Source organism: Enterococcus sp. DIV0213h (assembly GCF_051711285.1).
Classification (GTDB): domain Bacteria; phylum Bacillota; class Bacilli; order Lactobacillales; family Enterococcaceae; genus Enterococcus_D; species Enterococcus_D casseliflavus.
This window is the reverse complement of sequence record NZ_JBIOMH010000001.1, coordinates 403,700-634,385: the sequence shown is the minus strand read 5'-3', so window position 1 is coordinate 634,385 and position 230,686 is coordinate 403,700. Positions and strand designations below refer to the sequence as shown.

Here is a 230,686-nt window from a genome sequence, read left to right as displayed (position 1 = left end):
TTACGAGTTTGTGTATCGGCAAGTTCTCCAGCTTGCCATCCCGATAAACATCGGCTTTGGCAACTTTTAGCAGTGCCAGCTTATCCAGCGTTCGTTTGGAACGAACTTCTTGAAAGAGATTGATGATCACATTGCTGAAGACAACAAAGACGAACAAACCGTTTTGATAAGAACCCGTCAAACAGACGAGAAAGAATAGGACACAGTTGATCAAATTGAAAAAGGTAAAGATATTGGTAAAAAGGATTTTCGGGTACGTATTCGTCGTATCCTTTTTTGTCTTATTGACTTGACCGCGCTGCACCCGCGCCTTGACTTCTCCTGACGTCAAGCCAATGGTTTGGTTGTTTTCGATGATCCTCACCCTTTCTATTCTTAGTCATTTACTTTTATTTTGCTGAATATTCAGCAAACTTGCATCAGACTTGGGAATGGTTTTGTGTGTTTTCTATAAAACCAATTGGCGTCGATTGCGTAAGATAGGCCATCGACTCCCCGCTTTTTTTTCTGTAAAAAAACAAGTACTGTTTAAAATATAGCATACCCTTTTACGAATTGGCGTTTCATTTTTGTCACCTTCGCGTCACTTTAGGAATTAAAATAACAGTTTATTCCTTAACCTAAACCGACTAGACAATAAGCTAGCATAGGCTTTCCAGGTGGTTTCTTGCGATAACACAAAACAAAAAAAACAGCTGATCTTCACAGATCAACTGTTTAACAATTCTTTAAGTTAGCTGTTCCCTCAGTTGCTAAAAAACGCTCAACCAGCTTGCTTCTTTTATTGATCAATGCAGTGCTTCCTTTTTCCATTTTCGGATTTTCGTTCGGAAATTGGTAAAGGGTGCTACTGTATTGATATGGATCCATTTATAGACTGGCCACTGTGCTTTGGTGTTTGCCCAATCCCGCTGCCCTGCTTCAAACAATTCCTGATCGGATAAGCCTTCGATCCACTGGCAAAGGGCCGTCACTTTTTGGTCTAAGAGCTCTTGCTGCTGTGCTAAGGTCAAACTGCCGTATGTCTGATAAAAAGATTGATACAATCCGCCAAGGTTGTTCCATTTGTACCCTTCAGCAGGTGTGTGAACGCTCATCCCTTGCTGTTCCTGTGCTTCCCATGACAATAACAAACTGACCCAGCCGATTTGGTAAGACAAGTTTTCTGAAGGGGTCTTGTCGACACTTGCTATCCGTTGATTTCGCAGGGCTTCAGGAATTTCATCAAATTCTTGGCGAAATTTTTGGTAACGTTCTGTAATCTCTTGGATCAGCGCTGCTTTGCTTTCATATTGTCTCATTGTTTGTCCTCCTATTCAGGAAAATAGCTGCTCTTTGTCGCTTTCAGCAATGGCGATAAAAATCGTTACTTCGCCGTCTGGCGCATATTGTTCAAAATCAAAGGAATACTTGCGCTGCAGCTGCTGGTTTTCTTCCTCAGACCAGATTTGACGCCAAGTAGTCAAAATGCCCTGCGCATCGCGCCGATCGACCGGATACTTTTTCCAAGTATATTTTTCTGTATCAAAGTCTGCTTGCTCCGTTTCTTCGAAACAAAGCGAAACGGCATAGTCTCCTTGATAGTTTGACTCATACTCGTGGTAAACGCAAGCGATGACCGTTCCTTTTTCTGCGGCTTTCTTGACCGCCTCGCTGTTTTTCTCCCATAAGCCAGTGATTTTTGCTTGAATCGCTGGATCAGTAAAATTATTGGTTCTTTCCGTTGCCATTATCGAAAATTTCATTGGAGTTCCTCCTTCTTTGTCTTTATGATACGATAGAAACCTAGACACCTTCTGTCAGTGTTTTATCATCTTTTATAAAAGGAGTAAACCAAGTGAGCACGACACGCCTGTTCGGCCTTATCTACCACCTGTTGAATCATGAAAAAGCAACCACTTCTGAATTAGCCAAACAATTTGAAGTCTCGACTCGCACCATCACCAGAGATATCAATACCCTAAGCAGTATTGGCGTGCCCATCTATACTGAAACGGGTCGAAATGGCGGCGTTTATTTATTAAGCAGTTTTGTGTTGGATAAAGTGTTATTATCAGAGGAAGAACGGAAAAACCTGCTTTTGGCGTTGAAAGGGATTCGCCAGCTGACGCCACAGATCAGTGGGCAATCGCTGGCAAAACTGCAATCCTTGTTTAAACAGCCCGATGCTGATTGGCTAGAAGTGGATTTTTCCACTTGGCATCGGCGAGAAAACGGCAACGACACGTTTGATTTATTAAAAAAGAGTATTTTAACAAACCACGTGATCACCTTTGACTATATCAGTAAACAGGGACTGCAAAAACGCATCTGCCAGCCTTATAAACTGCTTTTTCGCTCGCAAGCTTGGTATCTGCAAGCCTTCGACCAGCAAAAGAATGCCTTTCGGACATTTAAAATCAGCCGCATGAGTCAAGTCCACGTCACTGACCAGCATTTTTTCCCAGTCACTGCGCCTGATTCTGCCATTGAGTTGACTGTTGACACCTATCCTGCGCGTCTATTCTTTCAAGCCGACGTTCTTTATCGGGTATATGATGAGTTCGATCATCAGGATATTACTTTGACGGAGGAAGGCACTGCTGTGGTTACCGTTGATTTGCCCGAGGAAAGCTGGGTAGTGCCCTATTTGTTCTCTTTTGGAAAAAGCCTACGCATTTTGAGTCCCCCTCGACTAAAGAATCGTTACCAAGAAGAAGTTGCTGCGATTTATGCCAATTTGTCCAAGAACGAGGGTGTAAACTGATTTTTCATAAAAAGGATCCCTATTGAAAGGAGTGTTTGATTTTGAAAGAAGTGATCGTACAGTATGGCGGGGTTTCGCTAAACCGCCTTTGCCAGCAGTTGGAAGAAAATCAGATTCACTTAAACGCGTATGCCAACCAGCTCTTGCGCCATCCCCAGTTCTCCCTCAGTGCCGATAAACAGCGTGCTGCTTGTGTGATTGTTCCCCTTAAAGAACTGGGACTCCCCCAAGGCGGCTCTTTGACGGAGATTTTTGCAGCTGCGCCTTCTTATGGATTGACTTGTTGTACCTTGGAAATGGCCTTACACTTTCGTCTTAGCTATCGCCAACTGGCAAATAGTACCGGACTGAAATCCCAAGGAAAAGCGCCAGCTGCCGCAATCACGATCGCTTCTGTGCCTTTGGAAAAAACCGGCGATTTCCCCAAAGGATTCTACGTTCGCCGCATCGATGGGGTTGACTGGCTACGAGGCTATACTTGCGATGCACGACACCAGTTTGCACCGGATGACCTGTTTTTGTTTCAACGACGAGACCCGCTGTCAGAGCGTCTCAACTGAAGGGGAAACAAACCGTTTCATATCAAATGTCCTTGTTTCTCATTGCCTACAATCATTCTGTAGGTTAAGAAGAGCCGAAAAGGACAAAAGGAGAAACAGATGAACTTAATCCCAATGAAAGACAGCGACTATGCTGCTTACTTAACCAATGCAGTTTTCGAATACGCCAATGACAAAGTCCAAGCAGGCACATGGGCCAAAGACGAGGCCCTCGCCCTAGCCAAAGAAAGCTTTGCTTCTTTACTTCCTCAAGGGACTGCCACCGAAAACAATCACTTGTTTTCTTTATTTGCAGCTGATTTTAGTGAACCGATCGGGGTGATTTGGGTCAACACAGCTGCCCAGAAAGCCTTCATCTATGACTTTATCATCGAGGAAGACCAGCGAGGAAAAGGCTATGGCACCAAAGCGTTACAGGCTTTAGAAAAGTGGGCGATCCAGCAAGGCATCACTGAAATCGGCTTGCACGTTTTTGCCCATAATCAGTCTGCGTATCAGCTATACAAAAAAATGGGCTATTTGGAAACAGATATTACGATGGTTCGACGTTTCGCTGAGTAGTACGAAAAGAGCCACATCATTCGTACCTAGGAATCAATCGACCAGACCTGCGCCAAACAAAAAGAAACGACAGAAAATCGTCGTTTCTTTTTGCTTCTATTTACATAAAAACCACTCTTTCAATGAGTGCATGGTTTTTTCAGTAGTATCGCCATTGTTGAACCTTCTTCGCTATAAGGACTGCCTTTGACATCGCCAAATACCTCACAGATATCAAAGCCTGCAGCCTGAACTTCCCTCAGCAATGCATCTTTTGTAAAATAGGTCGTCCATAAATAATAATTGGTGAGCTCAGTATCTGCTAAAATCGTTGTTTGCTCCAGCAAGACGTGATCATGATATTTCCATCGTTGATTCAGCACAAGATGAGGATCGCCCCGCCAAAACCCTGCTGATTCATGACTTTCCCAGGTCTGTTCTTCATCAAGCGTTAAAAACTGGGCAGACGTAAATACATCGAACAAAAATTTGCCACCCGGTTTTAGATGCGCCAGCACATTATTTAGCAGCAGTTTTCGTTCCTCTGGATTTAAGGCTCCATAATCGCAATAAATCAAGGTAATAAAGTCAAACTGCTGAGGCAATGCCATCTCCAAATAATTATCAAATAGATAGGTAATGTTTAATTGCTGCCTACTCGCGGAATCTCTCGCATAGGCGATGGACCTTCTGGAGTAATCAACGCCTGTCACTTGATAGCCCAGCGCTACAAATTTTTCCGCATAGATCCCTGGTCCGCAGCCGATATCAAGAAGTTGCGTCTGTTTTTCTGGTGGAACAATGCGACTGATCCAGCGAACGGATTCGTCGATAAAGTCAGCCTTTCTACTCGCTCCCTCAAAATCAGGATCCAAATGAGCCTTTAACATTTGCTTGGAAATATACGCATCATCCCAAAACGCCCCTGCCATTTTTTTATAGAACGGTGGCCGCTCGATTGCCTTTCTCAATTCTTGGTACATCTTCTTTTCCCCTTTCAAAATAATTGAAAAACAAAAAAGACCGCAGATTTTACTCTGCGGTCAATCTTCAAGCGATGAAGATCAAAAAGCGAAGAGTAAAATAAAATCAATGATAGGCACTTCAAATAAAACTGCAAGCAGTCAATTTTTTGCCTATGAAATTGATTTTATTTACTCTTTTCCAGTCCTACCCCTGTTAACGAAGGAATAACAGCAGATAGGCCGGAGACATCACCTTTTTCTCTTGTTTTTCTGCCTTTAGTTTAGAAGGCGCCAGTCGATTTGTCAATGGGAATTGACTGTAGACACTCGATTAAACGATGGTCTTGCCGAAATTCACACCTTACGGGGGAGAAATTTTGCAAGAACGCTGAATGTTTATTTCCCTTCACCTGCTGATTTTTTCAACAGGAAGCTGGATCTCAGTCAGCCATTCCTCTTCACTTTCTTTATTCCAAATACCATCAATATAGCTTTCACGAAAAGGCCCTGTGATTCGATAGCCGTTATTTTCAGCAAACTGGATTACTGCAGCATAGGCTTTCGGAAACTCAGTATAGGCTCCTTTATGGACCGTGCAAACTGCCTCTGGTACTTCTTCTATCTGCTTGAAGGTCAAATTTCCTTGATTATCTTTCATTTCTGTGACCGCTTCGCAAACTTCCACATCAATGTTTTCTTCTTTGTACTCGTTGTCATGATAGATAGTAAAACAATATTCGGGCAATGCGCAGATGCAACCAGCTGTTTCCATCTGAAGCCCCATTTCTGGGATCATAGAAAACAACCGATCGAAGCTTGGCACGACCATTCTCATTGAAGCGACGATAACCGCTGGCAAACGTTTAACGATCATTTGGTAATTGGCTTCTTCCTGTTGCAAATACCCTTCGATCTGCGTGAGCATCGCCATCCGTTCCGTGATCTCTCTCATCAGTTGCTGTCTCTTGCGATGCAGTATTCTCCTTTCGCTTTCTCCTGCTTGCACTTGTTTGATTTCATCGATGTTATACCCCATTCTGCGTAAAGCTAATAACCGATGCAATGGTGCCAACTGACTAGAGATATAATAGCGATACCCATTATCTGGATCGATAAAATGGGGCTTAAGCAGCCCCACCTCATCATAATAACGCAGTGTTTTTATCGTCACTTGATTCATTTTAGAAAACATGCCGATTCGATACAGCTTATCTGGTGTTTTTTCACATTCTTGTGTCATAACTCTTTCCTCCGTTTCCTGTTATTCCCAACGGAAAAGCTTAACTGCCAAACCAAATCCTATGATCGTCACCACTGTCAATAGAAAAAGAATGAATCGAGGGTCACCGATTGGTTGATCGAGACTCACACTCTTTAACAATTTAACGCCTTGTGTCAATGGCAGAACATTAGCGACTTTTTGCACACCTTCTGGAAAGAGCTCAAAGGGAATCACTGCCCCAGAAAGAAACAACATGGGAAAATAAACCACTGTGCATACGAGATTGGCAATCTTGATATTTTTACACAAACTAGCAATCAATAGTCCTAGGCTATACATGGCAATCATAACGAAAAAATAGCTAGCTATCAATACTATCCAGCTGCCTTTCATTTGATAGTCGAGAAATACCACCGACACGAATGCGACACCTATCGCTGAGAGTAGTGCAGTCGCTGCAGCTACTACCACTTGAGCCGCAATCAGATGAACTGGAGAAGCTGGGGTAACAAAAAAGTGTTTCAAAATCTTTTTGTCTCGATAATCACAGATAGTTAACGGAATCCCCATAAAGGCTGTTGCGCAAATCCCCACCACCAGCAACGAAGCAAAACTGCCCTCTTGAAATGTATATGAAGTAGCACCAATCACTTTCTCTCCACCGATCATATTGGTCAAAAACAGGACGACCAGCGGCATGCCAATACCAAAGACGATCCCATCGATTCCTCGCAACGCTAACTTTCCTTCAATTTTTGCTAGTTTCATTACTTTGCTCATTCTATCTCCTCCCCTACAAACCAAAGATATGCCTCTTCAAGTTTTTGCTGACCGCTTCGTTTTAACAGCTCCTTCGTGCTGCCTTCAACTACCTTGCGCCCATGAGCGATGATGCATAGCCGATCACAAAGAATCTCCGCCTCCTCCATATAGTGGGTCGTCAATAGAATCGTCATTTGTGCTTCTTTTAGTTTGAGGAGCGTTTGCCAGACACTTCTCCGTGCTTTTGTATCCAGTCCCGTTGTCAATTCATCCAAAAAAATCACCTCGGGATTCGGGATCAACGCGAGTACAATTGAAAGCTTTTGTTTTTCCCCACCAGAAAGTTTGTCGATGAATTGCGATTCGAATGGTTCCAGCTGAAACAAACGCAAAAGCTCTTGATAGTCTTGAGGCTGTCGATACAAGAGCGTCATCTCTTTGCACAATTCTCCGACGCGAATATTGTTCTGATAACTTGAAGATTGAAGCTGAACCCCCACTTTTTCAAATACCTCACGCCGCTTTTTTTGAGGATCTGATCCGAGAATTTTGACAGAACCTTCCTCTGGTGTTTTGATACCTAAAATTGTTTCAATCGTTGTCGTTTTACCAGCTCCATTCGGTCCTAATAAGCCGAACACCTCGCCTTTTTTTACGGTGAAGGTAAGTTGATCAATAATTTTCCTACCATTGATTTTCTTAGATAGTTCGGCAACCTCAATCATTTTTTCCATAGCAATCGCCCCTTTCTACTAAAGCATACTGTCTCCTCTTGAGGGAGAGTCAATAGCAGACTCACTTTTTTTCATGACGAACAAACTCATGTTCATTGGTTAGCTAAAAGCGGCTTTTTCTTTTTGTTCGATAGAGCTACACTATTTAAATCACAATTAACTATTTTTAATTTCTAAGCTTGTTTTTTTCTTCTATCTCCACTATATTTGTGGGTAAACCAGTTATTTCTATGTAGAAAGGACGTTTCCCTTGAATTATCCCTTATTAAATGAACAAATGCCTCAGACCATCATCCGTGTTTGGCGGTTGCGGACAATTACTTCACTAATCATTTTCAGTTTACTTTTCGCTGCTTCTTTTTGGTTTTTATCCATGCAAAACTGGCTTCATTTCTGGGTGTTCGCCCTTTGGTCAAGCCTATTGGCACTGACTTTGATCAGTCATCTGCTTTCTTTTGTGCTGATGAGCTACCGTTACAAATTCCATCGCTACGAGATCCAAGAAAAGGATATCGCTATTCAACGTGGCTATCTATTTCGCAGCACCACGTATATTCCGATCCGCCGAATCCAGCACATCGAAACGGACCAAGGGATCTTTTTGCGAAAATACGCTTTAGTCTCCTTACAGATCCATACGGCTGCCACCAACCACACCATTGAAGGCTTGCCAGTGGCGCAAGCCGAACGCTTGCGAGAAACCATCATGAATTTAGTCGAGGTGGTCAAAGATGATCTATGAAAAACAACGACTGCCGTTGCTGTGTATCGGTCTTTATTGGTTCAAAAATTGCAAAAATTTTCTGGTACTAGCATTTCTGCTTGTATTCAAATTATTCAACGACGCCCCTTCTTTTCCGATGATTCTGGGCGGCATTCTGCTATTTTTACTGGTCTGTCTGATTTTTGCGGTACTGTCTTACGCCCGCTTTACCTTTCAAATCGATCAAACGAGTGTACTAGTCAACAAAGGACTCTTTATTCAAAAACAAACGATTTTGCCGTTTGAACGCATCCAAACCATTCAAGAGAATCATTACTTTTATTTACGTCCGTTTAAATTAGCTGAAGTGAAGTTGGAAAGCGCCGCAAGTTCGAGTGGTGAAGCCGAAATTCTTTTCCCTGCATTACCGCTGGCTCTCATTGCCTCTATCGAAGCGTCAAAAAAGGCGGCTGCGACAACACAACAGCCGACTGCCCAAACAACTAGTAGAGAAGAACCAACCGACGATTATGCTGCGTTTTCAGCTGAGAAGTCAGCCAAGCCGCCGCTAGAAACATTCACTTTGAAATTCAAGGAGATTTTCTTGTTTTCTCTCACTGATTTTTCTGTTTTCACCTTGGTTCTAGTCATCGGCTACAACGTGATCGACAACATTCCCAATTTCTTTGCCTATGCATCGGAATTGCAGCAACTTGGCCTTTTATTAGGTGCTGCACTTTTACTCGGGCTGCTGATTTTGTTTTTCTTCCTTGCGATCGCCAGGAATCTTTTCCGTTATTATGGCTTTACGGTGGAAACGAACCAGCAACAGCTGCTGATCACGCAAGGCTTGTTTTCTAAACGTCACCAAACGATTCCCCTCGCTAGGATCCAAGGGCTGAGTGTCGAACAAAACCTTTATCGAAGAATCTTTCATCTGAGCTCCGTCAAATTACTGCTGGCTGCTGGCAGTTCGTCAGAAAGCGACGATACGGTCTATCTGTTCCCCATTTTGAAAGAGGCGCAGCTGACCGAAACATTGACCCGCTTTTTACCCGAATGGTCGTTTCAACAAACCGCTCTAGTGAAAAATCCACGACCCAACTTTTGGTACTTCTGCCGTTGGCCGCTGCTGATCGGACTGCTTGCTGTAGGAATCTCCGCCTTCTTTTTCTGGTGGTTAGCGCTGATTTTCTTCGTGTTCTTTGGCTCCTTCGTGTTATCAAGCATCTGGCGAGGCAAAATACAAGGCTATCAATTTTTAGATAACCATGTATTATTGTGCCAAACGATTCGCGGTCTTACGAAGGTGACCGCTTATCTGAAGAAAAATAAAATCCAAGATTTCACTGTCACCACCACGTATTGGCAGCACAAAAAAGGGCTTGGCAAGTCACAGCTAACCATCAAAACCGAAGATACTCTCACCGAAAGTAAGCTGTTCTACTTTCCATTAACCGAAGCAGAAAACTTACGGCGCTGGTTTTTGTCTTAGTTCATAAAAAAGCATCAAACAGCAGGACTGACACGCTGTTTGACGCTTTTTTTACAAGATCTGAAAGGAATGAAAAGGAAGCATCAACCATTGAGTCGCTGATGCTTCCTTTTTCTATCCCCTGGCCTTCCCCTCGACTATTTGCTGCTTGATTGAAGCAGCATCTAAGCCATATTCTTTTTGCAAAAAATCGGGTGTGCCGACTTGACCGAATCGTTCATTGACACCAATGCGTTTTAAGGGGACAGCACTGCCAGTTTCAGCAAGTACTTCGGCGACGGCACTTCCTAGTCCACCGGTAATAGAATGATTTTCGATGGTGATGACTTGCCGTTTCCCCTGAACTTCGCGGAGGATCAATTCTTTATCGATTGGTTTGATGGTAAACATGTCGATCACTTCGCAGCTAATTCCTATTTCTGCTAATTCTTCTGCCACTTGCAGTGTTTCAGAAACCAATTGTCCGCTAGCAATCAACAACAGTTCATCGCCTGGTCTTAAAATATTGCCTTTTCCTAGTTCAAAGGTCGAGCCTTTTTCATAAATCATCGGAACCGCTTTCCGATTGCCTCGTACGTAATGAATGCCTGATAATTGGCTAAAGGTTTTTATGATCCACGCCATTTGGACTTCATCCGCTGCATCGCAGACGACCGATTGGGGAATCATTCGCATCAAAGCCACATCTTCCCATGTCGTATGGGTGCCGCCGTTGTGCCCGACTGCAAACCCTGGATCAGAACCGTAAATATTGATCGTATTGCCGCCATAGCCGCCAGAAATAAACAGCTGATCGAATTACCCGACGCGTCGCAAATGGCCCAAAGGTGTGGATAAAAGGTGTATAACCAGTTAAACTCAAGCCAGCTGCGACACCAACCATATTGGCTTCCGCGATCCCCATGTTGATAAAGCGTTGGGGATGTTTGTTGGCAATCGCTGTCCAGCCGCTGGCAGAACCAAGGTCGGCATCTAACGCAACTAGCTGGTTATTTTCATCCATGAGTTCCACCAATGTGTCAACGACACATGTTCGTAGCTCTTTACCAGCAGCAGTGGTTTTGCTTAATGTAAACATGCCTTAGCGTCCTCCTTCGATTTTTATCGTCAATTCTTTGATTGCCGCTTCTGCCGCTTGATTGATCTCATCCGTGGTAAACTTCACGGAGTGATTGGCATCTAGTTCTTCAAAGAAAGGAACGCCTTGTCCTTTCACGCTGTCCAAGACAATGCAAACCGCTTGGTCTTCGATTGCTTTGCAGCGCTCGATTGCCTCATCAATGGCTTGCATGTCTGCCCCTGGAACTTTTTCTGTATAAAAGCCAAAAGCAGTCATCTTCTGCTGGATATCAAAGGGATCAAGAATGTCTTTGGTTGGCCCATCTAGCTGTTTTTTGTTGTCATCAATAATGACGATACAGTGATTCAGTTTAAAGTGGGCAATGTATTGGAAGGCTTCCCAGCACTGTCCTTCATTTAGTTCACCATCTCCAACGATCAAATAAACAAAATTGTCCTTGCCTGCCAAGCGCAGGCCTGTCGCGATCCCAGCAGCCATGGAAGTTCCCTGTCCCAGTGAACCTGTAGTGGCATCAACCCCTGGCGTTTTCCAGCGATCCGGATGGGAAGGCAGTCTCGTGCCGCCCTCATTGATCGTCCATAACCACGACCGATCAAAATAGCCCGTATTTGCTAATGCACTATACAAGGCGGCGCCAGCATGCCCTTTTGACAAGACGAGTCGGTCACGATCCGCCCACTGTGGATCTTGTGGATTGATTCGCAGCTGTTTGCCGTACAAAACGGCCAATAATTCAACAATTGAAAAGGAGCCGCCCAGATGGCCTTGTCCCATTTTCTTGATGCTGCAAAGGGTATCTAAACGAATCTTTGCCGCTAATTCTTCAAGCTCGTGGTATTTTTGTTCACTGATTGCCACTATTTATCCCTCCATCCTCTATTTATTCAGAAACAGATTTTGCCCGACTGTTTTTCTTGAAAATCGTCAATCCGATCAAGACCGCGACTACCGCAATTATCCCTGAGAAGATGGCGATTTGACCGCCCATATTGGCTAGGTTTCCTAGGAAGATCCCTGCAACCCCATAGTCGGTATCAGAGAAAGTTGATCCTTGGAACCCAAGATCCCCCCTGACTGGCATCAACAAGATCGGCATAAAGCTGATAATGATCCCATGAATAAAGGACCCAATGACGGCGCCTCGCACACCACCCGTTGCATTGCCGTAAACACCTGCCGTTGCGCCACAGAAGAAATGGGGTACGACCCCTGGAATAATAACGGTTGTTCCTGTGAAGACCATGATGATCAAACTAACGATCCCACCGACAAAACTGGTTAGAAAACCAATCAGAACAGCATTTGGCGCATAAGGAAAGACGATTGGACAATCCAATGCAGGAATCGCATTAGGAACAAGCTTTTCAGAAATCCCTTTAAAGGCTGGTACGATTTCTGCCAAAATCAAACGGACACCAGCTAAAATCACAAAGACACCAGCGGCAAACGAACCTGCTTGCTGCAACGAATAAATGATCGAGTTCGTGCCATTGCTAAGATTTTCCGTAATAAATTCACTCCCAGCAAAAATTGCTACGATCACGTATACAAGCGCCATCGTAATCGTGATACTAACAGTAGAATCCCGCAAGAAAGACAGGCCTTTCGGAAAATTGATGTCTTCGGTAGATTTTTCCTTATTGCCGACGTATTTCCCAATCAACCCGCTCAATGCGTAGCCGAAGTTCCCCGTATGCCCCAATGCGACGGAATCATTTTTAGTAATTTCTCGGGTAAACGGTTGTGCGATCGCTGGGAAAATCGTGTTACAGATCCCTAACGCTAAGCCCCCAAATAAAACTAGATTAAAAGTATTCATTCCAGTAACGCTCAAAATCACCGCAATCATACACGCCATATACAACGTGGCATGCCCAGCCAAATAAATGTATTTAAAGCGAGTGATACGGGCAATCAAAATATTGAAGGCCATTCCGGCTAACATAATAAGTGCGGTATAGGTGCCGTAAGTTGTCAACGCTAGCGCAACGATCGCTTCGTTATTTGGTACGACCCCTTGCATGTTAAAGGCTGCTTGGAACATCTCCCCAAATGGCGCCAGAGAGCTTTCGATCACCCCAGCCCCGGCAGTGACCACGAGAAACCCAACAAAGGTTTTGATGCCCCCTTTGACGATCGTGGCAATGTCTTTTTTCTGCAGCACATTCCCCAAAACGGCGATCAGCGCAACTAAGATCGCTGGGGTACTCGCGATATCAACAAGAATATCTAAAAATTCGTTCATGACTGTCTACTCCTTTTTATAGTAATCCTTTTTCCTGACAAACGGCTTGAACCTTTTGCTTCAATTCATCGAGATCGATAATACTGTCTAAAACTACGATCTCACCTAGATGCTGCGCACTATCGGCTAAATCGCCGCCAACGAAGAAAACATCCGCCATATCGGGTGCAGCACTTCCTAAATCATAATGGGACACTTCCACGCCTGAGACACCCAGTTCATTTAAAACAGAATTGATATTCATCTCCACCATAAAACTTGATCCTAATCCTGACCCACACACTGCTGCAAATTTCATTTTTCATCTTCTCCTTCTCTAATCACTTCAATTATTTGATCCGCATTGGTTGCGGAAAGTAACGCAGTTAGTTTTTCATTATTCGACAAAATTTTAGTTAAACTCGCTAACGCTTTTAGATGGAGTTCATTGTCAACCGCCGCCAAACATATAAACACGTGAATGGGGTGTTGCGGATCATCATTCAAAAGCACTGGTTCTTTGACTTTTAATAACGACATCCCGATGGCATTGACCCCATCTTCTGGACGTGCATGAGGCAAAGCGATGCCTTTTCCAATATGGATAAAAGGACCGTGATCCACCACTTTATTGATCATGGCGGTAATATACTGCTCCTCAATTTTATTGGTCTTTTTTAATGGCGCAGCAGCTGCTCGAATGGCTTCTTGCCAAGTCAGCGGCACCTCGGTAAATTGGATGGTTTCTGCTGTTAATAAATCTGATAACATCGGACGTTGGTCTTCCCTTCTATTCAATTCTCGATTGATTTTTCTTTGCAAAATTTTTCTCAGCTTTTGCTTACTGATTCCTGCTTTTAAATCAACATAGGGCAAAATCACTTCTAACACATCGTCAATGGATTGCAATCCAGTTTTTGAAGGGAAAAATGCCGCTTGTACGTTTTTAACCAGTTCATCCTTCTCAATGGGTGTCATAATCGGATTGATCACATAACAGGGTCGTTTGGTTTTGATCGGCGCACTGGAAAAAATCAGATCAATCTCTTCATTAAACCGAACATTTTCATACTCTTCGATCGAACGAGCCGGCAAAAAATGGATCTGGGGAAACAGTTCCTTTAATTCTGATTCCAAAATCAAGGATGAACTGATGCCACTGGGACAAACGACTAATGCATTCAGTTGGAAGTAATCACGTTTGGCCTTTTGTTTACTGATTTCTCCACCAAACAAAATCGTAAAATAACCGATTTCTTCATCAGGGATCGTGCCGACTAGGTCTTCTAAAGAACCCAGTGCTCGTCTCGTCAGTTCAAACAACTCATTGTATTGCAGCTTGATCTCTTCAATCAGTACATTCTCCAGTGGAAAACCGTAGCGGATTCGAAAATACGCTGGGACAAGATGATAGAATGTGTTCATCAAAAGGGTGCGATAGTCCACAAACTCGATAGCTGCCAGCCGTTCCATTTCATGAATGATCTTACTGGCACATTCCAATAAAAACTCTAATGAAGTATCTTCGATATCTCCTTGCAGAATCGTTTTCAACAGGATCGTTACATAAAGTTCTTCTGTTTTCCGATCTTTGATGTCAGGAAATTCTGCTAAAAACTGCTGACTGACTTGATGGACATGCAGCGACTGGAGCAGCGGTATTTCTGTCTCCGCTAAAGAAACAGCCGTTTCTGCCATCCGAAAGGATAGATAATTAAGAAAATAAAGCATTTCTTCGAAGCGACTCGGAACGATCACCAGATTGAAATCAGTCAGTGTTGCGGACAAACGATCTCTGATTTGAACATAGATCGTTTTATCCTGCTCATAGATTCCCTCAAATAAGAGCAAGTTCCCGTTTTTCGTATTGGATAACGTGCTGACCTTTCGAAAGGCAAGAGCGCGAATCTGATATTCCTCTCCCTCTAGATAAAAGCCATATTTTCGAGAGTACAATAGTTGAATCTTGAAAGCTGCAAGTTCCTCTCTGATCCCCTTTACATCCTTCAAAATCGTATTTTTACTGACATAGAACAGCTCTTGAAACTGATAGACGGATAAATCTTTCACTGCTGAAAAAGTCAGAAGATAAATCATGGACCGCCGCTCTTCTTCCGAAAAAAACAACGTATTCTTCTGGACATCGAAAAGAATTTCCGGCCATTTTCGTTGAATCAGTGAAGGAATCAAAACTTCTCCCTCATGAATCATGATTCGTTGATTCAACCGCTGTTCAGTGATTTGATTGATTTTGGCAATCTCCGCCAAAAATTCCTCATCCCTCCACTTCGTCAAATCAAGAAACGCCTCAACATTTGGTTCTGAAAACAGATACGTCAATTTGAAATGAATCATATTTGCTACCCCCACCTAAACTATAGCTTGCACAAAATGAAATCGCCATCATTTCTCGGTACAACTGAAACTCCGTTTTTTTTTAACGATGGACCGAAGAGGTGATTTCAAGGATTACCATACCATTTTTACATAAAAAGAGGATATGCGATGACCATTATTTGTTTTTTAACGCAAAAAAGGCGAATCAGCTTGATGATTCGCCTTTCAAAAGTGATAAGTAATAGAAACAGATGGCAAAAGTGGACTAAACTCTAGGAAAATGAAATCTAGATTGCTTATAAGAAACAGGTTCCCTTCGCATAAAGCACACCTTTTCCGCCAATGATCACCCGTTCATCTGCTAAGGTACACTCAAGAAATCCTCCTCGTGCAGAGAGTTGCTTTGCGGTCATTTGGGTCTTGTTCAATCGGCTACTCCAATAGGGGATCAGGTTCGAATGAGCCGATCCGCAAACAGGATCTTCATCAATCGTCAACTTAGGAAAGAAGGTTCGAGAAACAAAATCGACCGTTTCCCCAGGAGCTGTCACGATCACGCCGACCCCTTGCTCAAAGGTTTTTATTAAAGAAAAATTAGGTGTTAACTGTTGAATCTGGGTTTCATTATCCAATACAAAGAAAAGATCTCTTGCCAAGTAAGCCTCGTTGATTTTGGCACCGATCGCTTCTTCATATACAGGCAATATCGCCGTTTTTTCTGGGCGAATCGCTGGAAAATCCAGTGATAAAATCCCCCCTTCCTTCGTCACCCGCAGCTGTCCGCTATATTTTGTTTGGAAAACGATAGAAGTTCGTTGAGGTTCATAATAATGAAACAGCACAAACGCTGTTGCCAACGTTGCATGTCCGCAAAGATCAATTTCACGATCCGGCGTAAACCAGCGAAGGCTATAAGAGTCTGTTTCTTTTACGGCGAAGGCTGTTTCCGATAAATTGTTCTCGATCGCGATTTTCTGCATCAGATCTTCTGGCAGCCACTCTGGTAAAATAAAAACGGCCGCTGGATTTCCTTCAAAAACCTTTGTGGCAAAAGCATCTACTACGTAATACGCTAAGTTCATTTTCCTACTCCCTTTCGTTTGTTGTATACGTACTCTGCGCAATAGAGATCTTCTACTGCGAGTCCCACCGCATCAAAAACCGTGCATTCTTGTTTTGTCTCTCGTCCGTGACATTTATGAGTAACTAATTCCCCTAACGCCCCTTTGATAGCAGCAGGATGAAAGGATTGTTCTGCGATTGGAATCAGAAGATCGCCGCTTTCTTGCAGTGCTGCTTGATAATCATCCACATATACACTAGCCGAAGCCACTAAATCACTGGTGAGTTCCCGTGTTTCTGGGGTAAAGGTTCCGATCGCATTGATATGAGTGCCAGGTGAAACCATATCTTTATCCAAAAACGCCTGCTTGCTAGGTGTTAAGGTACAAATAATATCGGTCTCACGTGTCGCTTCCATCAGATGTTTACAGGCAATAACCTGCAGCTGCGGATAAGTTTTCTTGACTGATTCAACAAAGTTCGCTAGTTTTCTTTTATCTAGATCATAAACAAATACAGTGTGGATCGGACGAATAGTCAGCATCGCTTGTAGATGGGAGGAAGCTTGATGCCCCGCACCAATTAGTGACAATTTGGCCGCTTCTTTCTTTGCTAAATAATTCGTCGCTACTGCTGATACTGCTGCCGTGCGAATCCAAGTAATACTATTCGCATCCATTAACGTGAGTGGCGCCCCATTCTGACTATCAAGCAAAAGAATTTGTCCTAAATGAGTCGGCAGCTGTAACGTTCCGTTCTCTGGGAAAAAGGACATGATTTTTGCGCCATACACTCGGTTCGGACCTAAGTAAGCGGGCATTAAAGCAAAGAGATTTCCTTGCTTTTGGTCTGGCAACGGCAATACCGCTCTTTGCCATTGAGAAACAGCTTGCTGCTCAAAATCACGAAAGCAGTTTTTCATAGCCGAAATGGCTTCAGGAAATGTCAGTTCACGTAAAATCTCTTCTTCTGTTATAATCTCCATAAAAATTCCTCCTTTTTTCATTATCCTACTCTCAGCAATTCATACAATCAATGATATAATTGTATGGAATACAATTTAGGAGGTGTTCTTATGCCCATCAATTCTTATGAAGATTATGCCCTTAGTTGGCGCCCAGACAAAACGCAGCTTACCCGTCCCTTTTATCGTTCCTTGATCAAGCGCTTAGAAGAAGATATCCTCTCTGGCAAGCTCGCCAAAAATACCCGCTTACCCTCTCAAAGAGAGTTAGCAGATTTCTTAGATCTTAATTTCACTACGATTGGTCAAGCCTATAGATATGGTGTCGAGAAAGGAATTCTCTATAGCCAGATTGGCAGCGGCACTTATGTTTCTGCCAATGCATTCGACTCTATCTCTATTTCTACCAGCAATGTGGCAACGCACATCATTGATCTGGGACTCGTCAGTTCCTTTGAAGAATGCAATTCCTTGATACTGCCCACGATTCAAAAAGTCGTCAATCATTCAAATATTGTTGGGATCATGAATTATCGAGAACCTCAAGGATCCGATTATCAATTGACGACCGCCAGCAACTGGTTAAGGACGCAAGGGGTCAAAGCAGACAAAGACACGACTGCGATTGTTTCTGGTGTACAAAACGGCTTAGCGATTGCCTTGGCAGCTTTATTTTCTCCAGGAGATCGGATCGCAGTTGATCGTTACACGTACTCAAATTTTATTGAGTTGGCACACCTCTTCCATTTAGAAATTGTTCCTATCGATTACGATCAGGAAGGAATGCGTCCGGAAGTACTTGCACAAGAATGCCGCAAGAAAAAAATACACGGACTCTTCGTGATGCCTTCTTGCAATAATCCGATTGGTTTTCAAATCACCGAGTCCAGACGAAAAGCACTCGCAACAATTATCGAAGAAGAATCATTGTGGGTGATCGAAGATGATATTCATTCTTTTTTAACGACGTATCAACAAAATAAAGTGATCGCTCCCTTTCAAGCGCTGCTCCCTCAACAAGTCATTTATCTGGCTGGAATGACCAAATTTATCTGTTCGGGACTGCGGATCGCTTATCTTGTTTTTCCAGAAGCGGTCCGAGGGAAAATCGAACAGGCCATTTTCACGATCAATGTAAAAACCTCACCTTTGGAGGCAGAGATCGTTACCGAGGTTTTGAACAGTGAAGTGGCGCAAACCATTCTTCATCAAAAATTTGCTCTTACGAAACAAGCGAATGCACTTTTTGACGTGATCTTTGACTGCCAATCAAAACCAGCAGTCTATCCCTATTATCGTCATTTACCGATTCGCTCAGATGTTGCTCAATTCGATATTGAACAAGACTACTTGGCAAAAGGCGTGCGCATCTATCATTCCAATCGTTTTACGACCCAAAAGCAAATGGACCCATTTATTCGATTGTCCCTGTCATCGAATCATTTAGAGGTATTAGAAAAAGGATTGCGTATTGTAAAGGACTCCTTAAAGACCTATCAGTAGCTGTCTAAAAAATCAGCAATCCGTTGAACAGATTTTGCAATTTTGTTACACGCTCCATATAAAAAGGAGTTGCGTCACCAACTCCTCTTTCGCACCTTTTAAGAAGGCAACAGTTTATTATTATTTAAAAAATAACCGTTTTCCTGCTAAAGTTGACGGTTATTTTTTTTTGTCATCTTTCACTGCGGCTAGGATACCAAAGATCAGCATGGCGGTAAATGTACCAAAACTGATCATTAGCCCGATTGCTTCCGCTGTGGACAAAAAGGCTTCTCCTTTCTGAAGAGTTAGTACTTACATTCATAAGCACCACCACCTTTCAAAGATAGCCACCGTCACAAACTTTACTGCAGTCAAATGGTCCCATACTTCCATCAATAAAACTTTCAAATGCCAAGGATTTATCATTATTTTTTCACGGCGCATGGTCCATCTGCTGTGATTCATTCCATAAATTCGTCAAAATAACCCGCTGTTCTCTCTTCAAGCCTGATCCACTCTTTTCCGACCTTCTCCAGCCCCTTTTCTCAGTCCCAACCAAGTGTCTTCCATCAAGAAAAATAGTCAAAAGTCAATATCATTCTATTCACCAAAAACCACTTTTGTTATAGTAACAAAAAGGAGAATGCAGATGAGAAATGAACGAAAAATCATTCAAGATAGCACCCTTGGTGTAGAAGCTTTATTATTTAACAGCATCCAGCAGGAGTTTCCTAACCATTGGCACGAATATTATGTGATTGGCTTGATGGAAGCTGGGACGCGTCAATTCACCTGTCAAAATACCTGCTATATCGTTGAAGCAGGCGACTTGATTTTGATTCCGCCAAAGGCTGCCCACCGCTGCCAGCAACTCACGGAGGAGAAGCTGGTTTACCGTAATATCCACTTAACCCCGGAGAACATGGCGGTACAAGTACAAAAAATTTTTAACACTCAATTGACGCCCCACTTTCCTGAACCGGTCATTCGCCAAGTGAAAGAAAAAGAGGAATTTCATGCAGTGCACCAGCTGTTGCTGTCGGATCACGGTGATGAGTTTGAAAAGCAAGAACGCTTTACTTGTCTGCTTCACGACCTGCTTGTTCAGTATGCGGATTTCACCCACGAACAAACGGACCCGGTGTCAAATAAAGCCGCAGCGGCAAAAGCCTATATCGATCAACATTATGCCGAAAAATTGTCCTTGAGTGAATTAAGTGACGTTCTTGGAATGAATCAGTACGTCTTGATTCGGCAGTTTACCAAAGCGTATGGGCTGTCGCCGTTTCAATATTTAAGTACGGTGCGCATCGGTGCTGCCAAGAAAAGACTAGAAGCACAAGAAGCAATTGCAGAAGTCGCTTTTCTGACAGGTTTTAGTGACCAAAGTCATTTTACCCGTATCTTTAAAAGCTTGATTGGGGTCACCCCGAAAGCTTACCAAACAATTTACCAAGAAGATGGAGTGAGAACGTATGAATAACCAAGAAAAATGTGTCATGATTATCGATGAACAATTACCGATTGGCTTAGTTGCAAATACTGCAGCAATTTTAGGCGCAACCTTAGGCAAATTGTTTCCCGAAGGAATCGGAGAAGATATTTACGATTCGACGGGCAGAAAACACCTTGGCATTGTCAACTTCCCCATTCCTATCTTAAAAACGAACAAGGAACAGTTGCAGACCATTCGTGAATCGATCAGTCAACAAGCGGATCCAGAAGTAACTATCATTGATTTTTCCGACGTTGCTCAGACCACCAATTCTTACGAGCAATACCGTCAGACGCTTGAGACAATTCCCACAGAAACACTGGCTTATTTTGGTCTTTGTTTAAAAGGCAAGAAAAAGAGTATCAATAAAGTCGCTGGCAGCTTGCCGTTGTATCGGTAAACTCTTGCTAATAGGCCCATTGATTCAACTGGTCTTAAATTTTATAAAATTCTGCCATCCATTAGAATAAAATGAATCCCACGATTTCTGAACTTTTTACTCCTGTGACTGATTGAAAAAAAGAGAATCTGCAGTCTGAAACAGACTCGATTCTCTTTTTATTGAATCAGACACGCTCGCGTTAGGAACCAGAAAAGGTGGCTTGCTCTTTCATTTTTTGATCAATCGATGAAATGCGGCTTTCAGATTTTCCAGTTTATTTGCTGTCTCTACCTTGCTTTTCCCATGAACCGAATAATAAATCTTAAATTTAGGTTCCGTTCCAGATGGTCTGAGACAAAGCCAAGAGCCATCTTTAAAAATATATTTTAAGACATTAGAAGATGGCAATGTCAGCAAGCTTTTTTGATCGTCTGAAATCCAGCGTTCTGAACTAAGGTAATCTTCTTTGCATAGTAATTCAAATCCGTCTAATTGAATAAACCCCTGAGACCTTAAATCATCTAATTGCCAATTCATTTGTATCAGTCCGTCTTTTCCTGGAAACATTTGAGTTTCTAAACATTCCGCATAATAACCATATTGTTCATAAATGTCATTCAATCGGTCTATCAGATCGATACCATCAAAAAAACAACTTAACGCAGTTTCAGCTAATAAAATAGCAGCTTGAATCGCATCTTTGTCTCTTACAAAAGTGGCGGCAAGATAGCCAAAACTTTCTTCATACCCAAAAAGAAAGTGCTTATCTTCCTTTGCTTCTGACAACTGGATTTGTTCCCCAATAAACTTAAACCCCGTCAGCGTGTTTCTTGTCTCGATCCCATGAGCAGCTGCAATTTTTTCTCCTAAATCAGATGTCACAATCGTTTTGGCAATGAAAAAATCTTTTAACCTTTCGTGCTCTTTAGTGGATCGAATGATATAATCGAGTATCAAAACCCCAATTTGGTTTCCATTCAAAAAGATCGGTTCCCCATTTTTAATCACCACAGCACCCAAACGATCCGCATCAGGATCCGTTGCGAGTATAAGCTGTGCTGGTCTGACTGCAGCCTCATCTAATGCCAAAGCAAATGCCTGCTCATCTTCTGGATTTGGTGACATGACTGTTGAAAAATCTGGATCTGGCACCGCCTGCTCTTTTATGACTCGGAGATTGGTAAAGCCTAATTTTTGGAACGCCTTTTGTACGAGAATATTTCCCGAACCATGCAGCGGACTGTAAACAATTGATACATTTGAACCAAAACGGCTGGTTTGTACTGGGTTTTGACTAACAAGAGCCAATTTTTCTAAGTAAAGCGTATCAACTTCTTCCCCAAAAAGATTAATTATTTTATTGTTTACATAAGCCGACAACGGTTCAGCTTCAATGGCAAGTTCATTTTGTATTTCATTCAAAATTGTCAGCAACCGTTCTGCAGCTGCAAGAGTAATTTGACCTCCGTCTGATCCATAGACTTTGAATCCATTGTACTCTTTCGGATTGTGACTCGCTGTGATCATAACACCCGCAAAGGCATGGTAATGACGCACGAGAAAGGATAGTTGAGGAGTGGGGCGCAACTGATCGGACAAATAAACCTTTACCCCTTGGCTAGCAAGTACACGCGCTGTCCATTTTGCAAATCGTTGCGAACCGTGACGATTATCATAAGAAATCACCACACCTTGCTGAGAAGCTCCAGCTTCACTGATGTACTGTGCTAAACCAAGAGCGACTCGTTTAATTGTATAATCATTGATGCGATTGATTCCGACCCCTAATTCTCCACGCATCCCGCCTGTTCCAAAAGATAGATATTTATAAAAACGTTCTTCCAATTCGGCTGGGTCAGACAGAGTCTTTAACTGATCTTTCATTCCCGAATCCAAATGTTCACAGGATTGCCATTCCCTAAGTTTTTGCTGCCAATTCATTAGCTTTCCTCTTTTACTTGTTTCATAATATCTGTAATTGAAAAAGTACAGCCAGCCATTGATGTATCGGCGACACCGTAATACATAGTTAATTGATCACGAACGGCTATTCCTCCGCAACCAAAAACAACATCACCAAAAAAGCCGTTTTTCTCATAGTTCGCTTCTGGTTCCATGATTGGTTGTTTGCTTCTTGCAATCACCTTAGTTGGATCGTTTAAATCAAGAAGCGCTGCGCCCATGCAATAACGGTGCTCCGGCGTGGCTCCGTGATAAAGAACCAGCCAGCCTTCATCGGTTTTAATCGGAACCAAGCCACCGCCAATACGACCGCTGTCCCAACTATTTTCGCGAACACCTAGAAGATGATGATGATTCCCCCAACTCACCAAGTCTGGCGAAGAGGCTATCCATATATCATAATTACCAATACTCTTTAATGAAGGTCGATGCAGCGCATAATACTGGTTGTTGATTTTTTCTGGGAAAATCAGCACATCTTTATTCTCTGGCGCGAAAATATTTCCTAAATCACAATAAGACTGAAAGTCTTTCGTAGATACTAGGGAGTCGCAGACACCGACGGGCGAAACAGAACTGAAATTGATATAGTAAGTATCACCGATTTGGGTGCATCGAGCATCTTCAATCCCGAATGTTTGATAGTCATTAAATGGATACAAGAATGCCTGATCATCTACAGTAAAATGATGGCCATCTTTACTGCGAGCGATTCGAATATAGGATAAAGAGGTTAAATAAACAAAACTATCTAATTTATTTTTTTTTCGAATCATCCGAGGATCTTCAAAATCATATTCTTCATCATCGCGCTGAAAAGCCAAAACTTCCATTGATTGTGTCTTCGGGTCAAACACTGGAGCCTTGATTACATTCGGATCCTCCGAAATTGGACGTTCCGCTACCCGTAACAACAACAGAATTTCATCTTTGTATTTTGCAACACCACCGTTAAATGCGCCGATAACTTCATATCCGTCATGCAGCGGTTTCACATCAGCTGGCGTAATTAATGGATTTTCATCAAAACGTTCTATTTTCATCTAATTAACCTCTATCTAAATGGATTTTCTATTTTAAGTTTCTGAGCGCCTGCATCACTGATGCCTGCATATAACACAGCATCTTTTCCAACAAAGTGAAGACCACCGCTAAAGACGACATCTTCTAAATCAGGTCGTTTCATCGGACCTGATGCAAAATCTTTTCTTTCTGCAATGATTTTGGCTTCAACCATTGCAGGTGTTTCCCAGTCCAAACAAAAGCGCATAGCATAATAATGACGATTCCCTTGGTCATCAAAAGCAGCGATATGTCCTAAAACCCAAACTCTGCCATCGATTTCGTAAATCTCATTGCCTCCTCCCCATTCACTGTCACAGAATTGATTCGACAATAGTGGGGCATCATCAATAATTTCAATGGTAAGCTCATCAAGATCATTAACCATCGTTACACCTATTTTTCCGCGTCCGCCCTTTTTGCCTTGCGGACGAGTCAAGATCAGAATGTTTCCTGAAGATAACTGTTTCAAACGCAGATCCTTCATTCCCCATGGTCCTTCAAAAAGTTTCTTAGCAAAGGAACAATCGTTTAATTGGTAAAATACAGTACGCCAACTCGCTTCTCCATTTTCAAAGAAAATGACTTCAACTCCTCCAAGAATTACTTTCCCATTAATTCGGGTATAGAATGGATCTTGCAACGGCAAATCTATTCCGTCAGCAATTTTGACCCATTGATCAGCTTCCGATTCCTCAAATAAATTTACTGAAGATACTTCGCTGTCTCTTGACTCCACACGCCCAGCAATTACTTTTTTTCCAGATAATTCAAATGGAGCCGTAATATTATAGACGTCTCTATTTCCAACACCGGAAAACTTTAAGACCGAAGCCTCTTTTGCTTCTTTCGACTGTTTCTTACGATACTCATTTAATAATGTTTTGATATGAATCATAGATGCTCCTTTCCTATCCAACAAGCTTTCGGTGGAACTTGGACCAAGTTTCCATCAGTACTCAACATCCCCCTGCCAAAAAGAGTGATCATCTTCACTTGTAACGGATGCTGCACTTTTCTTTTTCCAAAATTCAGAATGATATGCAAGTTTTCTGTCCGATAACTCAAACATGTTTCTTGCAGCTCGATCATTTTAATCGTCTGAAAAGGTCCTTCTGCTTTTCTCAATTGAATCAATTGCTTGTATAGTGTAAGAATATGATCTGCTTCAGGATTTCTTGGCCCGATTCCGATCCAACCAGCGTTTTGATCATTGTTCCATGCAATCATCCCTCTTGAACGGTCCCGATTCACTTGATAGGCCTCCAAGAGTGCTTGATCTTCACTCATAGAAAGCAATGTTTCCCGGTATTTATTTTTTGCTTGAATATCTCTGATATCCTCAAAAGATTGTGCTTCATAGTCGGCTGCCCCTTGCTCTTCCCCTTGAAACAAGAAAGAAATCCCCCTGTTGATCAGTACAAAAACAGCGAACAATTGGTAAAGAGAATAGTCGTTATTCGCTAATCGATTCCACGAACGACTCATATCATGGCTATTAAAGAAAAGTGTCGGTATCTTGTTTTGTTTACTCATCTCTTGGAATTCTTTTGTCAGTTTTTGAAGATCTAGATGCTTCATACTGCCCAAATTAAAATGAAATGCCGTGTCAAAGTGTGCCTCATCTGTATAGCTGTTGATCAGCGACAGATGATCCGAACTAATTTCTGCTACCGTGAACACTTCTGGATTTTGCTCTTTGATCCACTCGTTCAGCTCTTTTAAAGTCTCCATGATCCCTGATTGGTTCACATCGTAACGGTGTATTTGTCTGCCGTCTTCTCCGATTGGATTATCGCTAAATTGATCGTTCACGGTAAGATTGTTTATTACATCAAATCGAAACCCGTCTACACCTCGTTCTAACCAAAACTGTATTACTTGGAGAATAGCCTGTTTTACCTCTTTATTCTGCCAGTTTAAATCAGCTTGCTCCTCAGCAAAACTATGGTAATAATATTGCTTTGTAATCTCATCAAATGACCATGCTGACCCGCCAAAGAAACTTTCCCAGTTATTAGGAGAATCACGCCAAATGTACCAATCTCGTTTCAAGCTTTCCTTACTGGAACCAGCCTCGATAAACCAAGGATGATTCGTTGATGTATGGTTGAAGACAACATCAATGATTATTTTGATTTTTAGTTGATGTGCGTCTTCAATCAAACGAATCAGCTGCTCCAGTGATCCATATTGCGGATCAACCGCACAATAATCCGAAACGTCATAGCCGTTGTCTACTTTTGGTGAAGGATAAAAGGGAGTCAACCAAATTGCATCAATGCCGACTGCTTTTAAATAAGACAATCTAGATCGAATCCCCTCAATATCCCCAATTCCATCCCCATCGCTGTCTGCAAAAGAAGGAATATAAATTTCATAAAACACTGCATTTTCCCACCACATATACTTAACCTCTTATTTTAATGTAAATTGCATGCCGTCTTGGAATCGCTTTGAAAAAATCAAAAACAAGACAATCAACGGCAGTGTCAACAATACAGACGCAGCGTACATAGGTCCGGGATAAGTCCCATAAGGACCAAACATTTGTGAAATCAATACATTCAAAGTCACTGTATTGTCGCTTTTTGAAACAATCATATCCCAAAGTAAATTTGTCCAGCGATCTGTGAAAAGAAATAAGAAAATTACCGTGGTAATCGATTTTGACATCGGTAAAACAACCTTAAACAATACTTGAAGTTCTGTAGCGCCATCTAATTTAGCTGCTTCAATGAGCGTGTCAGGAATCGCTTTGAAAAAATTTGTGTACATAAAAATCGCCCATAAACTGATCGCTGTTGGAATGATCATCCCGGCATAAGAATCGAGAAATCCAGCTCTAGTCACCATCAAAAACTGTGGGATCAATAGGATGATGGCTGGAAAGAACATTTGAAAAAGGATAAAATTATTGACTAATTTTTTTCCTCTAAACTCGATTTTCGCTAAAGCATAGCCTACCATTAGAGCAAATACCATCATTAAAAACGTTGCAATCGAAGCAACGATCGTTGTATTGACAAATGCTCCGATCCAAGGTACGTCGGCTGATGTAGGTGATCCGCCAAATAACCATGTCCAAGAACGCAAACTATATGTTGTGGGGATAATTTTGCGATCTACTTGGTCCCACGCAGCAAATGAATGCAGCACTAAATAAACGAAAGGAAACGTCATAATCAGCATGACCGCTGTCGTTGCTAAATAAAGCAAACTGTTTTTTCCTTTTGTACGTTTATGACCACCCATTTTTTTCACCCCATTTTTCTAATAACTTACGAATCACACCGATTGATGCAAAGGTCACAACCGAAGCCATGAGAGCAACGGCAGATGCGTACCCTGACTTAAGATTAACGAATGCCTGATTGTAAATTTCCATTTGCCAAGTGTTTGTAGCAAAGTTTGGTCCTCCTCCAGTCAGCTGATACACTTCTGTAAAAATCCCAAAACTAATCCCTACAGCCAATACGGTGACGGTAAAAAACGCTGGATAAAGCATCGGGAAGGTAATTTTCCAAAACCTAGTCCATCGGCTTGCACCATCAATTGCAGCTGCTTCATAAATTTCTTTGTTGATATTTCCTAACCCGGATATCAATATCAAGGCATAGTATCCAGACATTTTCCACGCAATCATCAGTGATACGATCATTATCGCTGTATGCGGATTTCCCAGCCAATCAATATCCCAGCCTAATTTTGTGCGTAAAAAGGTATTAAAAGGCCCGTTATAAGATAGCAGCCCCTTTACTATTAAGGAAGTAACGACTCCGCTTGATAGATAAGGAAGGAAAAACGCAACCATGTACAATCCTTTTAACTTTGGCAAGCTGTTGACCAGCAGAGCGATACCCATAGACAAGATCAGCGCCATAGGGACAAATATAACTAGAAACTTATAGGTCACGACAAATGCAGATTGAATTGCAGGACTTTTAAAGGCGTCGATAAAATTTTGGAAACCAACAAATTCAACTGTAGGCGAGATCATATTCCAACTCGTTAGAGCAAGCCAAAAGGACCAGAGTAATGGAAGCAGGAAAAAAATCAAAGTAAAAATCAGGTATGGGCTGGTAAACGACCAGCCCAATTTTGTGTTCTTGCTCATTATTGAAGCGCCCCTTCAACAGCCGTCCTCGCATCGGTTACAGCTGTTTTTGCATCTTTTTCACCTCGTACCACTGGCACCCATGCTTGTTCTCCAAAAACTTGCTGAATATCATTGTATTTCTCATTATCCATTGCCGGAACTGCATAAGGTACGTTTTCTGCGTAAACTTTCATTGCTGGATTTTCTTCAAAATATGCTTTGAAAGTATCATTTTCTGTTGCATCATCCCTTGCTGGAATCAGCGACGTCATCTCTAACAATTTCATATCGTTGTTTTCATCGGAATATACAAATGATAAAAACTTCATAGCTGCCTCCTGTTCTTCTTCAGTGGCTTGAGCATACATGACAATTCCTTTCGCGTCCGCATAGGTCGAAACATGTTCAGTATCAGCTAAGGCATCTGGGACAACAGGTGCAGTTACCGTATAATTTTCACCAAATTTCAGTTCAGGATACTTTTCTTCCCAATTAGGGAACGTCCAAGGACCTAAATCAGTCATAATACTATCCCCGTTTTCAAAGGGATCAGTGGCTTCGCCCGTCCGTAAAACGTTCTCATCTGCTAATGTACTCATCAGTTCGAATACATTATTCATTGCTGTTTCATCTGCAGAAAACTTGTTGTTTTCGACAAATCCTGCCCCCTCACTTGCCGCATTATATAGAGGGAAGAAGTCAAACCAGCGCATCCATGCTGTTGGATCGGTCAAATCTTTTTTCGCCCAAAGTGCTTTATCCGTATCTTTTACTTTGTCCACCACTTGTAATAATTCAGTGTAAGTTTTTGGCACCTCATTGATTCCAAGTTCATTTAAAATGTCTAAACGCCAGCCAAAGAGAATTGGATTAGAGTATACGGGCAGAACATACTGACTATCATCTGAGAATTTCCAACTATCAATCGTTTGTTTCATGTTGCGGTCTTCCACGATCGTATCGAAAGAGGCTTGCTGTTCAAGTGGAAGAATTGCTTCACTAGCAGCTAACTGAGCCGCAAAACTTCGATTGATGTTTTCAGACAAAGTTGGTGCAGTGTTGGAAGCAATCGCACTTTGAATCGTCGCTTCTGAAGAGGGACTTTCCTTCATTTGAGTTACTTCAACTGTAATGTCCTCATTTTGCTTTTCAAATTCATCGGCCATTTCTTGCCAATACTTCAACTGAGTTGGATTTGGAGCGGCCCAAAATGTAATGTTGGTCTTTTCATCATTTGCAGCTGAATCTTCTGAATTGCCTCCACATGCAGAAAGTAATGTTGTTCCCACTAAAATTGCCGTTGCACCAAAAAGAATTTTTTTCATTTTCATGAGGTTTCCTCCTATTAGTAACCGTTTTCTTTTTTACAAAAGAATCATATCATCCGTAATTAAAATTGTCAACATTACGTAAGTATAATTACGAATTACTTTTTGTAATTATTTTTATGCAATATGTAAATAGTGTGCTATAATCGATATAAACACAAAATGAATTTAGGTGAGTATATGAAAAAAGCTTCCATGCAAGATATCGCAGATGCACTTGGTATATCTAAAAATTCTGTTTCTCAAGCATTGCGCAATATGCCTGGTGTAAGTCAACAAACAAGAATGTTAGTGAAAAACAAAGCTGATGAACTTGGCTATCACTACAAAAAAGCTTCCTCATTATCAGAAGATAAACGGTTTCTTTTAATGGCTACCGAATTTGCCTTCTCTCAGATCAGCTTTTTCGGGGAAATCATTAAAAGCATTGAAACCGCTGCCCACAATGCTGGATACCAAATAGAGCGTCATACAATTACAGAAAAAGAACTGCAAACCTCTGTGCCGCCAGATGTGAATGAATATAATGGAATCTTCATTCTTTCACACAGCAAAAACGCTTTAATAAAAAGGATGATTCAAACTGGAATTCCAGTCGTGCTGGTCGATCATCACCATCCAGACTTAATGGCCGATGCAATTTTATCTAAAAATACAGACGGCACATTTCAAGCTATATCGCTTTTGATTCAAAATGGTCTTACACGGATTGGATTCATCGGCGATATTGACTTTTCGCCAAGCTATCTTGAGCGATATAGAGGCTATCATCGAGCATTATGTGAAAATGAAATATCATTAGACTCCGCTATCGAAATAACGCAAATCGAAGAGTCGCAAGGTGCTTTATTTGAACGACTTAAAAAAATTGAACAAATGCCTGAAGCTTGGTTTTGTGTAAATTCAGGCTTGGCATTTATGTTGAACAGTTATCTGCAATCTGCTGGGTTCATCATTCCTGACGATATCAGTATTCTCTGTTTTGATGAAACTGAGTTTACACGAATGGCAGTCCCGCAGATTACAAATATTGCAACTAACCTTGACTATATGGGAAAACTGGCAGTAAAAACCCTCTTGAATCGTATTAATGCTCCTGAAGAACCGCTTACCCATTATCAAATTGTCCCGCAGTTAAACATACATGATTCTGTGAAGCTAAAAAAGAGTGAGATAACGATAAAAAGGCGTTGAATCAATTGATTCAACGCCTTTTCCTACCTTATTTGCAAAGCTTCGATCATATGGAGAAAATCTTATTTTTGATAAATATTCAGCCCCACTTCAGTATCTTCTACACAACTGTTCGCTGGTGCTTTAACAATCAGAAAAAGAAAGTAAAAGTCTCCCACACAAGAAGCGGCATGTGCGGCAGCAATCAAGGTAAAAGAGATGCCGTCAACCAGCCAAATAAATAAAATAGAAAGAGACCCACAGAAATGCCAAGGAATGGCGCCAATAAAATGATGGCAAATTTCCCTTTTGAATAAAAGGAATGGGGACTCGTGGCATATGCTACGCCATTTTTGAACCCAAACTTTACCTTCCCTTTAGGGTCAAAAAGCTTGAAGAAGGCACCATGGATCAATTCATGAATAATGATGAGAATAAAATATGCAACCATTAAGATCAAAAGATCGAAAATAAACGAAGTTTCAGCATTTGACCCATGACCACCTAAGACAAAGAGTGTAAAGAACACATAGAAAAAAATAAAACTAGGAATCGCCGCGAGATTCAATCTCTTTATTGTTTTTTTATCATCCATCAAATTGATTTGTTTGAGTAATTTCATCGCTGTTCTCCTCTTCTTCTTGTCATTCTTCTTAGTACATGATTTCTATGAATTCCCTTTACCTAACCAATAAGAGCAGCAAACACAAAACCAGTGCAGTTAAAACGAAGAGGAAATTGATCATCTCTGGCGCACTTTCAAACCTTCTCTTTAATGGCGGAGGACGAAAACTTGGATTCATGCTTTTCGTTTGGTAGTCCACGCTGCTTGATAAAAAGCTGTCGGAAGGGATCATAAACACTAAAAGAACGCCATAAATAATGGAGGCAGGAATCAGGAGTGAGCATTTGGCTAGGTAGCCAATCAGTAGACTCACGATCAAAGGAATAGCTACGTACAAAACACTTTGGTACAGTATTCGCCGAATTGGTTTCATGGGGAAGTCTCCTTAGTCAGTAATCGTTACGCACAGGTACAAAATAATTTTATTTACTTATCAAATAAATATACCATTGCTTTTAAAGACTGTAAACACGCCAGAAAACCAAGTCGATGCTGCCAAGCGCGACTGCCCAATGCTTGGTGCAAAAAAAGAAGTGGTTTCTTCCCACTTCTTAAAAAGCACTCTACTTGTTTTTTCCCTTCAATTAACCTCTCAAGATAATCGGTAAACCGTTATACTTACCAGATTGCTTCCTCTCTTCCTTTTGAAAAAGCTACGACGCTGGACAAAGAAGCCTGCGAACCTTGTCTCTTTATTAAAACTTCTTCTGAAAAACATTCGTCTAAAAAAATCATACGACCTTGTCTTTCCTTTTGGTTTCCTACAACACCCGATCTACTTGAGAAAAGACTGCGAAACCTTCTTTAGAAAAGCAAACGTCTCAAGAAAAAATAATCGTGCGGTTTCTGCCCTTCCTTTTGGCTTCGTACAATGCTTGATCTGCTTGGTAAAAGGTTTCTGAAATGTCTAACGCAGAGGCTGCTTCTGAAATCCCTGCCGAAAAGTAAAGGGTCAGTTGGGCGGTTTCTAATTTCAACTGTTCATTGCTTAAAAACAAATGGAATTCTTCAATAATTTTTTTCACAGCATCAGAAGTATTCTCTTTAAATAGGACTAAAAATTCTTCGCCGCCATATCGATAGACTTCGACTAAATGGGAAGGACTTTTCTGGTAGAGAAACGTCATCAGTTTTTCCGAAAAGAAGGATAGGGCTTGATTGCCGATTTGATGTCCATGGTGATCATTGATGCGCTTAAAATGATCTAAATCCATCATCACCACGACGAGCTGGTCCTTCTCAAGTAGCGCCAGCTTTGAAATATCCTCGTTCAGACTGCGGAAATTTTTCACCTTGGTCAACTCATCATAATTGCGTTCAATGATTTTTGTGTTAATTTTTTCCAGGAAATTTTTTTGATTCTGCAAATAATACTTCCATAAAGAAACGATCCCCACAGATCCAATGCCTAAAGACACTACATCCCAAACGCTAATTTCGCGGCGATAAAAAAGCAAGGCGTTGAGCATCGGCGAGACAACCGTAACGAAAATCGAAAATAGGTAAAATGCTGTGTGATTTGGTTGTCCATAAAATCTTTTCTTTAATAAGCCCGTAACGATTAAAATGATGTAATTTAATCCGATAATAAAGAGCATGGCTTCCCATTCAAATTTATTGATCAATGCAAAAAAGGTCAGCAAAATGACGGGTACTAACCCAACCAGATAGATTTTTTCTTTGAGAATGCCAAAATAATAAATAAAGATTGGAATCGTATATTCATACGCAACATAACCGATACTGTTCAAAGAAAATGATATAATAAAGTAGACTTGCGAAATAAACAAAACAATACCAATAAGAATTTTAAACGACAGGCGTAAATTCAATTCTTTGAAGTTCTTGATAAACAAATCATACGAAATGAGCAAGCTCACGACTAACACAGAATAGATCGCAGCATAAATCAGATGGACAAACACACTACTCCTTCTTTCTTTCATAGATTTTTCTTTAAAATCGTTCGCCCATGATTTTGAAAGGCTCGATTCTTTAACGATGCAGCGCACGAAATAAGCTTTTTTTCCTGCACTTCATGAAACCAAAAATAAAGCGACCCCAGAAAGGAGCAGAAACCAATGTCTGAGAAAATAGAACAAGAACTCTTATCGATATTTCCCCAATTATATTTTGATGCCCAGCCTATCTTTCAAATGAAAGCAGATAGTCAGAAAGTGATTGGCTACGAATTATTATTGAGAAGTACCGAAAGAAATAGGTTTCCCCTTTCCTTCTTCCAGCAAGTGATCAAATACAAAAAATTACATACTCGTTTACTGCAGTGGTATCGAAATGAAATTTTCAGCTTGCTTCATCCGAACGAAGAAACAAAAATCAGTCTCAATATCCACCCGCAACAACTCAGCTACCCAGAAACCTTTTTGATGTTAGCTGATTTAGCTCCGTACCATGATCGTATTTTGATTGAGATCACCGAAGACGATACAGAACCTTCTATCGCTTGTGATCCCAAGTCCTTTCTTATGAACAAAATCAACCAAATAAAAAAGATGCGCTTCTCTGTCGCATTGGATGATGTAGGGACAGGCATTCATTCACTGACAAATATTGCACCGATGCTGGATAAAATCGATGTGATCAAGTTTTCGCCTATCTCGTTGCGAGTCCTGTCCCAAAAAGAGATTTTCTTTTTGATCGACTTCTGGCGAAATATCGCCAGCAATCGTAAAATCCAATTTATTGTCGAAGGGGTCGAAACCTCGGATATCCATGAGTACCTACTTGAAGAAGAGATTTTTCTTCAACAAGGGTTTTATTTGGACAAACCTGCCCCAGCTGATCAATTAAAGCGAAAAAAATAGTCCTCGCATCGTTTATTTTTCTCATTATACGCGATCAAAAATAAACGATTATTAAAAAAATGAACAGATGCCCTTCAAATATAACACAAATAATTTTATTTGCAGAATTTTTGCTGATTCGGCATCGTTTTAACGGTGATTTTCCTGAACTCAATTCAATCATTCCAACAGAGATTTTATCCAAACAGGGGAAGAAACGATAGGAACATTGCTTTACCCAATCCATCCCACCCACAGAAATCAAAGAAAGCGAAACACTCTACAGGATACGTTCCAGTGGTGTTTCGCTTTCTTTTCATTTTAGATGTTTTTGTTCCATCTCATCTGCTGCTAACAGCTTTTGGTAATAGGCTTCATAAGAAGGACTTACTCGCCTCATAGCAGGAATAAATTTTTCATAATAACCGCTTGATTGGTAAAAATGCTTCATCCGCTCTTCGATTTGTTTTAATGGTGAATCGAGATATGCAGGACTTGCTTTAAACGCAAGGTATGCTTGGATTGTCTCTTTATTGTTTTTGACAAAGTTACTGTAATTACTAAGACTTTGTTCTTTGAACACGCGCATTTCCTCTACTTGTTCTTTCGTAAACGAAGGCGTGTGTTCTTCCAAAAAAAGCGTCAATTCTTCTGATAAAACGAACGGATCTGTAGTATCCAAAAATTCCACGATTTCTTGAAAAGCTTGTTGCTGCTCCTTTGTTTCAATTGGTTCGTCTAAATAGCAAGAAAAGTGAAATCCAATCAAACGCCCGTAGTTACTAGGAAACAATTCGAATAGCTTTGTCATGATCGTCTTTTTTTTGTCTAGGGATCCGATTTCTTCTGCCAGTTCCTCTATTGGTCTTCCATCAGCGAGCGCATCCAAAAGCTGGATGATTTCTTCTAATTTTCGGGCTGCTTGTTTTCTTTCCTGAATGATTTGTTTCAAATACTCTGGATGCGCGCAATATGCTTTGATTTCCGCAACGCTCAACCCTAGTTTTCGATATAAGCCGATCGTCTGCAACCGTATAACATCTGCTTCAGAGAAGGAACGGTAGCCATTTTCTAGAATTTTTGGGAAAAGTAAGCCTTGCTCACAATAATATAAAACAGCTTTTTTTGTCAGCTCTGCCCGTTTTGCCACTTCACTTATTCTCATTCTATTTCCCTCCTAAAACAAGAATAACCCCACCCCTAGGGGTAGAGTCAATGATTACTTAAATGAAATGGCTTATACGATTGCTTTTTGATTTTGCAGGATTGTTTGAAAAGCCTTTTGAGGCCTCTATTCCCTAAAGTTCACTCATTTTACTGTTTATCTCACATTGAAAACCAGAGAATGTTTCGCTTTTGTTCCTAGATTGTAACCACACAGTTCTTTTAGATAAAAGCGGTAATCATTTTCAACGATTCGAATGATCTCATTGTCGGAAAAATCGTCGAATCGCATCATTTCTGTGACTAAGACCAGTTTGGCGTCGATGCCCAAAATATCTGGGGTGATCGCCCAAAATGTTTCTGGTGAAATGGCTGCTACCAATTCATCAAGGAGGGCCAATTGCTTTTCAACATACGCCGCTAAATCGCCATTGGCGCGGTGTGACTCCGCAAATTTCTTTTGAAATCCATCAAGGTATTCTGTTTTTGAAGTAAATACCGTCATGCTTTTTTACTCCTTTCTTTGAGGGGAACAAGCCCCGTTATTTTCTTCCTAAAGCTCAGCTTGTTCTTCTAGATATTCATTCACTATTTTTTCTAGCTGCTGAAAAATCACCCAGGTACAGGCGTCAATGCAGAATATCCAGCAATCCTCTGACCAACTGCTTGTAATGCTCTTTTTGATCTTTTGCTCCATTTTCTGCCTTGATTGACAGACTTTGCTCAATGGCTGCTTGAGGAATCAGCAGATGGGTGTTTAAGCTTGAGATAAAGGAGACACATTCTTCTAATAATTGATACTCTTTTTGCAGGTTGCTGGGTAATTTATATTTACGTAATGGAAATAAATAGCGAGCACTGGCTTTTATTTCTTCTATACGATCGTTTTCTAGTAAGTAACGCATGGTATCGAGTTGCTTTCCTTGGTGATACGGGCAAGTATCTGCACTCAGCAGATGGGTATAGTACCCGATGTATTCACTATTTAGGATGGTTCTTTCAAACGCTTCTTTCTTGATTTTCATCTTCTTTATCCTTCTTTCAAAGCTATCACTGACCTCACTTATACAGCGTTTGTGGTATCACTAAGTACTGTTTCTTCTTTTGGTCCATTTTTTGTTAAATCTTTCATCAAAAAAAGAGAAACTGCAAGTTTTCCCCACAGTTTCTCCTTTACGCTTCTAGCGATGCCTATAGTTAAGGAGCGACGCTTTCACCGTGTTTCTTTTTTCTTGTTACTGCGACGACAAACAGTACTAGGAGTGCATACCCAAGAATGATCAAACCGCTTGTGTTTGACGAACCTGTTTGTGGTAATTTTCCTTGTCCAATTTGAGAACCATCTGCTACGATCGTTTTCTTATTGTCATCGTCTGCTTCTTCCTCTTGCGTCACCGTTTCACCGATTCGACCAGTCACAGAGACTTGCCCTGTCGTCGCCTCTGCGACGCTGGTTTCCGATAGATCCCAGACAGTCAGAGTCAGTAACACAGCTACGAAAAGAACGATTCGTTTTCGTTTTTTCATACGATAGATCCCTTCTTTACTGGGATTTCAATTCTTAGTCTTCCTCTACATCCGGCGCAAAGCTCAAGACCAATTTGAAACTTGGATTTGATTCTTCTGATGCATCGGTCGGTGTTGCTTCACCAGTGAACGCAAATGTTCCTACATTCGTACCTTGGTTGCCTTCAAGGGTAAATAATTCTGTTTCTGCTACGGTTGGTGTGCCGTTTTCAAACAACTCGATACCATTTACGTTTAACAAGTCTACTTCATCCATATTCAATGGTGTATCGACACCCGCAACAGAAGCGATCACACCAACTGCTGAGTTATTTGTCACAGTGTAGCTAGGTGAAACGATCTCTTTGTGGCTTGACTCTTCTGTCGTATAGAACAAAGCAGTCGTTGGAATCGTCACATTGATCCATTGGTTCAAATCGTCGGGATTTGGTCCAGGGGTTGTGTTATCGAATGATCCGATGATCCCGTTTACTTGGACATCTCCTGACGTATCGCCTTCACGTCCGTCAATGGTTTGTGTCGCAAAAGCGGTGGTGCCGCTTGCGATTACTCCTGCGATCGTTGCTGTACTTAGAATGGCTGCTACAAATTTTTTCATTTTTATTTCCTCACTTTTCCTTTTTTTAATTCTTAACGATAATCGTTAATTCAGCTTCAGTGACCCCTTGTTTTTCTTTGCTTTCAGGGTCGTAAATATTGATGGTGGCTTTGGCGGGATATTCCCCTTTTGCCAACGGTGTCGCCAAGGCGACATTTTCAACAAATTGGTTTGGATAGATCGCACCGGAAGAATAGATGACTTCCCCGCTCGACAGTAAAGAGATATCCACGGCGATTGGGTACACATTGGTGCCTGGATTGACGATCTCGATGGATCCTGTGCTTTGACCATCTTCAAAAATGGCTTCTGGATTGATTTGCAGCGTGAAATAATTCGCATCTGCAATTTCCTGCGCCCGTTCAGATAATCGCTGATCGGTGGCATCGCCAGATTCTGGCAACAGGTCGGCACTGATCAAAGGGACTGCTGCTTTGGATTGGTAAAAGTAGTACCCGAGTCCACCGGCAAGTACTAGCAACAGCAACAACCACAAGATCCATTTTCGTCGGTCCTTCGTTTCGGTTTGATTCGTTTGCTCCAATGGATTCACCTCCTTCACGTTTGGTACGATCTTTTTTCTTTAATCTCGTGGGACAAAGCGTAAGACGATGCGATACTTCGGTACGAGCAAGTCTTCATAATACCCACCTTGATCGGCTTCTGTATCAACGATCCATTGGGGATAGTCTCCATAGAAGTCCCCCGTTAAGGAAATCGGCACGCGGCTTCTTTCTTCTAGGCGAACCAAGTGTTGTTCCTCCATCGCTTCATAGAGTTGGATCTGTGTTTCTTCCGTTTTTAGATTCAATCGCAACAGCGGGGTTGAGATATCGTCATAGGTCAGGGTTGGGTCTTCTTCTTCGCTTTCACTTTCGGCATAGTCGAGAGGATCTTCTCCCGCTTCTAATAAGACAATACTGGCACTATCATCGATCGCCAGTTGATTGACGTAGGTATCCACGGCAAGTGGCGATTGATTGCGGATCTCATACGTTTGGCTTTCAAAATTACGATTCGATTCCGCTGTGTTGTACAAGGATTCGAAGACCATTTTGGTTGGGATCGTCACCCGCATATGCTCCAGTTTCGATGTCACATCGATACCGACTGTCAGCTGGTAGGCTTTATTCCCCACCTCAAGAATAGCAAAGTAGCTACCATCTTCGTCGACTTCTCGTGTAAGATCCGTTTCTACGATGCGAAAGTCTTCCGTCATATCCGCTTCCGTCAAGACGTTTGCGGCTTGCGCACGACTTTCTTGAAGGATCAAAGCATCTAATTCTTCTTGCGTGCTTAATTCATTAATTTTATAGCGATCTAAGGTGATATTGTATGCTTCAAAGTTCACACCTTTAATCACGGTTTGACGAGCGGTCACATCGACATAGGTCTCAATCGACGGTTTTGATAAGAAAATCGACACTTCTGTCTCTGTTTCCAATCGTTCATTTTCTCTTAGTAGAATACGGAAATAGCGATACAGCTGATTTTCATCACGATAGTCGCCCCATTCGATTCGTTCAGAGTTTTTGTCTAATTCGACGAGTTCTCCGTCAGTATTGGTATAGGAAATCACTGTGATATCGGTATCCTCGTACATAGAACCAGTGATTTCAGTCGACTGATCACTCAATGCATCGATTCGGGCAACGAGGCCTTCTGGTTCTGAAAAACGAATTTTATTGTAATTATTTTTCGCAATCACTTGATAAATATCTGTTTGTGTTTCAAGACTTTCTAAGGAACCATCGAATTGTTCGCCACTCAGCAATCTGGAACGTGCTTCGCCATTTCCTGTGCCTCCATAGGGGAAGGTATTGCCACCATTTCGATTGATTCGCATCGTTCCTGAAATATTGATAAATTCTTCCGTTGGTGCCTCTAAAGAAGCATTTTCCCAAACTGCTAGTTTTTGACTCGCCACATTGATTCGCAAACCATTCGCAACCGTATTTTGTGCAGATCGGATCAAACGCTGCAATTGCGCATTGGCTTGACCAGTTCTTGTCGTAGGATGACTAATTTCAAACAAATTCACATTGTTTATATTCAATCGTGCATTGACAAGTCTGAAATAAAGAACTTCAGATTTATTTCTTATGGTTTCCAATACAACCGTAGAATCTTCTCCTGCCGAAAATGAATTCCGCACATTGACTAACGGGCGATTGATAAATTCCGCCGATGTTCCCATACCTGTCCGATTATCGGTCATGGAAAAATTAGCTCTGGCCCCTACTGTGATATTCGCAAATGAATTCGAATGATTGCTTGAGGCATTGCCTCCCGCCTGAGTATTTAAACCTCTCGCAACACCTTTAAAGGTCGCATCATCATTGAGAATGAAATTAGAGGAAGTCGTGACTCTAAATATTCCTCCAGATTGATCCACGTCAAGGGTAGCTCCTTTGCCAATCCGAACAAATGAATTACTAGCCGTCAACCATATAAAGCGGGAATCTGAAGTTGTTCGATCTCTTCTTGATGTCATGGTGGCATTGTCTTGCAATTCCACTCTTTGCGACACTTGGATTCTAGAGTAGTTTTGACTTGTTGCTGAATTTTGAATCGCCGTCGTTGTTGGCTCTGTCAAATGAACTTCAGCATGTTGTCCAAGCGTAACGGAACGAACAGTGGTGTTTCCTGTCATTCCCCTCGCTGCGTTGATTCTCGTATAGGAATTTTCGCCAAATAGCAGATCCGTCGTTCCGACGCCTTGTAAAAATCGTCCCCCCGTATCAACTTCGACTTTACTTGCTTCTTCCATCGTAAATTTCGAGTTCGCCAAGGTTAAACGAAAGACCGCTCGTGCTGCTTGTCGCGTAGTATGATTGACCGTTACTTTCGCTTCACGTCCGAGTTTGATTTCTTCTCTAAAGCGGAAAAAATCAACATTTGCATTGCTTCGTCCAGAAACGGTGATCTCAGAGTGATCGCCCACATGCAACCTGCGAATGGTTGAAGAAGCAGCAGATGAGGTACCGCCGGTAAAGCCTTGTGCGGTTTGTAGGCTGATCGTATTTGCTTCACCAATATAGATATCTGTTGTGCTGCGACCAGTGACCAATGGTCCTACTTGATTGAGGGTGATGGTTGCATTTGCTTCTGATAGAAATTGGGATGCCGCCGACGTTGAACCCAATGCAATGAAAGGATTGGCGGCTGATGACGTGCGAGAATAATTGATCGTCGCTTTTTCTCCTAGAAAGAAGCGTCGTTGCACGGAAAACGCATTGGCTGCTGCACTCGTTGAATGTTCAGCAATCGTGATTTCAGCCCCTTCAAGCAGCTCAAATTGATCGACCATCGTTCCAGCGGTGAAGCCATGACCTAACACACCAGTAAGTTTCGCGTATTTCCCTAAAGTTACCTGAGCCAAGCTTGCGTTGACGAACGCCCCACGCTGATTCACAGCTATTTCTGAATAGTCACCAATGGTGATTTTTCCGTTGCTCGATGCTAAACCGATGACGACATTCGATGTACTTGCTGAAGAGGTCGTTCGCGTTCTCGGTACGTCAATTGTTGTATGACTGCCGACTTGAACCGAAGACGTTGCGAAAAAGGTGCGATACGCTTGACCAACAGTGGCATTACTAGGTTCACTGATGGCTATTTCCACCTGATCACCAATCGAAATACTGTCAACGGCTATGTTGCCATTAAACCCGTTGCTATGCTGATTGTTCATTTTCACGTGGTCTTGGATCACGATCGTGGAACTCGCCACCCCTGTAAACATTGGTCCATGCTGCGAGATCTTGGTTTGTGTGTGCTCCCCCAAATCGATGGCAGAATTCGCACTTCGAAGTTGAATAAATGCCTCGGTCGTTGTGCCCGTCCGCGTTCCCTCGATGATGGTAGGTTGGTCTGCGGTACTATTTTCAACGATGAAGCGGCGTCCGACATTGATGGCGGGTGTCGTACTGACTGTTCCATACTCAGATAGCTTTAACTGACTACCTGCTTGTAACCGTATCTCTCCTAACGTACTGGTAGAGTTCCCGGAAAGTCCTTGTCCTGTACCAACATCCAGAGTTGCCCCTGTGGCTAACGTCAATCGGCTATCTTGATTGGCATTTGGCAAGGAGACCATCGCACCAGATTGGCGAATCGTCGTCACACTTCCTTGACCAAAATCAAGGCTTGCTGCGGTACCCGTCATGTGAAAGACGGTGCCAGTATTGCTGTTGGTACTGCGAGTGACAGAAATTTCAGCTTGACTAGCGACTGCTACTTGGTTCATTTCAAAAATCGGTGTGGCATTTGAGGAGCGATGATTGATCGTCAATTGCCCTTCAACCAAAAGCCTTTCCGCCGTGAACAAGGTTGGAATGGAAGACGTCGCTGTCGTCACCACATTGGTTCCTTTGAAATGAAGTTGTGCTTGGTTGTTATTCACCACGCGTCCTGCGGTAGTGGTCAGCTCCAGTTGGGTATCTTCAAAAGTAATCGTTGATGCCCCAGTTGTTTGAGCCAGCCCTTGCGCTGACTGGATGCCTTGTTGCTGCACCCCTTGCCAAGTCAGTTGAACAGGTGCTGCAAACTGCATCAGGTTCTCGGCTGCCGTCTGTGAAACGACCACAGGTGTTTCTTGACTACGAAAGGTAACGTTCGTCCGTTGGATCCCACTGATTGGCTCAGTTAATGCCAAGTTGCTGGCAAAAGTAAGCACTAGCGATTGCTCATTGGCGATTTCTTCGTAACGATACTCCGTGCCCTCTTCATCGGTGAAGGGTTCCCCAAGTAAAATTGCCCGCAATTGCGCCTCACTTGCTACAGTCAGTGGGATGGTTGCAGCATCTGCATCGAACCCTTCGACTTGCTCGTTTTCAGATTCTGGCTCCTCTTCATCTTTTGAGCTGTCTGGCGTTTCTGCTTCGGGCAGTGCTTCAGTTTCTTCTACTTCTTCTTGGCTAGCGGTCGTTGAATCATCGGTGGCTTCCGATGAGGTTGTTTGTTCCTCGCTGCTTTGCTCGGTTGACTCTTGCGTTTCCGATTGATCAGCAGAATTATTGGTTTCCTCCCCAGAAGATTGTTGCGTCCCCTCAGAAAGTGACTCTGTTTCTGCATAAGCAACTTGCTGGAACGCCATCGTCGTGTTGACGCCCGTGCTGCTCAGTAGTAAGACGGCCGAAAACAATGTAAGTAATTTCATCATATCCTCCTTTCTTCAAGTCTTTGTTGCGTTAAGAAAGCTGAAAACTAGGGAATAGCTTCTTGCTTTTTCACGCAAAGCTGTCTCAATATTCTTCGTTTTTGAGGGAACGACAAAAAAAGACATTTTGATGAATCAAATGTCTGGAGAAAGTTGTTAGATTAAGTTTTCATAAAATAATAACTACATACGAGTTCTATATTCTCAAAAACGAAGGTTATTGGGACAAATTATTTGTAAGTATGACACGCGTGTTCCTTACTAAACTAAGAATAGCGTGCTCGTTTCTCAAAGGAAAATCATTATTTTCATAAACACCTGAAATAGATGAATAAATAACATACCTATTTAAACGCGTGAACAGCACAGCAATTGGTTTAAAAGAGCGGTTTTTGATGGGGATTTATTTTCCTTTCGAGGTGTTCCCAATCGCGATCATCTGGGAGAGATTTTAACAATAAGTAATCTGTTTTGACTTTATAATCAACGAGGTAGCGATTGTAATTGGTCACGATCAAATCGATATGGGCAGCATGAAGCGTATGTTTTGTTAAATATTGCAGTTGAACAAACGTCAATTTATGCTTGCTGCCAAATCGCTGGATCGCTCTTGTTTGGATATGCTGGCACACAAAATGATCCCCTTCTAAGAGGAAATAAATGGTTTTTGCTGGTGCATAATAATCGAAAATCAGCTCGCTATAAATCGTTAAACTGACACAGATGTCTTCTAAGTAGGCAGTAGACAAAGAGAGTTTTTTGCTCTGCTCCTTAAGAAATTGTAAGTTCTTTTGGTAACTCTCACTGTTGGAACGCATGATCACCTCTTTGATATCATCCATTTCCTTGTTCAAAACCGGCGCAATCGCATGGTTAATTTTTCTCGATAAAAAGAAAGAACGTAAAAAAGTCGCAACCGTTTTGGCTTGTGCTTGGGGAACCTCATGGTTTTGAAGAAACAAGTCCGTCACAGTTGTGATGGCTTCGCCTTGATGAAATTGTTGGTAAAATTTTTCCTCTCGTTCTTCTTGATCCAAGGTTCGCTTGCACAAGGTGACTAAGTAGATCCAAGCGAATTCTTCTTTGGGCAGCTGAACCTGATAGATTTTTTCAATGCCTTCCTTCAGTGCGTATAGCTTGGAAAAACTGTTCCCTTTATACGCCTGTCTAACCAGTTCTTTCGGCATAGTGATACGATAGCCGAGGCTCGCACGCTTGATGGCAATATAAAACGTGTAGTAAAACGCTGCGGGAGTCGCCCCAGATCCGATTTCATAATAGCCGAACTTGTCCTCCAATTGACCTAAGATCAATTCATGCAAGGCTTGATCTGGAACCAACGTATAGATCGTTTCCACACCTTCGTAATAAAAATCTTTGAAAAACTTACGCAAGTTGGCTTCACTTCCTTCAATCGTTAAGGGATTTGATGCCCACTGCAAGCCATAGCTTTTTAAAATAGGGTTTCGCTGATTGAGTAGACGCCGAAACGTACTCTCTGAAAAGTGATAATGATGTGCCAGCTCATCCACCTTAGATAGTTTGCCATGGAAAATATTCCCGATAATTTCAAATAAGCATTCATTTTTTAACAAGCTTTGCTTTCTTTTTTGATAGTCTGCTGGCTTTTTCTCTTCGAAAACAAACCCGCTATTGCCCGAAACGAGGGCAATACTGTCCCCAAAATATTCTTTCATGTATTTGATATCATTGGCAATCGTTCGTTGCGTCACCTGATTGCGCTCTGCTAAGTCGCCAATCGTGAACACACGGTCTCGCTCAATCGTACTCAGCAGCCGAAACAAGCGCGCGGTCGTACGGTTGCTGATGAAGGCCAATTGCAACTCTCTCATTCATCCCACTCCTTTTTTTCAAGAAATTCTTTTCTATACTATTACATAAATAGCACACTATTTGGTAATTATATACTCAAATTTATATATTTTTAATCAAAAAACCTACTAAAAATGAAAAAAATAACGAGGAGAAATTCATTTTTTAGACTTATCCTATTCTTTTTTGCTGGAGGAAAAAGAAAAAAAGCCGCAAGCAGCGCTCGATGAAAGAGCTGCTTGCGGCTATTTTGGTTTTCTCATTAAAATAAATACTGGGCTGTAATCGAGGACTGGCACTCGATCAGTTTTTCTGGAATCCCTTCGTACAACACTTCGCCACCGCGAATCCCGCCATCAATGCCGACATCGATCAGCCAATCCGCTGCTTTCATGACCTCAAGGTTGTGTTCGATCACGATCACCGTGTTGCCTTTTTCCACTAGCCGTTCGATGATCGCCAAAATGCTCTTGATGTCTGCCATGTGCAATCCGGTCGTTGGTTCATCCATAATGTAGATATTGCCTTTTTTGCTTAATTCTTTTGCTAACTTCAGTCGTTGGCATTCACCACCAGACAAGGTATTCAATGGCTGTCCAAGGGTCATGTATCCTAGTCCCACAGCCAAAATCTGTTTTAGTTTTCTTTGAATCGCTTTTTCCTCAAAGAATTCCACCGCTTCTGTGATGCTCATGGCAAGGACTTCATCGATCGACTTGCCTTTCAAGCGATACTGGTAGACTTCTTCTTTAAACCGTTTGCCGCCACAGGCCTGACACAAAACCTCGACGGAATCCATAAAGGACAGTTCCATCTTGATGGTCCCGTGGCCTTTGCACGTTTCACAGGCGCCTTCGGAATTGTAGGAAAAAAGACCTGCTGAGACCTTGTTTTCTTGGGAAAATAACTTCCGAATGTCATTCATGATCCCAGAATAGGTCGCTGGATTGGAGCGGATATTTCCCGCCACCGCTGATTGATCGATCATAATGGCTTCGGGGTATTCTTTAGCAAAAACCCCATTCACTAAACTGCTCTTTCCAGAACCAGCAACACCGGTCACCACTGTAAATACTCCTAATGGCACCCGCAGTGCTGTATTTTTCAAGTTATGCAGCGTCGATTTTTTCGTTTCGATAACCTGCTGACTCTGGCGAGGTGCTTCTTTAAAGTCCACCATCTGTCCAAATGCTTTGCCAGTCAGTGTATCTGAGCGCAGCAATCCTTCAAAGGTTCCTTCGTAGGTAATATAGCCGCCATTTTTCCCCGCTTTAGGACCAACATCGATAATATGGTCAGCTGCTTTAATGACATCTGGATCATGCTCCACTACGATGACGGTGTTTCCTTTGTCCCGTAGTTTGACTAACAATTCATTCAATCGATGGACATCCCTCGGATGCAGCCCAATACTCGGTTCATCAAAAATGTAGATCACATCGTTCAAGCTAGAAGACAAGTGTTTGACCATTTTTACCCGCTGACTTTCCCCACCAGAAAGGGTCGTCGTTTCACGGTCTAAGGAAACATAATCCAACCCGATATTGATTAGATCAGTGATTCTCGCTTGGATGTTTTGAAGCAGTGGTTGGACACTCTCCTCCGAGATTTCTTGAAGAACCGTCAATAGTTCATCCACTTGCATCGCCAAAAAGTCCGCAATCGAATAGCCCGCGATTTTGCACGCGAGTACTTGTGGATTGAAGCGGTTTCCCTGACAGTCAGGACACTTCTGTTCATTCATGAAAGAAGCGATTTTCTTCTGGGTAGCAGCGGAGCTTTCATTGCCGCCCTTGATATTGGAGCGATTAAAACGAGCGACTAAGCCTTCATAGGTGGAACTCATCCCTTCCATATACAAGGAATCGATTTTTTCTCCTTGGGCATACAAAAAGCGGTTCATTTCTTCTTCGCTATATTCTTTCAATGGCTTGTCATTGTCAAAAAAGCCCGTATTGGTGAAAGACTTCAGCAGCCAAGAGCCGACTTTATAGCCAGGAAGCAAGATCGCCCCTTCGTTTAAGGACTTTTCAAGATCCAGTGCCTTTTCTAAATCTAAGCCGACGATGCGCCCAATCCCTTCGCAAGTGGGACACATCCCATGAGGATCATTGAAAGAGAAATTCCATGCAGGACCTAAATACGGTTGACCAAGACGAGAAAAAAGCAAGCGGATCAAGGGATTGATATCCGTGATCGTCCCTAATGTGGAGCGGGAATTGCCGCCTAAACGGCTTTGATCAACTACTACCGCCATCGAAAGATTGTCGATGGCATCCGCATCGGGCTGGCTATATTTTGGCAAAAAGTTGCGGACAAATTTCGAAAAGTTCTCATTCAGCTGTCGACCTGCTTCTTGTGCGATCGTGTCAAAGACGATCGATGACTTGCCTGAACCAGAAACACCCGTGAAAATCGTGATTTTTCTTTTGGGAATCTTCAAGTCAAAGCCCTTCAAATTGTTCTGCCTGGCGTTGTGGATCGTAATGTATTCCTGCATGCTATACCCTCCCAGATTCTGTTGAATTTTTTCAGTGAGCGACCATTATAGCACAAACATTCTCGCTGTTTCTCGGAATTTTGAAAAAAAACTATGTTTATTTTATGTTTTGTTCTAAATGCTGGAATAGCAAGGATAGAGGGCTTATGCGATTTTTCGATAACTGTTGCATAGAAAGGAATTTAGCGTGCGAACGAAGTTAGAAGACAGAGCGAAGAACGAGTATTTTGAATGACCTTAAATTGCTAAAAGGTAAAAAAACAGTCTATTTCCCCTTGCTTGCAAAGTGAAATGGACTGTTTTCATGAAATAACCTTTAACCGTTTGAAGCCGACTCTTATAGATCAGCTCAATGCAGTTGACGGAAACGTTTTGATCAATGTCACCGTTTCTTCTGCCCCATAATCCCCTTCGGCATATAAATCAAGATACTCTTCCAACAAATAGTCAGCAAGGTCTTGGGAAGATTGCGTAAAACCAGCCTTTTCGTAAGATTTGACTGCAGCAATATTTTTTCTCGATGGTCGCATCATCAATTTTTGAATGCCGAATGTTTCATGTAAATGATCACCGAGGGTGACGATCGCATCGGTGCCAAATCCTTTGCCGCAATGAATTTCCCGATTCAACCAGATATCCAGTTCTGCTATGCCGTCTTTTAGATGAAATGAGGAGTAGCTAATAAAGCCAATCGGTTCACCTGCATGTAGAATCAAAAAGCCTCTGCCATCTTGCGGTTGGGCACCAGTAAAGTAATACTCTTGATAGTCCTCAAAAAACTCTGCTTCAGTGGCGATCGGTGCATTAGGATAAGAAGGTGGTCCGGAATGATATTTTGTGGTTTCAGAGTGAAAACACCATTGATAGACCGCCTCTTTATCTTTGATTTCCGCAGGGGTTAAAGTGACTTTGTTGCCTGTTAGCATGTAGCACACTCCTTTGCTTAGTTAGTATATGATAGCTGCTGTGCTTATTTTAATCAAAGGTACTTTAGAAAACAACTGCTCGCCAATTCGTATATTAAATATAGATTTCGTTTAGGAAAACAAAAAAACAATTGCTTTCTTTCATTTTTCAAAGACTTACTATGTAGGTTACATACATAAATAAAACCGAAACAGCAGACTTCCTCTCTGTTTCGGTCTTACTTCATTAGTCTACGAAAAATTCTTCCAACACTTCTTGCATTTCATAGGCATGTGCCGATTTGTTTGAACATACCGCGATCAACAACTGCTGATCTGGGTAGTAGACGGAATGGTAGTTGACCCCGGGATCATAGCCCATCTGGATGTACTTCACCACTTTTTGTTCTACCACTTTCATCAAACCGCCATAGCCATAAAAAAATTCATCTTCCTCATGGACTTGTGGTGTCAAAAATATCTCGGTCATTGTTTTACTCAGTAATTGCCCGCTCATCAATGCATGCCAGAATTTTTCTAAATCTTCAACTGATACATAAGCACCGCCATCCGGCCCGCCCTTGGCTGGGATGGAAAATATATTGGTTTTCAATCCTGATTCCGTTTCAATATATCCCAATGCCGTATTGCGAGGCAGCGTGTCTTGGGCAAAGTAACCAGCATCTGTCATTTCTGCTTTTTCAAAAATATTCTTTTCAATATAGTCGGTAAAGTGCAAGCCGCTAACTGCTTCTACCACCATTCCTAAGAGGATGTACCCTGCATTGTTGTACTTGACCTTGCTTCCCACTGGATCAGCCATGGCTTTTTTTTGAAAAAGCGGCAAAAAATCACGGGGGGTTCGCACTCGATAGGTCGGCAAATCTTGCCAAAGTGCTTCAAAATCATCGGATACTTCTTCATCAAAATAGTCAGGGATACCAGAGGTATGTGTAAGCAAATGATGAACAGTCACAGCTGGATCAAAGTTTGGCAATACATCTGGAACACACTCCTGCAGTGTCGTGTCCAAGCTCAGTTTGCCTGCTTCAACTAATTGGCAAATGGCTAGTGCCGTAAAAAGCTTGCAACCTGAGGCAATGCCAAAACGGGTATGGGCACGATTTAGCAATTTGTCTGCATCGTTTGCATAGCCAAAAGAGCGATCCACCAAAACCTTGTCAGCTTTGACCACACGAATGTTGCCATAAAAAGCGTACTCTTTTTGCTTTTGTTCTAATCTCTTATCAATTAATTGGGTATTCATTATTTTTCCTCCGAATGTTTCGTACAAGGACAACTTGTCGTCAACACCAGCCTACCCTTTTCATATTTGGAAACGCAACATCCTTATCTCCTCCTATCTGTTATCAGGGTATCATAGAATAAAGCGCTTCACAATGGTGGTATCTTTGTACTTTTTGTGCAAAGACACCCAACCATTCTAACCATCTATCATTTCATGAGCAATGACAACCTATCTCATCATTTGGTCCAATGCCTCAGCAACGAACCCTACATCCGTTCCAATAATCAACTGTAAATGCTGTTCATCAATAACGACAAGTCCTGCAATTGGTGGTTGTTTAAGTGTCTTTTGATCAACGATACTTACCTTTTTTACGGCAATTCGTAAGCGCGTGGCACAGTGATCGATACTTTGAATGTTTTTGGTATCTCCTAATGCGACAAGAATTTTTCGGGCTAGCGCATGGTGATTATCTTGGCCTTCTTTTGCCTTCATTTTGGAAAAAGGAACGTCATCTTTCTCTCTGCCAGGTGTCATTAGGTTGAATTTTTTGATAGCAAAATAGAAAGTAAAGTAATAAACAACTGCCATCGCCGCTCCTAAACCAAGCAACATATAAGGCTTATTGGCAATAGGAACCCTCAAACTCAAAAGAAAATCAATAAAACCTGCACTGAAATTGAAACCAGCCGTCCATTGGAAAGTTGCCGCAATCATCAATGATAAACCAGTCAATCCAGCATGGATGAGGTATAGCGGCCAAGCAACGAACATGAAAGAAAATTCTAAGGGTTCAGTCACACCAGTAAAGAAAGAAGCAAAGGCTGCCGCAACCATTAATGAGCCAATTTGTTTTTTCTTCTCAGGTCTTGCACATTGATAAATTGCGTAAGCACCGGCAGGTAGGCCAAACATCATCACTGGAAAGAACCCCGCCTGATACATTCCAGTCACACCTTTGACTCCTTCACTCGCCCAGAACTTGCCAATATCATCAATCCCTGCAATATTGAACCAAAAAACATTGTTTAAGGCGTGATGCAAGCCAGTCGGGATCAACAGCCGATTAAAGAACCCATATAAACCAGCACCGATGGCTCCCAAGCTGGAGATCCAACCACCAAATGACACGAGTCCACTGTATACCGTTGGCCAAAGGAAAATTAAAACCGCCGATGCGATGGCCATAACCGCTGTTGTCAAAATCGGAACCAGTCGCTTGCCACTAAAGAAAGAAAATGCCCTTGGTAACTTGACTTGCCCAAATCGGTTATAGGTCTCAGCAGCAACGATCCCTGCCAAAATACCGATAAAAACATTTTTGTTATTGATGGCAGAAAAAGCAATATTGACCGCTTCAGCATCTATACCCTGAAACATAGCTACAGCGCTTGGTGTTAGCAACGTGATCGGTGTTAAAAAAGCGACTAGTCCAGAAACAGCGGCAGCACCATCCTTATCTTTAGCCATACCATATGCCAGTCCGACAGCAAACAAAATACCTAAATTATCTAAAATCGTACTACCAGTCATCAGTAAAAAGGCAGCAAGTAAATTGTTACCTCCCCAACCACTAGGATCGATCCAATAACCGATCCCCATAAAAAGTGCTGCAATTGGTAATGTAGCCACTGGCAGCATCAATGAACGCCCGATTCGTTGCATATATCCTTTCATCTCTCTTGATTCCTCCAACTCTGTCATTTGTGTGTTGTGTTTTTGAATCGAATACGTTTATCATCGCTGCAAGTTTGGGTATTGCCAGATGCCTTCGATCCGCAGCAAATCACGGTACAAAACAAGGCGCTCTTGTTCCGTTGAGGTTTTGATCAGCTCTTCATTATCTGGTTCACCAATGATGTCTATCTCGTATTTAGGCTTTCCTTGTGGATGCAGCTGACCATTGATAATACGATCCGCAGTTTCAAACAAAACTTTTCCGCGGCGGACATGACTCGCAGAACTAATCACTGTGATTTTATTACTGAAATCAAGCTCATTTGCTAAATCAATTGAAAATAAGGCATTTTCAATCGTATCTGTTGCCAATGCTTCTTGAATAATTCGCTTCTCGTCAATGCCATTTTCAATCAACCATTGGTGCATCAGTTTTGCTTCCGTATTCTCTTTCTTCGGAACGCCTCCTGTCACAATGATTTTCGCTGTAGGATTTTTCTCCAAAAGTTTCAATGCATGCTCTAAGCGATTGATCAACGTTTCCTGCACTTGCCCTTCATCATCTAAGGCATAACCGAGTAAAATAAATAAGTGATTTTCTTCGTATTCTTTGATCGCAGTCGGCACTTCTTGCTTGCGTACCGCTTCTATGCGTTCAAATCCATCTTTGAATTTTTCTGTTTGGGCTTTATTTAAGGTTTCCATTTTCTTATACACTGTCTCATCAAAGGAGCCTTCTAATAAACCTGCATATACGTAATACTGAACAAGTGCTTGATAGTTTTCTGGTTCTTGCTCAACTACACTTTTAAAAATCGCCACTGCTTCATCCAGTTTATTATTGATCACTTTTGTACTGGCTAATGAGCGTCGATAATCAGTGGTGACTGGATCTAGACGTATCACTTGCTTCAGCAGTTCCTCACGTACTTCTTGATCCCCTTTAAGGGTCAATCCAGCAAAAACCTCACGTTCATTTTCCTTGAGGTCTCCCCCGTGCCAATAATAATACATTGCCTTATCTAACAAATAATCGATTCGTTCTTGTGTTGGGTTATTATTTTCTAAAGTGCTAAACCCATCTTCCGTTTGTTCTTCTGCAGTTGCTGATGCTATACTTTGTTCTGTTTGTTCACTTGTATTGATTGTTGTATCGGAGGTTTTCGTTTGGTTCATCTCCGTGCATCCGCCCAATACGAGCATTGCGATGAGCAATAAAAGATAATGGTGCATTTTTTTCATAAAAAGACCTTCTTTTCTATTTATTATTTCACTTCTTAAAGGTAAGCGGATTCAAAGGGATGAACCCGCTTGCCATGGTAAAGAAAGCGACCTTCTTTTTGAAGAATAGAAACCTAGGCAAGTTACGTGCTTCTAGTGGATAAAGCTGACCCTAGTTCGTCTGCTGTCACTGTTCCTTATAGACTGAGGGACAACACAAAGTAAGATTTCATCATTGCTATCCCCTCTTCTATACCGTGAACATCACTGTCTGTTTCACCTCGTCAGGTGTAATCGACTTCTTTCTAATCGTCACTAGAAAGGCGTAGGTTCTTTCTTATCGGCGCCAATAAGAAACGAAACACACGCAAAAAAAGTCATCAGACAGGAAATGTCCAATGACTTGACACAGCAAAATAAACCTCCAGCATCCCGCGTTTTTTTCCGATAAAATCGCTGGAATCACTAGAAAAACCGCGAGATTTTCGGTACAATAAACACGTTGAGCCTTTAGGGATCAACTATGGCAACTTGATTGGTCAACTGTCTAAAGTGAGTGACTGATCAGGGCCTCGTAAGTCTGCGCCAACAGAATTACGGGGTGCCTATTTTTTTTGGTTTCTATTCGCTTACATTCTATAGAATGTCTTTTGGAAAAGCAAGCGAACATCGCAATAAAATTGTAAATAATGGTCAAAAATATAAAAACTGTTGTGATTTTTTTCGATTCATATAGAATTATCTGTTGCTTTGCGTATTTATAAAAAAAGGAGGACCGAATCATCCATGATTCAGTCCTCCTTTTCGCGCTAGACGAATACAAACAAAATTCCGGAGCAGATCGTGCCTACCAATAACCCACGAATACTGCCTTCTCCTTCATTTGGTAACTCAAATTTGATGATATTCACCAGCAAAGCGCCGGTGATCAAGGCTTCAATGATGACCACCAAATAGTAGGGCAATGAAACAAAGAGGGAGAACGCAGCTCCCGCGAAAATACTGAAGGAAAGCACAAAACGGCCATATTTGTTATAGAGGGCACCATGATGGTGATAGAGCAGCCAATCGTTCATAAGAAAATGCAAACCAAAAGCAATAAAGTAGGTCAAAATGTAAAAACGCTCTGATAGCGTATTGGCAATCACGATATAGCCGATCATGATATTGTAGATCACATGAAAAGCGATATCCGACCAAAAAAAGGCGTTTTTGGCACTGGTGATGTCTTTCTTTTCTAACACCATAAACGTCCGCTCATCGATTTTGTAGATCACGTAACTGAAGACTAAGCCAAACAAAACGATGCCATAGACCCCGTGACTATAAAAAATCCCCGAATCCCAGCCAAATTCATCGATCAACACCGTTTGAAAATACGCCAAATGGGGCAATAGATGAACGATCGCATAGGAGATCCCTACCCCAGCGGCAAAGGAGCTCATGTATTGCACGTTTAGTTTTCTGGATGAGATAACATTTGAAGATAGATGGATGAAGATAAACCCTAAAGTGATCATGCAATTCACAAGATTGTTTGTTAGATACGTCATTGTTTTCTCCTTCTTACATTCCGTTTGCGGCATCGTTTAATCGCAATTTTCAATAACAAAGTCTTTTTAATTAGTTATTTTTGGTTATTTTCATGAAATATTCTTGTTTACTATACAGTAAGTGGGCTCGAGGGGCAATAGGTTTTTTAGGTTTTTGGGGAGAAATATTTTTGATAGAAAACGACCTTCATTATTGCCGATTTTTTACCGATGACCTTGCCTTCATTTTCGGATAGGATACTCTTGTTTTTGCTCGAGCAGACAGTAGGTCTAACTTCATTTTTTATAAAAAATTGGGCTTATTTGAAGATAACTTCAAATTTCCGAAAAAATGTAACCAATTTGAAGTTATCTTCAACTTTTTCAATTATGTCAGATTTTTGACGTTCGTTACCAATCACTGATGAATTCAGAAAGCCGTTGTTGCCCCTATTCCATCAAAAAAAAAGAAGCAAGAACTTGCAACGTCCTTGCTTCTTTTTTGTTACAATTCATTATACTTCTTTTTCGAATCTTTACTTTCTTTCACCGGATACTTCATGTTGTTTTTTTCCAGCTTTTCTTTGATGATCTCATCAATATCAAGACCCAAATTGTCTGCCAACATATAGGAATAAATCAGAACATCGGCAATTTCTTCTTTTAGATGTTCGAAATCTTGAGTGGCTTCTTCAGGTGTTTTCCATTGAAAAATCTCCAACAATTCGGCGGCTTCGATGGAGATAGAAATAGCTAGATCTTTTTCATTATGAAATTGTCGCCAATTGCGATCATCTCGGAATTTATTGATTCGTTCCATTGAAGAGGGTTGGTTTTGCATGGTAGGACTGGCTCCTTTCGTTTTGTAGGGTTATGAGTTTTTGGCGGAGATTGGGATTGATTGCATAGATGTAAAGCCCTTTGATTGCTCGTTTCATTAATACATTCAATGAATTAAGGATGATCGTTTCTTTGGCTTTCTTCGTCAATTCTTGGTTCATATCGTCACGTCCCGTAAACGCCCCTTTGTCCTCGTATTTATCGATATCGATGACAAGCTGGTCGGTCTCTGGATCGTAATCAACGGAAGGACCAATGACGACTCCTACATTGTTTAAATCAAACCCTTGGACGGTGTAGATTGAACCGACTTCACTGATCGTATCTGGTCGCTCCGCCCATGTTCGCTTCGTATCGGTCGTATTCCATGGCAGGTTGATCCCACCAGGGTCTACAAGATAAGAAGCTCCGTCTTTTTTATGAACATAATCGAATGTTGAGATGATCCGTGACAGACCTTCCTTTTTATCGAGAGAAAAGATTTTATTCTTCAACGCATCATGGGTTTCCATAATCTGAAGCTCAAAAGATGCTGTTGATTCTGGAATCGGTGTTACACGTTTTTCTACGATATCATCGATCCATTGAATTATTTGTGGACTACTTTTCATTCTTAATTGATCTTTTAGCTTAAAGCGAGAAGCATTGTACCTTTTCTGAAACTGATCCAGTTTGTCCTGATCCCAGTAACTTTTGATTTTCAATACTTGCTTCGGATCAAAAATACAAATCGTGATTTTTGCTCGCTTGATAATCTCTTCTAGTTGGTTTTCATAGTGAAAACTGTTATAGCTGTCTTTCTTCGTTAAAAGCAAATGGGCCTCATCCACAATAACGATGTCTGGGTGCAACTTCTGATTATCTGTTTTATTAATAAAGGAAGTTGGCTTTAACATATGATTCTTTTTTAAATTTGGCAAACTTTCTGCCATTGTATGATAGGTTTTTAACATTTCTGAATGGTTGACCAGCAAATAGTTATCGGTGCCTTTTAATACAGGATCTGACTTTGTATAGTCTTGAAGGGTGTTATAGAGAGATGCCAATAGGACGCTCTTTCCCGTTCCAGCTTCTCCTTCGATCATCAAGACTTTTTGTGTTTCATCCTGCTGAATCGCTTGTTTACAGTACTCAATGATTTCAAGTTTTATATCTAACTGTTCTGGCGTCAGTTCTTTAAAAGGGGATAATTTATATACATCCTTGTTGCGAATCGTATCGATTGAATGCTTCGCCAACTGACGCCTTTGCAATTCTTCCCATAACTCTTGGAAGACCACTTCATCATAATACTCTTTTTCATAATACTGATGCATCTGTACCTGTCTTGTTTGACTGACATTTTGCAACTGAAACTGCTCATCCCCAATGAAGTGATTGATCAAATTGGTTTCGATATTGTAGGTCGCTGATTGATTGAATTTTTCATGTCCAATCAGCAAGACTTCTTTAATTTCTCTGCGCTTAGAGTTATTCAAGTGCTGCTTCAATCGTTTATTCACTTGAACCGTTTGACCAATGTACGCAACAGGTCTTTTCTTTTCATTTCGGTTGTAGAGTATGTACACGACTGGATACTGATCGATATATGCCGTCGTTATGCTAGATAGCTCACCTTTCTTGAAATGATGATCTTCTATGATTAGTTGGTTGGTCATCAATTATTTCTCCGTTGTTCGCTTGATTTTTATTTATACATAATGATGTATTGAGAATGCTTTCACATAAAATACATGTTTACAATACAAAGGAATCGAATACTATTGATTCTAGTATAGCATTGTGATCTTTGTTCTTAAAGCATTTGACGGATGAAGAGCACTGAAAAATCTTGTTCGCCAATCCTTTTTCAAAATCACTTGATGAAACCAATCAGCAATATTCCTCCAAGTATGCAAGCTCCCCCCAAACTCAATAAAAGAAATTCTTTACGCTTTTTCTTCTGCTTGAAAACCAACAATCCGCCATACATGGAAATCAAAACAGCAAATTGTGAAAAAGTGAAACTCTTCGCTACCCCTAGCATTGGAATCATTAAAAATAGACTAATGTTCGCCATACTCCATGCAATGCCCGTACTAATATTTTTTCTGATTTGCTGCCAATCAATTTCTCTTTGTTTAGAAAAAGCAAAAACAGCTGATGCACTCCACATACCTATTGCTTGCGGAAATAATATACCTGAGCCGCTTACTTGAAATGCCTGCGGCAAAACTACATATACGGTTAAAGCCGCAGAGGAAAGCAACAAAAAAGCAACTGCTTTTCGGTTTGTCCGCTTTTGATTCTCTAATGTCTGTTTTTCTTTCCATGACGTCAGCCATATACCAAGTACAATCAGCAATATTCCTCCACTGCCAATCAGCCACATGGAAACATTTGTCCACTCTTGGAAAAAGAAGGCTGCAATAAAGGTTGTCCCTATTAGTTGAGTACCATTAGAAATAGGCATCGCTTCTGATACCGGTAAAAATTGAAACGAGTAAAATTGGAAGTATTGTCCAATCGCCCAAAAACATCCAGAAATAAATGCGATCATGACGGAAATATTTGAAAATTCTGGTTTTATAAGAAAAGTAAATAACAAGCTGACTGACACAGCAGCAGTTGTCGTTCCAACTAACTGATTAATTGGTTTGGCTCGAGTCAGCTTCGCAATAAGCGGCATGACACCCCAGCCTATCGCTGGTAAAAAATAAAAGAATATCATCATTTCTCCTATAATATACGCTTAAGAAAAGACTGAGCGAAAAACTCAGTCTTTTCTTGCGTTTTTAAAATTGATAGCAATCGTCTTGTATCGATACTTGTTGATTTGTTTTCAGCAGTTTTCCTTTCGAAAGATCAGGTGAAACAACGATGATAGCTGCATCTTTTTTTGCTTCAACCAGTTGTTGCAAATCCATCTCAGCTAATAAAGTACCACAATGCACTTTCTGACCGATGGTGACGTGAATAGAAAAAGGTGCCCCTTTTAGTTCAACCGTATCAATCCCCATATGGATCAAAACTTTCTCTCCTGATTTACTGCCAATTGTTATTGCATGATACGTTGGAAAAATATTTTCGATCATTCCTTCAATGGGAGAATGGACATGACCGTCATGACCGATGATTGCATAGCCCTCCCCCATCATTTTCGAGGAAAACACTTGGTCTTTTACAGCTGCCAAAGGAATAATTTGACCTTTTGCCACAGCTCTCAACACTTTTTTTTCTTTAAAAAAGAGCACGTTCTATCACCTCTACTTTAATTCAGGCCAATATTCTTTATTTGCCTCAATCATTTCATCTAAGATTTTTTTGGCCACTCGCGCATTCGGAACGGTCTGATTCAATGTGAATGCCTGCAATGCTTTTTGATAAGACTCTTCAAAGTAAGCATCAACAAGGAGCTTTTCAGCAGCCACTTGCGCCTCCATTAATCCCTTGTGAAAATCACAAATCGGTTCTCTCAGTGCAATCGGCTCCACTCCCGTTGCTCCCACGTAAGCAGGCACCTCAACTACGGCATCCGAACGCAGATTAGGAATCGCTCCTTGATTGGGCACGATCAGCATAAATCGGCGCCGTTCATCATTTAATAAAGATGTCGCCATATCCACAATGTATTGTCCATGCTCACCAAAGTTAAAATTTAAGACATCTTCTTTCTCTCCGCGTCGGATTTTATCTGCCATTTCTTTGGTATTTTTCTCACGGCCATCCATCACCATATTTGCTCGCGTGTATTTTTTGTCTGTGTGCTCTACAACCATATCTGGATACAAATAATACTCTAAGTAATTGTTAGGGATATTGTTTGGAAAATTTCTCGTGATGACTGACATCATTTGAAACGCTTCTTGCCAAGTTTTATCCCCCGCATTAAAGTCAGCAACTTGCATTTCTTGTGTTGTCAGCTTTTCAATAATTTCCGGCATGATTTCTCGTTTTAGCTCTTTATCATAGATAGAGGTATACCAACCAAAATGATTTAACCCATAATATGTCGGTATCCAATTTTCACGGTTGTAGCCATAGTTGACGGCAATCGTTTCTTCAATCGAGATGGTCATGTCGCATGCATTGATCATTTTCGCATTTGGGTACGTTCTGCGAACCGCTTCAGAGACGATCGATTCTGGATTTGTATAATTCAAGATCCATGCTTCAGGTGCATAGTCTTGCACATAACCGACGATCTCTAGCAATCCTTTCATTGAACGCATGCCGTACGCAAAACCGCCTAATCCACAAGTTTCTTGTCCAACTAGCCCATGATTCAAGGGGATTTTTTCGTCTTTTTCTCTCATTTTCATTCCGCCAACACGAATCTGTGAGAATACAAAGTTACAGCCAGTAAACGCATGCTTAGGATCTTCTGTTGAAATGATCTGAACATCTGAAAAGCCCTCTTTTTTCAGCATAAACTGAATAATCAAGTACATATCTGCATTTCGTTCTGCATCAATATCATACAAACGGATTTCAGCTAACGGTAAACGTTGTGCATTATTTAAAATAGCCTGAACAATTCCTGGTGTATAAGTACTTCCGCCTCCAGCGATGGTAATGATTTGTTTTTTCATCCTATTTTCTTCCTTTCTATTGTTCCAATAATTTATCAAATTCAGCCATTACATATGTCACTTCTAACCCAATGATCACTTGATAGTTTTTTTCAGTTGGCTTGATAATCCCGCTCACGCCTAATTGCTTGATTCTTTGTTCCTCTACCACTGAAGAATCAGCAACTTCAACACGCAAGCGTGTGTTGCAGCTATATGCATCCAAAATATTGGTTTTTCCGCCAAACGCTTGGAGCATTTTTTTTGCCATGTATTCATAATTTTTGCTCGCCAATCCCAACTCTGTTTCCTCTGGAGATATTTCTTCCCCAAATTTTGTCGCAGTTTCTCGACCCAATGTCTGGATATTTCTCGCTTTAATCAAATAATAAAAGGTAAAGTAATACAAGGCGAAAAAGACGAGCCCGATCGGAAGGATCAGAATAGCATTTGTCGCGATTCGGAAATTAATAAGATAATCTACAATACATGCTCCGAAAGTGAAACCAATTCGTATATTAAACAAATAACAGACGATCCCTGCTAGCCCAGCGAAAAAGGCATGGATCACATACAGCATGGGGGAGAGAAACATAAAGCTGAATTCAACAGGCTCTGTAATATTGGCAATAAACGAGGTGGTAGCACCGCTTCCCATGATTCCTTTAACCATCTCTTTGTTTTCTTTATACGCTGCTTTGTAAATCGCTAAGCAGATAGCTGGTATTCCAAACATCATCACCACAAAAAAACCTGATAAAAACAATCCTGCCTGCGGATCGCCATTAATAAAGCGTGTCATTTCTCCTCGGAAAACTTCCCCGCTAGGCGAAGTATAGCTTCCTAAATCGTAATATACATAGGTGTTCAAAACGTGATGCAAGCCAAAGGGAATCAACAATCGATTTAAAAACATAAAAATCCCAACACCGAGTGCCCCCATGTCAACCAGCATTTTGGCAAAATTGTCGATACCCATTTGTATGATCGGCCAAACCAAACCGAAAACAACCGCTGAGATCGTCTGTAAAATCATGACCATCGTCAACGGAAATTTTTCACCCGCAAAATAAGAGAAAACCATCGGTAATTTTTGTTCCTTAAAGCGGTTATAAGTCCAAGCGGCAATCAGTCCGGAAATGATGCCCCCAAAAATACCCATACTTACTGCTGGATTCATAATCTCCAACCCTTTTTTCAAGGTAGCTATTGCTAAGAAACCAGTAAGTGCTGGTATTCCTTTGTCTTTGGTTTTAGCAAAACCAATTGCGACCCCAATCGCAAACAAGATATCCAAATTGCCGAAAACTGCATTGCCGGCCGCTCCCAAAACGGGAATATTCAACATGTCGTCAGCTGATAGCCGCATGATCAATCCTGCTAGAGGCATTGCTGCAACTGGCAACAACATTGCCCGCCCCAACTTTTGTACATTTGCTTTAAAATTCGTCATTATTACATTCCTCCTATATTAAATTGTTTTATACGTAGTTAATTCAATCAACGAATCTTTCTTTACTTTCTGGGCAAACGGCGAATGAATCAAAAATTCAACCTGCTTCATGCGAGGATAAATGAAACTTGATCCCTCTAATAACTCCTGATCCAAATAAGCGGTGTGGCACATGACTTCGATCGTTTGGTCTTTTTGAAGCTTCTTATACAAATCCATCAAATAGTCTTCAATAGACGTACTGATTTGTCTTTTCTTCACCTCTTTTTCTCCCACGTCGTCAAAATACGGCTCAAAATAATCGACATGCCGTACTTCTTCACTTCTCTCAAAGTTTCCTCTGACGGGTAAATCATATTTTTGGGCTAAAGCAATCACTACTTCCTGATTGCTGCCAAAAGAATGCGTATGGTGATGACTGTCTAAGTGCGTAGGCAAGATCCCCGCTCGATATACTTTTTGAATCTGAGCATTCCATTCTTGATAGAGCTGATCTTGGTCAATAGCAAATGGTTGCTGATAAAACTTCAACGGTCTAAATCGGCCACCTTCTGTTAGACTATCAACGTTTTCCAAAAGTGGTTTTCCGCATGTTAGGGTCAAATGAACCCCTACTCCTAGACCCGGCACCTCCTTTTTTAGTTTCACTGCATGTTCAAAACCAGGCATGTTTGCCATCAATGTTGTCGAGGTGAGGATCCCTCGCTGGTAGGCATCTAAAATGCCATAATTAACACCATAGCTGTAACCAAAATCATCCGAATTAAAAATTACTTTTCCCATTTCATTCTTCCTTTCTTTTTCCGCTAAAAAAGCGCAACCAAATGAGCATAGCTTGTTTGCTATGTTTCATTCGGTTGCGCCTACCAACTAGTTACGCCCGGATTCACTTATTTAATAGATTCGTGCTAAATGAATGGCTAAATAAATAACTTCATTCTCTTGAACCGCCAGCTGAAACTGATTTTCAATGATCTCCTTGATTTTTAAAGCTGCTTGGTATGCTTTGCTACTCTTAAAAGTTTTCGTAAAAAAGCCAAAATTTTCTTCTGGAGAGGCTTCGTTATAAATCAAACGCTTGACCAAGAACTTGATATGGATCATCAAGCGATGATACATCAGTGATTCTTTATCAAAGTTTTCCAAATAAGATTTTTCTAAATAGCTCAAGATCGTTGTCGTCATTTCTAATATTTTCAAACTGTTCAAGCTATTGAGCTCACCTAATTCCGCATTTATAATGTGCATCGTGATAAATCCGACCTCATTTGCACCCAATTCCGTTTGGTACTGGCGATTGATCCGTTCAACTACCTCGACAGCTGTATCATATTCGGTTGGATAAAGAAGTTTCATTTCTGGCAGCATAATGGCAGTTACATGACTGTCTTCTCTTTTTCTTTGAACGGCAAAATACATATGATCTGTCAATGTAATATAGATATTGGAATCTAATGGAGAGCTGATCCTAGTGGAAATCAGTTGAATCATTTCTTCAGTAAACTCAATAAATTCTATCGGGATTTGTGCAGCGATCTCACTAAATCGCTTTGTTTTTTCTTTTGAATCCAATGTGAAAATTTTATCTGCAAACACTGGATCAAATGGCTGATTGACTACCGCTGAAAACCCAAGACCTTTCCCCATTGCTATTTTTTCTACTCCTTCATCATCAATCAAAACGGCATTATGATTCAGTTTTTTTACCACAAACATTGATTGGCCCCCTTTCCGCATAGTTCTTCAAAATTAGAAGAACTATTTTTCTGAAACTATCGAGTTATTTTCAAACAATAAAAAACGACCAAAGAAAGAACCCTTTCTTCGGTCGTGCCTAATTTAATAGTAGCACCCTATCACTTATGGACACAGTTTAGCATACTATGAAACCGGTATCAAGGGTGAATTTATTTTTTTGAATAATTATTGAGAGTGACAAGAATTGCTCAATCAATTATATTGATTCTCTTTTATTCAAAAAAGAGAAAACAATCGCTCTTTTATAAATATTTTAATGAACAGTTAGAACAAAAAATGTATAGAAATATTTTTATTTCACTTACATAGCACTTAGGGTTCCTTTTTTAACATAAAAATCTCTTATTTTATTTCAAACTACTTCACCAATCTTATAATTAAAATACGAATAATGATTAAAACTAGCGAGAACAATAAAATGAAGCTTTGCTGATTTAAAAGTTGAGAGTATGATTTTTAAACAAGTTTTTAAATTTCAAAACATGTTTTTAATGTCGAGAGAACACTTACATTCGTTTTGAAACCATTTATACTAATGAATGAAGAAACAGTGGCCACATCTTTCTTCTAGCTAAAAATAGCTAATAATGCTTCACTCAGTAAGATTTCAAATTGATTTAATGTTGTTCCAAAAAAAAGATTGGGTTGATAATCTGATATTCTTTTTGGTGTATATGTTTCTGTACTGATTGTTAACGTCGCCAAGTTGCCTATCTTTGAATTCTTTTCACCAACAAAAGCAATCAAATCAATATGATGGTCGTTCGCAACTTTAGCTAATTCAGCTAAACGAACCGTATCCCCTGAATTTGAGATAATAAAAAGCAGGATATCGCTTTGAACATTTTCTCTCAAGAATTCAAGATGACTATTGGCAGTCGCACGAAAACCATGTAGATTAAGAGCTTCAGAAAAATAATTTGCTATATTTTGAGAAAATCCTGATCCAAGGATCATCATTCGTCTATCACGGTAATCAGACATCAGACGAATAAATGTCTCTTTTTCTTTGTCTGAAAAGATTTTAGGCAAGGTCATACTGTGCCGTTGATTGCCTAACGAAAAGACTAATTCACTATATCCTGTAAAGCCAATTTTTTTAGCCATTTGTATAATTGTAGCAGTAGAAACATAAGAAACTTTGGCAACATCTCGAATACCTAAGTTTTTTAATGACTGACGATTTTTCCACATAAATCTTAAGACGTCAGCTTCTGAATTGTTCAACTGATATTTGTCAATAAGCATTTCAATATCCATAAGATCCACCTCAAATTTTTAGTTAGGAGTATTATATCATGACAGAAAGTAAATTCATTCAAGATCCATGGGCAAAGATGACCACACGTAACGGGCTGCGAGGAGATGAAGTTATTTCTGCACTACAGAAATCGATTCGCCGTGGAAAGGAAAAAGATGCTTGCGAGTTTGCATATGAAATGTACATTACCTCGCCACAATTTGAAGAAAAATTATGGCGACGCTTATTGGCAATTAGTGTAGAAGATGTAGGAATGGGTAATCCTTTAGCTGCCATCATGATTAATAATTTGAACATGATGCGTAGAGAATTCCAGTATAATGAATCAGACCGTGCAATGTATTTCTTCCATGCAATACGTTACTTATGTGATTCTGAAAAGGATCGTTCATCCGATTTACTCAAAAATATCGTTATAAAGAGCTTCGCTATGGGCTATATTCCAGAAATACCAGATATTGCTTTGGATAAACACACCACTCGTGGGCAAGAAATGGGACGAGGGTCCGAACATTTTTTATATGAAGCAAGTAAAGTAATTCCTCAAGCCGATATTGATAATAATTACAAAGAACAATATGAAAAAATAATTGAGAAATATGATCCAGAACGTGTCGTGCCAAGTACTTTTGCTTTCAACCCTTGGCAAGTATAGGAGGAAATAGTATGGAAAATTCTGCACTTGTCATAAAGCTTAATGAAATACTGAGTCCATTAGCAGCTAAAATTGGAAATCAACGTCATTTGAAAGCTATATCCAGTGGGATGATGTTCAGTCTGCCTTTTATTGTTATCGGTTCTTTTTTTCTGATTTTTGCCAATCCACCTATAAATATTGACCGTTACAACCCAGAAACAGCAAATTACTTCATGCAATTCATGGCCGGTTGGAAATATTTTGCAGTAGCAAATTATGATGTAATTACTGCGCCTTATAATTTGACGATGGGTATCATCGGTTTGATCAGTGTTTTTGGTATTGCCTTCTCACTTGCTCATGAATATAAATTCAATGCATCCATGAACGGAATGATAGCAGTAGTCATTTTTCTAACGGTTTGCACTCCTGTGAAAGATGGAATGATTTCACTAGATTTTTTGGTACGAATGGCCTTTTCGTTGCAATTATCATCGGTTTGCTTGTTGTAGAGGTGAATCGCACTTTTGAAATAAAAAATATCAAGCTGAAACTTCCAGATACTGTCCCACCAATGGTCGCAACCTTCATCAATATGTTGGTGCCACTACTTACTAACATCATTATTTTTTATGGAGCCAATCTAATTGTCTTATCGACAACAAATACAATTTTCCCAGAAGCAATAATGCAATTACTAACGCCTGCAACAAACATTGCTGGCAGTTTAGGAGGTTTTTTATTTATTGTAACTTTAGGGAATATCTTGTGGATGTTTGGTATTAACGGCTCATCAATTATCTTCCCAATCGTCTTCACGTTAGGAATCGCCCAAACTGGCTTAAATGCTGAACAAATGACAAATAATGAGACGATGACCCACTTGATGAATCTTCAAATGTTCCGTGTTTCCGTTCTTGGCGGAGCTGGTGGAACCTTGGGATTAGTGTTACTAATGATGCGAAGTAGAGTTCCAGAATATCGTACGATAGGAAAATTATCATTAATCCCTGGAATCTGCTCCATCAATGAACCAGTCATCTTTGGATTGCCAATCGTCTTCAATCCTATTTTAGCAATTCCATTTTTATGTACACCTATTGTCTCTTTATTATTAACTTATTTCGCTCAGCAATTTGGATGGATTGGATTAGGATTTATAATTGATCCCTCATTCACACCTTTCTTTGCGCAAGCCTATCTTTCTAGTATGGATTGGCGTAATATTCTTTTCTGCTTCGTACTTATCTTGGTCAGCATTTTTATTTACTATCCATTCTTTAAAATAATGGAAAATAATAGAATAAAAATAATAGATGATAAACTAGAAAGTCTATAAGGAATAACTGAAATTATACTGAATTTTTAGTACTAATTGATAGGAATCCAGCTAAGTGTCTCTCAGCGTTTATAAACTTAGGACCGATAGAAATGACTCTATAATTCATGGGACAGATGAATCAGAATTGATTCTTCAGTCCCATTTTCATTCTAGTATAAAAAGCATATCGTTCATTAGTATGATTAAATCACAATAAAATAAATCACTTAGAGGACGATATGCTATATGAATAACTCATTATTTCAATCTAATTTAGTATATACACTTTTTTCCTATTCTTTTGGGATAGTCGTCGTCTGCGGGAAAAGATCTTTTTCTGACAAGGCACGTCTAGTAGGAGAACGTTCTGAAAAACAAGGAATCGTTGCTTATTGTCAGGATTCCTGCATAGTGTTCGAACTAGTAGCAACCTGTTTTCCCTGTCCAACACTCGCTACCCCCTCGTTCTAATAAAACACGACCGGTAATCTTTTTATCTCATGGAGCAATTCTTTGGTTTGCTGATTGTTTTTTGCCGTCATTGCATTCAAATTTGCCAGCTGATTGTCTGCTTCCATTAGTCGGTCATTGAGCATCAAGAAGCCTTTTTTCATCAGTTCTGAGTTTTCTTGATGGCGCTCCTCTTCTCTTAGAATCTGAAAGGCATGCTCCCAGCTGCTTGCTCGCTGATCTTCCAGAATCTGGTAGATATAGCTTAAGCGTTTTAAAGTATCCAAATCATCTGTTTGCATGGAAGGAGGAAGGACTGGTCTCATTTGATCGTGGGTAGACAATGACTGCGTGATCGGTACCAAGGTCAATTCCTCTAGTTGATCCAGCGCATGATTTCGACATTCATCAATCTCTTGCCGTTTTTCCGCTAAACCAAATTCTTCCTCTAAGTTTCTTCCTGCCACCCGCTTTTGATCCGCTTCGGCTGCCTCTTCCCTCAATTTTACTATTTTCTGCTCAAGGCGCTTTACTTTGGCACCTTCACGCACTTTTATAAAAAGAAAGATTGCAATCACAAGGACAATAAAAGCAACAGCGTAGTTGGACTCCCACCAATTGAAAATCAGCCGAACGAGATCCATGCGAAACCATGCCCCTGCTGTTTCAGGACTTCTATCAAATAGCGCCACTCTTTCACCAAAGCGCCTCATTTCAAAGTCTACCCAGATTTTTATGAGGTAATTGAGTGCGATGAAGATGACGCCAGTGATCCCCGTTACTAGCATCAATAGCCGTTTGACTGGATATGGCTCCTGTTGCTCTATCTTTTCCATTAGTGCAGTGATTTGGGGCCAGACTTCTCGTTGTGATTTAGTTAGCTCTAAAGATGCATATTTTTTGTAGTTCTCCTCAGTTGCCCGCAGAGTACTCTCCGCCTCTGCTAGAATCGCTTGCTTTTTTCTTTCTTTTGCCTTAACGACTTCCTTATAATTTAGGGCATTGCTTAAATACATCGACAAATAATTCACTAGCTCTTTACGATCCATCGTACCAACATCTTTGTTTAAAAATGAAACGCCAAATTCTTCCATCATAGCTCCCCCTTACTTTTCGTTCACTGGACTTTTTTCAGCTAGCATCGTAATAAGAAAAAAGACACTAAAAATGATTGGTGAAAAATAAAAGAGCATCAAACGAATCGGTAGGATCAGCAGCATCTGTCCAACGAGTTTGATCAGCTTGAACATACTTTGGTGGTTATCCTTTTCATAATAGCTCTGATTCACGACTCTTTGCTCTTCTACGGGAACGTCTACTTGGATATCTTGGTAGGTATTCCCAATTCTGACATTTTTTCTTATTGAGCGAACACTATTGAAGGACTTTAGCACGCGACGCTGATTTTTTCGATAAGAAAAAATTTCTTTTTCATTTGAATGCTTGAGCGCTTCAAAGGATTCTGCAATCTTTGATAATTCTGTTTTTGATAAAAAGAGAAATAATGGCTTGACCCGACTGAATAGCCCCATCACATAGGGATAAAATAAAAGAGATAAGAAAGTAATGTAGACAAGATTTGTAGTAGTAAAAAGGGGCCTTAAGCTGTCGCCGCTTAGCAGCGCGATTAGTTGACCTACGCTCAAAAGGAACAGGATAATAAACGTTAGACAAAACGATTCATTGACCCAAATGAATCGAGTAAAGCCAACCTTGAGCTTAGCTGGATTCTCTTCTTCTAGCATTCTCTCCTCTAAAAATTCCTCTTCTTCCTTTTCAAACCTCATCGCTGTACGTTGAATCGTCGCCAGTGATCGCTTTTGGAAAAATTGTTCTTGATAAGCTAATTCCCAAAGATAAAGGATAAAAATAGAGAAGAGCTGGGTAAACGAAAAAATCAAGTTTCCTAAAAACGGACGGATCACACTCGTCACAAACAGTAAGCCTATACTAACAAGGAAGATCGGTAAGCTTTTTTTTGTTGGCAGATACAACACGAATCCGATGAAGCAAAAACAAGCGATTTGAATGCCTTCTAAAATCGTCCAATACATAGCGCCAGATGGATCCATCACCCAATTCATATGCAAGAACCAATCGACGATCGTATTGATGATCATAAAAAGGCACGCCAACGGTATCAAAAGTTTTGGCTGAAATAAACGGTACACTTTTAATTTTTCATAAGCCAGAGTGAATCCCTTACCAAAAACAAAAAACACAAAGAGCAAAATTGCCCCCACAATCTGCATGAATAAGCCATCATTGCTCTCTGCATAGACGGTGTCTTTTCTTTGTTTCCCCAACCAATAGTTTCTCATCATTTCTCCTCCAATTTCTTTAGTAGCCTGCGTAATCGCCATTCAGCAGTTTGTTTTTTGCTTGAAGACTAAGCTCCTTTACTTGTTCTTCCGAAAGTTCTCCCTCACTCCAGAGATGCCAAAAGTAATCATCGATCCCTGCTTCTAGTTGATAAAAACGTTCTGCGCTGTAGCCTGAAGCAGCAATCATTTCCTCCGTGTACACCGCTGTACCGCGATTTGCTGGCATAACATTGATTCCTTTTGCGGTAAAAGAGGCATAGGCATCGAAAAACTTTTGTGGGTGAGCTAAACTGAGCGGATCCTCTTGTTCTGCAACGGGCTCACTAATAGGAGTAACTGGACCGATGCGATCAAAGGTGTATTCTGACACTTGGTCTTCGCCACCGTTTGATAATCTTGTTTCAGTCACAAAAACTTGCTGATCATTGATTGGCTTGACCACTAAAATGGAACGAAACGGCCCGTTATTCACTCCATAGAAGGTAAATGTATCTGTTTCATCAGAATCACCACTTGCCCAAGACCGTCCATAATCAAAGAGATCCGGTAAATTCATTTTTACAATTTCTAACGCCTCTTCTTCTGTTAGCGCAGCAGCTTTTTTGGCTTCTTCTCGTTCTGCTTCGGCTTTTTCCAGCGCTTGTTGGTTCTTATTTATTTGATCGGTGGCTTTGGTCGTCAGCTCGCGATACTCCCCCTTGGCTTCAATTTCCGTTAATTCCTTTAAAAGATCATTCGCAGCCTGATAATCCTTTTTCTCCGACAATGCAATCCCTTCGTCTAAGCGCTTTTTTGCCTCCGCAATTTCATTCGTTTTTTCTGCCAACTCACTAGTTAACTCGGCTTGTTTTTCCTGAATTGCTGCTAATAGTTCCTCTTGCTCCCCTAATTTTTCCAATGTATTTCCAGCTTTCGTCAGTTCAAAATCATCTGTCAGTTCTTTGGCTTTAGCCATCAGATCGACTTGTTCTAGGTATTTTGGGACTTGATCCTCCTGTCCTAAATCAGCTAGCTCATTGATTTCTTGGCGTGCTGTTTCATAGTCATCCTTTTTGATAGCTTCATTGATTTTGTTGTACTGTTGCGTTGCCTGAGCCTTCGTTTCTTGCAGGGCTGTTTCTTGCGACTGATTCCAATAAACAAAGCCACCAACTGCCGCCAACAAGAGAACCACTGCACCAATCACTAGTTTCTTTTTCATTTTCCCTAACTCCTCTTAATAAATTTCTTTTCCTTCCTTTTGCTTGATCGTTTCGGAGAATCCCCTTTCCCAATCTTCCTCTCCAGAAGATGAGTCATCATTTGTTTTTTAAATACTGCTTATTTATTCTTTTACAACCCTATATAATACATATATGTATTATTTTACACACCAAAAATACATTTGTCATCTGATTTTTTCCATCCGTAACCTCTATGATTAATCTATAAGGAGGTGGCTCTTGTGCTGAATGAACTGGTTGCCAGCCAAATTCGTCATTATCGTACCGCCAAAAAGATGACACTAGCGGACCTCTCTCGTACCTCAGAAATTGATGACACCTACTTAGGGCGAGTGGAACGCAACGAAATCAATATCACCCTCAATACACTTGAGAAAATCATCAAAGGATTACAGATGACACCTGCTCAGTTTTTTGGTTTTTTAGAACTCGAATCCGATAACCCCGAGTTAGTTAAGATTGTTGATTTGATTCAAAAGTCACCCAATAAAGAGAAATTGACCTCCATCGCAAAAGAGATCGTAAAACTTTCTGAGCCGTAAAGAATTGGTCTGCCCACCAATTCTTTTTTTTGAATAAAAAAAAAGCCTTAACCCTTGGGGCTAAAGCTATCATACCTGATTGAATTTTAAAAATAAATACCTCACAAGGTGATGAATTAATTTCGTAATCTAATAAAATTTTTTGTTAAATTAATTTTAACCCTTCTGTCAAGTCACGTCAAGATGCTTTTTTCTTCGTGTGTTTTTCGATCAGAATTTCTCTTGAAGAAACCTCCTATACCGCTACTTTGCTAAACACCACAGTCAGCAAAAAAGGTTTGGATATAAAGATACAGCGGTCGGTCTGCCAGCACCTGCCTTACACCTGAATCGTTTCGCCAATCGATAACGACGGGTGCACTGCGCTCCTTGTTATAGTACACTAGTTAAAACAAAGACATTTAGGAGTGATTAAATGACTCAGACAGAAGTAACTTACAAGAACTATTTGGAACAGCCCGAAGCTTTGACCTTTGACGAAATGCAGACGATCCACGAAGCAATTTTGAAAAATGGCACGATCACTGATACTGATTTTCAAGACGCCTGGCAAAGTATTTTGCAAGCAGCACTGCGATACACAACGATCCGGGCACAGTGGCATAGTTTTTCACAAGATGAAAAACGAGCGATCGATGCAGAGCGTACCACCCTTCATAACACGATTATCGATCAATTTATCTTTCTCGAACGAGTCTTTCAATTGAATCAATGGGATAGCCAAACATGGACCTCTTTATTATTTTTGCAAGAACACCGAGAAAAGCGCACAAGACAAGACATCAACCAACACCGCAAACGCATTGGGGATTTTGCCAATTACCTAGTGTTTGCAGCAGCGGTTAATGGTCGGTAGTTAAGAAAATAGAAAAGCTAGGAATCATCGCATTGAATGATTTCTAGCTTTTTAGTTTGGCTGTTTTGGTATATAAGCTATCTATCTAAGCTTGCTCAAACTTTATAGTTTGGATTGTCCTTTCAAGATTTCTCGTGATCATGCATCAAGCCTTATTCCAATAATTATTGAAGTGCTTTTCAGCATTATTCTTTTTGAAAAAAGTTCTCATAAAGCCGATTATTTCTTCTCGTGTATATCCATTCGTATCTGTTTCAAGATCCCCTACCTCAGCTAAATACGAGTTAGGTCAGCAGAGTTTGTTAATGCTAGTCCTTATTGCTAGTCTTTTTCGGTATCGGTTTAAAAATGTTCCCTACCAGTTTCAAAACGATTCATTCCTTATTTTGATAGGATTCGTATTTTTTGTGTCAGGCGTATTCAGAAATTATCGTTAAATAATGCACACTAACATTTTTAGTTTTACATCAAATAAATATTTTATCATTTTAATTCAACTAATTCGTTCAATATGCGATAATCATTTATGAAAGGATGATTTGATGAACCTTACAGTTACCAACCTAAGACATCTGCGGATCGCTCAAATTTCTTTGTTAACATACTATATTTATTTAGCCTTCCATGACAATATTTTCAAAGCTATTCCATTACTGTTTATCAGTGGCTTTTTAGATTCCGCATACCCGCCAGACTACGCAAGCCAGTCATTTTGGTTCCCTTATAAAAAGAAAACAATATTTTTAAAAAGCAACAATTTGTTTCTAGAAAGAGCATTGGAAATCTTAACCATAATTGCTCTTGGTGTTTTTTTATCGCTTGTTTTTTAAATTAAAGGAACAACTTGTGATTGCTGGTTCCCTTTTACCCAACAACTGAATTATGTTTCTATTACTCACTATTTTTTATCCATGTGTCTATTAAAATGGATTTACCAGATAAATAACGAATCCTTCGTTGTTGAGATGACGCTAGTATCTAATCGAAAAGAAAGGTGATTTTTTATGAAAAGAATTTGTTTTGTCTTAGTGTTGAGCAACGGATTATCTTACACACCATTAACTCCAGGTGTTCTTTATCAAAGAGACACAAGCCTCAAAGACTATTTTTCACCGTTTTACGACGTTTCAATCAATTATCTGAGAGATAAAGATACTGTTGATTACTTGGTCCTTCCTGAGCCATTCGCTCCTTTTGATAATGAAAATAACCTCCCCATCATTAAAGTTCCTTCTAAATTTTTTCTGACTAAAGATTTTGAAAAAATTAAGGCGTACATTGATGACTACTTTAAAGAAAACGCGGAAAAGTAATACTATCCTTGATCCTTTAACGCCCTTACTGATTGATACCGTTATCAATCAGTTTTTTCGTCGGATTGTCACCTGATTTTGGGACGAGAAAACAGTCCGGATATTCTAAATTTATTCTTTTGCGATAAAATTATTCCAATATAAATAATAAGGTAATATTTATTTGGTGGCTCTCAATTATTCTTATACTAAGCTGAGGGCATCACTTGCTTGACCAAAAAATTCAATGATCGAATACGGGTTAACGGTTTTAATTTTACTTAAAGGGGTTTTAGTTTTGACAGACGAAAGATGGTTCCAAATAAGAAAAAGACGAAAAATAGAATTATATGTTTGTCTTTTAATCGTTTTACCAATGGTCTATGGGCTATGGTTCAACATAGTTTTTCTTGTACAATATACTGCACTACTTTTTTGTATCGCAGTTTTAACAGCAATTTATGAGCTAGGAAAACTATTGATTGATAAAATTCGAAGAAAAAGGTAGCAATGTTCAATCTATATTTTGTAGGTTGGACATTTTTCTTGAAGGAATTTAATAACAATAAGCCTCAAGAGGCTCATGTTATCAATGCTTTCACTAATATCAATACCTTAACAAATTCTATTGCACAAATTTTCGACTACTAGTTTTAGAAACTACTCGCGTCTAAGATAGTTTTTTCTATCGCTACAGAGTTTCAAAATATACAATAGAGTAAAATTATTTATGATCTATGCATGCAAATTTATCCGCAATTACTAATCATATTTTCATACAATAATATGAATTATTCTGTTTTATTGACTTATATTTTAAAATTTACAAAAATAATGTCACCTAACGCACACTCCTGCATGTTATAATTGTCACTATAAAAATTATAGTAGGAGCGTGATTAGCTATGGGTAAAATTGAAAAAAAGGAAGTCGTGGGAAATATTGTCGCATTCACTACTGTTCTTCCCGACCTGATGGATTTTCGCAATTCAAAACTTGCAACTTTTAGCTACTTCATTGATGGAAAATATTATATCTCAGAAAATAGTATTCCTGTTCCAATGAGATATGGTGTGGGCAATACAATGACCATCAAATATAACGTAGAAAAACCTACTGAGATTTTTCCAAGACATTATTTTGTCATTTAATTGCAGCGACGTATTCTGCTCCTTTTTTGGATAACCAATTCAAAATTTCCCGATTCCTACGAAAAAACTGAAAGAAGCGAGTAACTTCTTTGTGATACTGTCAGTAAAAAGGAGAATTTTTGTATGCTTATCCCAGCTATAAGTTTTCAAGGAAATTGTGAAAATGCAATAAAATTTTATCAAGAGGCGTTAGACGCTCATATTAAGTCCATCGTTTATGCGAATGAAGCTCCGGTAGATTCAGGTTTAGATCCTGAGATGCCTGATGATTTCGTTATGGACTCAGAAATCATCATCGACGGTCAGAGAATCATGATGACAGACGGCAGACTAAATAGACCAGCAAATGATTTTTTCTCCTTTTGTCTTGTGAAAGAATCCGCTGATGAAGTTACTACTATTTTCAATAGCCTCTCGATAGACGGAAAAGTGATTGACCCTCTTGCACCAGTGTTCTGGACCTCGCTCTATGGCATGGTAGAAGATCAATACGGTATCACATGGATGATCATGACCTCGCATTAGCATACTGCCTTTTACTTACTACTCGTTTAGCTATTTTTTGTTTCAACAAATTGGGTATTTGTTTATTTAGTACCATTTACTTTTGATATTATTTATTTATCGTGGTATTCTTTTTCTAGAGATGATTCGATGAAAAAGAATAGTACTCGGTTAAGTCTGTGGAAAATTTTGTTGATTGCGCTGGCTTTTGTCGCTGGTTCCTTTCTTGCAAAAATGGTCTTTTCTTTATTTTTCGAACACGTCTAATAACTAATTCAGTCTATGATCATTGTTATCAAGGAGGCGTTTTTTATTGAATAAAGTTCCTAAAGTATTCAAATGGGTAGGTATATTCTTGGCAGTCCTCTTTCTCCCTGCTTTCGCTACTTATGGCATAGACAGGAAAAATAAACAGAATATATCGGAAAAAGGGAACTCTTGAGTTGCCTTTTTTACTTAAAAAAGTTTTTGCGTTTGATATCTTTGTTGGTACTGAATTTTAAAGGAGTGATTGTATGACCACCAATACAGAGTTTACAGTTTTTTCGTGCTGCTCCACATTTCTTTTATCAAATAAAAAGGCTCTATAATTTATGGGACTGATGAATCAGAATTGATTCTTCAGCCCCATTTTCATTTTAGGTATCAAAAAACATATCGTTCTCTAGTATGATTAAATCACCACAAAATAAACAACTGAGAGGACGATATGCTATATAAATGATTCTATCAAAAAAATGCTGAGAATAACAGAGAAAGATTTGGTGATTACAGAGGTCTCTTACGAGACCCTTCAGAAGAAAAAGACGTTGGTCGTCGATGCTGTTCTCTCGCCTACTCCTCGTGCTTGTAGAAGTTGTGGTTCTACTGTGGTAGATGGAAACGGGAAAGCAATTATAGTGAAAAATGGAAAAAAAGAAACGATTGTCCGTTTTGAACAATACATTCATATGCCTTTGGTTATGCGCCTAAAAAAGCAGCGTTATACCTGTAAAAACTGCCGAACCCATTGGACGGCTCAAAGTTATTTTGTCCAACCCAGACATTCAATCGCAAATCATGTGAGATATAAAATTGCTTCTTTACTGACTGAAAAAGTATCTTTATCTTTTATTGCGAAAAGCTGTCAGGTATCTTTGACCACCGTTATTCGTACATTGAAAGAGTTTAAAAGCTATTTACCAAAGCAATCTAAGAAGATTCTCCCAAGAGTATTGATGGTTGATGAATTTCGTTCGCATGCTTCCATAGAAGATAAAATGAGCTTTATTTGCGCAGATGGCGAAACAGGAAAATTAATAGATGTTTTGCCTACGCGTAAATTACCTCGATTAACAAGCTATTTCTTAAAGTGTACCAATCCAGAAGAAGTAGAATTCTTGGTGACAGACATGAACGCCGCCTACTTCCAGCTCACCAAACGTGTTCTGCCAAATGCGAAAGTAGTGATTGATTGGTTTCATATTGTCAAACACATGAATCAAGCGTTCAATGAGTTGCGTATCCGTGAAATGAATGAACTTCGTAAAGCAGGACAGAAAAGCCAGGCAGAAAAACTGAAAAAGAACTGGCGCTTTTTGCTAAAAAATCGTGCAAGCATCAACCATTATGAGTACAAAACATGGAAAAGTTTCCGAGCACCAAAATACCCATTTCTCACTGAAGCAATGATGATTGATCGATTGCTTGAGTTTTCTGCGCCCCTAAAGGAGGCGTATCCCTTTTTGCATGAATTAGTCGAAGCCTTTCGAGACAAAGACCCTGACTTATTTTTCTCCTTATTGGCAGAACTTCCTGAAACGTTAGATGACGGCTTTCGGGAGAAGCTTCAAAACCTTCTGACCTATGAAGAAGGTATCACCAACGCAATGATCTATCCTTATTCCAATGGAAAAATTGAAGCGAAGAATACCCACATAAAGACAATGAAACGAGTATCCTACGGATTTAAATCATTCGAGAACATGAGAATTAGAATCTTTTTGATCAATCAATTAATCAAAGTAAGATAACAAAAAATCTGAGCCAGAATGAGGTTCATTCTGACCCAGATTTAATTTTGAAAAACCCATAGCTCATTATTGAAAAGAAATCTAATTTCTTTTTAAATGAAACTCTCGACTAAGTAAACTATCCTCTTTTTTTTAGCAATTATCTACTCAAAATACTATGAGTTTTTTTCAAAACCTCATCTGTATGTTCAGTCAAAGATTTATAAACTTCAACGTTCAATTTTTTATAAATCGAAACATTTTCAGGCTTAGGTTTAAAGATATCCTTAACTTTCACCATTTTTTGAACAGCTTCTTCATAACTCGGATAGATGCCTAATCCAACTGATACATTGATAGCTGCTCCTAAGCTAGCACTACCATTAACAACATTGCGTTTTACATCAATATCGAATACATCTGCAAATATTTGCATAAACAAATCACTATTCGATCCTCCACCAGTTATGATCAGTTCAGTAATTTCTTTACCAAGTTCTTCAGTCATTCGATCCACATTATTTTTCATAGTATATGCAATGCCTTCTAAAATCGAACGATACATATAACGATAATCATGATGAGCGTTGAAACCAATCATTACACCTCGTTTATAAGGCTCCCAAGAGTTAGCTAACCAATCTAACACAGTCATTAGTCCATCACTACCCACTGGTACTGTTGAGGCCTGATCGTTAAGATACTCTTCTTCAGAAATCCCTTCATAATTTGCTCTAATACTTACCTTCTCACCCATTAACTCTTTAAACCAAGAAACAGTCCACATTCCCCTTCTTATGCCATAACCTTCATATATATATCGATTTGGAATTGAAGACATAATTCCCCAATAATTAACAGATTCCTTAGGCATATCGTTTCCTGTAACCATACTACTAATATATGTTCCTAATGAAATAAAGGCACTTGTATCAGAAATCAACCCCGCACCTAGACCTTCTACAGCTTTATCACTTGTAGTTGAAATTAAAGGAAGGCCTTCAGGGAATCCAGTTTTTTCAGACGCTTCTTTTGTAATATATCCTAAAATCTCTCCAGGTTTCACTACATCAAATAACATGTCTTTGGGTAAATTGTAATGAGCTATTTCCTCCTCATCTGTTGACCAATCCCAATTTTGATAATCAACGGGCCACTGACCATAATTATTACCGATATTATCTTTAAATTCACCAGTTAATCGATGTGTTAGGTATCCATTTGTTGAAGTAACATACTGTACTTCTGGATTCTCTCTTCTGTAGGGTTCTGCCACTCTTTTGTCCATCCAACTTTGAATTGGCTGAGCCAGTGAACCATCTTTTTTCAAAAGAACTCTACAACAACGAATAGAGCCTAAACCTATTCCTACAATATCATTTTTTCTAATACCAAAAATATTCATAGCTTCTTTAGCTGCATCACAAAGCGATTCCCATAAATCATCTCCAGGATGTTCTACGATCCCTCCATCTTTTAATGACATAGGAAGAAGTTCTTTTTTTCCTTCACCAACTACATTTCCTTCAAAATCGAAAATAACTATTTTAGTACTTTGACTTCCGCCATCAATTCCTACAATATATTTTTTCCCCATACGCTATCCCCTTAACTCCATTAAAAGATCTTTATATTATCTAACTAAGAAACCACCATCAACAGTAAGAATGTGTCCGTTTACAAAATGTGATGCTTCTGATGCCAAAAATACTGTTGCGCCCATTAAATCAGCAACATCTCCCCAACGCCCTTCTGGTGTATGGTCAACAATCCATTTATTTCTTTCAGGATCATCAATTGATGATTGAGCTACAGGGGTTTTAAAGTAACCAGGTGCAATACCGTTGACTTGAATATTATATTGAGCTAATTCATCACAATACGCTTTAGTCAATCCTGCTAGTCCATGTTTAGAAGCAGCATATGCTGGTGCCCATTGACCACCTAAGAATGAAAATAGAGAACAAATGTTAATAATTTTTCCACTCTTTTGAGGAATCATCACTTTTGCAGCTTCATGGCTCATATCAAATGCAGCAGTTAAATTTAAGTTAACAGTTGCATCCCATTTATCTCTTCCATAGTTAATCACGTCATCAACGGGGCACATACCTGCACAGTTAACTAGGATATCTACTGAACCGAATTCTTCAATACATTTTGTAATAATCTCTTTAGGCACTCCATCTTGAGTTAAATCAGCCTTCATATAGAATGTTTTCGCACCTCTTGATTGCAATTCTTTATTATATTCCTCATCATCAGGCATAATCGATGGCATAAAAATATTAGCTCCTGCTTCAGCCAAAGCAAGTGAGAACGCTTGACCTAATCCAGTATTTCCACCCGTTACAATAGCGTTTTTCCCTTTAAACGTAAACATATCCATTTTAAAATCTTTGATTTCCATATCTTTACCTTCTAACTATATTATTTTGGTATACTTTCTTTCATTTTCTGATTCATCTTTTCTAAAAATTCTGTAGCATCTCCAACAACTACGATATCTGCTAAATGATTTATTGGGGCATTGCGATCTATATTAACTGAAATAATGTTTTTAACATTTTTAAGTCCCTCAATGTGGTGCATCGCTCCATGAATGCCCAGAGCTACATACAGACTTGGACTCACAGTCTTACCAGATTGCCCTACCTGAAGCTTCATGTCCGCTCTATTTTCATCAACTAATTGTTTAGAAACCGCGATTGCTCCATTCAATTTCTGTGATAGTGGGTACAAATCACCTAACGAATTTTTAAAGCCACCACCAGCTGCGATAAGAATGTCAGCATCCCTTATATCTTTGTCCTTACTATCCTCGGTTACCGATATTATTTTTACTGTCGATGGCTTTAAGTTTTTGAAACTAAATTCGATCAGCTCAGGTCTTTTCTCATTTTTATCATAATAAAATACATTGGGATGAATACTAGCCATTAATGGTGAGGAGTCACATACTATACTAGCTAACATATTTCCAGAATATGCTGGTCTTACAAGTGTTTTTTCTTGATTATTTACGAATACATCAGTGATATCTGCTACTAATCCTACTTCCAGTCGCATGGCAAGCCTAGGAGCAATCATTCTTCCAAAGTCAGTCGCTAGTATCAGTATGCTATCAAATTGATATTCCGCCTGTATTCTTTCTATTACATCGGTAATTATTCGGCTATCTCTTATTTCGCATTGGGGAATCTCAACACGAATTAAATAGTCTAGTCCTACTATAGCTTCTTGCGTTCTTCCATTTATTATCAACCCAAATACTCTTGATGGTATTTCGTCTGCCAATTTTTCAGCAACACTGATTAGATCTAAAGAATAATCAATAAAATTATTATCAATCAAAATAAGTGTTTTAAACATGGTAATACCCCTTTTCTTTGAGGTAATGAATGACCGTTTCAATACCGTCATCACTCACATCAACAAATTTTTGAGGTACTTTCTTTTCTTTAACGAGTATATTTCGCCTTACTTTTGTTGGTGAACCTTTTCGTCCAATGTTATCAAAAGGAATGTTCAAAGTTTCGTTTGTTACTAGAATGAATTGACTATCGACACATTTATTTATATTTTCATATCTAACAAAACCTAATCGTTCCCTCATCTGACTAGTAACACTTAAGATACTCGGGTTCTTCATAACTATGTTTATTAGCTTATTGTCTTGATTAACTTTAATCATTGATTCTTTCGAGCTTATCTCACCAATTTCTATGATATTTGAATACTGATTCATTTCTAATCTTTCAGCAATTTGAGGACCTATATGACCTGTCCCACCATCTAATGTATGAGTACCTGTCAAGACAACATCAAATTCAGCTGACTCTAAGTAGCTAGAGATTATTAAACTTGTTGCAAAAGAATCACTACCAGCAAAATGCTTATCATTAATAAGAACCGCTTTATCAACACCCAATCGAATTATATCTTTTAAATCGCTTTCAATTTTTCTCGGCCCCATGGAAACAACTTCAATGTATATTTCTTGATTCTCTTTTTTCTTTTTTAATGCCCATGCCAATGCGCTTATATCATCAGGGCTTAGAATTAATCGTGACTTTTCACGATTAATTCTATCTTTTTTAGCTTCAAACTGAGCCCCTATAGCACTTGGTACATATTTCACTAAACAAATAATCCTCATTTTGACCTTCCTATTCTAGAAGTTGACCCTAGATTAGAATTGAAGAGTTTATTTTTGATACTTGTATCCTTCTTGAACTGGATAGATATTTCCGTAACTCATAACTCCCTTAGGATCAAATACTTCTTTAAGGCTTTCTAGCATGTAATACGCTGATCCATGCTCTTGTTTCGTCCATTCATTTCTATATTTACCTATCCCATGGTGATGACACATTGACCCATTTAATTTTAATGTTTCCTCAACAATAATTGCTTGAATCGGATGATGGTATAGTTTCATTTCATCTTCAGGCTCACAGTTAATATTATAGTTATAAACAAAATACATATTGGTTCCGTTTAAATAACTATGTGATGAGTGCCCACCCAACATGGTTAAGTCATGAGCTCTTGGAAATTCTTTTCTCACGCGGTTGATTACATTGTGATAGATTTTAGTAATTGTCTCCCAATCCGCTGATACTTCAGTTGTAAAGCCATCATGTTTGTCATTGTCAATCATCCCTTGAACCTCATGGTCAATTGTGGCTTGCGTCCAATTTAATTGATTAAACCAAGTTTCTATTAATTTACTATCTACTTGTTTGTAAATACCATCACTGAATTTTTCAATAGCTTCTTCTATTCCTTCTGCTGTAGCATCAACGATACCTTTACGGCCTTCAGCCATAAATATTAATACATATTTATCTTCATAGAAATGATAAAAATGTTGACGTGCATCTTCTGGAGAATAAACTCTAGCTACAGATGGTCGATATCCATTGACCATCACCTCACGCAAAACTTTAACTCCAGTTTCCATATCGTTCACTAGATAACCAAAAAATCTATTATTTTCAGGGAAATGCTTAAAAATTTTAATCGTTACTTCAGTGATATAACAGAGCGTTCCTTCATTTCCGATTGCAATGTGTCTTATATCCGGTCCACCTGCACGTCTTGGAACATTTTTAATTCTTGAGACATGGCCATTTGGAAAGACACATTCTAAACCTACTACCATATCTTCGATAGCTCCATATAAAGTAGAAAATTGTCCAATTGATCTAGTTGCTAAAAGACCGCCATATTGAGCGATAGGTTTGGATTGTGGAGAATGACCTGTTGTGTATCCGATTTTTCTAAGCTCGTCTTCCAAATCTTGAAGTCTAACACCAGCTTCAACGGTAGCTTGCATATTGTATGGATCAATATTTAAGATCTTATTCATTCTCGATCCATCGATAACTAATGCTAATTCACGCCAGTTTTCCAGCCCTCCCTCCGTAGCAGTATTCCCACTTCTAGGAATAATGTTGATATCATTATCATTCGCATACACTAACAATTTCTGAACTTCCTCAGTGTTATTGGGATATACAACCGCAGTAGGAAGTGGGTTATCTAATACACCTTTTGCTTTAGCATATTTTCTGTAACGGTCAGACGAAGCCTCATACAGAGTTTTTTTATCCGTTATTATCTGAGTACTCTCAACAATACTCTTCAAATCATTAATAATTTTTTCTTTCACTATTGTGTTTGAACTCATATCACATAACTCCAATCATTTTTTAGAAAGCGCTTTTCATATTCGCTATTATAAACACAATTTCTTTACTTTACAATTAAAATTAGATTAAATTTTCCGTTTTTGACTACTTATTTCAACAAATTGGAAAACTTTTCCATTTTCTAGTGAATTAACTCGTTGTGTGGTATTCTTATATATAGATATTCTATAGGATAGCTAACTATAGCAAGATATATACGATAACGATTTTTTGATCCATATACTGACTGAAAAGGGGAATAACTTTGAAATTACAATTGGATCGTCTAAATGAATTAGAACTAGAAATACATGAAAAATTAATTCAAGAAAGTAAAAATAGATCCAGTTTAACAATAACTGAAGCCGCTGAATTAACAGACGTTTCTATTTCTAAAATATCAAAATTTGTAAAAAAATTAGGCTTTAATGGGTATAAAGAATATGCTAGGTTCTTAACTGGAAAAGAATTGATTACAAGAAAAAAAAAAAATACTGAATTTAACCGAATTAGCTCATTCATTGAAAATTTTAATTATTCGAATACAAATTACATTGCAGATTTAATTTCTTCACATGAAAAGATTATTTTATTTGGGTATGGTCCTACTCACATTTGTATGGAGTATTTTGATTACAAGCTGACTTATTTAGAGAACAAAAACATCGTTTGTGCTGATCAAACATCTTTAATTCCTAATTTACTAGATGAAAATACGTTGCTGCTAGTTTTTTCTGTTGCTGGAAAGTTTGCTCAATTTGATGAATTATTTGATGTAGCATCAGATAAAAATGCTAAAGCTGTTTTAATTATGGAAGAATTGAATCCTGGTTTGTCTAGTAGTATTGGCGAGATCATTTATTTAACTGACTCGCAACAAGATATCTCATTACGATCACACGAAAAAACAAGATCCATCCTATTTATTTTTATTGAAGAAATTATAAGAACTTTATCATCAAGAAAAAAGCAATCTTGAAAAAAATCAAGATTGCTTTTTATATTATTCAGTCACTTTATTACCTTTTTTGATAACTATGGATAATGCAATACAAGCTATAACACATGCTACCGCCATTGCAATTGCGTACATAAACATTAGATCAAAACCGGCTTTCCCATCATTACTATCTAACCAACTACCAATCATAGTATACATAAATACGTCTGGTAGATAACCTAGTGAAGAAACAATTCCCGATACACGTCCAGTTCTTGAAACTGGGATGCCTGCATCATCAATGATTGCAAAGTATTGACTACGAATTAGATAAATACAGAACATACCTGCGACAAAGTTCCCTAAAATAATCGGTAGGAAACTAGCTTCAGCTGGTAAGAATAGGAATAGTGCATAAGAACTGCCAGTTAAAACTGCACCTAAAATAATAACTTTGATTCGAGAGCCTAATTTATCGGCAATGAAACCACCAACAATTCCACCAAATGCTTGAATAATATATCTTGTTCCACCAAGCGTTGCTCCACCTGATACAGATAAACCATAAACATTGATAGCCAATGTATTAATATAGCCAAAAATCCCATATAAGCTATATCCAAAAAATACAATCGCTACCAATAACCAGACTCGAGGGATGGCCAACTGCTTAAATGTTCCAAACACAACCTCTCTAATCGATTCTGTATTTTCTTCACTATCAGTATCGTCAATAAAGAACCAATTTAAAATTCCAATAACGATAACTACAATTGCACATGTTCTAATTGCCCAAGCTGTTCCCATAATTTCGTTTGAAAATCTTGCGTAGACTGCTGTCATTCCAAATACTAAAAGTGCATTCAAAATTCCTCTCAAACCTTCTTGAAGGCCAAATAATCTTCCTTGTTCTGATGAATCACCTAACATACGGGTTGCTTTAATCATTGCTGACCAGTAAGTAACGATTGTCGAAATACCCATTAACGCAAAAATTAATCGAGCTATGTTAAATGACGGGAACATAGAAAACCACAAACCCAAAAGACCCGTTGAGATAAACGAGAGGGTTAGTAACTTTCTTGCAGAGAATTTGTCTGCTACCATTCCACCAATAAAATATGAAACCGTTGCCATGGAAGCGTAAATAGAAGACAACATCCCCATTTGGGTATTGGTCAAATCCATTGCACTTTGTATAGGCACGTAAAAAGTTTCTCTAATATACGGCAACTGGAAAATTATTCCAGCCCCAGCTGCTAGCAAAAGCAACGTCCCATATTTTTTCACAAATTTCTTTTCCATAAATAATAGTCCCCCAAAAAAATTATTTATGTCAATATGTTGTTAAAACAACGTTTCAAAAGATATTTCGCTTTTTTAAAACTCAACAATTCTAGTAACACGTACATTCTAATTTGTTTTTAGTGAACTGTCAACCTATTCTTTTTTCGAAAAAATTTAATCAAATTTTAATTATAAAACCATAAATAAAGGTTGAAATCTATTCTGTTTAGATATAGGCTAAGTATAAAATAGTTTAATCATCATACTAAAAAAGGGTGGAAATAATGATTACATTTGAAAACGCATACAAAAATTACAATACTTCATATGCTTTAAAAAATATATCCTTAACTATTAATGAGGGAGAATTTGTTTGTGTTATTGGAACGAGTGGCAGTGGAAAAACAACTTTAATGAGAATGATAAACCATATGATAGAACCTACTTCTGGAACTATCAAAATAAATAACAAAAATATTAAAGAATATAATGAGGTTGAACTTCGCAGAAACATTGGATACGTCATTCAAAACATAGGATTATTTCCACATATGACTATCAAAGAAAATATATTGCTTGTTCCAAATTTATTAAAATGGAATGAACAAAAAAAAGCTGGCATCGCAGAAGAATTAATAAAAAAAGTAAACTTATCTCTTGAATATCTAAATAAGAAGCCTCGCCATTTATCTGGTGGTCAACAACAGCGAATTGGCGTTATCAGATCTCTTGCTGCCAATCAAGAAATTATTCTAATGGATGAACCTTTCGGAGCTTTAGATAACATTAACCGCAATTCTCTACAAAATCTGATTAAGAATATTCAACAAGAAATGAAAAAAACGATTGTGTTTGTTACTCATGATATTGATGAAGCGATTAAACTTTCTGATCGAATAATTGTTATGCATCAAAATGAAGTGGTTCAATTTGGAACACCGAATGAGCTTATTTCCAAACCAGCTAATGAGTTTGTACAACAATTAATCGGACAATCTAAAGATTTGATTCATCATTCAAATATCTACGAGGTCGATTTGAATGATCCATTACTTTCGATTATAGAAAAAATGAAACACATTCCGCTAACAGAAACATCAATTGTAGAAAAATTTTACCCTTTAATTGATACAGAAATAGGAGACAACAATAAAAACAAACTGACTAAAAAAATAGTTTCAGAATTCTTACTAAAAGAGGTTAAATATGTTTCTATTATCAATCATTCCAGTGTAATTACTGGTGTAATCTCGATAGATTCTAAAAATCGTTTATTTTGTAAAAATGTAAGATAGGAGGATACATATGGACTTTTTCACTACATATGGAAAAGAATTATTGTTTAAAACATGGGAACATTTATATATATCGATTACTTCGGTTATTTTAGGAATTTTAGTCGCTATTCCCTTAGGAATCCTTTTGTATAAAATGGGAAGGAAATCTGAATTTTTTATCAATTTCATTGGTTTTTTTCAGACGATTCCATCAATAGCTTTATTATCATTAATGATTCCAATCTTCGGGATAGGAAAGCCTCCTGCTATAGCTGCTTTATTCTTATATTCTCTCTTACCTATACTCAGAAACACATACGTAGGTCTTTCTACAGTTAATCCTGATTACATTGATGCTGGTAAAGGTATGGGAATGTCATCATCTCAAGTATTAGGAAAAATAGAACTACCTCTTTCTATGGGGATTATCATGGCAGGAATCAGAGTATCAACAATTTATATTATTTCATGGACAATTCTTGCTTCCTATATTGGTGGTGGTGGATTGGGTGACTTTATTTTTAATGGACTTACATTATACAGAACGGATTTACTTTTAATGGGAACAATTCCAGTCACCATTCTCGCTTTAACCATTGATTATGCATTAAAAAAAATTGAACAAAAATTAGTTGAACAAGCAGCGGGGTTGTAATTATGAAAAAGAAACATATACTCTCTTTAATTATTATCAGTTGTCTCATTTTTTTTATTGTCTATCCTTTGTTTAACAGAAAGCAAAATGTTATTACAGTCTCAGGTGGAGTTACTTCTGAAAGCCAAATCGTAGGAAATATGATTGTTGAACTAATTAATCATGAAACTAATTTGGACGCCAAATTATTGAACAACTTAGTTTCTGCTCAAGTTAACCAAGTTGCCATGGAAAAAGGTGAATTAAATATCGCTTCCGTTAGATATACTGGAACAGACCTCGTGACAACTCTTGGATTGTCAATAGAAAAAGATCCTCAAAAAGCCTTAGATATTGTTCAAAAAGAATTTAAAAATAGGTTTAATCAAACATGGTTCCCAAGTTATGGATTTGCTAATGAATTTACTTTTATGGTCTCTAAAGAAACTGCTGAAAAATATAATCTAAAGAAAGTTAGTGATTTAAGAGAATATGCGTTGGATTTAACACTAGGTACTGACCAAGGTTGGTATGAACGAGAAAACGATGGATATCAAGCGTTCTCTGAAATGTACGACATATCATTTAAGAGAGTCTTTCCCATGCAAGTTGGTCTTTTATATGATGCTCTTTATAACAATAGCTATGATGTCATTTTAGGTTATTCTACTGATGGAAGGATCAGCGCCTATGATTTAGTCTTATTGGAAGATGATTTGCAATTTTTTCCTCCTTATACTTGTAGTTTAGTTATTGATGATAAAATTTTGAATGAGTATCCTGAACTAGAAGAAACCTTGCATAGGCTTGATAATAAAATAACGACAAAAACTATGCAAAAACTCAATTATGAATCTGATGGAAAAAAATTAGAACCACAAATTATTGCTAAACAATTCTTGGAAGAAAATAATTATTTTAGAGAGGAGTAAAACCATGATTACTTTCACCCAAGGTATTATTGAGTACATTATACAAAATATTACTTATATTTTAGAACAATCTCAGATTCATGCAGCTATATCATTAATAAGCGTTATCTTGTGTATATTGATCGGCATTCCTATAGGCATACTTCTAAATCTATTTCCTAAATATGCAGATTTGGTTATTAATATTGTTAATACTATACAAACAATTCCTTCTATGGCAATGTTAGTTATCATGTTGCTTATTTTTGGATTAGGTACTCAAACTGTTATTATCACAATTATCTTTTATTCAATCTTACCTATTATTAAAAATACCTACGCTGGGTTAAATAGTATCGATCCTATTTATCTTGATAATGGAAAAGGTTTAGGAATGACACCTTGGCAGATAGTCTACAAAGTAAAGGTACCATTATCATTACCCATTATTCTTGCTGGAATTAAAAATGCTCTTGTTATTGCAGTAGGAACAACTGTCATCGGTTCATTTGTTGGAGCTGGAGGATTAGGGGATATCATACTACGTGGCATCAATACTGTAGAAGGTAATACTATTGTACTGACTGGGGTTATCTTCTGTATTCTTATTACTATTATTTTTGAATTAGCAATCAACATAATCAACAAGATCTTTTCAGAATAATCAACTCCATTAACAAAATTTAATAACAAAAACTAACATAACACACAACCACTCAAAGTACCGATTTGTTAGTGCACTCTATTGAGCGGTCAAAAATAATAGACTGAAATTTAAATGAATGTTTCCTTATGTGATGAGCAAGCTAGTTGATTGTCTGATGATTATCACTCTGCATGATCAAGTTTAATCTAGTTTTGAATCTTTTTTCTGCCCACTTCACAAATAAGTAAGAGATTTTATTCGGTGAATCCTGGAAAGGTAGCAGTAATCTCGTTTTTAAAAAAACTGATTTCTTTTTCTTCAGATTCTTAATCAAAATCAAAAAAACGATCTAATCTATACTTATTACATAGACAAGATCGTATTCTTTAGTTATCCGCTTTTTTTCGAATAAAATAAATTACTGCACAAGCAATGAGAGAAAATACAGAGCAAATAGTACCAATTAAAATAAATGGGTTGGAATAGATAAACCTGATGTGATTTTCTCCTTCACTAAGCGGCACAGTCATAAAGTTTGTTCCGCTTTTATTCAGGCTTACCTCTTTTTCATTTATATAGGCTTTCCAATTATTATGATAAGGAACTGATAGCACAAGATTTTCATCTTTACTTGCAATTGCATTGATTTCAAAAATATTTTCTTTATAATATATCTCCCTCACATTACTTGAGGAATCTTTGATTACTTTTTGCAAATGATTCCGATTTTCTTCGACATGTATGTCAGAGATATTCATATCATCTTCGTTCAAAATATAAGCCAAGCCTCGGAAATTTTTATTCTCATAGACATACCACTGTTCATTGTTGAAAGACAGAGTTTCAATTTGTTGGTAGCCATCTTCATTTAGCATCGGCTCCTTTGAAAGATGATATTTCACACCACTCAGGGTATTCATTGCATTATCCTTTTCAAAACCATATGACCGCCATCGTAAAGACGATTGGTGGTATTGATTAACTATTTCTTGCGTGTGCTTATTTATTATACTCAGCCAGTAGGTTAATCCGTAATAATCATTAATCATTGCTACATTTTCGGGACGCCCATTAGCTTCAGTAAATGTGTCGTTAGAAACTCTAAACAGCTCAACATCTTCCTTTATGTTTTTTGAGTTTTTTACGGGTGATGCTGTGTATACTTCTGAAGTTTCAAGGGGAATGAATTTTTGCGTCCATCCTTCACCATAATCAGAATAAATCCCCCACAAATTTACAATTAAATTTGTAATGATCACCGTCCCTAAAAGAAGATAAACAATACTTATTTTTTTGTTTCTACTCTTTTGATGAGTAAGTTCATTGTCCAATATTTTTCTATACTCCGTTATTACATAAGCCAAAATTCCTGAAAGCAGCAAATGAACTATAAATGCCCATCTATCATTTGTTTGACCAAATCCATTGAGTAGATACCCTGTGATAGGCAAAGAATAGGCTATAAATGCCAGACCTAGAAAAATCAAACACTGTACTTTTTTTCTATTATATGGCAGAAATAGTAACAAAATAATTGCTAATAATTCTATTACTATAATTCCGGATAAGAAAATAGGCGGCTCGACATCTTTCATAGTAAGAAAGTCCCCCAAATTGATTGAGAAATTCGGGATATAGTTATTTAAATTGAAAATAATATTACTCATCGGTTCACTGTTTCTCTCACTTAAGAAATAGCTTTGAAGAGTCGGAAGGAAAAAAGGAGCTGCCAACAAAATTCCTAAGATATATGCACATATTCCTTTTCCTACATTTGCAAATAAGTATTTCAAACTCAGACGTTTAAATAATAGACGTATAGGGAAATATAGTGCTAACACGACGGAAACCATAAATAAAAAATAAAAACCACATAGAGCCGCAAACATCACAGAAACAATGAAAAGACTAAATTTCTTTTGACGCATCATTTTCTCAATCCCCAATAAAATCATTGGGAAGAAAATTAGAACTGAGAGCCATTCGGTATACCTTGTTCCCCCTACAACCGAAAAACCACAGAATACATAGGTTAGAGCACTAAAAATAATCGCTACTTTGTCAAATCTGAAATACGAGAAATATTTCATCAGAGCATAACCAGACAACCACATTCTGAAAATAATCATAAAAGTAAACAAATATGGTGCACTTTGAGCAGTTACAAAAACAGAAAAAATATTGAGCGGGTCACCAAAACCATAGTAGTTTAATGAACCAATCACGTCTTCACCCATACCTATAGAAAGATCGAAACTTGGAAGATTGATTTGTCCACTGAATAGTCCTAAGATAAAGTCTTGCAGGTAACGTCCAGTATAAATAAATGCTGGATAGTACTGCCCTACGCTATCTATTTTCCATATCAGAGATAGCTTTTGACTCCACAGAGGATAATAACCTAAAATGAAAACAAGTCCAAATAAAAGTGTAAACAATATAATTGATTGATGCTGTCTAACGAAGGATCGTATCATTTTCAAAGGTAGTACTCCTTTACCAAATTAAATATTTCACTATTGACGACACTTTATAATAGCAGTTACTCAATGCCAATTCAATTTAAATAACTAAACTATTAGAACTAAATTCAAAAAATCATTTTGCCATATTCAACTTTAAAATTTAATGAATAACGAAATTCATTTTACACACTAATTCGCTTGCACTACTTGCTCTCTCACGATTTGTCGACGATAAATGATTAAAAAAGGAAGGTTGATGCTTAGCACATCAACCTCCCTAAAAAGACTTTTCTTTTGATTAGCATTCTTTTCAATCGGCTCTTTGGAATAACGGCAGTTAAATTTCCCTTATCCAATACTCCCTCGATTTTCTAGAAATCAAGTTTTTAACACTTTTAACAAACGGACAAAGCTTTGCGATTGCCAAGATCAGGCGTAAAGTTTCAATAAGACAAGCGCCTTTTAAACAATTTTGGCTTCTCCTACAAAAGATTTAAACCAATAACCCGATTTTTTGATCGTCTTCACTTGGGTATGAATATCGTTAGAGATAAATCCGTAGCGATTGCGATAGGCGTTGCTCCATGACCAGCAATCAATCGGTGTCCACAAATGATAACCAAAGCAGTTTGAGCCTTGCTGTATTCCTTTATGAAGCCAGTCCAAATGTTCTTTAATGAAATCAATACGATAGTCGTCTTCGATCATACCGGACTCATTTAAGAAGCGTTCTTCTCGCGAAACCCCCATCCCGTTTTCAGAGACAAACCAAGGAATGTTCCCGTAATTTTCTTTGATATTTAATGCAATATCGTATAACGCCTTTGGATAAATTTCCCAGCCTTTATCAATATTCATCCTTCTCCCAGGCATCTCATACTCAGAGTAATAACGATTAGGCATCCATTCCCCAACCGAGTCAGGTGCTATCTCAGGTGCTTTCACACGATGGGGATGATAGAAGTTCACACCTAGAAAATCGATGGTGTTGTTCTGGAGAATAATAGCTTCTTCTTCAGTTGCTTCCCAAATAACACGATCCTTCTCCAATATCTGCACCAATTCTTCTGGAAATCTGCCATAAACAGCTGGTTCTAAGAACATCTTGTTGTTCCATAACTCAGCAAAGCGGGCTGCTTCCAAATCTTGAGTCTGGTCACTAGCTGCGTATGTGGGGGTTAAATTTAAGACTGTTCCGATGCGCCCTCCTTTTGACTGCAAATCCAGGCTGCGAAAGACTTCAATTGCTTTAGCTGAAGCTAAATTAAGATTATAAGCAACTTGGACTGCTTTTTTCCCATTTACTTGTTTTGGATAATGAAACTCATACAAATATTCCCCATCCACAACAACCATTGGTTCATTATGTGTCACCCATTCTTTCACGCGATCGCCAAAAAGAGTAAAGCAATGTTTCGCAAACCCTGCAAATAACTCTACAATATGTTTAGATTCCCAACCGCCATATGTGTGATATAACTCTACGGGCAAATCAAAATGATGCAGATTCATTATAGGACGGATGCCGTGTTCAAGGAATGTATCGATCATATCGTTGTAAAAAGCGGCAGCTTCCTCGTTGATGCTGTTTTTTTCTAAATCGTCAATCAACCGACTCCACTGAATCGATGTTCGTACGCTGTTTAGTCCGATTTCCTTCATTAGTGCAATATCTTCTTTATAACTATTGTAAAAATTGGATGCTGTATCCGGTCCTACTTGTTGATAGAAAGCCTCTGGCTCGATTTCAAACCAATAATCAAACATATTTGCGTGTTTTTTTTGAAAACGTCCTTCGCTTTGAGGACCAGATGTGGCGGCTCCCCACCAAAACCCTTTTGGAAAATCATTCATTCATTTTCCCTCCAATTAATTTTTTACGCATGAAATCACTAAAAAGCGGAATGTATTCATGTCCGTATTCTGGAAAAGCAATCATTTCTTTTGCCCCTTGCAATTGATTGAACACAGCAAATTGTGTCTTCGGATGGCAAATAGTATCCGCTAATCCAATCCCCCAAAAGACTTCTCCTTGTACTCTTTCTGCCAAGTATTGGATGTCGATATAATCCAATACCGAAAAAAAACTTTCTTCCTTTGCATGACTTGGATCTCTAAAGCGAAACCAGTATGCCAATTCTTCATAAGCTGATTGTGCCACCTCTAATCGAAACGCTTCACGATAGTCGCTTAGAAAGGGATATAAGGTGAAAATTTGTTTGACTGAAGGCGATAAAGCTGCGCATACGATCGCTAATGCCCCACCTTGAGAAGCGCCATACACAGATAATTGATTCTCATCGACTTGAGGCAAGCAGCACGCGATACGTACCAGATGGTAAACATCTAGAAAGACCTGCCGATAAAATAATTCATCGGGTCCGTCATCTACACCACGAATAATATGACCTTTCAAGGTCCCGCCAGAAACTTTTCTGCTGTCTTCAGATATTCCGCCTTGTCCTCTAACATCCATTGCGATAACACAGTACCCTTCTGCAGCTAAGCCGATTTTGTCACTCCAATCACCGCTATTTCCATGATAGCCATGAAATTGAAATTGAGTCGGATATTTCTTTTTCTCATCCATTGGTACGATGAATTGACAGTGGATACGGTTACCGTCATGTGCGGTAAAAAACAAATCATACCCCTTTGCGACATGCGAAAAAATCTCATGAGGCACTAGGTCAAACGTTTTAGGCAATGCCTCAATGATCTTCTTCCCATTATTCCAAAATTCGTCGAAATCTTTCGGCTTTTTCCCACTGCCTAGATATTTTCCCCATAATGCTTGGGCATCCTTAAAATACAATAGTTTTTCCTTCCCTCTTCTTAAAATTAACGGCTGGTTCAATTCGTTGGCAGCTTTTCTGAACTGTACAGGCTGAATTTTATTGGAATTTCTGATGTACCATTGATTGGCAGGAAATAAAAAAGATGCGATGAAATTGTTGCTGATTCCCCTTCTCACCACAACATTCTGCTGCTAATAATAAGGCGTTTGGACCTATCTGTGAAAGAAATCGGGCACCTGGTAATGACTAAAATATGGTACCATTCATCGCCTCAAGCATAAAAACAAGCCTTGATACGTTCACTGTGTCAACTACTTTTTCCTGTGAAAGGTTCTGTGATGTCTGCGCTATACGCTTCTCATTGCGCTGCCAAATAGAGCTGGTAAAAAAAGCTGGAACTCAATTCTTTTCCCTCTCTCCAAAGAATTGAGCGGCTTTCACTAAGCTGTGTCTGAAAGACATCCTTGTTTGCCGTCAACGTTCTCTTCTAATTTAGAAGCATCCATGATCGTTTTTCAACAATCACATTTTCTTTCCCTCCCCTAATATTGCAGTGGATTCGCTTACATCATAGAATAACTTCACAGAAGCACTTTGCCGTAAAAATGATATATACTTTTAATTATATTCGTAAATACTTTCTGTGTTTTTCGTGTAAAAAGTTGAGCAATCAATTCGCTGATTGCTCAATTTCTGGTGAGGATCATTTCCACTGAAAACTCATCGTATCGGTGGACCGATCTTGAGTATTCGAAAGCAGCACCGGTGTCAAAATACGCAATTTGTTCTGCTACAGCGACGGGGTCGCCTTTTTCAAGTTTTAAATACTGCGATTCTTCCTCTGTAGCTCTTCGAACCGAAATCCGTCGATGACCACTTTGAATAACCAATCCTAAATCTTCTTCAATGTACTCATATATGGATCCTTCTACATTTTCTTTTTTTAAACCTGGAATCAAATCTATAGGCATATACGTTTTTTCCATGACTTTGGGCTTTCCATCAATATAACGAACCCGATAAATATCATATACAAAACTATTTGGTGTCAGATTCAACTTATTGGCGACTAGTTCATCAGCAACTACCACAGTAAAGGTCAACGCATGACTAGTCACTTTTTTTCCAGGATTTAACGCAGTGGTTCCTCGAAATTGATTTGCCATCGCTATACGCTCGATTTCTTCAATAGCCAAGTCCTTAACAAATGTTCCCGATCCCCTACGCTTAATGATCAAGCCCTCTGAAACTAAAATATCTAACGCTTTTTTGATCGTCATTTTACTTGAGTCATACATTGTACACAAATCTTTTTCAAAAGGAATCTGGTCATTTGCTTTGTAGGTGCCGTCTAAAATCCGATTGCGAATATCATTTGAAATATAAATATATTTTTGCATTCTCATTCACCTTTCGCTTACTCTCCCTTTTGATTTTAGCCTGATTCCTTTACTTTGTCTATTTGTTATTTAACCCTGCATTTTGTTTCGTGTTAAATAAATGAGCTTTGAAGAAAAATCCCCTGCCATTTGTCGTTGCCAAAAATCTGATGCTCGATCAATATAATTCTCGCCAAAAATCAAGCCGACAGCCATCAAATCTTTCCCCGTTCGAACCTGTTCTTTTTCCCATATCGTATAATCAAAATCTGCGTTCAATCCTTTTAATCGCAAGCGCTGATAAGGCGGATTAGGCTCTGCTAAGATTTGATAATAACCAATCAAAGCTTCTGTTTGATTTTCAGAAACGACCATCCATGCGCATACATTCCCATTAAAAGGACTTTGCAGACGGAAAAAAGTGCCCGTATGAAGCAGCATCCGATGTTTTTTAAAAAGTATGATCTGGTTTTTGACCTGACTTTTTTCTCTTTGAGAAAGCTTAGTCACATCTAATTCATACCCAAATGTGCCAAACAAGGCAACATCACTTCTCATTTTTAATGACGTCATCCTGGCCACTTGATGATTAGGCACCTCAGATACGTGACTTCCTATCGCAGAGAGCGGATAAACCATTGATGCACCGTATTGAATCTTGAGGCGCTCTATCGCATCTGTATCATCACTCGTCCACGTTTGAGGAGCATAGTACAGTAAGGCAGGGTCAAATCGACCGCCGCCGCCAGCACAGGATTCTATTAACAAATCAGGATATTTTGCTAACAGTTTTTCGTACAAAGCATAGACGCCTAAAATATAACGATGGAAAAACTCGCCTTGCCGCTGTTTTCCTAACGAGACGGAATACGCTTCTGAGATATAGCGATTCATGTCCCACTTCACATAATCAATCTCACATGCCTTTAACACTGCATCCATCTGTTCAAAAATACAGTCAATGACGCAATTCTGACTAAAATCCAACACGTATTGATTTCGCCCATGTGAAATGTTCTTTTGCGGGTGCCCCACTATCCAATCAGGGTGAGCTTGGTAAAGAGGTGTATCCATAGAAACCATTTCTGGTTCAAACCATAGCCCGAATTTCAAACCTTTTTCATGGATTTTTTGTGATAAACTGCGAATGCCATGCGGTAATTTCCTTTTGTCGACTTGCCAGTTTCCTAATGAAGAAGCATCATTGTCTCGATGACCAAACCAGCCGTCATCTAAAACAAACAATTCTATCCCTAAATCGGCTGCTTCTTGAGCTAATGCCAGAATCTTTGATTCATCAAAATTAAAGTAAGTGGCTTCCCAATTATTTATCAACACAGGACGTTCCTTCGATGCCCACTTTTGGCGAATCAAATGCTTTTTAAAAAAAGCATGGAAGTTTCTACTCATTTCATTAAAGCCATTTTGTGCATAATTCATTATGACTTCTGGGCTGGAGAAAACGTCACCTTTTTCTAATTGCCAAGAAAATTGATAGGGATTGATCCCCATTTGAACACGAGAGATACGATATGTATCCACTTCGATTTGTCCAACAAAATTTCCGCTATAAATAAGACTAAATGCGTACACGTCTCCTTGAAATTCAGTTGCAGACTTTTCGCATATTGCAAAAAAGGGATTGTGGATATGACTGCTGGCACCGCGGGTACTGGAAATTTGCTGCAATCCACTATGCAGTTTGTCCCTCTTCACTTGCGTTTCCCTGGCCCAAGCACCATCTAAATGCAGCCAATCGCAGTCATCTATTGGCAAATCAAGACTCATACTCATAAACCGCATCAATTGGTAACGGCAATCATCATGATGCACGATATGATTCTGTCTAGAAATGATAGGGAAATCTTTGAAAATAGTGTAATCCATTTCAATTGTCAACGAAGAATAACGATCTTTTAATACAATCGTCAGCGTTTCAGCTTCTGCTTCGTCATAGAAACTAGTTGGCAAATTAGGGATTTTTCTCTTTTTATTTGATATCCGATAATTCGAATAGTTAAAATGACTGATAGCATCTCCATCTGGGTATTGAACTTCAACGGCAGGATAGCGAAAATCTGTTGTCCCATACATTGGCATTTCTTGCTTAATATGTTCCAGCGAAGAGGTATGATCCTCTTTCTTGAAGTTATTAGAAGGACGAATCTCACGTTCAATCAAGTAATCAAACGTTGGTTGATGAGGAATGGCTGATCCAAAGTATAACTGCTCCAAGACACCTGTTTTTTCCTCAACCCTACAGATATAACTAATCATTCCATTCGTTAAGTGAAACTCCTTATTATTATTAATATAGATCATATTTTCTCCTTTTCAAGGCTAAAAAAAATTTTTTGTTTTCCTTGATAAATAAATTCGACCACAATTCCTGGTGCTGCCGAAAAAAACAGAATGGGATTTATTACCCAAAGAAGACTTGCCAGAATAAAGAGCGACACTAGAAAGAATGTGAAAAATGGTCGTATAACGATATTCTTGATACCTTGATACAAAGCTGCTACCCCAGGTCCTTTTTTCTCACTTTCTAGAAGATAATAAACCATTATAAGATACGATAGAATCGATAAGGTTGTCCCTACTACTTTGATCAAACCAGACATCCTGCTTTCAGTATTCGAAAACTGACTGAGCCAAAACAAGCTTAATCCGCTTGTCAACATCGTTGAAAGAATAGAGTCAAAGGGATGCCCGCGTTTTGAGCTTTCTGCCACTTGTTGGTCTGTTTGCATATTTCGTCTAAGCAGTGTTCTTCGCATCGCGCTAGACCATCCATACACAATTAAGTGACGAATAACCATTCCCCAAAAAAAGAAAGAATTGCTGATGCATTGATAACACTTTTCGATAAAAAGAACGACGCGTGATGACGTTTGCAGCATAACACTTCCTCCTTATTTCACCGACCCAGCTACACCATTATAAATATATTTTTGTAAAGCTAAAAACACAATCAATATCGGAATGATCACAATAACTACTCCCGCTAAAATAACTGGCCAGTTGCTTCCATAGGGACCTTTAAAAGCAAATAATGCCGTGGAAATCACTTTCAAATTACGGTCGGGCATATAAAGAAACGGACTGTAAAAGTCGTTATAAACACCTACACCGCTAATGATCAACATGGTAACGATCGGTGCTTTTAAATTGGGGAGAATGATACGCCAAAAGATCCCAAAATAGCTGGCACCATCTAAAAACGCTGATTCATCCAACGAGATGGGAATCTCTTGGAGATACTGCATAAACACATACAGCGATATAACATCTGTACCTAAGTTCAATACAATCACTGCCCACATTGTATTAAACAATCCTAAGTTATTGATAATTTGAAATGTTGCTACTTGAGCTGTGATTCCTGGGATCAGCATTGCCATCATGAACAAAAGCATGATGGCTTTTTTTAATTTGAAATCAAACCGGCTCATTACATAAGCAAACATCGAACCCAGCGTAAGTTTTCCAACCATACTAATAGCAAAAATAAGCATCGTGTTTTTAAACCCTAACAGCATTTGTCCATTTACAAATGCTGTTTTATAATTACTAAAATCAAAAGATTGAGGCAATGCTAAAACACCGGTGGTCAAAAATTCATCATTTGATTTTAATGAACCGATAAATACAACGAGGATCGGTAAAATTGCTGCAACAGTCCCCAAAAGCAAGACAGCGTATTGAACTATCTTCCCGATCGTGAATGATTTTCTCTTCATAGCTAGGCTCCTTTCTCTCGTGTTGCTAATCGTTGAATCGCTGTAACGACCACCACAATCATCAACAGTATAATCGCCATTGCGGATGCTAAGCCAACTTTGTTGTACTTAAAGGCAGTATCGATCGTCTGAATAACAAAAGTAGTGGTGCCATTCGATCCGCCAGTCATAATATACGGGATGTCAAATACGCTCAACGAACCGCTGACTCCTAAGATAATATTCAAGAAAATAATGTTGCGAATACTCGGCAATATAATGTATAAAAATTCGTCCCAACGATTTGCCCCATCAATCTCGGCAGCCTCGTAGACTTCCGGATTGACCGATTGGATCGCTCCTAAGAAAATCAAAAAATTGAATCCCGTGTAGCGCCAGATGGATGTAAATGCCAGTGAAATATTGTTGATTGACCGATCACCCAACCATAAACGAATTTGATTCTCAAGCCCTAGACCAGTCAATACAGTATCTAATGTTCCTCCACCTTTATAAAAATAAAGGAAGATAAATCCAATCGCCACACCATTCAACAAGTATGGAAAAAACAAAATCCCTTTCCAAAAATTGGCAAACTTTACTTTAAACGATAGAATCGTTGCAAATAATAGCGCAAGACCTAATTGAAAAAAGGTTGCAATAAAATAATACATGCTTGTCTTAAATACAGTGAAATAAGCAGGATTCGTTAAAACCGTTCGATAGTTATCTATCCCGACAAAACTACTGTTGGGACTATAGCCATTCCAATCTGTCATACTATATTGAAACATTTTTACTAAGGGATAGTAAGAGAACGTTAGCAACAGCACTAGAGGAATAATGGTAAAAGAAAAAATAATTAAACGTTTCTCCATTTTTTGTGACATCTTAATTTTTCTCATGATTCACACTCCTAAAAATAAAGCCGCTTAAAACAGATGCTTGCACATCTATGTTAAGCAGCTTTCTTTGAATCGCTTCAAATATTAGTTACCTGAAACTGCCTCTATAGCGTTTGACCATCGAGAATTAAAATCATCCATGATAGCGTCAAAACTTTCAGATGTATTCCCAATTGCCGAATCTATCATGCGTTGTTTTTCGTTATCAGTTGATCCAATGCCTAGTTCTGATTGGTTATTAATATCGCTGAACAAGGATTCTTTTCCTTCTGGCGCAGGGTTCTCTTCTAATAACTCAACACCAGCTGCCTGACTGTCTTTTAAAGAGTCTGGATATTCTGCGCCAATCAATGAAGGAAGACCGCCATTGTCTTTAGCATAATCTGACTCGTTCACCAGCCAATCCAATAGTTTTCTTGCAGCTTCTTTATGTTCACTATTGACATTGATGCCTAAGTTGTAGTCGCCGCCAACCCCCATATATTGCTTGCCGTCCGGCGCAGTCATTGGAAAGGCCTGAAAAGTAATATTTTCTGCATTGTCTGGATTTGCTTCTTGTATTTGCGGTACTGCCCAGCTGCCCAATACCATAACACCAATTTTACCATTGGCTAAATCAATTTTTGATTGTTCCCAATCAGTGGTAGTCGGATCTGCTTCAATCAAACCTTTGCTGCTTGCTTGATAAAGTGTACTGTATATCGTATTCATAATTTTTCCATCAGAAAATGGTGCGGGGTCAGAAGTCATCTTATTAGTAAAATCAGCATCACCCGCCGCTCCTGCACGAACAAAATCCCAATTTGATAAAGTCCAACCTGCTGCATAGTTTGTATACAATGGTGTCACATCTTCATCATTTTCTTTGATCATTTCTAAAGCCTCTATAAAATCTTCCGGTGTTTTTGGAAAATCTTCAATGCCGGCATCTTTAAAGACTTGCATATTTACCACCATACCCGTAGCATTCATTTGAGTTGGAATGCCATAAGATATTCCTTGATAAGAACGATCATTTAAGCCTAAATATTTTTCAGAAAGTTCGCTTTTGTCTCCTAGCGGTTCAAAAAATGTACTATAATCTTGAGGATTTATATCACCAGGAATCATTAACAAATCACCATATTCTTTGCTGTTCATTCTTGTTTTTACTTGACCAGCATAATCTGTGATCGTTTGAATTTCGACATTGATATTGGGATATTTTTCATTGAATTCCGCCATATACTCATCCCATTTCCCGTTTCCTTCCCAGTCAGTTTTATGGTTGATAAAAGTAATTGTTTCAACTTCATTTCCATCAGAATCAGTGTTGGAGCTGCCAGTGCCACAAGCTCCTAAAATCCCAACTGCTGCTATAACCCCAGATACCTTCAAAAACTTCAATTTCATGCTCTCTCCTCCTAATAAAATTATAAAGAAAACGATTACATTTAGATATTATCACTTTTTATTTTAAATGTATATACTTTTATTATTTTTCTTCAAAATATTTTTTTATTACTTTCTCTGCCTTTTTTCCATAGATAGCATAATCTGTGTCATTGTCGGCTAATTCCAGCGGATATACGTCGGCTTTCCAGTCCCAAATGCCGAACCCTTTAACCCAAGGATACTTTTGACAAGCAGCAAACATTTTGTCATACCATGCTTTTTGTGCAGATTGATCAACAGATCCATTCAACTGCCAATCATTCGGCAAATACTGGCTCCCTTTACGACTAGGACAACCTACTTCACAAAAGAAAAAGGGTTTGTTGTATCTTTTTACAACCTGTTCAATTCGAACCAATTCAGATTCCCATTGATCGATGGGATAATAACCTGAAGAAGAAATTACATCTAGAACATCCCACCAAGCAACATGGTCTTCTTGGTATTTGTCACAGTTGTAAGTGATTTGTCCAGCATAGCTGTTTCTTGTTTTTGCAATCAATTCCCGCCACTGTGCTTCCCGTCGATCTGAATTAACCAGCTCGCAGCCAACAACAAACATTTCACACTGGGTTTTCTCAGCAATCGCTGCATAATGTAAAATATACGCTTCATAGGAGCTGAACCATTCAGACCATTTAGGCTCACATGGGACATCATGATCAAAAAAATTAATATGCGCACGCCATGTCCCGTCAGCGACATTGACCATTGGTTTTAAAATCACAGATAGACCGATGTCTTTGGCATAGTGAATCAGTTGGATCACTTCGAGATCACTTAGAACCGTTTCTGCTTGCCAATCAATCACTGTGGATTGTGGAGTTTTTTGCGTCACTACAATCGGTAAAATGACATGAGTTGCACCACATCTCTTCTTCATGATTTTTAGTGAAGATTTACATGTTTCCGTCTCCCATTCGCCGCGTCGTGCCATAAACCCAAATGTTACTGCATTGATTTGATCCATATAGTTCTTTCCTTTCTACACGAAAATAAAATGCTGCTGGGCTATACCGAACATGTAAACAGCCTATTGTTCTTCTCATTGCTTTTCCACAAGACTTATAAGCTTTAAGAGTAGTATGAAAAAGAAAACTGCCATAGTATGTTCTGATCCCTTGGTAAGAAGAGTGTTATGCCCAGACTATCATTCATGATTATTCTTCAGTTTCCATTTACCTGTTTTTGTAATCGCTTTCTTTAATATGTTACACAATATTTATACTTTATTCAATATAAATATATACTTTTATGGAAATTGTTTGTTGAGCATATCAAACAGACCTCAACGATAAAGGCATTTTTCACTTGTTTTGGATTCCTTGCCATTCATACAGAAGATTATTTGATCAAAAGCGATTATTTCCTTTTTGGTATTCAAAAATGACTGCTGATTTCCTGTTGTCCACCTTTTGTCTTTATAATTCTCAAACACAAAAAATCCTTTCTATTTAGGAAGCGGTCGCACCCTAAATAGAAAGGAGTTTTTTTGGCGAGAGCTCTTACGTTTCCCTCTAGACATGCAAATCTTTGCTAGCGCACGTCGTAAAATGAAGTTGGTGAAAGAGGTAAACAAAGGAGTAGATTTCTCAACTCCATAAAAGTCTGACTTTTTAGTTTACTAATGGATGTCCAGTTCACTTAGTCAGCCCCCCCATTCATTTACCTTGTCGTCCATGTAGGTGTGGTATGAATAACATACCCTCTATAGTAGCAAACAACCAAATATAATGTCATTATTAAGACTGTAGAAAAAATCGCCACCATTTTTACTGCTTTTTGCGAGGATACTAAATTGTATCTGTAACTTATCGTTTGGATAAAAGGTAAGAAGCAGATAATAAAGGGATGCAGATAGCGTCCACTAAGTTCATCAAATGCTTGGGTTGGTTTATCTAATATGAGATAAAAACCGGCAAAAATCCCAACCCAATTTGTGAAGAAAATTGCAATCAATCCCACAATAAATGCTGGTTTCCATGAGAATTTTCTTTCAGTTAACATCACAAAAAACAAGCACAACAACCAGAACAGATTAAACATATCTGGCAATATGGTAGAAACTACATTGAACAAGGTTCTTCCTCTTCGCTCCATTGTTTCAGTATTCAAATAAGAATGAATAAATTGTTTAAAAAAGTTGCTTAAACCAAATATCTGATTTAAGAAATACAGTACAACAACAGCGGCTAACATGATAAAAATCCAAAAAGCGAAGCGAACGCCTTTCCTCTGTCGTGTGTATATCTCTGTTGCTTTATTTGTAAACAACGGCAGAAAAAACAATGAAGGTAATGCAAAAACATAATTATTCTTTGCAAACAAAATGAAAAAAATCGTAAGAAGGGTATAGCCTATCTTTTTTTTGGTTACATCTTTAAATCTAGTTACTCTAGCTAAGTTCAATAAATTGACCATAAACGCTGAAAGAACCACATAAGAATAGACATCATAACTTGGACTAGCAATTTTCTGTAAAAATGGCACTGAAAACAGCATGACCAACGCCCATTTCGCTACCTTACTGCTTTTGATAATAAAGAATAAGCTGATCGCGAAAAAAACTAAGTTTGAAAGTCTGGAAAAGACTAACATGACACCGTAACTGGGATAAACGTATCTACCTATCAAAACACCTATGGCTGCTGGAAGATGACCTATACCTATTTTGAGGATTGAATTATTTTCTCTTTGCAGATGGAAGCTTAACGTGTCCTCCTGGACATCCGACAACTTTGTTTTAAAGAAAGAGCCTACGTCAAAATCATGTTCTTCCTTATTCGATGCTATCGCCATTAATTCAAGGTTACGCACAGTATCAGTCTTCATTGAATCAGGATTATTTCCAGAGAAAATAGTATAACTCCTGCTTAAATGATACCCTTCATCCCCGTTGGTTATGGGATACGTAATAAATGTTGAGATTACACCGAAAATCATAATTGCAAATAAGTAAAAGAATTCTGGAAAGTTCTGTTTACTTGGTAATGAGGTTCCCACTAGAAGCCCCCTTTCAAAAAATTGAATACTCCACTAACAACACATAATGATAGCAGTTTCTCAATATTAATACAATTTAAATAACAAAAATACCAATCCAATCATAAGCAGTAGTGTTTGAGCAGATGGTCGCCGTTTATTTGCATGAAACTGATTTTACTTTCATTCATTTAAGGAAAAGTATTTCGTTGGAAAATCACAATTTAAATTAGTTGTTCGAATCCATTATCACAAAATCACTATATAATGAGTTTTATCTAAAAGGCAATATATTCTGATCGAAACAATACGGAAAAAAACAGCTCTTCTCATTTTGATCATCAATCAGAAGATTTCTTAACAGCTAACAAAAAGTCAGACCAATAATTTTGATGATATTCCTCAAGAAACCAAACCAATTTTTCAGAATAGAAGCAAGATATATTATTTTCGATGCGGGAAAATGAAAAAGAAAGTATACCCGCCTCGCTTGATTTGAAGCGACCCCCAAAAGTTAGACCAAAAAATCTAACTTTTGGGGGTCGTTATTTGTATGGCAAAATATCCTTTTGAATTAAAACTAAAAATCGTTAAAGAATATCTTAGTGGCGTGGGCGGATATCGGTATCTTGCCAACAAATACGGTATTTCAAGCAAGTCTCAAGTAAGTAATTGGGTGAATGCCTATCGTGAATACGGAGAGGAAGGTCTATTGAGAAAACATCAAAATCAGAAATATTCTGTTCAATTTAAGTTAAATGCGCTAGAGTTATATCAAACAAGTGAGATGTCCTATCGAGAAGTTGCTAGCACTTTAGAAATGAACAACCCTGCGCTTATTGCCAATTGGATGCGTAATTTCAGAGAAGCAGGTATTGAGGGGCTCTCAAAAGAGAAAGGGCGACCACTTACTTTGACTAGAAAAAAAGAAAACAAAAAAGAAAATACAACAACTGAAGAACGCGATCGTATCAAGGCATTAGAAACTCAAGTCCGATCCCTTCAAATTGAGAATGCCTTTTTAAAAGAGTTGAGGAAGCTGCGAAAACAGGAAGCCCAGCAAAGACGCAAGAATCAATCGCACAAATCATCGCCAGCCTCCGAGGATCATTCAAACTAGTTGAGCTTCTTGAAACATTGAAATTTCCTAAAGCAACCTATATGTATTGGCAGAAACGGTTTGACAGACCAAACCCAGACCAAGAAATTGAAGAAAAAATGCTTGAAATTCGCAAAGAGCATAAAGATTATGGCTGTCTGCGACTAAAAAAAGAATTAGAGAATCAAGGGATTCATGTCAATAAAAAGAAGATTCAACGTCTGATAAAAAAACTAGGTATCGAAGTAAAGTCTTACACTCGAAAATCTCGACGGTACAATTCTTATCGTGGGAAGGTTGGCACTGTCGCCAAAAATCGTATTCATCGTCGGTTTTATACAAATATTTGTCACCAAAAAATTACAACTGATACCACAGAGTTTAAGTATTATGAAGTAGACACCACAGGTGTCGTTCGTCAGAAAAAGCTGTATTTAGATCCTTTCATGGATTTCTACAATAGTGAAATTCTATCTTATCGGATTTCTGAAAAACCAAACGCACTAGCCATAATGGAAGGGTTAGAAGAAGCAATCCAGATAACAAATGATTGCCCATTTCGTAGAATCTTCCAGAGTATGTCTCCTAAAGGGAATTGTTTAGATAACTCACCTATGGAAAACTTCTTTGGTTTATTAAAGCAAGAAATTTTTCATGGAGAAATCTATCGGAGTTTTGATGAATTGAAAACAAAAATTGACCAATATATCTATTATTACAAACATAAACGCATCAAAAAGAAATTAAATCGGCGAAGTCCGGTTCAGTTTAGAGAAGCTGTAAAAACAGCTGTCTAACAGTTAATTTTATCGTACAAAAAAGGAGTGGATTTCTCCACTCCATAAAAATCTAACTTTTTGGGGTCACTACAATTGTCCAGCAAGCTTCGGGGTACACTTTTTCTTTCTTAAAAGAGGAATATACTTTTTATATAAGAAAATAAGATGTATAATGCCTCAAAGTTATTTACTTATATACCTCTTGACAATTCTCTATATAAACTTGATTAGCAATCCAATCACTGCACTTGAATTTGGTAAATCCATGACAGCTATGAGAAAAAGTCCACCTGAAACAATTTCTGACTAAGACTGACCTTCAAAGAACATATCATAAATAATATGTTCTTTTTGATAGTTTGCAAAGTGTTCGATTGGGTCTATCGATCAAGTTCTTCTTTCGGGGGAAATGACACTCTCTATCACTAGTTCTCTTCATTTTTAGTCCAATCATTTTGCCGGGATCAAACCATACCAACAAACGTATAAACAACTTATTTACTCGTTTCTCTTTCATCACTTTTAACGATTTAACAACCTCAGTTGTGGCTGTAGTGTCTCGGAGTTTGAGTTTGCATCTGACACACTTCGAAAGCATACTTTACGATCAACGTCGCTCTCACGCTCTGCATACCCCGTTCATCATTATTGACAATAATCGTCATTTAATCGCTTTATAATACAGTAATTGCTTTATTAAACTCATTTTAGAGTTAATCGAGTTAGAACGATCATTTAAAGATTAATGTCATATATTTATGAGACACCTCACTCACAGAGATATACTAATAAATTCATTTTTTAGTCATTACTTTTCTTCTAATTTTAAAAGTCAATACAAGCAATACCAAAAATACAGAGAGACATGCCGAGAGTTTCTGGATAAGTGTGCCAGCGTAATAAATCTCAACTGAGCCACTTTTCTCTGCTAGCAATGTTATCTTGCCATCCTCAAGTGCTTTTCCAGTCGTTTCTGATAAAAGCAAGTTAGGCTGACTTCCTTTGGCTCCTTTTGAATAATTTGCAACATACCCCTTATACCATAACAATGGGACCACAATCTCTGCTTTTTTTTCTTCATTATCAATAGTATATTGGATTTTTATTTTTCCATAGGATTTATCAGTACCCACTATTTGTCCATTTTTGATTGTTGGTTCGCCATTTGTTGATAAATTGCTAGGATCGGCACCAATATTTAAATACTCTCCCCCTGAAACACCCAGAACCACTGATTTTCCTTCTACACCGCTTCTCATAGCATTCAAATCTTCATATCTATTTAACTTTTTTTGTTCATATTCTGGACTATTATAAAGAATAATTACTTCTTGCGGATTATCGGATGTCGTAAAATCTGGGAATGTATTCCGAGAAATTCCCAAAAAAATTGTCAAAACTATACAAAACACAAACAAATAATTTGGTATTTTATGATTCAGAACACTTAAAAGTATGATTAGAATGAGTGCAAATACAAGATATCTTCCCACGAATTGAACAGCTCCTAGAGAGGACGAAGAAAATTCTATCCAAGGAAACATGTTACTTCCTAAAATAATCAATGCAAATATGAGGAAAGATAAATCTCTTAGCAGGCTTGGTTTCATATCAAACTTACGCAATGTAGCTGTTAAAAGAATGACTCCAACAGCGCTTAATGTCGGGAAATTACTAATGGTTCTTACATTATCGTTCAAAGAATTAAATAAAATAGTCCCTATCCCTTTTACACTAGTATACCTAAAAGCATTAGGTGTATGAAATGCAATCAGCTCTTGTGAAGCTTTCTGCTCTAGTAATGGCAAAAGGAAAAAGGCGGAGAATCCCACTGTTAAAAGAATGGTTTTCATTAAAGCAAGCATTACTTTACCATTTACTCTTCGTATATTTAAAAAAAAGAATAAAAGACATATTAATGCAACTACCATTGTGCTTAAGATATGTGTATTGACAATAATTGCAGCTATAATTGAAACAGCTGCTATATTCGTCTTCTCAAAATAAAATAATTGATACAGATAGTACAATAACAAAGGCAATAGTACTAAGCATATAGCAAAAGCTATTGCCCCATTCACTATAGTTGCCATTAAAGAGTTGAAAATAATCAATGTAGAAAATGAAAATGCTCGAAAGTCACTAAGCTCAAATTTTTTAGCTGTAAAAAAAAGAATGGTCAATGAACCCGTATAAAAGCAAACATACAACGCCATCCAAGATTGAACAACGGAAAAATTTAAAAAAACTATCAAGATTGCTGGTATATATAAAAACCATTCCCCGTAAAACATCGGTGTTCCATATCCTAAGCCATTTGCCATATAGTAATTTATTTTTGGAAACCAGTGATTATTTTCCAAAGAATTAGCTAAACCAATAATTCTGCTTGTATGAAAATCAAAATCTGCACCAGATACCAGAAAATAACTATTCACATACACATAAATCAAACTAATACAAAAGAATATCCCAATATAAAAGATATATTTTTTTCTTGTAGTATCTTTTGTCTGACTATTTTTTTTTGTTCTCCTCATTGCCCCTATTTCTTCACCCTGCATGCCAAAATTTCCTCCTACTAATCTCACTCAATTGCCTTTTTCTTTATTCCGCAAGTAAATAGCTTTGACGCATTAACCATTTTCATAACTACAAAAAAATCCTAATCAGATCTAATAGCTAACAATAAACATTCTAACTAAATTACCACATTTCTACAATAGCCGAAATAGATTTAATCGAATAATAAAAAAATAGCCCTAATAGAAAACAAAGCAAAACATGCCAAGGGTAGTCAGATCTTTTCTTCCCTAGATTTTACAATGTAATAAATATTTCTTTCATAAACAAAATAGTCTCACTGTACTTCAATCTAAGAATTTTGAATATATATCATTTGCAATACCTGCAATTCTGAATAGAACAGAAACAGCAACATTTTTCTCTCTTTTCAAAAAATAAAATGGTCTATTGATCACTGAATTAACAACGATTTATAGACCTTATTACAGATTTATCTAACCGATTTTTCAAACAAAAGAAAAATGTTCTCCCCCCAATTTTAACAGCTTCTAAATACTGCTAGATCTATCTCTGCTATTTAAACGATGCCTTGGGTTTATAATTTTTTAGTCAGTGGTGCTAGTTTTAAAGAGCAAAAATCATTTTTTCATAACCATTGGAAAACGTGATTTTTTATTTAAGCAAATAAAAAACTTCATCTATAACAAAATAAGGAGCAAAAGACTATTCATCAATGGTAATATTCTCAATATCCGTATCTGGTTGATCAAATTGAAGTGAAACTAAATCTTTTGTTCTGAAGGCTATAGACCATCCCAGAGGCTCAATAGGAAAATAATTATACGTACTTTCATAAACTTGGGGCGCTCGTACTACAGTCGGAGCCGTAATTTCATAAGTTACCTCATTTTGCACTGTACGCATTTGATATTCTTTGTTGGAGATTGCCTCATTGATTGTCTCATCATTTACATAATTGTCCCCAATCGCATACAAATCTCCTTCTACATTATATAATCCTGCATAACTAGAATCAGGGTAACTCACTTCATGAATAATAAATGAAAACCCTTCCTTCTCCGTCTGATTTCCTGATGAATCAGTGATAATATTGAAATAAAAATCTGATGGTTCGATATCAGTTGGGTTCAAATTATTATCTGATTTCATCTTGGATAGGAATTCTTTTCCTGATTTTACTATGGAACTGTCGCTTTTCTCTAATAGCTCCTCCGCCATTGCAATATCTTCTCGTATACCTTGAATTCTAACTGATTGATAATCAAATTCATCTTGCTTAACTTTTTCTAATATCTCTTCATCTGTCATCTTAGAGACTTCGCCGATAGTTAACTTAGTATTCTTATATCTGCTAATTTTATTATCCTTATCAAATACTAAAACAGACTCAATTGCTGTATCTTTTCCAAAATCACCTTTTGTAACATACCATAGTTTTGTCTCTTTACCTTTATCATTCATATAGTCAGCAAACGTATACTTTCAAAATTGGGCGCTACTAATTATTTTATTTAGGCTTAACAATGCAAAAATAACTGCATACTAGTTAAATCTCTCTAAAAATTTATATCCAAATGGTGTTACTTTATACACACCCAAAATAAAAAAAGCCAGAAACACCTGCAAATAGGCATTTCTAGCTTATTCAACTCCATTACCCCACAGACCCTTCCATCTCATAACTAATCAACCGGTTCAATTCGACTGCGTATTCCATCGGTAATTCTTTGGTAAATGGTTCGACGAATCCCATGACGATCATTTCGGTTGCTTCGCTTTCGGAGAGGCCGCGGCTCATTAGGTAGTACAGTTGTTCTTCTGAGATTTTGGAGACTTTGGCTTCGTGTTCTAGGGACACCTGGCTGTTGTGAATCTCATTGAATGGGATGGTATCGGATTTCGATAGGTCATCCATGATGATGGTGTCACACTCGATATGGGAGATAGAGCCTGCGCTCTTCTTGCCGAAGGTGACTTGTCCACGGTAGTTTACTGCACCGCCGTCTTTAGAAATTGATTTTGAGACGATGGAGCTGGAGGTATTTGGTGCATTATGGATCATTTTTGCACCAGTATCTTGGATTTGGTTGGCACCTGCAAAGGCAATGGAAAGCATCGTGCCCCGTGCGCCTTTGCCATCAAGATACACACTTGGGTATTTCATGGTTGTTTTGGCACCTAGGTTGCCATCGATCCATTCAACGGTAGCACCTTCTAAGGCTTTGGCCCGTTTGGTTACTAGGTTGTAGACGTTGTCTGACCAGTTTTGAATGGTGGTGTAGCGGCAGTAAGCGTCTTTTAGGGTAAAAATTTCAACGATGGCTGCGTGCAAACTATTGCTTGAATAGGTTGGGGCGGTACAGCCTTCGACGTAATGAACGCTGGCGCCTTCGTCAACGATGATCAATGTGCGTTCGAACTGACCGGTATTTTCGGCATTGATCCGGAAATAGGTTTGTAATGGCACATCGACACGAACGCCTTTTGGTACATAGATAAAGGTACCACCTGACCAAACGGCTGAGTTTAAAGCAGCAAGCTTGTTATCGGTTGGTGGGACTAATTTTGAGAAGTATTGTTTGAACAGCTCAGGGTATTCCTTCAAGGCTGAATCGGTATCGGTAAAGACGATGCCAAGTTTTTCAAACTCTTCTTTCATGTTGTGGTAAACGACTTCTGATTCGTATTGGGCAGAAGCTCCGGCCAGGTATGCCCGCTCGGCTTCTGGAATACCAATGCGTTCAAAGGTCTCTTTGATTTTTTCTGGTACGTCATCCCAATCACGGGCAGGACGATCACTTGGTTTTTGGTAATATTTGATGGCATCAAAATCGATGTCAGACAGGTCTGGGCCCCAGTTTTGCATGGGCATCTTGTTGAAGGCTTCAAGAGACTTCAAGCGGAACTCAAGCATCCATTCTGGCTCTTGCTTGACCCGTGAGATTTCACGGACGATGTCTTCGGTCAATCCTTCGCCGGTACTAAAAACAGGCTGCACGTCATCGTGGAAGCCAAATTTATATTCTTCTAATTCGGGTACACCCATGGTTCTCACTCCTTTTGTAGTGCGGTTGTCTATTCGCTGGTTTCTTCAGTGTCAGATTCATTGGCGTGGCTGTGACTGACAGATGCTTGTGTACTGTCGGCAGCAATGGCTTTTTCTAATGCTTTCCAAGCTAAAGTCGCACACTTGATGCGTGCAGGAAACTTCGCCACACCTCCAAGCATGGAAGCATCGCCTAAGCGATCGCTTTGGGGAATGTCGTTTCCTTGGACGAGCTCAGAAAACAAGCCTGATAGTTCACCAGCTTCTGCTAGTGTCTTACCGATAATCGCATCCCCCATCATGGATGCACTGGCGGTACTGATGGAACAGCCTTCGCCAGTAAACGCGATGTCTTTGATGGTGTCTCCTTCGACAGCGAGCTCCAAGTGGATCACGTCGCCACAGGTAGGGTTATTCAATTCGACTTTGTACGTTGAATCATCCAAGGTGCCTCGATGATGTGGGTGGCTGGAATGATCCAGAATGACTTGTCGATACAAATTATCTAATTTCGTTAGTGCCATGTTGGAAAAACTCCTTCGTCAGCTTGATGGCGTCAACCAGTCGATCGGCGTCCTCTCTTGTATTATATAGGTAAAAGCTGGCCCGTGCAGTCGCTGGGACTTGCAAATAGGTCAAGAGGGGTTGGGCACAATGATGACCTGCCCGTACCGCGATGCCTTCCATGTCTAAAGCGGTGGCAACATCATGAGGATGGATGCCAGCTAGATTAAAGGCGATCACTCCCGTGCGTTTTGCTGCTTCTTGGGGGCCATAGATGGTCAAGCCTTCAATGGCTTGCAGTTTTGGCAAAACGTAAGCAGCTAAGTCTGCTTCATGGGCGTGGATGTTTTCTAAGCCGGTTTCTGTTAAGTAATCCACCGCTGCACCTAAACCGATCGCACCGGCAATATTTGGTGTACCAGCTTCAAATTTCCACGGCAGTTCTTTCCACGTGCTTTCTTGCAGATGGACAAAATCGATCATTTCCCCGCCAAATTCGACGGGCTCCATCTGATCCAGCCATTGCCGCTTGCCGTATAAGACACCGATACCAGTTGGTCCGCACATTTTATGGCCAGAAAAGGCATAGAAGTCACAATCCAGTGCTTGGACATCAACTGCCATATGTGGAACAGCCTGAGCACCATCCACCACCATGACGGCTTGGTGCTGATGCGCCAATTTGGTTAGCTCCGCAATCGGATTGATCACGCCTAAAACATTGGAAACATGAGCGATCGAAACGATAGCGGTTTTTTCTGTGATCTGTTTCTTGGCATCTTCCATGTCCAAGGTGCCTTCTGGCGTCAGCTGGATATATTTCAAGGTAGCTTTTTTTCGGGCTGCTAATTGTTGCCAAGGGATGATATTGGAATGATGTTCCATATAGGAAATCACGATTTCATCGCCTTCATTGACAAAACGGTCGCCGTAGCTGCGGGAGACCCAATTTAAACCAGTGGTCGTCCCTCGAGTAAACAGCACTTCCGCCGTTTCATTCGCATGGATAAAGCTGCGCACTTTTTCCCGTGCGCCTTCATAGGAATGGGTCGCCCGTTCTGCGAGGGTATGGACCCCACGATGAACGTTGGCATTGTCTTGATGGTAATAATCGGCGATCGCCTGCAGCACCGCCTCTGGCTTTTGCGTAGTGGCGGCATTGTCGAGGTAGATCAATGGTTCGTCATTTACGAGCTGATCCAAGATGGGAAACGCTTGTTTCACTTTTTGGGCATCGATCATGCGAGCAACTTCCCTTCGATAACGGCAACCAATTCTTGTTGCACTTCTTTGACTGGAATCGCGGTCAAGACGGAGCCTAAGAAACCACGAATCACCAAACGTTCCGCTTCTGCTTTGCGCAGCCCACGACTCATCAAGTAGTACATTTCTTCTGGATCGACCCGTCCCACACTGGCTGCGTGTCCGGCGGTTACTTCGTGCTCATCGATCAAAAGGATTGGGTTGGCATCGCCACGAGCCTGGTCTGACAGCATTAGGACACGGCTTTCTTGTTGCGCGTCCGCCCCTTTTGCTCCTTTTAAAATGTGTCCGATACCGTTAAAGGTTAAGACGCCGCGTTCTCTAATGACGCCGTGTTGCAGGATATGGCCAATGGAATGCGGTGCTTTGTTGGTAACACGGGTGTCGATCCCTTGTGTTTGACGCCCAGCACTGATGGCGACCGCTTTGACTTCCGAATGCGCGCCTTCGCCTACAAGATCAGAATCAAAGTCCGCCACGACGTCGCCGTCATTCATGACTCCAATTGCCCAATCTACCATCGCATCTCGCAACACGTAGCCGCGACGATTCATGTACGTAGTGATGTTGACACCTAACTGATCAATCGCAGAGAATTTGACCTTCGCACCTGCTTTGGCGATCACTTCCACTACGATATTGCCAGACAGTTTTTTCGCTTGGTCGCCTTTGGTTTGGAAACGTTCCAAGTAGCTGAACTCACTGTGCTCATCAGCAACGATCAAAATGTGTTTGAAGAAATGCGCTTGACTATTGCCATTGTGATAGAAAATCGCTTCAAGGGGTTCTTCGATCACCACGTTTTTTGGTACATACAAGAACATGCCGCTATTCATAAACGCCGCATGTGCTGCGGTCATTTTGTCTTCATCCATTGGTACTGCTTTGGTCATGTAGTATTGATTGACCAACTCTGGTACTTCTTTCATTGCTGTAAACAAGTCGGTGAAGATCACGCCTTTGTCAATCAGCTCTTGCGGTAATTGCTCAAAGATGGTGGTGTCATCAAACTGAACGAGAGTCGGATGGTTATCCATCGTGTCAAAGGCGGGAACTGCGCCTGCCACTTCTTCTTCTGGCAAAGCGTACTCACCAGCAAGTGCTTGTTCGTCGATATTGAACAATGGCCAACGCTCGTAACGCACCCGCTCGATTTTTGGAAACGCAAGTTCATCCACTTTCGCAAGGGCTGCTTGGCGTAATTCCAACATCCATTCAGGCTCTTCTTTTAACGCTGAAAAAACGTTGACTTGTTCAAGATAATCCTGTAATTTTGCCATTTACCTTGCCTCCTTACGCTTCTTCTTCTTTGTAGTCGATCCCTAACTCTTTACTGATCCCAGCATAGCCTTCTGCTTCTAGGCGTTTGGCTAAATCTGCCGAACCGGTCATCACTACACGGCCTTCCATCATGATATGAACCACGTCTGGTGTGATGTAGTTTAACAGACGTTGGTAATGGGTGATGATCAAAGCGCCAAAGCCTTCGCCGCGCATTTCATTGACGCCTTTTGCTACGACTTTCAAGGCATCAATATCTAGACCAGAGTCGATCTCATCCAAAATCGCAAAGGTTGGCTCTAGCATCAACAATTGTAAGATTTCATTTCGTTTCTTTTCTCCACCAGAGAAGCCTTCATTCAGATAGCGTTCCGCCATTTCTTCTGGCATATTCAATAAATCCATTTTTTCATCTAATTTTTTCAAGAAATCCATGACAGAGATTTTGTCGTCTTCGTCACGTTTGGCATTGATCGCTGCGCGCATGAATTCTGCATTGGTGATGCCTGGAATTTCGCTTGGGTATTGCATCGCCAAGAACAGACCTAAACGAGCTCGCTCATCCACTTCCATTTCCAAGACATTTTCGCCGTCGAACAAAATTTCCCCTTCTGTCACTTCATAATTCGGGTTGCCCATGATGGCAGCGGACAAGGTTGATTTCCCTGTACCGTTTGGTCCCATGATGGCATGAATCTCTCCAGTTTTTAACACTAAGTCGACGCCTTTTAAGATCTTTTTATCTTCGATTTGGACGTGTAGATTTTTGATTTCTAAAACTGACATTTCTTTCCCTCCAGTATCTTTTCTTTCTCACTATTTTAGACTAATTGAGAATGAACTTCAAACGCTATTCCCGTCTTTTTTAAAATATTTCTAATCTGTACATTGGAATTATTATAAAGTATTACATAGAGATAGTACATGGTTATTGTCTGTAATGCTAGAAATTTTTTTGATTTGTTGTAAAAAAGAAAAAGGAATACGACATTGGCTGCCGCATCCCCTACCTTCACTTCTGCTGTGCCCATTCTTCTCGCAAGATGCCATACTTGATGGAATCATAATAGGTGCCTTCCCAGAAACGGACTTTGCGGATCTGGGCTTCTTTGGTCATCCCTAGCTTTTCTCCTAGTTTCATCATGCGGTGATTGCCCGACCACGTGGTATAACCGACACGCTGGATTTGAGGCTGTGATTCAAACAACTCATTGATCCACTGGCGAATTGCTTGGCTGCCAATGCCTTGATTCCAAAGGGAAGCATCATAGATGGCTATCCCGAATTCCAACCACTGCTGCAAGGTATTGTCTTCCCAGTAAGCGGTCGCGATCCCCACGATTCTTCCTTGATAGCTGATCGCTTTACGTAACGGGTTGTCGATGCAGCTAGCACCAAACCCCGTTCGAAATTCTTCCCACGTCAACACGGGGTCTTGGAAATACGGTCCGTCCCATTTTTTCCATTCTAAATCTGCCTTAGGCCCATAGCTGATCGACCAAAGTTCAGCAATCATTTCTTCCGTAATCGGTTGAAGTGTGACTGTTTCTGCCATCTTCAAGCCCCCCTTTCTCCTAGAAAAGTCGTCTCCTCAAACGGTTCTTCACGCATTGTGGAGAACCGTTTGAGATATAAGTACACGTATTTTGATCGACGATCAGTGCTTATTTCCCGAAAAGTTTTTGGAGAAATCCTTTTTTCTCAGGGACTTCCTTTGTTTCAGTCACCTGAAGCGGTCCAGTTTCCTTCACGACTTGCTGAAAGCCACGATTGTCTTGCAGCAACAGACCGTTTAGTTCCAGGATCCCAGACAGACTGCCAATCATCCGCCGCACTTCTCCCGCACTTTTGCCGAAAAAGCACTGGTCGTCATTTGCTTCGGCTTCTTCCAAAATAACCAGCAGCTGCTGGATGCTTTGATTTTGTTCACCTAAGACGTACGACAACTGGTCAACTTCCACTGTTGTAGTGGCCGCTGACGGTACTAAATCCGTTACGAGCTTTAAGCTATCTAAATAATCCTTTAAGTCAAAAATGAACGTTTGTGCCGCTTCATTGTTCATTAATTGGCTTTGACTCAATTTTATTTGTAGCGCTTCCAATTCGTTTGAACGTTTAGAAAGTTCGCTTACGATCGTTTCTGTATCCATATGCCACCTCCTAATGACATTGTCCCGTTTTCTCTTTCATCCGTCAAGAATTCGTCGGACTTTTTTCTGCGTTTTTACCGATCAGACCTGCCTATTGCTCCTGTTGGCACTTTGTCGGTGCACAGCCATAGCGCTTCGCAAAGAGCCGATTAAAATGGTTGATGTTTTGGAACCCAGATTGAAACGCCGCCTCTCGAATCGTCAGTGTTTCGTTGCTGCGTAAATAAAAAAACTTTTGAAACCGAGCTTGCAATAAATCTTCTTTGGGCGTGGTATGAAAAAACTGTTGATAGAGCTTATAGAATTGGCTTTTACCGATGGAAAGCTCTCGGCTAAACTGGTAAAAATCCCATTGCTGTTCACAATTGACTAACATTTTCAACCGCATCGCTTGAAACAGTTGATAGTGTTCGTTTTGTGGTTGCGGGATGCTTTCTTCAAAATTGCGTTCAAGTAAGACCAATAGGTTTGTCATATACGCCGCGATCAATTCTTCCGTGTGCCGTTGTGGCAACAAGGATTCATGATTGATCTTTTGGATCAATTTGTTGATTTGTTGAATATTTTTCGGCTGGAACAGTTGGTTACAAGGGATCGCATAGGTTTCTTCGATCACTTGATCCGTTTGAAACTCAACAAAGCTATTAAAAAAATCTTCTTTGCCACGATAATCTTGATAGACGGTTGGAGGAAAAAGAATGCAGCTACCTTTTTCACTAGTTTCTTGATGACCATCTTCAAAAGTGAAAACCATTGGAGACAACGTCAACACGAAAAGATAATGCTTTAAGCCAGAGGGTCGATAAATATGATCGGAAACAGCATTGTGCATTTGAAATCCTGAATAGGTTACGTTCAACTTCTCACTCCTTCCTACTTGCCTTTAGTATAAAGAAAACGGACAAAACGTCAATAGAATAAGACAGAATGTAGTGTTTATTTTCATGGACTATCGCTACAATGAAAGAAAAGAAAGGGGTTGCAAAATTGAAGAAAACTACGATGTATTTAGACAAACACTTTATTTTGGCACCAGTCGACGAACGGATCTACGGCTCTTTTGTGGAGCACTTAGGGCGCTGTGTGTACGAAGGGATCTATCAACCAGAAAGTCCTTTTGCCGATGAGCAAGGCTTTCGTCAAGATGTCGCTGCCTTGATCAAGCAGTTGAATGTGCCGATCGTCCGTTACCCAGGAGGCAATTTCGTCTCTGGGTATAAATGGGAAGATAGCGTCGGCCCTAAAGAGCAACGGCCAGCAAAAATCGATTTGGCCTGGCGGGTAATCGAAAGCAATCAGTTCGGCTTAAACGAATTTATGGATTGGACCAAACAAGTCAATACGGCACCGATGATGGCGATCAATCTTGGGACACGAGGAATCGAAGCAGCGAAAAACTTGATCGAATACACCAATTTAAAAGGCGGCAGCTATTATAGTGACCTCCGTCGTGCCCATGGGGTGGCCGATCCTCATGACATCAAACTTTGGTGTCTAGGCAATGAAATGGACGGTCCTTGGCAAGAAGGACATAAGACAGCCGATGAATATGGCCGTCTCGCAGAAGAAGCTGGCAAAGCGATGCGTTTGGTGGACCCAACGATCGAAACCGTCGCTTGTGGTAGTTCTTCTCTCACGATGCCGACCTTTGGCATGTGGGAAGATACAGTATTAAGTCATTGTTACGATCAAGTCGACTACATTTCCATGCACCAATATTATGGCAACCGTAACGGCGATAGCCAAGATTATCTAGCAAGCAATGTCGCAATGGATCAGTTCATCAGTCAAGTCGCAGCAATCTGTGATGCAGTGAAAGCCAAACGCCGAAGCAAGAAGACGATCAATATTTCCTTCGACGAATGGAACGTCTGGTATCACTCAAATGAACAGGATCAAAAAATTGAACCTTGGAGTCAACACCCACCACAATTAGAAGACGTCTATCACTTTGAAGATGCGTTACTCGTCGCAAGCATGATGATCACGATGCTTCATCACGCAGATCGCGTTAAAATCGCCTGCATGGCACAGCTGGTCAACGTGATCGCACCGATCATGACTTCCGATACTGCCGCTTGGAAACAAACGATTTTTTATCCCTATGAAATGATCAGCAACTATGGTTGCGGTCACGTGTTGCATAGTATTCTTCGAGGGGCTGATTTCGATAGCAGCCACGGAAAAGCTTCTTATGTGGATGCCATTGCGATCGAAAACGAAGATGACTATTTGACCTTTTTCTTAGTAAATAAGGATTTGCAGGATGCCAATGAATTCACTTGCGACTTGCGTCAATATGATTCATTGCAAATCGCTACCCATCAAGTCTTGCACCACCCAGACTTGCATGCCGTCAATACCGAAGCAACCCCGAACAACGTTGTGCCCGTCAATGGAAAAACAGCGGAATTGAATGACGGCATTTTGCGTGTCGTCTTGGAAAAACAAAGCTTCCAGATGCTACGCTTGAAGAAAAACGGCAGCAAGTAACGAGTATATCTGTTTAAGCAAAAAAAAGCAGCAGCCTTGGTGACATCCTGAAAAAGCGAGACTTTTACGGAGTGGAGAAATCCACTCCTTTTTTATGATCCCCCCTGTTCACTTGCTATTTTTCGCATTCTTAACTGATCTGGGCAAAAAGGCGGCAACTGCCAGCTTGTTTTTCAAAAAAAGAGACGACAAAAGAACACCCTGCGGCAGCTAAGATACCGCAGGGTGTTCTTGATTCATTGTTTAGCCGTTATAGGCATCAACGATGATTTGTTTCAATTCAGAGATTAGTGGTTCTTTTGGATTTGCTGTTGTACATTGGTCTTCGTAAGCCAATTCAGCCATGCGATCAACTGTTGTATCTAGTGTTTGTTGAGTGACGCCTTGCGCTTTCAAGCTCATGTCGATACCCACAGATTGTCCTAATTCGTAAACAGCTGTTGCCAATGCTTCAACCAATTCAGCCGTTGTTTTGCCTTTAAGGCCTAAGAATTTCGCAATGTCTGCGTAATCTGTATCGGCACGGAAGAAGTCATATTTAGGGAACATTGCATGTTTTTGTGGGTCTTTGGCATTGTAACGGATGATGTGCGGTAAAAGAATCGCATTTGTACGTCCGTGAGGAATACCATATTCACCACCGATTTTGTGGGCTACTGAGTGACAAATACCTAGGAATGCATTGGCGAAGGCCATACCTGCCATTGTTGAGGCATTATGCATTTTTTCGCGAGATTCCATATCAGGTGTTTTCACTGATTTTTCTAAGTAGTCAAAGACTAACTTGATTGCTTGTAAGCTCAATCCACGAGTGTAATCAGATGCCATTACTGACACATAAGATTCGATCGCATGAGTCAAAACGTCCATTCCAGTGTCTGCTGTAACAGAAGCAGGTACTGACATTACGAATTGAGGGTCAACGATTGCTACATCTGGTGTCAATGCGTAATCAGCTAATGGGTACTTCACGTGTGTTTCACTGTCAGTGATAACCGCAAATGGTGTTACTTCAGAACCAGTACCAGACGTTGTTGGGATACAAACGAATTGCGTTTTTTCTGGTTTGTCGATCTTGTATGTCCGTTTACGGATATCTAAGAATTTTTGTTTCGCGCCGAAGAATGAAGTATCTGGGTGCTCATAGAACATCCACATGCCTTTGGCAGCATCCATTGCTGATCCACCACCAAGGGCGATCACTGTATCTGGTTTGAAATCAACCATCATTTTTGTTCCAGCGTAAACGGTGTTTGTTGATGGGTTTGGTTCTACGTCAGAGAAGACTTCGATTTTCACGTCATTTTTACGACGAGCAAGTACTTCACGAACCGTATCGCAATAGCCGAATTGAACCATACCAGGGTCACAAACGATCATGACACGTTCAACGTTTTCCATTTTCTCCAAGTACATTAGAGAGTTCTTTTCAAAGAAGATTTTTGGTGGCAATTTAAACCATTGCATATTATTTCTCCGTTTCGCTACAGTTTTCACGTTGATCAAGTTCACAGCAGAAACATTTCGTGATACAGAGTTTTTCCCGTATGAACCACAACCAAGTGTCAATGATGGAATCATTTCGTTGTAGATATTTCCGATACCACCTTCTGCAGATGGTGTATTAACTAAGATACGGCAAGCTTTCATGCGTAGGCCGAATGCTAATTGCAAGTCTTCGTTTTCAGTGTGGATCACCGCTGTATGGCCTAATCCGCCTAAATCAAGCATTGCTTCACATTTTTCGAACGCGTCTTCTGTGTTGTTTGCTTTGATCATTGCTAAAACTGGAGAAAGTTTTTCTCTTGATAGTGGGTAATCAGCACCGACACCGTCAAGTTCAGCGATCAATAATTTTGTTCCTTCTGGTACGTTGATGCCTGCTAATTTCGCGATTTCCATTGCTGAATGTCCAACGATTGCTGGATTTACGGCATATTTCCCTTCGTTCATCACGGCATCTTCAAGTTTTTGTAATTCTTTTGCTTTTACAACATAGACTTGATGTGCTTCAAATTCTGCTTTCACAGAGGCATAGACTTCTTTATCAACGATCACTGCTTGTTCAGAGGCACAGATCATTCCGTTATCAAAAGTTTTTGATACGATCAAGTCATTGACTGCTCGTTTCACTTTCGCTGTTTTTTCGATATAAGCAGGTACGTTCCCTGGTCCAACACCTAATGCAGGTTTACCAGTTGAGTATGCTGCTTTGACCATGCCAGCGCCACCAGTTGCTAATACGATCGCAATTCCTGGGTGGTTCATCAATAAGCCAGTCGCTTCGATTGATGGATGCTCGATCCATTGCACACAGTTTTCAGGTGCCCCAGCAGCGATGGCTGCATCACGAACGATACGTGCAGCTTCTGCTGAACATTTTTGTGCAGATGGGTGGAAAGCAAAAACGATCGGGTTACGTGTTTTCAAAGCGATCATTGCTTTAAAGATCGTTGTAGATGTTGGGTTAGTTGTTGGTGTTACCCCACATACGACACCAACTGGTTCAGCGATTTCGATCAAGCCTTTTTGTTTGTCTTCATTGATCACGCCGACTGTTTTGTCATGTTTGATACTGTTCCAAATATATTCTGAAGCGTACATGTTTTTGATCGCTTTATCTTCATAGATACCACGGCCAGTTTCTTCTACTGCCATTTTAGCTAAAGGCATATGTTTGTCTAATGCTGCCATTGCCATTTCATGAACAATGTGGTCCACTTTTTCTTGATCAAAGCTTTCCATTTCTTTTAACGCCACATTTGCCTTCGTTGCTAAATCGTCAATCATTGCTTGTACGTCGATTGTCACTTCTTTTTCCAATGTCTTAGCCATTGTATGTCCTCCTAGTTTTTAAACATGTTTTGTTTGTTAACTACTTCACATACAGATCATACAACATCTTTTTTCGTTTGTAAATAGTTTTTGTGATTTTTTTCACAGTTATTATGATTTTTCTTTTTTAAAACCGTTTTCAAGGGTTTCTAAAGAAAAGAAGTGGACAAAAGTTTCGGTTTTTCTTAAGAAACATGTCATGTGCTTGATTGAACAAACGGAAGATTTGCGAAAATATTATATCCTTAATAAATATTATCTCTTCATCTTTTTCCCATTTTCTGTTAAAAGACTAACTCTCTTAAGTAATTATTCATATGACGTCAAATCTAATACACTCCATTTCTTTAGGCGTTGACTTTTTGCCGTGAATGTATCCTGTGTGAACACCTCACAAGCTTTTAATACAAGCGGTGATGAATTTTCTTCATTTAGCTGTTCGATTGGAAAAAAAGCTGCACCCAATGAATCTTGTCCTGCAAATTGAGAAACGTTTTTCTCAAGGTTGCCAGTGGTTGCTTTAATCTCATAAAAGACACAGATGTGATTATTCATGGACATTCCTTGATAGTGCCAGGGGTACAGAAAATTAATTGTTCCTAATTGATGATAGCTAGTGACGGTCATGCCGGTTTCTTCTTTAAATTCTCGGCACAGCGTGTCTTCCAGCAATTCACCTGCCTCCATGCTGCCGCCTGGCAAATCATAGCGGTTTTGATAAGGTCCCGCCTTCTTTTTGATGACGGCCAAGCAGTTGCCTTGAAACAAAATTCCATATACTCCAAATGCGTTATGGTACAACCGAATCCCTCCTAACTTGTATCTATTCTACGTAAATCAAAACAAATCATCAACAGGCTTAGTCGATTTATGTCTTACATCGAACATGCTTGGCTTGATTCATAAAAAAACGACCAGCCAGCGCTGATCGTCTTTCTCTTTAAAACAAATCCTCTTGGTCTGCTTCTGTTAGAGGCTTTCCGTGGGCAAGCTGGGAAACAACGTGCGCCATCTTTTTGTAGGAATCATTTAATCCGATTCCGCCTTTTTTCGGCATCTTCAAGATATAGATGTCTTTGGCATAGATTGTCACTGCTGGATTTTCCTCTGACATCGCTGCAGCCCCTGGAATTCCTTGTGCATTGAATACTTTCGTCAATCCTGCTGCCATTTCGCCAAAATTAGGATAATGCATCGCAGGTCCGCAAAGAACGGCATCGGCGGCAAATTTTTTAGCAAACCCCACAAATTTTTTATTCACTTCTTTTTGATGCTCGTGATAATATTGGTCACCACAATAAAGCGTTGCAACGATTTGTGCGTCTTGCTCTTGAAAAAGTGGATTCAAGGTTCGACCTGGACCAAGGGCAGCTTTTTTGCCGCTTGGCGGCAACTGAGCATTTTCATCACTTCCCATCCCTGCAGTGACATGATTGAGAATCAAAATTATTTTTTTCATGAGCGGTGCCTCTTTTCTTATAGATCATCAAAATCGAAATCGTCAAAATTGATTTCCTCTTCTTCTTGTTCAACGGCATCCGCTTCTTCTTTTAGATATTGATTATCTAAGACTTTGATAAACGGATAATAAATAGCCATTCCTAAGAGGATCAACAAGACTTGTAACACGGACGCTTGCCAACCACTGACTAAGAAACCAGAAATAATCGGTGGCGTGGTCCATGGCAGTTGAATTCCATTGGTATAGTTGACTAACCCAAGATCCATACAGAAGTATGAGATTATAATATTGATCGTTGGCACTAAAGCAAAAGGAATCAGCAGAACTGGATTCAAGACGATCGGTAACCCAAAGATGATGGGTTCATTGATCCCGAAAATACCTGGAATCAACGATAACTGTGATAGTTTTTTGACCCGTTGGCTTTTACAGACTAAGATCATGACTAAAATCAAAGATAATGTCGAACCGCCCCCACCAAAGGTCGCGAACATGTCTTGAAATTGACCGGTGATGATGTTAGGAATTTCTGCGCCATTCTTGAAGGCATCTAAGTTTTCAATAGATAATGCCCGTAAGATAGGATTGAAGACAGCGCCGACCACACTGGAACCATTGATCCCAAAGAACCAGAAAAAATGCAAAAATAGGTAGGCTATGATCATGGCACCTAAAGTATTTCCTAAACTTAACAACGGTGTCTGTAAGAACTTAAAGAGTATCTCTTGCAGATTGCCATAAGATGTCAAGTTGGCTAACCAGTTGGCGATCATAAAAACCGTCACGATCACAAAGCTGGGAATCAATGCCTCAAAGGATTTCACCACGGTTGGGGGAACACCGTCAGGCATTTTGATCGTCCACCCTTTGCGTAATAACGCAACGAACATTCTGGTGGAAATCAAGGCAACGACCATCCCTAAGAACAAACCGCTAGAACCCATCCATCGTAATGGCAGGCTGCCAACTTCATATACTTCCGTAGAGCCTTCTGGTGTGAAAACGGTCGTAAATGGTGTCACGATAAAAAAAGAAACGAGTGAAATAATGGCTGCTTGCATGGCATCAACTTTAAACTGTTTTGCCAAACTATACCCGATCCCACCAACGGCTAAAATCGTCATAATGTCAAAGCTGGCTGTTGCTGGCATATTCAACATCGTTGCCCAGTTGTCTCCCAGCAAACTGCTCATCATCTCGTTCCAATTTGGAATCGGAAAATTGGTCAAGACTAAAAAGAGTGAACCCACGATCAACAACGGTGTGGATAATAAGAAACCATCACGAATCGCAATCAAGTATTTGTTTTCACCGATCGTCTTTGCCATCGGTGTTAACACTTTTTCTAACCAGTTTAAAAATTTCTGCATTTTTCTTCCTCCCATCTGCGTGCTATCTGGCAGATAACACGTAGTCCCCTGTTACTCCAACACTTTTATTACTTTGCTTTGGCTTTTTTGATCAAGCTCAAGGCATCTTTCAACGCTCGTTCGCCATCCATCATGCCGTATGCTTCTGTCGTGATCGTGCCGACTGGAATCCCCATTGGCTCGAAAGTCGCTTTCATTTTGCTATCTAAGTGTCGTACTTGTGGACCTAACAAAATAGCGACTGGTTTTTCTTGTTCGACTTTTTCTTCTGCATGGATCGCAGGGAATGCTTCGATCGTCAAAGGCATGTTGTGCTTTTTGACGACTTCCATCATTTTATTGACCATGATACTCGTTGACATTCCAGCTTCACAAAACAAATAGATTTTTTTCGTTGCCATATCCATTCCTCCAATGTTTGTTTTTCTCAATCGCGGTTTTTAGACCGGCGCTTTGATCCGTTCTTCATACGCCTCCAACCATTCTTTCGTGATGGGTTCGATCACGGTTGTCTGCTCAGGTCCTGGTGTTGCCATAAAAATAGTAGGCTCTTGATTGGTGGTTGCGACACTAAAGGTAAATTCTACATTGGTTGCCACCCCCCAGCGACCCTGTTTATCTAAGGCGATCAGCGAGAAGGCGCCGGCTTTGCCGTAGCGCTTCTTCAATCGCGCTTCAAAATCGTAAACGGCTTGATCACATGCTTCTTGCGGTGCTAGCCCTTCTCCCATCAAACGAACGATTTCGTAGGAAAGGCAGCCTTTCATCAAGTCTTCCCCTAACCCTGTGGCAGCGGCACCGCCGATTTCACTATCCACATAAAAACCAGATCCAGACAAAGGTGAATCGCCAACACGACCGCTTTTTTTCATAAATAAACCAGAACTAGAGGTTCCTGCTGCCATGCTTTGGTGTTCATCCAGCGCAACTACTCCCACTGTATCGTGGCCGTCATAGGGATCGAGGTTGTTGGCAGCGATCTCTGCTTTGCGCTTTTCCCAAATGGTTTTGGCTCGGGGTGTCAGCATCTCTTTGGGCTGGAATCCTTCGGCAAGCGCATAAGCGACCGCTCCTTGGCCGATCCGAAAACTATTGAATTTCTCCTCACTTAGGCTGCGTGCCACGGAAATAGGATTTTCCACATCGACGATCCCAGCGACGGCACCAATTTTGAAGGTATCACCATCCATGAAGGCAGCGTCCATTTCCAACACGCCTTCTTCGTTTGGCAGTCCGCCATACCCCACCGATTTATAAAATGGATAATCTTCCACTGCTTTAATGGCTGTTTCTACTGCATCTTGGCAGGAGCCTTGTTGCTCTAATATTGCTTTAGCAGCGAGCACGCCATCGTGTGCCATCCGCCATGTAGCAATCATTCCCCACATAAATATCCCTCCATTTTTCATAGCGCTTTCAAGTATATTCTATACGGTATATACTACTATGTCTATACTAAAAAAAGAGTTTCTCAAAAAAATTGGAAAAACTCTTCTTCGTTCGTGTCTTCGCTTATTTTGTCAGTGCTTGTAAGCTGCGCAAATAAATTTCAAGATTCGTCCGTAGATCGGCAACCGCCATGTACTCATCTTGGTTATGAGCGATCCCTTTTTGCCCTGGAAAAGACGGACCAAAAGCAAGGATGTTTGGCATCTTGCGGGCGTAGGTTGCTCCTGTAGTCGTCACGGGGGTTGGATCATTGCCCGTTACTTGGTGATAGATTGTCGATAGCTTTTGGATTTCGGGGGCATCTTTTGATCGGCAGAACCCTGGAATGCTGCGAAGGATCGTAAGGCTTGCCCCTTTTGGCAATGCCTTTTGCACCCCAGCGAGCACTTGTTCCTCCGTTACCGATACAGGATAGCGGAAGGCCACTTCTAACGCTAGTCCGCTGGCGGATTTTTGGAGAACCACAGGGGTCAAGATCAATTTTCCTGAATCAGCATCTTCTAGTACCAAATCAATGCCTTCGCCATAGTGCTGCTGGTGAAAACTTTGGGTGATCCACTGCAAAGCTGCTTGCAATGACGGTGTCGCCGCCAGTCGCGGTGCCGCTTGCTGCGCAAGTTTTGTAATGGCATTGTCCCCTAGCTCAGGGGCATTGCTAGGGGAGCGTTTGCCTAGTGCTTCAAAGGACTGGCTGCCTACGGTTACCGACAGGTGGTCTGGCACATGATCGCGGAATTGATCGCCAGTAAACGCAGCTAACAGCTGCTGTTCTTGGACGGGCAATGGAAAATCAAGTTGCACATTGACGACACCCCGTTCGCCGTAAACCACTGGATACTTGCAGTCTGGCGTAAAACCAAAACGCGGTGGCTGCTCAACCGCTAGATAATGCGGGATATCCGACATGCCGCTTTCTTCATCTGTACCGAAAATGATCCGCAGCGGTAATTGCGGTTGATGACCAAGGTCTTTCAATACTTTCATGGCAAACAAACAGCTGATGATCGGGCCTTTGTTATCTAAGATCCCTCGGCCATAAAAGTTGCCGTCTTTTTCAGTTAGTGCAAACGGTGGGTAGCTCCAGCCAGAACCTGCCGAGACGACATCCAAGTGTCCTAACACACCGATATAGTCGGTATCCGTTGGTCCCCAATGGGCATAGCCGATCGCATCATCGATGACCGTTGTTTGAAACCCGTATGCTGCGCTTTTTTCCATGACGTATGCTAACACTTCTCGTGGTCCTGTGCCATAAGGCGCATGAGGCGCCGGCTCACCTTTGACGCTTGCGATCTGCATCACCTCGCTCAAAAGCGTGAGAAATTCTGACCAATTGGCTTCAATACTTGCTGTGAGTGGATCCATTGTCTTCACCTCTAAAGGATTGATTTTATTTTTGACGCACTAATGTATTTTTGAAGGTATATTTGTCTGCTCGGTAATAGGATATATCGTATAAGATCGGTTTGGCTGATGCGGAATAGGTCATCGAATGGACCAAAAGCATCGGTTCCTCTTGAGGCACCTGTAAAAGTTTCGCAATATCGGCAGGACTTTTCACAGCTTCCACCTCTTGATGGGAATAACCAATCTCGATGTTGGCTTCAATGACTTGATACAAAGACGACTCTAATTGAGCTTTCGTGAGTTCTGCGGTGTCTTCTTGCAGATAGCGTTTCAGTACGTAAAGATTTTCCACCGTCATCGGCTCATCATCAAAGTAACGCAAGCGCACCAAATAAACGATCGGTTCCTTGGCGTAATCGCCAAACAGCTGACCAATCTCTATCGGGAGCTCTTTGACGGTTTCGATATGCAAAACTTCCGTACGGGTCTTTTTCCCTTGGATTTTGGCGGTCTCGGTAAAACTTTGGAGCCCGCCAGAGCCGCTTTGGATCTTGGGCTGTTTCATGACATAGGTTCCTTTGCCTTTTTCTTTCACTAACAAATTCTGGCCAATTAATAGATCGATGGCTTTGCGCACCGTTAAACGGCTGCACTGAAATTCCTCTGCTAAATCATAATCGGAAGGAAGCTTTTGGCTCGTCACGTACGTACCTTCATAAACCCGTTGCGCAATCTGCTGGGCAACTTCTTGAAATACTGCTTGTTTTTTCAACGTCTCTCCTACTTTCTTTCACTTTGCTACCATTCATAAAACGATCGATTGGCACTGACGCCAGAAGAAACACTGACAAACGCTTGTTCATCGATTCCTTGGATCATGCCTTCGACGGTCTTGAGTTCTCTATGGGAAATGACCAGTAATAATAGTTTTTTCTGTTGATGATCAAATCCACCTTCGACATCGTTGATGACCGTGATGCCTTGCTGCAAGGCACATTGCAACGTCGTAATGACGGGTTCTGCTTTTTCTGTAACGACCAGCAGCTGTACACGCCGCTGCTTCAGGTTGACGTAGTCGACCATCCGCCCACTGATGAAGAAGGAAATGGCACTATAAAAAGCATAAGGCCAACCAAAGATCAGCCCAGCTGCTAGCTGCAAACTGACATTGAAGCCGATAAAGAAACTGCCGATACTTCTACCAGTGGCTTTTTTCACTAAAATCCCTAAAATGTCAAGCCCACCCGTTGAAAAATCGTCGTTCAATGTCAAGCCCACCGACACCCCGTGCAGCAATCCGCCAAACACGGCACAGATCACCGGATCAGTCGTTAAAGCAATGACCGGTACTACCTTCATCATAACAGAAGACAGGACGACGGTACAAACCGTCATGATGGTAAATTCTCGATCGATTTTGACCCAAGCAACCGCTAACAATGGCGCATTAAAAAAAAGCACCAAAAGCGGGATCGAAAGCTGCAGATTCAACTGCTCATCTAAAAGCTGCGACAACAATTGCGACAAACCAGTGATCCCACTCGCATAAATATTTCCCGGCAGCCAAAAGAGATTTAGGGCAATCGACGACAGCAATGCATAGATCAAAGCAACAAGCATTCGTTTTCTATAACGTGCCATGTTTTTCCTCCTCCACTTCGCTTTTAGTATATATCATTAAGTATATACTGTCACGCAGAAAAAGCAGACGAAATGAGGGGGAAAACAGGAACGAAGCAAGGTAAAAACACGCCAAAATCAAGGAGTGAAACGTTGGTATCAAAGGTTTTTTAAGATTTTTTTAAAGCGAGTAAATCACTTGAAATTCGCTAAAAAATGAATAAAATAAAAAGTGTAAAAACAAAAGAATAAAGAAAGGATGATTCTTATGACACATGAGATTGTGCCACGCCGCTCAGATTCATACAGTATGACACCTTTTGATTTCTTTGAAGATTTTGGCCGCAGTTTTTTTGATGGGTTTCCATCGAACCTGATCAAAACCGATATTCACGAGAATGACAAGGAATTTCTCGTTGAAGCAGAACTGCCTGGCATCCCTAAAGAAAATATTCAAGTAACCTATGAAAATGGGGTTTTAACGATTACGGGACAACACCAGACGGATCATGCGACCGAAGATGAAAAAGGACGTCTGGTTCGCAGCGAGCGCAGCTTGACAAGCGTTCGGCGGCAATACCTGTTAGAAAACGTCAAAGAGGATGAAATCAAAGCCTCTTACGCTGAAGGAATTTTGAAATTGACGTTGCCAAAAGACCAAGGCAAACAAGCGTCAAAGAAACTGATTCCGATCGAGTAACCAAGGCAATCAAAGCACCGCAGCAAAACGAGCGATCTCTGTTTTGCTGCGGTGCTTGTTTTATTTTAGAAACTGTCCGACTACTAAAAAAATGCACCATCGCTTCTGAGAAAGCGACGGTGCGTTTGTGCTTATTCTTTGGTTTCGTCTTGGATGCTCGTTGCTTCTTCGACATCAGCTGGTTCGATTTGTGTCTCAACGGATGCAACAGTTCCGGGTTTCACTGTGCGGATCGCTGAACGATCAAACTCTAAGAAAATTCCTTCACAGTCGATGATCACGGTGCTTTTTTCTGTGTTGACTTCAGAAAGAACGCCGTGGAGTCCGCCGATGGTTACGACTTCATCGCCAGCTTTCATATTTTCTAAAAGATTTTTACGCTCTTGCTGTTGTTTCTTTTGTGAACGACTCATAAAGAACCACATTGCCACTAAAGCAACCAGCATAAAGAGCATTGGTAAAGATTGTGCCATTTTTTTCACCTCGATTTATTTTCTTTCCTATAAGATACTTTATCAGAATTCCTCTATTATTCCCACCATTTTAGTAGAGAATGTTAGAAATTCCTCGCATTTTCCTTGTTGAACCCATACTCTTCAATAAAATGCTCACGGAACTCCAACAAGTTGTCATCCATGATGGCTTGACGGACATTTTTCATCAGATTCAATAAGAAGTAGACATTGTGGTAAGACGTCAAACGCATACCAAAGGTTTCATCACATTTGATCAAGTGGCGGATGTACGCACGAGAATAGTTTTTACATGTATAACAATCACACTTCTCGTCAATTGGTCGAAAGTCACGGGCATATTGCGCATTTTTCACGACTAAACGACCTTTTGAAGTCATACAGGTACCGTTTCTTGCGATCCGTGTTGGTAAAACGCAGTCGAACATATCGACACCGCGAATCACGCCATCGATCAAGGAGTCAGCTGCCCCAACGCCCATCAGGTAACGTGGTTTGTTTTCTGGAATCCAAGGAGTCGTAAATTCCAACACGCGATTCATTTCCGCTTTTGGTTCGCCAACTGACAGGCCGCCGATGGAATACCCTGGGAAGTCCATACTGATCAAGTCTTGGGCACTTTGCTTGCGCAAGTCTTCAAAGCCTGCACCTTGAATGATCCCAAACAAGCCTTGCCGATCTGGATTGGCATGGGCTTTCAAGCCACGCTCCGCCCAGCGAGACGTCCGTTCCACCGATTTTTTGACGTAGTCATAGCTTTCATCAAATGGCGGACACTCATCAAAACTCATCATGATATCTGACCCTAATTTGTTTTGGATATCAATCGCTTTTTCAGGAGATAAAAACATTTTCGATCCATTCAAATGGTTTTTGAAATGGACACCTTCTTCGACGATGTTACGCATTTCGGCTAATGAAAAGACCTGAAAACCACCAGAATCTGTTAAGATTGGTTGATCCCAATTCATAAATTTATGTAAGCCGCCTGCTTCTGCAACAATGTCTTCTCCTGGACGTAACCACAAGTGATAGGTATTGCTTAAAATGACGCCTGCACCCATTTCTTTCAACTCTTCAGGGGCAAGGGTTTTGACCGTTGCTAATGTGCCGACTGGCATGAACATTGGCGTTGGAAAGGTTCCGTGAGGCGTGATCAGTTCGCCTAAACGGGCACCGGTATGCTTTTCTTTCTTTATCAGACGATAACGAATGGCTGGTTCCGTCATTCATTTCCCTACTTTCTCTCTATACTCGATTAACTGTGCAACGCTATCTATGATAAGGGTTGCCCTTACATTTTGCAAGGAAGTTTAAAGAAACTAAGAGTATTTTCTCCTAGTCATGCGAAACATCTATTACTTTTTTTTGAAGATTTAGCGAAAGTTTGCTATCATGTTATTTATATTGAAGGGAGGTTTTTTGAAATGAAATCAAATAGAGAACTAAAAGCAGAAGCAAAAGCAATGCTGCGAGGACGCTGGAAAGACAGTGTTTTGATGTGTATTGTACCGACTTTGATCTCGATCGCTATCGCATTCGTCATTATCGTCCTTACTGTTATTCCATTGTATCAAAGCGGTATGTTCAATGATCTTGGTTCTACCGATGCAGTCAATTCCGCTGGTGGCAGTGGTGGCAGTGGCGGCGGCGGTTTGATCAGCGGTCTATTTTCTGCCTTATTCGGTGCTGGGATCTCTTGGACTTTCCTTGATCTTTTACGCGGTAAAAAACAGTCGATCCAACCCTTTTCTGATGTCTTTCGTGGCTTCAGTGGTGCTTTCGTGTTAGGGATCATCGTCATTTATATTTTGTCGACTATCTTCACGACGTTGTGGACATTCCTGTTTATCATTCCTGGGATCATTAAAGCTTATTCTTATTCTCAAGCATATTTTGTCTTTTATGATACCTATGAAGAAACGGGCATGCGGCCAGATTTTCTCAGCTGCATCACAGGTAGCCGTCATTTAATGAGAGGCTACAAAGGTCAACTGTTCATCCTTGATCTGAGCTTCATCGGCTGGCACATTTTGGCCATCATGACAGCTGGAATCGGCTACTTATGGTTGACACCTTACATCAGTGCAACCAAAGCAGCGTTTTATGACAATCTACCTAAACGAGCACTTGCTTAAAAGATCGGTTCGCCGGTCTTTTTTTTGAGGAAAACGACCTTTTTCTTTTGCAAACGCTTCCGTTTCGTGTTATAGTATACGTGTAAGGAAGGTAGCAACTCTGTTGGTGGTTTTCGTAAATATCGCAAACTCAATCTACTAAAAGTTGTTGAACGTACAAGTTTCACCTAGTACCAAACGTGTAAAGTAACAAGAAGAAAAACGTAACAAGGATCGAACATTTCCATATCGAAAAATGATACGTCTCATTTTGTATCGGAATACACGAAACATGTGTAAGTTTGTAAATGAAAACAAATTTTCGAGAAACATTGCTTTGCATGGACCACAAAAAGCGACCACCACTTATACCTTCCTCTAGTAGTAAGCTGGGCGACAAAAAAGCAGTTCTAAAAGTTGAGAAATTGTTTCAACTTAAAGAGCCGCTTACGTCGCTCAGTTTTTTTTGTTTATTTTAAGAACATCGCATCGCCAAAGCTAAAGAAGCGATACCGCTCATCGATGGCATGTTGGTAGGCAGAAAGTGTTAGGTCGCGTCCTGCAAAGGCACTGACTAACATCACTAAGGTTGATTTTGGTAAATGGAAGTTGGTAGAAAAAGCTTCCACGATTTTAAACTGATAGCCTGGCGTGATAAAAATACTCGTCCACCCACTATCGGCTTTGATTTGCCCATCAAACTTAGTCCCAATGGTTTCTAACGTACGGATCGAAGTCGTACCGACTGCAACGATCTTGCCGCCATTTGCCCGAACCTCGTTCAATTGAGCGGCAGCTTCTTCTGTCAAACGGAAAAATTCGCTGTGCATCTCATGATCAGCGATATTATCGACACTGACTGGACGAAACGTTCCTAAACCAACGTGCAAAGTCAGATAAACCAGCTTGACGCCTTTTGCTGCGATCTGCTCCAGCAATTCTGGGGTAAAATGCAAGCCGGCAGTCGGTGCAGCAGCTGAGCCGTTTTCTTTGGCATAAACCGTTTGATAGCGGTCTGGGTCTTCTAGCCGTTCTTTGATGTAAGGCGGTAACGGCATTTCGCCAAGTGATTCCAGAATCTCTAAAAAGATCCCTTTGTACTGAAAACGAATGATCCGGCCGCCGTGATCGAGCTCTTCTTCCACCACTGCCTCTAATCGTCCGTCGCCAAAGGTGATCTTCGTGCCGACTTTGGCTCTTTTGGCTGGCTTGATCAAGGTTTCCCACGTATCCCCTTCAATATTGTTCAGTAAAAGGATTTCTAAATGGGCACCTGTTTCTTGTTTTTCGCCATAGATACGAGCTGGTAATACCCGCGTATCATTCATCACCAAAGCATCCCCTGGTGCCAATTCATCAATGATGTTATAGAAGTGCTTGTCCTCAAATTTGCCAGTCTCACGGTCAACCACTAATAAACGGGAACTTGAGCGATCGCTTAATGGCGTTTGGGCGATCAGTTCTTCCGGTAATTCAAAATCAAAATCTTCAGTTGTAAGCATGTTGTTCCTCTCTTTCCCTAAATTCTTCTCTATTCTAGCATGTTTTTATAAAAATTGAAAAAACAGCTTTTTATTCTGCCCTTTCTTAGAAAAAAATAAAGAGACTGTTGCCAAGGCGTTCTGCAAAAAAGCCCCCTTTTTCCCAATGAAAAATAACGGGGGATCTTCGCCGTTTCTTTTCCCTATGCATCGCTCCTTAATTTGGACTTGCTTCTGGCGCTATTTTCGGTTTTGTCTATACAATTATGAAAAAAATGGGCAGATTATTTGAATAACAAGGGACTTTTCGGCATACTTAGTACAGATTCTAAGCCATTATTCAGATTGCTTAAATAAAAATAGAGGTGACATCATGATTGAGTTTCAGCAGGTATCCAAAATTTACAAAGGTGGTAAAGTCGCTGTTGAAGATGTGAATCTTTCCTTTGAAAAAGGCGAATTCATTTGCTTCATCGGGACAAGTGGTAGCGGAAAGACGACTTGTATGCGGATGATCAACCGTATGACGGATCCTTCTAAAGGAAAAATCTTGATCAATGGAAAAAGCGTTACAGAGATCAACCCAGTGGAATTACGCCGTCAAATCGGCTATGTGATCCAAAGCATCGGTTTGATGCCTCACATGACGATTCGGGAAAACATTACACTGGTTCAAAAATTGTTAAAAGTCAGCCAAGAAGAACGCAACAAAACTGCCGAGCGCATGATCGACTTGGTGGAATTGCCGCGAGAAATGCTCGACCGTTACCCCAACGAATTATCTGGGGGCCAACAGCAACGGATCGGTGTTGTCCGTGCCTTGGCAGCTGACCAAGATGTCATCTTAATGGATGAGCCTTTTGGCGCACTAGACCCAATCACTCGTGATTCCCTACAAGATTTGGTCAAAGACTTGCAAGAACGGCTTGGAAAAACCGTCGTCTTCGTTACCCATGATATGGATGAAGCATTGAAACTTGCTAGCCGCATCGTGATCATGAGTGAAGGAAAAGTCATTCAATTTGATACACCAGAAAATATTCTGCAACACCCAGCAACACCGTTTGTGGAAGAATTGATCGGTGAAGACCGCTTGTTGCAAGCAAAACCTGACACGACGCCAGTCAAAGACGTGATGTTGAATACCCCGATCGCTATCACACCAGAAAAATCCTTACAAGAAGCGATTCACTTGATGCGAGAAAAACGGGTCGATACCTTGCTGGTTACCGACAATAGCAACGTGCTAAAAGGCTACATCGATGTCGAATCCATCGACCGCAACCGTGGCAAAGTTACTAGTGTCGGCGATATCTTGAACAAAGATGTCTTTTTCGTTCGTGAAACCGCCTTGTTGCGGGATACCTTGCAACGCATTTTAAAACGCGGCTTAAAATATGTGCCGGTAGTAGATGCCGACAAACATTTAGTTGGGATTTTGACCCGTGCTTCCTTAGTTGATATCGTTTATGACGTGATTTGGGGCGATGAGCCATCGATCATGGAAGCCATTGAGTCGGCGAAACCTGAAGAAACTGAGGAGGTCTAGCGCATGCAAAGCTTCTTTAATGAATATGGCGGCCAATTGGTCACCAAAAGTCTTGAACATTTGTATATCTCCTTTGCGGCTTTGCTCTTAGGGATTCTTGTTGCTGTACCGATCGGTGTGATCTTGACCCGTTTCCCCAAAGCAGCAACGGTCGTGATCGGCATCACCAGTGCATTGCAAACCGTGCCTTCTTTGGCGCTATTGGCATTGATGATCCCGATTTTAGGTGTCGGAAAAGTCCCTGCTATCGTCGCTCTTTTCATTTATTCCTTGTTGCCGATTTTGCGAAATACCTACATTGGAATGAAAAAAGTCGATTGGAATTACCGCGATGTTGCCAAAGGGATGGGAATGACCAACTTACAGTCGATCATTAGTGTGGAATTACCCCTAGCGATCCCAACGATCATGGCAGGGATCCGCTTATCGGCCGTGTATGTTTTAGCCTGGGCTACCTTGGCTTCTTACATTGGTGCCGGTGGGCTTGGTGATTTGATCTTTAGCGGACTAAACAATTACCAACCGCCTTTGATTTTTGCTGGAACGATTCCAGTGACGATCTTTGCTTTATTAGCTGACTGGTTACTGGGTTTGTTAGAAAACAAACTGACACCAGCTGCCTTAAGGGGGGATGCGTAATGAAAAAAACTTCAAAATTAGCGCTGTTGTTTTCCTTAAGTGTCGCTTTACTGTCCGGCTGTTCCTTTCCCGGTTTAGCCTCGACTTCTGATGAGAATACCGTGGCGATCACAGGTGGGATCACTTCCGAAGCCCAAATTCTTGGCGCGGTGGTTGCCGGTATGGTCGAACACTATACGGATAAAAACACAACCGTCATTAACAACTTAGCAACAACGACCATCAATCACCAAGCGATGATGAATGGCGATGCGTCGATCTCAGCTGCCCGCTACACAGGAACTGACTTGACCACGACGTTAGGGTTGGAGCCAGAATCTGATCCACAAGCCGCCTTTGACAAAGTCAAATCAGAATTTGAGCAACGGTACCAACAGACTTGGTTCCCTTCTTACGGCTTTGATAACACGTATGTCTTTCTTGTCAGAAAAGATACTGCCGAAGAATACGGATTGGAAAAAGTCAGTGACTTGAAAGATGTCGCGAATCAATTGGTTGCAGGGGTCGATACCGCGTGGATCACACGGGTCGGCGATGGGTACGATGGCTTCCAGAAAGCCTATGGGTTCTCTTTCCAAAACATCCTACCAATGCAGATCGGTCTCGTTTACGATGCTGTTGATAACGGAAAAATGGATATCGTTTTAGGGTACTCAACCGACGGCCGGATCGGCAGTTACGATCTCGTGATGCTGGAAGATGATCTAAACTTCTTCCCGCCTTATGATGCCGCACCGATCGTCGATGACAAATTGTTGAAAGAAACACCTGAAATCGGCGATGCCCTGAACAAATTAGCAGGCAAAATCGATACCAAAAAAATGCAAGAATTGAATTACCAAGTGGATAATGACCTTCTAGAACCAACGGTAGTTGCCGAACGTTTCTTAGAAGAAAATAATTACTTCGAAGGAGAGTGACGAAATGGCAGACATGAATTTATTCCAACAATTTCTTTTCTATTTTCAAGAAAATGGCGGCTATGTTTTTGCCCAGTTCATTCGTCACTTCTTGATTTCAATCTACGGGGTACTTTTTGCCTCGATCGTCGGGATTCCAATCGGGATCTTGATTTCTAAAAAAATGCGTTTGGCAGATTGGGTGATTCGTTTCGCCAATATCATCCAGACGATTCCATCTTTAGCGATGATCTCGATTTTAATGATCGGCATGGGCTTAGGTGTGAATGTCGTGATTTTAACGATTTTCCTTTATTCTTTGTTACCGATCATCAAAAATACCTATACCGGCATGCGCCAAGTCGACCGCAATACGTTAGATGTCGGCAAAGGGATGGGGATGACTAGCTGGCAGCGATTGTATATGATCGAATTGCCATTGTCTGTTTCGGTGATCATGGCAGGGATTCGAAACGCCTTAGTCGTGGCGATCGGTATCACCGCTATTGGCGCTTTCGTTGGTGCTGGTGGACTGGGGGACATCATCATCCGCGGAACCAATGCGACGGATGGTGCATCGATCATCTTAGCCGGTGCTTTACCAACTGCCTTGATGGCGATCATTACGGATCTTGGGTTAAGCTTTATTGAACGCCGCTTAGATCCAGCCAGCCGTACGTCACGCTAAACTTATTTGGAAAAAGCAAAAACCGTTGTGACCATTTATTGGTCGCAACGGCTTTTTTGGGGCTCTATAATTTATGGGACTGATGAATCAGAATTGATTCTTCAGCCCCATTTTCATTTTAGGTATTAAAAAACATATCGTTCTCTAGTATGATTAAATCACCACAAAATAAACAACTGAGAGGACGATATGCTATATGAATGATTCTATCAAAAAAATGCTGAGAATAGCAGAGAAAGATTTGATGATTACAGAGGTCTCTTACGAGACCCTTCAGAAGAAAAAGACGTTGCTCGTCGATACTGTTCTCTCGCCTACTCCTCGTGCTTGTAGAAGTTGTGGTTCTACTGTGGTAGATGGAAACGGGAAAGCAATTATAGTGAAAAATGGAAAAATAGAAGCGAAGAATACCCACATAAAGACAATGAAACGAGTATCCTACGGATTTAAATCATTCGAGAACATGAGAATTAGAATCTTTTTGATCAATCAATTAATCAAAGTGAGATAACAAAAAATCCGAGTCAGAATGAGGTTCATTCTGACCCAGATTTGATTTTGTACAACTCATCAGTCCTTATTGACAAAGAGCCGAAATAAATTTACTGAACACTTGATAGTAACTATAAAAATGATTACTCAAAAATTATATTTGAACAAATAATAAAACTAAATTTACTAAAAAAGAAGCTGTTAGTATGCTTAATGACACTCCCTCTAAAAAGGCAAAATCATTAGTAAAAGTATCCTTAAATGCTGGCTTAATCAATGGTACGAATCCAATTGTTCCAAAAATATAGGGAATTCCAACAATAAAAGTAGGTGCGTGTAATAGTTTAATAGTCAAAGAAAGCAATATTAGTATACCAATCAACTTCAACCCATTTGATCGTGGTTTGTCCTTGTATATGGTATATAAGTAAAAATATGCAATAATACTTACCAAAGTAAGTCCTAAAAGTATCAATTTCAAAAAATCCCTCCTAATACTATTCAATTAATATACCTTGATATTTGATTTAAGTAAAGTATATATGTTATTTTTCTTAATTGAAAATATTTTCTTTTATCTGTTGCCAATAGGTTTTTTCCCCAACAATAAGCGACAGTTCCCCTACTAATCCATAACGAGTATTGATTTTTTCAACTGATTTTAATGTACCTCTTATGGTATAAAAAGTACCTTGATCTGTTGTTGTACTGTTTTCCGAAATATCAGTTAAAGTTCCATCTATTGTCTCTGTAGAAACCCCTTTTTTGTCTAACTTAAAATGAACAAGCATTCCCTTTTTTATACGGGTACTTTCATTAGCTGGTACCAACGCAGTAAAAGTCAATTGAGAATCTTCGGCTTTTGGATAAAGTTCTGCTAGTATTATTCCTTTTTGTATTTCCGTCTGATCTTTAATAGACTCATTTAGGTGAATAGTTCCTGTTATTGGGGCTTTCAGAGTACTCTGGGCAATTTGTTCGTTAATAGACTTAAGATTCGCCTCATTTGAGTTAAAAGTTTCAGTTAATTCAACCACTCTTTGTTTAGTTGTTGCTAACGCCATCTCTTTATTCTGATTTAATTTTTCTTTTTGACTATTAATCTCGTTATCACTGGTAACGGGAGCCATTAATTGAGCTTGTTCTAGTTGTAATTGTTCTAATTCACTTTCTTTTTGAACAATTTGATCATCAATTTTAGTTACTATGGTCGCTTTCAATTCTTCCTTTTGCTCAATTGAAGAATCAGCTAGTTCTAATTTCCAGGCATTGTAATTAGACATAATTTCTGATGTTTTCCCCTCAAAAGGTTGTTGATTTATCCAAGCAGTTCGCGCTTGCTCCCATTCTTTTTTTTCATTTTCCCGGATAATAATTTGCTTTTCTATCTGTTCTTTTGTTCTATTATAAACTTCTTGTTCTTTTTGATTACTTTCCTCACCTTGTTTAGCAGAATAAAAAGTAGCCTCTTTTTCGGAAAGAAAACTTTTTATTTGATTACTATATCCATAATTATCTTCCGATTCAAATAAATTTTCTTCATTGTTAAGACTATCTATAAAAATTTTCGCTGCTTCTTTTTCTTGTTCAATTAGTGAATTGGCTAATTCAAGATGTTTTTTTTCATTATTTAAAGAGGTTGTATCAAATTCGACCAATATTTCATCTTGTTCTACTGTTAGGTTCTCTTTTAGATTGTTTTTTTTAATCTTTGCTTCTACTGGCACTTGTAACTTCTCTATTTCTTCAGGGATTAATTCTGCAGGGACTCTGATAACTACTTCTTTTTTTGCAAAAACTAAAAACAATCCACCTAAACAGAAGAAAAGAATCATAGGGTACAATATCCACCGATAAAACTTATTATGTTGTTGACTGTAGATACTAGAATGATCTAACCAATCTTGTGTTTGCATAATTTTGCCCTCACTTTCCTAGATGTCCCACAGCTCTTGATAAACTCCTTTATTATAACGTAACTCATCGTGCGTTCCTTGTTCTACTAATTGCCCCTCATGTAAAACTAAGATTTGGTCACAGGCCTTGGCTATTGGAAGATGATGGGCAATAAATAGTAAGGTTTTCTCTTCTAAACTCAGTAAGTAGTTCAGAATATCATGCTCCAAAAGAGTATCTAAACCACTAGTTGCCTCGTCCAGTATTAGAACATCTGCATCTTTCAGCAATGCACGTGCAATAGCCAACCGCTGACGCTGTCCACCAGAAAGATTTGCTCCTCCTTCTTCAATAATCATATCGTAGCGTAGTGGTTGCTCCTCAATAAATGTGCGTATTTTGACGGCATCACAAACTTCAATAATTTTTTCAAAACTAGGTGTTTTCTGTAAACCAAAGGCTAAATTTTCAATAATTGTCCCACTAAAGAAAAACGATTCTTGTGGAACATAAGTTACATGATCACGTAACTGCTGAAACGGAATGTCTGCATGACTAATTTTTCCATATCTGATAGCACCTTCCGATGGTGTATAAAAATTGACCAGTAATTTAGCTAAAGTAGACTTTCCTGATCCACTCACACCAACTAGGGCTATCTTGCTTTTACTTTGAATAGTACATGTGATATTTTTTAGAGTTGGAGCTTTCATATTATAAGAGAAGGTAATATTATCAATATTAATATCTTTGTTAAAAACCTGATTTGAAATATCACGGTCTATAGTGGAGTCTAATTGTTCGGGTTCAATCGCAAATATTTCATTTATTCGTTTATTAGCGACTTGTGCAGCTTGCATCTTCACTTGTAGATTTATTATATTTTGCAAAGGATCAGTGAAAAACACCAACAAGGCATTGTAAGTAATAAGCTGTCCCAAACTAATTCTGCCTTCCATTACAAAAAAAGAGCCCATCCACAGAATAAGAGCACTACTAATTAGTTGAATGGCTTGTTTTATTCCTTGCTGTATATTGTCAAGGGTGACAGTGCGAAAAGATTTTTTCATTAGTTTAATAAATTCACGATCAACACGATCATATACTTTTCCTTCACCACTGTACGCCTTAATCGTTTCGATACCTTTTAGACTTTCAATTATGCTTGAATTTAATGTAGCTCCAGCAGCCATTTCTTCTTGGTTAGCTTTTTCATAGCTACTAACAAAAGCTGTAATTGCGATAATATAAAAAGGCAAGGAAGATAAAGTAATCAAGAATAAAGTACCGTTTTGTATAGCTAGAGTAATCCCTACAAGTAACACCATACCGATGTCTAAAAAAACAGATAGCGTTGCACTTGCAAGTGCATCAATAATTTTATTGGCATCCAAAAAACGGGAAATGATTTCACCAGATTTTCGAGTGGCAAAGAAGTTCATGGGTAGGGTTAATACATGTTTAAAGTATTGAAGCATAACAGTCATACTCATACGTTGACCCAAAATAACCAAGAGATAGCTACGACTATATTCGAACAGCACGCTAAATAGATAGCTTACAATCAAACCCATAGAAATTATATTCAACGTAGATTTCGCTTGATTTGGAATAAAGTAATCTAAAATCCCCTGAAAGTAATACGAACTTCCAATTCCTAAAAGTGTAATAAAAAGAGAAGCTAAAATAATGTGAAATACAAGCCCTTTTTGTCGCCAAATAATAGGAAAAAAAGAGCTTAACCCAGCTACTTTTTCCTTGGTGGGGGCATAAGACTCTTTGGGTGTGGGAAAAAGTAAAATCCCTGTCCACTCTTCCGAAAACTCCTCAATTGTTTTTTTTACATTTCCTTTCATTGGATCTGGATCCATAATGAACAAATTCTCGTCTTGTACCTTGTATACAACTACATAATGCATATATTTATTTTCAACCACAATATGCGCAATTAGTGGCAATGGTAAATCCTTTTCCTTCCATACATCTTTTTCAGCTTTAAATGCGGGAGATTCAAATCCAATTTGTTCAAATGCATGTTTTAGTCCAAAAGCAGAGGTTCCATCTAAATCAGTTCCAGACAATTCTCTAAGCTTATGAATAGGTATTTCAGTTTTATAATACTTTAAGATCATGGCCATACACGCAACGCCACAATCCTTTTCATCTTGTTGAAATATTATTTTTTTCATAAAACAATCCAATTATATAATTGATCAATAATTATAATCACTTGTGTTAATAAAAAAAGAAGGAACATTGAGTCAGAGCGCTTGTTTAAAATTTTCTCTTTTTTCAAAAGGTAATATAAGACAGCAATACACAAAATACATATAACTTCTAAAAAGTTCGAAACATAATCCGTAATCGGACCACTGTATGATATTATGTTAATAAAAATTGATAAAATAAAGCTAACAAAAAAAGCTATATATAATTTTTTAGTTAAAGGAGTTGGGTAGCTAATATCTACTCCTACAACAATATAAATAAAACTTAAAAAATTTAAAAAAATTACTATATTAATCAAAATAACACTATCCTTTCATTACAGATTATTACATCTTTTTTGATCGTCTATAAATTAAAAAGTTGATAAAAACTATTGAAATAAACACTCACATTTGTAGAAAGTCTCCTCTTGAAAAAAATTTTTAAGATAAAAAAAGTAAGTTACAAAGTTCAATTCATTAATACAATAAAAGCAAATAGCTTATTCAGCTACTTGCTTTTATTATACCCAACTTTAATTATAAATTCAGATATATTTTATTTGTACATCCCTGGCTTAACAAACATTAACTGCCTTTGTTATCTAATTGAACGTCAATAAAAATTAAGAAATAATTTTAGTTAATTTTTGTAGTTTCTAAAAAAAGAAAAAATCAGACGTTTTTCCATTTATTTTTATCGCCTTGTTTTTGGACACCTTTAATAAAACCTTTAAAGAATTCTCCAACTGGCTCCACCCACCCAAGCCAGCCCCAGCCTTTTCCACCAATAACTAAATGTAAATCACTATCTTCTACTACTTTCATTGTATCAAAAACATTTTTTTTCATATAATACTACCCCTTTCAATAATTACAAAAAATCAGTTCAACAAACTAACGTTTCTTTTTTCTGATAATTCGGTCGGCTTGATTGACATCGCTCACATTACCTAAACCTTTTAAGACCCAGTAGCCTATTTTTTCCCCTATACCTTGACCAATATCTGACCAAGTTGATCCACCTACACATTTTTTCAATTCTTTTTCAGTTAATTTTTCCACTTGAGCATCTCCATTCTATTAATATAAAACACAAATAAAGTTTACCATAAATAGAGGGTTTGTCAATTTTTTTTTACATACAAACTTAGTTATCAAGTAAAAGACTATTAAAAATTATCTAGTTCTATTTTTATTGCTCAGTTCAGTTAATTCAAAAATTATTATTTGTATCTGAAATTTTTCAAAATGTCATTATTATCGAGAGGCCATATACTTAAGTAAGTAATATATACCTTTTGTAGCTACCCAAAATACGTTTCTTTATTTTTTAATTTCGAAAAATCTATGTTAATAACCCCTTCGATGTGCAGGAGTTGACCAATAAAGGCTTAGATCAGTTGACAGAGTATCTGCGTGCACGGAATCTGATTGATGATACGTTGTTTATTGACGGGACAAAAATCTTGGCGGATGCGAATAAGTACAGCTTTGTCTGGAAGAAAAACACGATCCGGTTCAATCAAATGAATCGCGAAAAACTGCTTACTATGAGCACGGAACTAAGAGAAGCATATGCCCTGAAACAAATTCCCGAAGGGACGACCTTGACAGTAGATAGGATAGATGAACTGTTAACACGGATGGAACTGCGTCTGGATGAACTAGAAAAAGAAGTTGAGGCAACGAAACGTCTTTCGCCAAATCCAGCGAAACCACAACTGCGAACGTTGAAAAGCCAAGTACGCAAACTAAATGCAAAGCTAGAAAAACTTCTGGAACATCAAACGCAGTTTTCTATTTATGGGAATAGAAACAGTTATTTAAGAACCGATCATGATGCGACATTCATGCGCGTAAAAGAAGCCCCCATGAAAAATGGCCAACTTAAACCTGCGTATAACCTGCAGATCGCTACTTGTAATCAATTTGCGTTAGGCTACGATGGCTTCTAAAACCCAACAGACACTCAAACACTGAAACCATTACTAGAAAAAATGAAAATCGCACAAAAGGCACCTCATTATTTGGTCGCCGATGCAGGCTATGGTTCAGAAAGCAATTACCGCTATATAGAAGATGAACTTCCCCAGCATACTGCATTGATTCCTTATGGAACCATGTTTAAAGAACAAAGCAAGAAATGGCAGACCGATGACCGGAAAGTAACGAATTGGGATTACGAGCCTAAGGAGGACTTTTACATCGACCCCAAAGGGGTAGGATTCAATTTTCATGCGTACCGTCAACGAGCAGATGCGGATGGCTTTGTCCGAGATTTTAGAGAATACCAAGCAGAAAAAACGGATGCGAACCAAGTGCTCATTCCTGAAGCCTTAACCCCAAAGGGGAATCTAAGAAAATTCACTGTAAATCCGTCTTGGGAGCACCATAAAGAAAAACAAAAAGAACGTTTATCAACGCCTGACATTCAAAAAATATATGGGCGAAGAAAGATTGACGTGGAAACAGTCTTCGGATTTAGGAAGGCTTGTTTGGGCTTAACTCGATACACGGTTCGGGGCATAGAGAAAGTCAGAAAAAAAGACGGGTTTACTCATTACGGCAATCAATATGATGAAATTGACAAAAATAGGGACTTAATCTACCAAAAATGAATAGAAAAATAAGGAGCACTCGAAAAATCACATGATTTCCGAGTGCTCCTTATTTGTGGGAGAGCGCAACTAGTTAACTTATGCCACGCCCCCTTTTTGGTTCGGTCATTTTTCAGAAAAGCATCGCTTCAGCCGCTTTCCTTTTTAGGGTTAACTCCCAGCTTTTTTCGCTATTTATCCATTCCGTATACTTCGACTTCATAGATTCGGGCTGCTGAGTCTGCTCCTTGTGTTGGTTTATCGATACTGATTTTTACATATTGCACCTTCTTGACGGCAAACGTATTGGTGCTATTGCCCGCTTCATTTTTCAACGTTCGTGAAACTGGCTCATAGTCTTTGCCGTCTTCACTTACGAGCACCGTATACGCCCGCGTATTCATGTCTGGGCCTTCTCCACCAGCTTCCGCATGGGCGAGGCGTACTTCACTGACCGTTTGTGGTCGACCGAGATCGATCATCAACTCATGAGGCGCATTGCCTGTCGCACACCACTTCGTACTCAAATCACCATCGAGGGCAAAAGCTGGTGCTTCGGCATCATTGACAAACGATGAAGCAGTTGCTTCGGCATCTTTTGAAAGCAGCATTAACTCTTTCGGCGCATCAGCAGAAATCGTGATCAATCCCGCCATTTCCAGAGGGGTCTCTCCTGCTTCGTTTTTGGCAACAAGCGTGACTTTGTAGGTACCTGGTTCCGAATAGGTCACTTGGGGATTTTCTTCTGTACTGCTGGTGATATCGCCGCCTTCAAACGTCCATTCAAATGCTTCGGCATTCGCAGATGAGGTATTCGTGAAGGTGATCGTTTCCCCCGGTGCCGCTAAGGTTTTAGAGGCTGTAAAGGCTGCTTTTGGCAGCTGATTGTTCGGCCAAGTGATCTCCACCGTATCGGATAGCTTGCCGCGATTGCCATAGCGATCCACTGCCACCACCGCGAACTTGGTTTTCGTCCCTTTTGGTCGTTCAACGGCATTCAAATAGTGGTTGGTTGCTGGCGTAGCTGCTAAGAAAGAGCGTGAGCCGTCATCGTTCAATTGGTAGACCTCATAAACCGCAGCTGTCTTGTCCTTGGCAGCTTCCCACGTTAAACGGACCCCCGCATAGTTGCCCTCTTCTTCATCAAAGAGCACATCCTCAACCGTCAATGCTTCGGCAGCGAATTTCTCCGCTTTCTGATCTCCGATCGTTAATTGCCCTAGATTCAACTCATAGACATCACTGGTATCTTTCGTGGTTATGTCATAACCGATCGCTGTCACTTCCCCTTTGATGTCTTTCAATGAGTAAGTGATCGTCGTCCAGTCTGTTGCGACCTCTTTGTCTCCTTTGATCGTTTGTGTTGAACCATCAGCTAAAGTCACGACCAAATCAAGAGCTGTCGGTACCGTTGCTTTGACAGTCGTCGTCAACTTCGTCTTTTTCGTCACAGGAAATGCTGTCTGATACAATGCCATGTGACTGGTGCTACCTTTTGTCATCTGTCCACGTAGTTTCAGTGCATTTCCGCCATTATAGGCCTCCGCATAATTGATTGATACAGCCAAATCATTGTCTTTTCCATGGTCAAAGACCCAACGATAGGTCGGCAAAATAGCTTGCAAACTTCGGTTGTTCCAATTGCGGCTGGACACTTTTTCTCCCTCGATAAAATAGTTGTAGCCATTCCCCAGACTAAAATTCGTCACAAAAGGCAGCTCTGTGATAGCGGTCTGTTCCAGGGCATAGGTGGAGATCCCAGGCCACTCTGTCGCTTCTGGTAGCTGGCTTTCCCGAGGATCGCCCGTGTTATTGACCCAAAAAGCATTCTCTTTGCTTTGGAAATCATCCGGCGTACTAGCAGAAGAATAGGTCCAGCTAGGTACATACAGGCCCAATGAGGTATAAGGAACGCCTTTTTCATCCGTAAACAGATCCCAGCGCACAGGCGTTGAATAGCCATTTTCTTGTACATCGATTCCAGCAAAAAGATCGTAAGGATCGACACCGATTTCACGGGCTTTTTCATTGGAGGCCTTCAACAGCTCCTTGTCCGCCAGTTTGTCAGTGGTCCACCAGAAATTCAAGAACATACTATCTGCCAATGGGTTCATCTCTGCATCCACCAAATAGGCTTTGTTCTTATCCGTCAAAGCGTTTTGCCAATCCATTTTCCCATCACTCGTCATGGAATCATACCACATGATCTCTAAATGCTCGTCGGCTTGTTCTTTGAATTGGGCGATCAATTCTTGCATCGCTTTGGCGTGGCTTTCATTTAGTCCTTTACCATCAGCCCCCGATTGTTCGACACCTTCCGCTGCATCATCAAAACTAGTGACCGCCGTATCGGTTTCTTGATTGATGAACCAGCCATCAAAGCCATACGTATTGGCAACTTCGATCATTTTTTCTACGATCGGAAAATTGCCATCCTCATCCTTAGCTAAAAACGTATCTAGCCATTCCAACTTCCCACCATGGGCAGTTTGTGGAAAGAAGATCGTTCCTAAAACCGGCACGCCATTCCTATGAGCAGCATCTGTCACATCAGGACTTGGTGGTACGATGATCCCTTCGCCAGAAGAGCCGCCCCAATAAACCAATTGATCGATGTATTGCCAATAAGAAAAGACATTGGCATCAAAGGTATTGATCCCACGTGGTGCATTGCCGCTCGTACTGCTATTCATGATCGAAAGCGCCACGACTTTGGTTTCTGCCGTTTGCGTGTCATTCATCTTCGGCAACGTCTCTTTAGCTGCCCGCTGCGCTAATGGAACAACGCTGGTATTGTATTTCGCATCTGGATCTTTTTCAAAAGACCATGCCAACAAATCCTCTGGGAACCAATAAGACGACTCCGGTTGATTTTCCATCGCTTTTTCCAACGTACTTTTGGCTGTTTCTTGGTAAACGACTTTTCCAGTTGTCTTCGCCTCACTTTGGGTGCAGCCACCGATTGCCGTTGCCGCTGCTAATACCAACAAAGATGCGCCAACTTTACTGATTTTCCTTGTCACACTTCTTCCTCCTTGTTTTACATAAATCCGCCAACATTCCTACACTAAAACGATAACGCTTTCAAAGATCGGAATATAGGAACAAATTAAAGAAATCATGCAACAAATCTAAGAAGGTTGAGTTTAGAAAAAAAAGAGCCTCCTTTTAGGGAAGCTCTTTGGCCCTGCTTACTTCTTACTTCTTTCCAACGAGCGGCAGCCAGACGCGCATTTCGCCTATGCCCCGATTGCCCCATAAATGGTATGGGATCAGTTGCCACGTACGAGGTATGACCGTTTCCGCTCGTTCTTCGTAAAGGGTTGTTCCCGACCATTCTTCGCTTTGGTAGCCTTTGATCGCCAAACGTAAAGTAGTTGGCAACAACGTATCCTCTTTCGAAAAGGTCGCCTCCAGCGCCTGTGGGTCGATGCGGCAACGCCAGAGTGCTTGACCATTGTCGGCTTCTTCTATGCAATACACGAAGGGACCACGTTGCAATGCGACTTGATTGATGTCTTGAATAACTTGAGGATTCGCACGCAAGATTTGCAATGGTTGTTCAAAACGGATATTGGCCGTCACGTTTTCGACTGCCTCAAAGATGATTGCCTCGTTCGTCTCCTGCCATTCGTGTTCACTATCGATTTGAAACTTACTTAGTCCGTTAGGTTTGTGGATGATGAGCGTCTTTGGAATGCCTTGATAGCGAATCGTGAGGTCCTCTGTAAAAGGAAACCCGCCCGTTTGTTCAAACGTAAATTGATCAGGTTCTTCTAAACGGCTTGCTACAAATAAATTCACGTAAAGCTTCTCTTGATCGCAAGTGTAAACCAAGCGCTGCAGCGAAGCGACCATCCGTGCAAAATTGGGCGGACAACACGCACAACCGAGCCAATCAGGTCGTTGAGCTTTGACGTGGCCTTTGCCAGGATTTTCTTGATCTCGTTGGGGATTGACCTCCAAAGGATTCACGTAGAAAAAGTGTTTGCCGTCAATTGCCGCACCAGAAAGGACGCTATTATACAACGCTCGTTCCATCGTCGCTAAATATTTTGGTTCATTGGTTAGTTTGAACAGCTCAAAAGAAAATTGGACCAATGCAATGGCTGCACAGGTTTCACAATACATCGTATCATTTGGCAAATCATAGGGACCGACAAAGGCTTCCCCGTGAACGGTTGAGCCGACGCCACCGGTCACATACATTTTCTTACAGGCGATGTCTTCCCAAATCGCTTCGCAAGCGTCGATTAATGCTTGATCTTGGGTATGCTGGGCGACTTTTGCCATACCGCTTGCCATATACAGCATTCGTACCGCATGACCTTTGGCTTCATGCTGCTTTTTAGGTTGATCGTAGGCTTGTAAATAGGTGAGGTCTACCCTTGGTGTTTCATCTGATAAGCCATCCGCTTGGTTTTTCAAGATTTCTTTTTCGTAAAAGGCAGGATCTTCCCCACGTACTTCAAGAAAGAAATCAGCTAATGTCAAATAGGTTTGTTTACCAGTGTATTCATACAAACGCACCAGTGCCAATTCGATCTCTTGATGGCCATCAGCACCTTGAATTTTTCCAGGCTCCCGCCCAAAATACGTGCAAATATTGGCGATATTTTTCTCTGCCACGGTCAGTAATTTATCCTTGCCTGTTGCTTGATCATAAGCGATAGCCGCTTCGACTAGATGCCCGGCACAATAAAGTTCATGACTGAAATACAGCTGACGGTATTTTAACTTCGGTCGGGTCAATTGAAAGAAGGTATTTAAGTAGCCATCCGCTTCTTGCGCAGCAGCAACTAAGTCAATCACTTCATCTACTGTCTTTTCCAATTGCGGATCGCTAGTATTCAACAAGCTATACCCAGCCGACTCGATCCATTTGTAGACATCACTATCTTGGAAAAACCAGCCAAAATGTTCCCCTTCCATTTGCCCTGCAGCGATGCGAAAATTCGCCAATGCATGGCTTTTCCCAGCTGGCAAATTGGGATCTTCCCGTTCTGCTTGAACATCTACATCGATTTCATCATTTAGGACTTGGTATTGGTAAGGAATCGTTTCTTTGCGAACAAGCTCTTGGTATCCTTGCCAAAACTCGTCCGTGAGCTGGATCTTGTTTAATGCGAATTCTTTCATTTCGTTCTCCTGTTCTTTTATTTTTTTATGTTTGATCATTCGTTTCATATTTACTTCATTAATAAAAAGGCCGGATCATCTCCTGTGATATGTTGCCCTGCCTCCTCTTTGATCGTTTGCTTATATAAGAGCTGGTAGGCTTTAGGACTCATGCCTTTTTTCTGTTTAAAGGTATTGGTAAAGTGCTGCCTACTGTTGAATCCTGCTTGAGCGGCAATTTCGACGATTGGCAGCTGACTATTGCTTAGTAAAAATGCTGCCTGCTTCAGACGCTCACTAGTGAGAAAATGGTTGACCGTCACTCCCAGTTGCTCATGAAAGAGTTTATGCAAGTAGGCTTTCGTAATCCCCACAGCCGCTGCGATTTGGGAGACTTGAATATCTTCATCAAAATGCTGTTGAATATAGTTGACCGCAGCGTTCACATAGCAATTGCCCCGTTTGGTTTCTTTCGTACGTAATGAAAAGGCTAATTCCATCAACATCCGCTTAAACAAGAGCTCGATCGTAAATTGCCGTTCAGCAGACGGTTGCTCTTGAGTATCATCGATCATTAGCAGCTGCAGCAATGACTTGATCGCTTGTCCAAATTGGCGGACATCGCGACTTTTCGCGTAAGGCTCATTCAATTGTACATTTCCTTTGATGTATGCAAAAACATCACGAACACAAAGGCCGGACGGTGTCTCACTCAGAAGAAATTCAATATTCAGTAAGGTGCAGGAATCTCCTTCAACGAGTAAGGCGTGTTCCACAAACGCGTTTATGAAAACGAAATCATTTCTTTCCAGAACAATTACTTGATCTTGCACCTTTATCTTACACTTCCCTTTGGTCACAAACATGATCTCACACGCTGGGTGTTGATGTGGATCCATGGAAAAACGCTCAAGGGCAACACTATAGTATGCTGTAATCTTCGCATAGTTTGTTTCTTGTGGAAACACCATTGATCAACTCCTTTTTCATTCGTTGACGATTTCTTTCTTTTTTATTTCTAGTAGACAAAACTTTCCCTCTCTTTTTTTATTGCTTACTATACTATAAGAAAAACGTACTAGGAGGAAATCAATGTCTTTTTTACATTTTGCACAAACACCCCCAATGGGATGGAATTCTTGGGACTGCTATGGCGCTTCTGTAACCGAAGCAGAAGTGATCGCCCATGCAGATTTTATGGCAGAGCATTTGAAAGCTTATGGTTGGGAGTACGTCGTCGTGGATATTCAATGGAGCGAACCAGAAGCAAAGTCTACAAGGTACAATGATTTTTATCCGTTGTGTATGGACGACTATTCTCGCTTGATTCCTGCTGAGAACCGTTTCCCTTCAGCAAAAGATGGCGCTGGTTTCAAAAAACTTGGTGACTATCTGCATCAAAAAGGGCTGAAGTTTGGTATCCATATCATGCGCGGCATTCCACGACAAGCAGTTCATCAAAATACGCCGATCAAAGGAACGGATAAACGGGCACGGGACATTGCTATGAATTCAATCTGCCCTTGGAATTCCGATATGTATGGGGTCGATGTTTCCTTGCCTGAAGGACAGCTTTATTATGATTCTTTGCTCGAATTATATGCTTCTTGGGGTGTTGACTTTATAAAGGTGGATGATATCGGCGATTCGAAAATTTACGGTGATGCCCATAAAGCAGAAATCAAAGCGATTCGCCGTGCGATCGATCGATCGGGTCGAGAGATCGTCCTTTCTTTGTCTCCCGGACCAGCTGCCCTCAAAAATGGTAGTTTCTTTCAAAATCATGCCAATATGTGGCGCTTGACGGATGACTTTTGGGATCATTGGGACGCCCTTTACACCATGTTTGACCGAGCAGCAGAGTGGGCACCTTTCGTCCGTCCAGGTAACTGGCCTGACTGTGATATGCTGCCGTTGGGTCATATCGGCATTCGGGCAGTTGATGGTGGCGGTGGTGATAGTTGGACACGTTTTACGGAAGACGAGCAATACTTATTGATGAGTTTATGGACGATCTTCCAATCTCCATTGATGTTCGGTGGTACTTTACCAGACATCGATCCCTTTACGTTACGTTTATTGACAAATACTGAAGTCTTAGAAATGTATCGAAGAATCCATACGAAAAAAGAGTTCTATCGTGATCAAGAGTGGATCATTTGGGAGGCGTTGAGCGACACAGCCGTCTACTATGCCATTTTCAATGTTTCTGATCAAACGCAAACCATCCCAAAATCGATCGCTGCTTTACTACCAATTAAAAGCGGCACTGAGTTATGGCAACAAAAAGAACAAACAATTGCCGATGCTGAGGTTCCTACTCATGGTGTCAGATTATTAAAAGACAGTATTTAGTAAAAAGGGCAGCAGCATACGTTTACAAGCAGCACAATGTAACCTACTCATTGTGCTGCTTGTTTTTTATTCTTCGTACACTTTTCGACCAAGAAACGCAACGCCTTGATCATTGATTCCAGATAAAAACAACCTTTCTTTTTGGTCGATGTACTCATAATATGGGACAAATTCGTTTTCTCCCCACAAGTAACTTCGTCCTTCTTTTTTTAATGCTGTTATTTCTTGCAGTTGAGAAGATATAACTTGAGATTCATGATCAAATTGGATGATTTCCCACTTTCCTAACAGAGTTTCCTGCTCTGGCATTCGTGAAACACTTCCTTGATAGATTGAAGCAGAGATTACTGGCCAGCCTGATTCCAGCCAATAGAGTTTACGTATTTGTAAATGGAATTGGTCACTGAATGGTTTTCTCCGTGCATGATGCACAACGAAGCTTTCTTTATTGGATTGCGTAAAGATCGAGTTATGACCAGGAGCGTATACAACTGGTTCTTCTGAGAACTGATAACTGCCTAACAGTTTGGTTCCTACTTCGGTTGGCGTCTTTTCTTGATCCGTCATGGCCGTACCATGCCAGTCCAGATATGGCCCTGTAATTTCTTTTGCTCGGGCGACACGGATATTATACGAATCGTTAAGGGAGTCGAAAGAAACAAACAAATAATAATAATCGGTTTCAGGATGATAATAGATAAATGGGCCTTCAATAGCAGTATCAACTGTTTTCGGACGAAAAGCAATCCGTTGGCCATAGCTCTTTTCTTGAAGTTTTCCAGTTTCTTTGTTCAATGGAGCAATATAGATTCCGCCAAAGAAAGAACCATAGACAAACCACTGCTCACCCGAGCGGTCAAAAGCAATATTGGCATCGATCGCGTTATGCTGTGCAAGAGTTGCATTGGTTTTAACAACCTCTCCTTGATCTTCCCAAGGGCCCAAAGGATCTGATGCTGTAGCTAAGCCGATAAAAGAAGTGGTACTGCCGAATGTCGAAGCAGAATAATACATACGGAATTCGTCCTTGTAGCGGATAACTTCCGGTGCCCATAGTCCTTGAGCTTTGCTCCATTTTACTGCTGGTTCAGGCATTTCTGACAATGCCTGTTTCTCAAATTGCCAATGGATCAAATCTTTTGAACGACGAATTGGTACACCAGCCGTTTTGGGCTGTTGTGTGTCCGTTGAATATAAATAAAAGGTACCTTCATGTTTAATAATCGTAGGATCATGAACCCCATTGATCGCTGTCATGTCTTCCCTCATCTCCTAATTGATTTATTCTATTTTATAAAAACAGGACAGCTACTTGACGAGCTGTCCTGTTTGTTCCCACATTCCTGCAGGACAGTTTTTCTTAGCTAAGTTTGCGCGAAACCGATAAAAGCAGCCGCATTTGGTACAGGTATGATTCAATCGCAATGGACAAGTCTCACAAACAGCGATTCTCCTACTGACGATCTCCGGCGAAGCCAAGTCGCTTTCTAAAGAAAGTTGTTCTGCAATCAAGGATTCAATGTCTTCCTGTGCTGCTGCAGCAGCATCTTTCACTTCGCATCCTTTACAAGTCATGGGATCAGACTGTCAATGAGATCGTTAGAACACTCATTGCTGGCACCCGCAAGCTGACTTTGTTCTCTTTAACATCGTAAGCGGTGAAGTCTTGGATCACCACATCTTCAGGATGATCAAAATCATTGTGTGCGTTCATTTTGTCCCCCACGATATAACGAGCTTCTTTCACTTCATTGATCGCTGTTTCCAGGGAGAAGGTTAATTCTTCCGTGCCTTGGGTAGCAAAATTACAAACCGATAGATGGATCGTATCCTCTTTTTTCGAAATCGTATACGTAATGGTATCACTGCTAGTTCCATGGCTATCAATGGTTTCAGCATCTTGATGGACTTTGTACAAATCAAAAACATGATAGCTTGGGGTTTTCACCATTTGTTCGCCATCTGTCAAAATCATCGCTTGCAGGACGTTGACGGTTTGTGCGATATTTGCCATATGCACTCGCTTGGCATGTTTATGGAAAATATTCAAGGTGATCGCTGCGACCATGGCATCACGAATCGTATTTTGTTGGTATAAGAAGCCTGGATTCGTCCCAGGTTCTGCTGAGAACCAAGTGCCCCATTCATCAACAATGATTCCCACACGCTGTTCTGGGTCATACTGGTCCATGATCGCGCTGTGGCGGGTCAATAATTCATCCATGTAGGCTGCTTTTTCACAGGTCACTTGCCACTCTGCCTCATCAAATTCCAAGGCGCTCCCTTTTTCTTCCCAGCCCTGCGGATGAACGTAGTAGTGCAAGCTTAGACCGTCCATCAACCAATGGGCGTTTTTCATCAGCGTTTCTGTCCAATGATAGTCTGCGACATTCGCTCCGCCAGCAACTTTGTAGATTTTTTTGTCACCGTATTGGCGGACATAGGTTTGATAGCGGCGATACAGATCCGCATAGTACTCTGGCCGCATATTGCCGCCGCAGCCCCAGTTTTCGTTTCCTACGCCAAAGAATTTCATTTCCCACGCATCTTCATGGCCATTTTCTCTGCGAAGATCAGCCATCGGAGAAATGCCATCCATCGTGATGTATTCCACCCATTCCGACATTTCTTGCACCGTTCCGCTGCCGACATTGCCGTTGACATACGCGTCACATTCCAGCTGCTTGATCAATTCAAAAAATTCATGGGTCCCGAAATGATTGTTTTCAGTCACGCCCCCCCAGTGAGTGTTGACCATCGTTTTGCGGTTTTCTTTAGGTCCAATTCCGTCTTTCCAGTGGTATTCATCGGCGAAGCAGCCGCCTGGCCAACGCAGCACAGGGATTTGAATGTTTTTCAGTGCTTCAACCACATCGATCCGCATCCCATTTTTATTTGGGATCTGCGAATCTTCTCCAACGTATAATCCTTCATAGATACAACGGCCTAGATGCTCTGCAAAATGACCGTAGATATATTTGCTAATCGTTGTTCCTGATTTTGTGTTTTGAATGTTGATCGTCAATCAGTTCACCTTCATCTCTAATTTATTGTTTGCGACCGGCTCGCCAAAAACTGGGAATCCTTTTTCATCCCAAGTGAATGGTTGTGCAACTGCATGTCGATTCGGGTTTGCCAGAGGATCGCCTGCCTGATTTTTTTCTGGTCTTGCATGATAAACTAAAATGTCCTCACCATCTGCCCCTTTTGTAAAAGAGTTATGCCCCGGTCCATATTGAGAATTCCGTTCTGACGTTTGAAAGACTGGCTCTTGGGATTTGTGCCAAGAAAATCCATTCAATAAATCACTATTTTCGTCTGTCCACAATAATCCCATAGCGTAATTTTCATCTGTAGCACTGCCAGAATAAGTGATAAAAATCTTACCATTTCGCTTAAGCACGGCTGGTCCCTCATTCACCATGAAACCAATCTGTTCCCAAGGGTATTCAGGGATCGATAGTAAAAGCTGCTTTCCTTTTAGTGTCCATGGATTTTCCATTTCTGATAGATAAAGATTAGAGTTTCCTGGAATTCTTGGATCTTGTTGCGCCCAAACATAATAAAGTTTCTCCTGATGTTCAAACACCGTTGCATCTAAACTAAAACTTTCAAATTGCGTGATGACCTGTCCTTTTTCTTCCCATTCCCCTTCAAAAGGGTCACTTGAATTATTTTCGATCACGAACATTCGATGATGATGATTTTCATTTCTGATCTCTTCATTATCACTCGCGGCAAAATAGATATACCACTTATCAGCGATAAAATGAATTTCTGGCGCCCAAATCAATTCACTCATTGGTCCCGATTCATGTGCCTGCCAAACCGTCTTTCTCTCTGCATCTTCCAGTTCATTGAGGCTTTTCGCTCGTCTAAGTTCAATCGACTGATATCCAGGAACTGAACCTGTAAAATAATAGTAACCATCGGAATGTAAATATACCCAAGGGTCTGCTCGTTCATACACGATTGGATTTTGTATTGTCTCTGCATTTGCTTTTGCCATACCTTACTCCTCATTCCTAACAATAAATAATGGTACTCCTGCTTCTGAGGTACCTGTAAATGTCATTACTTGCTTTTGCTGATTTTCATCCCAGCCGGAAAGAAACTTCCCTTTATAAACAGTGTCATCGATAACCACACTTGAATCTTCTTGACTATTCTTTTCTGCTAGTTCCCATGTTCCAGTGCGATCACCTTTGATCGTGCCATTTTTTTCAACTGTAATTTCCTGTGGTTCTTTCAAATCATCCGTTAAAAACTTGTCAAAAGAAATCAGCGTATAGGCACCCGTAACTTGATTCTTTGTATAGTCAGCAATCGTTTCTTCGCTGTATCTCAATGGAGAAACAACCGGCCAGCCTGCTTCTGTGAAAAACATTTGATGGACTCTCACAGAATGGTATTCTCCGCTATTTGGAAAACGTGTATGGAAAATCAAGTAATATTGATTGGTTTCTTCATCATAATAGGTCGAGTTGTGACCTGGCGAAACATAGCCAACCCCTTCATTGCTCGTATTTTCGGTATATAGGAAGTTCCCCATAATTTTAGTTCCGAAGTCTTGAATACTTGCGTCATCAAAAACTGTTCCAAATTTCCCTTTGACCTCAGCCATTGGATTTCCTTGGCTGTCTTCATAAGGACCATCAGGATTCTTTGACCGCGCGACTCGAAGGTTGTATCCACCGTCTGCATCTAGCCCACCAAATGAAGTGAACAAGTAATAGTAGCCATTTTCTTGATTATACTGAATGTATGGTGCTTCGATGCGACTGTGATTTCCGCCCATCAAATGTGTTCCGTATGAATTGCGATCTTTAGGCAAACCCGTTTCATCATCCATTTCTAGGATAAAAATCCCACCTGAGTATGATCCATAGACCATCCATAATTTTCCTTCATTGTCATAAAAAACATGAGGATCGATCGCATTTGGATGAATCGCTGCATTGTACGCTTCACCAAACTGCGGAGAGGTTCCTGAATAAAGAAAAGATTCGACTTTTTCATAAGGACCTTCAATAGAGTCAGATACCGCCACTCCCATTACGGAGAGCGGTGAAGTTCCTTGACACAAACAATAGTACAAATAGTATTTTCCATTCTTAAACTGTTGGATATCACTAGCCCATAAAGTATCTGTCTGTGCGTACTCAAACTCTTCTGCCAATTCTTCTCGAATATTCTCAAATAGTGTATCTTCAGATACTGAATTAGATATCTGCTCCCACTTCATCAAATCCTGAGACTTGGCAAATTGCATATGTGATCCAATAATATAAAACGTATCATCCGCTTTGATCACCGATGGGTCATGGACACTAACATCGGCAAACTCAGGAGGGGACAAGACTTCTTCAACTGCAGAAGCAGTACAGCCAGATAAAAGAACCATTAGAGGAACACACGAGAAAAGAAATTTTTTGATCATGATTTTAACAATCCTTTCTTGCTATAGCCTGACAACAAGCACTTGCTGGCACTGTACAAAAAGATTGAAATTGCGACAAAAAAGAACCAATGATACGCCATGCTAACAATTGAAAATGTGAGAACCATCAAAAGACAAAGAAGCGATTCTTTTGGTAACAAGAATGGACTCGTCAATGAAAAAACGGCTTTTTTCCGCCACTTATCTTTACTCAATCGAGTGACTAAGGATAAATTGATCAATACTAAAATCACATAACTGAACAAAAACAAAAGTGGCCATTGGAAAAATGCTCTCATTAGATCACTTTGCTGCACAATCAGCAATTCCAAATAGAGAATGCCTAGAATAAGTGGAAATATAAAGACCCGCCATTTGTATAAGCGAATGGCTGACACATAGTTTTTCCAAAATAAAGTCAATACTTCTATATAAGAGTAATAGCCTGTAAATAGATCCTCTTTATTTAGAATCGTTAAGACAGCAACAGTACTGGGAACAAAGCCGACCACAAAAAAACCAGCTAAAATACCTAGAAGCCACAAAATATTTAGTTCTATCAGAAGTACCAATGCATTTAGCCAGTTCATTGCTTTTAGAAACATCTACTCACCCTTTCATTCCAGAAAGTGCAACTGATTCAATAATTTGCTTTTGGAAAATAATAAATACGATCAAAACCGGAAGTAATGAAACAACGGAAGCTGCCATAATCAACGGATAATCCGTTTGAATTGCATAGGCGGCATTTAAGTTTGCGATCACTACTTGCAATGTTTGTTTTTCTGGACTATTCAAGTAGATCAAGGGTGCTAAGTAGTCATTCCAAGCGCCCATAAACCATAAAATAAATTGAGCAGCAACCGCTGGACGAATCAACGGAAAAATCAATTGGATAAAGGTTTGTAAATAGCCCGCACCATCAATTTTCGCCGCCTCAACGATCGAATCAGGAATATTAGATAAATATTGTCGTAAAAAGAAAATCATCGTGATATTTCCAAACATTCCTGGGATGATCAATGGTAATAACGTATCAACCCAGCCAATTTGGGAAAACATCATAAATTGCGGGATCATCACCGCTGGATAAGGAATCATCAAAGCGGCTAAAAGGATTAGAAATAGCGCATCTTTATGCGGCATCCGTAATTTGGCAAATGAGAAGGCGGCTAAACTGGATGTCAGAGTACCTACAACAGTCACAGAAAGTGAAACGATCACTGTATTTTTAATCCCTGAGAACAAAGTGTCCAGCTCAGATAAACGTTTGTACGCATCAAATTGTACTGGGTCTGGAATCCATTGAGGTGGCAGCTGGAAGACGCCAGCTCGGTCTTTTAGCGATGTTGAGATCATCCAAAGTAACGGCCCCACCATAATAACTGCTCCAAGGGAGAGAATTAAAATAATGAGTACGTTGCTTATTTTCAGTTTTTTCATTCTTTTCCCTCCTAATCTAATTTATAGCTTGAACGATTGTTCATATAGAATTGGAATGCTGTTATCACAAAAACCAATACTGCTAGAATCAACGCCATACTGCTTGCATAACCCATTTGCCAATTTCTGAAAGCTTTTTGCCAGATATACCAAACGACCGTAGCACTGCTATATTGTGGTCCGCCAGTTGGTGTCATAATGTTTATTTCCGTAAAGATTTGTGAGCCGCCGATAATATTCGTAACGACTAAAAAGAAAGTGACTGGTCTAACCATCGGCCAAGTGATATTGCGAAACTTTTGAAAAGAAGAAGCACCATCTAATTCTGCTGCTTCATAAAAGGTTTTTGGTACACTTTGAATCGCTGCCAAGTACAAGAGCATAGAATAGCCCAATCCCTTCCAAACAGACATAATAATAATTGCCGGTTTGACTGTTGATGGGTTTTGCAACCAGTTGGGGCCGCTGATACCGAAGATATCCAAGACCTGATTGACTAAACCAAAATCACCATTGTAAGCCCATTGCCACAAAATCGAAATGGCTGCTAATGATGAGATGACTGGAATATAATAGATCGTTCGGAAAATCGTCGTTCCTTTAATTCCTCTGCTCAGTGCTGATGCCAGCATAAATGACAAAATCAAACCGATTGGGATCCCTAACATCAAAAAGACGGTATTAAACATCGTCTTATAGAAGTACTCATCTCTAAAAAGCTTCTGAAAGTTCTCAAAACCGATAAAATTCATTTGCCCTAGACCGTTCCAATCTGTAAAGGCAGCATAAACCGAATAGCCCAAAGGTATCAATGAAAACAAAATAAATCCTAAAACTGGAAGTAGAACGAACAAGAAAGCAACTTTGTGCTCTTTTGCATAAAGACTATTTTTATTTTTTGTTTTTTTTATTTCCACTTGTTCCATTACGCGTCCCTCCATAAAAATCTTTGGGGTCACATAGATATGTGACCCCAGTGAGTCTATCTTGCTGTTTCTTGTTGGCGAATCGCTGAGTCTAGTTTTTCTTGCATCTTAGGTTGAACTTCTTTTAAATAATCCGCTGCCGTTTGATCTCCATCTAACACAGGTTGGATATTGATAAAGAATTCATCGTACCATTCTGCATTGTAGGTTGTTGCTACTGGCAAAGCGCGACCATAATCTTGGACGATGTCAATAAATTCTTGTTTATTATTAGGTACACTGTCCGTATCAGAAGCCCATTCTTCAGCCATATCAATCAGGTTAGGAATTTGAATCTGTGCGTCTACTAATTGTTGTTGTCCTTCTTCAGATGCACTTAAATACTCAACTAATTTCACTGCTTCTTCTGGATGTTTGGTTTTGCTGGCAACACCAATTCCTAAAGAACCGATATACGTTGCAGATTCGCCTGTAGAGCCTGCTGGCCAAGGCATCAAGTCATACTCAAAATCTAATCCTGCATACGTACTCATATCCCAAGGTCCTACAGGGAAGAAAGCAATCTCACCATTCATCCATCTTTGATACGTATCCAATGTTTGGGCATCAGAAATTGAAGGGGTGAGTTCATGCACATTTTGCAGATCCGCAAACCATTGCAATGCTTCCGCAAATTCTGGTGTATCGACTGTAACGGTATCTTTGGCTTCGTTGATCCAATCTGCTCCGTTACTCCAAACAAAAGCTTGTAAACTCCAGTTTACGTTAAATCCTGTTGCCCATTGGTCAAGATTTCCATCTCCATCAGAATCCTTCGTCAACTGTTTAGATACTTCAACGAATTCATCCCATGTATAAGGCGTATCTGTATCTGGCAAATCAATACCAGCTTCTTTAAACATGTCTTTGTTATATCCTAAAGCAAATGGTCCAACATCTTTTGGTAATCCATACAAAGCACCGCTACCAACTTTTTCACCATCATACCGATAACTGTTTACCCCATATTCCCAAATGTTTGAAAGATCAAAATCTGAATTCTCAATTTCATCCGTAATATCTAGCAAAACACCATTATCAACGTAAGCCATTAGATTGCTTTGTTCTACATAGAAAACATCGGGCATATTACCGCCTGAGATTGCCGCTTGCAGCTTTGTTGCATATTGATCAGCATCTGTGGCGATAATCTTAACGCTTACATCATTTTCTTCCTCAAATTGTTTAATTGCTGTTTCATAGGCTTTCTTCTCGTCCTCGCCGCCTCGAAACATAAACGTAATTTCTTTACTTCCGCTATCATCACCTGAACTATTATTACTGTTTCCGCAGGCCCCTAATACCAAACTACTTAAACCTAGAACTGCTCCCGAAAAAATAACCTTTTTGATGTTCATCTTTTCCATCCTCTCAAGTTTTATAGATATTTGCAGGTACGTTATCACATTTGTTCATTGACATCTCTTAAAAAAGACCTTACTAACTGCTCATAATAATTCCTAACACCTAAGATATTTCCTATAAAGAAGCCTATAAACAATTCACAAAAACAAAACATAGAAATTGATGTTTGCAAACACTTTCAATTTACAAATAAATCATAACTTGATTTGTAATCGCTGTCAACAATATTTTGATTAATTTATTTAGGATAATATCTATATTAATTAATAAATATATTAATAACTAGCGAAATAAACAACGCTATTTACACAAATTAGCAAATATGTTAACATTCAAGTAAATCAAACAGTTTAAGCGGAGGTGACACGATGCAATTAGAAATCAATCAAGAAGCATTGCCTGTCTATGAGGCACTTGCCAGTAACGTGCGAATCAAAATCATTCAATTGCTGGCTAAAAACAAGATGAATGTCAAAGAGTTGGCACAGGAGTTGGGCTTAAGCAGCGCCATCATTACGATGCACATCAAAAAATTAGAAGAAGCCAAAATCATCAAAACAGAGCGTGTGGGGCAAAAAAAGATTTCCAGTTTAAGAGTGGATCATATCGATATCAACTTTCCTGAGAAAATCTTTAATGCCTTTGATACAAAAGAAACGGCGATACCGATCGGTCATTATACAAATTATTCGGTAGAACCAACGTGCGGGCTTGCTACTTCAGCTGATTTTGTGGGAATGGTGGATGAACCGAAGTTTTTCATGGATCCTCGACGAATGGATGCCCGCATCTTGTGGTTTACGAAAGGATTTGTTGAATACCAATCGCCAAACTTCTTAGCAAGAGAAGAAAAACTGGAAATGATGGAGATTTCAATGGAAGTTTCGTCTGAATTTCCTTTTTCCAATAACAACTGGCCGTCAGACATCACCTTCAGCTTAAATGGTGTGGAGCTTGGTACATGGACTAGCCCAGGGGATTTTGCAGATATTCGCGGCAAGTATACACCGGATTGGTATCCAGACAATCTCAATCAGTACGGGTTATTGAAGACGATCCGCATCATGGATCACGGAACCTACATGGAAGGTGTTCCTCTTTCCGACATTACGATCAAGGATATACCTGCCTACGAAGATACGTGGCACTTAAAAGTGGAAGTCAAAGAAGATGCCGAGCATGTCGGCGGTTGTACCCTCTTTGGCAAGGGGTTTGGGAATTACGATCAGGATATCAAACTGAAAATGTTTTATAGCTAAAAAAAAACGCTAGTCTTAGCGGCTGACCCAAACATTTCTTTTGGGAATCAGGTCGCTAAACTAGCGTTTTTGTTATTTCTTCAAATGGTAACTGTACGTACTTACAATGATGTTCTCACGCCAAGAGAGTCTGAAACGCAAGCGCAGGCTTGTTTGGTTGTGCAAAATATTTTGCCAGCGACGTCTTGGGACAAACTGTGGAATGATGACGGTCGTTGTGTAATTGTGTTTGGCTGCATTGCGGCTGACTAGATCCACATAACGCAAGATGGGATTTTCAATCGAACGATACGAAGAATGAACGACGGAGAAACGCACGTCTGGGAATTTTTGCTTAAATTCTTGTTCGATCTCTTTTTCTTTCTTCACATCTTCATCCAACGAGACGTGCATCGCCACGACATAATCACCAATCGATTGGGCATAGTTCAATGCGCCGATATTTACTCGGGTAACATTTCCGACGAGAACGATCACGGTATTTCCTTCATAAACATGCAGTGCTTCTTGTTTTTCCAATCGTAGCTGTTCTGCGACTTTTTTATAATGATCATGGATCTTGTAAAAGATATACAAGAGGATCGGCATGATAATGAAGAATGGCCAAATATCGCCTAAGCGATACACGAACAAGATGGCAATGATCGCAAAAGAAATCAAAGCCCCAATGATGTTGGCGATCGATTTAAAGAACCAGCCTTTGCCTTCTTTTTTCCATTTGACGACCATTCCGCTTTGGGATAGTGCAAAAGGAATGAATACCCCGATGGAATACAACGGAATCAAACGCTCGGTCGATCCTTGGAAGATAAACAATAGGACGATGGAACCAGCAGCCAAGGTGATGATCCCGTTTGAGTAGCCGAGACGATCCCCACGGTCTTGATACATGTGTGGCATATATTTGTCTTTGGCTAAGTTATACGCCAACACGGGGAAGGCGGAAAATCCAGTATTTGCGGCAACTGCTAAAATCAGCGCTGTGGCAAATTGCAAAACGTAGTACATAAACCCATGACCAAAAACAGCAGAGCCGATTTGAGATAGGACGGTCACTTCTGCTTCTGGTACGATACCGTACCAATAGTTGATAAAAGTGATGCCGACGAAGAAGAACCCTAAGATCGCAGCCATGATCGTCAAGGTCGCAGCTGCATTTTTCGCCCGTGGTTTTTTGAAAAATGGCACCGCGTTACTGATCGCTTCGACCCCCGTCAAAGAAGAGGAACCTGATGAGAAAGCCCGTAAGATCAAGGCTACGGATACCCCAGGCACCACAGCTCCCGGCAGTGCGGTTGCATTCAACGGTTGCGCACCAGTTACGATGTTGTACAAGCCGACCACGATCAAGACTGTGATCACTGCGATAAAGGTGTAGACTGGAATCATTAAGAAGCTAGCTGATTCTCGCAGCCCTCGCAGATTCATCATCATGATCAAGAGTACGATCACGACAGAAATGGCCACTTGATGGCCGAACAACGCTGGCACAGCAGAAGTGATGGCTTCCGCCCCTGCTGAGACGGATACTGCTACTGTCAGCATATAATCGATCAACAGTGAGCCGCCGGCAATCAGGCCCGCATTTTTCCCTAAATTTTCACTACTTACTACATACGCCCCACCACCGTGAGGGTATGCATGAATGATCTGACGGTAAGACAAGGTCAATGAAATCAAAAGAATAATAACAAAAGCAGCGATCGGTAATGAATACCAGATAGCAGCAGCGGAAAGTGCCACTAATACGACAACGATCTGCTCTGTCCCATAAGCAATCGAAGACAAAGCATCAGAAGATAGCAACGCAAGGGCCGCCGTCCGGCTCAGTTTTTGTTCATCATTCTCTGCGGATTTCAATGGACGTCCGACCAACAAACGTTTCAAATACTCCACTTTTTCTACACTCCTTTTCATGAAAAAATCCTTCGTTAAACTTGTAACGATATCCTCACAAATATTGAATTATCAAGACTGTATGCTACTCTTGTAACCGCGAAAAGTCAATGAAAATCAGATGAAAAAACGGCCCTTTTTCCCTCTTTTGATTATTAGAAATTTCACGTGATGGCACAAAAGCAGAAAGAACAAATGCTCTTTCTGCTTTTCGATGTTAGTGGAAGAAATGACTTTCTTTGGAAATGTCGCTTAATTTCTTCGTAGAGTTGACTAGATAAGGATACGCGTAGGTACCGACGATCCCAAAGACCAGGAACAAAATCGTTAAAATAACCAATTGTGGCACGGCATTTGGCCAATAGATCCCGCCAGCTGATTCTCTTAACAGATTGACTGCATGGGTAAATGGCAGCAGCGGATTAATGAATTGGAAGAACTTCCCAGAAACTTGGATCGGGTAGTTTCCTCCCCCGCCTGAGATGGAGAGAACCAAAATGATGATGGCGATCCCTTTCCCGAGGTTGCCGAACAGTCCTGCCAGTACGTAAACGATCATCATAAAGGCGAGTCCGACGAGTAATGCGAAGAAGACACTGTACACTGGATTGTGGACATCAACGCCTAATAAAAACATATTTCCTAGGGTCACGATCAAACTTTGGGCGACTGCCATCGTCAAGAACGTCAGCATTCGTGCCACAAAGGTTTCACGTTGGGTAAAGCGTTTTTTGTCTTTCTTCTCTAAATGATACTCCGTTGTAGCGACACTTGACAACAATAATGCCCCTACCCACAAACACAATGCGGTATAAAACGGTGTGCTAGCTGAACCATTGTTGGCGATTGGATAGATTTCATTGCTTTTTAATTCCACTGGTTGTTTGAAGAAGTCGGCTTCATCGGTGGCATCAAGTTTCAATAATTTGATGACTTCCCCGAGATCGACTTCATTTTCGCCTGCTCGGATCGCATCAGCGGCTTTGTGGATGCCTGCTTTGATACTTGGCCAATCGTTATTGATCAAATCAACGGCCGCATCCAAGGCTTTTTCAACTTCTGGTAGTTTTTCATCCACCATTGCCATCGTAGAGCTGATTTCTGATTTGATAGTTGGCCAATCGTTTTGCAAGAAGTTTACGGCCAGCCCTAATTTTTCTTCGACCACTGGCAATTCGTTGTTGTACAGGTCGGCTCCTTTGTTGATGGCATTAACGATTTCATCCATGTGACCATTCAGCATCGTATTGGCATCGTGCAATTCTTGCTTGATGGCAGGCAATTCTTTTTGGTATTTTTCCAAAATCGTCACGGCATTGCTGACCACTGATTTGGTGGAAGACAGCAACGAGTCAAAATCGATCTCTTGGGCTTTTTTCAAGACATCTTCGGCGGTGATGATGGTTTCGATTAGTTTGGTTAGGATGTCGTTGATGGTGGTGGTGATTGAATCAACATTGATGCTGTTCATGAGATTGGCAACGTTTTGAGCAGCTGCGGTGACTTCACTAAGATATTGCTTAGCTGCCTTAACATCACCGCTTTGCACAGCGCTTCTAACCTTAGTTAACAATCCAGATACATTCGTCAAGTGCCCTTTTACGTCAGTTAACTGACCGATTACGCCTTGAATTTGGGCATTTTCAGCTGAGCCTTCAATATTTCCTAAAAATGCAATTAAGGCATCTAGCATACTTTGTTGTTGCTGAATACTTTGCTGCAACCCATCAATCGTTTGTAAAATTGATTCTCGATCTTGGTCCAACTGATCTTGATCGATTGAATCATTCAGTGCTTGCGACCACTTTGCTGTGGTTGTTGCCACTTGACGAATAGACTCAATCGTCACCTTCACACTGCTAGAAATACTTGGCAGGGCATCTTGCAATTGTTGCGCCCCATCTTTGGTCGCGGTGGCGAAGCTGGCGGCTTGGTCGCCTAGTTGTTCGATCTGTGGTAAAGCGGCTTGCACTTGTTCAATGACTTGCAGTCCTTGCTTGGCGGTGTCGATGCCGTCCGTCATAGTGCTGGCAATGTCATCGAAATCATCGTCGATCATCTTCAATTGTTTGCCAGCATTTTGGATCTCTGGGATCTTTTCTTGCAAGGTCAAAATGATGCTGGCTTCTTTCTTCAATGCAGGCAGCTTATCGTTTAAGCCGATCAGTTTTTCCCCCATGGCATCCACTTGTGGGATATAATCGGTGAATTCTTCGGCTTTTGCGATCTTTTCTTTGATTTCTGGAAACTTATCGTGCAAGGTGACGATCTCTTTCGTATAGCCATCGATCGTAGCCAAATTGTCATCGGTGTCTAAGATCATCGATTTGACTTTGTTGATGCTGACTAAGTTGGAATCAATGTCATAGCCGATTTCATTGAAGACTTTTATCAACGTGGAGCTGGCGGTTTCAATAAAGTTTTGTGAGATCTCTTCTTGAAGGCTGCTGGCTCCTTTATCGGTGATTTTTGGAGCGATGGCGTTGATTTTTTGGTTGCTATAATACTCGATGGTCGGTTTTTCGATTTTCCCACTGGTAAAGCTGATCAGATCATCTGAAAAATCCGCTGGTAGGTAAATACCCGCGTAATATTTTCCTGACTTGACCCCTTCTATTAAGTCCTCTTTTGAATCCAAGAAGCGCCAGCCCAACTGCTTGTTTTTATGGAGGGTGTCGATGACTTCATCACCGATATCGATGTGCTTGTCTTGAAATTCTGCCCCTTTATCCGCACTGTAAACGGCGATCGGCAATTCACTGGTGTTGCCGTATGGGTCCCAGAGGGCTTTGATATTGAACCACGCATAAAGCGAGGGTAAAATCATTAAGGCAATGATCAAAAATGCAGAGATTGGATTGCTGAAAATTCGTTTCCAGTCCAGTTTATATAAATAGAAAACATTCTTTAGTTTATTCATTTTTTCTTCCCCCACTAGTTCTTCGTCGAAGGATAATTTACCATGTTTTTCCCCTGCCGCCAACGGCTAGGATCGACCAAGAAAAGTCCTTTTGACAAATGGACGTTTTTGTCAAAATGAAACCCCTTTACTTTTTGTTTTTTTTCGATTATTGTTAAACTTTCTTTAACTTTACCATGATGGCGAAAAACACACCACTCATATCCTTTGATCTGTTTTTTTACAGGTCTTTCCTATACAAAAAAAGCTTCCTTTTTCTGCAACGAAAAAGGAAGCCTTTTTAGGTATTATTTCAGTTGATCCTTTGCCAATAACTCATACACATACTTCAATGAGGTAGCTTCGCCATATAACTGAAGATCTGCTTTTTCCTCTGGGGAATAGACTTGATCAAAGCTTTGATCGGGAATCAGCACGACATCGATGCCCGCACGCGTCGCGGCTGTTGCTCCCACAAGAGAATCTTCCATGACTAAAGCTTTTTCTGCTGCGACTTGCGCTTTTTCTAAAGTCAGCAAGTAAGGTGCTGGATCAGGCTTATGGGCGGAGACGTCATCGCCAAAGGTCTGATAGTCAAAGGCCTGCAACAAATCGAAATGCGTCAACAATTCAGAGGCTCTTTTTTTCATCGTCGAGGTGGCTAATGCCGTTTGGAAGCCTTTCTCACGAGCCAAGGTGATGGTTTCTTTCGCATAGGGTTTGGTTTTGAAGGTGCCATCGGTTATTTGCTGGGCAATATAGACTTCCCGTTCTGCTCGTAATTCCTGCACCCGCTGCTGACCGCCTACGAGGTCGGCTAATTTAGTGGCAGTCTGTTGCCAGCTTTGACCACGCCAACCAAAAATATCAGCGGCTGTAATCGGAAGCTCATACTTTTTAAATAGCGCCAACCACCCATCAAAATAGACTCTTTCAGTATCGACTAACAATCCATCAAAATCAAAAATCAAAAGTTCTTTCATAAACGCTCCTTCGTTTTGCTAAGATTTTTTCCTCACTCACTGGGGATCAAGACATCTTCCGACTTTTGTCAGCAGCTGCTTGCACTGCTTTGATGACAGCCGCCCGAAAGCCATTTTCTTCTAAGGTTTTAACTGCTTGGATCGTTGTGCCCCCTGGCGAGCTGACACGATCCTTTAAGACGCCTGGGTGTTCCTTCGTCTCTAATACCATCTTCGCTGCGCCTAATACCGCTTGAGCAGCAAATTCATACGCCATCGGACGCGGCATTCCTTCTGCCACTGCTCCATCTGCCAAAGCTTCAATGAACAAATACGTGTAGGCTGGTGAAGAACCGCTGACACCAATGACTGCATCGATCATGCTTTCTGGTACTTGCTCGGCTTTGCCCAGGCTTTCAAAAAGCTGTTTGACTTCGTTGGCTTCGGCTTCCGTCACTTGACCGTTGGGACTGATAGAAGACATCCCTTCGCCAACAAGTGCGGGGGTATTTGGCATGACCCGCACGATTTTGTGCGCACCGATGATTTCTTCCATTTGCGCGATCGTCACACCCGCGGCAATAGATACTAGCAAATGCTCCTTGGTCAAGCCGTCTTTTAAATCAGCAAGTAAGCGGGGAAAGACAAAAGGTTTAACTGCTAAGACGAGGATCTCCGCTTTTTCGGTGACATCTGCTAGCTTAGTTGTCCCAGTGATCCCGGTTTCTTTTTCTAATTGTGCCAAAGTCGGCTCGTAGCGATGGTTATAAACCAAGATCTCTGCTGGTTCATACAGGTTTGCTGCAATCAAGCCGTTGATGATGGCTTTTGCCATGTTACCGGCTCCTAAAAAGGCGATTTTTCTCATAGTTTTCACGCTCCACTTCTGATTTTGGTACCACTTTTTGCTAAAAAAGCCTAATCAATGACTAGGCTTCAAACTCGATCATATACGGATGCAAGGCGGTGTTATAGATCCCTTCTGTATATTCTACCACTTCTCCTTGTAGATCATACGAATAACGGGTTCGTTTCAAGGCAGCGACCTCTGGCGTGATCATAAACTTCTGTTGCTCTTCGGTCAAGGTCGTTGCCACGAACGCATCTTGAAAGCGATCGATGATCATTCGATGTTCATCCAATAGGCGATACAATGATTTTTCTTCAAAGACCTCGATGGAGGTACCCTTTAGCTGCTTTGGCAAATGGTACTCATAGTAAATAAAGGGTTGGTGGTCAAAATAATACATGCGACGTAAACGCATGACTTCTTTGCCCATCAAAGAATACGCGGGGTGCTCAGGCGCAAGTTCGACTAATTCATAGCTGAGGTTTTTCTTCGTGTATTCCTTGCCAGTCTTTTCAAGCAATTGGCTAAACGTCGTGCCTTTTGACAGCTTGTTATAAGGGCGATTGCTTAAAACCGTCGTCCCACGTCCGCTGCGTTTTTCCACATACTCATCTGCCGCTAACAATTCGATGGCTTTGCGGACAGTGATCTTGCTGACATTGAAGGTGGCTTCCAATTCTGTTTCCGTCGGTAAAAATGAACCAATCGGGTAGCGACCCGACATGATGTCTTCTTTGAGCTTATCGGCAACATCACGGTAAAGAATGTGTTTGCGTTTCATTGCTATCTCGCCTTTCTCTCATTGGATTGGTCTTGTTCTCCTTATTCATCAAAGGTAGGAATGTCTTCTGGTTGCGGCTCGATCAAGACTTTCCGTGGCTTGCTGCCTTCAGAAGGGCCAACGACACCTTGATCTTCTAATTCATCCACTAACCGAGCCGCTCGGTTATAGCCGATGCGAAAACGTCGCTGCAAGAGAGAAACGCTGGCGGTCTGCATTTCCACCACAAGGGCTTTGGCATCTTCGAATAGCTCATCTTGCGGTTGTCCGCTGCTGCCGGTACTCGTTTCTTCCTCAGTGACCATCATTTTTTCTTCATAATTGGCTTCTTGCTGATCGGTCACGAATTCAACCACTCGTTCGACTTCTTGGTCGGAAATAAAGGCCCCTTGGACCCGAATCGGTTTGTTCTCACCCATCGGCAGATACAGCATGTCGCCGCGGCCCAGCAGTTTTTCGGCCCCGTTCCCATCAATGATGGTCCGCGAATCGACACCGCTGGAAACCGCAAAGGCCATCCGTGATGGAACATTGGCTTTGATGATCCCTGTAATGACATCCACACTTGGTCGTTGCGTTGCTAGGATCATATGGATACCTGCTGCCCGTGCCATTTGCGCCAAACGAATGATGGCATCTTCGACTTCGTTGCTGGCAACCATCATCAAGTCGGCTAACTCATCGACGATCACTACAATGAATGGCAAGATCGGACGATTTTCGCCGTCTTCTAAATTCTTATTGATCACTAAATCGTTGTAGCCAGTAATGTTTCGGACCCCAGTTGCCGCAAATTTTTCGTAGCGCTCTTCCATTTCCTTGACCACTTTTTGCAACGCTTGCGCCGCTTTGCGGGGATTGGTCACGACAGGTGTCAAGAGATGGGGAATCCCATTATAAACATTTAATTCAACCATTTTCGGGTCAATCATCATCAGTTTGACTTCATGGGGTTTTGCCCGCATCAAAATACTGGTGATGATGCCGTTGATGGCTACGGACTTCCCGCTCCCGGTCGATCCGGCAATCAAGAGATGGGGCATTTTCGTTAAGTCTGCCGTTTGGACACGGCCAGAAATATCGCGTCCTAAAGGTACTTCTAATAGTTTATCTGGATGATCCGGTTGGGCTTCGATCACTTCTCGGAATGAAACCATGCTGACTGCACTGTTTGGAACTTCGATCCCAATCAATGATTTCCCTGGGATCGGCGCTTCCATCCGCACATCTTTGGCAGCTAAGGCCAAGGCGATATCGTCGGTCAACCCGACGATTTTGCTGACTTTGACCCCTACTGCTGGTTGAACTTCGAATTTGGTTACTGCTGGTCCTAAGCTGGCTTTGACGACTTTTGCGTCAACACCGAAGCTTTGGAAGGTGGTTTCTAACACACCGATATTTTGTTCGATCTTTTTGTACTCGCTGCTTTGATCCGTTGAAGGGATCGAATCGAGTAATTGCGCTGAAGGCAATTCATAATCACGATTTTCAGCTTCTTCGGAAATCTCAAATTCCAACACTTCACCATCATCATCAAGGATCTCTCCGTCTTCATTGACCTTTTTGCTTGGTCCCGGTTTGTTTCCTGCTGGATGTGGTGCTTGAGCGGCCTCTGGTCCCGCCGCTTGCGGCAATTCCTGGAAGTGGTCGATGGGTACAAAGCTCAGCTGCTCTGGTTCAAAATCAGCTGGCGCTTGCATCTGTTGTTCTTTTGCTGATTTTTCGTCTTCTGTCATTGGTCGGACTTGATTCTTTTCTTTGATCTCCGCCATGACTGCTGCTCGTTCGGCTTCTTTTTTGGCTTCTTTCGCAGCTTGTTTCTCTGCTGCTCGTTCCGCTTTGCGGGCTTCTCGTTCGGCTTGCTTTTCTGGAGAGCCTTCTAACAACCGCTGCAGCTTGTCACCAGCTGCTTGCAGGTGCTCGACTAACTCGTGGCTGCTCATTTGGCTGAACAAGAACGCCCCAATCATCATGAGTAAAACAGCGATGATGTAGCTGCCGATCTGGGAAACAAGAAAATAGGTCGCCCCATAGAGCATGGCGCCAATCATTCCGCCCCCGACATTTTGGGTCACTTGGCTGCGCCGAATATCGCCTAACAGCGTCATCCACGTCGTTTGGAAGATATTGGCTTGTTCTCCCACCACATTACTAAAGATTTGCGCATGGAGGATGATCAGTAATCCAAAATACACCAATACACAGCCAATCACTCGCCGAATACTCTTAAAGCGAGCATCGGTCGTTTTGATCGCTAACCAGACACCATAAGCGGCTAGGGCAACACTCAAAAATTGGTACGTGTTTCCGCCAACGATCCGAAACCCGTTGGCAATCAAGGTTCCTAAAAAACCTAAATGGAAAAAGCCAAATATCGAAAACAAGACAAAGAGCAGGCCGACGCCGACCAGCATTAATTTCTCTTGCTGTTTTTGTTGTTTTTTTGTTTTGCGTTTCTTTGCGCGTTTTTTTTGCGCCATTTCTATCCCTCTTTTCATCTTTCCCTATTATAACGAAAAAAGAAGGCGAACAAAAGTTTTCCTGTGAGAAATTTTGGTTCGCTGTTGGAATTTAAGGAAAAAAGAGGATGTCTGCCAGATATAGCAGTGATCATCCTCTTTTTAGCTGCTGCACAAATTCAGCGACTGTATAGACAATCAGTCCCGATGATTCAAAATCAGCTGTATTGGTCGTTACTAGACTGTCGATTTGATTTCGCTTCGCACAAGCTGCTAAAACAGCATCCTCAAAATCGGTCATTGTTGAATCAAGCGCCTGAAGGCAATCTGCTTCCGTAACTGTTAAGACGGTATGCACTTGGATCAGTTTTTTGACTTCCCTCCGAGCATCGACTCCTGCTGCTCCATCGAGAATATAGAAAAGATCCGTTAAGGTACTTGCCGTAATCACGCCCTCGCAAAGTCCATAAATGGAACTGTTGTATATCTGTTTGATGGCTTCTTGATGGATTTTAGACCCTCTTCCTAATAAATAGTCAAGGATCACATTGGTGTCAATCACGACTCGTTTGGCTTTGTATTTGGTCATGCTTATTTTATTCTCCCAGATATTTTTTCCTACGCCGTTCGTTTCTTACTTTTTTGATGTCCACAACGTCAGGTGTTTCAAATGAATCTGCTAAAATGCCTTGCAAAGAATCGACTAAACGAAGTTTCTCCTCTGGGGACAACGCTCCTACTGACTGCTTTTCTGTAATAACTAACTGTTTTTTGCCATTGACTTCTTCTGCCAGTTCCATTTCTAGTTCAGAACCTACATGGAGATCCAATTTCCGAATCATTTTCTTAGACAAGCGAACCCCCTGTCCGTTGCCCCACTTAATCAAATGAGCGGTCTCTTTATAATGTTCCACTCGGCTCCCCCCTCTTTATCGGAATTTCCTTACTACCTATCATTATAACATGAGCACGCATATGTATACACAAGTATATACTTCAATCGTTCCTTCTTTCCTTAAATACGCAAAAAAAATGAATGTATAAAAAAACACCAACTGCTAAGCAGCCAGTGCCTCTTGTTGACTTGTTTTAGTTTGGTGTGACGTCTTCGCCAAACCACTTTTCAGAGATTTCAGCAAAGGTGCCATTGTCTTGCAATTCTTTCAAGCCATCATTGATTTTATCTGCCATGGCTTGATCGTCTTTACGCACACCTACAGCAAAATCTTCTGCTTCAAAGGGGCTTTCGATTTCGTTGAAGTCATCGGTTTTGCCTGTTTGAGTCAAATAATATTCTGCGTAGACGCGGTCGATCAAAAGACCGTCGATCCGACCGTTTTCTAGATCGATAAAGGCTTCATTAAAGCTGGCATACAAGGTTGCGTCATTGCCGTCTACGAGATCCTTCAAAACTTCCGGTTGGTTGTTGAAGGTCTCATAACCAGAAGAACCTTCTTGGGCGCCTAAGACTTTGCCCTCCATATCATCAAAGCTAGTAATGCCGCTGGCTTTTGCTGTGACCAAGACTTGTTTGTTTTCCATATAAGTATCTGTAAACAATACTTTTTCTTCACGAGCTGCGGTTTTGGTATACCCGTTCCAGATTATATCGATGGTGCCATTGCTTAGTTCGGTTTCTTTCATGGACCAATCGATTGGTTGAAATTTGACTTTGGTTCCTGTTAGATCCAAGATCGCTGTTGCTAAATCCACATCAAACCCAACGATGTTGCCTTGGTCGTCTTTAAAGCCCATCGGTACAAAAGTATCGTCTAGGCCGACGATTACTTCTTCTTTGTCAGCGGCACTGGTTGTGGTGTCATTGTTGCTGCCACACGCCCCTAATAAAAACACACTTGCTGCTGCGATTCCCGTCAATAGTAATTTTTTCATTTCGTTCTCCCCCTTATTCTCCTGCTACTTTTAATAATTGATCGCCGATATTTTCGGCAAAAACCAAATCATGGGTCACCACGATCTGGGTCACTCCTTCTTTTTTCAGATCCAAGATCAGCTGTTCGACTTGCTGTCTCAAGCCTGGATCTAAGGCGCTGGTAGGCTCGTCATAAGCCAACACTTTGGGATTCATCGCCATCGCTCGTGCGATAGCCACCCGTTGCCGCTGCCCCCCGGACAATTGGAAGGGATATTGGGCTAGTAGGTCACTTAACCCTAGTTTTTCTGCCAACTGTTCGGCTTTTGCTGTATACGCGGCCTTGTCTTGTTTTAGCACCATTTTTGGCGCCAAAGTGATGTTTTCAAAAACTGACAAGTGCGGAAACAATTGGAAGTCTTGGAAGACGACACCGACGACTTGTTCTTGTTCTTTTGTGTCGGTGGGATCAAAGGCTTTGCCATCCAGTAAAAAGCTTCCAGAATCGATCGTTTCTAAACCAGCCAGTGTCCGAAGCAAGGTAGTTTTCCCACCACCGGAAGGACCGACCACCGCTAAGATACTGCCGTCTTCGATCGTCAAGTCTAGCTGATCGATGACTTTTTTAGCGCCAAATGACTTTGATACTTGTTTTAGTTCTAACATATGTGGTTCCTCCTAACGGTAATAGTCCAGTTTGGTCTCGATTTGTTTTAACAATAACGTAAAGACGCCTGTCATCACCAAGTAGATCAAGCCGACCCCGACTAACGGAAGCAAGGTACTGTCTCGCTCCATGGCGATTTTCCCGATTCGCATCACGTCTGACAATCCTAAGATGTAAACGAGGGATGTGTCTTTGACAAGATTGATGACTTCATTGCCGACAGATGGCAGGGTGATCTTGACGACTTGTGGGATGATAATTTTTTGGATCGTTTGGATCGGGGACAAACGCAAGACTTTCGCGGCTTCGTATTGTCCTGCTGGAATCGATTGGATCCCTCCACGGAAAATCTCGGCAAAATAAGCAGCGTAATTGATAATAAAGGCGATCAAGGCTGCTTCAAAGCGGTCAAAGACGATCCCTAAGATCGGCAGACCGTAGAATACGAAGATCAGCTGTAGCAATAAAGGCGTTCCTCGCATCAACCAAACGTAGACTTGCACGATCAATTTCAAAATACGCAGGCGACTGGCTAAAACAAAGGCCAACAAGATGCCTAAGGGAATGGACCCGATTAAGGTCAGTGCGAACAATTTAACGGTGATTCCAGTTCCTGAAATCAGTTGGGGCATAACATTGACTAAATACTCAAACATGGTGACTTCCTCCTTGATAGGTTTCAATTTCGATTAGCAGCGATACAGCTTAGCGACGGTTGGCTCCGACGCTTATGTGACGCTATACGTTGGCTGGTGAGGGGCAACTGGCAAGTTTCATTTTTCTAAAAAAGCAAAACAAAAAAAGCGCACACTGGCATTTGCCAGAGGACGCTTGATACGTGGTTCCACCTCAATTTGCCTTTCCTTCACAGGAAAAGGCCTCGTGCAGTCCTTATGATCCTTCCACTTTCTGTTTTCGGTGAGATGCAAAAAAAAGAGAAAAAAAACGTCCCCTAGCCATTACAGCTAAAGGACGTTATCAACGCGGTTCCACCTTTGTTTATCAGTGCTTCACAGCAACTGAACTCAGAAAGTCATCAATCAATGACTGCTGCTGTAACGGGCAAACCCGGTCTCTCCTACTTTTCTTTCGGAAAAACGACTCCAAGATGTGTTTCACAACCATGCGTTATCTCTTTGCACCAACCAGAGACTCTCTACAAACAGCAAGCCTTGCTACTCTTCTTTTCGATGTCTGTTTCATTAAGTTGTGTCTTACTTTACTCGCTCTTAAAGAAAATGTCAAACATTTTTTCTGAAATTTTCGAAACTTTGTCGCATGCACCGCTTTCGAGGGGAAGATTCAGGGAAAAGAAGACGCAGCTGCTTAACCGAAGTACGCTTCAGCTAAGGCTTGTCCTTGCTTGATTTTTGCCCATTGCTGTTCAGTCGAAAGCTCATTGCCGCAGTCACAAGAGGCAAAGCCGCATTGATGAGAAAGATAAAGCCGCTCCTTAGGAATGATTTGGCTGGCTTTGTCTAATAAAGCGATCACTCGCTCTTCATCGTCTAATGTGGCGGTTTTGCTGGATAATAAGCCTAAGACAACTTCCACTTCTGGACGATCTTTCAGCGCTTCTAAAGCCGAGATATCACCAGCACGGTCATCGTCCCACTCTAGGAAAAAGCGGTCATAATGCTGATCACGCAAGAATTTTTCGGCGATCGCTTTGTAGGTACCGCTGGCGGCCGCGCGGCTTTGGTAATTGCCGCGGCAGTTGTGGGTCCAGACTTTTAATCCTAATTCGTGGGCGTAGTCAGCGACTTCGTTGTTGATCGCCACAAATTCATCGGCTAACGCTTCTAAGCCGTCATTGCCTTGGGTGAAGAAGCTCTTGTCATTGTCTTCGGCGAATAATTCCCATAAACAATCATCGAACTGAACGATTTCACCACCTGCTTCTCGGTATTCCTGCAAGAATTCCTTGTAGGCGTTAAGCAGCCCTTCCCGCAAGGCTTCTTTCGTTGGATACACCTGACCTTCACCAACGAGGTCGTTAAAGACAGTCAGCTCGGTAAAGGCGTGGGCAGCCCCCCAGACGGTGATTTTGACTGGCAGGTCGCCAGCTTGGCGTTTGGTTTCTTTAAACAACGTCAAGTAATGATGGTTTTTGCCAGATAATGGTTCTGTGATTCGGATGCCGATGTCTTTACGTGTCTCAAAATGTCCACCGTCCAAATCTTCAAAGGCATACCCATGATCGGAGATATAGCGCTCAACGCCTTTTAATCCCCAGAGAAAATCCAGGTGCCACATTGAGCGGCCATGTTCGCCGTCTGTGATGACTGTAATGCCGTGTTCTTTTTGCGCTGCAATGATGTCAGCGATCGCTTTTGCTTCCGTTTCTTGGTAGCCAGGAAACGCATCATAAAACGGGTAGCGGATGTCCTCCCGATGCTCGATTTGATTTTTGTAGTCCAATAAATCTTGTGGTCGTAACAATGACCCCACAAGCTGAAATTTGTCTGTTGCCATATCCATTCCTCCTATACAAAGTTTTCAAAATTGTTAGATTTATTCTAGCAAACATCTTATACTATAGATAATACTTATAAACTTATATATTCCATAGGCAATACCTATAACATAAAAAGGAGGTTGTATCCCATGCGTATCCAGCAGCTTGAATATTTGGAAAAAATCGTAGAAACTGGCTCTTTCAATGAAGCCGCCAAACAGCTTTTCATCAGTCAGCCCTCCCTCTCTCAAGCCATGAAAGAGTTGGAAAAAGAGTATGATCTGCAGCTGTTTTACCGCAGTAAATTAGGGGTGACCTTGACCGATGATGGCCGTTCCTTTCTCAACTATGCTCGAAATGTTTTAGACCAAGTCAATCTCTTGGACGAACGCTTTCGCAAAGACAGCCATCGCAAGCATGTTTTCAGTGTTTCCGCACAACACTATGCCTTCGTCGTCCACGCCTTCGTGGAGCTGGTCAAACAGTTAGGGGAAGATGAATTTCAATTCACCTTGCGGGAGACCCAGACACAAAATGTGCTGGATGATATCCAGACGTTTAAGAGCGAATTGGGGGTCATTTATCTGAATGATTTCAACACGACGGTACTCACCCGTTTGATCCACGAAAAAGACCTGCAATTCATTCCTTTGTTTGAAGCCAAACCCCACGTCTTCATCGGCCGAGAAAATCCCCTGACTCAGAAAAAAAGCATCACATTAGCTGATTTGGAACCATATACCTATTTGTCGTACGAACAAGGGGAAACCAATTCCTTCTACTTTTCTGAAGAGATCTTAAGCACTTTACAGCGCAAAAAACACATCCGCATCAGCGATCGTGCCACGATCTTCAATTTGATGGTGGGTCTCAACGGCTATACCATCAGCTCTGGAATCATCAGCAGTGAGCTGAATGATGAAAAAATCGTTGCGATCCCTTTGGAAGTCGATGATGCGATGACACTAGGTTACCTAAAACACAAGAAAATGGAACTGAGTGAGATGGCTTTGGACTATCTCGCCTTGTTGAAGCAGCATATCAAAAACTACGGTTTCGACGTCTTTTAAAAAAAACGATCCGCAGACAGTCGGTCGGGCTACCTTAGTAAGGTGTCCCGACCCTGTTGCGGATCGTTTTGTTTCTTTTGTGCTTTTTTTGTTCTTAAACTGTCTTATGTTGGCGTTGTGGAGAATAAATCAACGCAATGGTTTCCATTCCCACTCTTCGACTTCGGCGATATCATAGCCGTTTTCTCGAATAAAGTCATGGTGATACGCAACGGTGTCTGCCATTTTTTGGGCAAAGTCCGTTGCTTTTTCTCCATAGACCCATTCGGCGGCGTCTTTGGCTAAGTGGAAGCGATCCAATTCAGAAAGGATCCGCATATCAAACGGTGTCGTGATGTCGCCATTTTCTCGGTACCCATGAATATGAAGCTGTTGGTTGCGACGGCCAAAGAAGATATCGCGAATCAGTCCTTCATACCCGTGGAAAGCAAACACGATCGGTTTGTCTTTCGTAAAGTAGGCTTCGAATGCTTCATCGCTCAACCCACGAGGATCGACTTCTGGACGACGCAATTTCAATAGATCGACCACATTGATGAAGCGGACTTTCAACTCTGGGAAGGCTTCAATCAGCAAGGAAACAGCGGCTAAAGCTTCCAAATTCGGTTCCGTCCCAGCAGCTGCGATCACAATATCGGGTTCTTGTCCTTCATCTGTCGATGCCCAGTCGATGACTTTCAAGCCATCTTTGACAAGCACTTTCGCTTCATCCGCCGAGTAAAACTGCGGACGTGGGTGTTTTGAAGAGACCACTAGATTGATCTTTTCTTCAGAAGCGAGTGTTTCTGCCATGACAGCCATCAAGCTATTGGCATCGGCTGGCAAGTAGACCCGCACAAAGTCGGCTTTTTTCTCTGCAATATGGGTCATGATCCCTGGATCTTGGTGGGTGTACCCATTATGGTCTTGTTGGAAGACCGTTGATGAAGCAATCAAATTCAATGAGGGGTACGGGTTGCGCCATTCAAGATCATGGGCTTTTCGTAACCATTTGAAGTGTTGCGTGATCATAGAATCAACGACTCTTAAGAATGACTCGTAGCTGGCAAAGAAGCCATGACGACCCGTCAGCACATAGCCTTCCAAGAAGCCTTCTGCTTGATGTTCTGATAATTGTGAATCAATCACACGGCCCACTGAAGACAGCCATTCATCATAATCAGGATGTTTTGGCTCCAACCATTGGCGGTCTGTGACTTCAAACACATGGTTCAAACGATTGGATTTGGCTTCATCTGGGCCAAAGATGCGGAAGTTGTCGGGATTTTCTTTGATGATGTCACGGGCAAATTTCCCAAAGACCATCATGTCTTGGGCAGTCGTTTCCCCAGGTGTCTCAATCGCAATGGCATGTGCTTGCCAATCTGGCAAGCGTAGCGGTTGCGGATCGATCCCCCCATTGGTGATCGGATTGACCGCCATCCGCTGCTCTCCTTTTGGTGCCAATTCTTGAATCTCAGCTTTGATGCGGCCGTTTTCGTCAAAAAGCTCTTCTGGACGATATGACTGCAGCCAATCCGTCAAAGCATCCACGTGTTCCATATGTTTCGCATTGACAGGGATCGGTACTTGGTGGGCACGGAAGCCCCCTTCAATCGGCTCACCATCCCAGACTTTCGGTCCAGTCCACCCTTTCGGTGTGCGAACGATCAAAACAGGCCAATGAGGCATAGCGGCTTCTTCCGCAGAACCTTTGCGGGCTTCTGCTTGGATCGCGTGGATCTGTTCAATGGCTTGATCCATTTTCTGTGCCAATTGCGGATGAACGGCTTCTGGATCGTCCCCTTCTACGAAATAAGGGGTCCAACCCATGCCTTCAAAATATTTCGTGAGATCTTGGTCACTTTTACGAGCCAAGATCGTTGGATTGGCAATTTTGGCGCCATTTAAATGCAAGATAGGCAAAATTGCGCCATCATTGACTGGATTGATAAAGGTATTTGAAAACCAGCTGCCCGCTAATGGTCCAGTTTCGGCTTCGCCATCACCGACCACTACTGCTGCAATGACATCGGGATTGTCTAAAATAGCTCCGGTAGCGTGGGCGATGGAATAGCCTAGCTCGCCGCCTTCATGGATCGAACCTGGCGTTTCAGGTGCCGCATGAGAAGCGATCCCACCTGGGAAAGAGAAGGTTTTGAATAGATGTTTCATCCCTGCTTCGTCTTGGGTGGCTTTTGGATAGATCTCGCTGTAGCTGCCGTCTAAATAAGCATTCGCAACCATGACTTGTCCGCCATGGCCTGGTCCTTCGATATAAAACATGTTTAAGTCGTACTTATTGATGACGCGATTGAGATGGGTGTAAATAAAATTTTGCCCTGCGATCGTTCCCCAGTGACCAATCGGATTCACTTTCAAATCTTTTTCTTCGATAGGGCGGCGCAATAAGGGATCGTCTTTCAAATAAATCTGACCAACGGAAAGGTAGTTGGCTGCTCGCCACCAAGCGTTCATTTTCTGATAATACTCTGGTGTATCGTAGGTTGTCTTCATTGTGCTCCTCCTTTTAGTCCATTGTTCCACTCTTACATAAAAGTCTATGCCCCCTATATTTAAAAGTCAATTTTGCTGATTGCTGGTGCTTTCAGGGGTCTGCTTATCCGCACTTTGCAGCTAGAAGGCAAGAAAGCTTAAGAAAAACGCAAAGAAACCGCCGACCATCGCCAACGGTTTCTTTTGTGATTGGGTACTTATTTGATCGTTACGTATTCTAATCCCACAAGCTTCGCCCATGTTTCGATCTGATCAGAATTTAGGACAAGTGAGACAACGGTGTGATGGCCACCGCCTGTTTCGATCCACTGTTTGACGCCATCGTGGAAGTTTGGTTTTGGTGTCCACATTACTCGTGCAACCGGTAGTTTTGGTGCTTCTTCAGTTGGCTCAAAGGCATCGACTTCATTGATCAATAATTTGTAGTGGGTGCCAAAGTCGGCCATCGAAACCACGACACCTTCGCCGCCTTGGCCGTCAAAGACGAGTCGGGCTGGGTCTTCACGATCCCCCATCGACAATGGCGAAACCACGATTTTTGGTTTGTTGGCTGCTAATACTGGATCGACTTCCATCATGTGGGATTGCAAGATGGCTTCTTTTCCTGGTGTCAGCTCATAGGTATAGTCTTCCATAAAGCCAGTCGCTTTATTGTGGGCCATGATTTTCATCAAGCGGTCAATAGCGGCGGTTTTCCAGTCCCCTTCACCAGCAAACCCATAGCCTTCTGCCATCAAACGTTGTACAGCTAAACCAGGCAACTGCTGCATACCATATAGGTCTTCAAAGTTCGTGGTAAATGCCGTATAGCCGCCTGCTTCAAGGAAGCGGCGCAGACCGATTTCTTGTTTGGCTTGGGCTTTGACATGACGTGCCCATTCTTCTTTGTCGTAATCGCCATAATCGAAATCATACAGCTGGCTGTATTCTTCAAAGAGTGCATCGACTTCTTCGTCAGTCACCGCATCGACGACTTGAACCAAATCGCCGATCCCAAAATAATCAACGGTCCAGCCAAATTGGATCTGTGCTTCGACTTTATCGCCTTCGGTCACCCCAACGTTACGCATGTTGTCGCCAAAACGAGCGACTTTGATTTGGAAGCTTTCATTGTAGCCGACTGCCACGTCCATCCAAGCAGCGATTTCTTTTTGGATGGCTTCATTTTTCCAATAGCCGACAACGATTTTGTTTTGCTTTTTCAAACGGGCATTGATAAATCCATATTCTCGGTCACCATGAGCCGCTTGGTTCAAGTTCATGAAGTCCATATCGATGGTTTCCCATGGAATTTGTTCATTGTATTGAGTGGCAAGGTGCAGCAATGGTTTTTGTAATAATTTCGTGCCGCGAATCCACATTTTTGCTGGTGAGAAGGTATGCATCCAGGTGATCACCCCAGCGACTTCATCCCGATAGTTGACTTCTTTCATGATTTTCGTAATCGTATCGGCAGTAACAGCGAGTTCTTGTAAAACGACTGGATAAGGCAGCTTTGAGCTGTCATTTAAGCTTTTGACCATTTCTTCTGCATGGTCCCGTACTTCTTGTAATGCTTCTTCTCCGTATAAGTGCTGTGATCCTACGACGAACCAAAATTCTTTTTTCCCGATTTCTAACATTCTACTTGCTCCTTTTTCGTTATTTTTGCCCGTAATAGGCATTTTCTCCATGTTTGCGTAAATAATGCTTGTCTAAGACCCGCTGCGGCAATTCGGGTGCGTAACTGTTCAGCTGACGCGTGATAAAATTCATCTTAGCGACTTCTTCTAAGACCACTGCGTTCATCACCGCCGCATCCGCCGTTTTGCCCCAGGTAAACGGTCCATGACCGTGAAGCAAGACACCAGGAATTTCTTCTGGCGTGATGCCGCGTTCCTTAAAGGTTTCGACGATCACCTGTCCTGTTTGTGCTTCATAACCTTCATCGATCTCGGCTTGCGTCAAAAAGCGCGCACAGGGGACTGCTCCATAAAACGTATCGGCATGGGTCGTGCCCATCGCTGGCAGATCGAGTCCTGCCTGAGCCCAGCTCGTCGCCCAAGTAGAATGGGTATGGACAATTCCACCAATTTCTGGAAATGCTTTGTATAAAACGGCATGCGTTGGCGTATCGGAGGAAGGATTTTTCGCTCCTTCCACTACGTTGCCCTCAAAATCACAAACCACCATATCACTGGCTTGCATGGTTTCATAGTCAACACCGCTAGGTTTGATGACAAACAATTGTTGTTGGCGATCCACTGCTGACACATTGCCCCAGGTGTATTTGATCAATCCTTGCTTCGGCAATGCCAAATTGGCCTGAAAGACTTCTTCTTTTAATCCTTCTAACACAAAATTCCCTTCTTTCTTTTTAAATCAACGCATCGATTGCCGCTTGCTCGATCGGCAACCCTGCTTGGTAACGTTGGGTAAAGACGGTAAACCCCTGAATGTCGGCTTCTGTCGGGGCTAAGGTCACGCCGTGGTCATTTTTAAACACTTGATCTGCTAAGAATGCTGCCAAGGATTGTTCTGGCGTATGACGGCGAAGGTACGCTGCTAAAAGGGCGATCCCCCAGGCGCCGCCTTCACCAGCCGTTTCCATGACCGTGACTGGGGCTTCCATGACAGCTGCCAAGACACGTTGGGCAACTTCTGGCGTTTTGAAGATCCCACCGTGACCAACGATTCGATCAATAGCGACGTCTTCGGCTTCCAGAATCTTCATCCCGATCTTCATCGCACCAAAGGCACTAAACAGATGTAAGCGCATGAAATTTGCTAAAGTAAAAGAACTCTCTGGCGATCGGACGAAAAGCGGCCGTCCTTCAGGGATCTTAGTGATATTTTCACCAGAATAATAGCCATAAGAAAGCATCCCGCCACAGTCTGAATCCCCTTTCAATGCTTCGTTGAATAAGGTCGCAAACAATTCTTCCGTGGAGAGTTTCATTCCAGCTGCGTCGGCAAATTCGCGGAAAAGTTTGACCCAGGCATTGATCTCCGAGGTGCAGTTATTCGTATGGACCATCCCCACCAAATCACCAGAAGGCGTCGTGACCAAATCGATCTCTGGATACACTTTAGTTAAGGGTTCTTCTAAGACGATCATGGCAAAAGCAGACGTCCCGGCTGAAACATTCCCGCTTCGCTGTGCCACACTATTCGTGGCAACCATGCCAGTGCCCGCATCGCCTTCTGGCGGACATAACGGGATGCCAGCTTGCAAAGTACCAGTTGGGTCGAGTTTTTTTGCCCCTTCTGCCGTCAATGTGCCGGCTGGTTCGCCTGCTGTCAACACTTGCGGCAAAAGGTCTTTGATCTGCCAAGGATACCCCAGACTGCTGATTTGTGCATCAAATTGCTGCAGCATATTCGCATCATAGTTTTTTGTCGTACTGTCGATTGGGAACATCCCTGATGCATCGCCGATTCCGATAACTTTTTCCCCTGTAAGCTGCCAATGGACATAGCCGGCTAAGGTAGTGAAAAAAGCAACCTCTGGGACGTGGGCTTCTTGATTCAAAATCGCTTGATACAAATGCGCGATACTCCAACGCTGCGGGATGTTGTATTGGAACAATGCCGTCAAGGCTTTTTCTGCTTCTTCCGTGATCGCATTGCGCCATGTCCGAAAAGGTACCAACAGCGTGCCTTGCTGATCAAAAGCCATATAGCCGTGCATCATTGCAGAAAAACCGATACTGCCGATCGTCGTCAAAGGTACCTCGAATTGCTGTTGGATGTTGTGCGCCAACTCTTGGTAGCTGGCTTGCAGTCCTTGCCAAATCGCCTCTAGTGAGTAGGTCCAAATCCCTTGCTCCAATTGATTTTCCCATTCAAAGCTACCTGAAGCGATCGTCTGAAACTGCTCATCGATCAAGACAGCTTTGATCCGTGTCGAGCCTAGCTCGATCCCAAGAGACGTGCGCCCGTCCATAATTGCTTGCCTTACTTGTTGCGTCATCTTCTTATTCTCCTTTTTGGTTATTGACTGAACCGCGAACGATCAGCTCCGGTTCAAAATAAAAGCGTTGCGCTTCTGTTGCCTTACCTGTAGTGATCCATTCTGCCGCCAATTCCCCCATCGCTTCTTTCGGGTGAGTCAGTGTGGTGATCGTCGGTGTGGACAAGGTGCTAAGAGGCGAGTCATCGTTACCCACGATCGAAAAATCAGTAGGAACGTTCTTCCCAGCAGCCGTCAATGCTTGAATCAAGCGATGCGCGATCTCATCGTTGTAACAAACGATGCCTGTGACTTGATTATCGGCAGCCGTCAAGCGCTGGATCGCTTGTTCAATAACGGCTTCTTTCGTCTCGGTCGTATACGTCAAGACGTCTTCTGCTGCAAACGTCCGCTTGGCTTGGGTCAAGGCTTTGACAAACCCTTTCATCCGATATTTCCCTTGTAAGTCATCGATTTTCGTGATCATCATTAACTGCTGATGCTGTTGTTCTAATAAATAATTGGTTGCTAAAAAACCAGAACGTGTATCGTTGACACAAATATGCGGCAAGTCTAGTTCTTCATAATAGGCATTGATCATGACGAGAGGAATCCCGGCTTCTTGGAGGGCGACATAATAAGCAAGATTTGGGTTGTACTGGCTGCTCTTCGTTGGCTCAACGATCAACCCGTCTACCCCTTGATCCATCATTTGCTGCAAGCACGCTCTTTCTTGCTCATGGTCATTGTTGGTTGATCCTAGAAGCAGTGAATAGCCTTGCTCCCGCAATGTCTGCTCTACGCCGCGCATGATCGAAGGGAAAATATAATCAGACAAATAGGTCATGATGATCCCAATCGTTTTGCGGTTTTTATGATTGACAGTCTCAGGTTTTGAAACGTAGGTGCCTGAGCCCCGTTCTTTTCTTAAATAGCCTTCATTGACCAAAACAGCGATCGCTTGGCGTACCGTGTGACGGCTATAATGAAATTCTTCCTGTAAGGTTGCTTCTGAAGGGATCGCATCGCCTTCTTGATAGGTGCCTAAGCGGATCTTCTCTCTTAAGATATCCGCAAGTTGTTCGTACTTATTCGCCATTTTAATCCCATCTTTCAAAAGTTGTCCGTACATCTAAGATACCAAGAAACCGCTTCCGTGTCAATTGCTGCTATGGGTTTTTTTCTAAAAAAACCTAACGAAAAGAAGATAAATGATAAATTCCCTTTATTTTCATCAGAATAAAACGAATCAAAACACTATTTGTTGTATAATTGAATAAAATGTTGCTTATTACGTCTAAGGAGGTAAGTATTTTGACGAGAACACCTAATGAAACCTACGAGGAACCCATTATTTTGTATTCAAAAAAATATCGAGAAAATCGCAGACATGATGCCAGCTGTCGTTGGCTCATTACGAAAAAAGGCGTCTGGATAAACAACACCCATCCAAAAATCCCAGATGAAAAGATCCCCATGGCAAAAATTGCCGATGTGGAATTACATATAGGCAAAGGTCTCTTAGTGGACTACCTCCGACTGCAGGTACCAGGTAATTCTCAATTGCTCTATTTCACCAATCGAATCGATGCCCAAAAAGCCTATGAGTTTTTAACGGATCATTTGGCAGCACTTGGTGGGCAATCAGCCAAAAGTTACGTGGATGAAGAGGCTGGAAAAATCAAATTACTTTCCTATCATTATCGTGATGCTTGGGTCATTTCAGAAGATACCCTTACAATCATCGATTACAAGAAGAAAGCGAAACAGGTTCTGCAGATTCCCCAAATTACCAGTGTCAATTTGAAAGAAGTTGCTGAATCAGGTCTTTGGAAAGGCAATGGCTTTTTAGAATTGTATATTGGCGGCGGAGCGATCAGAGAAACCCATTCCTTCAGACGAATGGAACCGAATCATTCCCTTTGCTTTGCCGAAAAAGACCTGGTGATTGCTCGGATCATACAGCGCTACCTCACCAACTTCCCTCGGGAGCGGTCGGTCCCGTTAACGAACCCATCGCCACCACCAGCTGCGAAGCCGACGGAAGCGCTCATTGCTGAACTACGCGAACTAAAAGTGTTGGTCGACGAAGGAATTTTGACTGAAGAAGAATTTGCATTCAAGAAAAAACAACTGTTAGGATTATAGAAGCAATCGCTTCGGAGAAAAAAGCCGCCCTCCTGCCATGAGAAGGCAGAGCTTTCGGTGAAGGGCTGTGCTTTTTTCCTGGGAAAATTTTGAACGGTTTTTTTAGAACATGCTATACTAATTGAAGAATACGTAGAGTATCTCAAAGGAGGTCTTTCTCATTTTTTCTTTTAATGACATCAAAGCACGTTTCCCCCAGGCAACGTTGCATGACAAAGTTGCCACAACGAAGGATATCGAATCCATCGCCTTCGGCAAAAAATATATTTGGCTGCCAACTGACCAATTAAGTGACAGTGAAAAATTGCTGATCCAACTGGGAAACGGCTCTTTGCAACCAGAAATCGATAACCGAAACCATCCATGGTATCCGATTTTATTTGAACATCAGCCCGTTCAAGAGCCAGAGTGGATTCGCTTGCTGCAAGTTCATTTCACCCGAACCATCGACTCTTTGCAATCCGAATGGCTCGCAGAGATTCAGCAAATGCTCCCTAGCGTGGTGGATCTTTTTTTCCTCACCGAAGACCATGCAGTGATCGTAGAAAAACAAGATGGTGCCAATTTGCCCATCGAAGATCTCGACGGCTTATTCGTCGCTTTGGATATGGATTTCGACTGCTATTCCCAGCTGTTCGTCGGTCCCTTCCATCATCCACGCCACGATTTCACTGCCTTATGGGCAAGTGAGTCTAGCCTGTTCAAAAATGAGTTAAAAACGAAAACCACCAGTAAAAGTATGGATCTGCCCAAAGTGGTCTTCTCTCTTTTTCGCAACGGCTTTTCCGAGTATATTTCCTTGTTTCGTACCTTGTATCTAGATTGGTTTGAAGAAGAGACCGAAACGATCATTCAATCCCTGTGGCGCAATCAAGGCAATGCAAGCTCCACAGCCAAAGAACTGTTCATGCATCGGAATTCTCTCCTATATAAGATCGATAAGTTTCAAACACTGACGCGCTTAAATTTAAAAAATATGGATGATCTGTTGCTTTGCTATTTATTGATCGATCAGTTCACCCATCAGAGCAATTAAACAACATGCACAAGAAAACGTTTTTTTCTTGTGCATGTTTCCGTTGCACCTTCGAAGCGTTTTCATTTATGATGTTCATGTAAACTAAATGGAAAGAGGTAATCCCAATGGTAGAAATGGCCTTAAAAAATATCCACAAAAAATATGATAATAATGATGCGTATTCGGTAACTGATTTTAATTTAGATATCGCAGATCGCGAATTCATCGTTTTCGTTGGACCTTCTGGTTGCGGAAAATCAACAACGCTTCGAATGATCGCTGGTTTAGAAGATATTTCTGAAGGCGAATTGAGCATCGGTGGAAAAGTAATGAACGATGTGGCACCAAAAGACCGCGACATCGCGATGGTTTTCCAGAACTACGCATTGTATCCCCATATGACTGTTTTCAACAACATGGCATTTGGTTTGAAATTGCGTAAATACGACAAAGAAGAAATTAAAAAACGGGTAGAAAATGCCGCTGAGATCTTAGGATTGACAGAATACTTAGATCGTAAACCTGCTGCCCTTTCAGGTGGTCAGCGTCAACGGGTTGCCCTAGGCCGTGCCATCGTCCGTGATGCTAAAGTCTTCTTGATGGATGAGCCGTTGTCAAACTTAGATGCGAAATTGCGGGTTGCCATGCGTGCGGAAATCGCAAAATTACACCAACGTTTAGAAACAACGACGATCTATGTAACCCATGACCAAACAGAAGCGATGACCATGGCTGACCGGATCGTTATCATGAAAGATGGCTTCATTCAACAAATCGGTTCACCAAAAGAAGTCTACAACACACCGAAAAACATTTTCGTTGCCGGCTTTATCGGTTCACCAGCAATGAACTTCTTCAATGTTACGTTGAAAAACGGTATGATCTCTGATGGACAAAGCTTGAACTTACGTATTCCTGAAGGCAAGAACAAGATTCTTGTGGAAAAAGGGTACGAAGGCAAACAATTAGTCTTTGGTATTCGTCCAGAAGATATTCACAGTGAACAAATCGCATTGGAAGCTTCTCCTGAAGCAACTGTACGTGCCGAAGTAGTCGTATCTGAATTATTAGGTGCAGAAACGATGCTTTATACACGCGTAGGTGCGACTGAATTTATCTCGAAAGTTGATGCTCGTGACTTCCACCGTCCAGGTGAAACGGTTGATTTGGCTTTCAACATCAACAAAGCACACTTCTTCGACAAAGATTCAGAAAATGTCATCACACTTCCTTAATTTGTAGTTACCATGCACTGTTCTCGGATTTGCCCCCTAGGCAGTCGCATTTAACTAATATCCACTTTTATTCCTTATTTGTATCCCCTAAAAACAGACAGTCAGCAGACTGTCTGTTTTTGGGTTTCGTTGTGTTTCCTACGAAACGCTTAGTTACGAACGAGAAACCAGAAGCGGTGTAAGCAGCTCATTTCCCCCCTTCTACCGCCCACAGCCACGATGCTTTAAGTACGTGAAACACTCGCCCATCACTTGCCTTTAGACAGCATACGCGTGGTGTCAGCTTCGTCCTCTTCCCCCTCAACTTCTCTTTTGTTTGTCTATGATGCGATGTCCTAAACACGAGAAAACGAACCAACGGGCTTGCCACGCATTGCTGCTTAAGAGGGGCTTTCTTGGCTAGTGTAGGCAGAAAAGCACCACAAAAAGAGTAGTGCTTGTGGGGGATGACAAGCACTACTCTGGGGAGCCTATTCAACTGCTGACCACCTAGCTTTTTGCCAAGCTGCTGGTTAGCGATCGTTTTTCAAGAGGGTCAGGCTGTCTGCAAGGACAGCTTCGCCATCTAACAACTCGTAATCTGTTTCTTTGATCAATTTATAAGGTACCGCTTTGACCATGAGAAAGTCTTTCAATCGATTGACTTCGTACTTCGACTGCGGACCGATCAGCAAGGCATCGACAGTCTGCTGCTGCAGGATCTGTTCAGCAATGATGGCTGGTGCCGAATAGATATGCACGGCTAATCCTTTTTCATCTGCAGCCCGCTGCATGTTTTTCACTAAGAGACCCGTAGTGATACCTGCGGTACAAATCAATAAAATCGTCTTTTGTGCTTGTTCCTCCATAAACAGGCCCTCCTACGATATTTTCTTTTTCTTATTGTAGATATCCAACACGACGGCCAGCAGCAAAATCAACCCTTTGATGGCTTGCTGCCAATCGACACCGACTCCTAAGATCGACATCCCATTGTTTAAGACACCCATCACGAGCCCACCAACGATCGCACCCATCACAGTACCAATACCACCTGATGTGGAAGCCCCGCCGAAATACACTGCGGCCATTGCATCTAATTCCATTGACGTTCCTGCTTGCGGGGTGGCTGCGTTCAACCGAGCGGCTAAAACCAAGCCCGCCAAAGCTGCCATCATCCCCATGTTCACGAAGACCCAGAAGGTGATTTTCTTCGTCTTGATCCCAGAAAGTTCGGCTGCTTTTTTGTTGCCGCCGGTTGCATAGATTTGACGACCGGCAACGGTTTTGTTAGTCAAAAAGCCATAAGCAGCCACGATCACCCCTAAGACGATCAAAATGATCGGATACCCTTGATAAGAGGCAAAGATATAGGTAGCGCCGAGAAATACGACCGCAGTAAAGACGGCTTTAAAGGCAAAGGCTGCCATTGATTCCACTTCAAAAAGATTTTTTTTGCGACGCTCACGGGTCCGCCATTGGCCTAAAATCAGGATGCCCGTGATCACTACACCTAAAATCATGGAAAGTAAATGGATCTGACCGCCTGCAATATCTGGCAAATACCCAGTAGAAATTTGTTGGAATGCCTTGGGAAACGGCGCCAATGATTGACCCCCTAAGACGACTTGGGTCAGTCCTCGAAACATCAGTAAACCAGACAAGGTCACGATAAATGCTGGGATACCGACATACGCGACCCAGAAACCTTGCCAGGCACCGATCACTGCGCCCATCAGTAAGCAAAGAGGCACTGCCAGCCAAGGACTGATGCCGTTATTGACCATTAAGACGCCTGCAATCGCACCGACAAACGCCATCACGGACCCTACGGATAAATCAACGTGTCCTAACAAGACGACCAAGAGCATACCAGCTGCCAAAACGAGAATATGACTGTTTTGCAACACGAGGTTGGTGATATTCAGCGGCCGCCAGAAAATCCCGTCGGTCATGAGCTGAAAGGCCACCAGCAGCACTGCTAAGATAATGATCATACTGTATTTGCTAAAGATTTCCAGTGCCTTTTCTTTCAGCGAATGGCTGCGTTCTTTTTTTAATTTATTGGTTGTTTCCATCTCAAACCCCACTCTCTTCTAATGTCATTAGATTCATCAATCGTTCTTGATCCGCCTCTTCCCGCAGGACCTCGCCAGTGAAGCGGCCTTCGTTCATCGTATAGATTCGGTCACACATGCCTAATAGTTCTGGCAGCTCCGAGGAGATAATGCAAATGGCTTTGCCAGCTGCTGCCATCTCTTCGATGATCGTATAGATTTCGTATTTCGCTCCGACATCGATCCCACGGGTCGGTTCATCTAAAAATAAGATGTCTGGTGTGGTCATCAGCCATTTTGCCAAAACGACTTTTTGCTGATTCCCGCCGCTCAAGCTGCCGACGTTTTGATAGATCGAATTGGTTTTCGTCCGCATTTTTTTGCGGAATTCTTCGGCCATCGTGACTTCTTTTTCTTTATCGATGACCCCTTGGCGGCTGATTTTGGCAAGACTAGCAATGGTGGTGTTCTCGCGAATATCCATCAGCAGATTCAAGCCCAGCGCTTTTCGATCTTCCGACACATAGGCTAACCCATTTTTGATGGCGGTTGGCACGTCTTTGACAGAAATCGGTTGGCCGTCTTTATAGACTTCCCCCGAAATCGAACTGCCGTAGGAATGACCGAAGACACTCATGGCAAACTCTGTCCGTCCCGCACCCATCAAACCGGCGATGCCGATGATCTCTCCTTTGCGGATCATCAAGTTCAAATTCTCATTCACCACACGGGTATGGTCGATTGGATGATGGACCGTCCAATTTTTGACTTCAAAAAACGGTTCACCAATAGTGGGGTTCCGCTCTGGGTAGCGATTGGTCAAATCTCGCCCAACCATGCCGCGAATGATGCGCTCTTCAGAGATTTCGGCACCACTCAGCGTCTCGATCGTTTGCCCGTCACGTAAAATCGTGATGCGATCCGCCACATTGACGATTTCATTCAACTTGTGAGAGATGATGATCGAGGTGATCCCTTGGTTGCGGAACTCTTTGATCAGCTCTAACAGATTGGCACTTTCTTCTTCATTCAACGCCGCGGTTGGCTCATCTAAAATCAACAATCGGACGGATTTTGAAAATGCTTTGGCAATTTCCACCAGCTGTTGATGCCCGACACCGATTTGTGAAACCAGCGTATTCGGGTCTAATTTCAAGCCAACGATCTTTAAGAGGTTGTCTGTTTTCTTTTCGGTCAGATCCCAATCAATGATGCCGTGTTTGGCTTGTTCGTTTCCTAGAAAGATATTTTCTTTGATCGACAGGTAAGGACTTAATGCTAACTCTTGATGAATAATAACGATTCCTTTGTCCTCACTGTCCCGCAAATCTTTGAACTTGCATAACTCCCCTTCATAATAGATCTCTCCGTCATAGCTGCCGTAAGGATAGAGTCCGCTTAAGACATTCATCAGCGTGGACTTGCCAGCGCCATTTTCTCCACACAGTGCGTGGATCTCTCCTCGCTCGATCGAGAGGTTGACGTTATCAAGGGCGCGAACCCCTGAAAACTCTTTGACGATGCCTTTCATCATCAAAATATTATCTGCCATGTTCTTTCACCCTTTTCCTTTTTATGTAAAAGTGGTGCGCTGCCTTTGTAAGAAAAGCGGAAAGAACGAATAGTGGGGATGATTCGTTCTTCCCTACTGCTTTCGGGGAAACCATGTATCTTTTCTCGCTGGATCAGCGCTTCTTGCTTAAATGCCTAGCTCTTCTTCTGTATAGTAATCGGTATCGATCAGTTCTTCTTTGTAGTTGTCGCTATCCACAGAAACGGGATTTGACAAGTAGGTTGGTACGACTTTGACGCCGTTGTCATAGGTTTCCGTATCGTTGACTGGCACTTCCTCGCCATTGGTGATGGCTTCGATCATTTCGATCGTGTTTTTCGCCAACACCCGTGTATCTTTGAAAATCGTTTGGGTCTGTTCGCCCGCGATGATCGATTTCACCCCTGCCACCGTCGCATCTTGACCGGTAATCACAGGTAGTGGTTTATCGGAAGAACCATAGCCAACGCCTTTAAGCGATGAAATGATTCCTAGGCTGATTGGATCATAAGGTGAAAGAACGGCATCCAATGTTTGATCCGTATAGTTGGCACTCAACAAGTTGTCCATCCGAGCTTGCGCAGTTGAACCATCCCAACGCAAAGTAGCGATTTGGTTAAAGTTGGTTTGACCAGAAGGAACGACTAGCTGTCCGCTGTCAAAGTATTGTTGGAAGACCGAAAGGACCCCATTATAATTGATCAGTGCATTGTTATCATCTGGAGAGCCGCCGAATAATTCAATGTTAAATGGTCCTTCACCGTCTTTGAGACCCAATTTGTCTTCAATATAAGACGCTTGCAGCACGCCGACTCCAAAATTATCAAAGGTGGCATAATAATCGACGTATTCCGAGTTCATCAGTAAACGGTCATAGGCGATGACTGTGATATCTTCGTTATGGGCTTTTTCCAACACGTCTGTCAGTGCCGAACCATCGATCGAGGCGATCACTAAAGTATCAACGCCTTTGGTGATCATATTCTCAATTTGTGCCACTTGGTTTTCTACTTTGTCTTCTCCATATTGCAGGTCAGTTTTATAGCCGAGCTTCTCTAATTCTTCTACCATGTTGTCGCCATCTGCGATCCACCGTTCTGCCGATTTGGTCGGCATCGCGATCCCAACAAATCCTTTGTCTCCGTCACCGTTTGCCCCGCTGTCTGATCCATTCCCACAAGCTGCTAACAATCCGCCAACCAATAAGGTGGATGCTAGGACGACCAATTTACCAAAAGTACCTTTCATTGTGATCCCTCCATGTCTTTTTCTTACATTCTCAGTATAGCCAGTTAAGGAATCGCTTACATTTAGATTTTTTCGAGGTTTCTTGGATTTCTTGAGAAAAAACGACTCAGTTGCCCCCTTTTCTTTTCGTAATCTTGGATTTTTTAAGATTCCCTTGGTTTTTATTTGATTTGATATTTTGTGTAAAGCGCTTCCGTATTTTTTAGTAGAATAGACCATAGAGGTGAAAAAAATGAGGAATATAAAAATTGGGTTACTCCTTTGGTTGTGTTTGTCTTTCTTGGCTGGTTGCCAAGCAGTCAAAGAAACGACCGCTGAAACATCGGAAGAAAGTATCGTGATCGGTTTTTCTCAATCGGGAACAGAAAGCAGCTGGCGCAAGCGCCACACCGAATCGATTCGCACTGAATTAGAGAAGGAAGGCTATGAAGTGCTCTATCGTAACGGCTATATGAATCAAGAACGTCAGATTCAAGATATCCGCAGTTTTATCGTGTATCAAGTCGATGCCATCGTCTTTACCCCGATTCAGGAAAACAATTGGGAACCGATTTTGGAAGAAGCTGCGCAAGCGGGGATTCCCGTTTTCGTGGTGGACCGTCATGTCAACGTCAGCGATCCCTCCTTGTTTCTGACTCATATCGGGCCAAGCTTCAAAGCCGAGGGCAATCGTGCAGGTCTCTACGTCAGCAATTATTATAAAGAACATCAAAATGAAACGATCAATGTTTTAGAATTGACGGGACTGGATGCTACTTCTCCGACGTATTTGCGCTCAGAAGGGTTCCGAGAAACCATCAAGCGTGATTATGCCCACAACAATGTAACGATCCAAGTCAAAGATGAGCTAAATGGTGACTTCATTCGCCGCAAAGGCAAAGAAGTCATTGAACAATACATCGCAGAAGGCAAAATGGAGCAGATCGATGTCTTGTTCAGTCACAATGACGAGATGACTCTTGGCGCTCTTGAAGCCCTCGAAAAAACCGATATTGAGCCAGGGAAGGATTTGGTGATCGTATCGATCGATGCCCAAAAAGAAATGATCGACAAATTGAAGCAAGGGATCGTCAATTGTGTCGTTGAATGCAACCCAGATGCTGGTGTGTTCGTCAAAAATGCCATCTCGCGCTACTTGGCTCGCGGCGCCGATGCCATTCCTCGTGAAATCTATGTCCATGAAACAGTTTTTTCCAGTGATATGGACTTTGATCAGATTCCACCAAGAAATTATTGAGGAGATGAAGATGAAAACAAAAAGTATCAAGGGCATCTTCCAGCAGACCAACAAACTGATGATCCTCGTCGCCTTTATCCCCCTCGTAGTAAGCAGTGTCTTTTACTCGCGGCAGATTTTTATTTACCAAAACACCATCAACAATATTGAAGAAGCCAATCAATTATCGGAAAAAGTCGATGCCATTGTCTTGGAAGAAATGTGGGATTTAGTCTTTGGTCAAAAAACCGTCGCACAAGTCCAAGAAACCAATGTGATCGATGAACTAAGGAGCGATCTGCAGCACATTCAAGAAAATACCAGCACTGCCAAAGAGCTCAATATTTTAGCAGTCGCCTTTCGAACGCTCGATTCTTTAGAAACCTATCAGCAACAGTTGATCGATAATATTCTCAACGATGAACCGGTGGAACAAAACCAATACGTCATGATCCAAGTGGATTCGGTGATCGATTTGCTATCCGATATTTTGCAGCAGTTTGTCGGGGTAGAGATCAGCTTAGCCAGCCAAACCAATCACGAACTGGTCCAATCCGTGTTGCTGCTAATCCTTTTTCAGGTCGTGTTGCTTTTGATCATCTTTGCGATCATCAATAAAAACCGCCGCTTTGTTCGTGACAATCTGCAATACCCGCTGGATCGGTTGTTAGACCTTTCCAATGAACTATCCCAAGGACATTTGAGCTACCGAGCAGAACTGCCCGAAACCCCAGAGCTGCGGACTCTGACGAGTAGCTTGAATCGGATGGCAGATGACTTGACTCGGCTCTTGGAAGAAAATGCCTTGAAGCAGTATCACTTAGCCCAAAGTGAGGTGCGGGTCTTACAAGCCCAGATCACTCCACATTTCATCTATAATAGTTTAGATGCGATCGTTTCTTTGATTGAAGCTGCCCGTTACGAGCAAGCAACCGAAATGACTTATGCGCTGTCAGATTTTTTCCGCATCTCCTTAAGCAAAGGGCAAGACTGGATTCCGCTGGAAAAAGAATTGCGGCATGTGGACGATTACTTGAAGATTTTGCAGATCCGCTATGGCAGGATGCTGTCTTACACCATTGAAAATCAAACTGTCAGTCCAGAACTACAGGTTTTGAAAATGGTCCTGCAGCCCCTTGTTGAAAACGCCGTATATCATGGCACCAAATTTGTCCGTCGTGTCGGCATGATTCGAATCACAGTGTCAGAATTGCCTCACCAGATTCAAATGACCATCAGTGACAACGGTGTTGGGATCGACCCTGAGCGTCTGGAGGAGATTCGTCGTAACCTTAAAGAAACCACTGATCCCGCCTCTGAGAGCGGCTATGGCCTATATAACGTCTATCGCCGTCTCCAGCTGAACTACGGCAGCGAAGCGCAACTGACGATCCACAGTCAATACCAAGAAGGCACCACGATTAACGTCACAGTACCAAAAAGGGAGGAACCCAACCATGTACAAAGTGTTCATAGTTGAAGATGAACATCTGATTCGCGATAGTTTGCGCCACCAAATCATGACTCTTGCCAAACAATACCCGATCGTTTATAGCGATGAAGCCGCAGATGGCGAATTGGCGCTGGCTTCGATCCTTGATCTGCGTCCTGATATTATTATCAGTGATATCAAAATGCCGTTTATGGACGGCTTGGTCTTTGCGAAAGAAGCCAAGAAATTATTGCCGCAAGTTCGCATTATTTTCGTTAGCGGCTTTGATGATTTTGACTATGCAAAAACGGCACTGCAGCTGCAAGCAGACGATTACTTGCTCAAGCCCATCAAAAACGAAGAATTAGAACAAGCCATCAAAACCGTCGTTCAACACTTAGATGAACAACAAGCCACTCATCAGCAATTATCCAAAGAAGACGATTTATTCGAAATGGAAATCAAAAAAAATCACTTTCTGAATCACCTCTTTAAACAAAAGATCACGATCTCAGAAGCCTTTTTGCAAGCAGAAGAACTGGGCCGGCGCTTTTCAGGCAAACAGTTTTGTGTGCTGTTAGCAAAAACCCCCTTCAATCAAAGCTTTTCTGACTACACTCGCTTTAGCCAGCAGCTGACCAAAGCCTATGAACAAGACGATGCCGTCTTGTTCTCCAGTGTGTCCAGCCGCTTCATCAAGTTTTTGCTTTTTGACCATGACCGAGAACAAGTTTTAGAAAAAGCCTATCAGATCGCTCAAAGCCTCGTTCATGGTTCTGGGGAAGAAGTAGCAGTGGCGATCGGACCGGTAGCAGATCGCTTCTCGGGTATCTCTCTTTCTTATCAGAAAGCTCGTGACATGCTAAAAACCTATGGCAGCATCCGCAAGGAAAAAATCATCAGCTATGAAGACGACATTCGCGAAGGGGAACTGTCCCCCACCAATCCCTTCAAAACCGACCTTGCTTCACGGCTGGCAAATGCTGAGAAACAGACGATCCCTGAGCTGATCGCTGAATTGATGGCGCCTCAAGGAACCGTTGAGCGAACGCAAATGTACCGTTTGTTCGTCTTAGTCGAACTGCTGGCATTGTTGAAGAAAAAAGACAGTCATTCGCTGCCCCAGATCGTTCAACACGCCCATGACTTAGACTATCTAGCGGCATTGACCCATGAGCCAGAGAACTATCAAACGACTCTGGCAGAACTGTTGCCATTATTGACCCAACAACCCATCAATCCTGCAATGGCGAAATATCAAAGCGTCATCAATCAAGCCAAAGCCTTTATTAGTGAGCACTTTTCTGATCCCAATATTTCCTTAAATGTAGTTGCTGAAAAAGTTCATTTGAGTCCAGCACATTTCAGCACCATCTTCTCGCAAGCCACTGATTCTACGTTTATCGAATACTTGACCGAGCAACGGTTGACCTTAGCTAAGGAACTGCTGTTAACGACCAATCTACGGCTATCTGAGATCGCCTTTGATGTTGGCTACAATGACCCAAATTATTTTTCCTTTTTGTTCAAGAAGAAAGAAAAAATCTCACCGAAAGAATACCGTCAAAAAAATGCCTAAATGAGTGAAGGGATGCAAAAAAAGAGTGAGGGACAGCAAAATCGTCCTCACTCTTTTTCATTTTCTACCTCATGCAGTTATTTCTTCTCCATCGCAGCTTTTAAAGCAGCTGCTAATGGGCTTTCTTGCGGTTCTTCTTGATTGATTTTGTTCATCAAGCGGCGTTCTTCGTGTTTCGACAGCTTTTTGCTGCGTTCCTTTTTATCCGCCATTTTTTCGGTGGTCCCATCGAATTTACAGCGGAAATAGGCGCCGTTTTTGCCTTCAATGATCTCCATCTTTCGGTGGCATTGCGGGCAGCGTCGGTTTGAAACTTTCGGGTCTTTCCGACGACGGTACTTGCAGGTGCCACTGGAACAAACATAGATCTTGCCATCACGGGTATTTTTCTCCCGCAAGGGTTCGCCGCATTCGGGACACCGTTTTTGGGTCAATGAGAAATCTTGGTACTTGCTCTCACTTTGCTTGATTTCTTTAACCAATTGTTTTGTGTCTGCTTCGATTTGTGCGAGGAAGGTTTGGGCAGAATAGGTGCCTTTCGCGATGGCTTCCAGTTCCTTCTCCCATTTTTCCGTCAATTCTGGTGTCACCAAGGATGGATTGACTAAGACTAACAGCTGCTTGCCTTTTGGCGATACTTGCAAGCCACTTGGGGTCCGCTCCATCAGCTCAGATTTGATCAGCTTCTCAATGATCTCCGCACGGGTTGCCGGCGTACCAAGACTGTGTTTTTCCATTTTGCCTAAAAGAGTTCCTTCATTCAACGGTTTCGGTGGTGTAGTCAACTCTTTTTGGATGGTGAACTCAGGCTTGACGGTACTGCCTTTTTGCCAAGCCACATCACTGGTTTCTTCTTCAGAAGTCGTTTTCCACCCCGCTTCTAACACGGTATTGCGGTTGAATACAAAGGTTTCTGAACCAAAGGTCACGGTCACTTTCTGCTGCTGCTTTTTATGGGGTTTCGCAAAGAGCATTAAGAAACGACTAACGATCATTTGATAGATCCGTTGTTCATCGGTAGTTAATTTTTCATAACGTGCCCGCTGTTCCGTTGGCAATAAGGCATGGTGATCGGTAACTTTTTTATCATTGAAGACAGTTTGCTGCACTACTTGTCCGCCATTTTTCAAGTATCCTTTGACTTCTGGGGCAAAATCCGCAACTGCCTGCAGGCGTTCCTTCATAGTTGCCTTCATATCATTGGTCAAATACTTGGAATCCGTCCTTGGGTAAGTGACGATTTTATGGGTTTCATACAAGCTTTGAACAAGCGACAAGGTCTTCTTGGCTGAAAATCCATAACGCTGATTGGCTTCTCGTTGGATCTCGGTCAAATCGTAGGGCAATGGTGCACTTTCTGTTTTGACCTTTTCTTCGATCGCTGTCACGCGACCATTTTGTTGACTCATTTGCTTGACCAATGCTTCGGCGTCGCTGCGTTCTTTTAGTTGATAGGGATTTTTTTGCTGCAGGCGGGCCTTGGCATCGCCTACGTTTAGGGTAATCACATGATAGGTTTGCGGACGGAAACTCTCGATCTGCATTTCCTGACTGCGCACCAAAGCTAAGGTAGGGGTTTGGACCCGACCCGCACTAAGATTGTCTTGATATTTGACTGTCAATGCCCGGGTGACATTTAACCCTACCAGCCAGTCGGCTTTTGCCCGCGCAAGGGCGGAGTAGTAAAGATTGTCGTAGTGCTTGGCTGACTGCAATTTTGCAAAGCCTTCTTTGATGGCTTTAGGGGTTTGCGAAGAAATCCACAAACGTTTGACTGGTTTGTCGAAACGAACCCACTCCAAAATCCAGCGAGCGACTAGCTCCCCTTCTCTTCCCGCATCGGTAGCGATCACGACTTCCCCAACATCTTTTCTTTGAGCCAATTGTTTGATGGCTTTTAGTTGATGACCGTTTTTTGGCAACGGTTTGATACCGATGGACTTAGGGATCATCGGTAACGTTTCCATCTGCCATGATGCCCAGTCTTTGTTTAAATCTTCAGGCATTTTCAAGCCCAATAAATGACCAAGGGCCCAAGTAACGATCGCCTTGGGTCCTTCGTAATAATTTTTATGTTTTTGCTCACAGCCCAAAACTTTGCTGAGGTCTTTGGCAACGCTTGGCTTTTCCGCTAGAATTAGTTGTTTCATAAAAATCTTTCCTGCTTTCATCGACGACTTGCTGATATTCTTTGAGCAATGCCAGTCCAATATATTGTTGGAGGTAATCGTCGCATTCTTCGCACCAGCGTTCGTCTTCTTCATTCCAAAAAGCCGTCATAAAGTTTGATTTTGCATTTATGTACGAATACTCTTCTCTGATTTCTTGCCATTTTTGTTCATAAAATGACTGCGCCTCGCTGAAAGTTGCAAATGTGAACGCCTCTTGAATATCTGACTGCCATCCCTCAAAAAACCACCACGGTTCATTGTCCCCATACATGACTACTACTTGATACATTCCATTGCTCCTTTCACGATTCCTTCCTCATATTAGTCACTTTTACTTAAACTTGCAAGGAATAAGTTTCAGCATTTAAACATTGCTTTAAAAATTCATTAAACCTTCGTTTTTTTGTACGATTTATCGGTTGTTTAAGATTACATCATTTCTATGCCCCTATAGTCTAGCACAGATGTTCCCTGTTGTGAATATAACATCAAAAGATTAAAAAAATATCAAACAAGATTTATTTTAACCTCGTAAAAAAAATTTGTCTGCGATGGATATGCTACAATAATGACAACCACGAAATTGCCAGGAGGTGCCCCATGTATCTCGAACAAATCACTTTTCCCGATCAAGAGACCGAGTTTGATTTTTTCCTTTCCATCAAACGAACCGTTTATGATTCTTACTACCCTTTTCAGATTCTCAGTGCCCGCCTTTTTCAGCAGATCGATTTTGAACCGGTCACGATCTTATATGGCGGCAATGGTTCTGGCAAAACCACCGCATTGAACGTGATTGCCGAAAAGATCCACGCGCAGCGCTTTGCTGCGTATAATCGCTCGAATTTTTTCGAGGACTACTTAGCCTACTGTACTACTGGCAGCATCGACGAACCGCAAGAAAAAGTACTTTTGACCAGCGATGATGTCTTTGATTACATGCTGGCTATTCGAAATTTGAATCAAGGGATCGATCATCGCCGAGAAGAAGTATTCCAAGAATACTACCAAGCAAAGTATGCAGACTTTCGTTTTACGGGTTTTGACGATTACCATGAATTGAAGAAAATCAATCTTGCACGATCCAACACACAGTCCAAATTCACCCGCAAGCACTTGATCGACAATGTCCGAGAATATTCCAATGGTGAAAGTGCCTTTCGCTTCTTTCAAGAAAAGATTCGTCCCAACAGCCTTTACTTATTAGATGAACCAGAAAATTCTCTTTCTGCTGAGCGTCAGCTGGAACTGGTGCAGTTACTGGAAGATTTTGTTCGCTATGAACAGTGTCAGTTCATTATTGCTACCCATAGTCCTTTCGTTTTGTCTTTAAAGGAAGCCAAAATCTATGATTTGGATCAAACGCCCGTCGATGTTCGGAAGTGGACCCAGTTAGCTAGTGTCCAGCAGTATTACCGCTTTTTTCAAGCACACCAAGCCGAATTTGATGATCGATCATGACCAAAGTAAACCATTTTCCGCCAAAGATTTCTTTTGGCGGCTTTTTTTCCGCCTCACTCACACAAAGACCAAAATCAAATTGATCAGCGCAATACAGAAGGCGACCACTCCCGCAATTTTGCCCCACTTGACTTCTGCTTGATTATACTGATCGGAATGCCCCGCAATCTGAGAGGACAAAAAGTAGAACTTTTTAAAAACAAGCAAATACCCGGCTAAACCCAATAGTACGGCTAAGGCAAGATGGTTGATTTGGCTTGAAATGACCTGAGTCTGATGAAGCATCACCACCCCTACGACACTAACGACAAACCCCCATTTCATGAGATTGGCTTTTGTACGATTCATGCTCCTCCTCCTTTCTTTTAAAAATGCCAATGCATCAAAAACATTCATTTTCTATCTAAATTATAGCATAATTTGACTAAAAAAATAAAATCCAAGAACTCGTAAACGAATGTTCTTGGATTTTTATCAATCGAAAAAGATGATTACTTGCTGGCTAATCACCACCAGCAAAAATTTCTTCTTTATTATAAATCGGTGTATGTTTTTTCAAGTCTTCAAGGGTTCCTACTTGTCTCCCTTTGGAGTAAAAACCATCTAACAAGCCTAAAGATTGAAAAATCGTTTGCTTATAGGCAATTTCCGCATTCCATTCCGTGGTATCTAGTATTTGCAAAGCTTTATGGATTGCTTCGATGCCAGATGCTCCTGGCGCACTGATCAGTACCCCATGACTGTTGAGGAGCAACATATTCGGTAAGGCAAGTTGTTCTTTTTTCATATAATCAGAAACTAATTCTGCTAATTCTGGTGAGCAATTAGGTTCAAAGTCTAGTACAGGAATATAGCCAATTTTTTGGGTCGCTTCCGTTAAGTTAGGCATATCCAATCCGGCGGTTGCCCAAAACATCGAGTGAGGAGAATGGGCATGTAAGACTGCTTTTATCGCTGGATTCGTATCATAAACCGCTTCGTGTAAGTTGATTTCTCGTGTCAGCTGACCTACCCCATCAATCACCTTTCTCGTATGAGGCTCAACGACTAAAATCTGGGCTGGTGAGACTTCTCCTAAATAGGCTTCTGACATCATAGTTGGTGTCATAATAATGTATTCTTTTCCAGTTTCATCGGTTGTTTTAAAAGAAAAATTACCGCCTGCAACATTTGTATTCTTCCTGGTAAAAATCAATTTTACGATTCGTGCTAAATCTTCCCGTTCTCTTTCAAAAATCATCCGTCCATCTGACATATTCAAGACCACCTTTTTTATTTTTCAAACGTTTTGTTGCGTAAGATTGTTTGAACAGCTTCTCTTACTTTTGCTGCTTCTTCCTCTTTTTTCTTTTTCCGTTCATCATAATCTTTAAAAAGTACTGGACTGCCATATTTATACACACAGACTGCTAGACCAATCGCTACGACATTAAATAGGTACTGTTGTGTCACCAAAGCTAAGAGATAGCAGCCAATTGCTAGAAAAAGAAGCAATTGCCATTTTATTTTTTCGCTCTTTCCCATTCCTGTCGCCCTTTCCTTTTTGAAAATATTAGCCATTCGTCGCACGCACTTGCGTCGATTGGGTCCCTTGTTCTTCATATCTTTGACTTGGTACCTTTACCTTACTCATATATTTATACAACCAGACAAACATTGCGATAAACACAACGGAACCGACGATACCCAAGATATTTCCTTTAAACGCTTCTGCAAATAAAATTCGAAATTCTGGTCCTTCGATCGAAGACCAAGTGATTTGCTGCCCTTTTTGTATTCCTTCTACTGCGCCGGTTCGATCTGCTAAGCCCGTTAAGATCGGTGTCAAATACGTAGCTGCATATAGATAGATTGGCATCGAAATAACCCCCATGATCAGCATACGAACCAAGTTTCCGCCGGTAAGCAATAATCCACCTACTGCGATCGAATAGTTAATGATTCCTGCTAAAGGCAACACAGCATTTCCTGGCAAGATGATGGCATAGCCAATAAATACAGGTACCAACAAGATAGCAGTGACCCAAATCTCAGAGCGACCAGCTAATACAGGCCAATCTAACCCAATGTAAACTTCCCGATCTTTAAAGCGTTTTTTCATCATTTCCGACATTGCATCAGCAAGTGGTGAAAGGGACTGCATAAACATTTTTGAGATCATTGGGAACAAAGCCATTGCCGTCGCGATTTGAATAGCTAAATTCAATGAACCTGACACGCCATAGGCTGCGGCTAACCCCAAGCCTAAGCCGATGAGAAAGCCCATCACCGAATTTTCAGAGAAGATGCCGATTTTCTTTTTTAAGGCTTTGGTATCGGCACGTCGATTAAAGAAAGGAATTTTATCCATAATCACATTGATCGGTAATAAAAGTACTGCTGAAATATTCATCAAGTGGGTCACTGTTACTAAAGGAATACCAGTCAAGTCCTCAATGTGGCGTTGGAACATATCCCCCATCTTAAGTTCCAAGATAACCTGTACGACGGCGGTGATAAACCCAGCAAGTAAACTCCCACTGATAAAGTAGACTAGATAGGCAGTCAGCGCTTTGCCCCATACATTCCACATATCGACATTCAACGTCTTGGTCCAGTTCAAAATCAACATGACAAAATTCACACCAAGAACGACGGCAAAGAAAACAAATGCATAAGACCATGACCAGGTGATACTTGCTGCTCCTGTCCAACCTAAATCTAGCGCAGGCAAGTTCAAGCCAGTATTTTTCGCCAATGCTTCGGAAGCTGGACTAACTGCATTTGACATAAAGCCGATGACCATCGACATCCCAGTAAAAGCAATACCTAACGTGATCGCAGACATAAAGGCTTTTTTGAATTTCATCCCTGCAACCAAGCCTAGGATTAAAATGATTAGCGGCACAAAAATAGCGGAACCTAAACCTAAAATATAATTGATAATGTCTTGAAATACTTGCATTTTTTTCACTTCTTTCTTTTGATAGGATGTTTTGTGCTAGCCAATCAATTCTTTGATTTCTTCATAAATCGTATCCATACCCATACCTGTAAGAAACGGAATTCCAGCAAAAACGTGTACACCTAGCTCAGCCGCTTTTTCCAATACTTCATCATCTGGCTGTGCAACATACACATAAATTCCTGTCGACGGCAATTCATTTTGGATCGACTTGTAATCAACTGCTTCAACGGGGAAATCGATCCCGTCATCTTCAAGCATCCCAGCAATTTTACTTGCGATCGTTTGACTTGTTGCAACGCCACTTCCACATGCTACGATCAATCTTCTTTTCATCTTGAATCCCTCCAAAAATTTTATTTTGTATACTGTGTAACTAATTGATAAATTGCCTGTACTTCTTGTGTTCCAATGAATGCCTTTACAAATCCTTCATCCATAAATAATGCCATTAACGATTGCAGTAAGCCGACTTGCTCTTTTGGTTCTTTGATCCCTAGAAAAAAGAGATTCTTGACCTGCATTTCTTGACTGTCACCCATTTGCTTCATCTTCACCTCGTTTTTCAGACGCACGATCGCTATAAAAGGCTTTTCGACATACGCTGGTTCTGAATGAGGCAAGCCAATATTCAAATACTGTGTAATCAGCCCAGTTGGAAAGGCTTGTTCTCTTGCTAGTAATCCTTCTACATACTGTTCATTCACAAAACCTTGTTCCTGTAATCGTTTGGCTATCTCTTCAAATAGTTCTTTCAACTCCTCTCCTTCCACGTCGAGAAAAATCAGCCTTTCATCAAACATGCTCGTATAGCCCACCTATTCTTCCTCCTTGTTCAACTTTAATGATAAACATTGTTAAACTTTGTTACAATGTGTTTTACAATGTAAATATACAATAGTTGATTTTTCTTGTCAACGCTTTCTTTTCGTATTTTTTCCAAATTGGTTACTTTTGTCGATACATAAAATTATCAAACTTTAACAAAGATGAACATTTATCCTTGCTTTTTCCAAAAGTAAATGCTATTAATTAATGTATAAAGAAGACAGTTGAAAAAGAAACTTAAAAAAATCGTTAATCAACCAGAGGTGAAACTATGTTAAAGAAAGAACGGCAAGAAAAAATTCTAGCGCTAGTGAATCAGCACGATTACTTATCCATTGCAGAAATAGCCAAAACATTAGACGTTTCCGATATGACCATTCGTAGAGATATTACAGAGTTAGCGAATCAATCTTTATTGGTAAAAATCTATGGTGGCGCCCAAAAACTCGAAAAAATCGAACACGAGCTTTCTACTCAAGAAAAAATCGATACGAATGTTGCTGAAAAAAAATTCATCGGAAAAGTGATGAACAGTATCATTTCAGACAACGATACTATCTATATCGGTGCTGGAACTACGATGCTTCACGCTTTACCTGAACTAAAAAAAGCAAACTTATTCGTGATCACAAATAGTTTGCTTGCTTTTAATTATTTGATTTACAACACAGACTATCGTGTCTTATTGACAGGCGGAGAATTTTCCCGCACGACGGAAGAATTTTATGGGGAAACGGCAGAGAAGAGTTTTGAAAATTTAAATATCGATATCGCTTTTGCTGCTACAAATGGGATCTTTGAAAATAATATCACCACTGCGAATCTTGTTGAAGGTTCGATTCAACGAGTCGCTTTCAAGCATTCCCGCAAAAAATGCATCGTTGCGGATAGTTCCAAGTTTAATCGCTCCGACGTTTACACCTTTTACTCACTTTCAGATATCGACTATTTGATCACTGATGATAAACTTTCTGAGACTACTTTTGAGTATTATCGCTCCTTTACAGAGATCCTCAAGGAGGAACAAAAATGATTTTAACCATCACAATGAACCCTTCCATGGACTACAACTATTTGGTTCCTTCGTTGAAATTGGATCAAGTAAATCGGGTAGATAACCCACATACATCAATTGGGGGAAAAGGTATCAATGCTGGCAGAGTCATCGCACAATCTGGGGAAGACGTTTTATTGACAGGTATTTTAGGTGGACCTGTAGGCAAAACGATCCTTGATTCTTTACTAGCCGAAGAACGTTATGTATTGGATTTCCTAACCATCGATGGTAATTCTCGCAATGCGATCACGATCATGCATGACGGTAACACCCATACAGAGCTAGTAGAAAAAGGACTTTATCTATCGGAGAAAAACGAACAACTTTTTTACCAACACCTTGCAGCATTAATTGAACAACATCCCATCACGGTCGTCTGTATTTCTGGATCAGTAAATTCTGATAATGGGCATTTTCACGATCAATTGCTTCAATTCATCCGTAAGACATTAGGTGAGCAGGTACCAATCCTCATGGATATAGCTGGTGAACAACTAAAAAATTGTTTGACTCAAACGAATGCTCGTCCAAATTTTATTAAACCGAATCAACAGGAATTAGAAGAACTAATAGGTCAAAAATTGTATTCATCTCAAGACATTTTCTCGGTCTTAGAGAGCACTCTTTTCGAAGGAATCGACACTGTCATGGTATCTCAAGGCGGCGATGGGGCAATCGTTAAACATCAGTCGACTTTTTATAAGATTGAGATTCCTAAAATCGCCATCGTTAATACGACTGGCTGTGGCGATTCAACTGTTGGTGGCATGGCTGTTGCATTGAATAAACAATATCCAATGGAACAAGCATTGACCTATTCTATGGCTTGTGGCATGTCTAATGCGCTTTCGAAAACAAACGGTACGATCGATCCTGCACAAGTCGCTACATTTAGCGAACAGATCCACCTTTTCAAGATCAAAGAATAATCGGCTACCTATTTTTTGGTTCTCTTGATTACGCAAAACATTCGTTGGTACAAATAAAAAAGCCCTAGCTAAGTGCAACTGATTGGTTCAGTGTTCTTAGCTAGGGCAGATTGTGTTAGTGGTTAAACATATTGTAATTCTTTGGCTTCTTTGTAGGCTGCATCGATCAAACCGCCGCCCAAGCATTCCATCCCGTCATAAAAAACGACTGCTTGTCCAGGAGTGATGGCGCGTACTGGTTCGTCAAAAATCACTTCTGCTCGATCTCCATCTAATAGACGCACCGTTACCGGTACATCTTGTTGACGGTAGCGGAATTTTGCTGTGCATGAAAATTCCGTGCCGCGGTCTTGTTCTGTAGTAAAGTGGATTTGGCTTGCTTCCAAGCGATCTGCATACAATGCGGGGTGATGGAATCCTTGCCCCACATACAAAGTGTTGGTCGCCAAGTCTTTTCCTACGACAAACCATGGTTCTTGAGTGGCACCGCCGCCGCCAATGCCTAAGCCTTGACGTTGTCCGATGGTGTAGTACATCAAGCCATCGTGTTGTCCTTTGACTTCGCCATCTAATGTAACCATATTGCCTTTTTTCGCTGGCAAGTAATTACTCAAAAATTGTTTGAAATTCTTTTCTCCGATAAAGCAGACACCCGTGGAATCTTTTTTCTTGGCTGTTGCTAGACCTGCCCGTTCAGCGATCGCTCGTACTTCTGATTTTTCCATGCCGCCTAGTGGAAACATGGTTTTGCTCAATTGTTCTTGTGACAATTGGCTTAAGAAATACGTTTGATCTTTGTTGTTATCCACGCCTCGCAACATATGAGTTACGCCGTTTTCATCAACGGTCACTTGTGCATAATGGCCAGTTGCTACATAATCGGCACCAAGATCCATCGCATAATCCAAAAAGGCTTTGAACTTGATTTCCTTGTTACACATGACATCTGGATTAGGTGTCCGTCCGGCACGGTATTCTGCAAGGAAATATTCAAATACACGGTCCCAATATTCTTTTTCGAAATTCACTGAATAATAAGGAATCCCGATTTGCGCAGCCACTTTGGCTACGTCTTTGTAGTCTTCTGTTGCGGTACAAACACCGTTTTCATCGGTATCATCCCAATTTTTCATAAAGATCCCGACAACATCATACCCTTGTTCTTTCAGCAAAAGTGCTGTTACTGACGAGTCTACCCCGCCACTCATTCCAACCACCACACGGGTGTTTTCGTTAGACATGATCGTTTCACCATCATTTCAATTATAGATTCTGAAATCATCTACGATTTGAAGGTCGCAACTTTTCAGTAATTTGCATTATACAACAAAACACAAAAAAGTTCACTGTTTGCTGTCTTTTCTTATAAATTCCTTGTTACTAGATAAGTTCTTCTTTCATCCGATCAACGCTGGGGCAATGACACATATGGATATGGAGAAACGCAAAATACGTTTGCAGCAAACGGGTGCGCTATTGCTTCTTTAGCGATGATCGATTCTTTTTGGACGGATCATCCGTCGAATCCTGACAAACTATTAAAGTGGGCTGACGATCAATTTTATCTTCCCAAACAAGGAACGAGTTGGCAAATCTTTCCTCAGTTTGCCGAAGCTTTTGGTTACCAATTCGCCGATTTAGGAAGTTCCTTTGCGGCTGCCTATGAGAAAATGACACAAGGCATCCCCGTTGTGGTCTCGGTTCAAGCAGGAACCTTTACGACCTCAGGACATATCATGGTATTGGCTTTGAACAAAGAAGGAGCGATTCAAGTATTCGATCCTAATGATTCCCCCGAAAAAGCCCATTATGAGAAAAGCTATCCTAACGATGTCTTTCAAGCAGAAGGAATCCATTATTGGAGCTTTTGGCTTTGACGTTCTGATCGGCTGAAGCTGCAAAAATACGCCTTTTGTGGGACAAAAAAAGACTAGCCGAAGCTAGTCTTTTGCTTATCTTACTATTATTGAACGCGTGGTTCGTTGTTTTCTTGAATACGCGTCGTTGTTCGGTTGAAGGCACCTTTGGCTTTACGTGTTTGTTTTGACGCAAAGTCGCCAGTTGTTTCTGCCGCACTGCTTACTTTGTCTTGAACTGTTTCAGAGTCTTTTTCGAATTGTTCACGTGTTTTGACATCTGCTACGTTCACGTTTACTTCGATGACGTCTAAATTCGTCATTTTGTTGACTTGTGTTGAAACAACCTCTTTGATTTGGTCGTAGATCGTGGTCATGTCGCTGCCGTATTCTGCAACGATATCAAGATCGACTGCCACTTGTTTTTTCCCAACTTCAACGTTGATCCCTGAAGTCACATCATCGGTGTTGACTAATTTACCTGCAATATTTGAGAAGAAACCGCCATCGACTGTTAAGAGTCCGTCTACAGATTCTAATGCAATGCCTACGATTTTTTGAATCACTTTATCTTCGTAAGTTAATTCTCCTTTAACACCTGTTGTTGGTTTTGTTTGGTTTTCCATCGTACATTCCTCCTACTATAATCTTGATATAAATTAAACTAATAATGTTACCAAAGTTAACGGCGCGGTCTTTGAAATTGTTCAAAGAATCCGACTTCTTTGAGATAAAATCCCAGATACATACCTAGTGCCGTAAACAGCACCAGCAGTATGGTTTTCAAAAAGCCGATCGTTAGAAACAGGATCGCTAGGATCAAACCGAAACCTGCAAAGATAAGCGGGATCTTATAGTGGTAGAACCATTCACTCATACCTGTTCCTCCTAAACTACACGCGGCTGGTCATGGGCTGCTGGCGTTTCTTGCGTATCTTTTAAGACAACTTCCGTTTGGATATTGCTTTCGATACCGAAAAGCTGCTGCAGACTGCTGCTGATCTCACCAACCAATGCTTCTTGTTTTTGCGGGATGGCTGCTGTTTGTTTCATTTCTCCATCGATTTTTACGGATACTTTATTCTTGACGATTTTGATTTTTACGGATGGCTGATGGATGAAATCTGCTTGTTTCACCCGTTCAAGCACAAAATGCTCTAACGCCTTCTTCTGAATCACTAAATCGCCTGTCTTATGGGAAATGATCAAGCGGTCCGAACGTTTTGGATAAAACAAAACGACAAAGAGCGCGATCACGGTAAAAATGGCGAAGCCAACAGATAACCAAAAGAGCAGCATACTCATGGAAGATCCGACCCAAGGATATTCATCCAAAGGAATCAAGTAAACAGGCAATGAAGCCGCTTGCTGATTGGCGATGATCCCAAAATAAAAGACAAGTAAGAGTAAAAGCAATCCGATGATAAAAATCACTTTAGAAATCTTACGCATTGGCAACCTCCTTTACTGCTTTCTACTTAAAGCATACACATTTCTTAAATATCCATCAAATAATAACTCTTGGAATCGATTATTTTTTACATATAAAGTTTATTTTTATCAAAAAAATTTCCTTAATCAAAGCTTGCTGTCAAAGTCATCACAAAAAAAGCAAGCCGCCCAAATCTGTTTGGACGCTTGCTTTTTTTGTTATCTGTTAACGAGCCAGCTTAGTAAGTTCTTGTTGTTTTGCATGATACAACACCGCCAGTTCATTTTCGGAAACTGGCCGACCAAAAGGACGCGGCTGTGGCAGAAACGCCAATTCTGGTGCATCGACTCCTACGTTGAGATTCTCAGCGATCGGTACACTGTGATGATGAATGTGCCCATGCAGATTGCGGCTGTTTTTGGTTATTCCCAGCAGCATAGGATAATGGGTCAGTATAAATTGCTGATGAGCAAACTTCAGCAAGACACCGACATCTTCAAACGCATACTTTTCGGCTCCCAAACAACCAGGATCATGCTTGTGCAAGTACGCAAAGAAAGCTCTGGTATCATGATTGCCTTTGATAAAAACGATTTTGCCCTGCAGCTGTGCTAACAGCGCAGCAATTTCTGGAAAGCCCGCTTCGTAATCAGGGTGCATCGCGACATCCCCTAAATGATAGACGACATCTTTATCCGCAACGACCTCATTCCAGCTGGCGATCATCGTTTCATGCATTTGCGTCACTGTCTCAAAGGGGCGTGGGGCAAAGTCATTGTCCCCGAGCAAGGCTGCATGAAAATAGTGGGTATCAGACGTAAAAAATTTCATAGTCGCTCCTTACCTTGGTGCTTTTTCTGTGATCAGCGTCTTCAAATCATCGCTAACGGCTGCTTTTTCGTCGGTGCAGGAAACCGCGCATCGATTGCTGCCAATTCGCTTTGGGAAAAAACGATTTTGCAAGCTTCAATGTTCTGCAGCATATGCAGCGAGTCACTGGTTTGGGGGATCGCTAAGACGTGGGGTTGTCGAAGGGTCCATGCCAAAAGCAGCTGAAAGATCGTGCAGCCTTTGGCTTCTGCCAGCTCTTTCAACACTTCATCATTTTTGAAGTGGTGTCCTAGCCGATCGCCTTGAGCAATGGGTGAGTAGGCAATCACAGGAATCTCAGCCTCTGCCTGCCAAGGCAAAAGATCGTATTCGATCCCCCGGGCACCTAAATTATAGAGTACTTGGTTGGCGGCACATTGATCGCCGTTTTCTAACCGCAACAGCTCCTCCATATCTGCCACGTCAAAATTAGAGACGCCCCATGCGCGAATTTTTCCAGAGGCTTTGGCAGCTTCTAGTGCGTCAACTGTTTCTGCTAACGGCACATCTCCTCGCCAGTGGAGCAGATACAGATCAAGATAGTCGGTGCCTAAACGCGCTAAGCTACGGTCTAAAGCTTTCGGCAATTCATCTGCGGAGGCATTCCAGGGATAGACTTTTGAAATCAAATAAAGATCCCCTCGTGTAAAGGGCTGGATCGCCTTGCCAACTAGCGTTTCTGCGTTTCCCTCGCCGTACATTTCTGCGGTATCGATGACAGCCGCTCCAGCTTTGATGCCCGCTTGCAACGCATCGATCTCGGCTTTTTCCTTGGCTGGGTCATCCCCCATATGCCAAGTACCCATGCCGACGGCTAGCACTGATTGCTTGTTTAAGGTTCGTTTCATCTTGATTCCCTCTTTCTCGTCTTAACTCATCCTGTTCCTGCGAACACCTAGGGTTTGTTTTCTATAGTATAAAAAGAAACCGCCAAAGATACAAAAGAAGTGTATCAATCCCATGCCTGCTTGGCGGAGTGACACACTTCTTGCCCTTTGAATGATATAGCTGCTTTTGGCAAAAGCTTACGCTTTGACAAACAACCCGCGGCTGATAAAACCATCCATTAAAAAGTAGAATTTTTCTTGCAGCATTTTGTGCTGTTCATCTTTGAAAATGTTGACTGCTTTTAACCCATTGGCTGTCGTGATGGACATCTTGAAGGTTTGCAGATCTTTTGCAACAGTGATTTTTAATTTAAAGCCTTCTTTGCTTTGGGGTGTTGCTTCAAGGCCGCGAATCAATTGGAAGTTGCCGCCGTTCGTTTCTGTAAAGCCATTGTCCCGCAACGTATATTTTTTTGCTTCAGGAGCAATGCGGTATTGGGTTGCTGCGCCTAAAACGGTTGCTGTTGTTTCAAATGCCATGTTCTTCACCTCTTTAACATCATTTCTTTCATTATAAATAGTTTTCAGCGAGATTGCTAGCTGTTCTCCTACTTTTTCGTTGCTAAGACAGTTTCTGCTAATAGCAGAGCAAATGCTTCGATTTCCGCCAATGTGTTGCCATAGCCAAAGCTGACTCTGACCGATTCCCGAATAGCTGGATGCTCTTTGCCCACCATCGCTTCGAGCACATGGGAGGGCTCCACATTGCCCGCCGTACAAGCGCTGCCTGTCGAGATCGCAGCCCCTTTTAAGTCCAATTTCATCAGCAGCAAGTCACTGCTGACACCTGGGAAACGCAGATTCAAAATATGCGGCAATTTGTGTGCTGGATCACCATTCAACTGAACATCGACGCCTTGTGCTGCTAAGGTCTCCATCAGTACATCGGCAAACGTTTGATATTGTTCCGCCGCTGCTTGCTGCGCTTCGGGGGTATGCAAAGAAGCTGCTTTGGCCATTCCCATGATGGCTGCTAAGTTTTCCGTCCCTGCTCGCCGTTTTTCTTCTTGCTCGCCGCCATGGAGTAGCGCAGGCAGCGACAAGCCATCTCGTTTATACAAAAAGCCGATCCCTTTTGGTCCGTTGATTTTGTGAGCAGAAATGCTTAGAAGATCAATACTGTTTTCATTGATTTCAAGCGGGATCTTGCCATAAGCTTGCACGGCATCGGTATGAAACACGGCGGGATGCTCCCGTAAAAGGGCCCCAATTTCTGCAATCGGCAGCAAATTGCCCGTTTCATTGTTTGCCGTCATTATGGATACTAAAATCGTATCGGGACGTAAGGCAGCCTCAACTTCACTGACGGCCAATTGCCCCTTTTGATCTACGGGCAAATAGGTCACCTCAAAGCCTAAGCCTTCTAAATAGCGCATACTCTCAATGACCGCCGGATGTTCGATCTGGGTCGTAATGATATGTTTGCCTTGTGCTTGTTTGCTAAGGGCTGTACCGATGATTGCTGTATTATCACTTTCGGTACCACCACTATTAAAAATGATCTCATGTTCTTTGACTCCTAGCTGCTGAGCGATCGCTTGACGAGCCAATTCTAATTGGGTGTGGGCGTCTCGACCATAATGATGAATGCTTGATGGATTGCCAAAAAATGTCTGCATCGTTTCACTCATCACTTTGATCACTTCTGGATGCAGCGGTGTCGTTGCTGCATGATCTAAGTAAACCATTCTTTTCACCTATCCTTCATTACTGCCATTATAACAAATCTTCCTCAGACGTCTATCGTGAGTGTCCATACGAAAAAACCTGTCAGTCAAAAGCGGAAAAATCGCCAATGATGACAGGCAGCTGAACGAGTTCAGCCTTACGAAAAATCAGGAACGTGTGCTGTTTTGCTCGTGCGGCTCACGTCACTTACTGATCGTTTTATTTTTTTCCAGGTTCAGAGGCAATGACAGTCAATTCACCAACCAATTCCCATTTCTTGATCGGGTTTGGCAAAATGCAGCTCGTGCCCATTTTTAGTTCATAGGAATGACCGTCGATCATCAAATGCCCATACCCATCGATCACGGTCATCAAGGTATAATCGGCCTTTTGTGCCAACGATAATTTTCCACGTACTTCCCACTCATACACATTGAAAAATGGCGTTTCAAGATAGGTAACGACTGCTGATTGTCCTTGTTTGACCTCACGGATCGATAATTCTGGCGTCCGTGCAGGAATCGTCGTCACATCGATCGATTGTTGGATATGCAGCTCCCGAGTTTGTCCTTGATCATCGGTACGATCATAGTCGTACACCCGATAAGTCGTATCCGAACTCTGCTGGGTTTCCAAGATCATGATCCCTTTTCCAATGGCATGGATCGTTCCACTTGGCACATAGAAGAAATCGCCTTTTTTCACAGGGACTTTTGTTAACAAATCATCCCAACGACCCGCTTCGATCATTTCCGCAAGTTCTTCTTTGGTTTGTGCATGGTGGCCATAAATGATTTCCGCACCTGGTTCGGCATCAATGATGTACCAGCATTCCGTTTTCCCTAATTCCCCTTCATGGGCTAACCCATACGTGTCATCAGGATGGACTTGAACGGATAGATCATCTTCTGCGTCTAAAATTTTAATTAATAATGGAAAGACTGGTTCGTCTGAATGACCAAATAGTTCTTGATGGTCTTGCCAAAGATCCGCCAATGTTTTGCCTTTAAACGGCCCATTTTCAATGACGCTCACCCCATGAGGATGCGCACTGATCGCCCAATCTTCACCGATCTTGTCGCTCGGTAAATCAAAACCAAAAACAGAATGCAGGCGACTGCCGCCCCAAATTTTTTCTTGAAAAACAGGTTTCATAAACAATGGTTCCATAATTGTTCCCCTCTCTAGTTGTTCGTGCATATTATAGCATGAATCCGCTTATTCGGCAGTTTCTTTTAAGTAACATTGCAGGATTTCGTCACGATGACCCAAATAGCTTTCTCGATGATCCACTGGATGGACCCGATTCGATAAGAAAATAAACGCTTTTTTGTTAGGGATATCTACTGCGAGAAACGTGCCTGTATAGCCTGTATGAAATAATTGATACGGTGCACCTAATAAGTCCCAACCATAGGTGCGAGGCTTTGTGCTTTCAGGCGTCTGCCTGTGAGCTAGCGCCTGCATGACTTTTTCTGAGAAAAACGGCGCTCCTTGCTGCTGACCATTTGCCAGTAACAGTTGAACGAAAAGCGTCAAGTCATCCACGGTAGAAAACAACCCTGCGTTGCCGGCATGGTTTCCCAACACCCGTGCCTTAGGATCGTGGGTGATTCCTCTAAGGATGCTGCCGTCTGGCTGCTGCTGGGTAGGAACGATCATTGGCAGCTGTGAGGGAGGAAAAGGCGGAAAGCCGCTGTTATTCATGCCTAAAGGCGTCAAGACTTCTTCTTGAAAAATCTCGGTCACTGGTTTTTGATACAGCTCCTCCAATAAAAAGCCCAGCAAAATCGTCCCAGTATCCGTATAGCTGACCGTTTGACCGATCGTATCACTGCTTTCAAGCTGCAAATACGCCTTGCGCAAGGCAGCAGCATCCAACTGGTCTCGATGAGGAATCCACGTGTTGATGGCTGCCGTATGCGTCAGCAAGTGCTTGATCGTTACCCGATCGTCTTTAAACGCTGGCAGCCAACGAGTAAGCGGCGCCTCCATCTCGATTTTTCCTTGATCCCACAATTTTAACAGAACACTCGTTGTACAAACGACTTTCGTCAATGAGGCTAAATCAAACAAATGATCTTTCGTCATAGGTTCGGTTTTCGGAAGAAGCGCTGCCTGTCCGAATACATGGGTCTCTTGGGTTTCACCAGCGATAAAACGCAGCACCGCTCCTGGGAAAACGGTCGGCATTTTTTCTTGAATGAGCTGTACTGTTTTTGGGTACATTGTCATCGTTCCATACTCGCTCCTTTCAGGCTTGTCTTGCTTCTAACTTTAGCACTTTTCGCCAATGAAAAAAACTACCCATTAAGGATAGTTTTCAGATTTTTTTCTAATCAGTGTTACATAGATTACTCGTCAGCTGGTGCAGCTTTTGCTTGCGCCTTTTGGATGATTCTCAAATAACTGTAACAGGCACATTGGCTACCTAGTCCCCCTACGATCAATCCCGCGAGTAAGGGATGGATCAAGACGAGCAGTAAAGCGAGGCCACTCAACAGCCCTAGCAACATCAGTGTCTGCAACGGTGCCCAAAAGATGATGAAAAAGCTTTTGATCAAGGCGAGCCGCATGGGTGCCGCCAAATGCACACTGTCGCAGATAAAATACAGCAACCACACGAGTAAAATGATACTTAAAAACAAATAGCCGACAGCCAATAAGGGCAACTGAAAGGAATCGATTTGGCGATAAGAGCCTAACAGCAGCAAAGCGAGACTACCGAAAAAGAGGCCTGCGGCAAAACTGCGCCGATAATTTTCCCGATAGAGCCGCCAAAAGGTCCCTCCGATGGCCTGTCGTGGTTCTTGATAGTACAACCAGCGCCGCATGACCCCAAATAAAGCAAAGGTCGCTGGCAAAAGAATGCTAGGAAAACTAATGATCAAACCAACCAAAGAGAAAAGAAACTGACGAGGAGAGCTGGGGAAAATCAGCCCCAAAGCTAGCAATAGAACGGGCAGATTGAACAGTAACCAGTAGCCATTCAAAAGCAACATACTAGCTATCGCTTGACTGGCACCATACCAACGATACCATCGTTCATTTCCCATCAGTCCGCCTCCTTTCTCTAATCAGCTGATTTACCCTCTAGCGGGCTAAGTTTTGTAGATTTTGCTGCCATTTCTCTGTTTGATAATCCAGCAACTCTTGATAGCCCGCTGCTTGTGCTTGGGCTTCCGCCTCAGCAAAGATGGCACGCACTTCTTCATCGCTGTCAGCAAAGATCGCTGAAGCATTGGCTTCTTCAAAAATATCGTTGATCCGTTGCTGAATAATTCCTTCTGGTGAGTCTGGCATCGGGTTGATCGCCGCAAATTCCGTGTCGTCTTTTTGCGTATCCCAAGTGATGGCATGCTGCCATTTCGTTGCCCAGTTCATTTGATCTTCTGGAAGATTTAACTCAAATTTTGTTTTGGTATTGTCTAAAAAGGCGGAGTTGCCGTTCCATTGGAAACTTGATGTTGCTTGCTCGATCTCTGAAACGCCTGCACTGTCTTCTGCATAGGCATCCGTAAATTGCGTATAGCCTTCTTCGTCAAAGCCATCCCAATACTGGCCTTCTGGACCAAACATCAAGATCGATTGGCCCAACGGTCCAGTCAACCAGTCTAAGAAGGCAAAGACTTTTTCTGGGTCTTCTGCATTTCTAGTAATGACACTGACATTCCACCCTAGCATTTCATAGGAACCTGGGAAAATATTGTCAGGGTCTAGTCCTGGTTTTGCAATCGGCTCGATATAGAAATACCCCGCATCTGGATTTTGTTCATGCAAGATGTAATGGGCATCGCGAGCATAGTTGGACGGGCTGGCAGCCGCATAGACAGCTACACGACCACTGGTTACTTTTTCTGCCACCATATCTGCATCTTGGGTCAAGGTATCTTGGGTCATCAAGCGCTCACGGTACAGTCTTGACGCATATTCAATCGATTCTACGTAGTTTTCATTGGCAAAGATCGAGGTCAATACGTCGCCTTCAGGAACAGCGCGAATGCGGATATCTGCTGGTGAACGCCCTTCTGCAAATGCGGAGTACAAGACATTGATCCCTTGTCCGCTGACATCTGTTTCAAATGGAATGACATCAGGAAACTCTGTTTGAACTTCTTTCAAATACTCATAAAGATCCTCTGTTGTTTTCAATTCTGGCGCACCTAAAGCATCATGGATCTCTTTATTGACGACATAACCGGCATTCCCGAAAGGCTCCGAGCTATACCAGTTGGGAAACTGATAAAGTTTGCCGTCTTCTGAACGAAGCATGTTCAGGATGTCTTCTCCCGCCCATTCTTTCAAGTTTGGATACTTATCCAAGTAATCATCAAATGGCACTAAGGCACCCGCTTCTCGCAGCCGTTCCACATCCGACCCTCGATCAAGCCAAATAAAATCAGGTAGATCATCGCCAGCGATCATTGTGCTTAGCCGCTGTGCTGCATTCCCGCCACCATCGATTGCGCGAATATCTACCTTGGTCAGTTCTTTGATAGCAGCAGTTGCTGGATCATCTCCCCAACGATCCATCGTGTACCAATCATAATTACCAAACATCGTGATCTCCAACGGTTCACTACCTAATTCAAAGACCTCCGAACTGTCACGGTCATTCGCTGCCGCCCCATCACTTTCTTTTGTCCCTGACTCACTGCCGCAAGCAGCCAGTAAGAGACTCATCGCAGTCACTGACAGCACGCTTTTTAATACCTTTGCTTTCATTCTTTTATCCCCTTTCAACGTTTCGTTCCTTCTCCCCTCTAATCAAGAGAGTTCCTCCTGCTCTGCTAATCTTTCAACGAGCCAATCAATACACCTTTTACAAAATACTTTTGGACAAACGGATAAACCATTACGATCGGCAAAGTCGCCACCATCATAATTGCCATTGATAAGGACTTGCCAGTGACACCAGTCATTTCCGCCAAACGTGCTGCTGAGCCAGAATCGATTTGACTCATTTGCGAACTCACCGTATTCGAATTCAAGACTCGCTGCAAAAAGGTCTGCAAGGGAATGAGATGATCTGAAGTAATGTAGATGCTTGGCATAAACCAATCATTCCAATGCCCAACGGCGGTAAATAGCGACAAAGTGGCAATGACTGGACCTGATAACGGCAAAATGATTCGGAAAAACGTGCCCCAATACCCACAACCATCAATTTTCGCTGAATCCTCCAATCCTTTCGGCAGTTGCTGAAAGAACGTACGGAAGATGATCATATTCCAAACACTGATCAGACCAGGAATGATCATTACCCAAAAAGAATCCATCAGTCCAAGTGAACGCACCACTAAAAAGGTTGGAATCAAGCCGCCGCTGAAGAACATCGTGAGGATGAAAAAAATCGTAATAAATTTTCGCCCCATCAGTTCTCTTTTTGACATTCCATATGCTGCCATCGCTGTCAGCATGATCGATGAAAACGTCCCGATCACTGTCCGTAAGACACTGATGAAAAAGGCATTCATCAAGCGCTGATCTTGAAAGACGATCTGATAGTTTTCCAACGTGAATTCTCTTGGCCAAAACGTGATCCCACCAGTCACCGTGTCACGTCCAGAATTAAAGGAAATCACCAGCGAATTCCAGAAGGGATAAAACGTCAAGAATGCAAGCGTTATCAAGAAGAGGTAAATAAAAATCATCATCGCTTGGTCGCCCCAATTTTTCTTCATTGTTCATTTCCTCCTCTGCTGATTACCATAAGCTGTGACCCACTTTGCGTGCGAAAAAGTTTGCTCCGCTCAAAAGAGTGACACTAATGACTGCTTTGAACAAACCAACAGCTGTTGCGTATGAATATTGAGAGTTGCTGATCCCTACCCGATACACATAGGTATCAATGACATCCGCCACATTTCTAAGAGCTGGATTGCTCCCCAGTAAAAGCAAATCTTCAAAGCCCGCATTCAATAAGTTGCCGATCTCCAAAATGAGAAAAATCGTAATGATTGGAACGATCGAAGGCAGAGTGATCAAAAAGACTTGCTGAAATTTCGTTGCGCCATCTAGTGATGCTGCTTCGTACAGTTGCGGATCGATCCCAGCAATGGCTGCCATATAGACGATCGAGCCAAAGCCAATCGATTTCCAAAGATTTGTCGTAACGATGATCGTCCAGAAATAGCGAGGGATCGATAAAAAGTTGATTGGTTCATCGATCAGGTTTAAACTCTCCAAAGCAATATTTAAGCTACCGTTATCCATCGATAAAATCGACATCGTAAACCCCGCCACGATCACCCATGATAAAAAGTGTGGGAGATAAGTAATCGTCTGCACCACACGCTTGAAGGCAACGTTCTTGACCTCGTTAAGCATCAATGCCAACAAAATCGGTGCTGGAAAACAAATAGCAATCTTTAGCACACTGATCATAATGGTATTCCGTAAAATTTCCCAAAAACGTGGTTCACTAAAAAAGCGCCGAAAATTATCAAAGCCGATCCATGGACTGCCTGTCATACCTTCAAAAATATTGTACTGTTGAAACGCCATCAAAATCCCGTACATTGGGATATAACTAAAAATGCATACCAGTAAGATCGCAGGCAGTACCATCATCTGCAGATCCCACTGAGCAAAATATCGCTGTATCCACTTTTTTTCCATCACATCTACTCCTTGTCTTCCCAATTCCACCTTGTCGCACCCACAATAGAAACCGCATACAAAATAAACAACGAACAATCTCTGCGTCCAGAGCCATCGAATCTCGATTCTTTTTTATTATAAATTAAGAATAACCACAATTCAATATAATGTTTATGTTTTTTGAATCATAATGGCTATTATATTAAGTTTTAAAACAATCACCCAAACTATTAAATAACAAAACAAGAAAAGTCAAATAGATTGGACCTGCTCTGCTAATACAGATAAACTACCGTTTTTTCAATGATTGGTCTTCAAATCGATGTAACAGGTTTTTGCACTCTTTCGTGCGAAATAAAAACAAAAGTTTCTTTTTTTGACAAAAAAAAAGAAAAAGCAGAGAATCGCCCTCTCTGCTTTTTCTTTCATAACCTATTATTTTTTAACGATAAACCACCATTCGATACCGATTGCATCATAGGTCGTCAACAACTTCCGTTTTTTGTCGATGAAGAACTCTTGGTTCTTCTCAGACAAGTGCTTTTCCAATGTATCGATATCTTCTTGACTGATGGAGATTTTCAAGAAGTCTAAGCCAAGCACCTCATGGGTCGGCAAATCGATCGTACCACCTTGTGCTTCAGTCAAGCCGACTTGGAAGTCACCATCATTGAGGATAAATTCCTTCGTTTCGGCTTCTTTTGTTTTCAAGCCTAAGCTTTCTTCTAAGAAAAGCTGCTCTTTGGCTAGATCACTGACGTTTAAATACAGCTTGCCAAAATGAGCTTCTTTTGATAAGCCAGCCGCTTTTGCAGGTGCCGCTTTGATCAATTCTGCTTCGTCTTTTGGTACCGCAGTTCCTGCGGGTGCTGTAAATAAGACTTCAATTTTGTTCCCTTCTGGATCAGCTATAATAAAGCCTAATTGATTCGCTTCATAACGAGCTTCTTCGAAAGCAATCGCTTTTTGTTGGGCATTGCTCGCGATAGTTGCCGCTTCTTCTAATGAAGATACGGCTAAGACGATGCGCTGCATTTTTTTGATCTCGCCGAAGTGATCGTTGGCACGCGGGCTTTCTTCCAACCATAAAACTTCTCTATCTAATCCTTTTAGACCAAAGATGGCCAATTCATTTTCTTCTCTTTTCAACTCAAAACCAAGTACATCCCGATAAAAGGCAATCGCTTGATCGCGGTCTTTTACCCGGATTGCAACAGTCAGCAACTTCGTACTGCTCCCCAATAAGAAATCTGTCATTGTTTCTCCCCCTACTTACATATGTACTCATTGTACTGATAAAACGAAATTCTAGCAAATGAAATCCCTACCTATTTTATTCTTTTTTTAGAGAAAATAAGAAGAAAAGCACAGAAAAGTCAGAATTTTGCATTTTTATGAGTAGAGAAGAGGCATTTGGGTGTTGCTAATGGCTTCAGCTACAGACAGCTGCGGCTGGACTTGCCGCGAGGATCTGGGTTCCTAAACGATCGATTCGATCGGTGATACAAACGGCAGCTACCCCTGCTTTCAAGGCTTTCTGCGCACTTTTTAGTTTTGGCAGCATGCCGCCTGTGACTACTTCTTCGGTGATCAAACGGGGGATCTCTTCAAAAGAAACAGCTGATAACCACTGGCTTTCTTGCTTGATCCCAGGGACATCCGTCAACAAATATAGTTTTTCGGCTTGTAAACTAGCAGCAACCTGACACGCTACTTCATCGGCATTGATGTTCAGCCATTGCCCCTCTGGGGTAATTCCTAGCGGTGCCAAGATCGGGACATGTTTTTTCTCTGTCAAGAGCTGCAGGAAAGCAGCGTTGATTTGTTGAACCTTCCCCACCTGTCCTAATTTTTCTTCATCAATGACTTCTCCTTGAATCAGTTGATCACAGCCAGCATTCAGTCCTACGGCATGGAACCCAGCTTGCTGGAAAGCGGTCGTGATCAGCGGTTGAACTTGTCCCAAAAGGACCATTCTAGTTACTTCAAGCGTCTGGGGGTCGGTCACCCGCAGGCCGTCTTTGATCGTGACTGTCAACGCCATTTTCTCCATCATTTCTGAGATGTAGTGACCACCGCCATGGACGATGACTACTTTTTTGCCCGCAGCTTGCCAATCTGCTATCGTCTCAAAGAATGACGGGGTTAAATTGTCTGAGGCGACACCGCCGATTTTTACTACGATCGTTTCCATCTACTCGCTCCTTTTTGTCTAGTACCTGATTTCTTTCAGGTATGATATAGTGCGTTGATTTTCACATAGTCATACGTCAGATCACAGCCCCAAGCGGTGCCAACACCTGCCCCTTCTTTCAGCTCGACAACGACTTTGACTTCATTTTCCGCCAATTGTTCTTGCATGATGGTTTCGTCAAAAGCTACCGGTGTCCCTTGGACAAAGACGGGAATGTCGGCTAATGCAATCGATACCGTTGCTGGATTGATCGGCTGCCCACTATAGCCCACTGCACATAAGATACGCCCCCAGTTCGGGTCTTTGCCAAAGAGGGCTGTTTTGACCAGTGGCGAACCGACGATGGTTTTGCTGATCATTCGGGCTGCTTCATCGGTCACAGCTCCACTCGTGTGAGCTTCGATCAATTTGCTGGCGCCTTCTCCGTCCTTTGCAACTGCTTTGGCTAGTGCGGTCAGAACTGCTTTGAGCATCCCTTTAAACTCATGATAAGCTGGCGTGTCAGCTTCAATTGTTGGATTTTTGGCTAACCCGTTGGCTAAAACTAACACCATATCATTGGTGGATGTATCGCCATCGACCGTGATTTGATTGAAGGTAACGTCGGTCAATTCTTTCAGCAGTGCTTGCAAGAGTGCTGGAGCGATCGCCGCATCCGTCGTAACAAAGGCCAGCATCGTAGCCATATTGGGATGGATCATACCAGACCCTTTGGCACAGCCCGCAACAGTCACCGTTTTGTCAGCGATCGTTGATTGGATGACACTGCTTTTTTCAGTCAGATCCGTCGTCAAAATCGCTCTTTGAAATCGGTGGGCATCCCCTTGCCTGTTTAGTTGCTGAATCCCTGCAGTGATTTTTTCCATCGGTAAGCTCTTACCAATGATCCCGGTGGAGGCTACCGCAAAGGCTTCGGGACTCGTATGCAGCTGGGCTGCTGCCAATTCTGCCATCTCTTGTGCATCTTTTAAACCTTGCTCCCCGGTACAAGCATTGGCATTGCCCGCATTGACGATCACGCCTTGCAAGGTGCCTGCTTGCATTTTTTCCTTTGTAACGAGAATGGGTGCCGCTTGTACTTGATTGGTGGTAAAGACTGCCGCAGCACTGGCTGGCACTTCAGAGACGATCCAACCAAGATCGACTTTCTCTTTCTTCAGACCGCAATGCAGACCGTCGGCAAAAAAACCTTTGGGGGTTGCGATCGTTCCTTCGATTTCTTTCATTTTCTTTCCTCCTACTGCCACCTTTTTGCGGATTGTCCACTGGCTGACACGAGTATCCTCACGCGTCTGTTGGCTATTTTATGGATATAACGGTGCTTGCATAAGACCAGTCGTTTCTGGTATCTTTGCCCATCGATTGAAGTTTTGGATCGCTTGGCCAGCAGCCCCTTTGCCTAAATTATCGATCACTGCGACAACGGTCAACACTTGGGTCAGCGGATTGAAACATATGCCAATGTCACAAAAATTCGTTCCCGTCACTTGCCGCAGCTCGGGCAGCTTTCCTAACGGTTGCACTCGGACAAACGGATGGTCTTGATACGTTTTTACGTACTGCTCATAGATGTCCTCTTGCGAAATCGCGTCTTTGATAGGCGCATAAAGCGTCATAAAGATCCCTCTTTTGACAGGCAGTAAGCTGGTAGAAAATTGGATCGGCGGCATTGCCTGATCCCATTGCTGAAACTGCTGCATGATCTCAGGAATATGCTGATGCTGATTTGGCTTATACATCGTCATGTTATCCGCAGCGGTTGCAAAGTGACTGCTGTCCGTCAATTTCTTACCAGCACCCGACAAACCCGACTTGCCATCAAAAATCAACGTACCGCTGAATAGTTTTTGCTGAACCAACGGCGCAGCAGCTAAAATGGCAGCAGTCGCATAACAGCCTGGATTGGCGATCAAATTGCCAGGAGTCGTTGCAAACTCAGGCAGCGAATAGGTCGCTTGTGCCAACAACTCGGCAGGTGCAGCTTCTTGGTGATACCATTTTTGATAGCTATCCCGATCCTTCAATCGCAGATCACCGGAAAGGTCAATCACTGGAAAGTCATTTGCGACAAGAGTCGCTGCGAGTTCTTTGCTGATTCCAGCAGGAGTCGCAAAAAACACGAGTTGATTTTCCTTTTGGATTTTTTCTGCATCAAAAGGTTCGATCAGCCGTTCTGTCAGTCCAATTAAATGAGGATACAAAACTGATGAATTTTCATGCATAGAATGACTATGCAAGGTGCCCACCTCCAATTGGGGATGTTGCTGGATCAAACGAATCAATTCAATTCCGGTATACCCTGTTACACCAACGATTGCTGCCTTCAAACACGTCACTCCTCAAAAGAATTTACTTAAGATTATAAGAAACTCCCATTGCTCTGTCAATGATTATTTATAAAACTATTCAAAATAAATTCGCTATTACTCGGTTTTTATAAGAAAAAAAGCCCGAAAAATCTATTTTTATGCAATTATGCTAAGACAGCTTGCAAAATCGCCAAGGCTGCTGTCGTTTCCTCTTGCGAGATCGTTAAAGGCGGCAGCAAGCGCAAAACCTTGGTTCCCGCTTTTAATGCGAGGAGGCCTTGGTTCCGCAGTTGGGTCAACACGGATTGCAAGCTTTCCGAATCGGCTAATTCGATACCGATCATCAATCCTTTCCCACGAATCGCCTGCACCTTAGATAGTCCTTGCAATCCGTCGAGAAACTGCTGCTGGCGCAATTGAACATTGACTTGAATGTCCCCTTCTTGCAACACACTGCAAACGGCACTAGCAGCGGCCATCGCTAATTTATTGCCACCAAAGGTCGAACCGTGACTACCGGGTCCAAAAGCCGTTTGCAAATGGCTTTTGCCTAGCATCGCTCCGACAGGGATCCCGTTACCAAGCCCTTTTGCTACGGTAAAAAGATCAGGTTCAATGCCATATCCTTCAAAAGCAAACAGTGTTCCTGTCCGTCCCATCCCGGTTTGGATCTCATCCACCACCAGTAGTACCCCCAACTCCTGACAAAGGGCTGCCACCGCTTGGACCCACGCCACCTCAGCAGGGATCACACCGCCTTCGCCTTGGATCAATTCTAAAAACACGGCTGCCGTCTGCTCATCTAAAACGGCTTGCAATGCCTCAAGGTCATTAAAGGGTACATACACCATCTCTGGTACTAACGGTCCAAACCCATCATGGATACTACTTTGCCCAGTCAAAGACATCGCCCCAAAGGTCCGACCATGGAAAGATTGTTCAAAACTAATGACTTTGCTGCGGCCAGTCGCTTTGCGAGCCAACTTTAAAGCAGCTTCGTTCGCCTCAGCGCCACTATTGCAAAAATAAGCCAGATACGGCTCGTCTGAAGCGCTCTTTTGATTTTGGGTCAGCTTTTGGGCAACTTCTTCTTGCAACTGGCTGTCATACAAATTCGGCACATGCCAAATCTGCTCTGCTTGTGTCATCAATGCGGCTTGCACTTTGGGATGCCCATAACCGAGATTAACGACCCCGATGCCGCTTGTTAAATCTAAATATTGGTTGCCTTGCGAATCTACCACATAGCTGCCGTTGCCTTGCTGGATATCGATGGGTAAACGGCTGTAATTAGGAAAAAGATGACTCATTGGTTTCACTCCTTGTCTTAGATTATTCGAAATTATGTATTAATATACATTTTAATCCAGTTAATTGCAATAAATATTTAAATTAAAGCGATAAAAATTCATAAAAAAAAGAAAGCAGTGACAATCACTACTTTCTTTCAGTCAACCTTTGGCGGTCTGTTTATCATCATTTGGGGAAGAATTTCTTTCATTACAAACAGTGGATCACGCCACTTCTTCTGAAAATTGACTGTTATACAGGTCTGCATAGAAACCGTTTTGTGCCATCAATTCCTCATGATTTCCAGTCTCAACAATGGACCCGTGATTCATCACGATGATATTGTCAGCATCACGAATCGTAGAGAGACGGTGAGCAACCACAAAGCTGGTCCGATTTTCTAACAAACGACCCATTGCTTTTTGGATCAAGATCTCCGTCCGCGTATCGACACTAGAAGTTGCTTCATCCAAAATCAAAACGTCGGGATCCGCTAAGAAGGCGCGGGCGATCGTGATCAGCTGACGTTGACCTTGGGAGATGTTGCTGGCTTCTTCATTCAAGACCGTATCATAGCCTTCTGGCAATTTGCGAACAAAATCATCCACATGGGCAGCTTTCGCCGCAGCGATCACTTGCTCTTTGGTTGCTTTTTCATTTCCATAATGAATGTTGTCATAGATGGAACCAGTAAACAACCACGTATCTTGCAGCACCATCGAGATATTACTACGCAACTCATCACGAGTCAAGTCTCGGGTATCTTTGCCATCGTAACGAATGCTACCGCCAGAAACATCATAAAAACGTTCCAAGAGATTGATCAGCGTGGTTTTCCCAGCGCCGGTAGGTCCTACGATAGCCACCATCTCACCAGCTTTAACATCCAGATTAAAATCGGTCATCAATAATTTGTCTGGCGCATAACCAAATTGAACATGATCGAAACGAACTTTGTATTCACTGTCTTCCACTGGCAATCCAGAAGGCTCATCAGTCATTTCTTCTTCATCCAAGACTTCAAAGACCCGTTCGGCAGATGCAACGGTTGATTGGATGGTGTTTAGTAAGCTAGCGATTTGAGTGATTGGTTGAGAGAATTGATTGGTGTATTGCAAGAATGCTTGCACATCCCCTAACGTCATGTTCCCATTCGCCACTTTGATCCCACCAAGGACAGCCACGAAGACATAGCCTAAGTTTTTAATGAAGTTCATCAAGGGCATAATGATCGCTGAAATAAATTGGGCTTTCCAACCAGCGGAATACAGACGGTCATTTTCTTCTTCAAAAACGACTTGATCGGCGGCTTCATGGTTGAAGGTTTTGACAACGGTATGACCGCCGTAAGTTTCTTCGACTTGGTCATTGAGCAATCCTAAACTTTTTTGTTGTGCCGCAAAGAATTTTTGCGATTTTGGTGCGACGATCATCACGACGATCAAGCTTAAAGGAACCGTTGCTAAAGCAACCAAAGTCAGTTGCCAACTGATCGTCAGCATCATCCACAAAACCCCGATAAAGGTCACGACACTCGTAATAAATTGGGTCAAGTTTTGTTGCAGGGTACTTGCGATATTATCCATATCATTGATCGCCCGTGACATGATATCCCCATTTGAGTGAGTATCATAGTAAGAGATCGGCAAGCGGTTCATTTTTTCATCTAAGTCACGACGCAGCTCATAAACCGTCCGTTGCGAGACACGGGTCATAATAAACTGTTGTAGAAAGTTGAAGACGGCTGAAATCACATACATGCCGATCGCGATCAAAATGATTTGACCAACTTTCTCAAAATCGATAGGAAATTCTGTTACCTGTTGGCCGGCTTGCATCTGCTGCGCACCGATCATGACACCTTTAAAAATTTCAGTGGTCGCTTCCCCTAAAATTTTCGGTGTTTGGATTTGGAAGATCACGGCTGCGATCGCTAAAACGAAGACGGCAATGATAGCGATGGAGCGTTTCGACATGTACCCGAAAAGCCGTTTGACCGTCCCCCAAAAGTTTTTTGGTTTTGGTCCTTTGGCACCGATGTTACGGCCTGGACCGCCGCCCATTGGTCCGCCACGGTGTTGTGTTGTTGTTTTCTTTTCACTCATGCAAGATCCTCCTCTCTCAATTGTGAAGAAACGATTTCTTGGTAGGTTTCATTGTCTGCCATTAATGATTCATGGGTCCCTTTTCCTACGAGTTTTCCTTCATCCAATACTAAGATCGTATCGGCATCCATGACGGTGCTGACCCGTTGGGCAACCACGACCATAATGCTGTCTTGCATGTCGCGTTTCAGCGCTGCTCGTAAGTTAGCATCGGTTTTGAAGTCCAGTGCGGAGAAGGAATCATCAAAGACATAGACATCTGCTTGTTTCACTAACGCACGAGCGATCGCTAAACGTTGACGTTGTCCACCAGAGAAGTTGCCGCCGCCTTGTTCTACACGGCTATCTAAGCCATCTGCCAGTTCGGAGACAAAATCTTTGGCTTGGGCGATCTCTAAGGCTTGCCAGATTTCTTCATCTGATGCATCGGGTTTTCCGTATTTCATATTTTCACGAATGGTACCAGAAAACAGTACCGCTTTTTGCGGAACAAAGCCCACGACTTCTCGTAGATTGTGCTGGGTGACTTCTGCAATATTGACCCCATTGATTTTGATTGCACCAGACTCCACATCGTACAAACGAGGCAAGAGATTGACTAAGGTCGTTTTCCCTGAGCCCGTCCCACCGATGATGGCAACAAAATCACCAGATTTTGCTTGAAAATCGATATCTTCCAACGCCAATTTCTCAGCGCCTTGGTAGCGATACGCCACATGGTCAAAGGCCAAGGTTGCTTGGTCCCCTTGTAAGCTCAATGTCGCTGGTGTTTTTGGATCGAGAATTTCATCTTCTTCATTTAAGACTTCGTTGATCCGATCAGCTGATGCTTGGGCTCTTGGCACCATCACGAAGATCATGGACAGCATCATAAAGCTGATCAAAATTTGCATTGCATAGGTCATAAACGCAATCAAGTTTCCGACTTCTAAAGTCATTTCGGCAATATAATGACCCCCAAACCATGTGATGGCAATGTTCGTCCCACTCATGATCAACGTCATCAATGGCATCATCAATGCGACGATGGTGTTTACTTTAATCGCGGTGTGGGTGTAATCTTTGTTGGCTTCATCAAAGCGATTCGCTTCATAATCCGTCTTGTCAAATGCCCGAATAACGCGGACCCCCGTCAAGCCTTCACGAAAGACTAAGTTCAAACGGTCGGTTTTCTTTTGCATACTTTTGAATAAAGGAACGGCAAAATACATAATACCGCCGACCAATACCAGCATGATAGGAATAACGACTAAAAAGATTCGGGTTAATTGGGCATCTTTTTGATAGGCCAAGAAACTCGCCCCAATCAGTGTGATCGGTGCATTGATCATCATACGTAAAAACATTTGCGTCACCATTTGAATTTGGTTGACGTCGTTGGTGGTTCTTGTAATCAATGATGCGGTCCCAAATTTATCAAAAGATCGAGAAGAAAAATTCTCAACTTTTTGGTAAATGTCCGAACGTAGTTTTTGTCCTAATTTTTGTGATTCTCTTGTTGCGAAATACGTATTTCCTAAAGCGGCGATGATACTGATCAATGAAAAGCCGATCATGTAAAAGCCGGTTTTCCAAATGTAATCAATGTCGCCTGTCGCCACCCCATTGTTGATAATATTGGAAGTCAATGTCGGTAGATACAAATCAGAAACGACTTGGATCACCATAAACACCACTGCCATGATTATGGAAATGACGGATACGCGTTTTATCAGCTTAATCATAGGTTTCCCCTCTTTCTTTTTTTGCGCCCTCTCTTAACCAGCGGACTTTACTGTTGAAATCAGCGATCGCTTCAGCAGGATCATAGTCTGGATCAAACGCTGATTGGCGATAGGCTTCGGCAATCGTCGAAAAAACGGTATGCATCAGCAGCTGGATCAGCATTTTCAACTCATGGTCGTCTTTGACTTTCAATAAATCTTTGTCGACCTCTGACAAAAAGATGGCTTGCTGCTTCTGCCGATCGGCTTTGTTTTCTTGATGCATCTTGTGCTGCATCTCTGGCACGACTTTATGGAAGGAACGATAATCCATACTCATAAATAAATTGCGGTAAAAGTTTGCGTTTTTGCCTTTGAAAACCTCGGCGATCATCCGTGAAAAGTACCATTCGAACCCCGCAAACAGATCCCCGTTTTCATGTTGGATCGATTTCAGCAGATCTCGCTGACTATTTTTTTTCAACGTATGGAAATAATAGTAATAAAGATCTTCTTTGTTTTCGAAGTATTGGTAAAAACTCCCGCGAGGAATCTCGGCATCTTTGATGATGTTGGCGATCGAGGCGTCTTTCAGCGGCAGTCTTGAGAATTCTTTTTTCGCCGCATTTAAGATGCGCTTTTGTTTTTCTGGCGGCAAGTGAAAAAATGTATCGGTCGGCATCACAAGCAACTCCTTTCTAATTTAAAATAAATCACAGCTCTCGATATGACACGTTGTCATATGACACTGTGTCATTATACACCCCTCACCAGAGAATGCAAGAATTTAAATTTGACTTTTTTATGAAGGAATCGATTCTGGTCTTTTTATAAAGGGCGTTATTTGAAAAGAAATAACCAATGAAATTTCTGAAAACAAAAAACCTTCGTTTCCCTGATGGAAAACGAAGGTTGCTATTTTTTCATTCTGACGATTATAAATAACAATCATTTTTTCTTGCGGCGCCATAGAATCAAGAAAACGATCAGCAGCAGGATAACACCTGCGATCAGTAAGGTATAGCTTGGCGCTTCATTGGTTTTAGGTAATGTTTTTTCACCATCGGCAGTAGCGTTGGCCTCTTTCGAAGAAGTCGTTGTCGCTGTTTCTTGAGCACTCGTCGATGTTGCGGTCGCTTCTTCAGTCGTACTCGTTTGCGTGCCTGTAGGCAGATACATGGAATCATTTGCCGCTTGAATGATATAAGAGATCCGTCCTGGGACAAAGGCACCTGGATC

Annotated in this window: 199 protein-coding genes, 6 pseudogenes and 1 other annotated feature (2 of these 206 cut by a window edge); of the genes and pseudogenes, 46 read left to right on the top strand and 159 right to left on the bottom strand. The window is 41.3% G+C overall.

Annotated elements, in window-relative coordinates; all coding sequences use genetic code 11:
• From IGI77_RS02960 to IGI77_RS02950, 3 genes are all read right to left on the bottom strand, one after another.
• A protein-coding gene (locus tag IGI77_RS02960) for an HAD-IC family P-type ATPase (protein ID WP_275852459.1) crosses the window boundary here: on the bottom strand, window positions 1–364 show its 5' portion. It extends 2,000 nt beyond the left edge of the window; 364 of the gene's 2,364 nt are visible here — the first part of the coding sequence; its start codon is at window positions 362–364; its stop codon lies beyond the left edge, outside the window.
• A 424-nt stretch (window positions 365–788) separates the two neighbouring features.
• Complete coding sequence (locus IGI77_RS02955) at window positions 789–1,301, bottom strand: ClbS/DfsB family four-helix bundle protein (protein ID WP_438769447.1); 513 nt, start codon at window positions 1,299–1,301, stop codon at window positions 789–791.
• Between the two features lie 15 nt (window positions 1,302–1,316).
• A complete protein-coding gene (locus IGI77_RS02950; RefSeq protein ID WP_325845961.1) occupies window positions 1,317–1,745 on the bottom strand; it encodes an effector binding domain-containing protein in 429 nt (142 codons plus the stop codon).
• A gap of 92 nt (window positions 1,746–1,837) precedes the next feature.
• Here IGI77_RS02950 and IGI77_RS02945 point away from each other — a divergent pair, with 92 nt between their 5' ends.
• The 3 genes from IGI77_RS02945 to IGI77_RS02935 all read left to right on the top strand — a co-directional run bounded on the left by IGI77_RS02945 (window position 1,838) and on the right by IGI77_RS02935 (window position 3,867).
• On the top strand, window positions 1,838–2,746 hold the full coding sequence (locus tag IGI77_RS02945; RefSeq protein WP_015508973.1) for a helix-turn-helix transcriptional regulator: 909 nt from the start codon (window positions 1,838–1,840) through the stop codon (window positions 2,744–2,746).
• A gap of 50 nt (window positions 2,747–2,796) precedes the next feature.
• A complete protein-coding gene (locus IGI77_RS02940; protein WP_438770490.1) occupies window positions 2,797–3,306 on the top strand; it encodes a helicase in 510 nt (169 codons plus the stop codon).
• Window positions 3,307–3,405: 99 nt separating this feature from the next.
• Window positions 3,406–3,867, top strand: a complete 462-nt coding sequence (locus IGI77_RS02935) for a GNAT family N-acetyltransferase (RefSeq protein WP_060792756.1) — start codon at window positions 3,406–3,408, stop codon at window positions 3,865–3,867.
• A 119-nt stretch (window positions 3,868–3,986) separates the two neighbouring features.
• Here the strand turns inward: IGI77_RS02935 and IGI77_RS02930 are convergent, their stop codons facing one another.
• The 4 genes from IGI77_RS02930 to IGI77_RS02915 all read right to left on the bottom strand — a co-directional run bounded on the left by IGI77_RS02930 (window position 3,987) and on the right by IGI77_RS02915 (window position 7,529).
• Window positions 3,987–4,829 carry a class I SAM-dependent methyltransferase gene (locus IGI77_RS02930; RefSeq protein ID WP_438769446.1) on the bottom strand — a complete coding sequence of 281 codons (843 nt, stop codon included), beginning with the start codon at window positions 4,827–4,829 and terminating at the stop codon, window positions 3,987–3,989.
• 388 nt (window positions 4,830–5,217) lie between these two features.
• Window positions 5,218–6,051: a MerR family transcriptional regulator gene (locus IGI77_RS02925; RefSeq protein WP_016609707.1), complete on the bottom strand. Its 834-nt coding sequence runs from the start codon at window positions 6,049–6,051 to the stop codon at window positions 5,218–5,220.
• Window positions 6,052–6,072: 21 nt separating this feature from the next.
• Window positions 6,073–6,813 carry an ABC transporter permease gene (locus IGI77_RS02920; protein WP_016609706.1) on the bottom strand — a complete coding sequence of 247 codons (741 nt, stop codon included), beginning with the start codon at window positions 6,811–6,813 and terminating at the stop codon, window positions 6,073–6,075.
• On the bottom strand, window positions 6,810–7,529 hold the full coding sequence (locus IGI77_RS02915) for an ABC transporter ATP-binding protein (RefSeq protein ID WP_016609705.1): 720 nt from the start codon (window positions 7,527–7,529) through the stop codon (window positions 6,810–6,812). The genes IGI77_RS02920 and IGI77_RS02915 overlap by 4 nt, the downstream gene beginning before the upstream one ends.
• Before the next feature lie 250 nt (window positions 7,530–7,779).
• Between IGI77_RS02915 and IGI77_RS02910 the strand changes: the two genes are divergently transcribed.
• Window positions 7,780–8,271 (top strand): PH domain-containing protein, encoded by a 492-nt coding sequence (locus IGI77_RS02910; RefSeq protein WP_005227545.1) that lies wholly within the window; start codon window positions 7,780–7,782, stop codon window positions 8,269–8,271.
• Window positions 8,261–9,727 (top strand): PH domain-containing protein, encoded by a 1,467-nt coding sequence (locus IGI77_RS02905; protein ID WP_438769445.1) that lies wholly within the window; start codon window positions 8,261–8,263, stop codon window positions 9,725–9,727. Before IGI77_RS02910 ends, IGI77_RS02905 begins: the two co-directional genes overlap by 11 nt.
• A gap of 114 nt (window positions 9,728–9,841) precedes the next feature.
• On the opposite strand, the pseudogene IGI77_RS02900 reads toward IGI77_RS02905, so the two are convergent.
• The 7 genes and pseudogenes from IGI77_RS02900 to IGI77_RS02870 all read right to left on the bottom strand — a co-directional run bounded on the left by IGI77_RS02900 (window position 9,842) and on the right by IGI77_RS02870 (window position 17,416).
• Window positions 9,842–10,805, bottom strand: a pseudogene (locus IGI77_RS02900) (transketolase family protein).
• A 3-nt stretch (window positions 10,806–10,808) separates the two neighbouring features.
• Window positions 10,809–11,666 carry a transketolase gene (locus IGI77_RS02895; protein WP_005231438.1) on the bottom strand — a complete coding sequence of 286 codons (858 nt, stop codon included), beginning with the start codon at window positions 11,664–11,666 and terminating at the stop codon, window positions 10,809–10,811.
• Between the two features lie 22 nt (window positions 11,667–11,688).
• Entirely contained in the window at window positions 11,689–13,053 is a 1,365-nt protein-coding gene (locus IGI77_RS02890; RefSeq protein WP_438769444.1) for a PTS ascorbate transporter subunit IIC, read from the bottom strand.
• A gap of 16 nt (window positions 13,054–13,069) precedes the next feature.
• Complete coding sequence (locus IGI77_RS02885) at window positions 13,070–13,351, bottom strand: PTS sugar transporter subunit IIB (protein WP_005227537.1); 282 nt, start codon at window positions 13,349–13,351, stop codon at window positions 13,070–13,072.
• A complete protein-coding gene (locus IGI77_RS02880; protein WP_438769442.1) occupies window positions 13,348–15,387 on the bottom strand; it encodes a BglG family transcription antiterminator in 2,040 nt (679 codons plus the stop codon). The genes IGI77_RS02885 and IGI77_RS02880 overlap by 4 nt, the downstream gene beginning before the upstream one ends.
• 278 nt (window positions 15,388–15,665) lie before the next feature.
• Complete coding sequence (locus tag IGI77_RS02875) at window positions 15,666–16,451, bottom strand: PhzF family phenazine biosynthesis protein (RefSeq protein ID WP_142973083.1); 786 nt, start codon at window positions 16,449–16,451, stop codon at window positions 15,666–15,668.
• A complete protein-coding gene (locus tag IGI77_RS02870; RefSeq protein ID WP_438769441.1) occupies window positions 16,448–17,416 on the bottom strand; it encodes an ornithine cyclodeaminase family protein in 969 nt (322 codons plus the stop codon). Before IGI77_RS02870 ends, IGI77_RS02875 begins: the two co-directional genes overlap by 4 nt.
• A gap of 90 nt (window positions 17,417–17,506) precedes the next feature.
• On the opposite strand from IGI77_RS02870, the gene IGI77_RS02865 reads away from it, so the two are divergent.
• On the top strand, window positions 17,507–18,898 hold the full coding sequence (locus IGI77_RS02865; protein WP_438769440.1) for a PLP-dependent aminotransferase family protein: 1,392 nt from the start codon (window positions 17,507–17,509) through the stop codon (window positions 18,896–18,898).
• 159 nt (window positions 18,899–19,057) lie between these two features.
• Here the strand turns inward: IGI77_RS02865 and IGI77_RS02860 are convergent, their stop codons facing one another.
• Window positions 19,058–19,162 (bottom strand): putative holin-like toxin, encoded by a 105-nt coding sequence (locus IGI77_RS02860; RefSeq protein WP_438769439.1) that lies wholly within the window; start codon window positions 19,160–19,162, stop codon window positions 19,058–19,060.
• Window positions 19,163–19,529: 367 nt separating this feature from the next.
• On the opposite strand from IGI77_RS02860, the gene IGI77_RS02855 reads away from it, so the two are divergent.
• Window positions 19,530–20,363, top strand: a complete 834-nt coding sequence (locus IGI77_RS02855) for a helix-turn-helix domain-containing protein (protein ID WP_438769438.1) — start codon at window positions 19,530–19,532, stop codon at window positions 20,361–20,363.
• On the top strand, window positions 20,356–20,775 hold the full coding sequence (locus IGI77_RS02850; RefSeq protein WP_005232083.1) for a DUF2000 domain-containing protein: 420 nt from the start codon (window positions 20,356–20,358) through the stop codon (window positions 20,773–20,775). Before IGI77_RS02855 ends, IGI77_RS02850 begins: the two co-directional genes overlap by 8 nt.
• Before the next feature lie 210 nt (window positions 20,776–20,985).
• Here IGI77_RS02850 and IGI77_RS02845 read toward each other — a convergent pair whose 3' ends face one another.
• Genes IGI77_RS02845 through IGI77_RS02815 form a run of 7 tightly spaced genes read right to left on the bottom strand, consistent with a single transcriptional unit; the run spans window position 20,986 to window position 29,211 of the window.
• Window positions 20,986–22,698, bottom strand: a complete 1,713-nt coding sequence (locus IGI77_RS02845; RefSeq protein WP_438769437.1) for a phospho-sugar mutase — start codon at window positions 22,696–22,698, stop codon at window positions 20,986–20,988.
• The gene (locus IGI77_RS02840; RefSeq protein WP_438769436.1) at window positions 22,698–23,762 is read right to left on the bottom strand and encodes a BtaManbiosPhlase; all 1,065 of its coding nucleotides are present in this window, start codon (window positions 23,760–23,762) and stop codon (window positions 22,698–22,700) included. Before IGI77_RS02840 ends, IGI77_RS02845 begins: the two co-directional genes overlap by 1 nt.
• Before the next feature lie 11 nt (window positions 23,763–23,773).
• Complete coding sequence (locus IGI77_RS02835) at window positions 23,774–24,679, bottom strand: DUF1861 family protein (RefSeq protein ID WP_438769435.1); 906 nt, start codon at window positions 24,677–24,679, stop codon at window positions 23,774–23,776.
• Window positions 24,676–26,169: an alpha-amylase family glycosyl hydrolase gene (locus IGI77_RS02830; RefSeq protein ID WP_438769434.1), complete on the bottom strand. Its 1,494-nt coding sequence runs from the start codon at window positions 26,167–26,169 to the stop codon at window positions 24,676–24,678. Before IGI77_RS02830 ends, IGI77_RS02835 begins: the two co-directional genes overlap by 4 nt.
• Before the next feature lie 30 nt (window positions 26,170–26,199).
• Window positions 26,200–27,036, bottom strand: a complete 837-nt coding sequence (locus IGI77_RS02825) for a carbohydrate ABC transporter permease (RefSeq protein ID WP_194187916.1) — start codon at window positions 27,034–27,036, stop codon at window positions 26,200–26,202.
• Window positions 27,023–27,898, bottom strand: coding sequence for a carbohydrate ABC transporter permease (locus IGI77_RS02820; RefSeq protein ID WP_228100629.1), 876 nt, complete (start codon window positions 27,896–27,898; stop codon window positions 27,023–27,025). The genes IGI77_RS02825 and IGI77_RS02820 overlap by 14 nt, the downstream gene beginning before the upstream one ends.
• The gene (locus IGI77_RS02815) at window positions 27,898–29,211 is read right to left on the bottom strand and encodes an ABC transporter substrate-binding protein (RefSeq protein WP_438769433.1); all 1,314 of its coding nucleotides are present in this window, start codon (window positions 29,209–29,211) and stop codon (window positions 27,898–27,900) included. Before IGI77_RS02815 ends, IGI77_RS02820 begins: the two co-directional genes overlap by 1 nt.
• A 177-nt stretch (window positions 29,212–29,388) precedes the next feature.
• Here IGI77_RS02815 and IGI77_RS02810 point away from each other — a divergent pair, with 177 nt between their 5' ends.
• Window positions 29,389–30,402, top strand: coding sequence for a LacI family DNA-binding transcriptional regulator (locus IGI77_RS02810; protein ID WP_438769431.1), 1,014 nt, complete (start codon window positions 29,389–29,391; stop codon window positions 30,400–30,402).
• 62 nt (window positions 30,403–30,464) lie between these two features.
• Here the strand turns inward: IGI77_RS02810 and IGI77_RS02805 are convergent.
• The 3 genes and pseudogenes from IGI77_RS02805 to IGI77_RS02795 all read right to left on the bottom strand — a co-directional run bounded on the left by IGI77_RS02805 (window position 30,465) and on the right by IGI77_RS02795 (window position 32,952).
• A pseudogene (locus IGI77_RS02805) lies at window positions 30,465–31,003 on the bottom strand (DUF3267 domain-containing protein).
• Between the two features lie 58 nt (window positions 31,004–31,061).
• Entirely contained in the window at window positions 31,062–31,379 is a 318-nt protein-coding gene (locus IGI77_RS02800; protein ID WP_015508959.1) for a hypothetical protein, read from the bottom strand.
• A gap of 448 nt (window positions 31,380–31,827) precedes the next feature.
• Window positions 31,828–32,952 (bottom strand): GGDEF domain-containing protein, encoded by a 1,125-nt coding sequence (locus IGI77_RS02795; protein ID WP_228074223.1) that lies wholly within the window; start codon window positions 32,950–32,952, stop codon window positions 31,828–31,830.
• Between the two features lie 135 nt (window positions 32,953–33,087).
• Between IGI77_RS02795 and IGI77_RS02790 the strand changes: the two genes are divergently transcribed.
• Window positions 33,088–33,831, top strand: a complete 744-nt coding sequence (locus tag IGI77_RS02790) for an EAL domain-containing protein (RefSeq protein ID WP_010748787.1) — start codon at window positions 33,088–33,090, stop codon at window positions 33,829–33,831.
• 295 nt (window positions 33,832–34,126) lie between these two features.
• Here the strand turns inward: IGI77_RS02790 and IGI77_RS02785 are convergent, their stop codons facing one another.
• The 23 genes and pseudogenes from IGI77_RS02785 to IGI77_RS02675 form a co-directional block, all read right to left on the bottom strand.
• Entirely contained in the window at window positions 34,127–34,975 is an 849-nt protein-coding gene (locus IGI77_RS02785; RefSeq protein WP_438769430.1) for a MerR family transcriptional regulator, read from the bottom strand.
• A 156-nt stretch (window positions 34,976–35,131) separates the two neighbouring features.
• Window positions 35,132–35,479 carry a DUF7006 family protein gene (locus IGI77_RS02780; RefSeq protein ID WP_015508957.1) on the bottom strand — a complete coding sequence of 116 codons (348 nt, stop codon included), beginning with the start codon at window positions 35,477–35,479 and terminating at the stop codon, window positions 35,132–35,134.
• 124 nt (window positions 35,480–35,603) lie between these two features.
• On the bottom strand, window positions 35,604–35,999 hold the full coding sequence (locus IGI77_RS02775; RefSeq protein WP_016609682.1) for a hypothetical protein: 396 nt from the start codon (window positions 35,997–35,999) through the stop codon (window positions 35,604–35,606).
• A gap of 172 nt (window positions 36,000–36,171) precedes the next feature.
• Complete coding sequence (locus tag IGI77_RS02770; RefSeq protein ID WP_438769428.1) at window positions 36,172–36,501, bottom strand: LPXTG cell wall anchor domain-containing protein; 330 nt, start codon at window positions 36,499–36,501, stop codon at window positions 36,172–36,174.
• 34 nt (window positions 36,502–36,535) lie between these two features.
• Complete coding sequence (locus IGI77_RS02765) at window positions 36,536–37,099, bottom strand: hypothetical protein (protein ID WP_015508954.1); 564 nt, start codon at window positions 37,097–37,099, stop codon at window positions 36,536–36,538.
• A gap of 25 nt (window positions 37,100–37,124) precedes the next feature.
• Window positions 37,125–37,643, bottom strand: coding sequence for a hypothetical protein (locus IGI77_RS02760; RefSeq protein ID WP_429966787.1), 519 nt, complete (start codon window positions 37,641–37,643; stop codon window positions 37,125–37,127).
• A gap of 39 nt (window positions 37,644–37,682) precedes the next feature.
• On the bottom strand, window positions 37,683–42,263 hold the full coding sequence (locus tag IGI77_RS02755; protein ID WP_438769426.1) for a hypothetical protein: 4,581 nt from the start codon (window positions 42,261–42,263) through the stop codon (window positions 37,683–37,685).
• 374 nt (window positions 42,264–42,637) lie between these two features.
• A complete protein-coding gene (locus IGI77_RS02750) occupies window positions 42,638–44,113 on the bottom strand; it encodes a helix-turn-helix domain-containing protein (protein ID WP_438769423.1) in 1,476 nt (491 codons plus the stop codon).
• A gap of 242 nt (window positions 44,114–44,355) precedes the next feature.
• Complete coding sequence (locus tag IGI77_RS02745; RefSeq protein ID WP_438769421.1) at window positions 44,356–46,593, bottom strand: ATP-binding cassette domain-containing protein; 2,238 nt, start codon at window positions 46,591–46,593, stop codon at window positions 44,356–44,358.
• A 344-nt stretch (window positions 46,594–46,937) separates the two neighbouring features.
• Window positions 46,938–47,519: a GNAT family N-acetyltransferase gene (locus tag IGI77_RS02740; RefSeq protein WP_060792968.1), complete on the bottom strand. Its 582-nt coding sequence runs from the start codon at window positions 47,517–47,519 to the stop codon at window positions 46,938–46,940.
• Between the two features lie 226 nt (window positions 47,520–47,745).
• The gene (locus IGI77_RS02735; protein WP_375814807.1) at window positions 47,746–48,765 is read right to left on the bottom strand and encodes a serine hydrolase domain-containing protein; all 1,020 of its coding nucleotides are present in this window, start codon (window positions 48,763–48,765) and stop codon (window positions 47,746–47,748) included.
• 219 nt (window positions 48,766–48,984) lie between these two features.
• A pseudogene (gene nagE / locus IGI77_RS02730) lies at window positions 48,985–50,424 on the bottom strand (N-acetylglucosamine-specific PTS transporter subunit IIBC); the annotation flags it as partial.
• A gap of 60 nt (window positions 50,425–50,484) precedes the next feature.
• Complete coding sequence (locus tag IGI77_RS02725; RefSeq protein ID WP_438769418.1) at window positions 50,485–51,666, bottom strand: ElyC/SanA/YdcF family protein; 1,182 nt, start codon at window positions 51,664–51,666, stop codon at window positions 50,485–50,487.
• Window positions 51,667–52,454: 788 nt separating this feature from the next.
• Entirely contained in the window at window positions 52,455–53,198 is a 744-nt protein-coding gene (locus IGI77_RS02720; RefSeq protein WP_005227479.1) for a hypothetical protein, read from the bottom strand.
• 484 nt (window positions 53,199–53,682) lie between these two features.
• Window positions 53,683–54,018 (bottom strand): nucleotide pyrophosphohydrolase, encoded by a 336-nt coding sequence (locus tag IGI77_RS02715; RefSeq protein WP_061053736.1) that lies wholly within the window; start codon window positions 54,016–54,018, stop codon window positions 53,683–53,685.
• Entirely contained in the window at window positions 53,981–55,675 is a 1,695-nt protein-coding gene (locus IGI77_RS02710; RefSeq protein ID WP_438769415.1) for a DUF2075 domain-containing protein, read from the bottom strand. Before IGI77_RS02710 ends, IGI77_RS02715 begins: the two co-directional genes overlap by 38 nt.
• Before the next feature lie 197 nt (window positions 55,676–55,872).
• Window positions 55,873–56,730: a GRP family sugar transporter gene (locus IGI77_RS02705; RefSeq protein ID WP_438769414.1), complete on the bottom strand. Its 858-nt coding sequence runs from the start codon at window positions 56,728–56,730 to the stop codon at window positions 55,873–55,875.
• Window positions 56,731–56,791: 61 nt separating this feature from the next.
• Window positions 56,792–57,250: a PTS glucose transporter subunit IIA gene (locus IGI77_RS02700; RefSeq protein ID WP_438769412.1), complete on the bottom strand. Its 459-nt coding sequence runs from the start codon at window positions 57,248–57,250 to the stop codon at window positions 56,792–56,794.
• A gap of 12 nt (window positions 57,251–57,262) precedes the next feature.
• Window positions 57,263–58,588, bottom strand: coding sequence for a maltose-6'-phosphate glucosidase (locus IGI77_RS02695; RefSeq protein ID WP_438769410.1), 1,326 nt, complete (start codon window positions 58,586–58,588; stop codon window positions 57,263–57,265).
• Window positions 58,589–58,604: 16 nt separating this feature from the next.
• Entirely contained in the window at window positions 58,605–60,020 is a 1,416-nt protein-coding gene (locus IGI77_RS02690) for a PTS transporter subunit EIIC (RefSeq protein ID WP_438769408.1), read from the bottom strand.
• Between the two features lie 18 nt (window positions 60,021–60,038).
• Window positions 60,039–60,803 (bottom strand): carbohydrate deacetylase, encoded by a 765-nt coding sequence (locus IGI77_RS02685; protein WP_438769406.1) that lies wholly within the window; start codon window positions 60,801–60,803, stop codon window positions 60,039–60,041.
• 111 nt (window positions 60,804–60,914) lie between these two features.
• Complete coding sequence (locus IGI77_RS02680) at window positions 60,915–61,736, bottom strand: PRD domain-containing protein (protein WP_034868804.1); 822 nt, start codon at window positions 61,734–61,736, stop codon at window positions 60,915–60,917.
• A 609-nt stretch (window positions 61,737–62,345) separates the two neighbouring features.
• Window positions 62,346–63,038, bottom strand: a complete 693-nt coding sequence (locus tag IGI77_RS02675) for a MurR/RpiR family transcriptional regulator (protein ID WP_005227461.1) — start codon at window positions 63,036–63,038, stop codon at window positions 62,346–62,348.
• 38 nt (window positions 63,039–63,076) lie between these two features.
• On the opposite strand from IGI77_RS02675, the gene IGI77_RS02670 reads away from it, so the two are divergent.
• A complete protein-coding gene (locus IGI77_RS02670) occupies window positions 63,077–63,694 on the top strand; it encodes a hypothetical protein (protein WP_167822135.1) in 618 nt (205 codons plus the stop codon).
• Window positions 63,695–63,705: 11 nt separating this feature from the next.
• Window positions 63,706–65,015, top strand: a pseudogene (locus IGI77_RS02665) (PTS sugar transporter subunit IIC).
• 449 nt (window positions 65,016–65,464) lie between these two features.
• Here IGI77_RS02665 and IGI77_RS02660 read toward each other — a convergent pair.
• The 3 genes from IGI77_RS02660 to IGI77_RS02650 are packed head-to-tail and all read right to left on the bottom strand — an operon-like array spanning window position 65,465 to window position 68,972.
• The gene (locus tag IGI77_RS02660; RefSeq protein ID WP_438769402.1) at window positions 65,465–66,541 is read right to left on the bottom strand and encodes a hypothetical protein; all 1,077 of its coding nucleotides are present in this window, start codon (window positions 66,539–66,541) and stop codon (window positions 65,465–65,467) included.
• 12 nt (window positions 66,542–66,553) lie between these two features.
• The gene (locus IGI77_RS02655) at window positions 66,554–67,768 is read right to left on the bottom strand and encodes a hypothetical protein (RefSeq protein ID WP_438769400.1); all 1,215 of its coding nucleotides are present in this window, start codon (window positions 67,766–67,768) and stop codon (window positions 66,554–66,556) included.
• Between the two features lie 19 nt (window positions 67,769–67,787).
• Window positions 67,788–68,972 carry a hypothetical protein gene (locus IGI77_RS02650; protein WP_438769398.1) on the bottom strand — a complete coding sequence of 395 codons (1,185 nt, stop codon included), beginning with the start codon at window positions 68,970–68,972 and terminating at the stop codon, window positions 67,788–67,790.
• 243 nt (window positions 68,973–69,215) lie between these two features.
• On the opposite strand from IGI77_RS02650, the gene IGI77_RS02645 reads away from it, so the two are divergent.
• The 6 genes from IGI77_RS02645 to IGI77_RS02620 all read left to right on the top strand — a co-directional run bounded on the left by IGI77_RS02645 (window position 69,216) and on the right by IGI77_RS02620 (window position 75,351).
• Window positions 69,216–69,536, top strand: a complete 321-nt coding sequence (locus IGI77_RS02645; protein WP_438769395.1) for a helix-turn-helix domain-containing protein — start codon at window positions 69,216–69,218, stop codon at window positions 69,534–69,536.
• Between the two features lie 415 nt (window positions 69,537–69,951).
• On the top strand, window positions 69,952–70,392 hold the full coding sequence (locus tag IGI77_RS02640; RefSeq protein WP_005227448.1) for a hypothetical protein: 441 nt from the start codon (window positions 69,952–69,954) through the stop codon (window positions 70,390–70,392).
• Between the two features lie 1,004 nt (window positions 70,393–71,396).
• Window positions 71,397–71,705 (top strand): hypothetical protein, encoded by a 309-nt coding sequence (locus IGI77_RS02635; protein ID WP_086294528.1) that lies wholly within the window; start codon window positions 71,397–71,399, stop codon window positions 71,703–71,705.
• An 884-nt stretch (window positions 71,706–72,589) separates the two neighbouring features.
• Window positions 72,590–72,835, top strand: coding sequence for a hypothetical protein (locus tag IGI77_RS02630; protein ID WP_016609659.1), 246 nt, complete (start codon window positions 72,590–72,592; stop codon window positions 72,833–72,835).
• A 123-nt stretch (window positions 72,836–72,958) separates the two neighbouring features.
• On the top strand, window positions 72,959–73,360 hold the full coding sequence (locus IGI77_RS02625) for a VOC family protein (protein WP_438769393.1): 402 nt from the start codon (window positions 72,959–72,961) through the stop codon (window positions 73,358–73,360).
• Window positions 73,361–74,055: 695 nt separating this feature from the next.
• A complete protein-coding gene (locus IGI77_RS02620; RefSeq protein ID WP_438770488.1) occupies window positions 74,056–75,351 on the top strand; it encodes an ISL3 family transposase in 1,296 nt (431 codons plus the stop codon).
• Window positions 75,352–75,490: 139 nt separating this feature from the next.
• Here IGI77_RS02620 and IGI77_RS02615 read toward each other — a convergent pair whose 3' ends face one another.
• Genes IGI77_RS02615 through IGI77_RS02595 form a run of 5 tightly spaced genes read right to left on the bottom strand, consistent with a single transcriptional unit; the run spans window position 75,491 to window position 81,025 of the window.
• On the bottom strand, window positions 75,491–76,927 hold the full coding sequence (locus tag IGI77_RS02615; RefSeq protein WP_218212330.1) for an FGGY-family carbohydrate kinase: 1,437 nt from the start codon (window positions 76,925–76,927) through the stop codon (window positions 75,491–75,493).
• 36 nt (window positions 76,928–76,963) lie between these two features.
• Window positions 76,964–77,740: an SDR family oxidoreductase gene (locus IGI77_RS02610; RefSeq protein ID WP_438769391.1), complete on the bottom strand. Its 777-nt coding sequence runs from the start codon at window positions 77,738–77,740 to the stop codon at window positions 76,964–76,966.
• Window positions 77,741–77,760: 20 nt separating this feature from the next.
• Entirely contained in the window at window positions 77,761–78,702 is a 942-nt protein-coding gene (locus tag IGI77_RS02605) for an electron transfer flavoprotein subunit alpha/FixB family protein (RefSeq protein WP_218212332.1), read from the bottom strand.
• Window positions 78,695–79,489 carry an electron transfer flavoprotein subunit beta/FixA family protein gene (locus IGI77_RS02600; protein WP_218212333.1) on the bottom strand — a complete coding sequence of 265 codons (795 nt, stop codon included), beginning with the start codon at window positions 79,487–79,489 and terminating at the stop codon, window positions 78,695–78,697. The genes IGI77_RS02605 and IGI77_RS02600 overlap by 8 nt, the downstream gene beginning before the upstream one ends.
• A gap of 48 nt (window positions 79,490–79,537) precedes the next feature.
• Window positions 79,538–81,025, bottom strand: coding sequence for an FAD-binding oxidoreductase (locus tag IGI77_RS02595; protein WP_218212334.1), 1,488 nt, complete (start codon window positions 81,023–81,025; stop codon window positions 79,538–79,540).
• Window positions 81,026–81,291: 266 nt separating this feature from the next.
• On the opposite strand from IGI77_RS02595, the gene IGI77_RS02590 reads away from it, so the two are divergent.
• A complete protein-coding gene (locus tag IGI77_RS02590) occupies window positions 81,292–82,005 on the top strand; it encodes a MurR/RpiR family transcriptional regulator (RefSeq protein ID WP_438769388.1) in 714 nt (237 codons plus the stop codon).
• 24 nt (window positions 82,006–82,029) lie between these two features.
• Here the strand turns inward: IGI77_RS02590 and IGI77_RS02585 are convergent, their stop codons facing one another.
• Window positions 82,030–83,271, bottom strand: a complete 1,242-nt coding sequence (locus IGI77_RS02585) for an MFS transporter (RefSeq protein ID WP_438769386.1) — start codon at window positions 83,269–83,271, stop codon at window positions 82,030–82,032.
• A gap of 266 nt (window positions 83,272–83,537) precedes the next feature.
• Between IGI77_RS02585 and IGI77_RS02580 the strand changes: the two genes are divergently transcribed.
• Genes IGI77_RS02580 through IGI77_RS02565 form a run of 4 tightly spaced genes read left to right on the top strand, consistent with a single transcriptional unit; the run spans window position 83,538 to window position 86,739 of the window.
• Window positions 83,538–84,548: an ABC transporter ATP-binding protein gene (locus tag IGI77_RS02580; protein ID WP_438769384.1), complete on the top strand. Its 1,011-nt coding sequence runs from the start codon at window positions 83,538–83,540 to the stop codon at window positions 84,546–84,548.
• Window positions 84,549–84,558: 10 nt separating this feature from the next.
• Window positions 84,559–85,185: an ABC transporter permease gene (locus IGI77_RS02575; RefSeq protein ID WP_218212338.1), complete on the top strand. Its 627-nt coding sequence runs from the start codon at window positions 84,559–84,561 to the stop codon at window positions 85,183–85,185.
• A gap of 2 nt (window positions 85,186–85,187) precedes the next feature.
• Window positions 85,188–86,096 (top strand): osmoprotectant ABC transporter substrate-binding protein, encoded by a 909-nt coding sequence (locus IGI77_RS02570; protein WP_218212339.1) that lies wholly within the window; start codon window positions 85,188–85,190, stop codon window positions 86,094–86,096.
• A gap of 4 nt (window positions 86,097–86,100) precedes the next feature.
• On the top strand, window positions 86,101–86,739 hold the full coding sequence (locus tag IGI77_RS02565) for an ABC transporter permease (RefSeq protein ID WP_438769380.1): 639 nt from the start codon (window positions 86,101–86,103) through the stop codon (window positions 86,737–86,739).
• 368 nt (window positions 86,740–87,107) lie between these two features.
• Here IGI77_RS02565 and IGI77_RS02560 read toward each other — a convergent pair whose 3' ends face one another.
• From IGI77_RS02560 to IGI77_RS02510, 11 genes are all read right to left on the bottom strand, one after another.
• Window positions 87,108–89,198 (bottom strand): YfhO family protein, encoded by a 2,091-nt coding sequence (locus IGI77_RS02560; protein WP_438770486.1) that lies wholly within the window; start codon window positions 89,196–89,198, stop codon window positions 87,108–87,110.
• Window positions 89,199–89,648: 450 nt separating this feature from the next.
• The gene (locus tag IGI77_RS02555; RefSeq protein WP_438769378.1) at window positions 89,649–91,040 is read right to left on the bottom strand and encodes a glycoside hydrolase family 1 protein; all 1,392 of its coding nucleotides are present in this window, start codon (window positions 91,038–91,040) and stop codon (window positions 89,649–89,651) included.
• Window positions 91,033–92,001, bottom strand: coding sequence for an acetylxylan esterase (locus tag IGI77_RS02550; RefSeq protein WP_015508933.1), 969 nt, complete (start codon window positions 91,999–92,001; stop codon window positions 91,033–91,035). Before IGI77_RS02550 ends, IGI77_RS02555 begins: the two co-directional genes overlap by 8 nt.
• Before the next feature lie 669 nt (window positions 92,002–92,670).
• On the bottom strand, window positions 92,671–93,384 hold the full coding sequence (locus tag IGI77_RS02545) for a GntR family transcriptional regulator (RefSeq protein ID WP_005227435.1): 714 nt from the start codon (window positions 93,382–93,384) through the stop codon (window positions 92,671–92,673).
• 69 nt (window positions 93,385–93,453) lie between these two features.
• A complete protein-coding gene (locus IGI77_RS02540) occupies window positions 93,454–95,685 on the bottom strand; it encodes an alpha-galactosidase (RefSeq protein ID WP_438769375.1) in 2,232 nt (743 codons plus the stop codon).
• Complete coding sequence (locus IGI77_RS02535) at window positions 95,682–96,263, bottom strand: hypothetical protein (protein ID WP_438769373.1); 582 nt, start codon at window positions 96,261–96,263, stop codon at window positions 95,682–95,684. Before IGI77_RS02535 ends, IGI77_RS02540 begins: the two co-directional genes overlap by 4 nt.
• Before the next feature lie 12 nt (window positions 96,264–96,275).
• The gene (locus IGI77_RS02530; RefSeq protein ID WP_005227428.1) at window positions 96,276–97,103 is read right to left on the bottom strand and encodes a carbohydrate ABC transporter permease; all 828 of its coding nucleotides are present in this window, start codon (window positions 97,101–97,103) and stop codon (window positions 96,276–96,278) included.
• Between the two features lie 2 nt (window positions 97,104–97,105).
• Window positions 97,106–97,987 (bottom strand): carbohydrate ABC transporter permease, encoded by an 882-nt coding sequence (locus tag IGI77_RS02525; RefSeq protein ID WP_438769372.1) that lies wholly within the window; start codon window positions 97,985–97,987, stop codon window positions 97,106–97,108.
• 84 nt (window positions 97,988–98,071) lie between these two features.
• Complete coding sequence (locus IGI77_RS02520) at window positions 98,072–99,379, bottom strand: ABC transporter substrate-binding protein (protein WP_015508931.1); 1,308 nt, start codon at window positions 99,377–99,379, stop codon at window positions 98,072–98,074.
• Between the two features lie 82 nt (window positions 99,380–99,461).
• Window positions 99,462–100,391 carry a glycoside hydrolase family 113 gene (locus IGI77_RS02515; RefSeq protein ID WP_015508930.1) on the bottom strand — a complete coding sequence of 310 codons (930 nt, stop codon included), beginning with the start codon at window positions 100,389–100,391 and terminating at the stop codon, window positions 99,462–99,464.
• A gap of 695 nt (window positions 100,392–101,086) precedes the next feature.
• On the bottom strand, window positions 101,087–102,424 hold the full coding sequence (locus IGI77_RS02510) for a DUF2142 domain-containing protein (protein ID WP_369521880.1): 1,338 nt from the start codon (window positions 102,422–102,424) through the stop codon (window positions 101,087–101,089).
• 532 nt (window positions 102,425–102,956) lie between these two features.
• On the opposite strand from IGI77_RS02510, the gene IGI77_RS02505 reads away from it, so the two are divergent.
• Window positions 102,957–104,299, top strand: a protein-coding gene (locus IGI77_RS02505) for an IS3 family transposase (RefSeq protein WP_438769369.1) whose coding sequence is annotated in 2 segments (ribosomal slippage) — window positions 102,957–103,512 and window positions 103,512–104,299 — 1,344 coding nt in all. Because the reading frame shifts where the segments join, the coding sequence is not laid out codon by codon here.
• Window positions 104,300–105,075: 776 nt separating this feature from the next.
• Here the strand turns inward: IGI77_RS02505 and IGI77_RS02500 are convergent.
• From IGI77_RS02500 to IGI77_RS02455, 10 genes are all read right to left on the bottom strand, one after another.
• Window positions 105,076–106,845, bottom strand: a complete 1,770-nt coding sequence (locus IGI77_RS02500; RefSeq protein ID WP_438769367.1) for a hypothetical protein — start codon at window positions 106,843–106,845, stop codon at window positions 105,076–105,078.
• Window positions 106,846–107,530: 685 nt separating this feature from the next.
• Window positions 107,531–108,289, bottom strand: a complete 759-nt coding sequence (locus IGI77_RS02495) for a hypothetical protein (protein ID WP_438769365.1) — start codon at window positions 108,287–108,289, stop codon at window positions 107,531–107,533.
• A 193-nt stretch (window positions 108,290–108,482) separates the two neighbouring features.
• Window positions 108,483–109,874, bottom strand: a complete 1,392-nt coding sequence (gene sufB, locus IGI77_RS02490; protein ID WP_005232103.1) for a Fe-S cluster assembly protein SufB — start codon at window positions 109,872–109,874, stop codon at window positions 108,483–108,485.
• A gap of 29 nt (window positions 109,875–109,903) precedes the next feature.
• Window positions 109,904–110,398, bottom strand: coding sequence for a Fe-S cluster assembly sulfur transfer protein SufU (sufU, locus tag IGI77_RS02485; RefSeq protein ID WP_005232105.1), 495 nt, complete (start codon window positions 110,396–110,398; stop codon window positions 109,904–109,906).
• Complete coding sequence (locus IGI77_RS02480; protein WP_413157707.1) at window positions 110,376–111,620, bottom strand: cysteine desulfurase; 1,245 nt, start codon at window positions 111,618–111,620, stop codon at window positions 110,376–110,378. The genes sufU and IGI77_RS02480 overlap by 23 nt, the downstream gene beginning before the upstream one ends.
• Window positions 111,617–112,921, bottom strand: a complete 1,305-nt coding sequence (sufD, locus tag IGI77_RS02475; RefSeq protein ID WP_151196168.1) for a Fe-S cluster assembly protein SufD — start codon at window positions 112,919–112,921, stop codon at window positions 111,617–111,619. Before sufD ends, IGI77_RS02480 begins: the two co-directional genes overlap by 4 nt.
• Before the next feature lie 13 nt (window positions 112,922–112,934).
• Entirely contained in the window at window positions 112,935–113,708 is a 774-nt protein-coding gene (sufC, locus tag IGI77_RS02470) for a Fe-S cluster assembly ATPase SufC (protein ID WP_005227367.1), read from the bottom strand.
• A gap of 226 nt (window positions 113,709–113,934) precedes the next feature.
• The gene (locus IGI77_RS02465; RefSeq protein WP_438769363.1) at window positions 113,935–114,477 is read right to left on the bottom strand and encodes a GNAT family N-acetyltransferase; all 543 of its coding nucleotides are present in this window, start codon (window positions 114,475–114,477) and stop codon (window positions 113,935–113,937) included.
• A 109-nt stretch (window positions 114,478–114,586) separates the two neighbouring features.
• Window positions 114,587–115,072, bottom strand: coding sequence for a hypothetical protein (locus IGI77_RS02460; RefSeq protein WP_438769361.1), 486 nt, complete (start codon window positions 115,070–115,072; stop codon window positions 114,587–114,589).
• Between the two features lie 91 nt (window positions 115,073–115,163).
• Complete coding sequence (locus IGI77_RS02455; RefSeq protein ID WP_438769359.1) at window positions 115,164–115,931, bottom strand: helix-turn-helix domain-containing protein; 768 nt, start codon at window positions 115,929–115,931, stop codon at window positions 115,164–115,166.
• 101 nt (window positions 115,932–116,032) lie between these two features.
• Here IGI77_RS02455 and arfA point away from each other — a divergent pair, with 101 nt between their 5' ends.
• The gene (arfA, locus tag IGI77_RS02450; protein ID WP_438769356.1) at window positions 116,033–117,565 is read left to right on the top strand and encodes an arabinosylfuranosidase ArfA; all 1,533 of its coding nucleotides are present in this window, start codon (window positions 116,033–116,035) and stop codon (window positions 117,563–117,565) included.
• 243 nt (window positions 117,566–117,808) lie between these two features.
• Here the strand turns inward: arfA and adhE are convergent, their stop codons facing one another.
• The 9 genes from adhE to IGI77_RS02405 all read right to left on the bottom strand — a co-directional run bounded on the left by adhE (window position 117,809) and on the right by IGI77_RS02405 (window position 127,669).
• Window positions 117,809–120,400, bottom strand: coding sequence for a bifunctional acetaldehyde-CoA/alcohol dehydrogenase (gene adhE, locus IGI77_RS02445; RefSeq protein WP_010748754.1), 2,592 nt, complete (start codon window positions 120,398–120,400; stop codon window positions 117,809–117,811).
• Between the two features lie 309 nt (window positions 120,401–120,709).
• Window positions 120,710–121,201 (bottom strand): NUDIX hydrolase, encoded by a 492-nt coding sequence (locus IGI77_RS02440; RefSeq protein ID WP_438769354.1) that lies wholly within the window; start codon window positions 121,199–121,201, stop codon window positions 120,710–120,712.
• Window positions 121,202–121,340: 139 nt separating this feature from the next.
• Window positions 121,341–121,859 carry a GrdB-related putative oxidoreductase gene (locus IGI77_RS02435; RefSeq protein ID WP_438769352.1) on the bottom strand — a complete coding sequence of 173 codons (519 nt, stop codon included), beginning with the start codon at window positions 121,857–121,859 and terminating at the stop codon, window positions 121,341–121,343.
• Between the two features lie 17 nt (window positions 121,860–121,876).
• The gene (gene celB / locus IGI77_RS02430) at window positions 121,877–123,232 is read right to left on the bottom strand and encodes a PTS cellobiose transporter subunit IIC (protein WP_005227350.1); all 1,356 of its coding nucleotides are present in this window, start codon (window positions 123,230–123,232) and stop codon (window positions 121,877–121,879) included.
• 68 nt (window positions 123,233–123,300) lie between these two features.
• Entirely contained in the window at window positions 123,301–123,633 is a 333-nt protein-coding gene (locus IGI77_RS02425) for a PTS sugar transporter subunit IIB (RefSeq protein ID WP_438769350.1), read from the bottom strand.
• 39 nt (window positions 123,634–123,672) lie between these two features.
• A complete protein-coding gene (locus IGI77_RS02420) occupies window positions 123,673–124,620 on the bottom strand; it encodes a N(4)-(beta-N-acetylglucosaminyl)-L-asparaginase (RefSeq protein ID WP_428220901.1) in 948 nt (315 codons plus the stop codon).
• Window positions 124,621–124,744: 124 nt separating this feature from the next.
• Window positions 124,745–126,046: a Sapep family Mn(2+)-dependent dipeptidase gene (locus IGI77_RS02415; protein WP_438769347.1), complete on the bottom strand. Its 1,302-nt coding sequence runs from the start codon at window positions 126,044–126,046 to the stop codon at window positions 124,745–124,747.
• A 25-nt stretch (window positions 126,047–126,071) separates the two neighbouring features.
• Window positions 126,072–126,800 (bottom strand): GntR family transcriptional regulator, LSA1692 subfamily, encoded by a 729-nt coding sequence (locus tag IGI77_RS02410; protein WP_015508902.1) that lies wholly within the window; start codon window positions 126,798–126,800, stop codon window positions 126,072–126,074.
• Between the two features lie 26 nt (window positions 126,801–126,826).
• A complete protein-coding gene (locus IGI77_RS02405; protein WP_438769345.1) occupies window positions 126,827–127,669 on the bottom strand; it encodes a YitT family protein in 843 nt (280 codons plus the stop codon).
• Between the two features lie 247 nt (window positions 127,670–127,916).
• Here IGI77_RS02405 and IGI77_RS02400 point away from each other — a divergent pair, with 247 nt between their 5' ends.
• Window positions 127,917–128,348: an Hsp20/alpha crystallin family protein gene (locus tag IGI77_RS02400; protein ID WP_005227339.1), complete on the top strand. Its 432-nt coding sequence runs from the start codon at window positions 127,917–127,919 to the stop codon at window positions 128,346–128,348.
• A 131-nt stretch (window positions 128,349–128,479) separates the two neighbouring features.
• On the opposite strand, the gene yajC is transcribed toward IGI77_RS02400, so the two are convergent.
• On the bottom strand, window positions 128,480–128,821 hold the full coding sequence (gene yajC, locus IGI77_RS02395) for a preprotein translocase subunit YajC (RefSeq protein ID WP_438769344.1): 342 nt from the start codon (window positions 128,819–128,821) through the stop codon (window positions 128,480–128,482).
• A gap of 83 nt (window positions 128,822–128,904) precedes the next feature.
• On the bottom strand, window positions 128,905–130,050 hold the full coding sequence (gene tgt / locus IGI77_RS02390; protein WP_005227333.1) for a tRNA guanosine(34) transglycosylase Tgt: 1,146 nt from the start codon (window positions 130,048–130,050) through the stop codon (window positions 128,905–128,907).
• A 198-nt stretch (window positions 130,051–130,248) separates the two neighbouring features.
• Here tgt and IGI77_RS02385 point away from each other — a divergent pair, with 198 nt between their 5' ends.
• Window positions 130,249–130,959 (top strand): DUF975 family protein, encoded by a 711-nt coding sequence (locus IGI77_RS02385; protein WP_015508900.1) that lies wholly within the window; start codon window positions 130,249–130,251, stop codon window positions 130,957–130,959.
• A 449-nt stretch (window positions 130,960–131,408) separates the two neighbouring features.
• Here the strand turns inward: IGI77_RS02385 and queA are convergent, their stop codons facing one another.
• Window positions 131,409–132,440 carry a tRNA preQ1(34) S-adenosylmethionine ribosyltransferase-isomerase QueA gene (gene queA, locus IGI77_RS02380; protein ID WP_438769342.1) on the bottom strand — a complete coding sequence of 344 codons (1,032 nt, stop codon included), beginning with the start codon at window positions 132,438–132,440 and terminating at the stop codon, window positions 131,409–131,411.
• Between the two features lie 352 nt (window positions 132,441–132,792).
• Between queA and IGI77_RS02375 the strand changes: the two genes are divergently transcribed.
• The 5 genes from IGI77_RS02375 (at window position 132,793) to IGI77_RS02355 (ending at window position 136,705) form a co-directional block, all read left to right on the top strand.
• Window positions 132,793–133,968, top strand: coding sequence for a betaine/proline/choline family ABC transporter ATP-binding protein (locus tag IGI77_RS02375; protein ID WP_005227327.1), 1,176 nt, complete (start codon window positions 132,793–132,795; stop codon window positions 133,966–133,968).
• Between the two features lie 3 nt (window positions 133,969–133,971).
• Window positions 133,972–134,607, top strand: coding sequence for an ABC transporter permease (locus IGI77_RS02370; protein ID WP_016609633.1), 636 nt, complete (start codon window positions 133,972–133,974; stop codon window positions 134,605–134,607).
• Window positions 134,607–135,527, top strand: a complete 921-nt coding sequence (locus IGI77_RS02365) for an osmoprotectant ABC transporter substrate-binding protein (protein ID WP_438769341.1) — start codon at window positions 134,607–134,609, stop codon at window positions 135,525–135,527. The genes IGI77_RS02370 and IGI77_RS02365 overlap by 1 nt, the downstream gene beginning before the upstream one ends.
• A 4-nt stretch (window positions 135,528–135,531) precedes the next feature.
• Window positions 135,532–136,194: an ABC transporter permease gene (locus IGI77_RS02360; protein WP_005227316.1), complete on the top strand. Its 663-nt coding sequence runs from the start codon at window positions 135,532–135,534 to the stop codon at window positions 136,192–136,194.
• A gap of 196 nt (window positions 136,195–136,390) precedes the next feature.
• Window positions 136,391–136,705 (top strand): transposase, encoded by a 315-nt coding sequence (locus IGI77_RS02355; protein ID WP_438769339.1) that lies wholly within the window; start codon window positions 136,391–136,393, stop codon window positions 136,703–136,705.
• Between the two features lie 135 nt (window positions 136,706–136,840).
• On the opposite strand, the gene IGI77_RS02350 is transcribed toward IGI77_RS02355, so the two are convergent.
• From IGI77_RS02350 to IGI77_RS02330, 5 genes are all read right to left on the bottom strand, one after another.
• A complete protein-coding gene (locus IGI77_RS02350; protein WP_438769338.1) occupies window positions 136,841–137,167 on the bottom strand; it encodes a hypothetical protein in 327 nt (108 codons plus the stop codon).
• A gap of 73 nt (window positions 137,168–137,240) precedes the next feature.
• The gene (locus IGI77_RS02345; RefSeq protein ID WP_438769336.1) at window positions 137,241–138,602 is read right to left on the bottom strand and encodes a bacteriocin secretion accessory protein; all 1,362 of its coding nucleotides are present in this window, start codon (window positions 138,600–138,602) and stop codon (window positions 137,241–137,243) included.
• Between the two features lie 18 nt (window positions 138,603–138,620).
• The gene (locus IGI77_RS02340; protein WP_438769334.1) at window positions 138,621–140,771 is read right to left on the bottom strand and encodes a peptide cleavage/export ABC transporter; all 2,151 of its coding nucleotides are present in this window, start codon (window positions 140,769–140,771) and stop codon (window positions 138,621–138,623) included.
• A 693-nt stretch (window positions 140,772–141,464) separates the two neighbouring features.
• A complete protein-coding gene (locus IGI77_RS02335) occupies window positions 141,465–141,641 on the bottom strand; it encodes a lactococcin G-beta family bacteriocin (RefSeq protein ID WP_438769332.1) in 177 nt (58 codons plus the stop codon).
• Window positions 141,642–141,686: 45 nt separating this feature from the next.
• On the bottom strand, window positions 141,687–141,854 hold the full coding sequence (locus tag IGI77_RS02330; RefSeq protein ID WP_438769331.1) for an enterocin 1071A family bacteriocin: 168 nt from the start codon (window positions 141,852–141,854) through the stop codon (window positions 141,687–141,689).
• A gap of 302 nt (window positions 141,855–142,156) precedes the next feature.
• Between IGI77_RS02330 and IGI77_RS02325 the strand changes: the two are divergent.
• Window positions 142,157–143,396: pseudogene (locus IGI77_RS02325) on the top strand (transposase); the annotation flags it as partial.
• A gap of 184 nt (window positions 143,397–143,580) precedes the next feature.
• Here IGI77_RS02325 and IGI77_RS02320 read toward each other — a convergent pair.
• The 3 genes from IGI77_RS02320 to IGI77_RS02310 all read right to left on the bottom strand — a co-directional run bounded on the left by IGI77_RS02320 (window position 143,581) and on the right by IGI77_RS02310 (window position 149,478).
• On the bottom strand, window positions 143,581–146,412 hold the full coding sequence (locus IGI77_RS02320; RefSeq protein WP_438769330.1) for an endo-beta-N-acetylglucosaminidase: 2,832 nt from the start codon (window positions 146,410–146,412) through the stop codon (window positions 143,581–143,583).
• A gap of 175 nt (window positions 146,413–146,587) precedes the next feature.
• Entirely contained in the window at window positions 146,588–148,528 is a 1,941-nt protein-coding gene (locus IGI77_RS02315) for a glycoside hydrolase family 127 protein (RefSeq protein WP_438769328.1), read from the bottom strand.
• Between the two features lie 50 nt (window positions 148,529–148,578).
• A complete protein-coding gene (locus IGI77_RS02310; RefSeq protein WP_081116191.1) occupies window positions 148,579–149,478 on the bottom strand; it encodes a helix-turn-helix domain-containing protein in 900 nt (299 codons plus the stop codon).
• A gap of 121 nt (window positions 149,479–149,599) precedes the next feature.
• Here IGI77_RS02310 and IGI77_RS02305 point away from each other — a divergent pair, with 121 nt between their 5' ends.
• Window positions 149,600–150,862 carry an alpha-galactosidase gene (locus IGI77_RS02305; RefSeq protein WP_438769326.1) on the top strand — a complete coding sequence of 421 codons (1,263 nt, stop codon included), beginning with the start codon at window positions 149,600–149,602 and terminating at the stop codon, window positions 150,860–150,862.
• Between the two features lie 66 nt (window positions 150,863–150,928).
• On the opposite strand, the gene IGI77_RS02300 is transcribed toward IGI77_RS02305, so the two are convergent.
• From IGI77_RS02300 to IGI77_RS02260, 9 genes are read right to left on the bottom strand one after another with little or no spacing between them, the layout of a single operon-like run.
• Complete coding sequence (locus IGI77_RS02300) at window positions 150,929–152,119, bottom strand: arabinan endo-1,5-alpha-L-arabinosidase (RefSeq protein ID WP_438769324.1); 1,191 nt, start codon at window positions 152,117–152,119, stop codon at window positions 150,929–150,931.
• Window positions 152,120–152,170: 51 nt separating this feature from the next.
• Window positions 152,171–152,437: a DUF6171 family protein gene (locus IGI77_RS02295; RefSeq protein ID WP_005227303.1), complete on the bottom strand. Its 267-nt coding sequence runs from the start codon at window positions 152,435–152,437 to the stop codon at window positions 152,171–152,173.
• A gap of 4 nt (window positions 152,438–152,441) precedes the next feature.
• Window positions 152,442–153,887 (bottom strand): alpha-N-arabinofuranosidase, encoded by a 1,446-nt coding sequence (locus tag IGI77_RS02290; RefSeq protein WP_034857854.1) that lies wholly within the window; start codon window positions 153,885–153,887, stop codon window positions 152,442–152,444.
• A complete protein-coding gene (locus IGI77_RS02285; protein ID WP_061053697.1) occupies window positions 153,888–154,871 on the bottom strand; it encodes a glycoside hydrolase family 43 protein in 984 nt (327 codons plus the stop codon). It lies immediately after the preceding gene.
• A gap of 3 nt (window positions 154,872–154,874) precedes the next feature.
• Complete coding sequence (locus tag IGI77_RS02280; RefSeq protein WP_015508890.1) at window positions 154,875–156,302, bottom strand: glycoside hydrolase family 43 protein; 1,428 nt, start codon at window positions 156,300–156,302, stop codon at window positions 154,875–154,877.
• Entirely contained in the window at window positions 156,299–156,907 is a 609-nt protein-coding gene (locus tag IGI77_RS02275) for a DUF624 domain-containing protein (protein ID WP_061053696.1), read from the bottom strand. Before IGI77_RS02275 ends, IGI77_RS02280 begins: the two co-directional genes overlap by 4 nt.
• Window positions 156,908–156,911: 4 nt before the next feature.
• On the bottom strand, window positions 156,912–157,745 hold the full coding sequence (locus tag IGI77_RS02270; protein ID WP_005232200.1) for a carbohydrate ABC transporter permease: 834 nt from the start codon (window positions 157,743–157,745) through the stop codon (window positions 156,912–156,914).
• 11 nt (window positions 157,746–157,756) lie between these two features.
• The gene (locus IGI77_RS02265) at window positions 157,757–158,671 is read right to left on the bottom strand and encodes a carbohydrate ABC transporter permease (protein ID WP_015508888.1); all 915 of its coding nucleotides are present in this window, start codon (window positions 158,669–158,671) and stop codon (window positions 157,757–157,759) included.
• Window positions 158,672–158,727: 56 nt separating this feature from the next.
• Window positions 158,728–160,068, bottom strand: a complete 1,341-nt coding sequence (locus tag IGI77_RS02260) for an ABC transporter substrate-binding protein (RefSeq protein WP_015508887.1) — start codon at window positions 160,066–160,068, stop codon at window positions 158,728–158,730.
• A 375-nt stretch (window positions 160,069–160,443) separates the two neighbouring features.
• Between IGI77_RS02260 and IGI77_RS02255 the strand changes: the two genes are divergently transcribed.
• Window positions 160,444–161,334, top strand: a complete 891-nt coding sequence (locus IGI77_RS02255) for an ArsR/SmtB family transcription factor (protein ID WP_005227282.1) — start codon at window positions 160,444–160,446, stop codon at window positions 161,332–161,334.
• Window positions 161,335–161,406: 72 nt separating this feature from the next.
• Here the strand turns inward: IGI77_RS02255 and IGI77_RS02250 are convergent, their stop codons facing one another.
• The 12 genes from IGI77_RS02250 to IGI77_RS02195 all read right to left on the bottom strand — a co-directional run bounded on the left by IGI77_RS02250 (window position 161,407) and on the right by IGI77_RS02195 (window position 176,202).
• Window positions 161,407–163,230: an APC family permease gene (locus tag IGI77_RS02250; RefSeq protein WP_005227281.1), complete on the bottom strand. Its 1,824-nt coding sequence runs from the start codon at window positions 163,228–163,230 to the stop codon at window positions 161,407–161,409.
• 217 nt (window positions 163,231–163,447) lie between these two features.
• A complete protein-coding gene (locus tag IGI77_RS02245; RefSeq protein ID WP_438769321.1) occupies window positions 163,448–166,150 on the bottom strand; it encodes a YhgE/Pip family protein in 2,703 nt (900 codons plus the stop codon).
• Between the two features lie 287 nt (window positions 166,151–166,437).
• On the bottom strand, window positions 166,438–167,112 hold the full coding sequence (locus IGI77_RS02240) for an HAD family hydrolase (protein WP_015508884.1): 675 nt from the start codon (window positions 167,110–167,112) through the stop codon (window positions 166,438–166,440).
• Window positions 167,113–167,158: 46 nt separating this feature from the next.
• Entirely contained in the window at window positions 167,159–167,959 is an 801-nt protein-coding gene (gene proC / locus IGI77_RS02235) for a pyrroline-5-carboxylate reductase (protein WP_086294492.1), read from the bottom strand.
• 61 nt (window positions 167,960–168,020) lie between these two features.
• Window positions 168,021–168,722, bottom strand: a complete 702-nt coding sequence (locus IGI77_RS02230; RefSeq protein ID WP_005232219.1) for a GntR family transcriptional regulator — start codon at window positions 168,720–168,722, stop codon at window positions 168,021–168,023.
• A 41-nt stretch (window positions 168,723–168,763) separates the two neighbouring features.
• Window positions 168,764–171,202 carry an FtsK/SpoIIIE family DNA translocase gene (locus tag IGI77_RS02225; protein WP_005231469.1) on the bottom strand — a complete coding sequence of 813 codons (2,439 nt, stop codon included), beginning with the start codon at window positions 171,200–171,202 and terminating at the stop codon, window positions 168,764–168,766.
• A 130-nt stretch (window positions 171,203–171,332) separates the two neighbouring features.
• Complete coding sequence (locus IGI77_RS02220; RefSeq protein WP_438769320.1) at window positions 171,333–171,770, bottom strand: PIN domain-containing protein; 438 nt, start codon at window positions 171,768–171,770, stop codon at window positions 171,333–171,335.
• Between the two features lie 7 nt (window positions 171,771–171,777).
• Window positions 171,778–172,095, bottom strand: a complete 318-nt coding sequence (locus IGI77_RS02215; RefSeq protein WP_438769318.1) for an AbrB/MazE/SpoVT family DNA-binding domain-containing protein — start codon at window positions 172,093–172,095, stop codon at window positions 171,778–171,780.
• 175 nt (window positions 172,096–172,270) lie between these two features.
• On the bottom strand, window positions 172,271–173,074 hold the full coding sequence (locus tag IGI77_RS02210) for a transporter substrate-binding domain-containing protein (RefSeq protein ID WP_438769316.1): 804 nt from the start codon (window positions 173,072–173,074) through the stop codon (window positions 172,271–172,273).
• A 13-nt stretch (window positions 173,075–173,087) separates the two neighbouring features.
• Entirely contained in the window at window positions 173,088–173,720 is a 633-nt protein-coding gene (locus IGI77_RS02205) for an amino acid ABC transporter ATP-binding protein (RefSeq protein WP_005227272.1), read from the bottom strand.
• A 12-nt stretch (window positions 173,721–173,732) separates the two neighbouring features.
• Complete coding sequence (locus tag IGI77_RS02200) at window positions 173,733–174,377, bottom strand: amino acid ABC transporter permease (RefSeq protein ID WP_010748717.1); 645 nt, start codon at window positions 174,375–174,377, stop codon at window positions 173,733–173,735.
• Window positions 174,378–174,686: 309 nt separating this feature from the next.
• Window positions 174,687–174,921, bottom strand: a binding site (T-box leader).
• Between the two features lie 126 nt (window positions 174,922–175,047).
• Entirely contained in the window at window positions 175,048–176,202 is a 1,155-nt protein-coding gene (locus IGI77_RS02195; RefSeq protein ID WP_005227269.1) for a cobalamin-independent methionine synthase II family protein, read from the bottom strand.
• Window positions 176,203–176,328: 126 nt separating this feature from the next.
• On the opposite strand from IGI77_RS02195, the gene IGI77_RS02190 reads away from it, so the two are divergent.
• Window positions 176,329–177,249 carry a LysR family transcriptional regulator gene (locus IGI77_RS02190; protein WP_005227268.1) on the top strand — a complete coding sequence of 307 codons (921 nt, stop codon included), beginning with the start codon at window positions 176,329–176,331 and terminating at the stop codon, window positions 177,247–177,249.
• 129 nt (window positions 177,250–177,378) lie between these two features.
• Here IGI77_RS02190 and IGI77_RS02185 read toward each other — a convergent pair whose 3' ends face one another.
• The 5 genes from IGI77_RS02185 to IGI77_RS02165 all read right to left on the bottom strand — a co-directional run bounded on the left by IGI77_RS02185 (window position 177,379) and on the right by IGI77_RS02165 (window position 184,808).
• The gene (locus IGI77_RS02185; protein ID WP_438769315.1) at window positions 177,379–179,745 is read right to left on the bottom strand and encodes a phosphoketolase family protein; all 2,367 of its coding nucleotides are present in this window, start codon (window positions 179,743–179,745) and stop codon (window positions 177,379–177,381) included.
• A 197-nt stretch (window positions 179,746–179,942) separates the two neighbouring features.
• On the bottom strand, window positions 179,943–181,367 hold the full coding sequence (gene araA, locus IGI77_RS02180) for an L-arabinose isomerase (RefSeq protein WP_005227266.1): 1,425 nt from the start codon (window positions 181,365–181,367) through the stop codon (window positions 179,943–179,945).
• 19 nt (window positions 181,368–181,386) lie between these two features.
• The gene (locus tag IGI77_RS02175; protein WP_008376133.1) at window positions 181,387–182,082 is read right to left on the bottom strand and encodes an L-ribulose-5-phosphate 4-epimerase; all 696 of its coding nucleotides are present in this window, start codon (window positions 182,080–182,082) and stop codon (window positions 181,387–181,389) included.
• A 19-nt stretch (window positions 182,083–182,101) separates the two neighbouring features.
• Window positions 182,102–183,697, bottom strand: coding sequence for a xylulokinase (locus IGI77_RS02170; RefSeq protein WP_438769313.1), 1,596 nt, complete (start codon window positions 183,695–183,697; stop codon window positions 182,102–182,104).
• 4 nt (window positions 183,698–183,701) lie between these two features.
• Entirely contained in the window at window positions 183,702–184,808 is a 1,107-nt protein-coding gene (locus tag IGI77_RS02165; RefSeq protein WP_081091733.1) for a GntR family transcriptional regulator, read from the bottom strand.
• Window positions 184,809–184,957: 149 nt separating this feature from the next.
• On the opposite strand from IGI77_RS02165, the gene IGI77_RS02160 reads away from it, so the two are divergent.
• The 3 genes from IGI77_RS02160 to IGI77_RS02150 all read left to right on the top strand — a co-directional run bounded on the left by IGI77_RS02160 (window position 184,958) and on the right by IGI77_RS02150 (window position 188,077).
• Entirely contained in the window at window positions 184,958–185,824 is an 867-nt protein-coding gene (locus IGI77_RS02160; RefSeq protein ID WP_438769312.1) for an SHOCT domain-containing protein, read from the top strand.
• Between the two features lie 205 nt (window positions 185,825–186,029).
• Entirely contained in the window at window positions 186,030–186,860 is an 831-nt protein-coding gene (locus tag IGI77_RS02155; protein WP_074934403.1) for a helix-turn-helix domain-containing protein, read from the top strand.
• A gap of 107 nt (window positions 186,861–186,967) precedes the next feature.
• Window positions 186,968–188,077 carry an ABC transporter ATP-binding protein gene (locus IGI77_RS02150; RefSeq protein ID WP_005227260.1) on the top strand — a complete coding sequence of 370 codons (1,110 nt, stop codon included), beginning with the start codon at window positions 186,968–186,970 and terminating at the stop codon, window positions 188,075–188,077.
• Window positions 188,078–188,589: 512 nt separating this feature from the next.
• On the opposite strand, the gene IGI77_RS02145 is transcribed toward IGI77_RS02150, so the two are convergent.
• The 4 genes from IGI77_RS02145 to chvE all read right to left on the bottom strand — a co-directional run bounded on the left by IGI77_RS02145 (window position 188,590) and on the right by chvE (window position 192,913).
• Window positions 188,590–188,925 carry a PTS sugar transporter subunit IIB gene (locus IGI77_RS02145; RefSeq protein ID WP_438769311.1) on the bottom strand — a complete coding sequence of 112 codons (336 nt, stop codon included), beginning with the start codon at window positions 188,923–188,925 and terminating at the stop codon, window positions 188,590–188,592.
• Window positions 188,926–188,937: 12 nt separating this feature from the next.
• Window positions 188,938–190,134: a multiple monosaccharide ABC transporter permease gene (gene mmsB, locus IGI77_RS02140; RefSeq protein WP_005227258.1), complete on the bottom strand. Its 1,197-nt coding sequence runs from the start codon at window positions 190,132–190,134 to the stop codon at window positions 188,938–188,940.
• Between the two features lies 1 nt (window position 190,135).
• Window positions 190,136–191,665, bottom strand: coding sequence for a multiple monosaccharide ABC transporter ATP-binding protein (mmsA, locus tag IGI77_RS02135; protein ID WP_005231476.1), 1,530 nt, complete (start codon window positions 191,663–191,665; stop codon window positions 190,136–190,138).
• 147 nt (window positions 191,666–191,812) lie between these two features.
• Window positions 191,813–192,913, bottom strand: coding sequence for a multiple monosaccharide ABC transporter substrate-binding protein (chvE, locus tag IGI77_RS02130; protein ID WP_005231478.1), 1,101 nt, complete (start codon window positions 192,911–192,913; stop codon window positions 191,813–191,815).
• 232 nt (window positions 192,914–193,145) lie between these two features.
• On the opposite strand from chvE, the gene IGI77_RS02125 reads away from it, so the two are divergent.
• From IGI77_RS02125 to IGI77_RS02115, 3 genes are read left to right on the top strand one after another with little or no spacing between them, the layout of a single operon-like run.
• Window positions 193,146–194,150, top strand: a complete 1,005-nt coding sequence (locus tag IGI77_RS02125) for an ABC transporter substrate-binding protein (RefSeq protein ID WP_008376147.1) — start codon at window positions 193,146–193,148, stop codon at window positions 194,148–194,150.
• Between the two features lie 10 nt (window positions 194,151–194,160).
• Window positions 194,161–195,609, top strand: coding sequence for a sensor histidine kinase (locus IGI77_RS02120; RefSeq protein WP_438769310.1), 1,449 nt, complete (start codon window positions 194,161–194,163; stop codon window positions 195,607–195,609).
• Window positions 195,587–197,140, top strand: a complete 1,554-nt coding sequence (locus IGI77_RS02115) for a response regulator (RefSeq protein ID WP_438752871.1) — start codon at window positions 195,587–195,589, stop codon at window positions 197,138–197,140. The genes IGI77_RS02120 and IGI77_RS02115 overlap by 23 nt, the downstream gene beginning before the upstream one ends.
• Window positions 197,141–197,217: 77 nt before the next feature.
• Here IGI77_RS02115 and IGI77_RS02110 read toward each other — a convergent pair whose 3' ends face one another.
• Window positions 197,218–199,290: a DNA topoisomerase III gene (locus IGI77_RS02110; protein ID WP_438769309.1), complete on the bottom strand. Its 2,073-nt coding sequence runs from the start codon at window positions 199,288–199,290 to the stop codon at window positions 197,218–197,220.
• Window positions 199,223–199,600, bottom strand: coding sequence for a DUF1033 family protein (locus IGI77_RS02105; RefSeq protein ID WP_005227251.1), 378 nt, complete (start codon window positions 199,598–199,600; stop codon window positions 199,223–199,225). Before IGI77_RS02105 ends, IGI77_RS02110 begins: the two co-directional genes overlap by 68 nt.
• A 311-nt stretch (window positions 199,601–199,911) precedes the next feature.
• Here IGI77_RS02105 and IGI77_RS02100 point away from each other — a divergent pair, with 311 nt between their 5' ends.
• Window positions 199,912–200,772 (top strand): AAA family ATPase, encoded by an 861-nt coding sequence (locus tag IGI77_RS02100; RefSeq protein WP_118215020.1) that lies wholly within the window; start codon window positions 199,912–199,914, stop codon window positions 200,770–200,772.
• 57 nt (window positions 200,773–200,829) lie between these two features.
• On the opposite strand, the gene IGI77_RS02095 is transcribed toward IGI77_RS02100, so the two are convergent.
• The 6 genes from IGI77_RS02095 to IGI77_RS02070 all read right to left on the bottom strand — a co-directional run bounded on the left by IGI77_RS02095 (window position 200,830) and on the right by IGI77_RS02070 (window position 204,534).
• Window positions 200,830–201,120, bottom strand: coding sequence for a hypothetical protein (locus tag IGI77_RS02095; RefSeq protein WP_225582108.1), 291 nt, complete (start codon window positions 201,118–201,120; stop codon window positions 200,830–200,832).
• A 154-nt stretch (window positions 201,121–201,274) separates the two neighbouring features.
• Entirely contained in the window at window positions 201,275–202,027 is a 753-nt protein-coding gene (locus IGI77_RS02090; protein WP_010748701.1) for a class II aldolase/adducin family protein, read from the bottom strand.
• 17 nt (window positions 202,028–202,044) lie between these two features.
• Window positions 202,045–202,296 (bottom strand): hypothetical protein, encoded by a 252-nt coding sequence (locus IGI77_RS02085; RefSeq protein ID WP_438769308.1) that lies wholly within the window; start codon window positions 202,294–202,296, stop codon window positions 202,045–202,047.
• Window positions 202,297–202,324: 28 nt separating this feature from the next.
• Window positions 202,325–203,716 (bottom strand): PTS galactitol transporter subunit IIC, encoded by a 1,392-nt coding sequence (locus tag IGI77_RS02080; protein WP_010748700.1) that lies wholly within the window; start codon window positions 203,714–203,716, stop codon window positions 202,325–202,327.
• Between the two features lie 36 nt (window positions 203,717–203,752).
• Entirely contained in the window at window positions 203,753–204,052 is a 300-nt protein-coding gene (locus tag IGI77_RS02075; RefSeq protein WP_005227245.1) for a PTS sugar transporter subunit IIB, read from the bottom strand.
• 20 nt (window positions 204,053–204,072) lie between these two features.
• Complete coding sequence (locus IGI77_RS02070) at window positions 204,073–204,534, bottom strand: PTS sugar transporter subunit IIA (RefSeq protein WP_060792379.1); 462 nt, start codon at window positions 204,532–204,534, stop codon at window positions 204,073–204,075.
• Window positions 204,535–204,815: 281 nt separating this feature from the next.
• Here IGI77_RS02070 and IGI77_RS02065 point away from each other — a divergent pair, with 281 nt between their 5' ends.
• Both IGI77_RS02065 and IGI77_RS02060 read left to right on the top strand, forming a co-directional pair.
• Window positions 204,816–205,577 carry a DeoR/GlpR family DNA-binding transcription regulator gene (locus tag IGI77_RS02065; protein ID WP_005227243.1) on the top strand — a complete coding sequence of 254 codons (762 nt, stop codon included), beginning with the start codon at window positions 204,816–204,818 and terminating at the stop codon, window positions 205,575–205,577.
• Window positions 205,574–206,530: a 1-phosphofructokinase family hexose kinase gene (locus IGI77_RS02060; protein WP_123833757.1), complete on the top strand. Its 957-nt coding sequence runs from the start codon at window positions 205,574–205,576 to the stop codon at window positions 206,528–206,530. Before IGI77_RS02065 ends, IGI77_RS02060 begins: the two co-directional genes overlap by 4 nt.
• 122 nt (window positions 206,531–206,652) lie before the next feature.
• Here IGI77_RS02060 and mnmA read toward each other — a convergent pair whose 3' ends face one another.
• A complete protein-coding gene (mnmA, locus tag IGI77_RS02055) occupies window positions 206,653–207,771 on the bottom strand; it encodes a tRNA 2-thiouridine(34) synthase MnmA (RefSeq protein ID WP_026008140.1) in 1,119 nt (372 codons plus the stop codon).
• Window positions 207,772–207,984: 213 nt separating this feature from the next.
• Between mnmA and IGI77_RS02050 the strand changes: the two are divergent.
• Window positions 207,985–208,407, top strand: a pseudogene (locus tag IGI77_RS02050) (C39 family peptidase); the annotation flags it as partial.
• An 86-nt stretch (window positions 208,408–208,493) separates the two neighbouring features.
• On the opposite strand, the gene IGI77_RS02045 reads toward IGI77_RS02050, so the two are convergent.
• From IGI77_RS02045 to IGI77_RS01940, 22 genes are all read right to left on the bottom strand, one after another.
• Window positions 208,494–209,012 (bottom strand): Asp23/Gls24 family envelope stress response protein, encoded by a 519-nt coding sequence (locus IGI77_RS02045; protein WP_005227237.1) that lies wholly within the window; start codon window positions 209,010–209,012, stop codon window positions 208,494–208,496.
• A 56-nt stretch (window positions 209,013–209,068) separates the two neighbouring features.
• Entirely contained in the window at window positions 209,069–209,263 is a 195-nt protein-coding gene (locus IGI77_RS02040) for a DUF2273 domain-containing protein (RefSeq protein ID WP_005227236.1), read from the bottom strand.
• Window positions 209,264–209,274: 11 nt separating this feature from the next.
• Window positions 209,275–209,838: an alkaline shock response membrane anchor protein AmaP gene (gene amaP / locus IGI77_RS02035; protein ID WP_060792382.1), complete on the bottom strand. Its 564-nt coding sequence runs from the start codon at window positions 209,836–209,838 to the stop codon at window positions 209,275–209,277.
• A 205-nt stretch (window positions 209,839–210,043) separates the two neighbouring features.
• The gene (locus tag IGI77_RS02030) at window positions 210,044–210,649 is read right to left on the bottom strand and encodes a metallophosphoesterase (RefSeq protein WP_118215016.1); all 606 of its coding nucleotides are present in this window, start codon (window positions 210,647–210,649) and stop codon (window positions 210,044–210,046) included.
• A 41-nt stretch (window positions 210,650–210,690) separates the two neighbouring features.
• A complete protein-coding gene (locus IGI77_RS02025) occupies window positions 210,691–211,536 on the bottom strand; it encodes an aldo/keto reductase (protein ID WP_074535344.1) in 846 nt (281 codons plus the stop codon).
• 177 nt (window positions 211,537–211,713) lie between these two features.
• A complete protein-coding gene (locus tag IGI77_RS02020; protein WP_005232263.1) occupies window positions 211,714–212,055 on the bottom strand; it encodes a DUF1831 domain-containing protein in 342 nt (113 codons plus the stop codon).
• 68 nt (window positions 212,056–212,123) lie between these two features.
• A complete protein-coding gene (locus IGI77_RS02015; protein WP_115231648.1) occupies window positions 212,124–213,263 on the bottom strand; it encodes a cysteine desulfurase family protein in 1,140 nt (379 codons plus the stop codon).
• Between the two features lie 199 nt (window positions 213,264–213,462).
• A complete protein-coding gene (manA, locus tag IGI77_RS02010) occupies window positions 213,463–214,416 on the bottom strand; it encodes a mannose-6-phosphate isomerase, class I (RefSeq protein ID WP_170920124.1) in 954 nt (317 codons plus the stop codon).
• A gap of 45 nt (window positions 214,417–214,461) precedes the next feature.
• Window positions 214,462–215,478 (bottom strand): serine hydrolase domain-containing protein, encoded by a 1,017-nt coding sequence (locus IGI77_RS02005; protein WP_438769307.1) that lies wholly within the window; start codon window positions 215,476–215,478, stop codon window positions 214,462–214,464.
• Window positions 215,479–215,597: 119 nt separating this feature from the next.
• Window positions 215,598–216,299, bottom strand: coding sequence for a DUF624 domain-containing protein (locus tag IGI77_RS02000; protein ID WP_128487903.1), 702 nt, complete (start codon window positions 216,297–216,299; stop codon window positions 215,598–215,600).
• A gap of 37 nt (window positions 216,300–216,336) precedes the next feature.
• Complete coding sequence (locus IGI77_RS01995; protein WP_438769305.1) at window positions 216,337–217,968, bottom strand: extracellular solute-binding protein; 1,632 nt, start codon at window positions 217,966–217,968, stop codon at window positions 216,337–216,339.
• Between the two features lie 65 nt (window positions 217,969–218,033).
• Complete coding sequence (locus tag IGI77_RS01990) at window positions 218,034–218,927, bottom strand: carbohydrate ABC transporter permease (protein ID WP_005227226.1); 894 nt, start codon at window positions 218,925–218,927, stop codon at window positions 218,034–218,036.
• Window positions 218,928–218,949: 22 nt separating this feature from the next.
• Window positions 218,950–219,864 carry an ABC transporter permease gene (locus IGI77_RS01985; protein ID WP_438769303.1) on the bottom strand — a complete coding sequence of 305 codons (915 nt, stop codon included), beginning with the start codon at window positions 219,862–219,864 and terminating at the stop codon, window positions 218,950–218,952.
• A gap of 417 nt (window positions 219,865–220,281) precedes the next feature.
• On the bottom strand, window positions 220,282–221,103 hold the full coding sequence (locus tag IGI77_RS01980; protein ID WP_015508862.1) for a VOC family protein: 822 nt from the start codon (window positions 221,101–221,103) through the stop codon (window positions 220,282–220,284).
• Window positions 221,104–221,278: 175 nt separating this feature from the next.
• Window positions 221,279–222,040, bottom strand: coding sequence for an acetylglutamate kinase (gene argB, locus IGI77_RS01975; RefSeq protein WP_074535346.1), 762 nt, complete (start codon window positions 222,038–222,040; stop codon window positions 221,279–221,281).
• Between the two features lie 35 nt (window positions 222,041–222,075).
• Entirely contained in the window at window positions 222,076–223,266 is a 1,191-nt protein-coding gene (gene argJ, locus IGI77_RS01970; protein WP_142965004.1) for a bifunctional glutamate N-acetyltransferase/amino-acid acetyltransferase ArgJ, read from the bottom strand.
• Between the two features lie 78 nt (window positions 223,267–223,344).
• A complete protein-coding gene (argC, locus tag IGI77_RS01965; RefSeq protein ID WP_016609579.1) occupies window positions 223,345–224,367 on the bottom strand; it encodes an N-acetyl-gamma-glutamyl-phosphate reductase in 1,023 nt (340 codons plus the stop codon).
• A gap of 146 nt (window positions 224,368–224,513) precedes the next feature.
• Window positions 224,514–225,659, bottom strand: coding sequence for an acetylornithine transaminase (locus IGI77_RS01960; RefSeq protein ID WP_086294467.1), 1,146 nt, complete (start codon window positions 225,657–225,659; stop codon window positions 224,514–224,516).
• A 204-nt stretch (window positions 225,660–225,863) separates the two neighbouring features.
• Complete coding sequence (locus IGI77_RS01955; protein ID WP_005227219.1) at window positions 225,864–227,744, bottom strand: ABC transporter ATP-binding protein; 1,881 nt, start codon at window positions 227,742–227,744, stop codon at window positions 225,864–225,866.
• A complete protein-coding gene (locus IGI77_RS01950; RefSeq protein ID WP_005227218.1) occupies window positions 227,741–229,468 on the bottom strand; it encodes an ABC transporter ATP-binding protein in 1,728 nt (575 codons plus the stop codon). Before IGI77_RS01950 ends, IGI77_RS01955 begins: the two co-directional genes overlap by 4 nt.
• Window positions 229,461–230,129 carry a TetR/AcrR family transcriptional regulator gene (locus tag IGI77_RS01945; protein WP_005227217.1) on the bottom strand — a complete coding sequence of 223 codons (669 nt, stop codon included), beginning with the start codon at window positions 230,127–230,129 and terminating at the stop codon, window positions 229,461–229,463. The genes IGI77_RS01950 and IGI77_RS01945 overlap by 8 nt, the downstream gene beginning before the upstream one ends.
• A 266-nt stretch (window positions 230,130–230,395) precedes the next feature.
• Window positions 230,396–230,686: the end of an LPXTG cell wall anchor domain-containing protein gene (locus tag IGI77_RS01940; RefSeq protein WP_086294464.1), read on the bottom strand. Its footprint extends 741 nt past the window's final position; 291 of the gene's 1,032 nt are visible here — the last part of the coding sequence; its start codon lies off the right edge, out of view; its stop codon occupies window positions 230,396–230,398.

Bases quoted from the DNA above. Each gene is read 5' to 3' on its own strand.
- IGI77_RS02635 (WP_086294528.1), top strand. From the start codon at position 71,397: ATGAAAAGAATTTGTTTTGTCTTAGTGTTGAGCAACGGATTATCTTAC.
- IGI77_RS02305 (WP_438769326.1), top strand. From the start codon at position 149,600: ATGTCTTTTTTACATTTTGCACAAACACCCCCAATGGGATGGAATTCT.
- IGI77_RS02255 (WP_005227282.1), top strand. From the start codon at position 160,444: ATGCAATTAGAAATCAATCAAGAAGCATTGCCTGTCTATGAGGCACTT.
- IGI77_RS02660 (WP_438769402.1), bottom strand. From the start codon at position 66,541: ATGGAAGAATTTGGCGTTTCATTTTTAAACAAAGATGTTGGTACGATG.
- IGI77_RS02045 (WP_005227237.1), bottom strand. From the start codon at position 209,012: ATGGAAAACCAAACAAAACCAACAACAGGTGTTAAAGGAGAATTAACT.
- celB (WP_005227350.1), bottom strand. From the start codon at position 123,232: ATGCAGAAATTTTTAAACTGGTTAGAAAAAGTGTTAACACCGATGGCA.
- IGI77_RS02065 (WP_005227243.1), top strand. From the start codon at position 204,816: ATGTTAAAGAAAGAACGGCAAGAAAAAATTCTAGCGCTAGTGAATCAG.
- IGI77_RS02600 (WP_218212333.1), bottom strand. From the start codon at position 79,489: ATGAGGATTATTTGTTTAGTGAAATATGTACCAAGTGCTATAGGGGCT.
- IGI77_RS02705 (WP_438769414.1), bottom strand. From the start codon at position 56,730: ATGATGATATTCTTTTATTTTTTACCAGCGATAGGCTGGGGTGTCATG.
- IGI77_RS02400 (WP_005227339.1), top strand. From the start codon at position 127,917: ATGACACATGAGATTGTGCCACGCCGCTCAGATTCATACAGTATGACA.
- IGI77_RS02495 (WP_438769365.1), bottom strand. From the start codon at position 108,289: ATGAATGATAAAGGTAAAGAGACAAAACTATGGTATGTTACAAAAGGT.
- IGI77_RS02605 (WP_218212332.1), bottom strand. From the start codon at position 78,702: ATGTTTAAAACACTTATTTTGATTGATAATAATTTTATTGATTATTCT.
- IGI77_RS02880 (WP_438769442.1), bottom strand. From the start codon at position 15,387: ATGATTCATTTCAAATTGACGTATCTGTTTTCAGAACCAAATGTTGAG.
- IGI77_RS02710 (WP_438769415.1), bottom strand. From the start codon at position 55,675: ATGACCAACCAACTAATCATAGAAGATCATCATTTCAAGAAAGGTGAG.
- proC (WP_086294492.1), bottom strand. From the start codon at position 167,959: ATGAGAAAAATCGCCTTTTTAGGAGCCGGTAACATGGCAAAAGCCATC.
- IGI77_RS02125 (WP_008376147.1), top strand. From the start codon at position 193,146: ATGAGGAATATAAAAATTGGGTTACTCCTTTGGTTGTGTTTGTCTTTC.
- IGI77_RS01995 (WP_438769305.1), bottom strand. From the start codon at position 217,968: ATGAAAGCAAAGGTATTAAAAAGCGTGCTGTCAGTGACTGCGATGAGT.
- IGI77_RS02165 (WP_081091733.1), bottom strand. From the start codon at position 184,808: ATGTACGGACAACTTTTGAAAGATGGGATTAAAATGGCGAATAAGTAC.
- IGI77_RS02515 (WP_015508930.1), bottom strand. From the start codon at position 100,391: ATGGATCAAATCAATGCAGTAACATTTGGGTTTATGGCACGACGCGGC.
- IGI77_RS02825 (WP_194187916.1), bottom strand. From the start codon at position 27,036: ATGGGTGGTCATAAACGTACAAAAGGAAAAAACAGTTTGCTTTATTTA.
- araA (WP_005227266.1), bottom strand. From the start codon at position 181,367: ATGTTAGAAATCGGGAAAAAAGAATTTTGGTTCGTCGTAGGATCACAG.
- IGI77_RS02955 (WP_438769447.1), bottom strand. From the start codon at position 1,301: ATGAGACAATATGAAAGCAAAGCAGCGCTGATCCAAGAGATTACAGAA.
- IGI77_RS02315 (WP_438769328.1), bottom strand. From the start codon at position 148,528: ATGAAAGAATTCGCATTAAACAAGATCCAGCTCACGGACGAGTTTTGG.
- IGI77_RS02950 (WP_325845961.1), bottom strand. From the start codon at position 1,745: ATGAAATTTTCGATAATGGCAACGGAAAGAACCAATAATTTTACTGAT.
- IGI77_RS02200 (WP_010748717.1), bottom strand. From the start codon at position 174,377: ATGTTTGAGTATTTAGTCAATGTTATGCCCCAACTGATTTCAGGAACT.
- IGI77_RS02640 (WP_005227448.1), top strand. From the start codon at position 69,952: ATGACTCAGACAGAAGTAACTTACAAGAACTATTTGGAACAGCCCGAA.
- IGI77_RS01990 (WP_005227226.1), bottom strand. From the start codon at position 218,927: ATGAAGAAAAATTGGGGCGACCAAGCGATGATGATTTTTATTTACCTC.
- IGI77_RS02420 (WP_428220901.1), bottom strand. From the start codon at position 124,620: ATGTGGGGAATGATTGCTACATGGCGGATGGCACACGATGGCGTGCTC.
- IGI77_RS01985 (WP_438769303.1), bottom strand. From the start codon at position 219,864: ATGGAAAAAAAGTGGATACAGCGATATTTTGCTCAGTGGGATCTGCAG.
- IGI77_RS02030 (WP_118215016.1), bottom strand. From the start codon at position 210,649: ATGAAATTTTTTACGTCTGATACCCACTATTTTCATGCAGCCTTGCTC.
- IGI77_RS02610 (WP_438769391.1), bottom strand. From the start codon at position 77,740: ATGGAAATCAAAGATTTTAAAATGGATATGTTTACGTTTAAAGGGAAA.
- IGI77_RS02785 (WP_438769430.1), bottom strand. From the start codon at position 34,975: ATGAGAATAAGTGAAGTGGCAAAACGGGCAGAGCTGACAAAAAAAGCT.
- IGI77_RS02225 (WP_005231469.1), bottom strand. From the start codon at position 171,202: ATGGCGCAAAAAAAACGCGCAAAGAAACGCAAAACAAAAAAACAACAA.
- sufU (WP_005232105.1), bottom strand. From the start codon at position 110,398: ATGGCACTAACGAAATTAGATAATTTGTATCGACAAGTCATTCTGGAT.
- IGI77_RS02370 (WP_016609633.1), top strand. From the start codon at position 133,972: ATGCAAAGCTTCTTTAATGAATATGGCGGCCAATTGGTCACCAAAAGT.
- IGI77_RS02015 (WP_115231648.1), bottom strand. From the start codon at position 213,263: ATGGTTTACTTAGATCATGCAGCAACGACACCGCTGCATCCAGAAGTG.
- IGI77_RS02580 (WP_438769384.1), top strand. From the start codon at position 83,538: ATGATTACATTTGAAAACGCATACAAAAATTACAATACTTCATATGCT.
- IGI77_RS02555 (WP_438769378.1), bottom strand. From the start codon at position 91,040: ATGAATGATTTTCCAAAAGGGTTTTGGTGGGGAGCCGCCACATCTGGT.
- IGI77_RS02930 (WP_438769446.1), bottom strand. From the start codon at position 4,829: ATGTACCAAGAATTGAGAAAGGCAATCGAGCGGCCACCGTTCTATAAA.
- IGI77_RS02480 (WP_413157707.1), bottom strand. From the start codon at position 111,620: ATGATCGATGCCCAAAAAGTGAAACAAGCGTTTCCCATCTTGGATCAG.
- IGI77_RS01950 (WP_005227218.1), bottom strand. From the start codon at position 229,468: ATGATTAAGCTGATAAAACGCGTATCCGTCATTTCCATAATCATGGCA.
- IGI77_RS02245 (WP_438769321.1), bottom strand. From the start codon at position 166,150: ATGAATAAACTAAAGAATGTTTTCTATTTATATAAACTGGACTGGAAA.
- IGI77_RS02865 (WP_438769440.1), top strand. From the start codon at position 17,507: ATGCCCATCAATTCTTATGAAGATTATGCCCTTAGTTGGCGCCCAGAC.
- IGI77_RS02195 (WP_005227269.1), bottom strand. From the start codon at position 176,202: ATGGATATGGCAACAGACAAATTTCAGCTTGTGGGGTCATTGTTACGA.
- IGI77_RS02085 (WP_438769308.1), bottom strand. From the start codon at position 202,296: ATGGGAAAGAGCGAAAAAATAAAATGGCAATTGCTTCTTTTTCTAGCA.
- IGI77_RS02240 (WP_015508884.1), bottom strand. From the start codon at position 167,112: ATGAAAGAACTTTTGATTTTTGATTTTGATGGATTGTTAGTCGATACT.
- IGI77_RS02815 (WP_438769433.1), bottom strand. From the start codon at position 29,211: ATGAAAATGAAAAAAATTCTTTTTGGTGCAACGGCAATTTTAGTGGGA.
- IGI77_RS02530 (WP_005227428.1), bottom strand. From the start codon at position 97,103: ATGAAGAGAAAATCATTCACGATCGGGAAGATAGTTCAATACGCTGTC.
- IGI77_RS02310 (WP_081116191.1), bottom strand. From the start codon at position 149,478: ATGGTGTTTCCACAAGAAACAAACTATGCGAAGATTACAGCATACTAT.
- IGI77_RS02110 (WP_438769309.1), bottom strand. From the start codon at position 199,290: ATGAAACAACTAATTCTAGCGGAAAAGCCAAGCGTTGCCAAAGACCTC.
- IGI77_RS02265 (WP_015508888.1), bottom strand. From the start codon at position 158,671: ATGGAACAAGTGGAAATAAAAAAAACAAAAAATAAAAATAGTCTTTAT.
- IGI77_RS02905 (WP_438769445.1), top strand. From the start codon at position 8,261: ATGATCTATGAAAAACAACGACTGCCGTTGCTGTGTATCGGTCTTTAT.
- sufD (WP_151196168.1), bottom strand. From the start codon at position 112,921: ATGGCAAAATTACAGGATTATCTTGAACAAGTCAACGTTTTTTCAGCG.
- IGI77_RS02715 (WP_061053736.1), bottom strand. From the start codon at position 54,018: ATGCAAAACCAACCCTCTTCAATGGAACGAATCAATAAATTCCGAGAT.
- IGI77_RS02585 (WP_438769386.1), bottom strand. From the start codon at position 83,271: ATGGAAAAGAAATTTGTGAAAAAATATGGGACGTTGCTTTTGCTAGCA.
- arfA (WP_438769356.1), top strand. From the start codon at position 116,033: ATGAAAGAAAAGAAAGGGGTTGCAAAATTGAAGAAAACTACGATGTAT.
- IGI77_RS02725 (WP_438769418.1), bottom strand. From the start codon at position 51,666: ATGAAAAAAATGCACCATTATCTTTTATTGCTCATCGCAATGCTCGTA.
- IGI77_RS02345 (WP_438769336.1), bottom strand. From the start codon at position 138,602: ATGCAAACACAAGATTGGTTAGATCATTCTAGTATCTACAGTCAACAA.
- IGI77_RS02185 (WP_438769315.1), bottom strand. From the start codon at position 179,745: ATGAAGACAACCTACGATACACCAGAGTATTATCAGAAAATGAACGCT.
- IGI77_RS02300 (WP_438769324.1), bottom strand. From the start codon at position 152,119: ATGACAGCGATCAATGGGGTTCATGATCCTACGATTATTAAACATGAA.
- IGI77_RS02205 (WP_005227272.1), bottom strand. From the start codon at position 173,720: ATGTTAGAACTAAAACAAGTATCAAAGTCATTTGGCGCTAAAAAAGTC.
- IGI77_RS02335 (WP_438769332.1), bottom strand. From the start codon at position 141,641: ATGAAAAAAAATGTTTTTGATACAATGAAAGTAGTAGAAGATAGTGAT.
- IGI77_RS02925 (WP_016609707.1), bottom strand. From the start codon at position 6,051: ATGACACAAGAATGTGAAAAAACACCAGATAAGCTGTATCGAATCGGC.
- queA (WP_438769342.1), bottom strand. From the start codon at position 132,440: ATGCTTACAACTGAAGATTTTGATTTTGAATTACCGGAAGAACTGATC.
- chvE (WP_005231478.1), bottom strand. From the start codon at position 192,913: ATGAAAGGTACTTTTGGTAAATTGGTCGTCCTAGCATCCACCTTATTG.
- IGI77_RS02835 (WP_438769435.1), bottom strand. From the start codon at position 24,679: ATGATTCATATCAAAACATTATTAAATGAGTATCGTAAGAAACAGTCG.
- IGI77_RS02535 (WP_438769373.1), bottom strand. From the start codon at position 96,263: ATGCTGCAAACGTCATCACGCGTCGTTCTTTTTATCGAAAAGTGTTAT.
- IGI77_RS02365 (WP_438769341.1), top strand. From the start codon at position 134,607: ATGAAAAAAACTTCAAAATTAGCGCTGTTGTTTTCCTTAAGTGTCGCT.
- IGI77_RS02100 (WP_118215020.1), top strand. From the start codon at position 199,912: ATGTATCTCGAACAAATCACTTTTCCCGATCAAGAGACCGAGTTTGAT.
- IGI77_RS02230 (WP_005232219.1), bottom strand. From the start codon at position 168,722: ATGAAACGCAAACACATTCTTTACCGTGATGTTGCCGATAAGCTCAAA.
- IGI77_RS02190 (WP_005227268.1), top strand. From the start codon at position 176,329: ATGCGTATCCAGCAGCTTGAATATTTGGAAAAAATCGTAGAAACTGGC.
- tgt (WP_005227333.1), bottom strand. From the start codon at position 130,050: ATGACGGAACCAGCCATTCGTTATCGTCTGATAAAGAAAGAAAAGCAT.
- IGI77_RS02115 (WP_438752871.1), top strand. From the start codon at position 195,587: ATGTACAAAGTGTTCATAGTTGAAGATGAACATCTGATTCGCGATAGT.
- IGI77_RS02460 (WP_438769361.1), bottom strand. From the start codon at position 115,072: ATGGATACAGAAACGATCGTAAGCGAACTTTCTAAACGTTCAAACGAA.
- IGI77_RS02150 (WP_005227260.1), top strand. From the start codon at position 186,968: ATGGTAGAAATGGCCTTAAAAAATATCCACAAAAAATATGATAATAAT.
- IGI77_RS02565 (WP_438769380.1), top strand. From the start codon at position 86,101: ATGATTACTTTCACCCAAGGTATTATTGAGTACATTATACAAAATATT.
- yajC (WP_438769344.1), bottom strand. From the start codon at position 128,821: ATGGCACAATCTTTACCAATGCTCTTTATGCTGGTTGCTTTAGTGGCA.
- IGI77_RS02570 (WP_218212339.1), top strand. From the start codon at position 85,188: ATGAAAAAGAAACATATACTCTCTTTAATTATTATCAGTTGTCTCATT.
- IGI77_RS02780 (WP_015508957.1), bottom strand. From the start codon at position 35,479: ATGACGGTATTTACTTCAAAAACAGAATACCTTGATGGATTTCAAAAG.
- IGI77_RS02840 (WP_438769436.1), bottom strand. From the start codon at position 23,762: ATGAAAATAGAACGTTTTGATGAAAATCCATTAATTACGCCAGCTGAT.
- IGI77_RS01960 (WP_086294467.1), bottom strand. From the start codon at position 225,659: ATGAGTCATCTTTTTCCTAATTACAGCCGTTTACCCATCGATATCCAG.
- IGI77_RS02060 (WP_123833757.1), top strand. From the start codon at position 205,574: ATGATTTTAACCATCACAATGAACCCTTCCATGGACTACAACTATTTG.
- IGI77_RS02220 (WP_438769320.1), bottom strand. From the start codon at position 171,770: ATGACCAAATACAAAGCCAAACGAGTCGTGATTGACACCAATGTGATC.
- IGI77_RS02425 (WP_438769350.1), bottom strand. From the start codon at position 123,633: ATGGCAACGAAAAAAATCTATTTGTTTTGTGAAGCTGGAATGTCAACG.
- IGI77_RS02615 (WP_218212330.1), bottom strand. From the start codon at position 76,927: ATGGGGAAAAAATATATTGTAGGAATTGATGGCGGAAGTCAAAGTACT.
- IGI77_RS02855 (WP_438769438.1), top strand. From the start codon at position 19,530: ATGAGAAATGAACGAAAAATCATTCAAGATAGCACCCTTGGTGTAGAA.
- IGI77_RS02915 (WP_016609705.1), bottom strand. From the start codon at position 7,529: ATGGAAAAAATGATTGAGGTTGCCGAACTATCTAAGAAAATCAATGGT.
- argB (WP_074535346.1), bottom strand. From the start codon at position 222,040: ATGGAAACGATCGTAGTAAAAATCGGCGGTGTCGCCTCAGACAATTTA.
- IGI77_RS02405 (WP_438769345.1), bottom strand. From the start codon at position 127,669: ATGGCACGTTATAGAAAACGAATGCTTGTTGCTTTGATCTATGCATTG.
- IGI77_RS02720 (WP_005227479.1), bottom strand. From the start codon at position 53,198: ATGACGTATCTAACAAACAATCTTGTGAATTGCATGATCACTTTAGGG.
- IGI77_RS02670 (WP_167822135.1), top strand. From the start codon at position 63,077: ATGACAGAAAGTAAATTCATTCAAGATCCATGGGCAAAGATGACCACA.
- IGI77_RS02655 (WP_438769400.1), bottom strand. From the start codon at position 67,768: ATGAGAAACTATTGGTTGGGGAAACAAAGAAAAGACACCGTCTATGCA.
- IGI77_RS02675 (WP_005227461.1), bottom strand. From the start codon at position 63,038: ATGGATATTGAAATGCTTATTGACAAATATCAGTTGAACAATTCAGAA.
- IGI77_RS02790 (WP_010748787.1), top strand. From the start codon at position 33,088: ATGTCTGAGAAAATAGAACAAGAACTCTTATCGATATTTCCCCAATTA.
- mmsA (WP_005231476.1), bottom strand. From the start codon at position 191,665: ATGGCAGATAATATTTTGATGATGAAAGGCATCGTCAAAGAGTTTTCA.
- IGI77_RS02280 (WP_015508890.1), bottom strand. From the start codon at position 156,302: ATGATCAAAAAATTTCTTTTCTCGTGTGTTCCTCTAATGGTTCTTTTA.
- IGI77_RS02745 (WP_438769421.1), bottom strand. From the start codon at position 46,593: ATGCAGGAATACATTACGATCCACAACGCCAGGCAGAACAATTTGAAG.
- IGI77_RS02795 (WP_228074223.1), bottom strand. From the start codon at position 32,952: ATGAAAGAAAGAAGGAGTAGTGTGTTTGTCCATCTGATTTATGCTGCG.
- IGI77_RS02375 (WP_005227327.1), top strand. From the start codon at position 132,793: ATGATTGAGTTTCAGCAGGTATCCAAAATTTACAAAGGTGGTAAAGTC.
- sufB (WP_005232103.1), bottom strand. From the start codon at position 109,874: ATGGGTGTACCCGAATTAGAAGAATATAAATTTGGCTTCCACGATGAC.
- IGI77_RS02270 (WP_005232200.1), bottom strand. From the start codon at position 157,745: ATGAAAAAACTGAAAATAAGCAACGTACTCATTATTTTAATTCTCTCC.
- IGI77_RS02810 (WP_438769431.1), top strand. From the start codon at position 29,389: ATGAAAAAAGCTTCCATGCAAGATATCGCAGATGCACTTGGTATATCT.
- mmsB (WP_005227258.1), bottom strand. From the start codon at position 190,134: ATGGAAACAACCAATAAATTAAAAAAAGAACGCAGCCATTCGCTGAAA.
- IGI77_RS02120 (WP_438769310.1), top strand. From the start codon at position 194,161: ATGAAAACAAAAAGTATCAAGGGCATCTTCCAGCAGACCAACAAACTG.
- IGI77_RS02845 (WP_438769437.1), bottom strand. From the start codon at position 22,698: ATGAATTGGCAGCAAAAACTTAGGGAATGGCAATCCTGTGAACATTTG.
- IGI77_RS02540 (WP_438769375.1), bottom strand. From the start codon at position 95,685: ATGATCTATATTAATAATAATAAGGAGTTTCACTTAACGAATGGAATG.
- IGI77_RS02685 (WP_438769406.1), bottom strand. From the start codon at position 60,803: ATGGGAAAAGTAATTTTTAATTCGGATGATTTTGGTTACAGCTATGGT.
- IGI77_RS02500 (WP_438769367.1), bottom strand. From the start codon at position 106,845: ATGCAGGGTGAAGAAATAGGGGCAATGAGGAGAACAAAAAAAAATAGT.
- IGI77_RS02025 (WP_074535344.1), bottom strand. From the start codon at position 211,536: ATGAAACGAACCTTAAACAAGCAATCAGTGCTAGCCGTCGGCATGGGT.
- IGI77_RS02210 (WP_438769316.1), bottom strand. From the start codon at position 173,074: ATGAAAAAATTACTATTGACGGGAATCGCAGCAGCAAGTGTGTTTTTA.
- IGI77_RS02295 (WP_005227303.1), bottom strand. From the start codon at position 152,437: ATGACTTGTAAAGGATGCGAAGTGAAAGATGCTGCTGCAGCAGCACAG.
- IGI77_RS02690 (WP_438769408.1), bottom strand. From the start codon at position 60,020: ATGACGAATTTTAAAGCAAATGTACAAAAGTTGGGGCGGGCAATGTTG.
- IGI77_RS02595 (WP_218212334.1), bottom strand. From the start codon at position 81,025: ATGAGTTCAAACACAATAGTGAAAGAAAAAATTATTAATGATTTGAAG.
- IGI77_RS02775 (WP_016609682.1), bottom strand. From the start codon at position 35,999: ATGAAAATCAAGAAAGAAGCGTTTGAAAGAACCATCCTAAATAGTGAA.
- argJ (WP_142965004.1), bottom strand. From the start codon at position 223,266: ATGAAAGAAATCGAAGGAACGATCGCAACCCCCAAAGGTTTTTTTGCC.
- IGI77_RS02740 (WP_060792968.1), bottom strand. From the start codon at position 47,519: ATGCTAACAGGCAACAAAGTCACTTTAACCCCTGCGGAAATCAAAGAT.
- IGI77_RS02545 (WP_005227435.1), bottom strand. From the start codon at position 93,384: ATGCAAAAATATATTTATATTTCAAATGATATTCGCAATCGGATTTTA.
- IGI77_RS02650 (WP_438769398.1), bottom strand. From the start codon at position 68,972: ATGAAAAAGAAACTAGTGATTGGTGCAGTGGTTCTCTTGTTGGCGGCA.
- IGI77_RS02935 (WP_060792756.1), top strand. From the start codon at position 3,406: ATGAACTTAATCCCAATGAAAGACAGCGACTATGCTGCTTACTTAACC.
- IGI77_RS02750 (WP_438769423.1), bottom strand. From the start codon at position 44,113: ATGAGAGAGTTGCAATTGGCCTTCATCAGCAACCGTACGACCGCGCGC.
- IGI77_RS02755 (WP_438769426.1), bottom strand. From the start codon at position 42,263: ATGATGAAATTACTTACATTGTTTTCGGCCGTCTTACTACTGAGCAGC.
- IGI77_RS02020 (WP_005232263.1), bottom strand. From the start codon at position 212,055: ATGGCATTTGAAACAACAGCAACCGTTTTAGGCGCAGCAACCCAATAC.
- IGI77_RS02625 (WP_438769393.1), top strand. From the start codon at position 72,959: ATGCTTATCCCAGCTATAAGTTTTCAAGGAAATTGTGAAAATGCAATA.
- IGI77_RS02520 (WP_015508931.1), bottom strand. From the start codon at position 99,379: ATGAAATTGAAGTTTTTGAAGGTATCTGGGGTTATAGCAGCAGTTGGG.
- IGI77_RS02630 (WP_016609659.1), top strand. From the start codon at position 72,590: ATGGGTAAAATTGAAAAAAAGGAAGTCGTGGGAAATATTGTCGCATTC.
- sufC (WP_005227367.1), bottom strand. From the start codon at position 113,708: ATGTCAGTTTTAGAAATCAAAAATCTACACGTCCAAATCGAAGATAAA.
- IGI77_RS01945 (WP_005227217.1), bottom strand. From the start codon at position 230,129: ATGCCGACCGATACATTTTTTCACTTGCCGCCAGAAAAACAAAAGCGC.
- IGI77_RS02800 (WP_015508959.1), bottom strand. From the start codon at position 31,379: ATGAAACCAATTCGGCGAATACTGTACCAAAGTGTTTTGTACGTAGCT.
- IGI77_RS02695 (WP_438769410.1), bottom strand. From the start codon at position 58,588: ATGAAAAAACAAATCATTACCATCGCTGGAGGCGGAAGTACTTATACA.
- IGI77_RS02275 (WP_061053696.1), bottom strand. From the start codon at position 156,907: ATGTTTCTAAAAGCAATGAACTGGCTAAATGCATTGGTACTTCTGATA.
- IGI77_RS02525 (WP_438769372.1), bottom strand. From the start codon at position 97,987: ATGAGAAAAATTAAGATGTCACAAAAAATGGAGAAACGTTTAATTATT.
- IGI77_RS02765 (WP_015508954.1), bottom strand. From the start codon at position 37,099: ATGAAAAAATTTGTAGCAGCCATTCTAAGTACAGCAACGATCGCAGGA.
- IGI77_RS02870 (WP_438769441.1), bottom strand. From the start codon at position 17,416: ATGGAGATTATAACAGAAGAAGAGATTTTACGTGAACTGACATTTCCT.
- IGI77_RS02560 (WP_438770486.1), bottom strand. From the start codon at position 89,198: ATGATACGATCCTTCGTTAGACAGCATCAATCAATTATATTGTTTACA.
- IGI77_RS02820 (WP_228100629.1), bottom strand. From the start codon at position 27,898: ATGAGCAAGAACACAAAATTGGGCTGGTCGTTTACCAGCCCATACCTG.
- IGI77_RS02735 (WP_375814807.1), bottom strand. From the start codon at position 48,765: ATGAATACCCAATTAATTGATAAGAGATTAGAACAAAAGCAAAAAGAG.
- IGI77_RS01980 (WP_015508862.1), bottom strand. From the start codon at position 221,103: ATGACAGATTTCTTATTGGGGAGCAGTACGAAGTTGCTGACTGTTGCA.
- IGI77_RS02090 (WP_010748701.1), bottom strand. From the start codon at position 202,027: ATGTCAGATGGACGGATGATTTTTGAAAGAGAACGGGAAGATTTAGCA.
- amaP (WP_060792382.1), bottom strand. From the start codon at position 209,838: ATGCGTAAGATTTCTAAAGTGATTTTTATCATCGGATTGCTTTTACTC.
- IGI77_RS02885 (WP_005227537.1), bottom strand. From the start codon at position 13,351: ATGAAATTTGCAGCAGTGTGTGGGTCAGGATTAGGATCAAGTTTTATG.
- IGI77_RS02080 (WP_010748700.1), bottom strand. From the start codon at position 203,716: ATGCAAGTATTTCAAGACATTATCAATTATATTTTAGGTTTAGGTTCC.
- IGI77_RS02435 (WP_438769352.1), bottom strand. From the start codon at position 121,859: ATGAAAAAAATAATTTTGATTCTCAATCATGTCACTGCAGGGATGGGA.
- IGI77_RS02850 (WP_005232083.1), top strand. From the start codon at position 20,356: ATGAATAACCAAGAAAAATGTGTCATGATTATCGATGAACAATTACCG.
- IGI77_RS02890 (WP_438769444.1), bottom strand. From the start codon at position 13,053: ATGAACGAATTTTTAGATATTCTTGTTGATATCGCGAGTACCCCAGCG.
- IGI77_RS02680 (WP_034868804.1), bottom strand. From the start codon at position 61,736: ATGTTTGTGGTAAAAAAACTGAATCATAATGCCGTTTTGATTGATGAT.
- IGI77_RS02875 (WP_142973083.1), bottom strand. From the start codon at position 16,451: ATGAACTTAGCGTATTACGTAGTAGATGCTTTTGCCACAAAGGTTTTT.
- IGI77_RS02355 (WP_438769339.1), top strand. From the start codon at position 136,391: ATGAATGATTCTATCAAAAAAATGCTGAGAATAGCAGAGAAAGATTTG.
- IGI77_RS02465 (WP_438769363.1), bottom strand. From the start codon at position 114,477: ATGGCAGAAACAGTCACACTTCAACCGATTACGGAAGAAATGATTGCT.
- IGI77_RS02260 (WP_015508887.1), bottom strand. From the start codon at position 160,068: ATGAACATCAAAAAGGTTATTTTTTCGGGAGCAGTTCTAGGTTTAAGT.
- IGI77_RS02920 (WP_016609706.1), bottom strand. From the start codon at position 6,813: ATGAGCAAAGTAATGAAACTAGCAAAAATTGAAGGAAAGTTAGCGTTG.
- IGI77_RS02075 (WP_005227245.1), bottom strand. From the start codon at position 204,052: ATGAAAAGAAGATTGATCGTAGCATGTGGAAGTGGCGTTGCAACAAGT.
- IGI77_RS01955 (WP_005227219.1), bottom strand. From the start codon at position 227,744: ATGAGTGAAAAGAAAACAACAACACAACACCGTGGCGGACCAATGGGC.
- IGI77_RS02145 (WP_438769311.1), bottom strand. From the start codon at position 188,925: ATGGAGGAACAAGCACAAAAGACGATTTTATTGATTTGTACCGCAGGT.
- adhE (WP_010748754.1), bottom strand. From the start codon at position 120,400: ATGGCTAAGACATTGGAAAAAGAAGTGACAATCGACGTACAAGCAATG.
- IGI77_RS02415 (WP_438769347.1), bottom strand. From the start codon at position 126,046: ATGGATCCACTCACAGCAAGTATTGAAGCCAATTGGTCAGAATTTCTC.
- IGI77_RS02360 (WP_005227316.1), top strand. From the start codon at position 135,532: ATGGCAGACATGAATTTATTCCAACAATTTCTTTTCTATTTTCAAGAA.
- IGI77_RS02095 (WP_225582108.1), bottom strand. From the start codon at position 201,120: ATGAATCGTACAAAAGCCAATCTCATGAAATGGGGGTTTGTCGTTAGT.
- IGI77_RS02385 (WP_015508900.1), top strand. From the start codon at position 130,249: ATGAAATCAAATAGAGAACTAAAAGCAGAAGCAAAAGCAATGCTGCGA.
- IGI77_RS02040 (WP_005227236.1), bottom strand. From the start codon at position 209,263: ATGAGTGAATGGTTCTACCACTATAAGATCCCGCTTATCTTTGCAGGT.
- IGI77_RS02170 (WP_438769313.1), bottom strand. From the start codon at position 183,697: ATGACGCAACAAGTAAGGCAAGCAATTATGGACGGGCGCACGTCTCTT.
- IGI77_RS02575 (WP_218212338.1), top strand. From the start codon at position 84,559: ATGGACTTTTTCACTACATATGGAAAAGAATTATTGTTTAAAACATGG.
- IGI77_RS02160 (WP_438769312.1), top strand. From the start codon at position 184,958: ATGTTGCTTATTACGTCTAAGGAGGTAAGTATTTTGACGAGAACACCT.
- IGI77_RS02770 (WP_438769428.1), bottom strand. From the start codon at position 36,501: ATGAAAAAACGAAAACGAATCGTTCTTTTCGTAGCTGTGTTACTGACT.
- IGI77_RS02005 (WP_438769307.1), bottom strand. From the start codon at position 215,478: ATGACAATGTACCCAAAAACAGTACAGCTCATTCAAGAAAAAATGCCG.
- mnmA (WP_026008140.1), bottom strand. From the start codon at position 207,771: ATGTCTAACGAAAACACCCGTGTGGTGGTTGGAATGAGTGGCGGGGTA.
- IGI77_RS02340 (WP_438769334.1), bottom strand. From the start codon at position 140,771: ATGAAAAAAATAATATTTCAACAAGATGAAAAGGATTGTGGCGTTGCG.
- IGI77_RS02105 (WP_005227251.1), bottom strand. From the start codon at position 199,600: ATGTATCAAGTAGTAGTCATGTATGGGGACAATGAACCGTGGTGGTTT.
- IGI77_RS02000 (WP_128487903.1), bottom strand. From the start codon at position 216,299: ATGGGAAATGAACGATGGTATCGTTGGTATGGTGCCAGTCAAGCGATA.
- IGI77_RS02285 (WP_061053697.1), bottom strand. From the start codon at position 154,871: ATGGCAAAAGCAAATGCAGAGACAATACAAAATCCAATCGTGTATGAA.